The following is a 227,848-nucleotide window of genomic DNA, read 5'->3' on the forward strand; positions in this document are numbered from 1 at the left end:
GACTGGCTCGGCGTGCTCGACCAAGAGCTGCACCTTGGTCACGCCGTTGTACTCGTTCGCATCGAGCCGGAACGCCACGCGCGCCCGCTCGCCGAGCGCGTCGGTGTGGCCGAACCAAATCGCGTCGTAGCGCCGGCCGTTACGTTCGAGGAGCAGCTTGAGGTGCTTGTCCTTCAGCACGCGCTGGCTCATCACCCGGAATTCGTCGCAGAACACCGGCGGGGCGAAGCCCTGGCCCCAGACCTGGCCGTCGCACAGTTCGATGAAGCTGGTGCTGTAGAACTCGTCCTCGAGCGGGCCGTCGGTCTCGATCACGCGTTCCAGCTGCGCCTCGCTCAGCCAGGCGCGACCGACCGCCTCGAACGCCTCGCAGAAGGTGTCGAAGTGGTCGGCGCGGATGGTCAGGCCGGCCGCCATCGCGTGGCCGCCGAACTTGTCGATCAGGCCGGGCACGCGCTTCGAGACCAGGTCGAGCGCGTCGCGCATGTGGAAGCCCGGGATCGAGCGCCCCGAGCCCTTGATCAGCCCCAGTCCGCCCGGCGCGAAGGTGATCGTCGGGCGGTAGAATTTCTCCTTCAGGCGCGAAGCGACGATGCCGATCACGCCCTGGTGCCAGCCCTCGTCGAAGACGGCGATGGTGCTGCTGTCGGTCGGTTGGAAGTCGTCCAGGTGCAAGAGCGCCGTGTCCTGCATCTCGGCCTCGATCTCGCGCCGCTTCAGGTTGATCTCGTTGAGCTGCTGGGCGATGGCCCAGGCGCGGCCTTCGTCGTCGGTGACCAGGCATTCGATCCCGAGCGACATGTCTTCCAGGCGGCCGGCGGCGTTCAGGCGCGGGCCGACGGCAAAGCCGAGGTCGAAGGGCGAGGCGCAGCGCGCTTCGCGTCCGGCGACCCGGAACAGCGCCGCCACGCCGGGATGCATGCGCCCGGCGCGCATGCGCTTGATGCCTTGCGCGACCAGGATGCGGTTGTTGGCGTCGAGTTTCACCACGTCGGCCACGGTGCCGAGGGCGACCAGGTCGAGCAGGTTGTCCAGCTTCGGCTGGGTTTGCGCATCGAACACGCCGCGTCGGCGCAGTTCGGCGCGCAGCGCCAGCAGGACATAAAAGACCACGCCGACGCCGGCCAGGTGCTTGCTCGGGAAGCCGCACTCGGGCTGGTTCGGATTGACGATCACGCGCGCCGGCGGCAAGGCGTCGCCCGGCAGGTGGTGATCGGTGACCACGACCTCGATGCCGCGCCGGTTCGCCTCCAGCACGCCGTCGATGCTGGCGATGCCGTTGTCGACGGTGATGATGACGTCCGGCGCCTTTTCGCGCACCGCCAGTTCGACGATCTCGGGCGTCAGGCCATAGCCGTACTCGAAACGGTTCGGCACGATGTAGTCGATCCGGGCGCCCATCGCGCGCAGCCCGCGCAGGGCCACCGCACACGCGGTCGCCCCGTCGCAATCGTAGTCGGCGACGATGGTCATGTTCTTTTGCGCGGCGATCGCATCGGCCAGGAACACGGCCGCGGCGTCGATGTGCTTCAGACCGGCGGGCGGCGCCAGCGCGGCCAGTTCGCTGGCCAGTTCGCGCGGATCGAGCAGGCCGCGCGCCGCGTAGATGCGCGCCAGCACGGGGTGTACGCCCCCCTGGCGCAAGAGCTCGGAGGTGCGGAACGGGCAGGGACGGGTGGTGATGCGGGTTTTCAAAGCAGGCAATCCAGGGTCGGGCGGCGCCAGAACTTGCGTTGCGCCATGGCGTTGGTGGTGAATTCGGCAAGCGCGTCGCGGTGCGACAGAACCAGGCGCACTTCGCGCAGGCGGCCGGCCTTCAGGCTGTCCAAGATGGGTGCGAACAGCCCGGCTTCAAGTTGTCCCATGGCGGCGACCCAGCCGCCCCAGTCGGCGGCCAGCGCATAGGGCGCGACGCTGCCGCAGACCAGCAGGGTGTCGCCGTCGACCGTGCTGGCGAACTGCGCCAGGTCGGTGGGGCTGGCGTCGGCAAGCTGGGTCAGCCAGGCGGGCGCGTCGAACGCGGCCAGGCGCAGGCGCGCCGCCGGTGTGGCGGATGGCGTGGCGGACCCCGGCGTTCCGCCCCAGGGCCAGAACGCGTTCACGGCCGGCAGGCGGCACGATTCGCGCGCGGCGTTGACCGGATGCGTATGCCAGAGGATCTGGATCTCGTTCTGCAGGCGGCGGAAGGCGGCCGCGTTCCGGCCTTCCGGCATCCAGTCGGTCAAGTCCATGCCAAGCGCGGCCCCGGGCGTGGCGGTGTCGAGCTCGCGCCAGTCGTCGGCGCGCAGGAACCAGGTCTGGGCGTCGCCGTAGCGCAGGGCGTGGCCGGCTTCCTCTACATAGGGCCTGGCCGCGTCGAACAGCGCGCGGCTGTCCGCCTCAGGCAGGCCCAGGCCCTGCGGGTCGCCCATCATCAGGTGGGTGCGTGCAATCTCGATATGCACCGGGTTGACGATGAACCATGTGCCGTCCGCAGGGTCGAGCCCGTAGGCGCGCATCGCGGCAGCGGCAAAGGCCGGGCGGCCGCCCGCGTCCAGGCCGAGCGTGCGCGCCAGCCATTGCTCGTGCGGCAGGGCGCGCACCGCCTCGTCGGCCGCCAGGCGGCGCTGGCTCGCGGTGCGCGAGAGCAGGGCGGCCAGGCCGGGCGCCTGCAGGGCGCGCACCAGGTCGGGCGCGAATTCGGGGACGGGAAGGGCGAAGGGAAGGACGAGCGTAATCTGGGACATGGCGTGATTGTAGGTCAAATCGGGCCACATGGCCGGGCCGGGCCTCATGGCGCAGCGGGTATCCACCTCCTCGTGACGGCGTCGCCACAGCGTTTTCGTGTGCTGTTCGCGTGCTTTACGTGGGCGTGCGCCCTGTCATGGATGAGTTTTGTGTGGCAAACTGCGGGGTCAGTTGTCAAACACTACAAATTCATGAGTTTCAAGTACACACTGCCGTACGAATGGCTGGTCGGACTGCGCTACACGCGCGCCGGCAAGCGCAGCGGCCGTAACCGTTTTATTTCGTTCATTTCGCTGATCTCGGTGGCCGGCATTTCGCTCGGCGTGGCCGCCCTGATCGTGGTGCTGTCGGTGATGAACGGCTTCCAGAAGGAAGTGACCGACCGCATGCTGTCGGTGCTGGCCCATGTCGAGATCTTCGACGTGCGCGGCGCCATGCCGGATTGGCGCGCGGTCAGTGCCGAGGCCGCGCGCAACCCGGCGGTGGCCGCTTCCGCGCCTTTCGTCGAGGTGCAGGGCATGATGCTGCGCGACGGCGTGATGAAGCCGGTGCTGGTACGGGGCGTGATCCCGGGCGAGGAAGCGAAGGTCTCGGACGTCGCCCGGCAGATGAAGCAGGGGCGCTTCGACGCGCTGCGGCCGGGCACCATGAACATCGTGCTGGGCCGCGCCCTGGCCGACGCCCTGCACGTGGGCGTGGGCGAGCGCGTCACCATGCTGCTAGGGACCGTGGGAACGCTCGAGAACGGCGCCCCGGCCGCGCCGCGCACCCGGAACTTCGTCGTCTCCGGCATTTTCGAGGCCGGCCACTACGAATTCGATTCGATGCTCGCCTTCGTGCAGATCGACGACGCGATCCAGGCCGCCGGGCTGGTCGGGCCGCTCGGCCTGCGCCTGCGCCTGCACGACCTGCATGGGGCGCCGCAGGTGGCGGCCGAGCTGCGCCGCGGCCTGGCCGGCGACTACGTGGTGCGCGACTGGTCGCAGGTGAACACCATCTGGTTCGCCGCCGTGCAGTCGCAAAAGCGCATGATGTTCATCATCCTGACCCTGATCATCGCGGTGGCCGCCTTCAACCTGGTGTCGACCCTGGTCATGACGGTCAAGGACAAGCAGGCCGACATCGCCATCCTGCGCACCCTGGGCGCCTCGCCGCGCTCGGTGATGAAGATCTTCATGGTCCAGGGCAGCCTGGTCGGGGTGCTGGGCAGCCTGCTCGGCGTGCTGCTGGGCGTGACGGTGGCGCTGAACGTCGACGTCATCGTGCCGGCCATCGAGCAGGCCTTCGGCATCCAGTTCCTGTCGAAGGAGATCTACCTGATCAGCGAGATCCCGTCCGACGTGCGCTGGGTCGACGTCGGCGCGATCGGCGGCGTGGCGGTGCTGCTGGCCTTCCTGTCCACCCTCTACCCGAGCTGGGCGGCGGCGCGCGTGAAGCCGGCCGAAGCCCTGCGCTACGAATGAAGATGTGAGTCATCCATGAGCATTGTCCATAAACTGCCGTTCGAGTGGCTGGTCGGCCTGCGCTACACGCGCGCCGGCAAAGGCACCGGCCAGAGCGGCTTCCTGTCCTTTATCTCGCTGATCTCGGTCGCCGGCATCGCGCTGGGTGTGGCGGCCCTGATCATCGTGCTGTCGGTGATGAACGGCTTCCAGAAGCAGGTGACCGACCGCATGCTGTCGGTCCTGGCCCACATCGAGGTGTTCGACACCCGCGGCGACATGCCGCAGTGGCGCGAAGCCGCCCGGCAGGCGCTGAAGAATCCGGCCGTCAAGGCGGCCGCGCCCTTCGTCGAGTCGCAAGGCCTGCTGCAGCAGCGCGACGGCGCGATGCGCCCGGCCACCATCCGCGGCGTGCTGCCCGAGGCCGAGCGCAACATCTCCGAGGTGGCCAGCACCATGCGCCAGGGCAGCTTCGATTCGCTCGCGCCGGGCAGCTTCAACATCGTGCTCGGCTACGCGCTGGCGGCCGGCCTGAACCTGCAGGTGGGCGACAAGGTGACCATGCTGCTGGCCCAGGCCCAGACCACGCCGGCGGGCATGCTGCCGCGCATGCGCAGCTTCACCGTCTCCGGCATCTTCGAATCCGGCCACGCCGAGTTCGACGCCGGCATGGCGTTCGTGAGCCTGCAGGACGCCGAGAAGATGGAGCGCCTGTCGGCGCCGGCCGGCCTGCGCCTGCGCATCGCCGACATGCGCCAGGCGCCGCAGGTGGCCGCCGAGCTGGAGAAATCGATGCCGGGCGAGTACCAGATGCGCGACTGGTCGAAGCTGAACGCCGTGTGGTTCGGCGCCGTACAGACCGAAAAGAAGATGATGTTCATCATCCTGACCCTGATCATCACGGTGGCCGCCTTCAACCTGGTGTCGACCCTGGTGATGACGGTGACCGACAAGCAGGCCGACATCGCCATCCTGCGCACCCTCGGCGCCTCGCCGGCGTCGATCCGCAAGATCTTCATGATCCAGGGCGCGCTGGTCGGCGTCCTCGGCGCCGTGGTCGGCGTGGCGGGCGGCGTGCTGGTCGCGTTGAACATCGATGTCATCGTTCCATTCATTGAACATTTGTTGGGAGTGCAGTTCTTGTCGAAGGATATCTACCAAAACAGCACCGTGCCGTCGGACCTGCGCTGGCCGGACGTGTTTACAATCGGCGGCATCGCCGTGCTGCTGGCCTTCGTGGCCACGATCTACCCGAGCCGCTCGGCGTCGAAGGTCAAGCCGGCGGAGGCGCTGCGTTATGAGTAACATGACCGATACCCCCGTACTGGCCTGCCGCGCCCTCGGCAAGACCTTCAAGCAGGGCGACTACCAGGTGCGGGTGCTCGACAACATCGACTTCGCGATCCGCCGCGGCGAGCGCGTGGCCATCGTCGGCGCGTCCGGTTCGGGCAAGTCGACCCTGCTGCACCTGCTGGGCGGCCTCGACACCCCGACCACCGGCTCGGTGACCCTGCTGGGCGAAGACTTCGCGACCCTGTCCGAGACCCGCCGCGGCGAGCTGCGCAACCACTCGCTCGGCTTCGTCTACCAGTTCCACCACCTGCTGCCCGAGTTCTCGGCCCTCGACAACGTCGCCATGCCGCTGATGATCCGGCGCGAGAAGCGCGCGGTGGCGGTCGAAAAGGCCCAGGCCATCCTCGAGCGCGTGGGCCTCGGCAAACGCGTGGTGCACCGTCCCGGCGAGTTGTCCGGCGGCGAGCGCCAGCGCGTGGCCCTGGCGCGCGCGCTGGTCACGCAACCGGCCTGCGTGCTGGCCGACGAACCGACCGGTAACCTCGACCACACCACGGCAATGGCGATTTTCGACCTGATGCTGGAACTGTCGCGCACCCTCGGCACCTCCTTCGTCATCGTCACCCACGACATGGAACTGGCGCGCCGCTGCGACCGCGCGCTGCGCATGACCGAGCACGGCCTGCAACCGCTGGAAGCGTAAGCCATGTGGATCGACACCCACTGCCACCTCGACGCCCACGAATTCGGCGCGCAATCGCTCGAGGTCGCGCAGCGCGCCGGGCAGGAGGGGGTGTCGATGATCGTGATCCCGGCCGTGGCGCGCGCCAACTTCGGCGAGGTGGCCGCGCTGGCGGCGCAGTCGCATGCGCTGTCGAAGAACGCCAGCTATGCGCTCGGCATCCATCCGATCTACGTGCCGCAGGCGCAAGACGAAGACCTGGTCGCGCTGCGCCAGGCGGTGGAAGCGGCAATCGGCGACCCGCTTTTTGTGGCCATCGGCGAGATCGGCCTGGACTTCTTCATCCCCATGCTGTGCGAGCCGGCGATGCGCGAAAAGCAGGAGCGCTTTTTCCGCGAGCAGCTGCGCATCGCGCGCGACTTCGGTTTGCCGGTGCTGACCCACGTGCGCCGCTCGCAGGACCAGGTCCTGAAGCACCTGCGCCAGATCACCCCGGCGGGCGGCATCGCGCATGCCTTCAACGGCTCCTTCCAGCAGGCCGAGACCTTCATCAGGCTCGGCATGCACCTGGGCTTCGGCGGCGCCATGACCTTCACCCGCGCGCTGCAGATCCGGCGCCTGGCGAGCGAGCTGCCGCTCGACGCCATCGTGCTGGAGACCGATGCGCCGGACATTTCGCCGAGCTGGATCCACCCGGCGCGCAACAGCCCCGAACAGCTGCCGGCGATCGGCGCGGCGCTGGCCGGCCTGCGCGGGATGGACGCAGCCGAGGTAAGGCAGGCGGCCTGGCGTAATTCGCTGGCCGCGATTCCGCGCCTGGGGCCGCTGCTGGCGTAGAATCTGTTTCTCGACAATCGGAGGTGCGATGATGGTAAGGCTGCTGTCTATCCTGGTGCTCGCGGTTGCGTTTGCGCTTGCATTCGTGCCGGCGTTCGTGTTTGCGCAGGCGCCGCGCGATGTCGACATCGTGCTCGACACCCCGACCGGCCAGCTCGCCGGCAGCCTGCTGCTGCCCGCCGCGAAAGCACCCGTCCCGGTGGCACTGATCATCGCCGGCTCCGGCCCCACGGACCGCGACGGCAACTCGCGCATGCTCCCTGGCCGCAACGACAGCCTGCGCATGCTGGCCCAGGCGCTGGCGCAGGCCGGCATCGCCTCGGTCCGCTACGACAAGCGCGGCATCGGCGCCAGCGCGTCCGCCATGGGCAGCGAAGCGGCGCTGCGCTTCGAGACCTACATCGACGATGCCGCCGGCTGGATCGCGCGCTTGAAGAGCGACCCGCGCTTTTCGACCGTCGCCGTGATCGGCCACAGCGAAGGTGCCCTGATCGGCATGGTCGCGGCGCGGCAGGCCGGCGCCGCCGCCCTGGTCTCGATCGCCGGCGCCGGCGCGCCGCTGCCGGCCGTACTGCGTCGCCAGCTGGCGGACAAGCTGCCGCCCGAACTCCAGAAGGAGAACGAGCGCATCCTCGGCGCCCTCGAGCGGGGCGAGACGGTCGAGCAGGTGCCGCCCCTGCTCGCCGCCCTGTACCGTCCGAGCGTGCAGCCCTACCTGATCTCGCAGTTCCGCTACCTGCCGGCCGAGCGCATCGCGGCGCTCGCCGTTCCGGTCCTGGTCGTCCAGGGCACCACCGACATCCAGGTCGGCGTGGCGGACGCGCAGGCGCTCGGGAAGGCCAGCCCGCGGGCGCGTCTGGCGATCGTCGAGGGCATGAACCACGTGCTGAAGAAGGTGCCGGCGGACGGCGCGCAGCTGGCGTCCTACGGCGACCCGTCGCTGCCGCTGGCGCCGGGGCTGGCCGATACGATGACATCCTTCCTGCATACGGCGCTTTCGCGCTAGGTTTTCTGCGCGGCGCGGCGCCCCGCTGGGGCTGCTCCGGTGTGAATATTCACGCTTTCTTCATTGCGACAGCGCGACGTTTGAACAGTTCAACCGGAGCCTCGTGACCGAACGCAACTGTGAATTGTCGCCTTCGTGGGACCATAGCGTTTTCAACCAGGGAGACGCAATTGGACAGCGCGAGCGAGTTCCTCCGCGTGCTACAGCACGAGAAGTCACTGAGCACCGCGCACCGGGCGCTGCGCCTGCGGCTCGCCCATGCCGAGGAGCTGTCCGACGACATCCTCCTGCCGCAGCGGATCAGCGGGCTGGAGTCGATCTGCGGCGGCGTCGAGTACCGCATCTCCTGCGTCGCCAGCGATCCGGCGTTGCCCCTGAAGGAGCTGATCGCGCTGCCGGCCGAGATCCAGGTCGTCACCGACCGCGGCCAGCTGCGCCGGATCTGCGGCATCGTCACCGAGGCGCGCTCGGGCGACTCCGACGGCGCCCTGGCGACCTACCAGCTGGTGCTGCGCGACGCGCTGGCGGTGATGGAAAGGCGCGTCAACAGCCGCATCTTCCGCTACCAGAACGAGCTCGAGATCGTCCAGGTCCTGTTCGCCGAGTGGCGCCACGCGAACGCCGTGCTGGCCGGCGCCTTCGAATACGAACTCGACCCGCTGCTCGACATGCGTCTCTACCCGCCGCGCGAACAGACCATGCAATACAACGAATCGGACGCCGCCTTCGTACGCCGCCTGCTGCGCCGGCGCGGCATCTCCTGGACCGTGCGCCCGGGCCGCAGCCGCGGCACCTCGGTCGACCCGCTGCACGACCGCGTCCCGGCGCACACCCTGGTGCTGTTCGCCGACGCCAACGGCCTGCCGGAAAACGCGGCCGGCACGGTGCGCTACCACCGCGACGACGCCACCGGCGAGCGCGACACCATCACTTCCTGGGGCGCCGCGCGCACCCTGCAGCCGGGCAGCGCCACCCGCCACAGCTGGGACTACAAGAACCCGGGCGGGCTGCAGTTCATGTCGACCACGGCGCGCGGCAGCCTGGACCAGGGCGCGCACGGCAACGGCCTGGCCGCCAGCTTGGATGACTACCTGGTCGAGACGCCGCACGTCGGCAACGACTTCGAGGACCACTGGCGCCTCGGCCAGCTGCGCATGCAGCGCCACGAATTCGAGGCCAAGTGCTTCCACGGCGAAGGCAGCGTGCGCGACTTCTGCGCCGGCCAGTACTTCACGCTGACGGACCACCCCGAGATCGACACCCATCCGGCGGCCGAGCGCCAGTTCCTGATCACCGAGCTGCAGGTCAGCGCGCGCAACAACCTGCCGGGGGATTTGTCGGCGCGGGTGGAGCGGTTGTTGGCGCAGAATGGGTGGGACCGCTACGTAGCCGCGTCCTGGGCCGGCAACAACGAGCTGCATGTGCGCGTGAGTTTCACGGCTGTGCGGCGCGGCGTGCCGATCGTGCCAGCCTTCGATTCACGGACCGACCTGCCGCATCCCCAGCTGCAAAGCGCCATCGTTGTCGGTCCCGACAACGAGGAAGTCCACTGCGACCAGCTGGGCCGGGTGAAGATCCGCTTTCCCGGCATGCGCCCGGCAGATCACGAACATGCGCACGGCGCCGGCGCATCCGGCAACGCCGCCGATTCCGCTTGGGTGCGCGTCGCGTCGAACTGGGCCGGAAATGGTCCCGGCAGCCAGCAGCAATGCGGCGCCCTCGGACTGCCGCGCGTCGGCACGGAAGTCCTGGTGGCCTTCCTTGGAGGTGATCCTGACAAGCCGATCATTCTGTCGCAGCTGTTCAATGGCCGCGCCACGCCCCCGGCGCTGAGCCGTGCTGGCGAGTTACCGGGCAACCGCTACCTGTCCGGACTGCGCAGCCGCGAGATCGGCGGCCAGCGCGGCAGTCAGCTCCGTTTCGACGACACCCACGGCGAGATCAGCGCCCAGCTTGCAAGCGACCACGCCCGCTCTGAGCTGAACCTCGGCTGGCTGTCCCAGGCGCGCGCGGGGGGGCAGGGTGAAGCGCGTGGCGAAGGCGCCGAACTGCGCAGTGATAAGGCGGTAGCGGTGCGCGGTGGGCAGGGCGTGCTGATCAGCGCCGAGAAAGGCCAGGGCGAGCAGCTCGAACGGGATGGTCTCGTCGGATTGGCCGAAGTGATGCTGGGTGTTCTCGAAGAGTTGGAGCGCCAGGCCATTAGCCATAACGAGGACGAGGAAGCCAAACCACGGCTGGCCGAACTGGTGGACAAGCTCAAACGCTGGCACGAAGGTTCGAATGTGGCGGATGGGACGGGCGGTGCGCCCATCATCGCGGCATCGGGGCCGGCCGGCATACTTGTGGCGAGCGAGGACAACGTCGCCATCGGCGCGCAGAGCAAGATCGACCTCGTCTCCGCGTCCGAAACCGAAATCACCGCAGGGCGCAACATTTTCATGCGTGCCGCGCGTAGCCTCAGCATGTTTGCCTACTCGCTTGGAATAAAACTGGTCGCCGGGCGCGGCAACATCATGCTCCAGACTCATCAGGGCCACATCGAGATCAAGTCCTCGGGCCGTATCAGCCTGATCGCAGCTGAGGGAATCGATTTGCAGGCGCCGGAAGTGAAGGTGGTGGCGCAGGGCGCGCAAACGGTGTGGGGCGACAGCGCGATTTCGCAGCAGTCTGCGGGCAGCCATACCGTCAAAGCGGCAGAGTTGGTGCAAGTTGGGCCTGACGGGGCAACACCAGTTGGGCTCGACCTGGAGGGAGGCTCTCTCGAAACCGACGAGAGGGCGGTAGTGATCGATCGGCAATCCGGCTTGCCGGCAAAAGGCCGTAGGTATATCGCGCGCCATCAGGACGGCACTACGATCCAAGGTGTTACGGATGAGGAAGGCCGGACCGATATACTCCAGACTTACTCGCTGGGCGATATCGAACTGAGGCTGTTGCCAGAAGAAGAGGAAACCGCAGGGCCGGCAGGTGTCGCATGAGCGAACCGACCCGGCCAATACGCCAGCCGACTCCTGATACCGATGGCAGCCTGGTTGCCCATACCGTGGCGACGCCAAAGTCATTCAAGGTGCGCGCCAAGGTGACCGTCGGCTCGCGGAAGGTAATTCCAGTGATCTTTGTCCCCGGGATAATGGGGAGCAACCTGCGTGTGCGACTTGATACTGGAACTGGCAGCGCTCCAATGGCCACCAAAGCGATGTCCGAACCAGGGCAGAGCGCTGGCGCACATCGGGCGGCGCCAGCACGACAAACCGATGACCAGTCGAATGTCGTTCCTGGTGAGCCCGTTTGGCGTCCTCCAAACGGCTCGATCGATGGATTGAAGGAGGCATGGAAATGGGAGAGGCGTAACCCGGCACTGCGACAGCGCCTGCTGGATCCCGATCTTCTAGAGGTCGACGGCAATGGCGACGTGGGCGATGAAGTGGCCGGGCTCAGTTGTGAGGAAATGCGTGCGCGTGGCTGGGGGGAGATCCATTTGGATTCCTATGGCGACGTCCTCGAAAAGCTGCAAGCTCACCTTGATACCACGTTCCGACTCAACCGATTAGGTCAACGTGAAATACGCGTTCATTGGAAACGTGTAATGCAATGTGATCCCAAAAGCTGGGGTGTCCGCAACATCGAAAAGATTACGGAAGCAGAACTGGAAAAGTATGCAGGATTTCAATATCCGGTTTATGCCGTGGGCTATAACTGGCTGCAATCGTGCGCCGTCTCCGCCGAACGGCTGAGCCGTCGCATCGACGAGATAAAGGAATACTGGCGTTCACGTAAGCACGACTGCACCCGCGTCATTCTTGTTACTCATTCGATGGGCGGATTGGTCGCACGCGCCTGTGCCCGCATGCGTGCCAAAAATCCCGGTGACCCAGCCGATATTGCAGGCGTTATTCATGGGGTAATGCCTGCTCTGGGCGCGCCAGTTGCCTATCGGCGCATTGCTTGCGGTACCGAAGGCGGACGTTACACGAACGGTTTAGTCGACAATATCAAAGCAGATCGTTTCGTTGAGATTGCGGGAACAACTCCGGAGGAAACGACTGCTGTAATGGCGACGGCACCTGGTGTGCTTGAACTATTGCCGAACCACCTCTATCCGACACCGTGGTTACTCGTGAAAACCCTCACCAGAGTCAACAACGAGGAAAAAGAACAACAACATTTGGGGCTTCCTGCTGGCAACCCCTATGACCTATATCGCGATATGAAATCTTGGTATCGGCTAATCAATCCGAATTTTGTCGATCCGGCAGGAAAGTTCGCTCGAGTATCTGGAGGCGCACAGGCTGTTGTCATAGAGTCGATTGATAAAGCCGAGCACCTTCACCGTAATATACTTAGCATATCTGCCTCTGGAAAGGATAACCCAGGGGGCGTGCCCTACTTCCACCCAAATACCTATGCATTCTATGGAACTGATGAGGAGCGGCGGGCTTTTGGAACGATTCGGTGGGCGGCTCGTATACCGGTCGGACAAGGGATGGTTGTGACGTCCGCTAACATTCGTGATGGCATCTGCGTCAGTTATGAGGGCGATGGCGGGCGTGCGGTGAGCCTGGAGGGACGGGCGAAGTTGAGTTTCAAGGTGTGGGGGCAAAACGCCCCAGGGGATGATACCGTGCCACACCAATCGGCCTCCGGGGTGGCAGGTCACGTACGTGGCGTCTTCGCCGCGAGGGGATTTAGTCACCAAGAATGCTTCAAGGACGACGCAATGCTTCTGCTGACGCGTCACCTGATTGTCAAGATCATCCAAGGCATTAAATGATACGGTTTGGCCCCAAGTGCGCCAAATGGTTGGCCACGCTCAGCGGGCTGACGCTTGCGGCTTCGCTGTATGTCAGCGCGGTGCAGAGCCGCGAGGACATGAAAAAGGTAGACAACATGACTGACAGGATGAAGACCGTATGCGTCGGCCGCTTCCTTATTGACGTACCTGCCGAGGCCCAAGTGAATTTGCGATTGGGCTTGATGGACGGTTTCGAAATTGCGCGTCACGATGAGCCGCTCTCCACATTTTTAATGAAACTTAGTAAACGGGAAGCTGAATTGTCCGCGAAGCCCAACATGCTGGGGCAAAAAAACATCGAATCGAGCACGGACGTTCAGAATCAAGAATTCTCCGGAAAAGTACTTGTACACAGCCGTTATCGTGGTTACAGCATTGAAAAGGAGCGTCGGGTTTATTTCGAAACAATATCGGTCGAGGGATATGTACATAAAGCAGGCGCTACATATAGCTTCGTCGCCAAGACATACGATCCCGCGCAAACGAAACTTCTCCCGACGCTTCTCGCACAACTTGCAGCGCGCGCTGAAAGCGAGGTGCCTACAGAGCCCGGCTTTTGCATTAGCGGTGCCTTGATTCGCGATCCGTATGATCGGGATCGGTCTGAAAGCGTGGCAATGTCGGCTACTCTTCCGGGTCACCCAGACTTTGGCATTTTGTTTTGGACGAATAATGCGAAGGTCAAAGGTGGCAGCTTGCTGAAGCGCCATGCTGCCGCGATGACGCCGCTAACGCGGGCGCGTACGCGAACCTTGCGGGAAGGTGCTCGTACAATCAACGGATACGCCGGAGAGGAGGTGGCAATCAAAGTCACGGAGCTGAACTTTGCCACAGTATTCGGCTTTATTTGGGAGGCCCCTGGAAGCGACGATAACGTACTTTTTCCTCATCTGACGCTCGAAATGGACACAGGTATGAACCCTCGGGCAGGTGGTAAGCCGGTGCAGTCGAGCCTGAGCGAAGAGGCCATGCTTGTACTGTGGGCTAAAATTTCGTCCAGCGTAAGACTGCGGCCGGCTAATTCAGCTAAGGCCGCAGAGGCCATGCCAGTGCAACCACCACTTGGCACATACGCCGAAGCCGGCGATCGTTGTCCACAAAGTGGTTGGTGGCTTTGCGGTGATGGCGGCGGTGAAATTGGCGTGCTCGGTGGACAGCGCCAGTATTTAACAAAGGGGGAGAAGATGCCACAAGCCCTGTTGCTCCCTCCACAAACCCTTTGGCAGAAGGTTCGGGGTTTGCAGCCTAGCTACGAAAGCAAAACGCGGACCGCTTGGAAACTGGTCGATAAGCGGGAGCGTGATCGGACTCCGCCCCGAGTCCCTCTGGCTCAGGCAACGCTAGTCGCGCAAACAGACGGCGATAACGCAATCGATTCGGTACGTTCATCTGCCTCTTCTGAGGCCGCTATTGGTTGCGTGGCGAAAACCGGTATGCACTGTCCGGCTAGTGGCTGGTGGCGCTGCGAGGAATCGCACGCGCTCGACGGCACACGGTGGTTTGCCTCCGGTACGCTGCTGCCGCCAGCGACTTTTGAAGTGCCGCCCACCGCGTTCGGGCGTGGATTCGCGAAGACACAGGCAATTCAGCGCCGCAGCGTATGGCAACTCGTCCGACACTCTGCGGGTCCAGAAGCGACATCATCCTCAACGCAGGATATCACCGGGTCAGAAGTCACAAGCCCACCATCCGTCGCTTGATGCTAGTAGAGGATGGGTCCAGCTTTGATCGCAGATTCCGGGTCGTCGTGTTGAGCTGTTCTGTCGCAATGTCCAGTTTCCGGGCACGACTAGATTGCTGTAATCCCTTCAAGCACGGAGCGACGATGAGTTTAAGGCGCTATTACATCAGGGGCGGCGCAACGACGACTGCAGGCGGTACTGTCAGAGCGTCGAGCCAGTTTTATGTCGTTGATGGTTCGCCATTGGCACGCGAAGGTGATGCGATTGACTGCCCTGCGTGTAATACGCAAGGTTACATCGAATGCATTACGCTGCGGATAGCGGACAGTTTCGCGGGCAAACAATATGCCCTTAGCGACGACCTGTGCATCTGCCAGTGCAGCCCACCTCCCAAAGTTGTCCCAGACCAAGGCATCAAGTTCCAGGTACTGAGCAGACTTAGCCGCGCAGAATGAAGCGCCAGGGGAAACATATGATAGCAAAATCTTATGCATTCGGCTCGTTTTCCTATATCGCACTTTCCCTCACCAAGCGGCAGAACAGCAAGCATAATCTTCTTCTGACGAAATCGTCGAGCCCCACGATTCATCGGCCGCTAAGAGTTACTGTAGGCATGCCATGATGGCTCTTGTTCGCACGTACGGAAAGTGGATGTTCGTGTTTGCCACACTCGGTGCGGCTGGCGCTGTATATGTTGGAGCTAGCTATGAAGAGTGGGGGGAGGCGGACTGTAGCTGTTATGACGGACAAGACGAAAACAGTATGTGTCGGTCGCTTTTTGATTGCCTTGCCCGAGGACGCAAAATTTACGTTGAAGATGGCCAATCTCGATGGTTTCGACGTTACCCGCCAATCAGAAACAGCCGAACAATTTGCTCGATGGTTGTTCGAGAGGGAAACCAAACTTGGGGCAACGCTCAATATGTTGGGGCATGGAAATGTTGAGCTTGGCAAGGAAATCCGGGGACCTGATTTCTCGGGAAAAATCTTTGTCCACTCTCGTTATCGCAGCTATGACGTCCAAGATGATCGACGCGTGTATCACGAGTCGGTAACGATCGAAGGACATCTCAACAAAAATGGACAGACTTACAGTTTCCATAGCGGAGGGGATCAGCCAGGACGTATTGCAGTCGCTGCGTCTATGATGAGGCAGCTTGTAAGTCTTCGTCAGGACGAGTGGTCGACTGCTCCTGGGTTCTGCTTGGATGGAGCCTTAATTGCCGGGACAGGCGGCAAGGAACGTCACGAGAGCGTTACCATGTTCGCCTCCTTGCCGAGACATCCAGACCTTGCGCTTGCGTTCTGGATGAATACTGGACTTCACGAGGGAAAGGGATTGTTGGAACGTGACGCAGCTTCAACTGATGCGTTTACCCGTGCACGTTCGCAAACACTACGCGCAGGTACGCGAACGATCAGAAATTTAGAGGGTGAAGAGGTCGGTGTAAGAACAATTGAAATGAACTTCACTACCAATTTCAGCTTTGCATGGGAAACCAGAGGGAGCGAGAATAATATTTTGGTTCCAAGGTTACTTCTTGAACTCGACAGCGGTGTTAGTCCGCGTGCAGGCGGCCAGCCGGTTCAATCGAGCCTGAGCGAGGAAGTCGTTGTGCAATTGTGGGACAGAGTTTTGTCGAGCGTACGCTTAAGACCAACGGTGCCCGGCAAGGCGAACAAATCATCGACGCTGCCATTACTTGATCCTGCCCCTGCCGCTTCGACCGGTGTCGCTGCGTACCCGGCAGCCCGGTAATGACGACGCTGGCGCTGACGTAACACTCTCATGCGCTGCGCCATCCTCGGCTTCGTCTTGGGCGCAGCCTTCCTCCAGGCGCGCCCCGCGCTCCCCGACCCCTGGCACCTGCTGGCCTGCGCCCTGGCCGCGCTGGTCCTCCTGCTCGCCCTACGCGGCCCGGCACGCGCGGCGCTGGCCGGCAGCCTGCTCGGCTTCTGCTGGGCCGCGACGCTCGCCCATGCCGCGCTGTCGCAGGAACTCGCCAAGCGGGACGAGGGCCGCGACATCGCGCTCGTCGGCACCGTCGCCAAGCTGCCGCACGACTTCGGCGAGGGCGTGCGCTTCCAGTTCGCGGTCGAGCAGGTCCTGGACGCTGCCGCGCGGGTCCCGGACACGCTGGCCCTGTCCTGGTACGGCCGCGGCGAAGCGGTACAGGTGCGTCCCGGCGAACGCTGGCGCCTGACGGTGCGTCTGCAGCGCCCGCATGGTAACGCCAACCCCCACGGTTTCGACTACGAAGCCTGGCTGCTGGGGCAGGGCGTGCGCGCCACCGGCTATGTGCGGGCCAGTCCGGACAACCGGCGGTTTGATGCCTTCGTGTTCAGGCCCGGCCACCTCGTCGAGCGCTGCCGCGACCTGCTGCGCGCGCGCATCCTCGACGCGCTGGCCGGCAAGCCGTATGCCGGCGTGATCGTGGCGCTGGTGATCGGCGACCAGCGCGGCATCGAGCAGGCCGACTGGGACGTGTTCAACCGCACCGGCGTCAGCCACCTGGTAGCCATCTCCGGCCTGCACATCACGATGATCGCGGGGCTGGCCGCGCTCGCGGCGTCCAGCCTGTGGCGCCGCTCCTTCTTCACCGATGCCCAGCTGCCGCTGCTGCTGCCGGCGCAGAAGGTGGCGGCGCTGGCCGGCGCGGGGACCGCGCTGCTGTACGTGCTGCTCGCGGGCTTCGGCGTGCCGGCTCAGCGCACGCTCTACATGCTGGCGGTGGTCGCGCTTGCCTTGTGGTGCGGGCGCCTGGCCAGCGTGTCGCATGTGCTCTGCCTGGCGCTCGGGCTGGTGATCGTGCTCGACCCGTGGGCGCTGCTGTGGCCGGGCTTCTGGCTGTCGTTCGGCGCCGTCGGCGTGATCCTGTACGCGGGCGTCGGGCGGGTCGGGATGGAAGCGCCCGGCTGGCGTGGCGCGCTGCGCGCCGCCGCGCGGACCCAATATGCGGTCACGCTCGGGCTGGTGCCGTTGACCCTGCTGCTGTTCTCGCAGGTGTCGCTGATCGGTCCGCTGGCGAACGCGGTGGCGATTCCGGTGGTGAGCTTCGTCGTCACGCCGCTGGCGCTGCTGGGCAGCCTGCTGCCGGCGCCGTTCTCAAGCCCCGTACTTGTCCTGGCCCATCTGGCCGTCGACTGGCTGGCCGCGGCGCTGGGCTGGCTGGCGACGCTGCCGCTGGCCGTGTGGAGCGCACCGCAGCCGCCGCCCTGGCTGTTCCTGCTCGCACTGTTCGGCACCGCCTGGATGCTGGCGCCGCGCGGCTGGCCGCAGCGCTGGGTCGGCGCCGTGTCCTGGCTGCCGCTGTTCGCGTTGCTGCCAACGCATCCGCCGGCCGGCACGTTCACCGTCACTGCCTTCGATGTCGGCCAGGGCATGGCGCTGCTGGTCGAAACGCACCGGCATCGCCTGCTGTACGACACCGGCCCACAGTACGCGGCGACGCAGAACGGCGCCACCCGGGTGCTGCTGCCTTACCTGCGCGCGCGCGGGATCGGGCGGCTCGACGGCATGGTCGTCACGCACAGCGACACCGACCATGCCGGCGGCGCGCAGACCATGCTGGAGGCGGTGGACGTCGGCTGGATGGCCAGTTCGCTGGGCTCCGGCCACCCGGCGGTGCGCAAGGCGGCGGCGCGGCACCGGCGCTGCGAAGCGGGCCAGCGCTGGGACTGGGACGGCGTCGCCTTCGAGATGCTGCAGCCGAGCGCCGCCAGCTACGCCGACGCGGCGTTGAAGCCGAACGGGCGCAGCTGCACCCTGCGTATCTCGGCGCGGGGCCGCGCCATCCTGCTGGCGGCCGACATCGAGGCGGCCCAGGAAGCGGCCTTACTGCGATCCGCGCCGGACAGCCTGCGCGCCGACGTGCTGCTGGCGCCGCACCATGGCAGCGGCACTTCGTCGACGCCGGCTTTCCTGGCGGCCGTGAACCCATCGATCGGTGTGTTCCAGGTGGGGCATCGCAATCGCTACCGCCACCCGAAAAAAGAGGTATTCGAGCGGTATGGCCAGTTGGGTATCCGCCGCCTGCGCACCGACGAATCGGGCGCAATCCAGTTCGAGTTCGGCGAGACCATCGCGTTCAGCGAGTACCGGCGCGAACGGCGCCGCTACTGGCAGGACCGTTGACAGACCCTCAGGCTAGCGCGCCAGCGGCAGCGTGATCGCCACGTGCAGCCCGCCGCCGTCGCGGTTGCGCGCGACGATCGCGCCGCCGTGGGCGTGCACCACGCGCTCGGCGATCGCCAGGCCCAGGCCATGGCCGTCGACGTTGTTCTTCACCGGATTGGCGCGGTAGAAGGGGCGGAAAATGATCGGCAGGTCGGCATCGGGCACGCCCGGCCCGCGGTCCAGGACGTCGACGTGGACGGTCTGGGCATCGGCCCGCAGCTGTAGCTCGACCTTCCCGGCCGCACCATCGGCCGCACCATCGGCAGCGCCGTGCTTGACGGCGTTGCGCACCACGTTCTCGACCGCGCGCCACAGCAGGTCGGGCGCACCGCGCACGCAGACCTGGCGCTCGCTCTCGATCTCGCTCTCGATCTCGACCTTGACCTCGATGGCGGGGCCGTCCTGGCCGGTCTCGAAGCGGGCGTCGGCGGCGATGCCGTCGACCAGCTCCTGCATGTCGATCAGCTCGTGCTTTGGCAGGTCCGGATTGGCATCGAGGCGCGACAGCGTCAGCAGTTCGCCGACCAGCTTGTCCATGCGTACGCTCTCGCGTTCGATGCGCGCGAGCGAAGTGGCGATCTTGTCCGGCTGCTGGTGCGCCAGGCCGATCGCGGCCTGCAGGCGCGCCAGCGGCGAGCGCAGCTCGTGCGAGACGTCGTGCAGCAGGCGGCGCTGGCCATCCATCAGGGCGCGCAGGCGGGCGCTCATGCGGTCGAAGTCGCGTCCCAGGTCGTTCAGTTCGTCGCCGCCGAGTTTGCCGTCGGCGAAGCGCGGCGCGAGGTCGCCGGCGGCGGCGGCCTCGAAGGCGCCGCGCAGGGCGCGGATCGGGCGCGCGAAGTACCAGGCGAGCAGGGCGGCGAACAGCAGGCTGACGACGATGGTGGCGACCAGCGGGATCGGGCGGGTCAGCGGCCAGCCAGGGCCGAAGAGGCCGCGCGCGCCGTCGCCGCGCCCGAATCGGGGATGTTCGCTTGCACGTTCGCCCGGACTGGGTGGTCCCTCCGCGCGCCGGCCATCCGCGCCGCCCGCGGCACCGTGCGAACCCCGCGCGTCCGCCACCTGGGCGGCCGTGAGCGTGTCGCCGGCGGCGTTGCGGTAGATGCGCGGCACGAACAGCAGCAGCTGCTGGCCGTCGGGGGCCTTCAGCATGCGCACCGGCCGGTAAGGACGGTCCGAGCGCAGTTCGCGCTGCGCCTGTTCGCGCATGCTGGCGGTCACCTTGCGCCCGAGCAGTTCGCGGCCGTTGCGGTCGACGGCGTAGACAGAATGCCGGCCCTTGTGCGCGTTGATTTCGCGCAGGGCGGGGATGCCGCCGTATTTCAGCGCGACGGCGGCCGAGTCGAGCATGAAGCCGGCCGGCGGCCCGGTCTCGATGACGGTGACGGCGCTTGACACGCGCGCCTGCTCGCGCAGCCAGAACACGCTGCCGATGCCGACCGCGGCCGCGATCTGGGCCAGCAGGATCGACAGGAAGAACTTCCAGAACAGGCGGCGGCCCGGACGTGCCATGGGTGCTTTCAATCGCGGATCAACTGGTAGCCGAGGCGGTACACCGTCTGCAGCGGCGAGCGGCCGTCGTCCAGGGTGCCGAGCTTGTGGCGCAGGCTGCTCAGGTGCACATCGATGTTGCGGTCGAAGCGCGCCAGCGGGCGTCCCAGGCCCTGTTCCGACAGCTCGTTCTTGCTCACCGGGCGCCCGGCATGACGCGCCAGCACCTCGAGCAGGTTGAATTCTGTGCTGGTCAGTTCCAGCGGCTGCTTGTCCCAGGTGGCGCGGCGCTGCTCGGGGAGCATGGTGAGCTTGCCCACCGAGAGCACGGCGCCGTTGCCGGCGCCCGGCGCGGCTTGCTGGGTGCGGCGCAGGATGGCGCGCACGCGCGCGGTCAGTTCGCGTGGGGTGCAGGGCTTGGTGACGTAGTCGTCGGCGCCCAGTTCGAGGCCGAGGATGCGGTCGGCGTCGTCGCCGCGGCCGGTCAGCATCAGGACCGGAATCCGGCTTTGCGCGCGGATGCGGCGCAAAGTGTCGATGCCGTTCAGCGCCGGCATCATCACGTCGAGGATGGCGATGGCGTAGCGCCCGGACAGCGCTTCGCGCGCGCCGGATTCGCCATCGTGCGCGCAGGCCACGGTGAAACCTTCCTGCTCCAGGTATTCGGTAAACATGCCGACCAGTTCGGCGTCGTCGTCGATTAACAGTACGTGGTTCATCCGAAGGATGATAACAAAGCGGGCGCCGCGCTGGCTCCCGGCCGGCGTGGTTTTACCCAGCTTTACATCGGGCTCGCCGTTAGTAACCGCCCCGTCGTTTCGGTCACCAGCGTCGTTCCTGGGTTCCGGCCATACATGCCAGGAATCGATATTTATCCGATTGGATTTGTGTCCTGCCTGCGGGCTGGATTTCCCAAGCCAGGGTCATCACCTCATTGCCATTTCCAGACCAACCGCAAGGAATCGCTATATGGCTTCCAGAAAACAGATGCTGAGGTCGTAATTTACTGGTACTGAAAGCTGAGTCGTCAGCGTTGATTCCAGATTTTGTCCAAGCGGCTTTTGCAACCGTGCTTGAAAGCCTCTTGCGAGTGCCGACTAAGAGGAAAATAGCAGCCGCCTCGGGATGAGCGGTCTTGTATGCGCACAACTTCGCAAGATCGCGTTCAACAGCTTCCTCGGTGAGCTGGTCTTCGGCGAGCAGCGTTTTCAGTTCAAAAAATCCCCAAGGTTAGCCACCGATGCAGTCAATGATTACATCGGGGATACAGCCTCCCAGTATCGGATGGTCTAGGGCTTTCTTGTTGTTCCTGATTAAGTCAGGGGACGGTAAATGCGATGACAGAAGTCTCACAATCAACTTTTGAACCACGGCCTCTGCCTGATGCGCATCTTTCGAACCACCAACCAAACCGTTCGATGCAATGACCTGGTGCGGGAGCTGCGTGTTGATGATGTTGAGCAGGCGAGGGTCGTAAGAGAGCAGGCGTCTACGAAACATATTGCAGGCGTTCGTTCTCAACTTCAAGGAATTCGACTTCTACGGCGCATTCCGCTGCAGCGACCTCTTTGGATACATAATTCCATACAGGGTGGAGGCCGCTGTCGAAGGCGACGAGGGCGAATGATCCTGCGGGAGCGAGCCCGGCCCCTGGTGGATAGTGTTCTACCCACACCGTGCGTCGGACGATCTGTTCAATGAACTCGTCGCGACTGGTGCGAAATCGCCACCAGGGTCTTGCCGCGATCAGGTGATCCAACCCGAAATCTTTTTGTAACTGTTCAATGGTGGACACCAGGATTGCTTCAACAGCATTAGTAACCGACGTGCCGTAGTAGTCGAGAAGTTGGCTGCAGAGTACGACTATTCCATCCGGCCTTACGCGTACTCGCAAAAAGCACGTGCCTTGTGAGCCGAATCCCGCAAATTTGAAACGCGGATATTCCTGGTCAATCGTTTTCGCTTTGCTTTTCTTCATTTGGTCCGCTTTTCGTATATTTTCAGCGATTCATGCCGCCTAATTGAGCTGGATTTTCGCACATTTACCAAACGTAATTCTTTTTGGCGTGGCAGGCGTCCATCATGTACTGAGCAGCTTGTACGACAGGAAAGCGCCACAGTGGAATGCGGGCAGTGGCCACGGTCCTTGCACATGGCGCAAACGAAGCGGACGCAAAGCCCTGCGCATCATACTGGTATCCGCAGCCCGGGAGTATGGGCAAGTGCTGCGGGCTCGGCCTTGTAGGGTTTCCCTACCCTTATGTAGGGGTTTCCCTCTAAACGGAGAACGCACGGGAGCTTGTCACATTACAATCGGAACCTTATTCGTTTCGTGTGTACCGTGCTTTCATGTCCAAACCCCTGCTGCACTTCTGCCACGGCAACAGCTTCCCCTCGGGCACCTACCGCCAGCTGCTCGACGGCCTGGCCGTCCACTACGACGTCCACATGACCGACATGGTCGGGCACGACCCGCGCTATCCGGTGGGCGACGGCTGGGACGGGCTGGTGGACGAGCTGGTCGCGCAGCTCGAGCAATACGGCCGGCCGGCGATCCTGGTCGGCCACTCCCTCGGCGGCATGCTCAGCACCATGGCGGCAGAGCGCCGTCCGGAACTGGCGCGCTGCGTGGTCATGCTCGATTCGCCGGTGGTGGCGGGCTGGCGCGCCTTCCTCTGGCGCCTGGTGAAACTGCTGGGCAAGGGCTCCAAGTTCTCGCCGGCACGCTTCTCCGAGCGCCGGCGCAACGTCTGGCCCAGCCGCGAGGCGGCCTACCAGCACTTCATCGCGAAGGACATCTTCGCCGCCTGGGCGCCGGGCGTGCTGGACGACTACCTGGACGTGGGCCTGAAGCCCCACCCGGACGGCGTGCAGCTGCGTTTCGACCGCGCCGTCGAGACCCGGATCTACAACTCGCTGCCGCACCACATGGGCGAAGTGATCCGCCACGATTTCCCGGTGCCGGTCGGTTTCATCGGCGCCGACCGCTCGGAAGAGCTGCGCCAGGCGGGACTTGCATCCACGCGCAAGCTGGTCGGCGCGAACTTCGTCATGACCGAAGGCTCGCACCTGTACCCGATGGAACACCCGGCGCGCGCGGCGCAACTGACGCATGAAATGATCCAGCGCCTGCTGGCCCGGGCGGCTGATCAAAACGGCATCGAGAACCAGGACCGGCGCGGGCTTTTCGCGTAAAATCGCGGGATTTTCCGCATTCCCGAAAGAGCAGCATGGCAATCAAGAGCGACAAATGGATCCGCCGCATGGCGCAGGAAACCGGCATGATCGAACCCTTCGAGCCGGGCCAGGTCCGCGAGGCGGACGGCCGCCGCATCATCTCCTACGGCACCTCGTCGTATGGCTACGATATCCGCTGCGCCGACGAGTTCAAGGTCTTCACCAACATCAACAGCACCATCGTCGACCCGAAGAATTTCGACGAGAAGTCGTTTGTCGACGTGAAGAGCGACGTCTGCATCATCCCGCCGAATTCCTTCGCGCTGGCGCGCACCATGGAATACTTCCGCATTCCGCGCAACGTACTGACCGTCTGCCTGGGCAAGTCGACCTACGCGCGCTGCGGCATCATCGTCAACGTGACCCCGTTCGAACCCGAGTGGGAAGGTTACGTGACGCTGGAGTTTTCGAACACCACCCCGCTGCCGGCCAAGATCTACGCCGGCGAGGGCTGCGCCCAGGTGCTTTTCTTCGAGTCCGACGAGGTCTGCGAGACCTCCTACAAGGACCGCGGCGGCAAATACCAGGGCCAGCACGGCGTGACGCTGCCGAAGACCTGATACGGTTTTCGGCATCACCCTGTCAAATCCGTATCATGTCGGCGAGGCATAGCGATGGCTGACTGCTGTGGCGGCGGCTGCTCCAGCGGCAAGCCGCCGGTCGATCCGCGCTACCGGCGCGTGCTCTGGATCGCGTTGGTGGTCAACGCGTCGATGTTCGGCGTCGAACTGGCCGGCGGCTGGGCCGCCGGTTCGGTCTCGCTGCTGGCCGACGCGGTCGACTTCTTCGGCGATGCCGCCAACTACGGCATCTCCCTGTTCGTCCTCGGCCTGGCGCCGATCTGGCGCGCGCGCACCGCGCTGGTGAAGGGCGCGACCATGGGCGCCTACGGCGCCTTCGTGATCGGCTCGGCGCTGTGGCACCTGGCGTCCGGCGTCGTGCCCGAAGCGCAGACCATGGGCGTCATCGGCGTCGCGGCGCTGGCGGCGAACGCCCTCGTGGCCGCGCTCCTGTTCGCCTTCAGGAATGGCGACGCCAACATGCGCTCGGTGTGGCTATGCACGCGCAACGACATGATCGGGAATGTCGCCGTCTTGCTGGCGGCGCTCGGCGTCTGGCGGGCTGGCAGCGGCTTGCCGGACCTGTTCGTGGCCGCCGTGATGGGCTTCCTGGGCCTGAGCGCTGCGCACAGCGTGATCAGGCAGGCGCGTGCAGAGATGAGGACTTCGCCAGCTCCAGCGACGCCAGCCCCGATCGTCGAGTTGAAGCGGCGCTGAGTAGGATGGGCACTTGTGCCCTTGCGGTCTCGCAGCGCGCGTTTTCGTGGTGCGTCAGCCTCCCTTCGTTCGTACACTGTCGTTTTGTTCAGATGGTGCGATCTGCACCGGTACCATACCGCGTGGGCACGAGTGCCCACCCTACGAAAAGCGTCAGCCAAAAAAAGAGGAGCCAGCGGCTCCTCTTTGCACATCTCAGGCGACGATTCAGTCCTGCTTCACGCAGTCCACGAAGTAGCCCAGCTTGCCGTCGATCTCGCGCTTCACCAGCCCGTGGACGTCGGTCTCGAAGCCCGGGAAGCGCTCGTTGAAGTCGCGTGCGAAGCGCAGGTAGTCGACGATGGTCTTGTTGAAGCGCTCGCCCGGGATCAGGAGCGGAATGCCCGGCGGGTAAGGCGTCAGCAGGATCGCGGTGGTGCGGCCTTCGAGTTCCTCGATGGCGACGCGCTCGATGTCGCGGCGCGCCATCTTGGCAAAGGCGTCCGACGGCTTCATTGCCGGCACCATGTCCGACAGGTACATCTCGGTGGTCAGGCGCGCCACGTCGTACTGCTTGTAGAAGGTGTGGATCTGCGTGCACAGGTCGCGCAGGCCGCGCTCTTCGTAGCGCGGGTTGGCCGAGGCGAACTGCGGCATCACCTGCCACATCGGCTTGTTGCGGTCGTAGTCGTCCTTGAACTGCTGCAGCGCCGTCACCAGCGTGTTCCAGCGGCCCTTGGTGATGCCGATCGTGAACATGATGAAGAACGAGTACAGGCCGCACTTCTCGATGATGACGCCGTGCTCGGCCAGGTATTTGGTCACGATCGAGGCCGGGATGCCGGTCTCGCCGAACTGGCCGTCCAGCGACAGGCCGGGCGTCACGATGGTCGACTTGATCGGGTCGAGCATGTTGAAGCCCTCGGCCAGGTTGCCGAAGCCGTGCCAGTCGTCTTCGGCATGGATCATCCAGTCTTCCTGGGTGCCGATGCCTTCTTCACCCTTGACGTCCGGGCCCCAGACCTTGAACCACCAGTCGTCGCCATATTCGGCGTCGACCTTCTTCATGGCGCGGCGGAAGTCCAGCGCTTCCAGGATCGATTCCTCGACCAGGGCGGTGCCGCCCGGCGCTTCCATCATGGCCGCGGCGACGTCGCAGGAAGCGATGATCGAGTACTGCGGCGAGGTCGAGGTGTGCATCAGGAAGGCTTCGTTGAAGGCGTCCTGGTCGAGCTTGACCGATTCCGACTCGCGCACCAGTACCTGCGAAGCCTGCGACAGGCCGGCCAGCAGTTTATGGGTCGACTGGGTCGAGAAGATCATCGACTGCTTGGCGCGCGGGCGGTCGCGGCCGATCGCGTGCATGTTCTTGTAGAAGTCGTGGAAGGTCGCGTGCGGCAGCCAGGCTTCGTCGAAGTGCAGGGTGTCGATGCGGCCGTCGAGCATTTCGCGCAGGGTTTCCACGTTGTACACCACGCCGTCGTAGGTCGACTGGGTGATGGTCAGGATGCGCGGCTTCTTGTCCTTGGCTTCGCGCGCGAACGGGTTCGCCTCGATCTTGCGGGCGATCGATTCGGGCGTGAACTCTTCCAGCGGGATCGGTCCGATGATGCCGAGGTTGTTCCGGGTCGGCATCAGGAACACGGGGATCGCGCCGCACATGATGATCGAGTGCAGGATCGACTTGTGGCAGTTACGGTCGACCACGACGATGTCGCCCGGTGCGACGGTCGAGTGCCAGACCATCTTATTTGAGGTCGAGGTGCCGTTGGTGACGAAGTAGCAGTGGTCGGCGCTGTAGATGCGCGCGGCATTGCGCTCGGATTTCGCCACGGGGCCGGTGTGGTCGAGCAGCTGGCCGAGTTCCTCGACCGCGTTGCAGACGTCGGCGCGCAGCATGTTCTCGCCGAAGAACTGGTGGAACATCTGGCCGATCGGGCTTTTCAGGAAGGCGACGCCGCCCGAGTGGCCCGGGCAGTGCCAGGAGTAGGAGCCGTCGTAGGCGTAGTTGACCAGCGCGCGGAAGAAGGGCGGCGCCAGGCTGTCCAGGTAGGCTTTCGCTTCGCGGATGATGTGGCGCGCGACGAACTCCGGCGTGTCCTCGAACATGTGGATGAAGCCGTGCAGCTCCTTCAGGATGTCGTTCGGGATGTGGCGCGAGGTGCGGGTTTCGCCGTAGATGTAGATCGGGATGTTCGAATTCTTGTGGCGGATCTCCTGCACGAAGGCGCGCAGGCCCGTCAGGGCGAAATCGGTTTCCTCGAGCGAGCCGCCGCCGAATTCCTCGTCGTCGATCGACAGCACGAAGGCCGAGGCGCGCGACTGCTGCTGGGCGAACTGCGACAGGTCGCCGTAGCTGGTCAGGCCCAGCACCTCCATGCCTTCTTTTTCCATCGCCGCGGCGAGCGCGCGAATACCGAGACCGGAAGTGTTCTCGGAACGGAAATCCTCGTCAATGATGACGATAGGGAAACGAAATTTCATCGACAGCTCCAAAGCGAAGCGCCGTGTGGGCAGCCGCGTCCGGTTGACGCGGCCCGCTCACACGGCACCGTAAAATTAAGAAGCGGATTTTCGCAGAAATTCCGCTGTCCGGTGAACATTTTTTTGTTAGGGTAACCAGATGCGTCCAGCCATGGCGCACTCTAGCAGAACGGGATGCGTGGCCTCCACCATCCTGCCGAAGGGCCTAGGGTGGACGGCTCCACCCGCATGGCCGATCCGATGCGGTTTGTGCGCCGCCCACGCGTTCAACCAGCAGGAAATCCGTCGCGCGGTTTCACGTGGTAGTTGAACGCGTGGGCGGCGGAGAAGCTGCGTCAAGCCCGCCTACGCCGGTTCAGCCGCCCACCCTACGTTCGTAGGTCACGTAATCGAAATCGAAGCCCTGGGTCTCGGAACGATGACGCTCGCGCGCCGTCTCCTGCCACACTTGTGGGTCGATCGCCGGGAAGAAGGTGTCGCAATCGAAGGTGCGCGCGATCTCGGTGACGATCAGGCGGCCGGCCTTGTCCATTGCCGCGCTGAAGATCTGGGCGCCGCCGATGATGCTCGCTTCCTCGTCGCCGAGCAGGGCAATGGCGGCATCGAGCGAGGTCACGGCTTCCACGCCTTCGTGGCGCCAGTCCGCGTTGCGCGTCACGACGATGTTGCGCCGCCCGGGCAGGGGCCGGCCGATCGAATCGAAGGTCTTGCGGCCCATGACGATCGGACGGCCCAGCGTCACGCGCTTGAAGTGCGCCAGGTCTTCCGGCAGGTGCCAGGGCAGCTGGTTGTCGATGCCGATGCCGCGCGCGGCGTCGATGGCCACCACCATGGTCAGGCGGGTCATCGGGCCACCGCCGGCGTTCGCGGGGAGATTCGGTAAGAGGCGCGCATATCGGTATCCTTGTTGCTTGGCTAATCAGAGTCGGCAGATGGTGTCCCGGCGGGGCCGTCCTGTCAAGTTTGCGTCGCCCGTCAGGCGAACGCGAACAGGCCGCTGCCATCCCAGCGCCGCGCCGTGCTGGCCGAGCGAGCCGTGACGGCCTTGGCCGCATAATGCGGTCCGAGCCGGGCGAGCAGGCGCGGAAAGGCGCGGCAGTAGCTCGACTGGATGCCCGCGAGCTGCGCCAGTTGCCGGTACTCGACGACCGCGTCGTCCGGCGCCGCGTCGAGCACGCGGCGGACCCGTTCGCGCCAGTCGTCCGGCCAGGCCGGCATCCGCACGCCCAGGTCGCGCACCGTGTCGCCGCGATGAACGAAGCCGCCGCGCAGGACGCGCGCCAGCATGCCGCGCCGCGCGCCGATGCGGCGCGCCAGGCCCGGCCGCAGGGCGTCGAGCTGGCCGCAGGCTTCGCATTGGAACATCAGGCGTACCTGCACCTCGCTGCCGATGTGCAGCACCGTCCCGGAGGCGAGCGAGGCCGTGTCGAGGTCGAGCAGCAGGTTTTCGCGTAGCGCATGCGGCGGCAGCGAGAAATCCTGGTAAGCCGCCGCGCCGACCAGCAGCAGCTGGCGCGGCGACTGCTCGCCGGCGTGGACGTCGCCGGCAAGGCCGAAGCCCGCGATGGCGCGGGCGCTGTCCACGGCCTCGCGGCGCGGGGAGCCGGCGGCGCGCAGCGCCAGGCCCTTGAGCGCGCCGCTCACGGGATGGCTGCCTACACCGCCACCGGCGCCTTGATCGCCGGGTGCGACTGGTAATCGACGATCTCGAAGTCCTCGAAACGGTAGTCGAACAGCGAGTCCGGCTTGCGCTTGATGACCAGTTTCGGCAGCGGCAGCGGCTCGCGCGAGAGCTGCAGTGCGGCCTGCTCCAGGTGGTTCGAGTACAGGTGGCAGTCGCCGCCGGTCCAGACGAAGTCGCCGACTTCCAGGCCGGCCTGCTGGGCCATCATGTGGGTCAGCAGCGCGTAGGAGGCGATGTTGAAGGGCACGCCGAGGAAGATGTCGGCGCTGCGCTGGTAGAGCTGGCAGGAGAGCTTGCCGTCGGCGACGTAGAACTGGAACAGGGCGTGGCAGGGCGGCAGCTTCATCTGCGGCACGTCGGCCACGTTCCAGGCCGAGACGATCATGCGGCGCGAGTCCGGGGTGTTCCTGATCTGCGCCATGACCTGGCTGATCTGGTCGATGTGCTCGCCGCTCGGAGTCGGCCAGTTGCGCCACTGGTAGCCGTAGATGGGGCCGAGGTCGCCGTTGGTGTCGGCCCATTCGTCCCAGATCGAGACGCCGTTTTCCTTCAGGTAGCCGATGTTGGTCGAGCCCTGGAGGAACCAGATCAGTTCATGGATGATCGACTTCAGGTGCACCTTCTTGGTGGTCACCAGCGGAAAACCTTCCTGCAGGTCGAAGCGCATCTGGTGGCCGAACACGGAGAGCGTGCCCGTCCCGGTGCGGTCGGTCTTGAGCGCGCCGTGCTCTTTCACATGGCGCATGAAGTCGAGGTATTGGCGCATTGTGGTCCTTCTGGTGAAAACCCGCCATTGTAACTTATGCAGGCGCGCGCAGTGCCGCTGCGAATCGTTCCAGGGCCGCGCGCACCTGCTCGTCGGAGGCGGCGAGCAGGTTGTCGCCGACGTACAGTTCGAACCAGCTCGTCTCAGGCAGCACGCCGTGGCTGACGCGGTTGAACAGCCAGATGCCGTGCTCCTCCGCCAGCGCGTCGCGGATCGCCAGCGCGCGTTCGCGGCTCACCGGCAAGTGCAGGTGCAGCATGTTGGCCGCCGGCCGCGCCGGATTGACGCGGATCTGCGGGTGCGCGCGCAGCGCCTCGTAGAGGAACTGCGTGCGGCTGAAGTACTCGGGCATGGCTTTGAGGCGCGCATCGAACTGCATGGCCGCGGCGACCACGTAGGGCGAGCGGTGGATCACGTTGCCGCCCTGGCGCCTGAACCATTCCGAGGCGCGCGCGACGAAGTCATGGCTGCCGGCCAGCATCGCGCCGCCGAGGCCGCCCACGCCCTTGTACAGCGAGACGTAGACGGAATCGAAGCCGGATGCGATCTCGGCCACCGGCTTGCCGTAGCCGGCGGCCGCTTCCCACAGGCGTGCGCCGTCCATGTGCAGGTGGACGCCGCGCGCCTTGCAGTGCGCCTTGATCGCCTCGAGTTCGTTCCACGACGGCACCTGGCCGCCGATCTCGCGCATCGGGAGCTCCAGGCCGACGGCGCCCAGGCGGTCGGGAATGGCGTCGAGATCCGCCACCGTGAATGGCCGTTGCGGGTCGCCCACGCGCAGCGCGGCGAAGTGGCCGAGCAGTTCGTGGTTCGAGCGCTCGTGCACGAAGATGTGGGAAGTCGGGTGCAACGCGACCGGGGCGCCGGCGCGGTCCTGGCTGGCCAGGCGCAGCGCGGTGACCTGGGTCATGGTGCCGCTGATGCAGAACACCGCGGCCTCGAAGCCGAGCAGGGCGGCGATCTTCCTTTCGAAGGATTGGATCAGCTCGCCGTTGCCGTAGACGTCGTGCTCGATGTCGTTGGCTTCGCACCAGGCAGCCATGGCGGCGTAGATCTCGGCAGGACGGCGGGCGCGGTGGCCGGGAAAGACGGTGTGGCAGCGGCGGATCAGGGTAGGATCGGTCAAGAGAGGCTCCGGTAATAGCGTGCCGAGTTTACACCGGAGCGGGGAGCCTTGGTAGGGTGGGTACTCGTACCCACGGGGTATGGACCCCTGTCTCACCCGGCCGTTTCGTCAGTCCGGTATGGTTGACGTTCCGTGGTCGCACGTGGTGAGACCGCGTGGGCACAAGTGCCCACCCTACGTGAATCACTCGTTGGTCAGTGCCGGACGGCCTGCAGGCGCAGCCAGGGCGCCGCCGGCCACCTCGTCCAGCCTGAACAAGCGCACGGCGCGCGCCAGTTGCGCGGCCTGGTCCTGCATGGCCTGGGCGGCGGCGCTGGCTTCCTCGACCAGGGCGGCGTTCTGCTGGGTCGACTCGTCCATCTCGCCCATCGCGCGGTTGATCTGCTCGATGCCGCTGCTTTGCTCCATGCTGGCGGCGCTGATGTCGGCCATGATGTCGGTGACACGGGCCACGCTGGCGAGCACCTCGTCCATGGTGGCGCCGGCTTCGCTCACCAGCTTGCTGCCGGCTTGCACCTCGCTGCTGGAGGCCGCGATCAGGCCCTTGATCTCCTTGGCGGCGGCAGCGCTGCGCTGGGCCAGGTTGCGCACTTCGGATGCGACGACCGCGAAACCGCGGCCCTGTTCGCCGGCGCGCGCCGCTTCGACCGCCGCGTTCAGCGCCAGGATGTTGGTCTGGAAGGCGATGCCGTCGATCACGCCGGTGATGTCACCGATCTTGCGCGAGGCCTGGTTGATCGCGTCCATGGTGTCGACCACCTGGGCCACCATGCTGCCGCCCTTGTGCGCGACGCTCGACGCGCTGCGCGCGAGTTCGTTGGCCTGGCGCGCATGCTCGGCGTTCTGGCGCACGGTCTCGGTCAGTTCGCCCATCGAGGAAGCGGTGGTGGCCAGGTTCGAGGCCTGGTGCTCGGTGCGCGCGCACAGGTCGAGGTTGCCGGTCGAGATTTCCTGTGAGGCGTTGGCGATCTGCTCGGCGCCGTCGCGCACGTTGCCGACCACCGAGGAGAGCTTGCTGCTGATGCCGTTCATGGCATCGAGCAGGCGGCCGATCTCGTCCTGGCCGCGGCTGGGCACGCGCACTGTCAGGTCGCCCTCGGCGATGCGCATGGCGGCGTCGCGCGCCTCGGCCAGCGGACGGGTCACGGCGCGTTGCACGAAGGCGTACAGGGCCGCGGCGAAGGCGACCAGGGCCACCAGGCCGAACAGGATGTAGCGGTTACGCAAGGTGGTGGCCTCGGCGACGATTTCGTCGCGGTAGGTGCCGCCGGCGATGACCCAGTTCCAGTCCTTGAACCAGGTGTAGACGGCGAACTTTTCGCGGGCCTCCTGTTCGCCCTCGTTCTGCCAGGCGTAGGCGATGCTGCCGTTCTTCGTTTCGAGCATCTCGCGGATGAAGGGGCGGCCGTCGGCCGAGCGGCTGTCGGCCAGGTTCTTGCCTTCCTGGGCCGGATGGACGATGAAGTCGCCGAAATTCTTGCCCGGAGCGGCGTTCAGGATGTAGAAGTAGCCGGTCTCGCCGACCTTGATGGCGCGGATGCGCTCCTTCAGGAAGGCGATGTCGCGGCTGATGTCGACGCCGACGTAGAGCGCGCCGACGATCTTGCCGGCGGCGTCGCGCACTGGCTCGTACTGGGTGATGTACTGCTTGCCGAACAGGGTGGTCAGGCCGATGTAGGTGCGTCCTTCGCGCAGGACCGGATAGGCCGGGCTGGCGCGGTCGAGCTGGGTGCCGACGGCGCGCTCGCCGTTTTCCTTCTTCACCGAAGTACTGACGCGCACGAAGTCGTCGCCGCTGGCCGCGAAGATGGTGGCGTTGCCGCCGGTGGCCTTGGTGAAGCGGTCGGGGATGGCGAAGTCCAGGTTCAGGACCCGGCCGCCGTTCTTCAAGGTGGGCACGGCTTTGCCGCCGATGTCGATCGTGGCCGCGGTGTCGAGCTCGAAGCCGCCCGTGAATTCCGAGGCGAAAATGCGGCCGAAACTGACGGCTTCGTTCGACACCGTCTTGTTGAACAGGTCGATGGTATTGACGACGCCCTGCAGCTCGCCGTCCAGGCTGCGCCGGGCCCGGTCTTCCAGGATCGAGGAGGTGGTGAGGGAAATCGTCATGACCAGCGCCGCGAGGACGGCGCCAACCAGGGCGAAGGAAAACACGCTGATCTTGGAGCCGACGCTCCAGCGGGCGGTATGCAGTTTATTGTTGAACATGTTCGGTAAAAGGGAATGCCGCTTCGACCGTCCATCATAACGCGCGGTTATGCCTCGTAACAACAAATGTTGCCGATGGGTACCTCAAACTGTTGCATCCGCCGCCAATGATTAGTCAATGTTCAACGTGTACGTGATGGAACTGCAAGGCCGCCAGCTTGGCGTAGATGCCGCCGTGGGCCACCAGCGAGGCGTGGGTGCCGGTCTCGACCACGCGGCCGTCCTCCATGACGACGATGCGGTCGGCACGCTGCACGGTGGCCAGCCGGTGGGCGATGATGACGGTGGTGCGCCCGACCATCGCCGCTTCCAGCGCGCCCTGGACCAGGCGCTCGGATTCGGCGTCGAGCGCACTGGTGGCTTCGTCCAGCAGCAGCAGCGGCGGATTCTTCAGCAGGGCGCGCGCGATCGCGATGCGCTGGCGCTGGCCGCCCGACAGGCGCACGCCGCGCTCGCCGAGGAAGGAGCGGTAGCCCTGGGGCAGGCGCTCGATGAACTCGTGGGCGGCGGCCATCTTTGCCGCCTTGATCACTTCCTCGTCGCTGGCCTCGGGGCGGCCGTAGCGGATGTTTTCCATCGCGTCGGCGGAGAAGATCACGGTGTCCTGGGGGACGATGCCGATTGCGCCGCGCAGCACGTGCAGGTCGAGGTCGCGGATGTCGACGCCGTCGAGCAGGATGGCGCCGGCCTGCGGGTCGTAGTAGCGCAGCAGCAGCTGGAACAGGGTGGTCTTGCCGGCGCCCGAGGGGCCGACCACGGCGACCGTTTCGCCGGGCTTGATGTCGAGCGAGACGTGGGACAGGGCGGCGCTGTCCTGGCGCGACGGGTAGGCGAAGGTCAGGTCGCGCAGGGCGAGCGCGGCGCCGCCGCCGCTACGCACCGGCAGCGCACGGGGATGGGCCGGGTTGCGGATGCTGGACCTGGCCGCCAGCAGTTCGAGCAGGCGTTCGGTGGCGCCGGCGGCGCGCTGGGCTTCGCCCATCACTTCCGACAGCGCGCCGATCGAGCCGGCCACGATCGAAGCGTACAGGATGAACTGGCCGAGGTCGCCGCCTGTCATGGTGCCCTGCAGGACCGCGTGCGCGCCCAGCCAGAGCACGAAGACGATGGTGCCGAACACCAGCACGATGGCGAGCATGGTGAGGAAGGCGCGCGCGCGGATGCGCTGCATGGCGGCCGCGAACGCCCCTTCGACCGAGGTCCCGAAGCGCGTCGCTTCTATCTTCTCGTGGGTATACGCCTGAACGGTCGGCATGGCGTTCAGGATCTCGCCGGCCAGGGCCGAGGCGTCGGCGATGCGGTCCTGCGAATCGCGCGAGAGTTTGCGCACGCGGCGCCCGAACAGCACGATCGGCACGATCACCGCGACCAGCAGGCCAAGGATGATGGCGGTCAGCTTGGCGCTGGTCACGAACAGCATCACCAGGCCGCCCAGGAACAGCAGGGTGTTGCGCAGCGCGAGCGAGATGCTGGTGCCGACCACGGTCTGGATCAGGGTGGTGTCGGTGGTCAGGCGCGACAGCACTTCGCCGGTCTGGGTGGTCTCGAAGAACTCGGGGCTCTGGTGCACGACGTGGCTGTAGACGGCGCTGCGGATGTCGGCGGTGACGCGCTCGCCCAGCCAGGACACCATGTAGAAGCGCGCCGCGGTCGCGATCCCGAGCACGGCGGCGACCGCGAACAGGGCCAGGAAGGTGGCGTCGACGTTGCGGATGCTGTGCGCGCCGGCGGCCGCGCCGAAGCCGAGGTCGATCATCTGCTTGAAGGCAGCGGGAATGGCGAGCGTGGCGCCGGCCGCGAACAGCAGGGCGATGCCGGCCAGGGCGAACTGGCGGCGATAGGGACGCAGGAAGGGCAACAGGCCCTTGAAGGCGGCCAGGCTGCCCTTGGCCGGGGCGGCGGCCTGGTTCGTGGATGCGGTGCTGCTGGGGGAAGGCTTGCTCATCGTGGTGCTTGTTGTTGTTCTGTCTCTGTGTTCATAGTTTCATGTCGCGCACGTAGCCGGTCATCTCGAGGTAGCCGCGGCCGGCCGGCACGCCGTCGCGCGCGACGCTGACCGCGCCCTCCCAGTAGACGGCCCCGGTCGAACGGCGCGAATCGAGTTCCTGGTCCTGCTGCAGGGGATCGAGCTGCCAGCGCGTGGCCCCGGTCGTGATGCTGGTCGCGACCGGATATTCGGCATGCGTGCGCGGCGACTTCCAGCGCGCCGTCGGGGAAAAATTCACCTGCTCCGGCGCATAGCGGGTAACGCGGCCCTGGGGGTCGCGCACCGTCGCGTGCGCCCATAGTTTACCACCTCCCTTGGCTCTTATCTGGAAAGCCATCAGCGCCGAGCCGTCGTCCAGGTTGGCGCCGACCCAGTCCCAGCCGCTGGCGTCGGGCTGCAGCGCCTCGCTCGACCATTCGTGGTCGAGCCAGGCGCTGCCCGTGACCGCCCCGACGGCGCCGGCGCCGCCTGCCTTTCCGGTCACGCGCAGCTGCGGATGGCTGTAGTAATAGCTCGCGTGCCGCGCCGCCGGTCCCTTGCGCGAGTAGCCGCCTGCGCCCTGCACCAGCACCGGCTGGGTAGGCGTCAGGGTGAGTTCGAGGGTCATTTCGCCGGACTTGACCGACACGGCGTAGCGGCCATCCGCCATGCGCGTCATGCGCCAGTCGTCCAGCTTCAGGTCGGTGTCGCCGGTCCTGGCCCAGGCCAGGCCGAAGCCTTCGCGCGCGCTGCGCTCGTCGTGCACCAGGCGCCCGACGGCCGGGTCGGACAGGGCGGCGTGGCCGATCACCAGCTGGTGCGGGGCAAAGGCGCTCGGGTTGGCGGTGTCGTGCTCGGTGCGGCTGCGAAAGAAGGTGACCTGGAAGCCGAGCGGCTTGCCGCCCTCGGTCTGCAGCCAGCCGGTCACGTACCACCACTCGGTGCGAAATTGCGGGTGGGCGCCGTAGTCGAGGGGGAACTGCATGGCTCGTCCCGGCGTCACCGGCGCGAACTCCGGTTTGGCGGCGAAGGCACACTGGCAGGCCAGCAGCAAGAGTAGAAGCATGCGCATTACCAGTCCTCCCCGCATTACCAGTCCTCCCTGACTGCGCGCACCGGACCGCCGGACAAGGCATAGCGGCCCGACACCAGCGCGGTGGCGACCGAGGCCGCGACGAGGACCGAGGCGACGATGCCGAGCAGGCCCCAGGGCAGGTGCAGCTGCATGGTCCAGTGGAAGGATTGCGGATTGACGACAAAGACGAGAATCAGGCTGATGACGAGGCCCAGCGCGAAGCCGCAGGCCACGCCCAGGGTGGTCAAGAGGCCGCCTTCGCAGGCCAGGATGCCGAGCACCTGGCGGCGCGTGACGCCGACGTGGCGCAGCATGCCGAATTCGCGCGCGCGCGCCAGGGTCTGGGCCGAGAAGGTGGCGGCCACGCCCGACAGGCCGATGACGATGGCGATCGCCTCCAGCAGGTAAGTGACGGCGAAGCTGCGGTCGAAGATCTGCAGGCTGGCGGCGCGGATGTCGCCGGGGCGGGCCAGCTGCAGCGCCGGACCAAACGGCAGCTGGCGCAGGGCGCGCTCGATGCGGTCCGTCTGCTCTTCGCCGCCGCTATAGATGGCCGCGTCGGTGACCGCGGTTTCGCCGGTGAGCGCGCGGTAGTCGGGCAGGCGGATCACGACCGAGCCGGACTGGTTGGCGTAGTCGCGCCAGACCCCGGCGACGAAGAAGGGAACGGGTTTGCCGCCCAGCGGCAGCGTGATGTTGGCGCCGACGCGCGCGCCGTACAGGTCGAGCATCGCCTCCGACACCCAGGCCGGGCGGGCGTTTGGCGGCACGGGACGCGATTCGCCGACCAGGAACAGCAAACGGCCCGGATCGGCGGCATCGATGTCGCGCGCGATCAGGACCACGTCGGGGCGGTCGGCGGCCAGCGAGACCGGCCGGGTGCGCAGGAACTGCACCTGGCCCACGCCCGGGGTCGCGGCGATCGCCCGCTGCTCCTGCGGCCCGAGCGAGCCGGTGGTGCCGCCCGAGGCCGTGCGCACGTACAGGTCGGCCGGCAGGATGTGGCGCATCCAGTCGTCGACCGAGACCCGGAAGCTGGCCACCATGATCCCCATCGCCACCATCAGGCTGAAGCTGGCCAGCACGCCGCCCAGCGCGATCGAGGCCTGGCCGGGGGCATTCGCCAGGCGCGAGAGCGTCAGGGCCAGCACCGGCGGCGGATGCGGCCGGCGCAGCAGCGGACCGCTCAGGAGGCGGAAGGTGGTCGCGGCCAGGCGCGGCATCAGGCCGATGCCGCCGATCAGCAGCAGGGCGATCGCGAAATAGCCGAACAGCGGCAGCTCGAACACGGGCGGCGCAAAGGCGAAGGCGGCCGCAAGAAGCAGGCAGACCAGCGAGGGCCAGACCCGCGCCAGCGTCGACAAGGCCGCCTCGTCGTTGCCGGACTTGAGCGCGACCGCCGGCCTGGCGCGTGCCGCCTCGATGGCCGGCGCCAGGCAGCCGAGCAGGGCCACGCCCAGGCCCAGGGCGAAGAAGACAAAGGCGGCGACCGGGGTGAACACGACCTGCGGCTTGATGCCCGGGAAGTAGCCGGCGCCGAGGTCGCCGCCGAAGAAGCGCAGCGCCAGCGCCGCCAGCAGGTAGCCGGCGGCGACGCCCAGCAGGGCCCCGATCACGCCCAGGCTCGCGCCCTCGACCAGCACCTGGCGCAGCAGCTGGCGGCGCTCGACGCCGAGCACGCGCAGCAGCGCGAACTGGCTGCGCCGGCGCATCACCGACAGCGCCTGGGTCGAGAACACCAGGAAGGCGCCGGTGAACAGGGCGACCAGGGCCAGCACGGTCAGGTTGACGCGGTAGGCGCGGCTCAGGTTGTTGTTGCGGCTTTCCTGTTCGCTGTCGTTCGGCTGCCCGATGCGAAAGCGCCCCGGAAAGTCGCGTTCCAGGTCCCGCGCCAGGCGTTGCTCGAATTCGGCGCGGTTGACGCCGTCGCGCAACTTCAGGTCGACCCGCGACAGCTTGCCGAGCTGGCCGAAGCGCCACTGGGCGGCGCCGATGTCCATCACGCCGATGCGCTGGCCCGGACGGGCGCGCTGCACGGGACCGGCGACGCGCAGGGTGAAGTCGCGGGTGCCGGCGCGCAGCGTGAGCGTGCTGCCCGCGCGCAGGCCCAGCCAGCTCTCGGCGGCGGGCGAAAGAAAAATGGTGTCGTCGGCTAGTATGTCGGCGCCGCGGCCCTCGGCCGGCACGCCGAGCAGGTCGGGGGCGATGTAGCCGGCGCGCAGCGGATCGATGCCGACGATGCGCAGCGCGCCCCTGGCCGCTGGCACGGCGGCCTGGAGCTCGAGCACCGGCGAGGCCAGGGCCACGCCTTCGTACTGGGCCAGGCGCGGGTAGATGGCTTCGTCGAACAGCGCCTCGCGGCCGGCGACCTGAATGTCGGCCTGGCCGGACAGGCTCTTGATGGCGGCCGAGAATTCGTTGAAGGCGGCGGCGTTGATCAGGTGGATCGCGAAACCCATCGCGACCCCGACCGCGATCGCCGCGATGGCCAGCAGGGCGCGCACCGGGTGCGCGCGCCATTCGCCGACCAGCAGCCAGCGCGACAGGACGGGAGAGAGGGAATTCAGGCCGGACATTCCACCGCCAGCGCCTCCGCCTGCCGCCCTGCCTTCAGGCGCGCGTTTGCCAGGGCGTCGCCGCGCAGCTTGCGCAGGTCTTCTTCAGACCATTTTTGTTTCAGCCGCAGGCGCTCGCATTTCTGGCGCAGGGCGCCGGCCGCTTTCGCCGCGCGCTGGCGTTCGCGCTCATCGCGCACGTCCGCCGCGGCGCGGTCCTTTTCCAGCGATGCGAGGCGCAGCTTGTCCGCCGCCAATTTCTCTGTGGCCAGCTTGTCGGGCGGCGGCGCCGCCTGTATGGCCAATTCCACGCCCGTGCCCGCGGCGCAGGGCTGGTCGCCGTAGCTGACCTTGCCGTTGATCGTGCACTTGTGGATCGTTCCAGCGGGCACGCTTTGCGCCATCACGCAGGCGGCGATTGCTGCCATCCATTTCACCATCGATGCTCTCCTGGTCTCAAAGAATTTTGCCAGGGTTCATAATGCCGAGCGGGTCGAGGGCGCCTTTGATGGCACGCATCATGTCCAGTTCAACGTCGTCCTTGTAGCGCTTCAGTTCCTCGCGCTTGAGTGCGCCGATGCCGTGTTCGGCCGAGATCGAGCCTTCGAAGGCGGCCACGTTGTCGTGCACGATGCGGTTGATCGCATCCTGGTTGGCCAGGAAGGCGTCGTGCGAGCCGCCCGGCGGCGGGGCGACGTTGTAGTGCAGGTTGCCGTCGCCCAGGTGGCCGAAACAGACCACCTGGCAGCCAGGGAAGCTCTGCGCCAGCTTGGCGTCGGTGGCGCCGATGAAGTCGGCGATGCGCGAAATCGGCAGCGAGACGTCGTGCTTGATGTTCTTGCCGGCGGCGGCCTGGGCCAGCGGGATGTGCTCGCGCAGCTGCCACAGCCCGCCCGACTGGGCGTGCGAGGTGGCGACCACGGCGTCGATGGCCAGGCCCCCTTCGAGGGCGGCCTCGATCGCCGACTCCAGCAGGGCCAGGCCATGGGCCTCGGACTCGCTGCTCGACACTTCCAGCAGCGCATACTGGGCGTGGGCCTGGGCAAAGGGGCGCGGCAGGTGCGGGAAATGCTCGGCGACCAGGCGCAGGCAGAATTGCGACATCAGCTCGAAGGCCGTCAGGCTCGAGCCGCACACGTCCTGCATCAGCGACAGCAGGCCGAGCGCCGTTTCCGGCGACTCGACGGCGACCAGGGCCGTGACCGCCGCCTTCGGCTGCGGATGGAGTTTCAGCACGGCGGCGGTGATGATGCCGAGCGTGCCTTCGGCGCCGACGAACAGCTCGCGCAGGGCGTAACCGGTGTTGTCCTTGCGCAGGCCGCGCAGGCCGTCCCAGACCCGCCCTTGTGGTGTGACCACTTCCAGGCCCAGGCAAAGTTCGCGGGTATTTCCGTAACGCAGAACCGCGGTGCCGCCGGCATTCGTCGACAGGTTGCCGCCGATGGTGCAGCTGCCCTCGGCGGCCAGCGACAGCGGGAACAGCAGGCCGGCCTCGAAGGCCGCTTCCTGGATCTGCTGCAGGATGCAGCCGGCCTGGACGGTGATGGTGCGGTTCACGGTGTCGACTTCGAGGATGCGGTTCATGCGCCGCAGCGAGAGGACGACCGCGGCGCCGCTGGCGTCGGGCACGCTGCCCAGCACCAGGCCGGTGCGCCCGCCCTGGGGCACGATCGGGACGCGGGCGTCGGCGCAGGCCTGCACCAGCCGTGCGACCTCGGCGGTGTCGCCTGGGAGCAGCACGGCGCGCGCGCGGCCGGTGAAGCGGCCGCGCCAGTCGGTCAGGTAGGGCGCCATGTCGGCGTCGTCGATCAGCACGCGCGGGGCGCCGACGATGGCGCGGCAGCGCGCGAGGAAATCCTCAGCCATGCGGCACTTTCACCTTGTCGAGCAACTCCTTGGCCAGCTTCTGGGCGGCTTTCTTGTAGGGGCGCAGGTAGAGCAGGGCGCAGGCGAAGTAGACGCAGACCAGCACGATCTCGCCGATCGCCATGATGCGCGAGGCTTCCAGTTCGTCGCTCCAGGCCCGGACCGCGCCCTCGGCGAAATAGACCAGGATCACCATCGACGACCATTGCAGCGTGTAGAGGTCGCGCTTGATGACGCCGCGCAGCGGCACCAGCAGCGGCAGGGCCTTGAGCGCCAGCAGCGAGCCGCCGGGATGCAGCGGGGCGACCCAGATTTCCCATGCCACCAGCCAGCCGATCAGGAGGATCAGGCTGGCGATGGCGCCGATGTGAAAGATCTTCGGGGTTTGCATCAGCGTGGTCCGTGCGGTTGTGTTTGCAACGGAAGTTGCAACCTGGCGGCGGCTTCGGCCAGGCGGCGCCCGAGCGCGATGGCCAGGCGTTTCTCGTCTTCCGTGACCGGCTTGTCGCCGTCGATCCCGGCCCAGTGGGTGGCGCCGTAGGGGCTGCCGCCGCTGGCCGTGTTCATCAGTTCCGGATGGGTGTAGGGCAGGCCCATCACCAGCATGCCGTGGTGCAGCAGCGGGATCATCATCGACAGCAGGGTCGCTTCCTGGCCGCCGTGCAGGCTGCCGGTGGAGGCGAACACGACCGCCGGCTTGCCGGACAGGGTGCCGGCCAGCCAGTCGGTTGCGGTGCCGTCGAGGAAATACTTCATGGCCGCCGCCATGTTGCCGAAGCGGGTGGGCGAACCCAGGGCCAGGCCGGCGCAGTCGGCCAGGTCCTGCAGCTCGACATAGGGGGCGCCGGCGCGCGGGATATCCGGCTCGACCGCCTCCGACACCGTCGATACCGCGGGCACGGTGCGCAGGCGCGCTTCAACCCCGGGGACGCTTTCGACCCCCTGGGCGATGAGCTCGGCAAGTTTGCGGGTGGCACCATGGCGCGAATAGTACAAAACGAGAATAGTCAGAGTGGTCGGGTTCATCGTTGGTATTATAGGGTGCTTTGCTCAAATGACATGTCCCCAGTCGATGGTTGGTTGGTCGCTGCCGGTTCATCGTCGATTCAACAACGAGAATATGCTTTCCAAAACGGTACACTCGATTTCGCGTTCCACCAGCGACATGTTCAGCGTCGGTGCCGAGCGCATCCGCGGCCTGACGCTGTACGAGGCCCGCGATCTGGTGCGTTTCGCGCGCCGCCGCTTGCGCGAGGAAAGCCTGCCGCAGGTGGCAGGCAGCCTCACCTTCACGACCACGCTGGCACTGGTGCCGCTGCTGACGATCATACTGGCGATTTTTACCACGTTTCCGATTTTCGGTCAGCTCCGCACGGCCCTGGAAACGTATTTCGCCCAGTCCCTGATGCCCAAGGCGATCTCGAACACGATCATCTCGAACCTGACCCAGTTCGCCAGCAAGGCCACGGGCCTGTCGGCGCTCGGCGCGATCGCGCTGCTGCTCACCTCCACGGCGATGATGGGCATGATCGAGCGGGTGTTCAACCAGATCTGGCGCGTGCGCCGCCCGCGTCCGCTGGTGCAGCGCATGCTGATCTACTGGGCCCTGATCACCCTCGGGCCGCTGCTGTTCGGCCTGTCGCTGACCGTCACCTCGCAGCTGTTCACGGCGACCGGCGGGATCGCCAGGGCGGTGCCGTTTGTCGGGACGCTGTTCGCGGCCCTGTTTTCCACCCTGGCCTCGCTGGCGCTCACGACCGGGGCCTACACGCTACTCTACGTGGCGGTGCCGAACCGCCACGTGAACTGGCGCGACGCCCTGTGGGGCGCACTGGCGGCGGCAATCGCCTTCGAACTGGCGAAACGCCTGTTCGCGCTCTTCATCCGCCAGTTCCCGGCCTACGCCATCATCTACGGCGCGTTGGCGGCGCTGCCGCTGTTCCTGGTCTGGATCTACCTGTCCTGGCTGATCACCCTGGTCGGCGCGGTGGTCGCCGCGGCGCTGCCGGTGGTGAAGTACGAGCGTTGGTGGCACGTGCCGGGGCCGGGCGGCGCCTTCGTCGACGCAATGGCGGTGCTCAAGGTGCTGCACGCGAACGCCCACGCGACCGGGTCAAGCCTGGTGTCGAGCGCGGCGCTCCGGGCCCATACCCGCATCGGCTACGACGAACTGAGCTTGCTGCTCGAGCAGATGGTGGCGGCCGGCTGGGTCGGGCGGGTCCAGGCCGAGGTGCCGAGCCACACCCAATGGGGCTCGTCCGTGCGCGCCGGGAGCGACGACTGGGTGCTGCTGGCCGACCCGGACAAGCTGAAGGTCGCCGACGTGTATCGCCTGTTCGTGTTCGGCGGCACGGGCGCGGGCGCCGGTCTGAGCGCGGCGGCGGCGCCGGAGATCGGCTCGCCGCTCGCGCTCGACACGGCGGGGCTGGCGCGGCATGTGGACGTGGCCGTGGCGCAGGGGCTGGACCAGTCGCTGGCGGAATATTTCGAGAGTCGTTGATGGTATTGCGGACGGGGCGGTGAACGTAGGGTGGGCACCCCGTGCCCACGCGTGACGGACGCCTGATCTGGCTACGGGAGGCGAGGCATCGCTCGCGACGCGGCCGCGAGCCACCGTCCATCGGTCGTGGCAGGGCGATGTTTTGCGAGCGACGTGTCGCGGCATTCGGTGAATGGACACGTTCGTTACGCGTGGGCACAGGGTGCCAACCCTACAAGACCCGCCGCCGGTCCCTTCCTACCAGCTCAGCTTCCCGGTCAGCATCTGCCAGTACATCACCCAGTCCGCCTTGAACGACAGCCAGGGCTGGTCGAAGGTCGCCGGGCGGTTCTTCTCGTAGCGGAAATGCCCGATCCAGGCGCCGCCGTAGCCCAGCACCAGCGCGCCCAGGCCCCACCAGGCGTTGCCGCTCAGGAGCGCCGCCAGCACGGCCAGCAGGGCCAGCGAGGTGCCGACGAAATGCGCGCGGCGGCAGCGGCGGTCGGCGTGCTGGCTCAGGTAGTACGGATAGAACTCGGCGAAACCCGTGTAGCGCGCCTTCATGCCGGCGTCTCCTCGGCCTTGAGCGTGGCGGCAAAGGCGATCAGCGCGTCGAGCACGGCGTCGGGCTGCTCGCTCATCAAGGAGTGGCCGGCGTCGACGGTCACCACCTTGCCCCGTGCAACCGCGCCGGTCAGGAGCTTGGTCGAGCGCGGCGGGGTCATCGCGTCCTTGCCGCCGAAGACGAACAGCGCCGGGCAGGCGAGGGCGCGCGCCGCCGCTTCGCCGTTGGCGTAGGCATTGCAGGCCGCGAAATCGGTGTGGAACAATTGCTCGGGATTGAGCGCCGACATGCGCTGCATCAGGCGGCGCGCGCCGCCCATGACGGAAAAGCCCGGCCCCGGGCTCGACGGCTTTGCCGCGATGGTCGAGTGCGACCAGATGTTGACCATGTCGATCGCCGCCTGCTCGTCGTCGCGCGAGGTGGCGAGCAGGGCGTCCGAGACTTTCATCGGATACGTGGTGCCGAGCATGGCGAGGCCGCGCACGCGCCCGGGCGCGCGCTGGCTGGCTTCGAGCGCGACCAGCGAGCCCATGCTGTGGCCGGCCAGCAGCGCGCGCTGCACGCCGGCCGTATCGAGCAGGGCCAGCAGCCAGTCGGCCATTTGCTCGACGCTGGCCAGCGCGGGACCGGCGCTGCGGCCGTGGCCGGGCAGGTCGACCGCCAGCACCCCGTAGCCGTGGTGGGCGAACCAGCGCGATTGCAGGCCCCACACCGAATGGTCGTTCTGGGCGCCGTGGATGAAGACGACGGTCGGCAGCGCCGCATCGAAAGCCTTGCCGCCGGTGTAGGCGTAGGCGGCGCGTTCGTTGACGTTGAAGATCATGCTCAAGCTCCCTTCTGCGCCAGCTTCAGGCCGCGCGCCAGGTCTTCGATCAGGTCGTCCGGGTCTTCCAGGCCGACCGACAGGCGCATCGTGCCTTCGCCTATGCCGCTTGCCGCCAGCTGCTCGGGCGGCACCCGGAAGTGGGTGGTCGAGGCCGGGTGGATCACCAGCGACTTGGCGTCGCCGACGTTGGCCAGGTGCGAGAACACTTTCAGGCCGTCGACGAAGCGACGGCCGGCCGCCCGGTCGCCCTTGAGCGTGAAGGTGAACACCGCGCCGCAGCCTTTCGGCAGCAGGCTCCTGGCCAGCGCCTGGTCCGGGTGGCTGTCGAGCTCGGGGTAGGACACCGACTCGACCGCCGGATGCGTCAGCAGGAAGTCGATCACGCGGCGGGTGTTGGCCACGTGGCGCTCCATGCGCAGGCCGAGCGTCTCGATGCCTTGCAGGATGGCGAAGGCGTTATGCGGGCTCATGACGGCGCCGAAGTCGCGCAGCCCTTCGCGCCGGGCGCGCAGGGCAAAGGCGCCGACGGTCGACTCCTCGGCGAACACCATGCCGTGGAAGCCCTCGTAGGGTTCGCACAGCTCGGCAAAGCGGCCGCTGCGCGCGTGGGCGGCCTGCCAGTCGAAGGTGCCGCCGTCGACCAGCAGGCCGCCGATCGCGGTGCCGTGCCCGCACAGGAACTTGGTGGCCGAGTGGAAGACCAGGTCGGCGCCGTGGTCGAAGGGGCGCAGCAGCCAGGGCGTGGTGAAGGTCGCGTCGACCATCAGCGGCAGGTCGTGCTCGTGCGCGAGCGCGCCGATGCGCGGGATGTCGAGCACATCCAGGCCCGGGTTGCCGAGGGTTTCGCCGAACAGGACCTTGGTAGTCGGGCGGATCGCGGCGCGCCAGGCGTCGATGTCGCGCGGGTCGACGAAGGTGGTCTCGATGCCGAAGCGCTTCAGGGTGTAGGCCAGCAGGTTGTGCGAGCCGCCGTACAGGGCGCGCGAGGCGACGATGTGGGAACCGGCGCCGGCGATGGTCGACAGGCCCAGGTGCATCGCGGCCTGGCCGCTGGCGGTGGCGATGCCGGCCACGCCGCCCTCGAGCGCGGCGATGCGCTCCTCGAGCACGGCATTGGTCGGGTTCGAGATGCGCGAGTAGACGTGGCCGCTGCGCTCCATGTTGAACAGCGAGGCGGCGTGATCGGAATCGCGGAAGGCGAACGAGGAGGTGAAGTGGATCGGCGTGGCGCGCGCGCCGGTGGCCGGATCGGGCGCCGCGCCGGCGTGCAGCGACAGCGTATCGAAGCCGGGGTATCGTGGACCGCTCATGGTTGTCTCGGTTGTCTCGTGAATGAAATAATTATGCGCGGAATCGTAGCACTTATTTATCGAAGCGCAACGCTTTCCGGGGACGCCTCCCTCGTGAAACTGGATTTTCTGCTAGGCTTAGGCTACATTCGTTTTCAGCTTGATAAAAAAAGTATTTACAGTGAATAAACTATCTGACGCCGGGGTGGCCAATATGAAAGTCTCGGAAATTCTGCAGGTCAAGGGCAACATCCTGTACACGGTGACGCCGGAAACGCCGCTGGCAGAGGCGGTCAACACGATGTCCGAAAGGGACATCGGCTCGCTGGTGGTGATGGAATACGGCGACCTGGTCGGCATGCTGACCTTCCGCGAAGTCATCAAGGTGCTGCACGCGAACGGCGGCTCGGTCGGCAACGGCACGGTGCGCCGCTACATGGACGACAGCCCGATCACCGTCACGCCGGACACCGAGGTCAACGAAGTGCGCCGCATGATGCTCGAGAAGCACGCGCGCTACCTGCCGGTCATGAACGCCAAGACCCTGCTGGGCGTGATCTCGTTCTACGACGTGGCGCGCGCGGTGCTGGAGGCCCAGAGCTTCGAGAACCGCATGCTCAAGGCCTATATTCGCGACTGGCCGGCCGAGCAGGCGACCGAGGATTGAGGCAAAGCCGCCGGCGTTACCCGTAGGGTGGGCGCCCCGTGCCCACCGAAACCGGCGAACAATGACGCGACCTTTCGCGTGGGCACGGGGTGCCCACCCTACGGTCGCCGTTTCCTCGGCGGATTCACGCCTTCCGATCGCCCAGCCACGCGCGCAAATCCTCCGGCGACAGCGGCCGCGCGAACAGGTAGCCCTGCGCCAGCGGACAGCCGAGCGCGTGCAGGATCTGCGCCTGGCGTTCGTCCTCGACCCCTTCCGCGATCACCGACAGCCCCAGGTTGCGTCCGAGCTGGATCACCATCTCGGCGATGCTGCTGCCGCGCGCCGAGCCGGTGATCTCGGAAACGAAGGCGCGGTCGATCTTCAGGCGGTCGACCTGCAGGCGCTGCAGATGCGACAGCGACGAGAAGCCGGTGCCGAAGTCGTCGATCGCGATCGATACACCGGTCTGCTTGACCTCGGCCAGGATCTCGGCCAGGTGGCGCGGGTCCTCCATCGCCATCGATTCGGTGATTTCCAGTTCCACATAAGCGGGCGGGGCGCCGGTCTCGACCAGGACGTGGCGCAGCACCTCGACGAACTGCGGGTGGCGGAACTGGGCCTGCGAGACGTTGATCGACATCGTGAAGTCGCGAAAGTCCGCCGCGCGCAGGCGCATCAGTTCGGCGCAGGCTTCGCGCAGCACCCAGGCGCCGATCTCGACGATCAGGCCCGAATACTCGGCGATCGGGATGAAGCGATCGGGCGGCACCAGCTGGCCGTCCGCGCCGCGCCAGCGCAGCAGCGCCTCGGCGCCGTAGGGCCGGTTGCTGGCCAGGTCGATTTGCGGCTGGTAGGCCAGGAACAGTTCGCCGCGCCGGAAGCCCGCGCGCAGCGCGTGCATCAGGCGCACGCGCTCGCGGATCTCGACGCCCATCGAGCGCGAAAAATAGAAGTGGCCGCCGCGCCGGCGGGTCTTGGCGCGCTTCAGCGCGATGTCGGCATCCTTCAGGGCGTCGGTGGCGCAACCGTCGTGTTCGTCCAGACGCACCAGGCCCAGGGTGCTCGACACCTGCACGTCCTGGCCGTCGATCGAGAAGGGTGTCTTGAACAGGGCATGCAGGGCTGCCGGCGTGCAGGCGGCGTCGTCGCCGAGCACCGCGAAGATGTCGCCGCCTATGCGCGCCAGCGCCAGGTGCCCCAGCTGGTGCTCGAGGCGCTGCGCCACCGCGACCAGCAGCAGGTCGCCGAACTGGTGGCCCAGCGCGTCGTTACTCTCGGCGAAGTGGTCGAGGTCCACCAGGGCCAGGGTGGTGCCCGCCCGGCGCGGTGCCGCCAGCAGGTGGTCGAGCTGCTCGACCAGGCAGGTACGGTTCGGCAGGCCGGTCAGCGGGTCGAAGAACGCGGCCCGGTTCAGGCGCCCGACCAGTTCCAGGTTGTCGACCCCGACCGCGACCACGCTGACCAGCACTTCGAGCAGGCGGCGCCGGCCCTCGGTCAGCGGTTCGCGCAGCCTGACCCCGGCGGCGAAGTCGCGCCCGGACTTGCCGGCGAAGTAAAGCGCCACGCGCTCGGCCGTGTATTGGCTGGCACGCTCGCGCAGGGCGCACGCGACCAGTTGCTGGAGCGTGGGGTCGGGGTGATGCCGCAGCGGCCGGCCTTCGAGGTCGATGCAGGCGCCGGCCGCGCCCAGCACGTGCGGTCCTCCGCTTTCGTTCACGCACAGCACGCCATCGGGTTCCTGCAGCAGCACGCCGGCGGCATGGGCCAGCACGGCGCGGGCGATCGCGCGCGGTTCCTGCAAGGCCACCAGTTCGACGCCGATACGGGCGATGCGCGTCAGGGCGTCGTGGCCGCGCTGGAGCGTATGCAGCTGCTGGTAAGCGCGCAGCGCAGCGGCCACGCTGGTGTACAGCTTGGTGCGGGTCAGCTCGGACTTGGTCCGGTAGTCGTTGATGTCGAGGTCGCGGATGGCCTCCATCTCGGGCGCGTAGCCCGGCTGGCCGGTGCGCAGGATGATGCGCAGCTCGCGCAGGCCGAGCGTCTCGCGGATGTGGCGCACCAGGTGCAGGCCGGCGTCGGGCTGCTCCATGATCACGTCGAGCAGGGCCACCGCGATGCCGGGCACGCGCGCCAGCACGTCCCTGGCCTCGGCCGCGGAATACGCGTGCAGGAATTCGAGCGGACGGCCGAGCAACTCCAGGCCGCCGAGGGCGAAGGTGGTGGTGGTGTGGACGTCGGCGTCGTCGTCGACGATCAGGATGCGCCAGGTGTCGCGCCGTGCGTGCGGCTGCGGCGCGCCCGTTGCAAGGGGCGCTTCGTCAAGGAATACCAGATCGTCGTGCGCCTCGGCGCCGTCTCCCGGCGTAATCGATGCGGGCATTGTTATTGCGTCTCCAGGATTAGACACGGCATTTCATACAGAACAAGTATAGCGGCAAAAACTTGAGCATGATCCCAAATATTTCCGTACGGCAAAAATAAATGGGATGATGCAACGGGATCCCGCTCGGAGGCTACGGCTTTCAGTCCGGCGCGGGGCTGGTAGAATGGTCTTTTCGCTACTTCACCTGTCTACCATGTCTGGCAATACTTTCGGCAAGCTGTTCTCCGTTACCACCTTCGGCGAGTCGCACGGTCCCGCGATCGGCTGCGTCATCGACGGCTGTCCGCCGGGCATGGCGCTGTCGGAAGCCGACATCCAGCCCGAGCTCGACCGCCGCAAGCCCGGCACCTCGCGCCACGTCACCCAGCGCCAGGAGTCCGACCGGGTCGAGATCCTGTCCGGCGTCTACCAGGGCGTCACCACCGGCACCCCGATCGCGCTGCTGATCCGCAACGAAGACCAGCGCAGCAAGGACTACGGCAACATCGCCGAGACCTTCCGTCCCGGCCACGCCGACTATACCTACTGGCACAAGTATGGCGTGCGCGATCCGCGCGGCGGGGGGCGTTCGTCGGCGCGCCTGACGGCGCCGGTGGTCGGGGCCGGGGCGGTGGCGAAGAAGTGGCTGCGCGAGCGCCACGGCGTCGAGTTCATGGGCTGCATGCGCCAGCTGGGCGAGATCGAGGTCCCGTTCGGCGGCTGGGAGCACGTGGCGCACAATCCCTTCTTCGCGGCCACGGACGATGCCGGCCTGCTGGCGCGCATGGAAGCCTACATGGACGAGCTGCGCCGCGCGGGCGACTCGATCGGCGCGCGCATCGACGTGGTGGCGCGCGGCGTGCCGGTCGGCTGGGGCCAGCCGATCTACGACAAGCTCGACGCCGACATCGCCTACGCGATGATGGGCATTAACGCGGTCAAGGGGGTCGAGATCGGCGCCGGCTTCGCGTCCGTCGCGCAGAAGGGCTCGGAGCACGGCGACGAGCTCACGCCCGAGGGCTTCGTGGGCAACCACGCCGGCGGCGTGCTGGGCGGGATCTCCAGCGGGCAGGATATCACGGTCTCGCTGGCGATCAAGCCGACGTCGTCGATCCGGGTGCCGCGCCGCTCGATCGACAAGGCGGGCACCCCGAGCACGGTCGAGACCTTCGGCCGCCACGACCCTTGCGTGGGCATTCGCGCCACCCCGATCGCGGAAGCGATGCTGGCCCTGGTGCTGATCGACCACGCGCTGATGCAGCGCGCCCAGTGCGGCGACGTGCGCGTGGACACGCCAAGGATTTGATGTAGGGTGGGCGGCTCCACCGGGGTCCAAGAACCTACGCGGCTGGTTCGCCGCCCACGCGTTCAAGCGGCGGACGAATTGCCGTGGACGTGCATGCGTGCGTTGAACGCGTGGGCGGCGTACGATTTTGCGCTATGCCGGCTCCAGGGCCGAGCCGCCCACCCACGTCCCTCAGCGCGAGGCCAGCTCGGGATGGGCGCGCCGTTCGACGGTGCGCACCACCAGCGCGCGCAGGTCGTTGAGCAGCGAGAACTCGGCCTGGCTCAGGTGCACCGTGGGGAAGGTGTCGTCCCAGTCGCCGTAGACGAAGCCGACCGGCTGGCCGTGCAGGCACAGCGGGATCACGACGAAGCAGCGCGCCTCGGACAGCGTGCCGCGCCACCAGCCCGGCAGCTTGGCCGCGAACTTCGGGTCGCGCGCGTTCTCGATGAAGATCACGCGGTCGCTGGCGAGCGCCGCGTGGAATACATTGGCGTCGTAGCCGTCGTCGAAGACCAGGTTCGGCAGCAGCGCCTTGGCGCCGTCGCCCAGGCCCATCCTGGCCTGGTACTTGCTGTCGCGCCGGTTGCGCAGGAAAGCGAAGGCGCGCGTGCAGGACAGGCCCTTGAACATGGTTTCCAGCGCCATCGCCGTCATCTGGCCGGGGCTGGCGCCCTGGCCGGCGTCGCGCATGTCGGCCACGCCGCTCATCAGGATGCGGTTGCCGGCTTCGCGCTTGCGCTCGACCGCGTCGACCTTCGCGCGTTTTTCCGGCGGATTGGCCAGCGGCGCGATGGTGAGGTCGGTCGCGGCCTCGAGCCTGGCCTTGTCGACCGCGCCCAGGATGCGCTCGGGCTCGACGCCCAGCATCGGCGCGAATGCGTCGGCCAGCTCGCGCACCGCCTGCTCGCCGGCGGCATCGTCGTTCCAGAGCGAATTGGCGCAGCGCGTCGACATCGTGCCCAGCGCCGCCAGCCAGTCCTCGTGGCCGAAGCCTTCGCCCCGTTCGCCCGGCTCGACGCTGCGCATGCCCGCGACCAGGTTGCGCGGCAGGCCCCAGTGCTCGGCCGTGGCGCGGCCGATCTGTTCGAGGGAGAGGCCCAGCAATTCCGCCGCGGCAGCGCCCTCGTTGCCGGCGCCGGCCCGCTCCTGCAGCTCGGCCCAGCGCTCGGGCATGTAGAAGGTCACCATCATGCGGCCGAGCGAATGCAGGATCGAGCAGACTACGGCTTCCTCTGGATCGCGCGTGGCGGCGCTGGCGGCGACCTGCTGCGCGACCATCCCGGCCAGCACCGCCTTTTCCATCTCGACGTGGGCGATCGCGGAATCCGGCGTGCTCTTCGACAGTTCTTCGATCAGTTTCAGGCCCAGGGCCAGGTGGCCGATGGCTTCGGTGCCGAGCACCAGCACCGCCTTCGAGACCGTGTTGACGCGCTGGCCGAAGGCCGAGTACATGCCGCTGTTGGCCAGGCGCAGCACCTTCTGGGTCAGGACCGGGTCCGACAGGACCGTCTGCGTCATCGAGAATTCGCGCTCGTCCTCGCCGCGCATCGAGGCCAGGATGGCGTTGATGGCGCGCGTGAAGCCGGGCATGTCGCCCTGGCGGCGGATGCGTTCCCACAGCAGCTCCAGGGTGGCCTGGCCCTGGGCCGTATGCTGTTGGTGTTCCGGGGTCGTCGTGTACGTCATCGTGTGCCTGCGCGCGGTTCGGACGGCAGCAGCGCCGTGTAATGGTTGTCCTGCAGGGCGGCGATCGCGACGTGGGCCGGCATCGGTTTGCCGGTCAGGTAGCCCTGCACGTAGCGGCAGCCGCGCTGGTCGAGCCAGGCCAGCTGGTCCTCGGTCTCGACGCCCTCGGCCACGACCGAGAGGTCGAGGTGGCGCGCCATGTCGAGCACGGCGCTGCAGATCGCCGCTTCCTTCTGGGCGTGCGGCAGGTCCTTGACGAAGGCGCGGTCGACCTTCAGCACCGAGATCGGAAAGCGCTTCAGGTAGGCCAGCGACGAGTAGCCGGTGCCGAAGTCGTCGATCGCGATGCGCGCGCGGCGCTCGGCCATGCGGGTCAGGATGGTCTCGGCATGCGCCGGGTCGACCATCAGCGTGCCTTCGGTGATCTCGAGCACCAGCTTTTCGCCCGGGGTGCCGGAGAACGCCAGCGCCTCGTCGAGCACGTCGAGGAACTTGTCGTTCCTGAACTGGCGCGGGCTGATGTTGACCGAGATGTAGAGCTCGCGCCCGGCCGCTTCCTCGAAGTGGCGGATCTGGGCGCAGGCCGCCTTCAGCGCCCAGGCGCCGAGCATGGTGATCAGGCCGTTGGTTTCGGCGATCGGAATGAAGCGCGCCGGCGGCACCATGCCGAGGGTCGGATGCTTCCAGCGCATCAGGGTCTCGAAACCTTCGATCACGCGGGTGCGGGCGCCGACGATCGGCTGGTAGTAGAGCAGGAATTCGCCCTCGCGCACCGCGTTGAACATCGCCGCCTCGAGCGAGATGTCGTGCTGGGGCGGTCCCTGCTCGCGGGCGCTGTAGACGATCGCCCGGCCCTTGCCGGTTTCCTTGGCGCGCGAGAGCGCGGCGTCGGCCAGGGCCAGCAGGCCGATGTCGTCCTCGGCGTGCTGCGGATAGACCGCCACGCCGACCGAGGCCCCGAGGTAGACGGTATGGCCGTCGACTTCGAACGGCGACTGCAGGATCGCCAGCAGGCGGCCGGTGACGAGCTTGATCTGGGCCTCGGAGCAGGTGCCGGGCAGGACGGCGACGAACTCGTCGCCGCCGACGCGCGCCAGGGTGTCGCTGTCGCGCAGGGTCTTGCGCAGGCGCACGCCGGCCTGGCGGAGCACCGCGTCGCCGACCGGGTGGCCGAGGCCGTCGTTGACCTTGCGGAAGCCGTCCAGGCCGACGATCGCCACCGAAAACCCCAGTCCCGTGCGGCGCGCATTCGCCACCACCATGCGGATGCGGTCGGACAGCAGCAGGCGATTCGGCAGTTCGGTCAGCGCATCGTGGGTCGCCATGTGGCGCAGCCGTTCCTCGGTGGCGTGCTGGGAGCTCATGTCGCGCCCGACCACCAGCAGCGTATCGTCGTCCTCGCAGCCGGCGATGCGCAGCTCGAACCAGACTTCGCGCTGGCCGCATTTCAGGCGCGTGCGCACCAGCACCGGCTCGGCGGCGGCGTGCGCGTCGACGAAGGCGGTGCGCAGGGCGGCCTGGTCGAATTCGGAGGCGATGCTGTTGAGCAGCAGGCCCTCGAGCGGCCCCAGTCCGATCAGGCGCTCGGTGCGCCGGCTGCATGCACGGATCTGGCCGGAAGGAGCGACGCGGAACACGGCGTCGCCGGCAGCCTCCATCAGGCTGTCGATGCCACCGCGCGCCGGGGGCTGGCGCGGCTGGTCGATCGGCACGGCGGAGGAACTGGAGCGCATTGTTGAATTCTGATTGATTGCCGGCACCTGCAAGAGGTGTGAGCGTGGGAGTTTACCAAACCACAGAGGACTTTATCACTGAAAGATTCCAAGCGGCATTAAATAGTCTGAAACAAGGCACGCTGTTTGCGCGGGTTTTGCGTTGCCGCAGGGCTGACTTGTGCGGAGCAGCCGTTTGCGCTAGCCTGTTGCCGGATCGTTAATGATGCTCCGCCTGGCGGACATTGTCACCGATCAACGAGATTCCGGGGAAGCGCGGCGCTCGAAAATGATGCTTCGTTGCAACATTCAACCAGGACGGCCCGTCGGGCAGGAGCCAGCATGGAACAGCGCAGAGGTCAGTCGATGAGTCAGTCGCCGAGTCAGTCGATGAGCCAGTTCGATACGCACGAGGTCTTCAACCAGGCGCCGCCCTTCGGCGACGTCAACCTGTTCGGCTGCGATGCCGCCCTGCGCGAGGGGCTGGCGCGCGAAGGGGCGGACTGGGCCGCCGGCGCGCTCGACGCGCTCGGCGAACGCCTGGGGCGCTTCGAGATCCTCGACCTGGCGCGCGTAGCGAATGCCAACGGCCCGCGCCTGGTGAGTTTCGACCGCAGCGGCCGGCGCATCGACGAGGTCGAATTCCACCCGGCCTGGCACCAGTTGATGGCGCTGATGATCGGCGCCGGCGTCCATGCCAGCCCCTGGGTCGAGGCGCGTCCCGGAGCCCAGGTCGCGCGCGCCGCCGCCTACCTGCTGTTCGGCCAGGTCGAGAACGGCGCCCAGTGCCCGGTGACCATGACCTATGCCTCGGTGCCGGCGCTGCGCCGCAACGAGCGCATCGCCGCGAAGTGGCTGCCGAAGATCCTGTCGCGCGAGTACGACCCGCGTTCGCTGCCGGTCGAGCAGAAGCGCGGCGCCCTGGTCGGCATGGGCATGACCGAGAAGCAGGGCGGCACCGACGTGCGCGCCAACACCACGCGCGCGTTCGAGATCGCACCGGGCGCGGCGCGCGCGCGCTTCGGCGAGGAGGGCGAGGGGGCCTGGGAGATCGTCGGCCACAAGTGGTTCTTCTCGGCGCCCCAGTGCGACGCCCACCTGGTGCTGACCCAGACCGACGACGCCGGAAGCGCAGGCCTGTCCTGCTTCTTCGTGCCGCGCTACCTGCCCGACGGCAGCCGCAACGCGATCCGCGTCCAGCGCCTGAAGGACAAGCTGGGCAACCGCTCGAATGCCTCGTCCGAGGTCGAGTTCTGCGGCGCGGTCGGCTGGCTGGTCGGCGCGGTCGGCCGCGGCATCCCGACCATCCTCGAGATGGGCAGCCACACCCGGCTCGATTGCGTGGTCGGCACCGCCGGCATCATGCGCGCCGCGCTGTGCCACGCGCTGCACCATGCGCGCGGGCGCTCGGCCTTCGGTCGGCCGCTGGCGCAACAGCCGCTGATGCAGAACGTGTTGGCCGACCTCGCCCTGGAATCGGAGGCGGCGACCGCCTTCGCCCTGCGCCTGGCGCGCTGCTTCGACCACCCCGACGATCCGCTCGAGAACGCGCTCGGGCGCCTGCTGACGCCGGCCGGCAAGTACTGGCTGTGCAAGCGCGGCCCGGCCTTTGGCGCCGAGGCGATGGAAGTCATGGGCGGCAACGGCTACGTCGAGGATGGCCCGCTGGCGCGCCTCTACCGCGAGTTCCCGGTGAACTCGATCTGGGAAGGCTCGGGCAACGTGATGTGCCTGGACGTACTGCGCGCGCTGGCCAAGTCGCCGCAGGAGGCGCGCGCCGCGCTCGAGGCCGAACTGATGCCGGCGTCGCAACTGGACCCGCGCTTCGCCGCCTTCGCCGCCCGCCTCGGCGAGGAGCTGCCGCGCGCCGACGAACACGGTGCCCGGCGCCTGGCCGAGCACCTGGTGATCGCGGTGCAGGGCGCGCTGCTGCTGCGCCACGCGCCGCCTTTCGTGGTCGAGGCCTTCATCGCCTCGCGCATCGAACAGGACGTCGGCGGCGCCTTCGGGCGGTTGCCGGCGGGCGTGGATGTCGAGGCGATCCTGGACCGCGCATTGGTAGTCTGAATATAAATTTCTGCACCAGCGCGGGACAAACCGGCCCGTGACTGGGATAATGGCGGGCTACGAGCTTGACGCTAGCCTCCACTACAGAACACCACCATGTCGATAATGAAACAAGATCCGCGCTTCCCCAGTCTCTACATCCTGAACCACCCGCTGATCCAGCACAAGCTTTCGCACATGCGCGAGCACGACACCTCGACCCGCACTTTCCGCGAGCTGCTCAAGGAGATCACGCTGCTGATGGGTTACGAGATCACGCGCGACCTGCCGCTGACCACGCGTCCGGTGCAGACGCCGCTGGTGACGATCGACGCGCCCGTGATCGCCGGCAAGAAGCTGGCGATCGTGCCGATCCTGCGCGCCGGCATCGGCATGAGCGATGGCCTGCTGGAACTGGTGCCCTCGGCCCGCGTCGGCCACATCGGCGTGTTCCGCGATCCCGAGACGCACGAGCCGGTCGAATACCTGGTGCGCCTGCCCGACGTGACCGACCGCACCTTCATCCTGTGCGACCCGATGGTTGCGACCGGTAATTCGGCGGTGCACGCGATCGACGTGCTGAAGAAGCGCGGCGTGGCCGACGAACAGATCCTGTTCCTGGCGCTGGTGGCCGCGCCCGAGGGCGTCAAGGTGGTGCAGGACGCGCACCCGAACGTCAAGGTCTACGTGGCGTCGCTCGACTCGCACCTGGACGACCACGCCTACATCGTGCCGGGCCTGGGCGACGCGGGCGACCGCATCTTCGGCACCAAGTAAACCATGGCCGGGCCGGTCGACGCCGCGTTCTTCGAACGACTGACGCAAGCCAACGAGCGCTTCCGCGCCGGCTTGCCGGCCACGCTGGCGCAACTGGCGGCGGTGCGCGACGAGATCGAACCCGGCGCGCCGGCGTCCGAACTGGTGGCCGAGCTGCAGTCGCTGCTGCATACGCTGGCCGGAGCCGCCGTCACCTTCGGTTTCCGCGAGCTGGGGCAGGGCGCACGCCAGCTCGAGCAGCGCCTGCGGGTGCTGACGGCGTTCGAGAGCGTCGGCGCGGACGACTGGGGCGCCTGGCTGGCCGCCCTGGCGCGCTTCGTGGAAGCGGGGTTGGCGACGCCGGCGCCGGGTTATCACAGCTCGGCCTTTTCTATATTGCTCTAATCCAAAAGTATAGCGTCGAGTCGTTTGATCCAACGCAAACTTGCCTAGCTTCGATGACCTATATTCTCCTTAGTGCCGAACCGAACACGCCGGGGTAAAAGTTGGTTCCCGGCATTGTTACGCGATTTTGTTTTTTATTTTTCGAAAAATGCGTGACAGGTGTTTTATTCGGTATAATACGGGATCGTTGGGTTCGAGGTAGTAGTGCAGTCTGTCTGTCATTTCTTTCTTGCTTCTTCAAACGATCATAAACGGGCGCAAGCCCAACTTAACTGAAATAGGAAATTGTAATGGCAACTGGCATCGTTAAATGGTTCAATGACTCGAAGGGCTTCGGCTTCATCACCCCTGACGAAGGCGGCGAAGATCTGTTCGCTCACTTCTCGGCTATCCAGAGCCAAGGCTTCAAGTCCCTGCAAGAGAACCAGCGCGTCTCGTTCGACGTGACCTCGGGTCCTAAGGGCAAACAAGCATCGAACATCCAGCCGCTGTAATTCCAGCCGCTGTATTACGATGAAAAAATCCTCGGCATGCCGGGGATTTTTTTCGTCTGCAGGTTTTGTTTGGCGCTGTCACCGTTACGTGTTGAAAATGCCCAGCGCTGCTCGCAGGAAGCGCTCAGACGAGTCGATACGCCGGCCATCGAGCGCCCAGCACCAGCCGAGGTAGTGCGGCAGGTAGCGCGAGGCGACACCGTGGAAGCGCGCCAGCCATTGCCGGAAACGCCGGTGGTAGCCGTTCACGTTCTGCACGTGCACCGCGCCGCGCACCCGTTCGCCGCCACGCAGGTTGACGAAAGCGTGCGATAGCCCGGCCTCGCGGGCGAAGGCGCGGTATGCTGCATGACCGTCGCTGACCAGCAGCACGTCGCGCTCGAGTACCGGCAGCAAGTGTTGGCGCAATTGCGCAGCGGTGACGGCGCCGCGCCCAGTCACGAAGTCGACGGTGGCACCGGAGCGGTCGCGTGCAACCAGGATGCAGTCGTGCTCGCGATTGATGCCGCGCGTTGCCGACACGCCGCCACGCTTTCTTGGCGGTCGATCCAGCCTGCGCGATCCTTTCTGCGATTCGAGCAGGAACAGCTCGTCGGCCTCGGCGATGCCGGACAGCAGTGTGGGCCGGTCGTGCCTGGCCCAGGCCAGGAAGCGGTGGCGCCAGCGGAAACTGGTGTTGCGGTGTACGCCGAGCGTCGCGGCGGAGGTGCGCACCGATTGTGCTCCGAGCATGCGCTCGAGGTAGTCGAGCCAAAGCCCGCGGTGGCGCAGGCGGGCTAGCGGCGTTCCCGTCAGGGCGCTGAAGGTTTTGCCGCAGGCGCGGCAGCGGTAGCGCTGCAGGCCGCGGTCGCGTCCATGCTTGTGATGCCGCTCGCCACTGCAACCGGGACAAACAAGGCGGGACGGTGTCACTGTCTCGATGGCTGCACGAAGCCGGTCAAGGCCGAGTGCGGGACGCAAGCGCTCCAGCAATTGTCGCCGCTGGCCCTGGCTCAGCAGGCTCACGCCGTCGATCCACCGCTTGAACTTTACCGCCTGCATCGTCGCCCTCGTCGTCGCTCCGGATACAAGCTCAGACCACGTCGCGGTGCGACAGTTCAGTTAACCCAACAGGTAACGGTGACAGCGCCTTTTGTTTGGTTCTTCGCGGGGAATGGGGGAAGACGGGATTGACGAACTGAGCAGGAGGTGGTGGCGGAGGTCTGATGTTGGTAGATTGATAGTCGCCAAACAAATCAGTCTGTCAAACCACCGCCATGCTCAATGCTATGCCGTCTGTCCCGTTTTGGGAAGGCCATATTGTCGATGCCGTCCACGAACAAGAGGACGGGTCGCTGTTAATCGTTCTCGATACCAGCCCTTCAAGCGAAGCTTTGTGCGGGGCATGCCGCCAGCCTTGCGCTCTGGTTCATGAGCGCCGAAGGCGTAAGGTGCGTGACCGCGACATTCTGGATAGGCGTGTCTGGCTCGATGTGCCGGTGCGGCGACTGGACTGCCATCACTGCGACGCACGGGTAGCCGAGCACATTGTTTGGCTCGACCGCCGGGCGCGCATCACGCACCGCGTGCGCCTCTGGGTGGAGGCGCTGGCACAGCTGCTTCCGATAGCCCATGTGGCCCGGTTGACCGGCCTGCACTGGCATACCATCAAGGACATCGATCATCGGCGCTTGCAGCACCTGCATGGTGGCTTCTCGGCAGAAGGCGTACGGCGCTTGGTCATGGACGAATTCGCCCTGCACAAGGGGCACCGGTACGCCACTGTCGCCCTGGATGCCGAACGAATGCGGGTGCTATGGGTGGGAGAAGGCAATAGCCGGGAAGCGATTCGGCCGTTCTTCGAGTTGCTGGGAGAGGAAGGCTGCCAGCGGATCGAAGCCGTTGCCATGGATATGAACACGGCCATGGACCTCGAAGTTCGCCAGCAATGTCCAAACGCAGAAGTCGTCTACGACCTGTTTCATGTGGTGGCGCGCTTCGGTCGCGAAGTGGTCGACCGGGTTCGTGTCGACCAGGCCAATGCCTTGCGTGCCGAACCAAAAGCCCGCCAGGTCATCAAGCGCAGTCGCTGGCTGTTACTGCGCAATCGTGACAACCTCAAGGCCGAGCAGGCCGTCAAGCTCGAAGAGCTGTTGGCTGCCAACCAGCCCTTGGCAACGGTTTACCTGCTCAAGACCGAGCTGAAGGAAATCTGGTATGCGCCATCAGTCCGGGACGGTGCCCGGCGGTGGAAAGCCTGGCTCAAGCTCGCCTTGCAAAGCCAGATCGCACCGCTGATCCAGTTTGCCAAACGCCTGGCCAAATATCGCCGCGGCATCCTGGCATCAGCCATCTATCCGATGAGCTCATCGATCCTTGAAGGCGTCAACAACCGCATCAAGGTCATCAAGCGCATGGCCTACGGTTTTCGGGACGCATCCTACTTCTTCCTGAAAATCAAGGATGCGTTCCCCGGCAAAGTGCGATGAACCTTTTGTTTTGTAGTCGACTGTTCGTTGCGGTCGTTTTGCTCTTCCAGGCGTTCTCAGGAACGCCAGTAATCCGGCTGGGCATAGGCTGCCCGCAGGAAGTCGACAAAGGCGCGGATGCGTAGCGGCAGGTGGCGACGCTGCGCGAACACCGCATAGATGTCGTTGCCCGGGGCGGCGAAATCGTCCAGCACGCTCACCAGTTCCCCCGTCCCGATCTGGGCGCCGACCTCCCACATCGAGCGCCAGGCCAGGCCCTTGCCGGCCAGCGCCCACTCGTGCAGCACGGTGCCGTCGTTGCACACCATGTTGCCGGCCACCTTCAGCGTCACCGCCTTGCCGCCTTCGCGGAAGGTCCAGCCGCGCTGGCTGCCTTCGCTGCTGATCGCCAGGCAGTTGTGGCGCGCCAGGTCGGCCGGCGTCTGCGGCGTGCCATGCCGTTTCAGGTAGGAAGGAGCGGCCACCACCACCCGGTGGTTGTCGGCCAGCTTGACCCCGACCAGGCTCGAGTCGCCCAGGCTGGCGATGCGGATCGCCACGTCGACACCTTCGCCGATGACGTCGACCAGGCGGTCGTTCAGGTTCAGGTTGACGGTCAGGTCGCGGTGCTCGGCCAGGAAAGAGGGCAGCAGGGGCGCCACGTGCTGGCGTCCGAAGCCGGCCGGCGCCGAGACCAGCAGGTGTCCCCTGGCATGGGCGCTGCGCGCGGAGACGGCGCTTTCCGCCTCCTCGAGTTCGGCCAGGATGCGCTGGCAATCCTCGAGGAAGGCGGCGCCCTCGTCGGTCAACGCCAGGCGGCGCGTCGTGCGCTGCAGCAGCTTGACGCCGAGGCGTGCCTCGAGCGCGTCGAGCCGGCGCCCGATCATCGCCGGTGCAATGCCCTCGGCGCGTGCGGCCGCCGACAGGCTGCCGCGCGCCACTACCTCGACGAAGGTCGAAATCTCCTTGAACTTGGCCATGTCGCTGTGTCGGCACCTTTCGTATCTGTGACAAAAACGCACAGATGATATGAAGAAATGTATCGTTTAAGTACTTCAATGTGAATATACTTGATGATATGACAAACGCCAAGCCGGGCCTGCCCGCGCTCGTCCGGCTGGCCGTGCCGCATTCATCACATCGAGGAGCAAGCAATGAGCATCGCCATCCCATCCGGCATGGAAATCCGCGCCGACATCAAGCCCGGCTACGAACAGATCCTCACGCCCGAGGCCCTGGCGCTGGTTGCGCAACTGTCGCGCCAGTTCGAGCCGCGCCGCCAGGAACTGCTGGCTGCCCGCGTGGAACGCGCCAAGCGGCTGGACGCCGGCGAGCGCCCGGACTTCCTGCCCGAGACGGCCCACATCCGCGACGGCGACTGGAAGATCGCTCCGATTCCGGCCGCGCTGGAGTGCCGCCGCGTCGAGATCACCGGTCCGGTCGAGCGCAAGATGGTCATCAACGCCCTGAACTCGGGCGCCGACAGCTACATGACCGACTTCGAGGACTCGAATTCGCCGAACTGGGACAACCAGGTCACCGGCCAGATCAACATGCGCGACGCCGTGCGCGGCACGATTTCGCTCGAGCAGAACGGCAAGTCGTACAAGCTGAACGAGAAAGTGGCGACCCTGGTCGTGCGTCCGCGCGGCTGGCACCTCGACGAAAAGCACGTGCTGGTCGACGGCAAGCGTGTCTCGGGCGGCATCTTCGACTTTGCCCTGTTCATGTTCCATAACGCCAAGGAGCAGCTGGCGCGCGGCGCCGGCCCTTACTTCTACCTGCCGAAGATGGAATCGCACCTCGAAGCGCGCCTGTGGAACGACATCTTCGTCGCCACCCAGGAGGCGCTGGGCCTGCCGCGCGGCACCATCAAGGCCACCGTGCTGATCGAGACCATCCTGGCCGCCTTCGAGATGGACGAGATCCTGTACGAGCTGCGCGAGCACAGCGCGGGCCTGAACGCGGGCCGCTGGGACTACATCTTCTCGTGCATCAAGAAATTCAAGCTGGACAAGGACTTCTGCCTGGCCGACCGCCCGAAGGTGACGATGACTTCGCCCTTCATGCGCGCCTATGCGCTGCTGCTGCTGAAGACCTGCCACAAGCGCGGCGCGCCGGCGATCGGCGGCATGTCGGCCCTGATTCCGATCAAGAACGACCCGGCGAAGAACGAGACCGCGATGGCCGGCGTGCGCAACGACAAGGCGCGCGACGCGACCGACGGCTACGACGGCGGCTGGGTCGCCCACCCGGGCCTGGTCGAGCTGGCCATGACCGAATTCAAGAAGGTGCTGGGCGACAAGCCGAACCAGATCGAGAAGCAGCGTCCGGACGTGGAAGTAACCGCGGCCCAGCTGCTCGACTTCAAGCCGGAAACCCCGATCACGGAAGAGGGCCTGCGCTACAACATCAACGTCGGCATCCACTACCTGGGCGCCTGGCTGGCCGGCAATGGCTGCGTCCCGATCCACAACCTGATGGAAGACGCCGCCACCGCCGAGATCAGCCGTTCCCAGGTCTGGCAGTGGATCCGCTCGCCGAAGGGCGTGCTGGAAGACGGCCGCAAGGTCACTGCCGAGATGGTGCGCGCGATGATCCCGGAAGAACTGGCCAAGGTGAAGGGCGTGGCGGCGGATGGCAGCAGCGCGAGCTATGCGCGCGCCGCCGAGATCTTCGAAGAAATGTCGACCTCGGAGCAGTTCGCTGAATTCCTGACGCTGCCGCTGTACGAGGAAATCTGACAGCGTAAGGGGTAGCCGCCGCCGCGCGGCTACCGTATCCGCAACCGCGTAGGGTGGGCGCCCCGTGCCCACGCGTGCGGTCTGCGTCGTGTTAGCGTGGATGAAGCGCCGCGTCTGTTTACCGTTCACGCGTGGGCACGGGCCGCCCACCCTACAGCCGCACCGATGAAGTGCGACCGCGTCTTCAAAACACGTTCTTCCACTCCCGCAGCGCCGCAAAGGCCTGCACCGGCGTCGCCCCCTCCGCCAGCCTGCCGGCCTTGACCAGTTCGCGCACGATCGCCGCTTCCCGGTAGCGCAGGAAAGGATTGGTGCGCCGTTCCAGTCCGATGCTGCTCGGCACCGTCGGCACCTCCACCGCGCGCTTGGCGCTCTCGTCGCGCATCCGCAGCGCCAGCGCCTGGTTATCGGGTTCGACCGCCTCGGCAAAGCGCAGGTTCGACAGCGTATATTCGTGCGCGCAATACACTTGCGTATCTTCCGGCAGGCTTGCCAGCTTTTCCAGCGAAGCCGCCATCTGTTCCGGCGCGCCCTCGAACAGGCGTCCGCAGCCGCCCGCGAACAGGGTGTCGCCGCAGAACAGCCAGTGGCGGCCGGGCGTGCGCCGCACGTAGGCGATGTGGCCGAGCGTATGGCCGGGCACGTCCAGCACGTCCAGTTCCAGGCCGGGCTGCGCCAGCGTGACGCGGTCGCCCTCGGCCAGCGGATGGGTGACGGCGGCGATGCGGTCGTTGCGCGGGCCGTAGACCGGCACCGGGAAACGCGCCAGCAGCTCGGGCACACCGCCCGTGTGGTCAGCATGGTGGTGGGTGAGTAAAATGGCGGTAAGCGTCAATCCATGCGTGGCGAGTGCGTCCAGGATTGGGCCGCTGTCGCCGGGATCGACCACGGCGGCGTGCGTGCCGTCGTGGATCAGCCAGAGATAATTATCCTTGAACGCGGGTACGGTCAGGACACTCAAATCATTGTGTGACGCGCCGCTTTCGGCGCCTGGTGGCGGATTGGTCATGGTTTCAATAGAGGGTAGGCATGGATAGCGCTGCTTCCGAAAAATCCATTATAGCGCTCGACGAATGGCTGCTTTCGCCGGCGGGCGCCTACGTGCGCGCCTTCGAGCAAGCCTGCCTCGACGAGCTGACGGCCGACATCTTCGGCTTCAACGCGGTGCAGATCGGCGTGCCGCAGATCGATGCGCTGGCCGCCAACCGCATGCCCAACAAGTGGCAGGCGGCCACGCGCACCTCGACCGCGGACGAACTCGCCTTCGCCGACAGCGGCAAGCAGATCGCCGTCGCGGTCGACTTCGCCGAGCTGCCGTTCGCCTCGCAAAGCCTGGACCTGGTGGTCCTGCCGCACGTGCTCGAGTTCGCGGCCGAGCCGCACCAGGTGCTGCGCGAGGTCGAGCGCGTGCTGATTCCCGAGGGCCAGGTGATCATCTGCGGCTTCAATCCGGCCAGCCTGTGGGGCATGCGCCAGGGCTTCGGGCGTTTCACCAGCGGCGGCTACCTGCCGGCGGCCGGCGAGTTCATCTCTTTGCCCCGGCTGAAAGACTGGTTAAAATTGCTGAATCTTGGGGTCAGCAACAGCCATTTCGGCTGTTACGCGCCACCTTTCCGCACCGCCCAGTGGCTGCAGCGCTTCGCCATGATGGAAGGCGCCGGCCAGCGCTGGTGGCCTTATCTCGGCGCCGTCTACATCGTGCATGCGATCAAGCGCGTCAAGGGCATGCACCTGATCGGGCCGGCGTGGAACAAGAAATCAAGCCGGGCCCGGCAAGCGGTCCCGGCAACCAACAGAGAATGAACCAGACAACGAAAGACCAGGCGGCATGACGAAAGTGGAAATTTTTACCGATGGCGCCTGCAAGGGCAATCCCGGCGCCGGCGGTTGGGGCGCGCTGCTGATGGCCGACGGCCACGAGAAGGAAATCTATGGCGGCGAGCCGAACACCACCAATAACCGCATGGAACTGAAGGCGGTGATCGAGGCGCTCAGCGCCCTGAACCGGCCATGCGAGGTCGTCCTTCACACCGACAGCCAGTATGTGCAAAAGGGCATCTCGGAGTGGATCCACGGCTGGAAGGCGCGCGGCTGGAAGACCGCCGCCAAGGAGCCGGTCAAGAACGACGACCTGTGGAAGGCGCTCGACCTGGCCCAGCAGCAGCACACCGTCGAATGGCGCTGGGTGCGCGGCCACAACGGGCATCCGGGCAACGAGCGCGCCGACGTGCTGGCCAATAAAGGTGTGTCACTGGGACGTCGTTAGGAAGAGCTCGCTTGAGATATACTGCCGCCTTCCTTGCCTTCATTCATCAGTATTCTCCATGCGCCAGATCGTTCTCGATACCGAAACCACAGGTCTTAATCCCCGCACTGGCGACCGCGTCATCGAAATCGGTTGCGTCGAGCTGGTCAACCGCACCCTGACCGGCAATAACTTCCACCGCTACATCAATCCCGAGCGCGACTCCGACGAGGCCGCGCTCGCGGTCCACGGCCTGACCACCGAGTTCCTCAGCGATAAACCGAAGTTCCACGAGATCGTCGAGGAACTGCGCGCCTACGTGCAGGGCGCCGACGTCATCATCCACAACGCGCCGTTCGACCTGGGCTTCCTGAACCACGAATTCCAGCGCCTCGGCCTGCCGCCTTTCGTCGAGCACTGCGGGTCGATCATCGACACCTTGGTGTTCGCAAAGGAAATGCACCCAGGTAAGCGCAACTCGCTGGACGCGCTCTGCGACCGCTACGGCGTCTCGAACGCCCACCGCAAGCTGCACGGCGCGCTGCTGGACTCGGAGCTGCTGGCCGACGTCTACCTGGCCATGACGCGCGGCCAGAACTCGCTGTCGATGGACGTCGAGCCCGAAGAGACCGGCGGCGGCATGCTGCTCGACGCGGTGCCGCTCGGCGAGATCATCGTGGTCCAGGCGTCGAGCGAGGAACTGGCCGCGCACGAGGAAGTGCTGGCCGGTCTCGACAAGGGCGTCAAAGGTGAATGTGTTTGGAGAAAATATTCGCCGATAGTTTGACGTTGGAGAAAGTTTTTGGCATAATACTCCTCGTTGTCAGGGAGGTTAGCTCAGGGGTAGAGCACTGCATTCACACTGCAGGGGTCGCAAGTTCGAAACTTGCACTTCCCACCAGAATTCAGCTGTTAAAGCAGCGACTTGAAGAGGCCGGAGCGAATCGCTACCGGCCTTTTTTATTGCCTGTGTAATTTTCCGGTGTAATTCGCTGCAAATGTCCCTCGGAGGGACAATGAACGAATTGCCGAATTACCCTGTTGGTCTTCCGATTGGCTCGACACCAGTAGCTGCGCCCAGTTGCGCCATGCAGCCGGCGCTACCCTGGCGGGATGAACGCCGCCGGCCGATCCAGACCCAAGCGCCGGCGGCGCAGCACGAATTGTGCCCTTGGCTGTTGGCGCAGCAGCCGGGGCGCGCGCCACGATGCCGCCGCAAAGGCCCGCGAACAGGCAGCCGGTCGCGGTGAGGCGGGCCAGGGTCGGCCCGCCCTGGCCATCAGGCAGCCGACGTCATCGTCCCCGCCTCGCCAGAGTCGGCGCCGACTGCCGCTTCGAGCATGTTCCCCGCAGCGTCATCACCGACCGTCGCGGGTTCCCGTCCCCACTCACGGTACTCGACCAGCGATGGGATGCGCTCCAGTGCGCCGAGCGGCTCGATCCCCATGCTGGTCAGTTGCGCGAGCAGTTCGGCCAGCACCGTGTCGCGCTGCAGCGACCACGTGGAGGCGAAACAGCGCCAGAAAATCCATCCAGCGCGTTCCAGTACGCGCTGGCGGCCCATATCCGCCGCCCACCTGTCCGGCCCGTGGAACTCGTCACCATCGAGCTCGATCGCCAGGCGCCGGTCGTCCGCGCCCTCTACCACCATGTCGATGCGGTAGCCCGCAGCCGGTACCTGTGGAATGACACGGTAGCCACGGTCGAACAGTTCGGTGTACACATCACGCTCGAAACCGGATTCGCACAGGGCGATGAGGCTGCGCGCTTCGTCGTTGCTCTCCACGGGCTTGGCGAAGTGCTCGACGAGTGTGCGCCGCAGGTCGAGCGTGGACAGTTCTTCCAGGCGCACCGAGCGCACCAGGACCATGCGGTCGCGCGCGCGGGATGCGGCCACGTTGAAGCGCTGGTCATACTGCAGGCCCGACAGCGCATGATGGCTCTTGCTGTCTGCGACCATGCTCAGGAAAACGATATCGCGTTCGCTGCCCTGGAAGATGCGCGCGTCGCCACATGCAAAGTTACGGCGCGCAAGCTCCGCCGCATCGCAGCGGGAGCGCACCAGCTTGTCGATCCATTGGGCCTGTTCGGGGCCGAGCAGGGAGACGACGCCGAGGGTGCGATGGCGCATGGCCGGGTCGCGGATGATCGCCTCGATTTCGGCTGCAATGAACTCGGCTTCCGGCGGATTCTGGGACTTCGATGTCCGGTAGCCGTTGGCGACAAAGACATCGATGAGCGGCGGGTCGAGCCGCTCGGAGGCCTTCGGGATGCGCAGCGGTTGGATGAAATCCTTGTAGAACACCCGATTGCTGTAGGCGATGATCGGCTGGACGCAGCGGAAATGCTCGCGCAGCATGACCCTGGAAGCCGCAAACACCGAGGACGCGATGTCGTACAGCGACATGTCGGCAGTCAGCACGGCTTCGAACGGCTGGCCGGCGAGGAAGCGCCGGCGCAGGTCGACGATCTTGGCGGCCGAGACGAATCCGGCCTCGGGCGAAACCTGCTTGTCGTCGCCCACGACAAGGATCTGTTTGCCGCGCAGGACCGCGGGCAGGGCCCACAGGTCGGACTGGCTTGCTTCGTCCACGATGACCAGGTCGAAGGCGCCGAGCGTCGCCGGCAGCGACTCCGACACGCGGGCGTGGCTCATGATCCAGCAGGGGACGGCCGCCTGCGCGTCCACCATGGCCTGCTGGGCGTCGCGACGGTAGCGTGCGGCATTGACACCGGTGCCCTTGCCGATCTTGCGCATGGCGATGCGGTAGGTTTCGAGTGCCGTCAGGACGTTCTGGCCAGCCTGGCGCCGGGTTGCGAGCCAGGCCGATTTCGAGACCAGGGTCTCGTACAGGCGCGCCAAGCCCTTCTCGAGGTCGCGCCGGCGTGCCGCCAGCGCGCGCATCTCGTCGCGGTCGTCGATGGCGTCGAGGTGCGTCTTCAGGCGCGCCCAGGTCCAGGCATCGCGCCAGCGCACAGGGAAGACCGTATCGTCGCCGACGGCGTCTGCCGGCACCGAGAGCACGCGCGCGGCCAGCTGTGCCGCGCCGTGGCGCTCGATGTCGCCGGCCAGCTGGCGCGCGGTGGCGAGCACGGGCGCCAGCGCCTCGATGCGGCGGATATCCGCAAGGATGTCGGCATAGTCGGCCACGATTCTCTCGGCCGGCAGGTCCGCAGTGCCCAGTGCATGTTCGACGAAAGCGCGTAGCTGATCCGAGACGGGACCGGTGGCGCCTGCCAGCTTGTCCCGCAGCGTGGCCAGGCTCGTCATTGCCTCTGCCAGTTCGGCGCGCGTGAGGTGGCGGCGCAGGTGTTCGCGGACACGGGCCAGGTCGGCGTGCCGCCCGAGCAGGTCGCTCCGCGGTACTTGCGCGAACACCTGTTCGGCCAGGCCGGGAAGCATCACATCGTGTGTCGTGGCCAGGGTGTGGGCCCGGCGTGCGGCCAGCGCGACCTGCTCGGTCATGCGCAGTTGTGCAACGTCCGGCTGGAGCAGGGGCAGGGAGAGTAGTTCGGCAAACGTGTTCCAGCGTACGACGAAGGAGAGCAGGCGCGTGTGCAATGCCGCGAATCGCTGTACGTGCGCCCAGTCCCCGGTCGAGCCTGGTGCGAGACCGGCAACGCGGATAGCGCCGATGTGCGGCTTGATGTCGCCGACGCCGAAGGCCAGGAAGCCGAACGGCTTGCCGGACTCTGCTCCGCGCGCGATCGCCTCGAGCGCCTTCGGGTGTTCCAGTGCCTCGCGCGGCGCCGTTACCGGTCTTTGCATGAACTCGGACCTGGCCTGGAGGAGCGCGTCCATCTCCGAGAACAGTGCCTCGAGGGAGGCACGTTCAGTGGCGAAGTCGGCGCGTCGGCATTTCTCGCGCAGTGCGAAGACCCACTCATGCCCGGATTCCTCGAGCTCCCGCACCAGCGCGGCTGCCAGGTCCAGCGCGGCAAGCAGCTGACGGGCATCGTCGAGCACTTCCGGCGTGGTGGCGCGCAGCGGAAGCAGCATACCGGCTGCCTCGTCGCGCTCGATCTCACGGACCGTCTGGAGCACCTCGTGCAGGCGTCCGACCTCGGCAGGCTGGAGGAGGTCGCACGAAGCCGGAATAGTGGCATGGCAGTAGACAAGGTCGCTGCCGAGCCGGCGCCGCGCGTCGCGCAACTGCATGCCGGCCTCGTCGCCGAATGGCGGCGCGTTTTCCGCCGCCAGCGACAACTGGTCGTCGAACCAGCCGAACTGTTCCCGGCCGTCGATCACCAGCTCGGCCATTTTCTGTGCCCGCAGCGGCACGCCGTCGACGTCGATCTCGCCGAGATGCGCGCGGGCGATGTCGTCGATGCGCGTGTCGATCCGCGCCATCTCCTCATGCGCGCGGTCGAGCGCGGCGCGGCAGGCAGCGATCGCTTCCTCTTCCATCCGCGGGTTCAGATGGGTGAGGGTGTGGATGATCGCCTCGATCGATGCCTGGAACTGGCGCATGCCTTCCTTGTCGCCGGAGAGCAGTGCCACGGTCAAGGGACGGATCGATACCGGAATCTTCTCCTGCAGTACCTTCAGGGCCGGTTCGCCCTTGGACGTGACCAGGATGCGTTTTCCCGATGCCAGGTAGTGGCTGATGATGTTGGCGATCGTATGGGTCTTGCCGGTGCCGGGTGGGCCCTGGACTGCTACGCCCGGGGAGCGCGCGAGCTGCTGGACGATCGTCTCCTGCTCCCGGTTGTAGGGCAGCGGAAAATAGAGTTCGCGTGCTTCGCCGCGGCTGGCCGCGCGGCCGGACAGGCCACGGAAGGCGATCGGATCATGCTCGATCACGGCCTCGCCGGGGGGAGTGACGATGCTGAGTGGGCCGTCGGGAATGGCGTTGCCGGCACTGACGCGTTCCTTCAGGCGCGAAATGTCGTCGATCAGGAAGTGGCTGGCCCGCGGACGGGTGAACACGACCCACTGGTTCGTCACCACCAACTCCTCGCTGGCGGCCGGCGCGCTGGCGGCTTCACGGTCATAACGTGCCGACGCCGCGACGTTGGCGGCGACCAGGCTCAGGATCGGTTCGACTGTTGTCGGGTCGAAGGGCGAGACAGTCATGTCCGGGCGTTCACGCAACAGGGTGCGGGCGGCGCGCTCGACATCACCGATACCGGGTACGGCACAGGCGGCAAAGGCGTCGAACTCCAGGCGTGGCTCGACCTGGCGCGGCCGCACGGCGATCGCGTGGCTGGCGCTGTCGATCTCGAGTTCCACGGCCTGGGTGATCAAAGGGTAATGGAAGTCGGCGGAAACTGGCGAACCGGTCTGGTTCGTGGCTGTGATACGCCATGACGACACGCCCATACCCCAGACGAGCTCGGTCGGCCGCACCGCCTCTTCCGACTCCAGGCGCGTCTTCAGCGCAAACAGGTCGGCGTAAAGGGTCATTACCTGACGACGGGGTCTTTCACGCAGGGCCCAGTCGTTCCAGTGCTGCGTATAGACCTGCAGCAGGCGACCGACCCGGGCACGGCGCTGCTCGTCGCGCTGCTCGGCCACCTCTTCGCCGACAATGCCCGCGTCCTTGTTCCGCGCGCTCGCCAGTGCCGTTTCCTTCAGGGCCGGCGGGCGGGCCGCAGGGTCGTCGCCGATCACCAGGAATGGCGCAAGTTCGGGCTCCGGGAGGGCAGGAGCGCGCGCTGCCTCCAGACGATGCACGCGCAGCCAAATGGGCTCGCCATCGGTGTCCACATTGAAATCGATCCAAGGCAATGCCTCCAGATCGGCATAGATCTTCTTGAACTCGGTAGCCTTCGACAATGTAAAAGCTGCTGGATCAATGTCTTTGGCTTGCTCGACCAGGTAGTCGAGCAGCCCGCTCATGAGCTGGGCAGGGGATTGCATGTTTGTTTCGCGGATGGGCGGTAGGTAGATGGTGGTTCAGCGTTGCGGGAACGTGTATCGTCGCGGACTATATATTCTCAGCAACTGGTGCTCAGCGGAATTGATTTCCATTGAGTAGCGATATATTAACCCCTTCTCAACGCTTCGGTGGTTCCGCTATTGTGCTTAAGCTATTTCGCACACCACCATACGGACTGCCGCGCCGGACAGAGCGTGGTCGGCACAGCTTCTGGTAATCGTCGAGCTCGCTTCCTCAGCGTGAGTATTGGTGATCTTTCTTGCAAATCCGTTGCGTTATCATAATTGGCTATACAACGACCAAGCGCATCTGCGCATACGTATCGACATGAATCCTGTACTTGACATTCCGATCATCACAGGGCCAGGCCTGTTCAACATCGGCGTTGCCGGGTGTGACAGGTACCTCCAGAGCTTCAAGAATGTGTGCGATCCAGTCCATACGGACGCGGTCGACATGGTCGTTCAGGCGCATCTGACACTGGAAGACACGAATCCGATTGACGACTCGGCAGTTGCCATTTCCGTGAGCGGTCATGTGGTCGGCTACCTTCCTCGTCCTACTGCCCTGGATTTTAGAAAGGCAATCGAGGTGGGCGACCTGACGGAGTACAAAGTGTTCGAGTGCAGAGCGCGCATTCGCAGTGACGGACAGAGCGCTCGTGAGCGCCAGGGCTTGTACGCGGTCTGGCTCGACCTGCCGCAGGACGACGATGTCCAGCCGCCTGCCGCGACAACGCCGACCCCCGTCGATGAATCGCTCATCCGGGTTTATCGCCGTACCGCTACCGCGGACCGACAGATCGATGAACTGATTGGTATCGTCAAGGGCGTAATGGCGGACGGCATGGTAACGCAAGGTGAAGTGGAGTTTTTACTCAGGTGGATAGAGACGAAGCGCCAGGCGGCGAACTTATGGCCTGCCAAGGCCTTGTATCCGCGTCTGGCTCAGGTAGCGGCCAAAGGTTTCATGACGCTTCATGAAGAAGGCGAAATGTTGGACTTACTGATGAAGACAGTTGGTGGCAACACCGCACCGCAGGCTGGATTTGCTAGCAACAGCTCGAAGCTGCCCTTGACTGAGCCGGCTGCATCGCTGTCCTTCGAAGGGCGCGCCTTCTGCTTTACCGGGGCATTCCACTCGGGCACCCGGGACTGGTGCCACGAGCAGGTGACGAATCGCGGCGGCCGCAGTATCGGAAACATAACCAGGAAGCTTGATTACCTGGTGGTCGGGGATATCGGGAACGAGGCGTGGGCTCACTCGACACATGGTAGGAAGATTGAAAAAGCCATTGAGTACAACTCGGCTGGTTGTCGGATCGCCATCGTCAGTGAAGAGCACTGGTATTCGCATCTGTGACAGATCCTGGCGACCAAGGGCACGCTGCGGCGGCGCCAGCGCGGTTGCCCCGGCTCGCCATCCAAGTCATTCGCGCACGGCGCCCACGAGCCCGGCAAGACGGGAGCTGCGCAGCGCCAGCTTTTCCAGCTCGGCGATGACGAAGACGGCCAGGCCCGCGGCGGCGACCTTGCCCCACTCGAGGGGCGTCAGGCCGGTGGAGCCGAACACCGCCTGCATCGGCGGCGTATAGGTGAAGGCCAGCTGCAGCACGATGCAGGCGGCGATCGCGAGCGGCACGCAAGGGTTGCCGGAAAGTCCCGCACGGCCCAGGGCGGGGGCGAAGATATGGCGGCTGTTGACGAGGTAGAACATTTCCGCGACAACCACGGCATTCACGGCCATCGTGCGCGCCGTGTCGATCCCGGTGCCGGTCCCTAGCTCCCACAGGAACAGTCCGAGCGCACTCGTCATCATCAGCACCGAGACCAGCAGCACCCGCCACACGAAAAAGCCGGACAGCAGGGCCTGCCCCGGCGGGCGCGGACGGCGCGCCATGATGCCGGGCTCGGCCGGCTCGAGTGCGAGCGCCACGCCCAGCGTGCTCGAGGTCACCATGTTGATCCACAGGACCTGGCCGGCGTGAGCGGCAGCGCCAGCTCGAACAGGATGGCGGCGATCACGATCAGCCCTTCGCCGCCGTTGGTGGGCAGCATGAAGAGGATGAACTTCTTCAGGTTGTCGTAGACCGCGCGCCCTTCGCGCACCGCTGCCGCGATGGTCGCGAAATTGTCGTCCGCCAGCACCATGTCGCCCGCTTCCTTGGCCGCCTCGGTTCCCTTCAGGCCCATCGCCACGCCGACGTCGGCGCGCTTGAGCGCCGGCGCGTCGTTCACGCCGTCGCCGGTCATGGCCACCACCTGCCCGCCGTCCTGCAGGGCCTGCACCAGGCGCAGCTTGTGCTCGGGGCTGGCCCTGGCGAAGACGTCCACCTCCATGGCCACGCGGCGCAGGGCGGCGTCGTCCAGCAGCGCCACCTCGGCGCCGGTCAGGGCCGGCTTGCCGGCGCCGATACCGAGCTGGGCGCCGATCGCGCGTGCGGTCTCGACGTGGTCGCCGGTGATCATCTTGACGCGGATGCCGGCGCGGTGGCACTCCGCCACGGCTTGCACCGCCTCCTCGCGCGGCGGATCGATGATGCCGACCATGGCCAGCAGCACGAAACCGGATTCGGTGTCGCCGAAGCCCAGGCTGCCCGACTGCGGCGACGCCGACTTGCAGGCCAGCGCCAGCAGGCGCAGGCCCCTGGCCGCGGTGTCGGTCGCCATGCGCCGCCAGTAGTCGATGTCGAGCGCCTCCTCGCCGTCGGGCCCGAGCTGGGCGCCGCACATGTCGAAGATGCGTTCGGGAGCGCCCTTGACGAAGATCCAGGGCGCGCCTTCGCGGTCGCGGTGCCAGGTCGCCATGAAACGGTGCTGCGCCTCGAAGGGAAGCGTGTCCAGCCGCGGCCAGGCGTCTTGCGCGATGTGCCCGGTGAAGCCGGTCTTGCCGCCCAGTACCAGCAGGGCGCCCTCGGTCGGATCGCCCTCGACCTGCCACGCGCCGCCATCCTCGCGCATGCGCGCGTCGTTGCACAGGACGCCGGCGCGAATCGCCAGGGCCAGCGCCGGGTAGCGGTCGGGGTCGATGGCGCGCCCGCCGATGCGCAGTTCCCCCACCGGTGCATAGCCCACGCCGGCGACGTCGACATCGTGCCCGGCGCAGACGATGCGTTGGACCGTCATTTCGTTGCGGGTCAGGGTGCCGGTCTTGTCCGAGCAGATCACCGTCACCGACCCCAGCGCTTCCACCGCCGGCAGGCGGCGGACGATGGCGTTGCGGCGCGCCATGCGCTGCACGCCCAGGGCCAGGGTGACGGTCATGATGGCCGGCAGCCCTTCCGGGATGGCGGAGGCGGCCAGCGCCACCACCATCATGAACATCTCGGACGGCGGATGGCCGCGCAGCAAGGTGCCGAGCACGAAGGTCGCCGCCGAGACGGCAAGGATCGCCACGGCCAGCACGCGGCCGAAGCGGTCGACCTGGCGCATCAGCGGCGTCGCCAGGCTCTCGATGCCGGACAGCATCCGGTTGATCTTGCCCAGTTCGGTGGCGCGGCCGGTCGTGACCACGATGCCGCTGGCCTGGCCGACCACCACCAGGGTGCCGGAATAGGCCATGCAGCCGCGCTCGCCCAGCGGCGCATCGTACGGCACGGGGTCGGTGTGCTTCTCGACCGGCAGCGATTCCCCGGTCAATGCGGCTTCCTCGATACGCAGTTCGCGCTCCGTCGCCAGGCGCAGGTCGGCCGGGACCCGGTCGCCCGAGGCCAGCAGCACCACGTCGCCCGGCACCAGCCCGGACGCCTCGAGTTCGCGCCGCTGCCCGCCGCGCAGCACGGTGGCGTGCGGCGCGAGCAGGGCGCGGATCGCGTCGAGCGCGTTTTCCGCCTTGCCCTCCTGGATGAAGCCGATCACGGCATTGACCACCACGGCCATCAGCAGCACGCCGGTATCGATCCAGTGCCCGAGCATGGCGGTGACAACGGCGGCCGCCAGCATCACGTACAGCAGGACATTGTGAAACTGCATCAGCAGGCGCCGGACGGGGCCGCGCCGGGCGGGTGGGGCGAGGCGGTTCGGGCCGTAGCGGCGCAGGCGGGCCGCGGCCTCCTCCTCGCTCAGGCCGGCCGGGCCGGTTTGCAGGCGCTCCTCGACCGCGGCCGCGGACAGGGTGTGCCAGGCCGCGGGCGGCGCGGATTCGGGCAGGTCGGCGGGCGGGCGCTTGCTCATGCGTCGGCCTCGTCGCGCGCATGCCGGGCGACCGTCGCCACGGAACCGGGAGGCGTCGCCGCACATCCCACCCAGGACGCCCGTTTTCGCGGATGGTGGCGGGAAGCGGGGCAGGGCGAAAGGATGGCGGAGCGCGCACGCGCGGAGGACACATGAACGCATTCGAACGCATCATCGCGGCGACCGACCTCTCGGCGCCGGCGCGCCACGCCGCCGAGCGCGCGGCGCTGGTGTGCAAGGAAACGGCGGCACGGCTCGGATTGGTGCACGTTGCCGACTTCGGCCCGCTCGACCGGCTGCGCGGCCTGCTGGGAACGGCGGCGCCCGATATGGGGCGGCAGGTCATCGATGGCGCGCAGCTGGTATTGCTGCGTGCCTACGATGTCCCGTTCGAAGGCTACATGCGCTATGCCAGCGTGGACGAGGAGAGCATCCGGCGTTACCGGCTGGCCGCCGAGCGCGAGGCGCGCACGCGCATGGACGCCCTGTGCGCCGGCGCTGGACTGGCGCCGGCGGATGCGCTGCCGGTCGTGCTGCACGGCGATCCGATCCTGCGCATCGTCGAGCAGGAGCAGGAGTGCGACTGCGATCTGGTCGTCATGGGCAAACATGGCGCGCACCTGGCGGAAAGATTATTGTTGGGCAGCGCCACCAGCCACATCCTGGACGAATCGGCCGGGGACGTGCTGGTGTCCTTGTGACGGCAGGGGCCGGCGGCCTGGGCGCCGGTCCGCTGCATGCTTTCTTCGACCGCAGGGACGGGCAAATTACTCGACCAGCGTGACCGGCAGGCCAGCCGCGCACGCACGCTGCCTGCGCCGCCCGCCGCACGGAGGGACCGTGCTACAGCTAGGACGGACCGGTCTTGCCCGCGCTGCCATCATGACTTCCAGTACTGCCGCGAACATCCAGCGCCGGCTCGACGAGTTGCTCGATCACTTGCCGGCGGGCGTCGTGGTGCATGGCGCCGACGGCCGTATCGTGTCCGCCAACCGGCTTGCCTGCGGGCTGATCAGGACACGCGCGCAGCGGCCCCGGCTCAGCGTTTCAGCTGGCCCAGGTCGCGCACCGCGCCGCGGTCGGCCGAGGTGGTCAGTGCGGCATACGCCTGCAGGGCCTGCGACACGTAGCGCTCGCGTTCCAGCGGTTGCCATGCCTGCGCGCCGCGCGCTTCCATCACCGCGCGGCGCTCGGCCAGCGTGGCGGCCGGCACGCGCAGGTCGATGGTGCGCGCCGGGATGTCGATGTCGATCAGGTCGCCTTCTTCGACCAGGCCGATGGCGCCGCCTTCGGCCGCTTCCGGCGAGGCGTGGCCGATCACCAGGCCCGACGAGCCGCCGGAGAAGCGGCCATCGGTGAACAGCGCGCAGCTCTTGCCCAGCCCCTTGGACTTGATGTAGGAGGTCGGGTACAGCATTTCCTGCATGCCGGGGCCGCCCTTCGGGCCTTCGTAGCGGATGATGACGACATCGCCGGCGTGCACGCGGTCGCCCAGGATCGCTTCCACCGCCGCGTCCTGGCTTTCGAACACGCGCGCCTTGCCCGAGAACTTCAGGATGCTCTCGTCGACGCCGGCGGTCTTCACGATGCAGCCCTTCTCGGCGATATTCCCGTACAGGACCGCCAGCCCGCCGTCTTCCGAGTAGGCGTGGGCGCGGTCGCGGATGCAGCCGAGGCTGCGGTCGAGGTCGTTGTCGGCGAAGCGCTCGGACTGCGAGAACGCCACCTGGGTCGGCACGCCGCCGGGCGCGGCGCGGAACAGCTGGTGCACCGAGGGGTTATCGCTGCGGCGGATGTCGTACTGTTCGATGGCGTCCCCGAGAGTCGGGCTGTGCACGGTCGGCACCGAGGTGTCGAGCAGGCCGGCGCGCGCCAGTTCGCCCAGGATCGCGACGATGCCGCCGGCGCGGTGCACGTCCTCGATGTGGTACTTGTCGGTCATCGGCGCCACCTTGCACAGGCAGGGCACCTGGCGCGAGATGCGGTCGATGTCGGCCATCGTGAACTCGACCTGGGCTTCGTGGGCGGCGGCCAGCAGGTGCAGCACGGTGTTGGTCGAGCCGCCCATCGAGACGTCGAGCGCCATCGCGTTCTCGAACGCCGCCCGGGTCGCGATCGAGCGCGGCAGCACCGAATAGTCGTCGCCCTCGTAGTGGCGCTTGGCCAGCTCGACGATCAGGTGGCCGGCCTTCAGGAACAGTTCCTTGCGGTCGGCGTGGGTGGCGACGATGGTGCCGTTGCCGGGCAGCGACAGGCCGAGCGCCTCGGTCAGGCAGTTCATCGAATTGGCGGTGAACATGCCCGAGCAGGACCCGCAGGTCGGGCAGGCCGAGCGCTCGATCTCGGCGACATCGGCATCGGACACGCTGGAATCGCCGGCCTTGATCATGGCGTCCACCAGGTCGAGCTTGATGATCTTCCTGTCGTTGTTGACGACCTTGACCACCTTGCCGGCCTCCATCGGGCCGCCGGACACGAAGACGACCGGAATGTTCAAGCGCATGGCCGCCATCAGCATGCCGGGCGTGATCTTGTCGCAGTTCGAGATGCAGACCATGGCGTCGGCGCAGTGGGCGTTGACCATGTATTCCACCGAGTCGGCGATCAGGTCGCGTGAGGGCAGCGAATACAGCATGCCGCCGTGGCCCATGGCGATGCCGTCGTCGACTGCGATCGTGTTGAACTCCTTGGCGACGCCGCCCGCCGCTTCGATCTCGCGCGCCACCAGCTGGCCCAGGTCCTTCAGGTGCACGTGGCCAGGCACGAACTGGGTAAAGGAATTGACGACGGCGATGATCGGCTTGTCGAAGTCGCCGTCCTTCATGCCGGTCGCGCGCCACAGTGCGCGCGCGCCCGCCATGTTACGGCCCTGGGTGGTGGTGTGGGAACGGTAGGTCGGCATCGGATCTCCTGGCGCGGCTGGTGGATGGCAAAGCCATAGAGTGCAGTATGACAATTGATTTGTCCAATATATGATGGAGGCGCCTGTGATACGTTTCGCATATCAGAGGATCTTGCCGTTGCGGCCGCATGACCTATACTGCGCAACCATGAACAACACCAACAAGGCGACCCTGATCGGGCTGCTGGCCGTCCTGCTGTGGAGCGCCATCGTCGGCCTGATCCGCGGCGTCAGCGAACACCTGGGCCCGACCGGCGGCGCCGCCATGATGTACAGCGTGGCCTCGGTGTTCCTGCTGCTGTCGGTCGGGTACACCAGGCTGAAAGAATTCCCGCGCCGCTACCTGGCCTGGGGCAGCCTGCTGTTCGTGGCCTACGAGCTGTGCCTGGCCCTGTCGATCGGCTATGCCGACAATGCGCGCCAGGCGATCGAGGTCGGCATGGTCAACTACCTGTGGCCGGCCTTGACCATCGTCGCGGCGATCCTGTTCAACCGGCAGCGGGCCAACTTCCTGATCGTCCCCGGCTTTTTGCTGTCGATTGCCGGCATCTGCCGGGTGCTGGGCGGCGAGCAGGGCTTCGACCTGGGCGGCATGCTGGCCAACGTGCGCGACAATCCGCTCAGCTACGGCCTGGCCTTCGGCGGCGCGCTACTCTGGGCGGCGTACTGCACCGTCACCGCGCGTATCGCCGGCGGCAAGAACGGCGTCACCCTGTTCTTCATCCTGGTCTCCGTCACCCTGTGGATCAAGTACCTGCTCGAAGGCGGCGGCCGGATGCACTTCACCCTCGAAGCCATCGCCTGGCTGGTGCTGGCCGCCGGCGCCATGGGCTTCGGCTACGGCGCCTGGAACGTCGGCATCCTGCACGGCAATGTCACGATCCTGGCCGGGGCCTCGTATTTCATCCCGGTGCTGTCGGCGGCGCTGTCGTCGCTGATGCTGCGCACGCCGCTGTCCTGGGCCTTCTGGCAGGGTGCGGCCATGGTCTGCGGCGGCGCCGTTCTCTGCTGGCTGGCCACGCGCGCCAGGCCTGCGCAGCCCGGTGAGGAGCCCGCTTCGCCCGGGGCGCCCGTCCAATAGAACGGGGAAATTTGGTTCGGACCTGTATCATGCTGCCGAAAGGATCAGCATGTCGAATCACATTTTCAAACGCGCCTGCCTGGGCGCGGCACTGGTAACAGGCACCCTGGCGTGCTCCCTGGCCTGGGCCGAGGAGCCGGCATCCCCGCTGAAGATCGGCGGCGCGGTGCGCTTCAACTACATCTACAAAAGCTGGCAGGACGACTACAAGAGCGGCTTCTTCGGGCTCGACACCGTGCGCCTGGACGTGGACTACGACGACGGTGCGCGCATCGCGTCGGCCCAGTACCGCTACAACAACTACCCGCGGGGGCAGGGCGGCTACCGCGAACACTTCCTGCACCACGCCTGGGTCGGCCTGCGCTTCGACGACAAGAGCGAGGTCCACCTCGGCGTCGACAAGGTGCCCTTCGGGCTGCTGCCCTTTGCGTCGAACAACTTCTACCAGTCGATCGCCTTCTATACCGGCTTCGAGGACAAGTACGACGCCGGCATCACCTATGCCAGCCGTCCCGGCGCGCTGGAGTGGCAGCTGGCGTACTTCCCGCGCGACGGCGGCTACTACGGCGGCAGCGACAACACCGCGCCGGCGGCGAACCGCTACTCGTACAACATCGTCAAGGACGACGACGAGCACGGCTACGGCACCGGCCAGGACGACAGCGAACGCAACACCCTGGTCGCGCGCCTGGCCTGGCATCCGCAGGCGCGCAGCGGCTGGCCGTTCGATGAGCAGGAACTCGGCGTGTCGCTGCTGAGCGGCGACATCCGCAACCATGCCGGGAAGGACACGGCACGCCGCGCCGCCGCCGTCCATTACCTGGCCAAGTCCGGCCCCGTCACCCTGATGCTGCAGGCGCTGCGCTACAACTACCGCACCAGCCACGAGCCGACCCAGACCTATGGCGGCCTCGACCCGAACAGCTTCGTGATCGTGGGCGGCTTCGGCTACCCTTACCCGGTCGCCACCAAGGGCGATATCTACATCGCCAACCTCAGCTACGACATTCCGGGCAAGATCGGGCCCTTCGGCGGCTTCAAGGTGTACAACGACTACAGCGTGCTGCACAAACGCGTTGCCGGCTACAAGCGCTCGGTGCAGAACGTCACCGGCCTGACCTTCTCGGCGGGGAAATGGGTGTTCTACGCCGACTTCATGGTGGGCAAGCACCATCCTTACGTGTCGCCGGACTATGGCGGGCTGGCATCGACTGACAGCCAATACGACGGCTACGCGCGCCGTGTGAACCTGCAGGCGGGGTATTACTTCTAGCGGCGACCCGTGCTTTCCGAACGGTTCATGTAAGGATGAGGAACTCGACCGCGCCGACCCGCTGGCGCAGTTCTTCGCGCGCATAGTGGGCATCCTCGGGGGCGCGCCACGTCACGCCGAACGGCGGCGCGTGGCGTGCGGCGGAAAAGCGGTCGCGCATGTTGACGACGATGCTGCCCTCGCCCGGCCATCCGGCACTCCCGATACCGGCAAGCTGGTTCCCGGCGCGTAACTCGGCAAGCAGGGCGGCGCGCAGCGGGCCGGGAAGGCGCCGGGCCAACTGCAGCCAGCGCGGCGCAGGCGCAAGGTCTTGCAGTTCCACGCTGTCGATCAGGTCGGCAATCGCTGCCTGCTCCGCGCCAACGCGTTCTGTCGTCCAGTGGCTGGGCGCGAAGAAGTCGTACTGGAGCAGGTCGCCGTTGCTATTGTCGATCCAGGCTGCGTCGTGTTCCATGCGCGCTCAATGCGAGGTCAATGCGGGGTCAATGCGAGGTTGCCGACCACCGGGAAATCGGCAGGATGTCGGCCGGCCGCAGCTTCGATTTGTCGGCCGGGGACACATAATACTGGATACCGCCGCCGCTGCCGAACTGCGGATTGGCCCTGGCGCTGCCGCGTGCGGCGCAGAGCCGCTCGACCACATGGTAGGCCCGGACCTTGTCGCGCAGGCTGCGCGGCTGGCCGTGCTCGTCCTTGCCGGGATCCGTCGTGACTTGCAACAGCGCATAGTAGCTGGCCCGGTCGCCCCGCGTTTCGCGCATTGTTTCTTCTGTTACCGCAAAGCCTGGGGGCGCGCCGGGTGTCAGCGAATACAGGACCGTGCCTGCATCGACGACGATGTTGGCGTAGCTGTCCTGGCCGACGTAGGGATTCGACGGGTTGGCAGGCGAAATGCCCTGGGTCGACCTGGCCTCGGCGCCGGGATCCTTGCCGCAACAGGGACCGCAGGCCTCGTCCGCGCCGCCCGCCACCCCAGGCCCCGGGCGCTGGATGGGCTGGGAGCCGCAGGCGGCAAGCAGCAGCGCCAGGAATGCCTGTCCAGCATACTTTCCTATCGATGTTCTCATCGTCAGCGCCATCCGTGAACGCGCGCGCTACGCGTAGCGTTGAGATTAATGGAAAACGTGCAAGGGAGAAACGAGTTTTTGCGGCCAGCTGTCGCCATCAGTTGCTGGGCTTCCAACAAGATTTCTTTTAGTACTCGACCGGAAATAAATGTGAATTTTGGCAAACAGAACCGGAGGCGGTGCAAGGCGGCGAGTGCGCCGCAGTGCGAGCACTGCAAGCGCGAGCCAACGCAGCAACGCGCCGGTTATGGCAGCCAAAAACACATTTATTTCTGGGCGAGTACTTAGTCCAGCCAGGGGTGCGCCGCCAGCCAGCGCCCCAGCTCGTTGTCGTTGGCGCACTGCAGCTTGCTGAAGATGTTGGCGCGGTGGGTCTCGACCGAGCGGGGGCTGCAGGGCGGCACCAGCATGCGCGCGATTTCCTTGTTCGGCTGGCCAAGGCCGACCAGGCGCGCCACTTCGCGCTCGCGCGGGGTCAATTCGGCCCACATGCGCAGCGCCTGGGCGCGGGCGCGCGCCAATGCGGTGGCGGCGGGCAGCTTGGCCAGCAGTTGCTGGGTATCCGGTTTCTCGACCCAGTCCCAGGCGCCGCGCCGCACCGCTTCCAGCGCGGTCGCGATGTCGCCGTGCGCCGACAGGAACAGCGTCACCAGCGGGCTGTGCTCGGCCAGCAGGCGTTCGAAGACGGCCAGGCCGCTCATCCCGCCCATGCGCAGGTCGAGGATCACGCAGCCCGGCTGGCGCATGTCGATCGCGTCCAGGAAGGCCTCGCCGGAATCGAAGGCCTGGACCGCCAGTCCCTGGGAAAACAGCAACAGCAGCAGCGAGCGGCGCAGGGCTTCGTCGTCGTCGACGACGTACAGCATCAGGGGAGGGTCTTTGAATGCTTCTTTCATGACGCTTTCATGATTCGGTGGGCAGCGTGAAGGTGAAGATGGCGCCGCCGCCGGCGCGGTTCTCGACGTCGATGCAGCCGCCGTGGGCTTCGACGATGGTGCGGCAGATGTTCAAACCCAGGCCCAGGCCGTCGCGCTTGGTGGTGAAGAAAGGCGCGAATACCTGTTCCAGCTGGTCGGGGGCGATGCCCGGCCCGCGGTCGGCGACGCCGACGCGCAGGACCTGGCCGGCGCGGCGGCAGGACAGTTCGATGGCGCGGCGCGCAGGTGGGCCGGCCGGCTGGTTCGGCTGCTCCTGCATCGCCTGCAGCGCGTTCTGGACCAGGTTGACCAATACCTGCTCGAGCAGGACGCGGTCGCCGCGCACGGTGGCGCCGCCGTCTTCCAGCACCAGGCGCAGGCTGGCGCCGTGGCGCTGCAGTTCGGGCTTGAGCAGGGTTTCGGCGTGGGCGGCCAGGCTCGCCATGGCCAGGCTCTGGTACTGGGCCCGCTGCGGATTGATGAAGGCGCGCACCCGCTTGACGATCTCGCTGGCGCGCTGCGACTGGCCGACGATCTCGTCGAGGGCGCCGGCCAGGATCTCGGGCGGCCCCGCGGCGGCGAGGGCGCGCGCGGCGACGGCGAAATTCGACAGGGCCATCAGCGGCTGGTTCAGTTCGTGCGCCAGCGTGGACGCCATTTCGCCGACGCTCGCCAGGCGTGCGCTGCGCTGCAGGCGCAGCTCCTGGTCGCGCTGGCGCGCTTCGGCCTGCTTCTGCGCGGTGATGTCGACGACCGAACTCATCCAGCCGCGGTGCACGCCCGCGGCGTCGACCAGCGGCGCGGCATAGACCATGGTGATGACGTCGTGCCCGTCCTTGTGGCGGATGCGCGATTCGAAGCCATGCGGCGCGGCGCGCCCCTGCAGCGCGTCGTCGCTTTCGCGCGCCTGCTTTTCCAGGTCGTCCGGATGCCAGTAGGGGTAGGGCGGGCGGCAGCCGAGCAGCTCCTCGGCGCTGTAGCCGACCATGGCGCACAGCGCCGGGTTGACGTAGATGATCGTGCCCTCGGGGTCGCGCGCGCGCATGCCCACCAGCAGCGAGTCTTCCATCGCCTTGCGGAAGGCGTGGGCCTCCTCCAGGTCGCGCGTGCGTTCCTCGACCCGGCGTTCCAGTTCCAGGCGCGCCGTGCGCTGCTCGACGAAGCGCTTCTCGCGCAGGCGCAAGTAGAGCACCCCGAGCAGCAGCAGCGCCATCGCCAGCGCGGCGAGCATCAGCGCCGACTGGCGCGCCTGGGCCACTTCCTTCATGCTCGATGTGACGGTCAGGGTCCAGCCGAGTTCCGGCAAGGGCGTGTCGAGCGCCAGCAGCCTGCGCTTGCGGCCCTCGACCTCGGTGCGCAGGATGGTTCCGGAGGCATCGGGCAGCGCCTCCCTGGTCCAGGGCAGCAGGTCGAAGCGCGCGCGGCTGCCGTACTGGCCGTGCTCGGCGACCCAGCTCGCGTCGGCGGCGGAGACCGGGTCCAGGCTGTGGAACAGCCATGCGGGCACCGCGCTCAGGAACACGATGCCGCGGCTGTCGCGCAGGACCACCGGATCGGCGCCGCTCATCCAGGTCGCCTGCAAGGGCTCCAGGCTGATCTTGACGACCATGACGCCGAGGATGGCGCCGCCCGCGCCCCCGCGCACCGGCTCGGCGATGAACAGGCCGGACTGGCCGGTGGTCAGGCCCAGGCCATAGAAAAAGCCGCGCCGGCCCTGGATCGCGTCCTCGAAGTAGGCGCGCTGGCGGTAGTTCTGGCCGACGAAGCTCGAGGGCAGGTTCCAATTGCTGGCGGCGAGCGTCAGCCCGTCGCGGTCGACCAGGTAGAGGGCGGCGGCGCCGGTGGTCGCCTGCAGGTCGGCAAAATAATCGTTGGCGCGCGCGCGCAGGGCGGGGTCGTCGGGAGCACGCAGCAGCGCCAGCACGCCGGGGTGGCGCGCCGCGGCGTGCGGCAGGAAGTCGTGCTTCTCGACCAGGCCGCGCAGGCCCAGCGCATGGGCGCCGGCCGCCTGGTGCAGGGCCTCGGTCTTCGATTGCAGCTCGCGCCGTTCGGCCCATTCGCCGGATGCCGCGATCAGGACCAGCGCGCCCGCGGCGGCGGCGAGCGCGCGCCAGTGACGCGCGATGAACCAGCTGGCCATTCGAATCGTTCCAGGTTGATGATCGCGAGACGATAGCAGGTACGCCGGCGCTTTGGAACACTTCTGCGTAGTTCTACGTAGGCGGGGGCGCCGAAGTTGCGGATGCGCGCGGCGCCGGGCGGCGCGATAGTGGCGGACCGGGAACGGGAGGACACGTCGATCTCCCGCCGATCACAGGAGACAAGCATGACGACAATCACAAAGACGGCGGCCGAGGATGGCCGCACTGCCGGCCGCAGTGCGGGTGGCGGCAGCGGCCAGGCCCAGGCCCACGCCGGCGAGCGCATTTCCGCCAAGCGCCTGCGCGCCATCTTCGTCGGCTCGGCCGGCAACCTGGTCGAATGGTTCGACTTCTACTGCTATTCGGCGTTCGCGCTCTACTTCGCCAGCGCCTTCTTCCCGGCCCAGGACCCGACCGCGCAGATGATGTCGACGGCCGGCATCTTCGCGCTCGGCTTCTTCGTGCGCCCGATCGGCGGCATCCTGTTCGGCCGCCTGGCCGACCGCCGCGGCCGCAAGACGGCCCTGATGACCTCGGTCCTCCTGATGTGCTTCGGCTCGCTCATCATCGCCTGCGCGCCGACCTACGCCACCGCCGGCATCCTCTCGCCCTGCCTGCTGCTGCTGGCGCGTCTGCTGCAAGGCCTCAGCCTGGGCGGCGAGTACGGCGCCAGCGCCACCTACCTGTCGGAGATGGCGGACTCGAAGCACCGCGGCTTCTACGCCAGCTTCCAGTACGTGACCCTGATCGGCGGCCAGCTGCTCGCACTGCTGCTGTTGCTGGTCCTGCAGCGCTTCCTGCTGTCCGACGAGCAGCTGCGCGCCTGGGGCTGGCGCATCCCGTTCTTCGTCGGTGCGACGCTTGCCGTGCTGGCCCTGACCATGCGCCACAATATGCCGGAGACCCAGTCGTTCGAGGCGGCGCGCAAGAAGGCGAAGAAGATGGGCGGCCTGCAGCAGCTGATGCAGCACCCGAAGGAAGTGCTGCTGGTGATCGGCCTGACGATGGGCGGCACGCTGGCGTTCTACGTCTACACCACCTACATGCAGAAATTCCTGCGCCTGTCGGTCGGCCTGACCGATGCCCAGACCACCGCGGTGTCGGCCGCCTCGCTGCTGTTCGCGATGTGCCTGCAGCCACTGTACGGCGCACTTTCGGACCGCATCGGCCGCCGTCCGCTGCTGGTGGGCTTCGCGCTGCTCGGCACCATCTTCACCGTGCCGCTGTTGACCGCGATCCGCAACGCCAGCGGTCCCTGGGAAGCCTTTGCGCTGATCGCCTGCGCCTGGATCATCGTCTCGGGCTACACCTCGATCAATGCCCTGGTCAAGGCCGAGCTGTTCCCGGCCTCGATCCGCGCCACCGGCGTCGGCGTGCCCTATGCCTTCGCGGTCTCGGTGTTCGGCGGCACGGCCGAATACCTGGCCCTGTGGTTCAAGTCGATCGGCCTGGAGAGCGGCTTTTACTGGTATGCCACCGGCGTGGTTGCCTGCACCCTGGTGGTTTGCTGGTTCATGCGCGATACCGCGGCCAATTCCCGCATCGACGCGGAAGCGCGCAATCCGTGATCGTTCCGGATGTGCTAGCGGTATGAGAAAGCCGGCAGCAATGCCGGCTTTTTGTTTTCAAAGCGCTCGCGCAGATTGATAGGCGCTGTCATCGCTACGTGTTGAAAATGCCCAAGGCCGCTCGCAGGAAGCGTTCTGGCGAATCGATACGCCGGCCATCGAGCGCCCAGCGCCAGCCGAGGTAGTGCGGCAGGTAGCGCGAGGCGACGCCGTGAAAGCGGGCCAGCCATTGACGAAAGCGCCGGTGGTAGCCGTTCACGTTCTGCACGTGCACCGCGCCGCGCACCCGCTCGCCGCCACGGAGGTTGACGAAAGCGTGCGACAGTCCGGCCTCGCGCGCGAACCTGCGGTACGCTGGATGACCGTCGCTGACCAGCAGCACGTCGCGTTCGAGCACCGGCAACAGGTGCCGACGTAATTGCACAGCGGTGACGGCGCCGCGTCCGGTCACGAAATCGACGGTGGCACCGGACCGGTCGCGCGCGACCAGGATGCAGTCGTGCTCGCGATTGATGCCGCGCTTTGCCGCCACGCCGCCACGCTTTCTTGGCGGTCGATCCAGCCTGCGCGATCCTTTCTGCGATTCGAGCAGGAACAGCTCGTCGGCCTCGGCGATGCCGGACAGCAGTGTCGGCCGGTCGTGCCTGGCCCAGGCCAGGAAGCGGTGGCGCCAGCGGAAACTGGTGTTGCGGTGTATGCCGAGCGTCGCGGCGGAGGTGCGCACCGACTGCGCCTCGAGCATGCGCTCCAGGTAATCGAGCCAGAGTCCGCGGTGGCGCAGGCGGGCCAGCGGTGTTCCCGTCAGGGCGCTGAAGGTTTTGCCGCAGTCGCGGCAGCGGTAGCGCTGCAGGCCGCGGTCGCGTCCATGCCTGTGATGCCGCTCGCCGCCGCAGCCGGGACAAACAAGGCGGGACGGTGTCGCTGTCTCGATCGCGGCGCGCAGCCGGTCGAGGCCGAGCGCGGGGCGCAGGCGCTCCAGTAATTGCCGCCGCTGGCCCTCGCTCAGCAGGCTCACGCCGTCGATCCACCGCTTGAACCTTGCCGTCTGCATCGTCGTCCTCGTCGCTGGTCCGGATATACGCTCAGACCACGCCGCGGCTCCACAGTTCAGTTAACCCAACAGGTAACGGTGACAGCGACGATTGATACGCTGGACGCATTAATGTGCATATAATCGGCCTATTGTTCCTCCAGGTGAGAAAATGGACCGCTTCCTCGAAATGAAGGTCTTCGCCGCCGTCGTCGACGCCGGCAGCTTCACGGCCGGCGCCGAAGTGCTCGGCATGTCGAAGGCCGCCGTCTCGCGCCACGTGGCCGAACTCGAGGAACGCCTCGGCGTGCGCCTGCTGCACCGGACCACGCGCCGGCTCTCGCCCACCAGCGAAGGCGAGATCTTCCACGCGCGCTGCCGCGAGCTGCTGGCCAACCTCGAGGAGGCCGAGGCCGAGATTTCCTCGGGCGTCGGGGAAGCGAGCGGCCTGCTCAAGCTGAACGTGCCGGTGAGCTTCGGCCTGATGCACCTGGCGCCGCTGTGGCCGATCTTCATGGCGCGCCACCCCAGGCTGGCGCTCGACATCACCTTGTCCGACCGCGTGGCCGACCTGGTGGAAGAGGGCTACGACGCCGCAGTGCGCATCGGCCAGCTGGCGCCGTCCTCCCTGATCAGCCGCAGGCTGGCGAGCACGCGGATGGTCGTCTGCGCTTCGCCGGACTACCTGGCGCGGCGCGGCGAACCGGCCCATCCGGCCGATCTGCTGGGGCATGACGTGATTTCCTACAGCCTGTCCGCCAGCGGCGAGAACTGGAGCTTCGCCCGGCCGGGCGGCGGCGAGGTGACGGTGCGGGTCGCGCCGCGGGTGCGCACCAACAGCGGCGACACCTGCCGCGCCGCGGCCCTCCAGCACCAGGGAATCATCTTCCAGCCGACCTTCATCGTCGGCCAGGACCTGGCGCAGGGCACGCTGCGCGAAATCCTGCCCGGCTACCGCGCGGCCGAACTCGGGATCCACGTGGTCTACCCCTCGCGCAAGTTCGTCTCGCCCAAGCTGCGCCTGCTGGTCGATTTCCTGGTCGAGGCTTTTACGGAACCCGACTGGGACTGATTCGATTGTTCCAGTTAATGGAACAGTGTTACCCATTTGGGCCACTTTATCGATGGCCCGCGCAAGAATATGATGGGTGCTGTTGGCGCGGTTGCGCTGCCTTCCACAGGACCCGACATGCATTTCTTGCCCTCGCTATTCCTCTCCCACGGTTCGCCGATGCTGGCCATCCAGGACACGCCCGCGCGGCGCTTCCTGCAGGGGCTGGGCGCGGCGCTGCGGCGGCCCGCGGCGATCGTCGTGGTCTCGGCGCACTGGGAGACCATGGGTGCGCCGGCCGTCAGCCTGGCGCCCCGGCCGGAGACCATCCACGATTTCGGCGGCTTCCCGCGCGCCCTGTTCGAGATCCGCTATCCGGCGCCCGGTGCGCCGGCGGCGGCCGAACGCGCCGCCGCCCTGCTCGAGGAAGCGGGCATCGCGGTCGGCCGCAGCACGGTGCGCGGGCTCGACCACGGCGCCTGGGTACCGCTGTCGCTGATGTATCCCGACGCCGACATCCCGGTCGCCCAGCTCTCGATCGTGCGCGGCGCCAGCCCGGCCGAACATGAGCGCCTCGGCCTGGCGCTGGCGGCCTTGCGCCGCGAGGGCGTGCTGGTGGTCGGCTCCGGTTCGCTGACCCACAACCTGTACGAATTCAGGGGCCAGGCCATCGACGCGCCGGCGCCGAACTGGGTCAGCGGCTTCGAGCAGTGGATGAAGGCGCGCCTCGACGCCAGCGACCGCGCGGCCCTGCTCGACTACCGCCGCGCGGCGCCCCACGCCGAACGCAACCATCCGACCGAGGAACACCTGTTGCCGCTGTTCGTCGCCATGGGCGCGGCCGGCCCAGGCGCGCAAGCAACCCGGTTGCACACCAGCTTCGAGCACGGCGTGCTGGCGATGGACGCCTACGCCTTCGAATGAATCCGATTCACTGTTAATCTTACAAAAGGACCCACCATGAAACTGATCAAGCTGATTTCCGCCACCACGCTCGCCCTGGCCGTCGCCGCGCCCGCATTCGCCGCCCCCGAGACCTATGCGCTCGACCCGGCCCACACCTTCCCGCGCTTCTCGTACAACCACATGGGTTTCTCGACCCAGCTCTCGCGCTTCGACAAGACGAGCGGCAAGGTGGTGTTCGACAAGGCGGCGAAAACGGGCAGCGTCGACATCGTGATCGACATGAAGTCGGTGAACACGGGTTCCTCCCTGTTTAACGAACACATCCAGGGCGCGGACTTCTTCGATACCGCCAAATATCCGACGGCCAGCTTCAAGTCGACCAAGGTCAACTTCACGGGCGACAAGCCCTCGACCATCGAAGGCCAGCTGACGATCAAGGGCGTCACCCGCCCGGTGACCCTCACCGTCACCTCGTTCCAGGCGATCCCGCACCCGATGCTGAAAAAAGACGCGATCGGCGCGAACGCCAGCACCACCATCAAGCGCAGCGAATTCAACGCCGGCAAGTACGCGCCCGGCGTGAGCGACGAGGTGCGCATCGATATCGCCCTGGAAGCGATCAAGGAGTAATCCCGCTCCGCGGCCACCGGGGCCGCACGGAATCCAACGGGTAAAGACAACGGCGGCATCCATGCCGCCGTTGCCGTTCCTGCGACGTGGCGCCGGCGCCTAGTCCTCGTCCAGCACCAGCACCGCCCGGAAATCGTTGACGTTGGTGAGGGTGGGGCCGGTCACCACCGCATCGCCCAGGGCGCCGAAGAAGCCATGGCCATCGTTGTCCTGGAGGGCGTCGGCCGGCCGGATGCCGCGCGCCCAGGCCCGCGCCAGCGTGTCCGGCGCCAGCAGCGCGCCCGCGACTTCTTCCTGGCCGTCGACGCCGTCGGTGTCGCCCGCCAGCGCATGGATGCCGGGCCGGCCGTCGAGCGCCAGGCCGAGCGCCAGCAAGAACTCGACGTTGCGCCCGCCGCGGCCGCTGCCGCGCACCGTGACCGTGGTCTCGCCGCCCGACAGCAGCACGCAGGGCGGCGCGAAGGGTTGTCCGTGCCGGGCGACCTGGCGCGCGATTCCGGCCATCACCTTGCCGACGTCGCGCGCTTCGCCTTCGATCGCGTCGCCGAGGATATGGGGCGCGATGCCCGCTTCACGCGCCACCGCGGCGGCCGCCTCCAGCGCCATTTGCGGGGTGGCGATCATGCGCGTTTCGCAGCCGGCCAGGCGCGGGTCGTCCGGCTTGACCGATTCGCCGGCCCCGCTTTCGAGCACGGCGCGCACATGCGCGGGCAGCGCGATGCCGTAGCGCTTGACGATCGCCAGCGCGTCGGCGCAGGTGCTGGGGTCGCCCACGGTCGGGCCGGAAGCGATGTCGCAGGGGTCGTCGCCGGGGACGTCCGAGATCAGCAGCGTGACCACCCGCGCCGGGTGGCAGGCGGCGGCCAGGCGTCCACCCTTGATGCCGGACAGCTGGCGCCGCACGCAGTTCATTTCGCCGATGGTGGCGCCCGACGCGAGCAGGGCGCGGTTCACCAGCTGTTTGTCTTCCAGCGTGATGCCATCGAGCGGCAACGGCAGCAGCGACGAGCCGCCGCCCGAGACCAGGCAGATCACGGTGTCCTCGGGACCCAGCCCGCGCACCAGCGCCATCATGCGTTCCGCGGCGGCCAGGCCGGCGGCGTCCGGCACAGGATGCGCGGCCTCGACGATCTCGATGCGCTCGCAGGGGACGGCGTAGCCGTAGCGGGTCACGACCAGCCCGGACAGCGGACCGGGCCAGTGGCGTTCGAGCGCCCGGGCCATCGCGGCCGAGGCCTTGCCGGCGCCGATCACGAGCACCCGGCCCGGGTTCGGCGTCGCCTGCAACAAATGCAGCGGCAGATGAGGCGGAACGCAGTGTTCAGGTTGCGCCGCCTCGACGGCGGCCTCGAACATCTTCAGCAGCAATTCGCGCGGCGTCGATCGCATCGTGGGTTCTCCCTCCGGGCCGGCGGTTGCCGGCCGATGCCGACATTCTAGCGCGTATCGCTGTGCCGCCGATGAGCAAGCGCCGATGGGCTGGCGGCGCTGCGCGTCCGGCGGGCCAGCCGTGGCGCGGCGGCGGTTCGTGGGTGCCGGGCTGGGTCGAATAGGTCGGGGCGGGGCCGTCCCCAGCCCCGGCCCCAGCTCCGGCCGCGGTGTGCGCGGGCGGCCAGCCGCCGCGGGCGGGGGCTGCGCCGGAGGCCAGCACGGGGAGGGACAGAAGGCCGGACAATAACATGCGTCGCGATGTCATGATGATCTCCGAACGGCGGGCCGTGGGTCGGCGCGGCGCCCGAGTGCACCCCCGGCCCTGCGTACCTCGAACACGACAGTACGAGGGCGGGCGCGGCAGTGCAAGCGGATTCGGAACAGGATATGAGCGAACGCATCGTGAATTCCGCGCGGCACGGAAAAGGCTTGCAGCACCGCAAGATCATCACTGCAACTTTGTGATACGGCATCGATGCCGCGCTGCGCGCGAGGCCGTGTGCCGTCTGCCGTGTCCCTGCGCCAGGCGGGTGCGTGGGGCCGCCTCGGCGCCATGCCCGCGGGAGGGTCGGCGTTGCAGGCGGGCCGCGCGTTCCAGGCCGGCGCGGCCGGACGGGCGTGCTAGTGCGGCGCCGGTGCTCCCTGTCGCGGGGCGCCGGAAGCCGGAAGCGGCGCATGCGGCGGCGGCCGCAGGATCGCCTCGAGGGCGGCGGCGACCTCGCGTCCGCGCTCGAGATCGCCGTCCTCGACGCGGGTGGCGGTACGGTGCAGGGCGCACAGGATGGAGGCGTGATGGGCGCGGCACGGGTGCAGGCCGGCGTCGCCGAGCAGTTCGAGCAGCGCCTCTTCGTGGCGGAAGGCGGCCTCGACCGCATCGACCACCGAGGGGAATTGCTGCGCGAATTCGGTGTCCGGGCAATTGCCGAGGCCGGCGATGCGATCCAGCAGGACCCGGCGCCGGTGCTGCAGCGCGGTAGAGGCCGCTTCTGGCGGCATATCGATATGACGGAAACGCATGATGTCCCTGGTTTTGAATGTCAAAAAATGGCAGTGTCCCGGCTGGACGCGGGTTGTGGTTTGATGCATATCAAGTCCCGAGGGCGCTCGGCGACCACGCCGCAATCGTGCCCGGGGCCGGCATGGGCGCCGGGGTGGGCGGCGCCAGCTTGCGCCAGGCCATGCGCGACGCCGGCGCCGCCGTCCCGCCCCGCCGACCTCGCTAGGACGCGAGCACGTAGCGCCCCGGCGCCGGTTCCAGGCCCGGGGGCAAGTGCGGCGCGTCGACCAGCGGTCCGGCGTGCCCGGCCAGCCAGGCTTCCCAGGCCGGCCACCAGCTGCCTTCGGTCACCGGCGCTTCCCGCTGCCAGCGTTCCGGATCGATGTAGGGTGCATTGTCGGCCTGGGTGGCGAGCTGGTAGGCGCGGCCGGCGCCGCCCGGTGGCGCGACCACGCCCGCGTTGTGCCCGCCCGAGGTCAGCAGGAAGCTCACCTCGGTGTCGGTGAGCAGGCCGATCTTGTAGACCGAGCGCCAGGGCGCGACGTGGTCGGTGCGGGTGCCGACCGCGAAGATCGGCGCGGCGATGTCGGTCAGGGCGACCGGCTTGCCGTCGACCAGGTAGCGGGCGCTGGCCAGGTCGTTGTTCAGGAACAGGCGCCGCAGGTAGTCCGAGTGCATGCGGTAGGGCATGCGGGTGGCGTCCGCGTTCCACGACATCAGGTCGGTTTCGCGTTCCGGCAGGTCGAGCAGGTAATGGCGCAGCCGCCGCGACCAGATCAGGTCGTTCGTACGCAGGAGCTGGAAGGCGCCCGCCATCTGGCGCGTGTCGAGGTAGCCCTGGCTCCACATCGTCGCCTCCAGGAAGCTGACCTCGCTCTCGTCGATGAACAGCGACAGCTCGCCCGGCTCGGTGAAGTCGACCTGGGCCGCCAACAGGGTCAGGCTGGCCAGGCGCCGGTCGTGCTCGCGCGCCATCGCCGCCGCCGCGATCGCGAGCAGGGTGCCGCCGAGGCAGTAGCCGCAGGCGTTGACCCGCGCCGCGCCGGTCTCGCGCACGATGGCGTCGAGCGCCTCCATGATGCCCAGGCGCCGGTAGTCTTCCAGGCCGAGGTCGCGCTCCTCGGCCCCCGGGTTTTTCCAGGAGATGACGTAGACGCTGTGGCCGTGCCCGACCAGGTAGCGCACCAGCGAGTTGTGCGGCGACAGGTCGAGGATGTAGTACTTCATGATCCAGGCCGGCACGATCAGGAGCGGCACCGCATGCACCTGCGGCGTGACCGGGTCGTAGCGCAACAGCTCGATCAGTTCGTTGCGCAGCACCACCTGGCCCGGCGTCACGGCGACGTCGCGCCCGGGCAGCAGGCCCGGTGCGGCCGGCCCGGCCCAGGCGCGCCAGCCGTCGCGCGCGGCGCGCAGCGCGCCGCCCACCAGGTTCATGCCGCCCCGTTCGCAGGTGGTTGCCAGCACGACCGGATTGGTGGCGACGAAGTTCGACGGCGCCACGCAGTCGAGCAGCTGGCGGGCGACGAAGGTGACGACGTCGGCGTGGTGCTGCGACATGCCGCGCACGCTGCTGGTGGCGCGGTGCCACCATTGCTGCTGCAGCAGGAAACCCTGGCTGAGTGCATTCCACGGCCAACGGTGCCAGGCCGGATCGTCGAAGCGCTTGTCCTGGGCCAGCGGCGTGATCGGCTCGGCCAGCGGCGCCACCGGCTCGGCCAGCCTGGCGACGGCGGCGCCGGCGCTGTAATGCAGCCAGCGCCCGAGCGCCGAGGCGGCGTGGGCCGCCAGCTCGGCCTGCTTGTCCGGCGACAGCAGCAGGTGGCTGCTCCAGTCGAGCCAGGCCATCGCCAGCGCGGCCGGCGACACGTGGCCGGTGAAGCGCCCGAGCCAGGCATGCAGCGCCAGGTCGGCCGCCGCATGCTCGACCGCGGTTTCCGGATAGCGGTGGCGCGTGCCTTGCCAGGCGCTGGCGTCGCGCTCGAGCACGCCGCCGGAAGGGAGTCCGGGCTGGTTCATGCGCCGGCCTTTAGTGCGCGAACAGCACCGGCAGCGGCGCGCGTTCGAGCAGGACGCGGGTGGCGCCGCCCAGCACGATCTCGCGGTAGCGGCTGTGGCCGTAGGCGCCGCTCACCAGCAGGCCGGCGCCGGCATCCTGCGCGATGCCGAGCAGCGCCTGCCCGGCCGGACGCTTGCCGCGCTCGACGACGACCTCGACCTTCACGCCGTGGCGCGCCAGGTAGAGCGCCATGTCGGCGCCCGGTTCGTCGCCGTGCAGGCCGCTTTCGCGCTCCGGATCGATCAGGGCCAGGCGCACCACGGCCGCGCCCGCCAGCAGCGGCAGGGCGCCGTCGATCGCGCGCAGGGCCGGCACGCTGCCGTCCCAGCCGACCACGATGCTGTCGGCCAGCGGCTGGCCGACATACGCGGGCGGCACCACCAGCACCGGGCGCGGACCGTGCAGCGCCAGGTACTGCGGCAGGCCGCGCGGGGAGCCCGGGGCGGGCAGGTCCTGGCCGATGACGACCAGGTCGGCGTAGCGCGACTGCAGCAGCAGGGCGTCGCGGTTCTCGTCCTCGACCAGGCGCCCCTCCAGCGATTGCACGCCGAGCTGGCGTGCGCGCCCGGCGAAGCGCTCCAGGCTCTGGCGGCCCGCCGTGCGCAGCGCGTCGTATTCGTCGCCCGGCGCCACCGCCATCGAGCCGGTCAGCAACGCATAGGCGGGCCAGGACATGCCGGTGGCGGCGGCGCCGACCAGGTGCGCCTCGTGCGCATTGGCGAGCCAGGCGGCGGCGCGCAGCCGCGCGTCCAGTGCGGGGCTGTCGTCGACATGAACGATGATCGTCTTGTACATGGCGGTTCCTTTCCTTCGATGGCGGGTCGGGTTGCGGATGGGCGCCGGCAGGCTAGCGCGCCATCAGCACCGGCAGGGCGGCGTTGCGCAGGACGGTGCTGCTGGCGCTGCCGAGCAGCAGTTGCTGGAAGCGCGAGTGGCCGTAGCAACCCATGACGAGCAGGTCGCAAGCGCGCTCGGCCGCCAGCGCGAGCATTGCGCCGCCGATGTGCTGCGCCGCGTGCCGCGGGTCGCGCCGGGCGATCTCGGTGCGCACGCCATGGCGCCCCAGGAACGCCTGGGCGTCGGCCAGTTCCTGGTCGCTGGCGCAGTCGTTGCCGTCGGCGGCGCCGAACACGGCCAGGATGGTGCGGTCGGCGCGCTGCAGCAGCGGCAGGGCGGCAGTCATCGCGCTCGACGCCTGCCGGCTGCCGTTCCAGCACAGCAGGACCCGGCGCGGGCAGGCCGGCGCCTGGGCCGCGCGCGGGACCACCAGCACCGGGCGCCCGGCGTTGAGCACGACGTACTCCGGCATGCGCGCGGCCGAGGGCGTGTTGCCCAGGCTTTCGTCGGGATCGTCCTGGCTGACCACGACCAGGTCGGCGAAGCGCGCGAGCAGCGCCAGGCCATCCGGGACCTGGTCGCAGATCATGCGCGATTCGTGCGAGACGCCGTGGCGCCGGGCGATCGCTTCGAAATCGTCGAGCGCGCGCCGGGCCGAACGGGCCAGCGGTTCGACGTAGCTGGCGAGCAGGGTGCCGGGCGGAACGTCGTAGCCGTGCGGGAAGACGGCGCTGCCGATGCCGGTCATGGCCGCGCCGACCAGGTGGGACCCGTGTTCCGCCCCGATGGCGGCGGCCAGTTCGATGCGCTGGCGCGCGTGGCGCGAGAGGTCGACATGCACCAGGATGGTCTCGTAGCCCATGGCGAGCTCAGTGCGCGCAGCCGGCGCGCGGGACGCAGCCGCGGCGCCTTCGCTGGGAATCGGTATCCGCTCGAACATGCGCACCTCGTCAGACGGGTTGGTTGAACGTCCGGATCGGGCCCAGGGGCCGGCACGGTCCAGGGCCAGTCTGCTGCCCGGGGCGCCTCTGCGCCATGATCTGCATCAAATCTGGCCGGATGACGCGAACGGTACTTGATAAGCAGGCTGGACAGTATCGATGGTTTGTATTGCGCGGCCGACGCCGCATGCCGCGGCGGGAGGTGCCGCGCGCCGCGCCCGGCCGCCGTCCCTAGCGCGCGCCTCCGGCCGCCGGCGCCGGCGCCTCAGGTTGTGCAGGGCGCGCACGGTAGACCATCACCGGCACCGTCGCGTAGGCGAGCACGCGCTGGGTGACGCTGCCGGCGATCAGGCGGCTCAGGCCGCGCCGCCCATGCGAGGCCATGAAGACCAGGTCGCAGCCGTGGCGCTGCACCGCCCCGACGATCGCGTCGGCGGGCGAATATCCGTAGGCGGCCTCGGCCTTGCATGCCACGCCGGCCTCCGTCGCCGCCGCGGCGACGCGGTCGGCATCGCGCCTGGCCTGTTCCAGCAGGACGTCGAGCCGGGCCGGGGCGTCGGTGGCGAGCGCGCCCTCGGCACTCAAGAGCACCGGTTCCGGCTGGGCGATCGCGAGCGCGACCAGCTCGCAGCCGCAGGCCTTGGCGAATGCAATGGCCGCATCGGCGGCTTCGTTCGACAGCGCGGAACCGTCGGTGGGGACCAGGATGCGTCGGTACATGGAGTGCTCTCCTTGTGGGAATGGTGGCGTGCTTCGTCGGCACCGCGTCGGCACCCGTGAGCGCACGACAGGCGCGCCGACAGGATGGGTTGAGCGGACGCTCGGGTCCTTGATGCATATCAAAAACACCACCGTGTCCGGTGCGCCCAATCCCGCATGGCCGCGCCCGCGTACACCCGGACCTGCCTTGCTAGCGGCCCGCTCCGCCGGCGGGCGGGCGCCGCAGGACCAGCTGGACCGCAGCCGCGCGGTCATGGCGCGCGAAGCGGGCCGACGAACCTGCCGCCGCGCCGGTGCTCCTGCGCCCGCGCGCGCTGCCGCCCACCAGCGCCAGGTCGGCGGTGAAGCGGTGCAGCGACAGGATGGCGGCGAGCCCGCACAGCGCTTCCCGGCCGAGGTCGGTGTCGCCGGCCTCGACCTGGGGCGTGACCCGGTGCAGCGCGCACAAGGCCAGCGCGTTGTCGGCCAGGTGGGCCTGCAGGCCGCCATGGCCGGCCGCCTCCATCAACGTTTCCTCGTGGCGAAATAGCGCCTCGACTTCGGCCACCAGCAGCGGCCAGCCCGCCACGAATTCCGCATGCGGCGCGCCAACCAGCTTTGCGATGCGGCTGCACAGGACCTTGCGCGCGTGCCGCATCGCGCTGCCGATGACCTGTACCCGTCCGTTGGCGGCGTTGCTGCGCATCATGTTCGCCCTCCATGGTTTGCCGTTCAAGCAAATAGTTTCGACAGGCGACGGGACTAGTTTTTGATACAAATCAAAGTGATAGGGCTAGGTGAGCGTGCGAATCTGTGCAGGTACGTGGCCGAAATTTGACAGTTTGGAACAGTTCCGCATGGACAGTGCATTTGTGCAAATGCGTTGTAGCTGTTACCATACTTTCTCTCGACGCGGCCCCGCCGCGTTTCGCCGCTTCGGGCTCCGCCCGTTCTCACTCTCCTGGCAATCGCCGGCGCTGCGCGCGCTCGGCCCGATTGTGTTCGCCTTGTGCGGTCGATTCCGCACGCCCACCAGGTCGGCGCAGCAGCGCCGAGCGCATCGCTCTGAAAGGACGAAGACGATGACTGTATTACCACGACGATGGGCCACGCGCCTGCAACCCGATCATTTTGTACTGGCTACCGATCTCGACGGCACCCTGCTTGCCGGCAGCCTTGACGCCCGGCGCCGCGTGCGCGAGCTGTTCTCGGCGCAGCAGGACGGCGCCCGCCTGGTGTTCGTCACCGGCCGCGGCATCGAGTCGATCCTGCCGCTCCTGAGCGACCCGACGATTCCGGTCCCCGATTACATCATCGCCGACGTCGGCGCCACGGTCGTTCACGGCGACCTGCGCCCGGTCGACGACATCCAGCAGGAAATCGCCGCGCACTGGCCCGGTTCGCAGGCGGTCCTGAAAGCCCTGGCCGGCTTTCCCGGGCTGCGCCGCCAGAGCGTGCCGCAGGAGCGGCGCTGTTCCTTCCTGGTCACCGAAGGCGATGTGACGCCGGCGCTGCGGGCCGCGGTCGACGCCCTCGGCTGCGACCTGCTGCTGTCGGCCGGCTGCTACCTCGACGTGCTGCCGCGCGGCGTCGGCAAGGGACCGGCGCTGCTGCGCCTGGCCCAGGCCGCCGGCTTCGATCCCTCGACCATCGTGGTCGCGGGCGATACCCTGAACGATTTGTCGATGTTCGAGACCGGCCTGCACGGCATCGTGGTCGGGCAGGCCGAGCCGGCACTGGTCGAGGCGGTGCGCAAGCGGCCGCTGGTGCATATCGCCGACGGCGCAGGCTGCGACGGCATCCTCGAGGGTCTGGCCCACCACGGCGCGCTGCGCGCGCAGCAGGGCGCCGCTGCGCCCGATGTGCCCGATGTGACCGATGCGGCGGCCGGCAAGGCCGGCCTGGTCATGGTCTACCACCGCCAGCCGTTCGACGAGGTGGTCGAGAACGGCGTGCCGTGCCGGCGCCGTCCGCGCAGCCCGAACGGCATCATCCCGACCCTGCTGCGCTTCTTCGCCGGCAGCGGGCGCGGTTCCTGGGTCGCGTGGTCGCAGCAGGAAAGCCGCACGCCGGCCGGTTTCGAGACCCACGTCGTGGTCGACGCCGAACGCTACCCGAGCCTGGTGGCCGCGCGCGTGGCGCTCACCGCCGAAGACATCGACATCTTCTACAAGAAGTTCTCGAAAGAGGCGTTCTGGCCGATCATTTTCTCCTTCCCGGACAAGGCCGAGTTCAACCAGGCCCACTGGGAGCGCTTCCTGGAGGTGAACCGCCTGTTCGCCGAGCAGGCCGCGCGCGAAGCCGGGGAGGGCGCGGTGGTCTGGGTCCACGACTACAACCTGTGGATGGTGCCGGCCTTCCTGCGCCCGCTGCGCCCGGACCTGCGGATCGCCTTCTTCCACCACACGGCCTTCCCGTCCAGCGACGTGTTCAACATCCTGCCGTGGCGGCGCGACATCATCGGCAGCCTGCTGCAATGCGACTACGTCGGCTTCCATATCCCGCGCTACGTCGAGAACTTCGTCGACGCGGTACGCTCGTTCGCCCCGGTGGACGTGTGCGGCACCGCGCCCTGCGCGCCGCGCTTCCTGACCTACGGCTGCGCGCTCGGCGTCGACACCATGACGAGTGCGATCGAGGTCGGCGGCAGGCGGGTGGCGCTGGGCGCGCATCCGGTCGGCACCGACGCCGCCATGATCGAGGCCCTGGTCGCCACGCCGGCGGTGCGCGCGCAGGCCGGCGCCCTGCGCGACTACCTGGGCGACGTCACCGGCATCGTCTCGATCGAGCGCCTCGACTACGTGAAGGGCACGCTGGAGAAGCTGCAGGCCTTCGAGCGCCTGCTGGAACAGCATCCCGAACACATCGGCAAGGTCACGCTCCTGAACATCATCACCCCGGCGGCGCCAGGGATGGACATCTACGAGAACCTGCGCGTCGAGGTCGACCGCACCGTGGGTCGCATCAACGGCCGCTTCTCGACCCTGGGCTGGGTGCCGGTGCGCTACTTCTACCGTTCGCTGCCCTTCGACGAGGTGATCGCCCACTATGCGGCCTGCGACGTGGCCTGGATCACGCCGCTGCGCGACGGGCTGAACCTGGTCGCCAAGGAATTCGTCGCCGCCAAGCGCGCCGCGGGCAACCCGGGCGTACTGATCCTGTCCGAGTTCGCCGGCGCCGCGGTCGAGCTGCACGGCGCCCTGCTGACCAACCCCTACGACGCCAACGCGATGACGGCGACCCTGCACCAGGCGCTCTCGATGGGCGAGGACGAGCGCGCCTACCGCACCGCGCGCATGGGCATGATCGTCGCCGAGCACGACGTCGCGCGCTGGGGCGAGGACTTCCTCGCCGCGGTAAACTCCGCCTGCGCGCAGCCGCCGCTCGAAGCGGATGCCGCCTGACATTGGAAACACACGAAAGAAAGAAACATGCGTAATCTCATCACCAACAACGACATCCAGGCCTGGCTGGTCGCCTTCGGCATCGCCGTGGCCGTGATCGTGCTGCTGTATGCGGCCAAGGGCCTGCTGCTGCGGCGCCTGGCGCACATCGCCCCGAATACCGTGACCTATCTCGACGACCTGGCCGTCAAGATCCTCGCCGCCACCCACCCGGTATTCATCCTGCTGATGGGCGTGTATGCCGGGGCCCAGGGCCTGATCATGGCCGAGCGCAGCGCGCTGTTCCTGCAGCACCTGACCGTGACCGTGCTGCTGCTGCAGGCGGCGCGCTGGGGCGACGTCGGCATCAAGGGCTGGTTCCACCACTACCGGCTGCGCCGCAGCGCCGAGGATGCGGCCAGCACCACCTCGACCGCGGCGCTGGGCTTCGTCGCCCGCACCGCGCTGTGGGTGGTGATCGCCCTGATGATCCTCGATAACTTCGGGGTCAACATCACGACCCTGGTCGCCAGCCTCGGGATCGGCGGTATCGCGGTGGCGCTGGCGATGCAGAACATCCTGGGCGACTTGTTCTCTTCCCTCTCGATCGTGCTGGATAAACCGTTCGTGGTGGGCGACTTCATCATCGTCGACGACGTGCTCGGCACGGTCGAATACGTGGGCCTGAAGACCACCCGCCTGCGCAGCCTGGGCGGCGAACAGATCGTGTTCTCGAACAGCGACCTGCTCAAGAGCCGGATCCGCAATTACAAGCACATGCAGACCCGGCGCGTGCTGTTCACGATCCGCGTTCCCTACAAGGTCAGCAAGGCCCAGGTGCTGGCGATCCCGCAGATCCTGCGCGAAGCGGTCGAGGCCCAGGAGCAGGCGACCTTCGACCGCGCCCACTTCAAGGGCTACGGCACCTCCTCGCTCGAGTTCGAGACCGTGTACTACGTGAAGAGCGGCGACTACGGCGTCTACATGGACGTGCAGCAGGCCATCAACGTGATCCTGTTCGAGCGCTTCGAGAACGAGGACATTCCCTTCGCCTACCCGACCCAGCTGCTCAAGCTGGACCAGCCGGAAGCCTGGCTCGACGTGCAGGCGGCCGTGCCCGAGGAGCGCCGCGCCGCCAACGGCTAGACCCTCGCCGCCGCGGCGGTATAATGCCGCCCGGCTGCCGCTGCGGCAGCCTGGGCGACGGACGCGGGGGACTTGGGCGAGATGGCGGATGCAGGCAAGGCGGCGGGGCAGGGCTTCCTGCTCACCCGTCATTGGAACGATACCGACGCGGGCGTCGAGGTCGACTTCTGGCTCGCCACCGATGACGGGCCGCGCCGCGTGCGCGTGCCGCCCCAGCCGGCGATCGCCTTTGTCCCGCGCGAGCAGCGCGAGGCGGTCGAATTCGTGCTGCGCGGGGAACGTGGCGCCGGCGGCTGGGAGCTGCGCGAACTGGCGCTGGCGGACTTCCGCCAGCGTCCGGTGCTGGGCCTGTACTGCCGCGGCTACCGCCAGTTGCTGCGCCTGGAAAAGCGCCTGCGCCAGCAGGGCGTGGACGTGTTCGAGGCCGACATCCGCCCGCCCGAGCGCTACCTGATGGAGCGCTTCGTCACGGCACCGGTCAGCTTCACCGGCGACGTCGACCCCGCCGATGCCCGCCTCCTCGCCCAGGGGCAGCTGAAACCCGCGCCCGGCTACCGTCCGACATTGCGCCTGGTCTCGCTCGACATCGAAACGACCGCGCAAGGCGAGCTGTATTCGATCGCCCTGGAAGGTTGCGGCCAGCGCCAGGTCTACATGCTCGGCCCGCCGAACGGCGACGCGACCGGCATCGACTTCGCCCTCGACTGGTGCGCCACGCGCGCCGAGCTGCTCGAACGCCTGGAAGCCTGGTTCCGCGCCCACGACCCGGATGCGGTCATCGGATGGAACCTGGTGCAGTTCGACATGCGCGTGCTGCAGGAGCACGCCGTCAGGCTCGGGCGTCCCTTGCGCCTGGGCCGCGACGGCAGCCCCATCGAATGGCGCGAGCACGGCGGCAAGCAGGAGCACTACTTCATCTGCATCGCCGGGCGCCTGGTCATCGACGGCATCGAGGCGCTGCGCTCGGCCACCTGGAGCTTTCCCTCGTTCAGCCTGGAGTCGGTGGCCCGGCAACTGCTGGGCGAGGGCAAGGCGATCGACAATCCCTTCGACCGCATGGCCGAGATCGACCGCATGTTCGCCGAGGACAAGCCGGCGCTGGCGCGCTACAACCTGAAGGACTGCGAGCTGGTCACGCGGATCTTCGACCGTACGAACCTGCTGGAATTCCTGATGGCGCGCGCCAGCGCGACCGGCCTGGCGGCCGACCGCAGCGGCGGCTCGGTGGCCGCCTTCGAGCACCAGTACATCCCGCTGATGCACCGCCAGGGCTACGTGGCGCCGAACATCGGCGACGTACCCGGCGGCGACAGCCCGGGCGGCTTCGTCATGGATTCGCGCTCCGGCCTCTACGATTCGGTGCTGGTGCTCGACTACAAAAGCTTGTACCCGTCGATCATCCGCACCTTCCTGATCGACCCGGTCGGCCTGGTCGAGGGCCTGCGCGAAGCGGAGTCCGCGACCGTGCCCGGCTTTCGCGGCGCGCGCTTCTCGCGCACCCGGCACTGCCTGCCGGGCATCGTGCGCCAGGTCTGGGAAGGACGCGACGCCGCCAAGCGCGAGCGCAACGCGCCGCTGTCGCAGGCCCTGAAGATCATCATGAACGCCTATTACGGCGTGCTGGGATCGTCGGGCTGCCGCTTCTTCGATCCGCGCCTGGCGTCCTCGATCACCATGCGCGGCCACCAGATCATGCACCGCACGCGCGAACTGATCGAGGAGCAGGGCTACCAGGTCATCTACGGCGACACCGACTCGACCTTCGTCTGGCTCGGCCGCGCCCACGAGGATCGCGACGCCGAATGCATCGGCCGCGCCCTGGTCGAGCACGTCAACGCCTGGTGGAACCGCACGTTGCGGGACGAGCTCGGCCTGGACAGCGTGCTCGAGCTCGAATACGAAATCCATTACCGGCGCTTCCTGATGCCGACCGTGCGCGGATCGGACGAAGGCAGCAAGAAGCGCTACGCCGGCCTGGCGACGCTGCCTGGGGGCGGCGAGGAGATGGTCTACAAGGGCCTGGAAACGGTGCGTACCGACTGGACGCCGCTGGCCCAGCAGTTCCAGCAGGAGCTCTACCTGCGCGTGTTCAAGGGCGAACCCTACGAGGATTACGTGCGCGACTACGTGGCGCGCACCCTGCGCGGCGATCTCGACGATCTGCTCATATACCGCAAGCGCCTGCGCCGCCCGCTCGAGGAATACGAACGCAATGTCCCGCCGCACGTGCGCGCCGCGCGCATGGCCGACGACTTCCACCTGCGTCACGGGCGGCCGGCGATCTACCGCAACGGCGGCTGGATCCGCTACGTGATGACCCTGGCCGGCCCCGAGCCGCTGGAGGCGCGCCGCTCGGGCATCGACTACGAGCACTACCTCACGCGCCAGCTGGAACCGATCGCCGACGCCATCCTGCCCTTCCTGGGCGACAGTTTCGGCCGGCTCACCAGCCGCCAGGGCGCCCTGTTCTAAGTAAGGGCGCAAGCGCGCCTGGCAAAACGGCTAGGTGCGCCGGCGCCGACAGGCCGGTACACTCGGCCGTTCCGACCGTCCGCTATCGGCCAGGAGGCCGCTGGCGCGCATCGTAAGTGGCAGACGGCAGCCGGCAGCGGACGGCTTGTGTCGCACCACACCATGGAATCCAGCACATGCATAGCGAGTTCATTACGTCCGTTCCCTACCTTTACACCGAGCGACTCATCCTTCGCGAATATCGACGGCAGGACTTCGAGGCATTCGCGGCGCATCTGGCCGACCCCGAAAGCGCCGCCCACCTGGGCCCGACGGACCGCCATGCCGCATGGCGCATCTTCTGTTCGCAGGCAGGGCTATGGCTGCTCGATGGCGCCGGATGGTGGGCTGTCGAGGAAAAGGAGAGCGGTCGACTTGTCGGGAGCGTCGGCGCCTTCTTTCGCGAGGACGCCAGCGTGATGGAGCTTGGCTGGAATACCTACCGTGCCTGCTGGGGCCAGGGATTCGCCACCGAGGCGGCGGCGGCCGCCGTGCGCCATGCGCTCGAGATCCGGCGCGAACCGAAAGTCCGGGCGCTCATCGCGTCCGCCAATGCATCCTCGCTGCGCGTTGCCAGGCACCTTGGCCTGACCTATGAAGGGGACACCGAGATCGTCGGCAAGACGGTGGGAGTGTATGCGCGCGAGCGGGATGGCGCGGCGGTCTAGTCCCGCTCGCGCATCGGTTGGCGGCATGCCGAGCGGCGCCCGCCGGCGCTTCAGGCCGCGTGCGGCGCGCCGGCGGGATGCTCGCCCAGGATGCGTTCGAGCTGTTCGAAATTGGCCGGTTTCACCAGGTGATGGTCGAAGCCGGCGCCTTTCGACAGCGTGAAGTCGTGTGCCTGGCCGTAGCCGGTGAGGGCGACCAGCAGCGCGCCGCGGCCGGCCGGGTGCTGGCGCAGGCGGCGCGCCAGTTCGTAGCCGTCGATGCGCGGCAGGCCGATGTCCAGGATATATACATCGCAGCCATCCTTGGCTGGCGCCTCGAGTACCGCCAGCGCCGCCAGCAGCGCCTCGGCGTCGTCGAACAGGGCCACCGCATGGCCCTGGGCTTCGAGCGCGGCGGCCAGCGAAGCGCCGGCGTCGCGGTTGTCATCGACCACGGTGATGCGCAGCGGCCGCGCGGCGGCGCCCGGGACCCGGGAAGCGAAGGCATCGGCGGCATCGGCGGCAACGGTGGGCCCGGCGATGGTCGGCAGGGAGATCGTGAAGGTGCTGCCCTGGCCCTGGCCGCCGCTGTCGGCGGTCACCGCGCCACCGTGCAGCTGGGCGATGCTTTTCACTAGGGTCAGCCCCAGGCCCAGTCCGCCCTGGGCGCGGTCTGGCGTGCGCTCGCCCTGGGTGAACAGGTCGAACACCTGGGGCAGCAGGGCCGGCGCGATGCCGCTGCCGTTGTCCTGGACCGTGATGGTGGCCTGGTCCCCGTGCACGGCGAGATCCAGGCGCAGGCTGCCGTGCTGCTGGGTGTACTTGGCGGCGTTGTTCAGGAGGTTCGAGACCGCCTGCACCAGGCGCGTGCGGTCGCCGTTCACGTGGACCGGTCCGGCGGGCAGGCTCAGCTCCAGGGCGTGGTGGCGCGCCTCGATCAGGGGCCGCACCTGCTCGACGGCGGCGTCGAGCACCGCGCGCAGCTCGAGCGGCGCGCGCTCCATCTGCACCAGCCCGCGCGTCACGCGCGAGACGTCGAGCAGGTCGTCGACCAGTTCGGTCATGTGGCGCACCTGGCGCTCGATGATCTCGCCGGCGCGCTGGGCATAGGCCGGGTCGCCCTGGCGCAGGCGCAGGACCTGGGCCGCGGTGCTGATCGGCGCCAGCGGGTTGCGCAGTTCGTGCGCCAGCATGGCCAGGAAGTCGTCCTTGCGCTGGTTCGCCATGCGCAGCGCGTTCTCCGCCAGCTTCTGGTCGTGGATGTCGGTGCAGGTACCCATCCAGCGCACGATCGTTCCATCCACGTCGCGCACCGGCATGGCGCGCCCGAGCACCCAGCGCCAGGCGCCCGAGCGCTCGCGCAGGCGGTACTGGATTTCGTAGGTCTCGCCGCTGGCCAGGCTGTGGCGCCAGGCGGCCCAGGCGGGCGCGCGGTCATCCGGATGGAACATGTCGGCCCAGTGGACGCCGTCGGTGCTGCCGGGATTCATCCCGGTGAACTCGTACCAGCGCTCGTTGAAGTAGTCGTGGAAGCCGTCGGGCAGGGTCGACCAGACCATCTGCGGCATCGCGTTGGCGATGGTGCGGAACATCGCTTCGCTGGCGGCCAGCGCGATGTCGCTGCGCAGGCGCGAGCTGGCGGTATGGGCGCGCTCGGCCACTTCGCGCATCAGGGCCAGGTCTTCGGGCGACCAGTCGCGCGGCCGGGCGGCGTTGACGAACACCATGGCGACCAGCTGCTCGTCTTCCAGCACCGGCACGTTGACAAAGGAGGCCGCGCCGAGCGCGGCCAGCGCGTCGGCCGAGGCGGCGGTGCGGGCATCGAGGTGGACGTCGCGCACCAGCACCGGCTGGCCGCGCCGCAGCGCGTCGATGAAGCCGCCGAACTGGCGCAGGTCGAGGGCGCCGGCCATGCTCTCGGCGCCCTCGGCGCACCAGTCGCGCTCGATGTGCAGGGTGTCGCCGGCGGCGCCGACCAGGCCGAAGCCGGCCCGGCTCGCGCCCAGGGTCTCGCCGAGGATGCGCCCGGCGCAGTGGCCGATGTCCTCGGGCGAGCGCAGCTCGCGCAGGGCTTCGGTCAGGCGCGCCAGCGCGTCGCGCCGGATCTCGCTCTGCACGCGGTCGGTAACGTCGGAGCCGAGCACCAGCACGCCGCCGACCCGGCCGTCCTTGGCGCGCACCGGCTGCAGGACATAGTCGACGTAGCGGTCGAGCATCGGTGCGCCCGGCGCCGCCTGCATCGCATACCTGGCGCCGGTGGCGGTGATCGGCGTTCCGCTGCGGTAGACCTGGTCGAGCATCTCGACATAGCCCTGGGCGGCGACGTCGTCGAGCACCTCGGCGATGGGATGGCCGAGCACCGCGCGCTGCCCGATCAGGTGCAGGTAGCCGGGATTGACGAATTCGAAGCGGTGCTCGGGGCCGCGCAGCAGGGCCATGAACATCGGGGCCTCCTGGAACAGCTCGGCGAACTGGCGCCTGCTCTGGTAATCCTGGTCGTCGGTGTCGGCCATGGTGGTCGGATCGTCGTTGCGCTATCGGTGGGTGGTCGGGCTGCCTGCCCATGGCCAGCCATGGGAAACCCGGCATCATACCGCGTCGGCGCCGGTCGCGTGCGACTTCGCCGCCGGCAGGCCATTACAATGGGGCATTCATACACGCGTGGAGTGGGCATACCATGGAATGGCTATCCGATCCGAACATCTGGGTGGGTTTCCTGACCCTGGTCGTGCTCGAAATCGTCCTCGGGATCGACAACCTGATCTTCATTGCCATCCTGGCCGAGAAACTCCCGCCGCAGCAGCGCGACAAGGCGCGCCTGCTGGGCCTGACGCTGGCGATGGTGATGCGCCTCGGCCTGCTCACCATGATTTCGTGGATCGTGTCGCTGACCGCGCCCTTGTTCTCGGTCGGTAGCCTCGATTTCTCCGGGCGCGACCTGATCCTGCTGCTGGGCGGCCTGTTCCTGCTGGCCAAGGCGACCATGGAGCTGCACGAGCGCGTCGAGGGCAAGACCCACGCGCATGCCGGTCCGGTCGAGTACGCGTCCTTCGGCGTCGTCGTGGCCCAGATCATCGCGCTCGACGCCGTGTTCTCGCTCGACTCGGTGATCACCGCGGTCGGCATGGTCGATTCGCTGGGCGTCATGATGGCGGCCGTGGTGGTCTCGATGGGCGTGATGCTGTTCGCCTCCAAGCCGCTGACGCGCTTCGTGAACGCCCACCCGACGGTCGTCGTGCTGTGCCTGAGTTTCCTGCTGATGATCGGCCTGTCCCTGATCGCCGAGGGCTTCGGCTTCCACATTCCGAAGAGCTACCTGTACGCGGCGATCGGTTTCTCGGTGATGATCGAGGCCCTGAACCAGCTGGCGCGGCGCAATTTCGCGAAACAGGAAGCCCATATTCCGCTGCGCGAGCGCACCGCCGACGCCGTGCTGCGCCTGCTCGGCGCCAAGGGAGGAGAAGGAGCCCCCGGTGCGGCATCCGATACGGCGCCCGCGCCGGACACCGCCTTCGTGCCCGAAGAGCGCAACATGGTCAGCGGCGTGCTGAGCCTGTCGCAGCGCTCGATCCGCTCGATCATGACCGTTCGCGCCGATATTTCCTGGATCGACCTGGAAGCCGACGCCGCCACCATCCGCACCCAGCTGCTCGACACGCCGCACGGCTTCTTCCCGGTCTGCCGGGGCGAACTCGACGAAATCGTCGGCGTGGCACGCGCCAAGGACCTGATGGCCGACCTGACCCATGCGGGCAGCATCGATCCCGCCCACGTGCGCCCGCCGATCATCGTGCCCGACGCCAGCGGCGTGCTGAAGGTGATGGAAACCCTGAAGCGTTCGCACGGCCAGGTGGTCCTGATCGCCGACGAATACGGCACCATCCAGGGCCTGGTGACGCCGATCGACATCCTGGAAGCGATCGCCGGCGAATTCCCGGACGAAGACGAGCTGCCCGTGGTGCGCGAGGAAGGACCGGGCCGCTGGCGCGTGGACGGCAGCGCCGACCTGCATTACCTGCAGCAGGTGCTGGGCACCGATGCCCTGGTGAGCGAGAACGACGAGTACACCTCGCTGGCCGGCTTCATGCTGGAACAGTTCGGCACCCTGCCCGAGGTCGGGCAGGCGGTGGAACTGGACAACCTGCGCTACGAGGTGGCAGAGGTGCTGGACCGGCGCATCGCGACCGTGCTGGTGAGCCGGATTGCGCCGGCAGAGCGGCCGGCGCGGGCGTCCTGATAGACGCCCGGCCAGCCCTGATGCCGTCCAGGCAAGGCGGTGATGTAGGGTGGGCACCCCGTGCCCACGCGTTACGCACGTGACCGGCAGTCACAGGCGGCGACATTTCGTCCGCGAAGTGTGCAATGCGAGCGGGCTGGGATTGACATTAGCGGGCGAGAAGTTCCAGCCGGCACACAAAGGAAGCGCCTGCAACGCGTGGGCACGGAGTGCCCACCCTACAACGACGGCCAAGCTAAATGGCGTTCGCTCACCGGGCCACGTGTTTCCTTACTCCTCATCCCCCGCGTTCGGATCGGGCTCGCCCGATCCGCCGTCCGGCGCACCGGTATCCAGGCGCGGCAGCGGCGCCAGCGCCGGGCCTTCCAGCACCTTGCCCGCGCAATCGAAGCGGCTGCCGTGGCATTCGCAGTCCCAGCTGGTCTCGGCGCCGTTCCACTTCAGGGCGCAGCCCATGTGGGTGCACTTGCCCGATACCACGTGCAGCGCGCCCTCGGGCGAGCGGTAGACCGCCACCGGCTGGCCCTGCAGTTCGAGCTGGCGGCTCTCGCCGGGCTTGACCGCGTCGAGCTGGCCGCGGGCGGCGGCGTCCAGGCGCAGCGGGTCCGGCGTCGGCGCCTGCGTCGATTCCTGTTCGAAGCCCTCCGGGCGCTGGCCCGGGTCGATGCGACCGACCCGGTACAGGTCCTGCCAGGGATTGGCGCGCCCGAGGATGCCGTCGGCCAGCAGCATGCCGGCCAGGGTGCCGTAGGTCAGGCCGTCGCCCGAGAAGCCGGTGGCGATCCAGGTGTTGCGCGCATCGATGTTCCGGCCGATGCAGGGCAGCTTGTCGGGCATGCGGTAGCGCTGGGCCGACCAGCGGTACGCGACCGGACCGAGTGCGAAGTGCGCACGCGCGAACTTTTCCAGCAGGTCGAAGCGCTCGTCGCCGACGACTTTCTTGCCGAGCTGATGGGCGGCGCCGACCACGACCAGGTAGTCGCGCCCGTGGGCCCGGTAGCTGCGGATCGAATGACGCTCGGCGCCGATGCTCCAGTACACGCCGGGCGCGGGCGGCTCCCCATGCAGCGGCAGGGCGACCCCGTATTCGCGCACCACGCCCATCGAGGACTGCACCAGGTGGATGCCGGCCGGGGTGTGGGTGGCCAGGATCACCTGCCGGCAATGGACTTTGGCGTGCGCGGTGTGCACCAGCGGCGGATCGTCGTCGATTGCCAGCACCTCGGTGTTCTCGAAGACCAGGCAATCCTCGCTGCCGATGGCCTGGGCCAGCTGGCGCACGTAGGCCAGCGGCTGGAACTGGGCGGCGCCCTCGACGCGCAGGGTGCACACGCCGGGCACGGGCAGCGGCGCGCCATCCTGCAGGCTGGCCTCCAGGCCGGCGGCCGTGGCGGCGGCATGCTCGTCGCGCACCAGCTGCTCGTGGGCGGCGTCGGCGGCGATCAGGTGCCAGCCCACGCGCTCGAAGGCGCAATCGAGCCCGTGCCGTTCGGCGGTGCGCGCGACCAGCTCGATCGCGGCGCCGCGCGAGGCCGCCACCGCGGCTGCCGCATCCGGCCCATGTTCGGCGGCGATCGCCTGCAGGTTGACGTCCACGGTCGGATACAGGTTGCCGGTCGAGTTGCCGGTCGAGCAGGCGCCGACCTTGCGCGCTTCCAGCACGGCGACCCGCTTGCCGGCTTCGACCAGCAGCATGGCGGCCGTCAGGCCGGCGATGCCGCCGCCGACGATGGCAACGTCGACCTGCAGGTCGGTCTGCAGGGTCGGCAGGCAGGCGCTCTTGGCGGCCGTGCCCTGCCAGAGTGAAGAGGTGTCCATGGCGCCCTCAGGCCTAGACCGGTATGGTCGAGCTGCCGCCGGCGGCCGAGCCGTAGTCCTGCAGGCTCTTGAAGGGCAGGCGGCGCTCGTTGAGGGCGGCCAGGATCGCGCCGAGCTGCTCCTCGTTCGGCGCGATGTAGACGACCAGCTGCTCGACCTCGTCTTCCCAGTAGGGGGCGTAGGGCACGTCGGTCTCGGTCATGACCTTGGCCTTGAAGCTGCCGTCCTGCAGTTCGGCGAACAGGGTGACGCGGACGTCCGGATTGGTGCTGTTGTTAACGGTGAGATCCATGGCGCTCCAGTGGTGATGGTGGTTGACAGGCGCCGCCGCGGCCGGCGGCGACGGCCTGCCGATCTTCGCGCTAAACGCGCCCGGGCGGCGCAGCTTTGCCTCCCGTCAATTCGCCGGCGCCGCTCGACCGGCTTGGCGTTTGCGCAGGGTAACGTGCGCAGCCGCTGCTGTCGAAGTGCTAAGTTCGACAGGGAGCAAAGGACGAACCGAACACACGAAAGGAGCAGCATGAAAGCCGTCGTTTTCCATGACGTGGGCGACATCCGCCTCGAGGACGTGCCCGAACCGAAGATCGAGCAGCCGGGCGACGCCATCGTGCGCATCACCGTGAGCGCCATCTGCGGCACCGACCTGCACTTCGTGCGCGGCACCTTCGCCGGCATGCAGGCCGGCACCATCCTCGGCCACGAAGCGGTCGGCATCGTCGAGGCGGTGGGCAGCGAGGTGCGCAACCTGTCGGTCGGCGACCGCGTCGTGATCCCCTCGACCATCGCCTGCGGCTATTGCTCCTACTGCCGCGCCGGCTACTACAGCCAGTGCGACAACGCCAACCCGAACGGCCCTGCGGCCGGCACCTCCTTCTATGGCGGACCGCAGCCCACCGGTCCCTTCAACGGCCTGCAGGCGGAAAAGGCGCGCGTGCCCTCCGCCAGCATCAACCTGGTCAAGCTGCCCGAGCAGGTCACGGACGACCAGGCCATCCTGCTGTCCGACATTTTCCCGACCGGCTACTTCGGCGCCGACCTGGCCGGCATCAAGCACGGGCATACCGTGGCCGTGTTCGGCTGCGGCCCGGTCGGCCAGTTCGCGATCGCCTCGGCCAAGCTGATGGGCGCCGGACGCGTGCTGGCAGTCGACAACCTTCCGGACCGCCTCGCGATGGCCAAGCGCCAGGGCGCCGAGGTCATCAATTTCGACGAGGAAGACCCGGTCAAGGTGATCATGTCGCTCACCGGCGGGATCGGCGCCGATTGCGCGATCGACGCGGTCGGCGTGGACGCCGAGTGTCCGCACCACGGCCCGGCGGCGAAGCAGGCGGCAGAGCAGGCGGACGAGTTCGAGAAGGAGCGCGAAGCCGTCGCCCCGGTGCAGCACCCGGATGGCCCGAACTGGCATCCGGGCCAGGCCCCGTCCCAGGCCCAGCAGTGGGCGGTGCAGGCGCTGGCCAAGGCCGGCACGCTGTCGATCATCGGCGTCTATCCGCCGGCCGACACCTCGTTCCCGATCGGGAGCGCGATGAACAAGAACCTGACCATCCGGATGGGCAACTGCAACCACCGCAAGTACATTCCGGATTTGATCGAACTGGTGCGCACCGGCGCCATCGATCCGACCGCCATCATCACCCAGCGCGAAGGCATGGAATCCGTGATCGATGCGTATAAAGCCTTCGACCAGCGCCGTCCGGGCTGGCTGAAGGTGGCCCTGGTCGAACCAGGCGCGGGCGCCCAGGGCGCCAATCCCCCAACCCTTTGACCCGACGGGAGGCTGACATGCCACAAGGAGATAAATCGTCCTACACCGACAAGCAGAAGCGCCAGGCCAAGCATATCGAGGAAAGCTACGAGAAGCGCGGCACGCCGCCGGCCGAGGCCAAGCGCCGCGCCTGGGCCACGGAAAACAAGGTGTCCGGGGGCGGCAAGAAACATTGAGTATTGCGATTGAGTACTGCGATTGAGTACTGCGATTGAGTACTGCGATCGACCCCTGCGCATCCGGCGCGCGGCGGCGCCGCACGATCAGTGCCTTACATTCAGTGCCTTACATCCAGTGCCTTACAGCGTCAGTGCATTGTCGCGCAGGTACGCGTCGAGCACGTGCACCGAGGGTGAGCCGGCCGCCAGCCCGACGTAGGTGTCGGGCCGCAGCAGGTAGACGGCGTCGTGCGCCAGGCCGGCGTGCGCGCAGCGTTCGTTCCACGGATAGCTGCGCAGGAGCACCCGGTGGGCGTCGCACCAGGCCTGGATGTCCGGCTTGGCGTGGCCATACACATGCATCTGCCAGGCGGGTAGGGGCAGGGGCGCGAAATTGTCGCCGCCCTCGTACGCGATCCAGGGCAGGCGGTCGCCGCCGCGGATCCTGCCCGCCGTACCGCTGTTCAGCGGCGCGTGGCGGTAGTGCAGCACGGTCTGCGAGATCGTGCGGAACAGGTATTCGCGCGTCACAGGCAGCTTTGCCAGCAGCGGCATGAGGCGCGGCGCCAGGCCGGTGCGCACGATCTCGGCGACCGGGCCGTTCGCGCTGAGGAAACCGAACACGCGGTCGGTGGTCTCGACCAGGCGCCGCGCGAACGGCAGGCGCTCGGCCTCGTAGCTGTCCAGGAGCAGGTCGGGGGCGCGGCCCTGCAGCACGGCGGCCAGCTTCCAGGCCAGGTTGATGGCGTCGCCGATGCCGGTGTTCATCCCCTGGCCGCCGGCCGGGCTGTGGATATGGCCGGCGTCGCCGACGAGGAAGGCGTGCCCGCGCCGGAAGTGCTCGGCGACCCGGTGGTGCACGTGGTAGGTCGAGAACCAGTTGAGCTTGTGCACGCTGATCAGGAGGTTGTCGATGGCGCGCTGGCTGACGTCGGAAAATTGCAGGGTGTCCGCATGCCCGGCCCGTTCGTCGCGCACGGTGCCGACCAGCCGCCCGTGTCCGCCCGGTCCCATGGCGAACACCGCCAGCAGGTCGGCTTCGTCGAGGTCGAGGTTGAGTTCGCCGTTCAGGGCCGGGCTTTCGCCCTCGATGTCGGCGACGTAGAACACCTGGCGGTAGGTGCCGCCGGGGAAATCGACGCCGATCAGCTTGCGCACCGTCGAGCGCGCGCCGTCGCAGCCGGCAATGTAGCGCGCCTCGACGCGTTCGGTGTTGCCCCGCACGTCGCGCAGCTGGGCCACGATGCCGTCGCCGTCTTCCTCGAAGTGCTCGAGGGCGCATTCGCGCTCGACCCGCACGCCGGCCGCTTCCAGGCGCGCGACCAGCAGGCGCTCGTGCCTGTCCTGCGGAAAGATCTGCAGGAAGGGGTAGGGCGTCAGGCCGGCGCCGATCGCCCCGAGCTCGATACGCGCCCGGTGCTCGCCCTCGGTCCAGATGTTGAAGGCCCCGATCGGATAGCCCTGTTCGATCACGGGCGTGGCCAGGTCGAGCTGGCGGTAGAGTTCCAGCGTGCGTGCCTGGACCACCAGGGCGCGCGAGGTGGTGCCGGGGCCTTGCGTGGTGTCGACGATGCGCACGTCGACGCCGATGCGGTTCAACCACAGTGCGAGCACCAGGCCGCTGGGGCCGGCGCCGACGATCAGGACCTGGGTTTGCGACATCGCACACCTCCATCGCGGCAAGCGGAAACTGGAGCGGAAACAGGAGCGGAAGCTGGCGGCGGCCGCCACCGGGCACCCGGTTTAGACATGCTACGCCTGCCGGTGAGTTCCCGCACCTGGCCCGTGGTGCCGCAACAGCCATGTCGTGCCGGCGCGCGGACGGTCGTGCGCTGGCGGGCCGTGCTATCGTGGCGCCAGGCGCAATCGGAACATGGAGGAAGAACAGGTGACTGCACATCCAGCGACAACGCCCGCAACCGCAGCCGCGTGCCGCATCGCCCGCATCGGCATTCTGACCGGCGGCGGCGATGCACCCGGCCTGAACGCCGTGATCCGTTCGGTGGTGCTGGCTGCTGGCCGGCTCGGCTGGGAATGCCATGGCATCCGCGACGGCTTCAACGGCCTGCTGGCGCCGGAAACCTGCGCCGGCGAACCGGTGCGGCGACTCAGCGAGGAAGACGTGCATGCGATCGGCCACCTCGGCGGCACCATCCTCGGCAGCACCAACCGCGGCAGTCCCTTGCGCTATCCGACGTCCCAGCCCGATGGCAGCCTGCGCGAGACCGACCGCACGCAGGAAGTCGTGCAGCGCTGCCGCGAGCGCGGCCTGGACGCCCTGGTCGTGGTCGGCGGCGACGGCTCGATGGGCATCGCCGAGGCGCTGCACCGGAAGGGCCTGAAGGTGGTCGGGGTGCCGAAGACCATCGACAACGACCTGGCCCACACCTTTTCCACCTTCGGCTTCGATAGCGCCGTCGGTTTCGCCACCGAATGCATCGACCGCCTGCACACCACCGCCTACAGCCAACACCGGGTGATGGTGGTCGAGGTCATGGGGCGCTACGCCGGCTGGATCGCGCTGCACGCGGGCATCGCCGGCGGCGCCCATGCGATCCTGGTGCCGGAGATCCCGTACCGGGTCGAGGCCGTGGCCGACGCCGTGCGCCGGCGCGCCGCCGCCGGCCACCATCACGCGGTCGTCGTGGTCGCCGAAGGCGCGGCGCCCGCGGCCGGCGCGCGCCGGGTCAAGAGCGCGGCGGAAGTGGGCCGCGCCGAGCGCCTGGGCGGCATTGGCGCCGAGATCGAGGCCGCGCTGGCGGAAGCGACCGGCAAGGAGTGCCGGACCGTCGTGCTCGGCCACCTGCTGCGCGGCGGCAGCCCATCGGCCTTCGACCGGGTCTGCGCCTCGCGCTTCGGCGCGGCGGCGGTGCGCGCGCTGGCCGGCGGCCATGCCGGCGTCATGGTCGCGCTGGGCTGGAACACGATCGAGCTGGTGCCCTTGTCGGACGTTGCCGGGCGCACCAAGCAGGTGCCGGTCGATGGCGATACGGTCGCCACTGCACGCGAACTGGGCATCTGCCTTGGGGATTGAGCGCAATCGCGCGCATCGGCTGCACAAATTTCGTGCATTTCATTAACATTTCGATACTTTTGTAATCCCTGTCTTACACCCTTGGAGCACTCGTGCCGATTCTCGGCGCCAAGTTCAGTCTGGATAATTATGGTAATTATTCAACAAGATTGGACCTGTTTTCCATGACGACCTCCATCGTTACCGATGTTCCTGAAATTGCCCAGGCTGCGCACGCTCCCGCCCGGACAGCCACGCCTGCCAAGGACCTGTATTTCGCGCTGCTGGCCGACCCGCTCGGCAACAGTCGCGCCGCCGAGGATTTCCTGCGCGCCCAGATCGCCAGCGTGCAGGCGATTCCGGCCGACCTGCCGCCGACCCTGGCCCAGCTGCCTGGCTGGGTCCAGGCCCGCACCGACGCGGTCGGCGCCGAGTACCGCGAATACCTCGACGCGCGCAAGGCCGGCGCCGCGCGCCGCTATTTCAGCAACCGGTCGCATGCGCTGAACTTCCTGAAAACGGTCGCGCCGACCAAGCTGGTCGACGGCGCCTGGCTCTACGGCCTGCTGCGCCACTGGGACAACCCGGACTTCCACCCGCTCATCAAGACCTATCTCGAGGAGCTCGGCGAAGGTGTGCCGGACAAGAACCACGTCACCATCTACCGCAAGCTGCTCGCGACCCACGGCTGCGAAGGCTGGGAACACCTGGGCGAGCGCCATTTCGTGCAGGGCGCGATCCAGCTCGCGCTCGGCCACAACGCCGACCGCTTCCTGCCCGAAGTCATCGGCTACAACCTGGGCTACGAGCAGCTGCCGCTGCACTTGCTGATCACTTCGTACGAGCTGAACGAGTTCGGCATCGACCCCTACTACTTCACGTTGCACGTGACGGTCGACAATGCCGCCAGCGGCCACGCCCAGAAGGCGGTACAGGCCTTGAACGACCTGATGCCGCGCGTGGGCGACCGCGCCGCCTTCTACCGCCGCGTGATCGACGGCTACCGCCTGAACGAGCTCGGCGCCGGCACCAACGCGGTGATCGCCGAGTTCGACCTGCAGGACGAACTGGTCGAGATCCTGGCCCAGAAGAGCGTGGTCGGCAAGAACATGCACTCGGATTACTGCCGCGTCGCCGGCCGCTCGGTCAACGACTGGCTGGGCCAGCCCGAACAGATTCCGGGCTTCCTGTCGGCGCTGGAGAGCGCGGGCTGGATCAAGCGCGGCGAGGACGTCGAGAATAGCCGCTTCTGGCGCCTGATCCACGGCGAGCGCGCCGAAATGTTCGGCGTGTTCAGCGCCTACGAGCAGCAGGTGCTGCGCGACTGGATCGTGACCAGCCCGAGCGGCAACGGCACGGCGAAGGAAGGCCGCATGCTGACCCACCGCGCGCGCCAGCGCACGCTGGACAACCTCGGCCAGCACCTCGACCGCAGCAGCAGCTATCCCGAGCGCGGCCTGATCCGCCGCCGCGCCGCCCGCGCCACCGAGCAAGACAGCGAAGGCGACAACGAGCTCGGCCTGCTCGAGCAGCGCGTCGCGGGCGCCGCCGGCAAGCAGGAAGCGATGCAGCTGCTGGGAGAGCTGATGTCGCCGGCCCACCACCACGGCGCGGCAGGCCTGATGGCGACCCGCATGTACACCAAGCTGCTCGAGATCTGAGGGGCACCGCAACCGCTTTTTCGCCAGCCGCTGTGCCCGATGGAGCGCAGCGGCTGGTTTCGCATGACCGCAACACAACAGTATAAGAACAGCAGTATAAGAAACAACAGTATAAGAAACGATAGGGACATACTCGTGCATATCCTCGAACAACGCTTCCTGCGTGGACCCAACCTCCACGCCGACACCCCCTGCCTGCTTTCCGTCATCGACCTGGAGGACCTGTACGGCGTCTCCTCGAAGGACATCCCGGGCTTCAACGACGCGCTCCTGAACCTGCTGCCCTCGCTGCACGGCCAGTTGCTGCCGACCGGCCAGCCCGGCGGCTTTGCCCAGCGCCTGCGCGCCGGCACCTACCTGGCGCGCGTGGTCGAGCACGTGACGCTGACCCTGCAGTCGCTGGCCGGGCCGACGGTCGGCTACGGCCGCACCCGGCCGGCCAACGGGCGTCCGGGCCAGTTCCGCATCGTGGTCCAGTACCAGATCGAGAAGCTGGCCGAGCCGGCCTTCCAGCTCGCGGTCGACCTGGTCACCGCACTGGCCCATGGCGAGGAGTTCGACATCGCGCCGCGCCTGGAGGAGCTGCGCGCGCTCGGCACCCGCTATGCGATCGGCACCAGCACCGCCGCCGTGCTTGCCGCGGCCCACGAACGCGGCATTCCGACCCAGCGCATCACCGAGGACGCCAACCTGTTCCAGCTCGGCTGGGGCGCGCGCCAGAAACGCCTGCAGGCGACCACCACCGGCGACACCAGCTACGTCGCGGTGAAGATCGCCAGCGACAAGCAGTTGACCAAGGCCCTGCTGCAGGAGGCGGGCGTGCCGGTGCCGGAAGGCGCGACCGTGACCTCGGTCGAGGAAGCCCAGCGCGTCGCGCGCCGCCTGCGCGTACCGGTCACGGTCAAGCCGCTGGACGGCAACCAGGGCAAGGGCGTGACCACCAACTGCGCCACGCCCGAGGAAGTGGCGCGCGCCTACGAGTTCGCGCGCAACTACGGCCGCCGCATCATCGTCGAGCGTTTCGTCGAAGGACGCGACTACCGCGTGCTGGTGGCGGGCGGGCGCATCGCGGCGGCCTCGTTCCGCCGCCCGGCGTACGTGGTCGGCGATGGCGTCAGTACCATCACCGAGCTGGTCGAGATCGAGAACCGCAATCCCGCGCGCGGCAACGGCCACAGCAACGTGCTGACCCGGATCGCGCTCGATGCCCATGCCGAGGACATGCTGCGCCGCCAGGGCTATGCGCCGGACGCGGTGCCGGGCCCGGGCGTCTGCGTCGAACTGCGCAGCAACGCCAACCTGTCGACCGGCGGCACCGCCGAGGACGTGACCGACCTGCTGCCTGAATCGACCCGCCAGCTGTGCGTGCGCGCGGCCAGCAAGATCGGCCTGGACGTGGCCGGCATCGACATCGTCTGCCGCGACATCGCGCTGCCGCTGGACGAGCAGGGCGGCGCCGTCATCGAAGTCAACGCCGCGCCCGGCATCCGCATGCACCAGCACCCGAGCAAGGGCGAGGCGCGCGATGCCGGCGTCGCCATCATCGACGGCCTGATGGGCGAATCGAACGGCCGCATCCCGCTGGTGGCGGTCACCGGCACCAACGGCAAGACCACCACCACCCTGATGATCGCGCATGCGGCGCGGGTGGCCGGCCTGGGCACCGGCGTGACCACCACCGAGGGCGTGTTCGTCAACGGCAAGCGCCTGGTGAAGGGCGACTGCACCGGCTACTGGTCGGCGCGCACCGTGCTGTCGGCGCCGGACGTCGACTTCGCCGTGCTGGAGACGGCGCGCGGCGGCATCCTTAAGCGCGGCCTGGCCTTCGACCAGTGCGACGTCGGCGTGGTGCTGAACGTCTCGCCGGACCACCTGGGCCTGGACGGCATCGACACCATCGAGGACCTGGCCCAGGTCAAGGCGGTGGTGGCGTCGTCCGCCGCACGCGCGGTGGTGCTCAACGCCGAGGATGCGCTGTGCGTGTCCATGGTGCGGCGCGCCCGGCCGGGCGCGGAAGTGCTGTTCTTCTCAATGGAAGCGGAGAACCCGGTGCTGCTCAAGCACCTGGAGGACGGCGGACGCGGCGCCTACTTCCAGGACAATGCCATCGTCCTGGCCGACGGCATGCGCCAGCAGGAACTGATGCGCGTGGAATCCATGCCCTCCACCTACGGTGGCCGGGCGCGCTACAACATCGCCAACGCGCTGGCCGCCGCGGCGGCGCTGATGGCTTCCGGCTTCTCGCACATGCAGATCGCCGCCGGCCTCTCGACCTTTGTTTCGGACAGCAAGACCAACCCGCTGCGCACCAACGTGTTCGACGTGCGCGGGGTGACGGTGATCGTCGACTACGCCCACAACGCGGCCGCCTACGCCGCGCTGGCCGAGATGGCGCGCGCCCTGCTGCCGGGGCAACTGGTCGGGATCGTCACCGCGCCGGGCGACCGCCGCGACAGCGACCTGGTCCAGATCGGCGAAATCTGCGGCGAGCGCTTCGACGAGCTGGTGGTCTACGAGTCGCAGAGCCGCGGCCGGCCGGTGGGCGGTGCGGTCGACCTGATCCTGGAAGGCGCCGAAAACGTGGTCGGGCCCTCGGACACCCTGCACCGCGAGATCGAGGTCGACAAGGCGATCCGTCTCGGCCTGTCGCTGTGCAGCCCGGGGGACGTGCTGGTGTTCGCCTGCGGGTCGTCGCTGCAGGTGTTCATCGATGCGCTGCGGGTGGACGATCCGGAGAGTGCGGACCGGATCGAGGCGCAGGCGGCGTGATGGTTTCGGTAGGTTGATGAAGAATGGCCCGGTGATCGGGGCCTTTTTCTTTGGGCGGCGTGGCCGGACACGCTGGGGTGTTCACGAGTACGACCGCGTGGGTACAAGTACCCACCCTACAAAGGCGTCGCACCGTAGGGTGGACACCCGTGTCCACGCTGCTTCACGGCCGGCAACGCGGCGCCCCGGCCGCGAGCCTGCGCTTGCGTAGGGTGGGTACTTGTACCCACGCGGTCTGACGGCATGAAACCTGGCGCCTCGACCGCGAGCCCGAAACAAAAAAGCGGCCCCGCAGGGCCGCTCCCACTCACAACACATCAAATCAAACCGCTTCCGCCGCGATCCGCTGCGCAAGCTCCGGCCGGGTCGGCCGCAGTGCCTCGGTCAGCTCGGAAATCGACGAGCCGCAGCCGAACACCAGTACGTCGCCCTGCTGGCACTGGGCCAGTCCGGCGCGGATGGCCTGGTGCACGTCGAGTTCGCACTGCAGGCGGTCGGCGGCGATGCGCCCCAGGCGCGCGCCCTGGACCAGCAGGGCGGCGACCTCGCCCGCCTTGCGGCCGCGGTTCTCGGTCTCGTACACCACCAGCTCGTCGAAGCCGGCGGCGCAGGTGCGGCCGGTGTCGACCAGGTCGGCGTCGCGCCGGTCTCCCGGCGCGGCGACCACGCCTACCACGCGGCCCGGCGTCATCGCACGCGCGGTCTCGGCCAGGGCCGCGTAGGCCGCGCAGTTATGGGCGTAGTCGACGATCACGGTCACGCCGTCGACGTCGAACACGTTCGAGCGCAGCGGATTGTGCTTGCTGTCGGAGACGAAGCCGCGCAGGCCGGCCGCGATCTCGGCATTGCCGAAGCCGGTGGCGGCCAGGGCCGCCGTCGCGGCCAGGGCGTTGGCGATGTTGTAGCGCGCGCAGCCGCCGAGCGACACCGGCATCTCGCGCACGTCGAGCAGGGCTTCGTGGCGCGCGCCGGTGGCCAGCACCACGGTATTGTCCTCCAGGTAGACGCCGCGTCCGCCCGATTCGAGGTGGCGCAGCAGGACCGGGTTGTCCGCGTCGAGCGCAAAGTACAGCACCTCGACGTGGGCCTGCAGGTCCTTGGCCATCGCCACGCAGTAGTCGTCCTCGGCGTTGAGCACCACCGCGCGCGAGGCGCGCTGGGCGACCACGGCCTTGACCCTGGCCAGGTCCTCGATGGTGTCGACGCCGTCCAGGCCCAGGTGGTCGCTCGAGACGTTCAGCACCACCGAGACGTCGCAGCGGTCATACGCCAGGCCGCGCTTGAGGATGCCGCCGCGCGCCGTTTCCAGCACCGCGAAGTCGACTTGCGGCGAAGTCAGGACCGCGCGCGCCGAGCGGTAGCCGGTGCAGTCGCCTGCCATGATGCGCTGGCCGTCGATGTAGACGCCTTCGGTGGTGGTCACGCCGGTGCGCTGGCCGGTCAGGCGGGCGGCGTGCGCGATCAAGAGCGAGGTCGTGGTCTTGCCGTTGGTGCCGGTCACCGCGACGACAGGGATGCGGCCGTCGTCCTGGCCGAACAGGGCCTCGACGATCGCCGCGCCGGCGTCGCGCGGGGTGCCGCGGCTCGGGTACTGGTGCATGCGGATGCCGGGGGCGGCGTTCACCTCGATGATGCCGCCGTTCTGCTCGCGCAGCGGCTGCGCGATGTCCTGGCAGATGATGTCGATGCCGGCCACGTCCAGGCCGATGGTGCGCGCGGCGCGGATGCAGATGTCGCGGGTTTCCTCCGGCAGCAGATCGGTCACGTCCTCGGCGGTGCCGCCGGTGGACAGGTTGGCGTTGCCGCGCAGGTCGACGCTGACGCCGCTCGGCAGCACCGAATCGAAGTCGTAGCCCTGTTTCGCCAGGATGGCGGCGGCCAGGTCGTCCATCGGGATCTTGGTCAGGATGTTGGTGTGGCCTTCGCCGCGCGCCGGGTTGCGGTTCTCGATCTCGACCAGCTCGCGCACGGTGGAGTGGCCATCGCCCGTCACGCCGGGCGGGCGGCGCCAGGAAGCGGCGGCGATACGATCGCCGGTGACCAGCACGCGGTAGTCGCGTCCTGCCAGGTATTCCTCGACGATCACGTGGCGGCTGTACTTGCGCGCATGCGCGAAGGCGCGCTCGACCTCCTCGGGCGTGGCGCAGACGGTGGTAACGCCCTTGCCCTGGTTGGCGTCGAGCGGCTTGATCGTGGCCGGGCCGGACAGGCGGCGCGCCACGCGCTGGGCTTCGTCCAGTCGGGTGACGGTGGCGCCGGCCGGGACCGGGCAGCCGGCCTGCTCGAGCAGGGTCTTGGTCAGCTGCTTGTCGCTGGCGATGCCGACCGCGATCGAATTGGTGGCGCCGGTGATGGTCGCCTGCAGGCGCTTCTGGCGGCTGCCCCAGCCCAGCTGGAACAGGTTGGCCTCGTCGGTGATGCGCAGCGAGGGAATGCCGCGGCGCTCGGCGGCCGACACCACGGCGCCGGTGCTGGTGCCGATCGCATAGTCTTCGGCGGTCTCGTGCAGTTCCCTGACGGCGGCGGCGACGTCGAAGTCCTCGCCGCGCTGCAGGGCGGCGATCATGTCCAGCGCCACGTCAAGGGCCTGGCCCGCAACCTGTTCGGTGCGGTAGCCGCAGACGGCGCGGCGTGCGCCGGGCTTGCGCGGCACTTCCAGGGTCTGGCTGAAGGCGGCCGGGGCGCCGGCCAGGCGCTGCAGTTCCATGACGACCGCTTCGACCGCATCCGCCGGGGAGTTCAGGGCGGCCAGGCGCGCCGAGGCCTCGGGCGACAGGTCGGGCAGCAGGGCGACCAGGCGCGCGACCAGGCCGGGCGCGGCTTCGGCGCCGGCGCTGTCGACGACGGCCATCAGGCACGGGGCTGCGCTGTACAGGTTGGGGCCGCGCAGGAAGCGTTTTTCGATGATTCTCATGAGATCGGGTTCCGTTTCGTCACATTTTCCAAAAAATCTTGCAGCGAGCGCGGCATCGGCTTCGCGTCCGTGTCGCCATCCTCGGGCAGGTAGTAGCGGCTGCCGGCGGGCAGCAGGTGCAGGCGCACGTCGATCAGTTCCGGCGTTGCGTGTTCGCGGATGTCGGCCATGTTGGTGTTCATGGTGCGGCCGTCGACCACCGTGACCGAGCCTTCGCCCAGCACCTCGATGCCGCGCCCGCGCTCGACCACCAGGGCGGTGTCCTCGTCGATGCCGATGCCCATCAGGTAGGGGTTCTGCGCCACCACCGACAGCAGGCGCGCCAGGCGCTGGCGTTCCGAGAAGTGCTGGTCGATCACGACCTTGTGCACGAAGCCTAGGCCGGCGCCAAGGCTGACCGCGCCTTTTTCCGGCAGCAGGTCGGTCTTGCCCTGGGCCAGCATGTGGCCAGACATGGCCGAGGCGCCGGCGCTGGTGCCGCCGATGCAGGCGCCGCGCACCTTGAGCGCGGTGTGCATCTCGGCGTCGAGCGTGGTGCCGCCGATGATGGCGAGCAGGCGCTTCTGGTCGCCGCCGGTCATGAAGATGCCGTCGGCCTCGGCCACCATGCGGACTTTCTCTTCGTCGTTCGCGTCCTGGCGCGATGCCAGCGACAGGTGGGCGCACTGCCGCACGCCGAGTTCGCCGAAGGCGCGGTCGTAGACGTCCCACATCTCGTCGGCGATCTTGCTGGCGGCGGTGATGACGACGATGCGGGCGTTTTCTCCGCCCGACAGTTCGACGAAACGGGTCAGGATTTCCTTGTCGTGCTTGCGGTCCTCGTGGCCGCCGATGATGACGAGGTGGCCGTGCGATGCGGTCTGGTGCGGTTCCGTTTTCATGTTATTGGACAATTTTCCCGGTTGGCATATGGGTGTTGCTGCAGGAAGCAGCTTCGGTTTTGGTAACAGCGATCAGGCCGGTGTCGGCGCCCCTGTCGATCAGGCCGATGCCGCGCTGCAGCGCCTGCTGCAGCGGCATCCCTTCTTCGATGTAGCCGTAGACGGTGCGCGCCAGCATATGGCGCACGATGTGTTCGCCGACGCCGGTCGCGGCGACCGCGCCCAGCGGGCCGGCATAGAAGCCGCTGCCGACGATCGCGGTGTCGCCCACGCGGCCCAGCAGGGAAGGGGCCGAGCCGCCGGTCGAGCCGGCGACGGCGAAGTGGCCGTCCGGGCTGCGCACCACGGCGCCGACGGTGTCGTGGGCGGCGCTCTTCGGCAGTTGCAGCGGGGTCTTGTAATTCCAGAAGCGATCGAACATGCGGTTGTCGATGCCTGGCATGAGCGGCACCGAGCCGGCCAGTTCCTTGAGCAGCTTCGCGTGTTTCTCGCGCTGCTTGTCGCTGACCGGCCTGGCGGCTTCGAGGCCGAGGGCGCGCGCCAGGCGGTCGGCGCCTTCGCCCACCAGCAGCACGTGCGGCGTGTCGGCCACGGCGCGCGCCAGCAGGATCGGGTTGCGCACGTCGCGCACGCCGGCGATGGCGCCCAGGCGGCCGCGCGTGTCCATGATCGAGGCATCCATTTCGATGGTGGCGCCGTCCAGGCAGAGGACCGAGCCGGTGCCGGCATTGAAGCGCTCGTCTTCTTCGAATACCAGGACGGCGGCGACCGCCGCGTCGAGCGGGTCGCCGGTCTCGAGAAACCTGGCGCGACCGCTGCGGGCCGCGTTAGCGCAGCCGTCGGCGAATTCCAGCGGTTCGCCGGCGCCACCGTGCGTGACGATGGCAAATCCTTGCGGCTTGTGATTCTTCTGCATCTTCCCCCTCTGTTTATTCTCGCCTCTGCGCTCGTGACGCATGGCATATCTAATTGAGGATTATGCAAAACGGGATAGAAAATCCCTATCGGTTGCACAGCCGTGCCGATGTAAGAAGAAACTTACATGGAAGACAACTTTCCGCCATGGTGCCGGCCGGAGCCGGCGCGCATGGCCAGCTTCAGCTCCCGGGCCACCTGCAGACGGGTCGCTTCCGACACATAGGCGCCGATCGTCACTTGCGCGCCGTGCGATTCGAGATGGATCAGCTTGCGCGTGCGCGGTTCGGGCGGCAGCACGCGCAGCCAGGTGGGGTCGAGCCGGATCACCTCGCGCCGGCCGGCATCGATGCGTTCGATCAGGAGGCAATGGTCGGTCAGGGCGATGGTTTCCACGTCGAGCGCATGGCGCGCGTAATGCAGCAGGGCCAGGCCGACGGCCGTCATTTCGAGCAGGGCGAAGGCGAACACCATCCAGAAGCCCTGCAGCAGGAAGACGAAGGCGATGACGAAGGAGGCGCCGCAGAGCAGGGCGTAGACGGCCAGCGACTGGCGCGGTGTCAGCGAGCAGTTGCGCTTGAGCGTCCAGTGGCGGGCCATGGCCGTCATGTCCTGGCGCAGGCGCGGACCGGCCTGCCGCGGCGGACGGCCGGACAGGGAAAGCGGCAGACGGATGCGGCGCTCATCGTATGGGTCCTCCGGTTGCCTCGATTATAGGCAGGACGGCGCCGGTGACGGCGCAGGGCTTGCGCGTGTCTGCGGTGCAACGCTTGCGCTCCCGGGTCGCCGGTCCTGCCCGCTTCCGGCACAGGTCTGATAGAATACCGCCCCTTCCAAAGAAAGACAGACATGACGAACGCATGCGGCGTCGACTTCGGCACCTCGAATTCCACGGTGGGCTGGGTCGGCACGGAACCCCAGCACACAGCCGCGCAGCGCACGCTGCTCGCCCTCGAGGACGGCAAGCCGACCTTGCCCTCGGTGGTCTTCTTCAACGCCGACGACGAGGAAGTGCGCTACGGCCGCGCGGCCCTGGCGGATTATCTTTCGGGCTATGAAGGCCGCCTGATGCGCTCGCTCAAGAGCCTGCTCGGCACCAGCCTGATGGACGGCCAGACCGAGGTGGCGGGGCGCGCCTTGCCGTTCCGCCTGCTGCTGGCCCAGTTCATCGGCGAGGTCAAGCGCCGCGCCGAGCAGCAGGCCGGACGCGCCTTCGACAGCGCCGTGTTCGGCCGCCCGGTGTTCTTCATCGACGACAACCGCGCCGCCGACCAGCTGGCCGAGGACACCCTGGCCGAGGTGGCGAAAAGCGTGGGTTTCAAGGAGATCGCCTTCCAGTACGAGCCGATCGCCGCCGCCTTCGACTACGAGTCGCAGATCGACCGCGAGGAACTGGTCCTGATCGCCGACATCGGCGGCGGCACCTCGGACTTCTCGCTGGTGCGCCTGGGACCGGACCGCGCCGGCCGCGTCGAGCGTCGCGACGACATCCTGGCGACCGGCGGCGTGCACATCGGCGGCACCGACTTCGACAAGTACCTGAGCCTCGCGACCGTGATGCCGCTGCTCGGCTACGGCAGCGTGCTGCGCTCGGGCGCCGACATCCCGTCGAGCTATTACTTCAACCTGGCGACCTGGCACACGATCAACCAGGCGTATTCCAGGAAGAGCATCGCCCAGCTGGCCGACCTGGTGCGCGACGCGCGCGAGCCGGCGAAGCTCCAGCGCCTGCAGCACCTGATCGACGAGCGCGCCGGCCACTGGCTGGCGATGCAGGTCGAGGGCGCCAAGATCGGCCTGTCCGACGCCGAGACAGTGATGCTCGGGCTGGACCGCCTGGCCCCGCCCGAGAACCTGCGCGTGGAGCGCGCGCAGTTCGAGGCCGCGATCGGTGGCCTGCTCGATAATATCGACGCCACCGTGCTGCGTTTGCTGGACGACGCGGGCGTGGCGCCGGAGGCGGTCGACACCGTGTTCTTCACCGGCGGTTCGAGCGGCGTCGGCCTGCTGCGTTCGCGCATCGGCGCGCTGGTGCCGGGCGCGCGCAAGGTCGAGGGCGACCTGTTCGGCAGCATCGGCGCGGGACTGGCGCTCGACGCGCTGCGCAAATTCGGTTAAAAGAACGAGAACGGACAAGGACGGACCATGCACATCTTCGAACGCCCCATCGTGATGCTCGACTTCGAGACCACCGGCCTGTCGCCGGCCATGGGCGACCGCATCACCGAGGTCGCGGCCCTGCGCATCGAGGGCGGGCGCATCACCGAGCGCTACGTCTCGCTGGTCAACTGCGGCGTGCGCATCCCGTCCTTCATCACCGGGCTGACCGGGATTACCCAGGAAATGGTCGACACGGCGCCGCCGGCGTCCCGGGTAGTGCCCGAGCTGCTCGACTTCATCGGCGCCGACACGCTGTCGGCCCACAATGCCAGCTTCGACGAGAAGTTCCTGCTGGCCGAAAGCGCGCGCCTGGAGCGCGCCTGCGGCCATGCCGCGCTGGTGTGTTCGCTCAAGCTCTCGCGCCGCGTCTTTCCCGGCATGGCCAGCTACAAACTGGGCCAGCTCTCGCGCCAGCTCGGCATCGCTTTCCGCAGCGCCGCCCACCGCGCCGAGGCCGACGCCGAGGTCGCCGCCGAAGTCCTGATCCATATCGGGCGTCACCTGGGTTCGTCCTACGGCTTGCCCCAGGTGGCGCCGGACCTGCTGGTCAGCCTGAACCGCCTGGCCGCGGCCAAGGTGCCGGGCTGGCTCGACAAGTACGCGGCCGAGAAAAAAGCCACTCAAGTTAACTGATCGCATTACAATGCCGGCACCATGATGCGCCGCTGTATTGTCCATGTGCTGCTCTCGCTCCTCCTGCTGGCCTCCCAGCAGATGGCGTTCGCACATGCGATGTCGCACTGGACCGGTCGCCTGGTCTATGCTCCGGTCGCCGCCGGCGAAGACCGCGAGCTGGCCAAGGCGCTGGCCCAGGACCAGACCTGCAACCAGTGCCTGGCCCTGGCCCAGCTGGCGACGCCTGTCGGCAGCAGCCTGCGCCAGTTCGTGGCGTCCGACCTGCGGACCGAGCTGGCCGCATCGAACGCCATGCGCGAGGCCGCGCCGCGCACGGTCTGCGCCTTCGATTCGCGCGCGCCGCCTTCCTTCGTCTAGAGATTTCCGTACCCACCGGATCGTCCGCCTCGGCGGACGCCGTCCGTCCATCTCCATTCGAACCGGAAGAACACGATGTTAAAGAATACCGTCCTGTCGGCGGCGATTGCTGCCGCCTTTGCTTTGCCCCTGTCCGCCCATGCCGCACCCGTCGACGCCAAGGAGCTCGACGCGATCCGCGAACAGATCCGCCAGATGAAGGAATCCTATGAGGCGCGCCTGCAGGCGCTCGAGCAGCGCCTGCAGGATGCCCAGGCCGCGGTGGCCGAGGCCCAGAATGCGGCTGCCGCGGCGCAGCAGCAGGCGGCAAGCGCGGCGCCTGCGCCAGCCGCCGCGGCCCCACAACTCGCCGCAACCACGCCCGCCGCGCCCGCCGCGCCAACAACGGCCTCGGGCGCCGGCGGCGTCGCCCAACGCAACGACAGTTTTAACCCCAGCAGTTTCAACCCCAGCATCGGCCTGGTCCTGGGCGGCACCTGGAACAACCTGCAACGCGATCCCGAAAGCTGGCGCCTGGGCGGCTTCATGCCGCCCGAAGGCGAGGTCGGCCCGGGCAGCCGCAGCTTCAACCTCGGCGAATCCGAGCTGACCATGTCGGCCAACATCGACCCGACCTTCGCCGGCCAGGTCACGTTCGCGCTCAGCGGCGAGAACGAGGTCGAGGTCGAGGAAGCCCATGTCCGCACGCGCGAACTGGGCGGCGGCATCAACGGCAAGGCGGGCCGCTTCCTGTCCGGCGTCGGCTACCTGAACGGCCTGCACAGCCATACCTGGGACTTCGCCGACGCGCCGCTGGCCTACCAGGCCTTCTTCGGCGGCCAGTACAAAACCGACGGCGTCCAGACGCGCTGGCTGGCGCCGCTGAACACCTTCCTCGAACTGGGCCTGGAACTGGGCAACGGCCACGCCTTCCCAGGCAACGATCGCAACAAGAACGGGGTCGGCGCGACGAACGTGTTCGCCCACGTCGGCGACGACATCGGCGACTCCTCGAGCTGGCGCGCCGGGCTCTCGTACATGCGCACGCGCGCCGCCAACCGCGCATTCGAGGACGAGGGCGTGGTGAACGCCTTCTCCGGCCGCTCGACCATGTGGGTGGCGGACGCCGTCTACAAGTGGGCGCCGAACGGCAACCCGACCCAGCGCAACTTCAAGCTGCAGGGCGAATACATGCGGCGCAAGGAGAGCGGCACCCTGGCCTCGGGCGAACTGGCCGACGCGTATGCCAGCACCCAGTCCGGCTGGTACCTGCAGGGCGTCTACCAATTCATGCCGAACTGGCGCGCCGGCCTGCGCCATGACCGCCTGTCCTCGGGCACGCCGTACATCGGCTTGGTGGAGAGCGGCGCCCTCGGTCCGGACGCCTTCCCCGCGCTGGCCAGCTACGCGCCGAAACGCACCAGCGTAATGGTCGACTACAGCCCGTCCGAGTTCTCGCGCCTGCGCCTGCAGTTCGCGCGCGACGAGGCGCGTCCAGGCGTCGGCGACAACCAGCTCTACCTGCAGTACATCATGAGCCTGGGCGCCCACGCGGCGCACGCGTTCTAAGGAGAACCGCATGAAACTCCATCGTTCCATCTTCGTTGGCTGTGCCTTGGCCTTCGCCGCCATCGTCCCGGCCCAGGCAGCCATCAACGTCCTCACCTGCGAGCCCGAGTGGCAGGCCCTGACCCAGGAACTGGGCGGCGACAAGGTGAATGTCTCGAGCGCGACCAATGCGCTGCAGGACCCGCACCGGGTCGAGGCGCGCCCCGGCCTGATCGCCCGCACCCGCAACGCCGACCTCCTGGTCTGCACCGGCCTGGACCTGGAAGCGGGCTGGCTGCCGCTCTTGGTCCAGCAATCCGGCAACGCGAAGATCGCGCGCGGCCAGCCGGGCTTCTTCGAAGCCGGCACTTTTGTACCGCGCCTGGACATCCCGAGCCGCCTCGACCGCGCCGAGGGCGACGTGCACGCCTACGGCAATCCGCACGTGCACCTGAACCCGCATAACATCGCCCTGATCAGCGCCCAGCTGGCCAAGCGCCTGGCAACGATCGACCCAAGCAACGCGGCCTTCTACGCCGCGCGCCAGAACGACTTCAGCGCGCGCTGGGCCACGGCGATGCGCAAGTGGGAAGCGCAGGCGGCGCCGCTGCGCGGCGTGAGCGTGGTCGAGCACCACCGCAACATGGAGTACCTGCTCTCCTGGCTCGGCATGCGCCAGGTCGGCACCCTGGAACCGAAACCGGGCGTGGAGCCGAGCGCGGCCCAGCTGGGCCAGCTGCTGGCGCAGCTGAAGACGCAACCGGCGAAGATGGTGCTGCGCGCGGCCTACCAGGACGAGCGCGCCTCGCAGTGGCTGTCGCAGCGCGCCGGCATCCCGGCGGTGGTGATTCCCTACACGGTGGGCGCGGACGCCCAGAGCCGCGACCTGTTCGCGCTGTTCGACACCACCGTGCAACGCCTGACGGGGGCGGTGAAGTAAGTGGAGAACCTCGACTTCCTGATCGTCCTGCCGGCCTTCCTGGCGGGCCTCCTGGTACTGACCACCCACATCCCGCTCGGCGCCCAGGTGCTCAAACGCGGGATCGTCTTCATCGACCTCGCGATCGCCCAGATCGCCGCGCTCGGCGTGATCATCGCCAGCGCGCTCGACATGGACCCGCATGGCTGGAGCATGCAGGCCGCCGCCGGCGGCGCCGCCGTGCTGGGCGCCTTGCTGCTGACCTGGACCGAAAAGCGCTGGCCAGACGTGCAGGAAGCGCAGATCGGCGTGCTGTTCGTGCTGGCCGCCACCGCCGGCCTGCTGCTGGTCGCCCACAACCCGCACGGCGGCGAGCACCTGCAGGACCTGCTGGCCGGGCAGATCCTGTGGGTCAGCTACGAGCAGCTGCGCATGCCCGCGATCGGCGCGGTGCTGATCCTGGCGCTGCTGGCGCTGCTGCGCAACCGCCTCGGGCGGCTCGGCTTCTACCTGGTGTTCGCGCTGGCGGTGACGGCCTCGGTGCAGCTGGTCGGCGTCTACCTGGTGTTCGCCAGCCTGATCGTGCCGAGCCTGGCCGTGCGCCACTATCGCGAGGCGCACAAGCTGCCCTGCGCCTACCTGATCGGCGTCGGCGGCTACGCCGCGGGACTGGTGCTGTCGGTGCTGCTCGACCTGCCGTCGGGCGCGCTGATCGTCTGGTGCCTGGCGCTGCTGGCGATGCTGGTGTACGCGCTCGGGCCGCGTCCGCCGGCTCCGGCATGAGCGTCCAAGCCCTTCCCGAACAGCCCGCCGCGCGCCCGCCCGGCGGGCTTTTTTGTGGGCGCGCGGGTGGTCACGATTGTTCGGAGTCAAACTCCCGCCGCTCCCTGGCATTAAAATTTTGTTAATACTTATGAGGCTGCCTGGCGTGCACCGGCACGCCCTGCGCACACACGTCGACCACGAGGCCAGCATGAACCGCCAACAGCTCCAACGCGCGAGCCATCAGACCTACACGTGGTTCCGCGAAGCCGCCGAGCGCGGCAATCCCTACGCCCAGTTCAACCTGGCGCTGCTCTACAAGAAGGGCGAGGGCGTCGAACGCGACGACGCCGCCGCGTTCCGCTGGCTGCGCCGCGCCGCGCTGCAGGGCCTGGCCTTCGCCCAGAACCATCTCGGCGCCATGTACTATCACGGGCGCGGCGTCGAGGCCTGCGATCCCGAGGCGGCGCGCTGGTTCCGCCTGGCCGCCGACCAGGGCGACGCCTCGGCCCAGCAGAACCTCGGCCACATGTACCGCAAGGGGCGCGGCGTGACCCAGGACCACGAGCGCGCGCTGTCCTGGTACTACCGCGCGGCCGAGCAGGGCATGGCCAGCGCCCAGAACCTGCTCGGCGAATGCTACCTGCACGGACTCGGCGCGGCAATCAACCATCCGCTGGCAATGGCCTGGTTCCGCAAGGCCGCGCTGCAGGGCGATTGCGCGGCCCAGCTCAACCTCGGCCTGATGTACAAGCGCGGCCAGGGCGTGGACGCCAGCGGCAAGCAGGCGCTGTACTGGTTCCGCCAGGCCGCGGCGGCGGGCGAGCGCGGCGCCCAGCGCCAGCTCGGCCTGGCCTACGCCGAAGGGCTGGGCGTGCAGCCCGATCCACGCCGGGCCCTGGCCTGGCTGCAGCGCGCGGCCGGCCACGGCGACCGCGAGGCCCAGTTCATCCTCGGCGGCCTGTACGCCAACGGCCGCGCGGGTTTCCAGGTCGACCGCGACGACGCCTGCGCGTTCGCGTGGTACACCCGTGCGGCCAACGCGGGCCACGTGGCGGCGCAGTACCACCTGGCGAACATGTATGCCCACGGGCGCGGCACGGCCTGCGCCCCCGAGCGCGCGATCGAATGGTACCGGCGCGCCGCCGAGCAGGGGGCGGCGAACGCCCAGTTCAGCCTCGGCGTCATCTACGCCAACGGCCAGGGCGTGGAGCGCGACGAGGCGCGTGCGGTCCACTGGTACCAGCTCGCCGCCAACCAGGGCGACGCCAGCGCCCAGAACAACCTCGGCGTGATGTACGCCCTCGGCCAGGGCGTCGACCAGGACGACCGGCGCGCCGTCTACTGGTACGGGCAGGCCGCCGAGCAGGGCCACGCCCTGGCCCAGTTCAACCTGGGCGGCATGTACAACAGCGGCCGCGGCGTCGAGCGCGACCCGGTGCGCGGCTACATGTGGATGCTGCTCGCGGCCGAGGGCGGCGACGCCACCGCCAACGTCAGGAAGACCATCGCCGCGCGGCGCCTGAGCCCGTCCGAGATCGGGCACGCGATCGACCTGTCGCACAAGTGGCAGCTCAGCCACCGCGAGGCGGGCCTGCGCCGGCCGGAGCGCCCGCTGACGGACTGACGCCGGGCGCCGCCACAAGGTCGCATCCTGCCGGGTTTCGCGTTATGATGCCCTCCGGCACATCCGCCTTCATGACACCACGTTTCGAGAAGAATATGCACATGAGACACGCAACGCTCGCCGCAGCCCTGATGATGGCCTTCGGCGTCCACGCCGCCGATACCGCATCCTGCCCGGGCGGTCCGATGAAGTACCCGGTCACCCAGAAGGTCGACCAGGTCGACAACTACCACGGCACCACCATCGCCGATCCTTACCGCTGGCTGGAAGACGCCAACAGCGCCGAGACCAAGCAATGGGTCGATGCCCAGAACGCGGTGACCCAGGCTTACCTGGGCCAGATCCCGCAGCGCGAGGCGATCCGCCAGCGCCTGACCAAGCTGTGGAACTACGAGCGCTACTCGGTGCCCTCGAAAGAAGGCGGACGCTATTTCTACAGCCGCAACGACGGCCTGCAGAACCAGTCCGTGCTGTACACGATGAAGAAGCTGGACGACCAGCCGCGCATGCTGCTCGATCCGAACACCCTGGCCGCCGACGGTACGGTGGCCCTGGCCGGCGCGGAAGTGAGCCCGGACGGCAAGCTGCTCGCCTACGGCACCGCCGCCTCGGGTTCGGACTGGAACGAGTGGAAGGTGCGCGACATCGAGACCGGCAAGGACCTGGATGACCACCTGAAGTGGGTGAAGTTCTCGCAGACCGCCTGGACCAAGGATGGCAAGGGCTTCTTCTACAGCCGCTACGACGAGCCGACGGAAGCGACCAAGCTGGCCGCCGTCAACTACCACCAGAAGCTCTACTATCACAAGATCGGCACGCCGCAGAGCGCCGACACCCTGGTCTACGACCGCCCGGACGAGAAGGAATGGGGCTTCCGCGCCCAGACCACCGACGACGGCAAGTACCTCCTGATCACGGCGACCAAGGGCACCGCCCACAAGTACCGCATCTTCTACAAGGACCTGTCCAGGCCGGATTCGAAGGTCGTGCCGCTGATCGACAATTTCGACGCCGCCTACGACTTCATCGACAACGTCGGCGACGTGTTCTACTTCAGTACCGACCGCAAGGCCCCGCGCCAGCGCATCGTCGCCATCGACGTGCGCAAGCCGGCCGAAAGCCAGTGGAAGGAAATCATTCCGGAAACGGCCGAGACGCTCAATGGCGCCCACATCATCGGCGACCGGATCATCACCGAATACCTGAAGGATGCACGCAGCGTCGTGCGCGTCAGCGACCTCAAGGGCAAGCTGGTGCGCGAGATCGCACTGCCGGGCATCGGTTCGGTCTCGGGCTTCACCGGCAAGCGCGGCGACACGGAGACCTTCTTCTCGTTCACCGGCTTCACCACCCCGACGACCATCTACCGTCTCGACATGAAGAGCGGCACAACCAGCGTGTTCCGCCAGCCGAAGGTCGACTTCGACCCGAACGCCTATGAAACCCGCCAGCAGTTCTTCACCAGCCGCGACGGCACCAAGGTGCCGATGTTCATCGTGTCGAAGAAGGGCCTGAAACTCGACGGCAACAACCCGACCTACCTCTACGGCTACGGCGGCTTCAACATCTCGATGCTGCCTGCCTTCTCGCCGGCGAACCTGGCGTGGATGGAAATGGGCGGCGTCTACGTCGTGGCCAATCTGCGCGGCGGCGGCGAGTACGGCGAATCCTGGCACCAGGGCGGCACCAAGCTGCAGAAGCAGAACGTGTTCGACGACTTCATCGGCGCCGCCGAGTGGCTGGTCGCGAACAAGGTAACCCAGCCGTCGAAGCTGGCGATCGGCGGCGGCAGCAACGGCGGCCTGCTGGTCGGCGCGGCGATGACCCAGCGCCCGGACTTGTTCGGCGCCGCGATCCCGATGGTCGGCGTGCTCGACATGCTGCGCTTCCACAAGTTCACCATCGGCTGGGCCTGGACCTCGGACTACGGCTCGTCGGAGAACCCGGACGAGTTCAAGGCCCTGGTCAAGTACTCGCCGCTGCATAACCTGAAGCCGGGGACAAGCTATCCGGCGACCATGGTCACCACCGCCGACCACGACGACCGCGTGGTACCGGCCCACAGCTTCAAGTTCGCCGCCGCCGCCCAGGCGGCCCAGGCCGGCTGCAACCCGATGATCATCCGCATCGACACCAAGGCCGGGCACGGCGCGGGCAAGCCGACCGCCAAGCAGATCGAGGAAGTGGCGGATCGCTGGGGCTTCCTGAGCAAGGCGCTGAAGATGTAATCGGCGATGAATCGGGCGGCGCGACGGCCGCCTGATCCGCAAAAGAGGTCGGGCCAGCGAATCGGGAGATTCGGCTGGCCCGATTTTTTGTTTTTTACAGCAGCGGAGGCGGCGCCGTGAGCGTGGGGCAGATCACGAGCACGACAGCGTGGACACAGGTGTCCACCCTACCGACTGCGTTTCTTCGTTAGTCGTCGCAAGGGCGTAGGGTGGGTACTTGTACCCACGCGGTACGGCCGACGAAGTTCTCGGTTCCGGTTCCATTGTTGGCGTTCGGCGTGGCGTAGGGTGGACACCTGTGTCCACGCGGTACGGCGGTCGTGCCGTGGTGGTTCCTATAAACATTTGTTATCAGGTGAAAACAAATGTCGGATCAAAAAAGAGCAGCCTCGACCGACGGCTACCGATGCACCACCACCAGCAGCGCCTTCGCCTCGGTCTTCCCCAGATTCCGGATCACATGATCCTGGTCCGCCGGATAGCGGGCCGTCCCACCCGCCTTGACCTTGCGTTTCGACGTCCCGACCTCGATCTCGAGCGAGCCGTTGAGCACCGTCATGTGCTCCTTGGTCCCCGGATCGTGGGCCTGCGAGGCCAACGCGCCGCCCGGCGCCAGGGTCAGCTCGTACCATTCGTACTGGCCGGCCAGCTCCATCGGCCCCAGGATGCGCAGGGTGTAGCCGGCGTGGGCGCCGGGCAGGGTCGGGGTCTCGTGGGCGTCGAGCACGCGGATCGCCTCGACTTCGCGCGTTTCCGACGCCAGCAGCTCGCCGATCTGCACGCCCAGGGCGTTCGCCAGACGCCAGGTGATGGCGATGGTAGGATTGGCCTTTTCGCGCTCGATCTGGGACAGCATCGACTTCGATACCCCCGCGATGCGCGACAGGTCTTCCAGCGTCAGGCCGCGCGCCAGGCGCAGGCGCTGCAGGGTGGCGCCGACTTCCGGCGGGGCGTTATTGGTCGTGACCACGGTTTTCATCTCGACAGGCAGCTCTATTAATTGACGGACCGCCCGACCTTGCCAAGTCAGCTTGCTAAGTTCAACAGGTCGGCGTAATATTCATTATATTGAATTTCAGTTCGAAATACCGAAAACGTGGCAAGGCAGCGAATCGGTACGACGAGCGGTCAACGGTACAGCATAGTCCAACAGCCGGTCAAGCCGGCATCACCGACAGGGAAATGACATGAGCGAACAAGGGAAGAACGCGTTTTACACCGGCCTGCAGCAGAACCTCGCCACGCTGCGCGACCAGGGCCTGTTCAAACCCGAGCGCGTGCTGGCGTCGCGCCAGGGCGCCGAAGTCGTGGCCGACGACGGCCGCACCCTGATCAACATGTGCGCGAATAACTACCTGGGCCTGTCGGGCGACCTCGATACGCAAAAGGCGGCCGAAGCCGCGCTGGCGCAATACGGCTACGGCCTGTCGTCGGTTCGCTTCATCTGCGGCACCCAGACCGTGCACAAGGAATTGGAGCAGGCCCTGTCGAAGTTCCTGGGTACCGAGGACACCATCCTGTACGCGGCCGCGTTCGACGCCAACGGCGGCGTGTTCGAGCCGCTGTTCGACGAGAACGACGCCATCATCTCGGACGCGCTGAACCACGCCTCGCTCATCGACGGCATCCGCCTGTGCAAGGCCGCGCGCTACCGCTACGCCAACAACGACATGGCCGACCTCGAGAAGCAGCTGATCGCCGCCACTGAGGCCGGCAAGCGTCATAAAGTGATCGTCACCGACGGCGTGTTCTCGATGGACGGCACCATCGCCCAGCTCGACAAGATCGTGGAGCTGGCCGAAAAATACGGCGCCCTGACCCTGGTCGACGAATCGCATGCCTCCGGCTTCATGGGCGCGACCGGGCGCGGCACCCACGAGCACTGCGGCGTGCTGGGCAAGATCGACATCATCACCGGCACCCTGGGCAAGGCCCTGGGCGGCGCGATGGGCGGCTTCACTTCCGGTCGCAAGGAGGTCATCGAGACCCTGCGCCAGAAGTCGCGGCCTTACCTGTTCTCGAACACCCTGGCGCCGATGATCGCCGGTGCCTCGCTGTCGGTGCTGGAGCGCATCAGCAAGTCGACCGAGCTGCGCGACCGCCTGATGGAAAACACCGCCTACTTCCGCAGCGAGATCGAGCGCATCGGCTTCACCATCAAGCCGGGCACCCACCCGGTGGTGCCGGTGATGCTGTTCGACGCGCCGGTGGCGCAAAAATTTGCGGCGCGCATGTTCGAACTGGGCGTGCTGCTGTCGGGCTTCTTCTACCCGGTGGTGCCGATGGGCCAGGCGCGCGTGCGCGTCCAGCTCTCCGCCGCGCACACCCGCGAACAGCTCGACAAGGTGCTGGCCGCCTTCGAACAGGCCGGCCGCGAACTGGGCATCCTCAAGAATAACTAATCACCGGCTTCAAGGAACAAGAGTACATGGAACGCATTCTCATCATCGGCGCCAACGGCCAGATCGGCAGCGAACTGGTCACCGCACTGGCGGAAAAACACGGCGCCGATAACGTCCTCGCCACCGACATCGGCAGCAACAACGTCTACGGCGCCGCGCGCTACGCCCAGCTCGACGTGCTGGACAAGGAACGCCTGGCGGCCGTCGTCGCCGACGAAGGCGTGACCCAGGTCTACCAGCTGGCGGCGCTGCTGTCGGCCACCGGCGAAAAGGCGCCTTTGAGGGCCTGGACCCTGAACATGGACGGCCTGCTGAACATCCTGGAAGTCGCCCGCGAGCGCGGGGAAGCCGGCAAACCGCTGAAGGTGTTCTGGCCGTCGTCGATCGCCGCCTTCGGCCCGAACACCCCGGCCGAGAACACCGCCCAGTACACGATCATGGACCCGACCACGATCTACGGCATCAGTAAACTCGCCGGCGAGCGCCTGTGCGAGTACTACCACGCCAAGTACGGCGTGGACGTGCGCTCGATCCGCTACCCGGGCATCATCAGCTACAAGTCGCCACCGGGCGGCGGCACCACCGACTACGCGATCGCGATCTTCCACTCGGCCCTCAAGGGCGAAACCTACGAGTGCTTCCTCGGACCGGAAACCACGCTGCCGATGATCTACATGCCGGATGCGATCCGCGCTACCATCGAGCTGATGGAGGCCCCGGCCGAGAAAGTGGCGATCCGCTCCTCGTACAACGTCGCCGGCGTCTCGTTCAACCCGCGCGAACTGGCCGCCGCGATCAAGCAGGCCGTGCCGGCATTCGAGATCGCCTACAAGCCGGACAGCCGCCAGGCGATCGCCGACACCTGGCCGAAGAGCCTGGACGACAGTTGTGCCACGAGCGATTGGGGTTGGAAGGCCGAGATCGGGATCGAGGAAATGGTCGCCAGCATGCTCGAGAACATCGACGTCGGCGCCACCGCCTGAATCCACGATACACACAATAATAAAAAAGAACATAGCGAGACAAACAGATGGACATGAGCGTTTTCGATCTTTTCAAGATCGGTATCGGCCCGTCGAGCTCCCACACGGTGGGCCCGATGGTGGCGGCGCGCCGCTTCCTGATCGAATGCGGCAGCCTCGATGAGGCGGTCGGCGTCGAAGCCCACCTCTACGGCTCGCTGGCGCTGACCGGCGTCGGCCACGCCACCGACAAGGCGGTGATCCTGGGCCTGATGGGCGAGACCCCGCAGGACATCGATCCCGACAGCGTCGAGGACAAGCTGGCCGAAGCGGAACTGGACGGCGTGCTGCGCCTCCTGGGGACGAAAGAGGTGCCGTTCTCTGCGCGCACTGGTCTGGTCTGGCACAAGTCCTCGACCCTGCCCGAACACCCGAACGGCATGCGCTTCGTGCTGCAGCTGGTTGATGGCAGCGTGATCGAACGCATCTATTACTCGGTCGGCGGCGGCTTCATCACCGCGGCCGGCGAGGCGCAGGCGCGGATGGTGGAGGCGGCGGAGACGGCAAACGCGCCGGCGCTCGCGGTGCCTTATCCCTTCGACACCATGAACGAGCTGCTGGAGCAGGGCAGGAAGCACGGCCTGTCGATCCCTCACATGCTGCGCGCGAACGAACTGGCGCGCATGAGCGAGGCCGAGCTCGACGCCGGCCTGGACCGCATCTGGACCACGATGCGCGACTGCATCGCCCACGGCCTGGTCACCGAAGGGCAGCTGCCGGGCGGCCTGAACGTCAAGCGCCGCGCCGCGCGCCTGTGGAAGCAGGCCCACTGCACGGAGGGCAAGCGCGTCAACGAACTACCGCACGACGCCACCCACCACGTGACCCTGTACGCGATGGCGGTCAACGAAGAGAATGCTGCGGGCGGGCGCGTGGTCACGGCGCCGACCAACGGCGCGGCCGGCATCATCCCGGCCGTGCTGCGCTACTACGCCGAGGACTGCCGCCCGAGCGATCCGGTGGGCGGCATCCGCGACTTCCTGCTCACATCCGCCGCGATCGGCATGCTGTGCAAGAAGAACGCCTCGATCTCGGGCGCCGAGATCGGTTGCCAGGGCGAGGTCGGCGTGGCCTGCGCCATGGCGGCGGCGGGGCTGGTGGCGGCGCTCGGCGGTTCGAACGAGCGCATCGAGAACGCCGCCGAGATCGGTATCGAGCACCACCTCGGCATGACCTGCGACCCGATCGGCGGCCTGGTGCAGATCCCCTGCATCGAGCGCAACGGCATGGGCGCGATCAAGGCCATCACCGCGGCCTCGCTGGCGCTGAAGGGCGACGGCACGCATTTCGTGAGCCTCGACAACGTGATCGAGACCATGCGCCAGACCGGCGCCGACATGCAGGCGAAGTACAAGGAGACCTCGCTGGGCGGGTTGGCGGTGCACGTGGTGACGGTGAATCACGCGGCTTGCTGAGAGGCCGGCGGCACCCGTAGGGTGGGCACCCCGTGCCCACGCGAACGGCGGCACAGTAGTCGCACACGAAAAACCCGAAACCGACGCGTTACCTGTATGCTTCCAAGGCGCTGCCGCGACGCGTCTTTTTCGATTCGAAGCCCTCCGGCACAACGCCGGCATCCGCGTGGGCACGGCGTGCCCACCCTACGGTCTTCAACAGCGCCGACGCCGTTCCGTTTCAATCCCCACCACACCAATCTCGGCCGCACAGACGTGATCGGCCGGGCCGCACTATAATAAATGGATCAACGCCAGCCAACCGGATCCATTAACGTATGCAATATGTGTCTACCCGCGCTACGAGCGCGTCCGCTTCCCGTAATCAGGAAACCTTTTCCTCGATCCTGCTCGGCGGCCTGGCCCCCGATGGCGGCCTGTTCATGCCGGCCGAGTACCCGCGCGTCAGCGGCGCGGAGCTCGACGCCTGGCGCAAGCTGTCGTACGCCGAACTGGCCTACGAGATCCTGCGCAAATTCGCGACCGATTTTCCGGACGCGGACCTGAGGGCGCTGACCAGCAAGACCTATACGCCTGAGGTCTACCGCAACGCGCGCGCCGACGAGTCCGCGAAGGACATCACGCCGCTGCGCGTGCTGGAAGACGAAGGCGGACGCAAGCTGGTGCTGCAGGCGCTGTCGAACGGCCCGACCCTGGCCTTCAAGGACATGGCCATGCAGCTGCTGGGCAACCTGTTCGAATACGCGCTGGCGAACGACAACGACGAGCTGAACATTTTTGGGGCCACCTCGGGCGACACCGGCAGCGCCGCCGAGTATGCGATGCGTGGCAAGCGCGGCGTGCGCGTGTTCATGCTGTCCCCGGCGAACAAGATGAGCGCCTTCCAGACCGCCCAGATGTTCAGCCTGCAGGATCCGAACATCTTCAACATCGCGGTCGAAGGCGTGTTCGACGACTGCCAGGACATGGTGAAGGCCGTCTCCAGCGACCTGGCCTTCAAGGCGTGCCACAAGATCGGCACCGTCAACTCGATCAACTGGGCGCGCGTGGTGGCCCAGGTCGTGTACTACTTCCGCGGCTACCTGGCGGCGACGGGCAGCAACGACCAGAAGGTCTCGTTCACCGTCCCGTCGGGGAACTTCGGCAACATCTGCGCCGGCCATATCGCCCGCATGATGGGCCTGCCGATCGACAAACTGGTGGTCGCCACCAACGAGAACGACGTGCTCGACGAATTCTTCCGCACCGGGGTCTACCGCGTGCGGAAAAGCGCCGAGACCTTCCACACCAGCAGCCCGTCGATGGACATCTCGAAGGCATCCAACTTCGAGCGCTTCGTCTACGACCTGGTCGGGCGCGACAGCGAGCGCACCCACGCGTTGTTCCGCAAGGTCGAGACCCACGGCGGGTTCGACCTGTCCGGCGCCCCGGGCAGCGACGGCGACGAGTTCGCGCGCGTCGGCGAATACGGCTTCGTCTCGGGCAAGTCGACGCATGCCGACCGCCTCGAGACCATCCGCATGGCCTACGACGACTACGGCATCGTGATCGACACCCACACCGCCGACGGCATCAAGGTCGCGCGCGAGCACATCGAGCCCGGCGTGCCGATGATCGTGCTGGAAACGGCGCTGGCCGCGAAGTTCAACGAAACCATCCTGGAAGCCCTGGGCACGGACGCGCCGCGCCCGGCCGGCTTCGAGGAGCTCGAGGCGCTGCCCCAGAAATTCGTGCTGATGCGGCCGAACGTCGACGAAATGAAGACCTTCATCGCCGCGCACACCGGACTGTAAGAACCATGACCGCAACAAAAGACCAACTCGCGGCCGACAAGCCGGCGGCCGAGAAGCCGGCGAACGACAAGCCCGCCCCACGTCCCATGCTCAGCGTGCGCGAGGCGCTCGATACCCTGCTGGCCTGCGCCGTGCCGGTGGCCGATGTCGAACAGGTGCCCACGCTCGAAGCCAACGGCCGCGTGCTGGCCCTCGACCAGGCCTCGACCATCGATGTCCCTTCCGCCGACAATACCCAGATGGACGGCTACGCGGTGCGCGCAGCCGACTGCATCAACGGCGGCGCCAGCCTGCGCGTCGCCCAGCGCATCCCGGCCGGCACGGTCGGCGCGCCGCTGGAGCCCGGCAGCGCCGCCCGCATCTTCACCGGCGCCCTGATCCCGCCCGGCGCGGACGCGGTGGTGATGCAGGAGCAGTGCGAAGTCCAGGGCGACAACGTCGTCATCCGCCACACGCCAAAGGCGGGCGAATGGATCCGCCGCACCGGCGAGGACATTGTCGCCGGCGCGACCATCCTGGCGGCCGGCACGCGCCTGCGCAGCCAGGAACTGGGCCTGGCGGCGTCGGTCGGCCTGGCCACCTTGCCGGTACGCCGGCGCCTGCGCGTGGCCGTGTTCTTCACCGGCGACGAGCTGACCATGCCGGGCGAAGCCCCGGGCGGCCAGCTGGCGCCCGGCGCCATCTACAACTCGAACCGCTTTACCCTGCGCGGCCTGCTGGAGAACTTCGGCTGCCAGATCACCGACTACGGCATCGTGCCCGATTCGCTGGACGCGACCCGCGCCACCCTGCGCGCGGCGGCGCGCGAGCACGACCTGATCATCACTTCGGGCGGCGTCTCGGTCGGCGAAGAGGACCACGTCAAGCCGGCGGTGGAAGCGGAAGGGCAGCTGAACATGTGGCAGATCGCGGTCAAGCCGGGCAAGCCGCTCGCCTTTGGCCAGGTGCGCAGGGAAGAGGGGGGCGGTTCATCGTTCTTCATCGGCCTGCCGGGCAATCCGGTGTCGAGCTTCATCACCTTCCTGCTGTTCGTGCGGCCTTTCCTGCTGCGCCTGCAGGGCGTGAGCGGGCCGGTCGAGCCGCGCGCCTACCAGATGCGCGCCGACTTCAGCCTGCCCAAGGCCGACCGCCGCAACGAATTCCTGCGCGTGCGCGTCAACGCCGGCGGCGGCCTGGAGCTGTTCTCGAACCAGGGCTCGGGCGTGCTGACCTCCACCGTGTGGGGCGACGGCCTGGTCGACAATCCGCCGGGACGCGTCATCAACGAGGGCGACATCGTGCGCTTCATTCCCTTCGCCGAACTCCAGTACTGAACACCATGCTTATCGAACTGCGATTTTTCGCGTCCGTGCGCGAGGCCCTGGGCCTCGCCCAGGAATGCATCGAACTGCCCGACACCGTGCGCACCGTCGGCCAGGTGCGCGAGCACCTGGTCGCCCGCGGCGGCGCCTGGGCCGAGGCCCTGGGGCAGCAGCGCGCGCTGCGCATGGCCTTCAATCACGTCATGTGCGCGCCGGAGACGCCGATCCAGGCGGGTGGCGAGGTGGCATTCTTCCCGCCGGTGACGGGGGGGTGACACGTGCGCCGACCACGACGCGGTTTTCGCGCGTCGTGGGGCTGTTGCCTGTGCCGCCAATGGTGGTTTGAATCCGCGTGGGCAGTGGGGCTGGCTAGATGCCAGCACCACGAATGCCCACCCTACGGGATACGCCAACTACTCGGGCGGCAGCCTGGCGCCGTTCGTAGGGTGGACTCCCGAGTCCACGCGGTATGGTACGGCCCCGCTAGCCGCAACGCTATCCGGCCTACAGCGCCGCGATCTGCTTCTCCGCCAGCGCCAGCAGCTTCGCGCAGTTGTCGCTGCGCCCACCGAAGTCGCGCCAGGCGGTGGTGCGCGCCACTTCCTGCCACTGGCGCAGCGACTCCGCGTCCATGTCGGCCACGCGCGCGCCGGCGCGTGCGTAATAGCCCGCGACCTGCTGGTCGTCGGCGATCGCCATGCGCAGCGCGAATTTCTCAAGGTCGGCGCCGACTTCCATCACGGCCGCCTGCTGCTGCTTCGTCAGGCGCGCGAACACCGTCTTCGACATCAGCAGCGGCTCGAACATGAACCAGTAGCCGCCGCCGCGCGCGGTGGTCAGCGAGCGCGCCACGTCGTGCAGGCGGAACGTGATCAGCGAGGTCGACGAGGTGAAGGCGGCGTCGAGCGCGCCGCTCTTCATGGCGTTGTGGATCTCGTTCGACGGCACGTTGACGATGGTGGCGCCGGCGTCCTGCAGGATCATGTCCATTTCGCGCGAGCCGCCGCGCGCCTTCAGGCCCTGCACCTGTTCCGGACGCAGGATCGGCTCCGCGCCGCGCGAGGCGACGCCGCCGGCCTGCCAGATCCAGCTGACCACGACCAGGCCATGCTCGTCGAGGATGCGGGTGAGCTCCTTGCCGACCTCGGCGTTCTTCCAGCCGTAGCCCTGCTGGTAGGACGTGACCAGGCCCGGCATCAGGCCGATGTTGGCTTCCGGCGCCTCGGCGCCGGCGTAGGACAGCGGCACCAGCGCCAGGTCGAGTCCGCCCTTGCGCAGTGCGCCGAACTGGGCGTTCGGGGCCATCAGCGCCGAGTTGGGATAGATCGAGAACTTCAGGCTGCCGCGCGTGCGTTTTTCGACCTGGGTCGCGAACATGCGGCACAGGCGGTCGCGGAAGTCGCCTTCCGTGATGCTGCCGCCGGGGAACTGGTGCGAGATGCGCATCGCCTGGGAAGCGGCCCAGGCGCCGTGCATCCAAAGGGGACTGGACGCGATTGCGCCCAGCACTGTCCTACGGGCCATGGACGGCCGTGACATTTCCGACATACTCATCCTCCAAGATGATTAAACCGAAGTACCGGGCGAATCGTGACTCCATCGAGGGAAATCATCGTTCACTTTCGAGCCTATAAGAATATTCCCATGAACATGCTTGTCAAGAAGAATATTATTGTCTTGACAAATGCATGGTGAATAACACGCCCGGACTACTGTCTGGAGGGGCAGTATCGGCGCCACCGAACCGGGCGGCGCTGATACACATCAAGGAGGAAAAGCGCTTACTTTTTCTTGTCGAGTCGCTCGCAGACCGCGCAGTCCATCCCCTTGCGCATGATGTAGTAGCGCCGGCCGACGAACAGCGCCGAGGCGACCGCCGACCAGGCCAGGGCCGAGGGCCAGGCGCGGGCAAAGGCTTCGCCGCGCATCAGCACGTCGACCGCCAGCAGCAGCGCGAACATCGAGGCGACGGCGAACAGGTACTGGCCGATCCAGTGGGTGGTGCTGGGCATGGTCTGCTCCTTACAGGTTCTTGAGGAAGGCGCGCAGGGCGTCGCTGACGGCGCGCGGCTGGTCGAACATGGCGAAGTGGCGCGCGTTGTCGACCGCGATCACCTCTACACGCGGCGTGCCCTTCATCAGCGCACGATAATACGCGAGCTTCTGGTCCGCGGCCACCCCGGTCTGCATGGCGTCGAGGGCGAAGTAGGGCGCCAGCACCAGCACCGGGGCCGCGATCGCCGCCAGGTTCGGGCGCAGGTCGAGCGCGACGATGCCCGAGACATAGGCCGCCATCGCCTGCGGGTCGCTGCGCGCGCCGAGCCTGGCCAGTTCGTCGGCCTTGTTCATGTCGACCACGCCGATGCTGCGCATGTAGCGTTTCTGCTGTTCGGCGAACGCCGGGCCGCTGACGGCGGCCATGCGCGCGCCCATGCCTTCGGCCACCCGCAGGCGCTGGTCCGCCGGGACGTCCTCGGTGCCGGGAAAGACCGGCAGGCCGTCGATCGACACCACGCCGCCGATGCGCGCCGGCTGCATCTCGGCCAGCGCCAGGGCCAGCGTGCCGCCGATGCTGTGGCCGACCAGCACCGGCTTGTCGAGCTTGCGCGTCGCGATCAACTCGAGCAGGGCGCGCCGCGCGCCCTCGATCGGGTCGCCGGCGGGGGCCGGCCGGCCGTCGAAACCGGGGAGGGTGACCACGTAGACGGCCCGGCCGCCGGCGAAGTCGCGCACCGTTTCTTGCCAGACCCAGCTGCCGCCGCCCAGGCCCGGGATCAGGATCAACGGGCGCCCGCCCTGGCCGTGGCGCTCGACCAGCATGCCCTGCACCTCGAAGCGCTCGGCGGGGGCGATGGTGGCGGCGAAGCGGTTGGCCGGCTCGGCCTGCTGAGCGGGCTGCTGCTGGGCCCAGGCGGGCGCGGCGATGGGAATGGCGACCGCGACGGTCAATGCGAACAACGAGGCTTTCATGCTGGCTCCTGGTCGGGGGTGAAGATCGATTCGATGGGTTGCTGGAACAGCCTGGAGATGGCGAAGGCGAGCGGCAGGCTGGGATCGTAGCGCCCGTTTTCGATCGCGATCACGGTCTGGCGCGAGACGTCGAGCAGCTCGGCCAGGTGGGCCTGGCTCCAGCCGCGTTCGGCGCGCAGGTCGCGGATCAGGTTTTTCATTTGTCGATCAATTTGCGCACGAGCGCGACGACGCCGGTCGCGCCGCACAGCACGCACCAGACCGTGAACATCGACAGGCGCGGAAAGCCCGCGTTTTCGAGGAAGCCGTAGGTGAAGCTCAGGCCGGCGGTGATGGCCGCGGCGAGCGCGATGTTCTCCAGCATCTGCCGGCGCAAATATTCGTCGATGCGCGCCAGGTGGCGGGCGATGGCCCAGATGCCGGCGCCGAAGCCGATCATCGGGCTGACTAGCACGACATTGCGCAACACGCCGTCCGGCATCGGCCGGCCGTAATGGATGGCGGCAAACAGCAAGGCCGTGTAGAGCGCCAGCGCGCCGAACAGCTCGCGGTGGTAGGCCCTGGTGACGCGTTTCTCGTGCATGTGCCGCTCCCGGACTGCGATGTAAAGTATGCTTTACATGCTATTCCGGGCCGATACCGGTGTCAAGTACCCTTTACATTGTCCGGCCGGGCCCAATCCCGGCTACAATGCCGCTCTTCGATTCCACCAGCCAGCCAGCATGTCCGCATCCAACCCGTCCCAGCCCCGCGTCGCCATCATCGGAGGCGGCCCCGCCGGCCTGATGGCGGCCGAAGTCCTGGCCGCGGGCGGGGTGACGGTCGACGTCTACGACGCGATGGCCTCGGTCGGGCGCAAGTTCCTGCTGGCCGGGAAGGGCGGCATGAACATCACGCATTCCGAGCCTTACAATGACTTCGTCGCCCGCTACGGCGCGCGCAGCGGCGAAGTAGCGCGCTGGCTCGGCGACTTCACGCCGCAGCAGGTGCGCGACTGGATCCACGGCCTGGGTATCGACACGTTCGTCGGCACCTCCGGGCGCGTGTTCCCGACCGATATGAAGGCCGCGCCGCTGCTGCGCGCCTGGCTGCACCGCCTGCGCGAATCCGGCGTGCGCTTCCACATGCGCCACCGCTGGCAGGGCTGGCGCGATGGCAGCCTGGTGTTCGCCACGCCCGAGGGCGAAGCGACGGCCGCGCCCGACGCCACCGTCCTGGCCCTGGGCGGCGCCAGCTGGGCCAGGCTTGGTTCGGACGGCGCCTGGGTCCCCCTGCTGGCCGCGCGCGGCGCCGAGGTCGCGCCGCTGGTCCCTTCGAACTGCGGTTTCGATACCGATTGGAGCGCCCACTTCAGCGACAGGCACGCCGGCGCGCCGCTTACCACCGTGGCGATAGTCTACGAAGACCGCGACGGCCGGCGCGCGCGGCGCCAGGGCCAGTTCGTGGTCACCGCCACCGGCATCGAGGGCAGCCTGGTGTATGCCCTGTCGGCGCCGCTGCGCGACCAGGTCGCCGCGCGCGGCGCGACCACCATCTGGCTCGACCTGGCGCCCGACCACGATGCCGAGCGGGTGCGCGCCGAGGTGCTGCGCCCGCGCGGTTCGCGCTCGATGTCCAGCCACCTGCAAAGCCGGCTCGGCATCAAGGGCGTGAAGGCGGGCCTGCTGCGCGAATGCCTGGACGCGGCAAGCTACAATGACCCCGAGCGGCTGGCCACGGCGATCAAGGCGCTGCCGCTGGTCCTGAAGCGCACCCGTCCCATCGACGAGGCCATCAGCAGCGCCGGCGGCCTGCGCTTCGAGGCGCTCGACGCCGACGGCATGGTCGAGGCCCTGCCTGGCGTGTTCGCCGCCGGCGAAATGATCGACTGGGAAGCGCCCACCGGCGGCTACCTGCTGACCGCCTGCTTCGGCAGCGGCCGCGCGGCCGGGGCGGGCGTGCTGCGCTGGCTCGCCCGCGCCTGATTGTTCACATCGAGATCGGCCCTGCGCCGCAACTGGAATTACCAAGGGAATACCATGTCCAAGCAACAACCGAGCATCCTTCTACTGGTCGGGATCCTCGTCGTCCTCGCATTGTTCGGCGCCGTCGGCGCGAAGTTCATGCTCAACCGGCATTCGGCGTCCACCATGAGCCAGCTGGCCGTCGTCTGGCCGTCCATCGAGACCATGCCGCAGGACGACCGCAACCTGCTCGTCGAGCTGGCCCTGACCTGCAACGTGGTCGACCGCGAGCCGGTCCGCGCCGAGGTGACCGACTGCCTGCGCTCCTCGGCGGCGACCATCCGTCCCTCGCCGAGCGAGCGGCTGGAGCGGCTGATCGAGCAGGCGCCGCGGAAGCAGGCCGACCCGGCCCAGGGCTAATCCGGCGCCCGCCCGGCGCGCCGGCTAGTCCAGCAGCTGCGCAATGTCTTCGCCGAGCAGTTGCCGCGCCAGCGGTGCGATCTGCCCGGCGTCCTTGCTCGCGAGGACTGCACTCACCCATGCACGCACGGCAGCCCGCCCGTGCCGTTGTTCCAGACCGTCGAAGAGCGCGAGTGCGGCGCCGTAGCGCCCCAGCTCGTCCGCATTGTCCTGCATAAGGTCGTCGGAACCGAACTTGAAAGGGCCTGGCGGATTGTAGGACGGGTCCTTGGCACGGCGTTCGCGGTCTTCGGGCGACAACTGGCGCTCGATGGCCTCCGGCTTGACGCTCAGGCCGCCCCAGGCGCCGAGCCGCGGCGCGTCCAGTCTACGCAAATCCTGCATGCGCAGTTCGCGTTGTTCGCGGGCGCTGTCCGGGTTGACCTGTTCAGTCACCTGCAGGTTGGCCCACTCCGCGTGCCCCTCCTCGAACCAGCGTGGCCAGCTGGCACCGCTGGCGCGCTGGATCAGGTGGACTTCCTCGTGCGGCATCACGTTCATCAGGAAATCGAGCGCCGCCGGCGACCAGCCGGTGCCGGAGAAGACGTTCGGCCAGCGCAATTCGCCGTCTTGTTTTAGCGGAATGTAGTCGGCGTTGCGGGTGATGACCATCGGCGACCACACCATGCCGCGGCGCGCTTCCGGTACGACGCCCGACAACAGATCGAGCATCCCCATCAGGCAAGCCGACTTTGCCGCCGCCGCAGGGGCCAGGTCGGGATCATGGTAGATCCGGACGCGTGCGCCGGTCAGGGCGGAGCGCGCTTCGTAATAGGGAAGATCGCCCGGCAGGGCTGGCCAGGCACGCACGTGCACATGGTCGAGCGAGGCATCCGGCAGCGCATCGAGACTGCAGGCCGCTTGCAAGCGCTGCGGTGGCGGTGCCGGCGGCCCCGGTATGCTCGGCGCGGCCTGCGCATGTGGCGCGGCGCAGGCGCCGGCCAATACGAGTCCCAGGCAAAGGTGTTTGGTCGTCCAAGGCATCTGGAGCATGGGGCGGCGGGTTCCTGCGGCGAAGCGCAGGCCGGTACGGGTTCGTGAGAATCGGACAGTGTAGCAAGCGGATGCGCCCGAAAATGCGCGCATTGTCACCGCCAGTCCTGCCTACTCGACGAAGTGCACCGTCCCGCTGCCGGTGCGGCTGACGCTGCGCTGCGACGGCTCGCCGTGCACGTCGATGTCGCCGCTGCCGCTGACCGAGGCCGTCACTTTCTCGCGCACGGTGATGGTGGCGTTGCCCGAGCCGGTCTGGCGCAGTTGCGCCTCGTCGGCCCGCAGGCGCTGGGCCTCGAGCATGCCGGAGCCGCTGGCATCGAGCTTGAAGCGGCGCGTGGCGCCGGCCAGGCTCATGGCGCCCGAGCCCATCAGTTCGGCCTCGATGCTGTCGCTGTTGCCGGCGTCGAGGCTCAGTTCGCCGCTGCCGTGCAGCGCCGCCCGCGCCTCGCGGTAGCGGCCCACGAACTGCAGGCTGCCCGAGCCGTTCAGGGAGAGGGCGATACGCTCGCCCGAGAAGCCGCTGACCCGCGTGTCCCCGCTGCCGTCCACGCTCAGCGAATCGAGCATCGGCAGGGTGACTTCGACCTCCAGCGGCTGGCGGTGGCGCAGCATGAGGCCGCGGGTGGCGATGCGCAGGGTGTCGCCGCTGGCGACGGTCTCGATGTTCTGCAGCAGGCGCTGCTCGCCGCGCACCACCAGCGCGGGTTGCGGGCCGTAGCGCACGCTCAGGTCGACCGGGGCATTCAGTTCGATCGCGTGCACGCCGCGCGCGAGAGGGCGGGTATCGGTGGTGAGCGACCGGCCTGCGGGCCGCGCGGCCGTGCCCTGGGCGCGCAGCACGGTGTAGGACAGGCCGATCAGCACGAAAGCGAGGACCAGCAGGCTCAGGCCGATCCGGATCAGGGCGCGCATCGACATCGTTCAGGCTCCCCGCAGCAGCGACAGGTTCATCTGCAGGTAGCGTTTCACGCCGAGGGCGGCGTAGCGCGTGACCACGATCGAGACCAGGAACAGCACGATCCCGCCCAGCACCATGCCCAGTCCGAGCACGGTCTGGGTCATGCGCGAATCCTCGTCCAGCTCGGTCGAGATGCGCAGGCTGCTGCCGGCCATGCGTTCGGCGCCGCGCACGACGCGCGAGGTCTCGTCGCGGTCGAGCTCCGCATCCGCACCGGAATCGGGATCGGTGCCGGCTGCCGCGCCGCTGGGCGGCGCAGGCCCGTCCAGCGCATCGTCGCCGTCGTCGATCGTGATGCCGGTCTCGCTGATCGAGATGCGCGCGCGCACGCGTTCGGGCGCGCCGTCGTCGATGCTGACGTGGCGCAGCGGCCCGTCCAGCACCAGTTCGTTGGCGCCCGACAGGCCGCTGGCGGTGATCGCGATGCCGCTCACGTAGAAGCCCAGCGCGCCGATGTAGAGCGCGGCGAGCAGCGAACCGAAGACGGCGGCCGGGATTGCCATGAACAGGTTGAACACCAGCAGCCCGAGGGCGGAGGCGCACACGCGCAGCAGGTTGGCCGGGTTCTTCTGTTCGGCGAAGGCGGCCATGTGGCTGTTGGCGCGCAGGGTCAGCGCGACCTTCTTCGGGTCGTCGAGTTCGCTTGCGATCTCGGCTTCCTGGCGGCCGGCGGCGGTGCCGTCGACGAAACGCTGCTCGTACCAGGCCAGGGTCTTCGCCTGCAGCTCGGGCGGCAGGCCGAGCATGGCCCGCTTGAGCGCGTCGAGGTATTCCAGTTTGCCCATCCGGCCCGCCTCAGGGATGCCCGAACGACAACATCGAGCCGAGGGCCGGCACCGTGGCGCCGGGGTGGCCGCCGATCAGTTCGGGGGCGACCAGCACCGCGGTGCTGGCGGCAACCAGGGCCAGCAGGCCCAGCAGGCGTAATCCAAGTTGGTAAGTCATGTCCGAGTCCACGATCCGGTTTCCGATGTAAAGCGCGATATTGCTACTGTACGGATCCGGCCGGCGTGGCGCCACCGCCGTGCGACAGGCTGCCGTTTTCGCGGGCCAGCCGGCCGTAGGCGAGGATGGCCGTCGCCGCGCCCTGGCCGCTGCGCACCGCCGACTCGAGGGTCGCGGGGTAGTCGCTGGCGGTGTAGTCGCCGGCCAGGACCAGGCCCGGCAGGCCGCTGGCGTTGCCCGGACGGGACAGGCCGGGCAGGCAGGCGAAGGTGGCGCGCTTGTCGGTGATCACCCGGCTCCAGCGCGGCGTGGCCAGGGACGGCTGGCCGAAGGCCTGCGCCAGCTGGCTTGCCACCAGGCTGGCCAGGGCGTCCTGGTCGAGCGCCGCGGCGGCGCCGGCGGCGCTGATCACGACCGCCAGCAGGCCGCCCTGGCCGGGATCGAGCTGCCCGCGGTCGAACACGAACTGGCCGAAGCGCCGTGCGGCCGGGTCTTCCAGCAGCGCGCAGAAGGGCAACGGCAGGCGCAGCGCTTCGTCGTATTGCAGGTAGCAGGTCGAGATCGGCTCGTAGTCGAAGGCAGCGAGCTGGGCCGCGAGGGCGGCGGCCTCGGGTAGCGGCGTAAGTAGTGCGCCGGCGGCCGCCGGCGGCGTCGCCAGCACCAGCGCGTCGAAGCGCCGCCAGTCGCCGCCGGACGCCTGGCCGTTCGCCTGCCCGTTCGCCTTCACCTCCCAGCCGGCCGCGGTGCGGGCGATGGCGCCGACCTTGGCGCCGGCATGCACGGCGCCGCTGCGGCGCTCGATATGGCGCGCGGCGGCCTGCGGGAACAGGGCGCCCAGTTCCAGGCGCGGGATCAGCATGTCGGAGGCGGCGCGGTGCGCGCCCAGGCTATCGCGCAGCACGGCCAGGAAGACGTTGCTCGAGGCCCGCTCGAGCGGGGTGTTCAGCGCCGCCAGGCATAGCGGCTGCCACATCAGGCGGATCAGGCGCGGGGTCTGGTCGAAACGCGCCAGCAGCACGCTCACCGGCACGTCGTCGTTCAGGCGCCAGCCCATCCAGCGCGCGCTGGTGGTGAAGCGCGCCAGCGCCATCTTGTCCTCGCGCTCGAGGCCCTTCGCACGCCACAGGGCGACGACCATGTGCCAGGGCGCCGGCAGGCGCGGCGCGACAAAGTCCATGCCGCCGGCGCCGGCCGGATAGCGCATCTGCAGCGGCAGGCGCAGCAGGGCCGCGGCCGGATCGACGCCGACGCGCTTGACGAGCTTCAGGGTCTGGTCGTAGGCGCCAAGCAGGATGTGCTGGCCGTTGTCGAGCATCTTGCCCTGCAGTTCGACGCCGCGGGCGCGCCCGCCCAGGGTGCGCGCCGCTTCGAACACGGTGACGCGGGCGCCCTTGTCGGCCAGTTCGACGGCGGCGGCGCAGCCGGCCCAGCCGCCGCCGACGACGGCGACATCGAGATCGGCGCCTTTGCCCGATTTAGCTGCGCACATAGGTCTTCCACGCCAGCCAGAGCTTGCGCAGCGGCGTGAGCGAGATGCGCTGGCTCAGGACGTGGTAGCCGTCGCGCGCGATCTCATCGAGCAGGGTACGGTAGATCGCCGCCATCATCAGGCCGGGACGCTGGGCGCGCCGGTCTTCCTTCGGCAGGAGCGCGAGCGCTTCGTCGTACATCTTCTGCGCGCGCTCGGTCTGGAAACGCATCAGCGCCTCGAACTTCTCGCTGTGGCGGGAATTGAGCAGGTCGGCGGCGGTCACCCCGAACTGCTGCAGCTCGTTGACCGGCAGGTAGATGCGGCCCTTGCGCGCGTCTTCGCCGACGTCGCGGATGATGTTGGTCAGCTGGAAGGCCAGGCCCAGTTTCTCGGCGTAGGCCAGGGTCTGGGGCTGGGTGTAACCGAAGATGCTGGCCGAGAGGATGCCGACCACCCCGGCCACGTGCCAGCAGTAGCGCGTCAAGCCGGCGTAGTCGAGGTAGCGGCTCTGGTCCAGGTCCATCTCCATGCCGTCGATGATCGCCTGCAGGTGCTGCTCTTCCAGGCGATAGGTCGCGACGTGGGGTTGCAGGGCCTGGGTGACCGGATGGGTCGGCGTGCCCTTGTACATGGTCGACACTTCGGTGCGCCACCAGGCCAGCTTGATGCGCGCGACCGAGCCGTCGGTGGCCTCGTCGACGGTGTCGTCGACCTCGCGGCAGAACGCGTACAGCGCGGTGATCGCGCGCCGGCGCGCCGGTTCGAGGAACAGGAAGCTGTAGTAGAAGCTGGAACCGCTCTGGACAGTCTTTTGCTGGCAGTATTCGTCAGGAGACATGTAAAAGTTGCAATATTGGCGATGCGAATCCGCTATCTTAGCCGAAGCGCGCACGGCGGGGGCCGCCAATCGGTGTTTTATCGTCTACATACCGCGTCTATAGCGTGAATTTACATCCGCACTGCACGGGCAAGCATCACCAGGTAATCGAGCTTGCCCAGCTTCGGCCGGCGCCGGAACACGTCGTAGCCGGCGTGCTCGATGCGCTCCAGGATGCGCAGGCCGCCCTGGACGATCAGGCGCAGTTCCCAGCCGATCCGTCCCGGCAGGCGCCTGGCCAGCGGCGCGCCCTGCAGCATCAGTGCGCGCGCACGCTCGACCTCGAACGCCATCAGCGCGCGCCAGGCGGGCGTGTCCGCGCCGCTGCGCAAGTCGTGCTCGCCGACGCCGAAGCGCGCCAGGTCTTCCAGCGGCAGGTAGATGCGGCCCGCGTCGCCCTTCGCGAGGTCGATCGCCACGTCCTGCCAGAAGTTGATCAGCTGCAGGGCGCTGCAGATCGCATGCGAATCGGCCAGGTTGCGTTCGTCGACCGCGCCGTACAGGGCCAGCATCAGGTGCCCGACCGGATCGGCCGAGCGCCGGCAGTAGTCGAGCAGCGCGGCATAGTCCGGGTAGCGGGTGGTGACCACGTCCTGGCGGAAGGCCGAGAGCAGGTCGCGCAGCGGTTGCAGCGGCAGGTCGAACTCCCGTGCCACGGTGGCCAGGCGCGCGAACACCGGGCGCGCCGGCGTGTCGCCGCGTTCGATGGCGTCGAGCGCGGCCGCATACTCGGCCAGGCCGGCCAGGCGTTCCGCGGGCGTGGCATCGCCTTCGTCGGCGACGTCGTCGGCGCCGCGGGCAAAGGCATAGATGGCTTCGACCGCCGGCACCAGGCGGCGCGGCATCAGGATGGAGGCGACAGGGAAGTTTTCGTAGTGATCGACTGGCATGCAAATCAATGACTTATAGGTCATTTACGCTAAGTATTTGCATGATTATAATTGCCGGGCCTCGGGACAGCCCTTTGCGTGGAATAATGCAGCGGCTTTCCGAAGAGATATGGCGCACTGCCCGGAGCTCCCTCGCGGGCTGTCCGTATCCGACAACGAATTGAAGAGGAAAAACACCCGTGTCCGCCCCGATCCGACTGCGCCGGCCGCTTGCCGTCCTTGCCCTGCCGCTCTGCGCGCTGCTCCTGTCGTCCTGCTCGAAGGACGAAAAGAAACCCGAAGACGTACGCCCGGTGCGCGCCATCGTCCTGGCCCAGGACGAACTGGGCGTGAACGCCGAGTTCTCGGGCGAGGTGCGCCCGCGCATCGAGTCGCGCCTTGGTTTTCGCGTGGCCGGCAAGATCGTCGAGCGCAAGGTCGACGTCGGCGCGGTGGTGAAAAAGGGCGACGTGCTGATGCAGCTCGATCCCCAGGACCTGAAGCTGGCGGCCAGCCAGGCCCAGGCCAGCCTGCGCGCGGCCGAGACCAACCGCGACCTGGCCAACTCCGACTACAAGCGCTACCAGGAACTGCGCGCCAAGAACTTCGTCAGCCAGTCGGTGCTCGATTCCAAGCGCGCCGCCCTGCGCGCGGCCCAGGCCGAAGCCGACGCCGCGCGCGCCGCCTTCCGGGGGCAGTCGAACCAGGCCGGGTATACGAACCTGGTGTCGGACATCGACGGCGTGGTCACCGGCATCGATGCCGAGGTCGGCCAGGTGGTGAACGCCGGCACGCCGGTGGCGCGGGTCGCGCGCACCGACGAGATGGAGGTCGTGATCGGCATTCCCGAAGACCGGGTCGACGAGATCCGCCGCATCGCAACGGTCAACGTGCGCCTGTGGGCCAATCCCGGCGAGGCGATTCCCGGCCGCGTGCGCGAAGTCTCGCCGGTGGCCGATCCGGCGACCCGCACCTACACCGCCAAGGTGGCGATCCCGCCGCGCCCCGAGGTGCGCCTGGGGATGACCGCCGCCGTGCAGTTCGCCGGCCGCTCGGGCGCCGGCGGCCTGCGCGCGCCACTGACCGCGCTGCACCACGAGAAGGGGGTGACCAGCGTCTGGATCGTCGAGAACGGGGCCGTCAAGCTGGTGCCGGTGCAGATCGCCGGCCAGGCCGGCAACGACGTGCTGCTCGGCGCCGGCGTCCAGCCCGGCCAGACCGTGGTGACGGCCGGCGTCAACCTGCTCAGGAATGGCCAGAAGGTGCGCATCCTGACGAGCGACGTGGCGCGCCGCGGCGACACCGAGGCCGAGGCCGCGGGCGCTCCCGTGCCGGCTTCGGCGCCCGCCGCTGCTCCTGCTCCTGCTCCGGCTCCTTCCGCCGCCGGCGGAGCCGCCAAATGAAGGGCTTCAACCTGTCGCGCTGGGCGCTCGAGAACATCCCGCTGACGCGCTTCCTGATCGCCGCGCTGCTGCTCGGCGGGATCTTCAGCTACCAGAAGCTGGGCCAGGACGAGGACCCGCCGTTCACCTTCCGCGCCATGGTGGTGCGCGCCATCTGGCCCGGTGCGACCGCGGTGCAGATGGCCGAGCAGGTCACCGACAAGCTGGAAAGGAAGCTCCAGGAAACCCCCCACGTCGACAAGATCCGCAGCTTCTCGAAACCGGGCGAGACCACCATCATCCTCGAGCTGCGCGAGTCGACGCCGCCGAAGGACGTGCCGGATTCCTGGTACCAGGTGAGGAAGAAGATCGGCGACATCGCCGGCACCCTGCCGCAGGGCGTGATCGGTCCTTTCTTCAACGACGAATTCGGCGACACCTACGGCTCGATCTTCGCGCTCTCGGGCGACGGCTTCACCTATGCCGAGATGAAGGATTACGCCGACTTCGTGCGCCAGCAGCTGCTCGGCGTGCCGCTGGTGGCCAAGGTCGAGCAGTTCGGAGTGCAGAACGAGAAGGTCAACATCCTGTTCTCGAACAAGAAGTTCGCCCAGCTGGGCGTGCCCTTCGAGCAGATCGTCAACCAGATCGCGACCCAGAACCAGGTCGAGGCGGCCGGCGTCCTGGTCACCCCGACCGACAACCTGCAGGTGCGCGTCACCGGCGCCATCCGCACCACGCGCGAGCTGGAAGACCTGCAGCTGCGCGCCGGGAACACCACCTTCCGCCTGGGCGACTTCGCACAGGTCAAGCGCGAATACCAGGATCCGCCGACCGATAAAATGCGCTTCAACGGCAAGGAAGTGATCGGCCTGGGCGTGTCGATGGAGAAGGGCGGCAATATCATCGCGCTGGGCGAGTCGCTGGACGAGACGGTGGCGCGGATCCGCGCCCAGCTCCCGGTCGGCATCGAACTGGAACGCGTGTCGAACCAGCCGCAGGCGGTCACCGCCTCGGTCAACGAATTCATGCACGTGCTGGTCGAGGCCGTGGTCATCGTGCTGGCGGTGAGTTTCCTGGCGCTCGGCCTGCACACCAAGCCGAAGCTGCGCATCGACGTGCGGCCCGGCATGGTGGTGGCGCTGACCATCCCGCTGGTGCTGGCGATCACCTTCCTCTTCATGCGCATGCTCGACATCTCGCTGCACAAGGTCTCGCTCGGCGCCCTGATCATCGCCCTCGGCCTCCTGGTCGACGACGCCATCATCGCGGTCGAGATGATGGTGCGCAAGATGGAGGAGGGCCTGTCGCGCTTCGAGGCGGCAACCTTCGCCTACACCTCGACCGCGATCCCGATGCTGACCGGGACCCTGATCACGGCCGCCGGCTTCCTGCCGATCGGCCTGGCGAAATCGGCGGCGGGCGAGTACACCTTCTCGATGTTCTCGGTGAACGCGATCGCCCTCATCGTGTCGTGGGTGGTGGCGGTCACCTTTACGCCCTACATCGGTTTCCTGCTGCTGAAGGTGACGCCGCACGGCCACGCCCAGTCCTCGCACGATGTGTTCGACACCCCGGGCTTCCGCCGTTTCCGCCGCCTGGTGTCCTGGTGCGTCGAGTTCCGCTGGACCACGATCGTGCTCAGCCTGGCGGTGTTCTTCCTCGGCGTGTTCGGTTTCAAGTTCATCGAGAAGCAGTTCTTCCCGGATTCGAGCCGCCCCGAGCTGATGGTCGAGATGTGGCTGCCGGAAGGCACCAGCTTTGCCGCCAACGAGGCGCTGGTGAAGAAGTTCGAGACCTTCGTGCGCAAGCAGCCGGAGGTGGAAAGCATCACGAGTTATGTCGGCACCGGCAGCCCGCGCTTCTACCTGCCGCTGGACCAGATCTTCCCGCAGTCGAACGTCTCGCAGTTCGTGGTGCTGCCGAAGGACGTCGCCCAGCGCGAGGCGCTGCGCGTGAAGATCCAGGACGTCTTCCGGAACGAATTCCCCGAGGTGCGCGGCCGCGTCAAGCTGCTGCCGAACGGGCCGCCGGTGCCGTATCCGGTGCAGTTCCAGGTGGCCGGTCCGGACATCGGCGTGGTGCGCGGCCTGGCCGACCAGGTCAAGGACGTGCTGCGCGCGAACCCGAACGCGGTCGGCGTCAACGACAATTGGAACGAATCGGTGAAGGTGCTGCGCCTCGACCTCGACCAGGATAAATTGCGCGCCCTGGGCGTGACCTCGCAATCGGTGCGGCGCGCCGTGAACACCGTGCTGTCGGGGACCACCGTCGGCCAGTTCCGCGAGACCAACGAACTGATCGACATCGTGGTGCGCCAGCCGGTCGAGGAGCGCTCGACCATCACGGTGCTGCGCGATACGAATATCCCGACCGCATCGGGCCGTTCGGTGACCATCGGCCAGGTGGCGCGCGTCGAATTCGTATGGGAGCCGGGCGTGGTCTGGCGCGAGGGCCGCGAGTGGGCGATCATGGTCCAGTCCGACGTGGTCGACAGCATCCAGGGCCCGACCGTCTCGACCCAGGTCGGCGAGCAGCTGGCCGCCCTGCGCGCCCAGCTGCCGGCCGGCTACCGCATCACGCTCGAAGGCGCGGCCGCCGACAGTTCGGAAGCCGAGGCCTCGATCTCGGCCAACGTGCCGCTGGTGCTGTTCATCGTGTTCACGCTGCTGATGCTGCAGCTGCACAGCTTCTCGCGCTCGCTGCTGGTGTTCCTGACCGGTCCGCTGGGCGTGGCCGGCGCCGCGATGGCGCTCTTGATCCTCGATCGCCCGTTCGGCTTCGTCGCGAACCTGGGTGTGATCGCGCTGTTCGGCATGATCATCCGCAACTCGGTGATCCTGGTCGACCAGATCGAGCAGGACATCAAGGGCGGCGCCGAGGCCTGGGACGCGATCGTCGAGGCCGCGGTGCGCCGCTGCCGGCCGATCCTGCTGACGGCCGCCGCCGCGGCGCTGGCCATGATCCCACTGTCGCGCTCGGTGTTCTGGGGGCCGATGGCGGTGGCGATCATGGGCGGGCTGCTGGTGGCGACCGCGCTGACCCTGCTGTTCCTGCCGGCGCTGTATGCGGCGTGGTTCAGGGTCAAGAAGCCGGTGGCTTGAGCGGAAGAGGGCGCGCTTCGATGGTTGGGGCGCGCCTTTTGGTGGGTTCGAGAACCCACCCTACGGGTAAACGATATCGGGGGCGTTCGGGCGTGCGTGAGCGCTATACAGCGTGGACTCGGGAGTCCACCCTACGAAACTCCGCAGTTGTAGGGTGGACACCTGTGTCCACGCTGTCTCATCGCCAGATCAGAGCCAACACCGTAGGGTGGGTTCTCGAACCCACGCGGTTTCAACGGCAAAGCAGGCGCGGCTCCATTCCGAATTTTGTGCGCCGCAATCTGCAAAAACCGGCCCACGCCCCGGGCTTGCCACAAAATTCACTCCTCTCGTGTCAGAAAATCCAGTAAAATACCGGGTTGAAGTTGTAGCCCCTAGACAAAGGAGTGCAGGGCGGCCGGTTTCACTGTCGGGCGCCCTTTGTTTTTGTGGCAATATGCAATCCTGAGCGAGGATGGCGAAATTGGTAGACGCACCAGGTTTAGGTCCTGACGCCAGCAATGGTGTGGGGGTTCGAGTCCCCCTCCTCGCACCACGAATAATTATTTTTTTGGACGATTTTTACGATGGCAACTGCAGTCGAAACCCTGGGTAAACTCGAGCGTCGCTTGACGATCACTTTTCCGCTGAGCGACGTCCGTACGGAAGTTGAAAAACGCCTGAAAAAGCAGGCCAAGACCGCCAAGGCCCCTGGCTTCCGTCCGGGCAAAGTGCCGCTGAAAATGGTCGCAGCCCAGTACGGCTACCAGATCGAGACCGACGTGCTGAACGACCGCGTCGGCCGCGCCTTCAACGACGCCGCCAACGAGAACCAGCTGCGCGTTGCCGGTTTCCCGAAAATCGAGCCGAAGCAGGACGCACCGGAAGGCATGCTGGCTTTCGACGCCACCTTCGAAGTGTTCCCGGAAGTCGTGATCGGCGACCTGGCCGGCGTTGACATCGAAACCGTCTCGACCGAAGTCACCGACGCCGAGATCGACAAGACCATCGACATCCTGCGCAAGCAGCGCGTGCACTACCACACCAAGGGCGAAGCCGGCGAGCACGGCGACGGCGGCGAAGCCGTTGCCGCCAACGGCGACCGCGTGACCGTCGACTTCGTCGGCAAGATCGACGACGTCGAGTTCGCCGGCGGCAAGGCCGAGGACTACGCGTTCGTGCTGGGCGAAGGCCGCATGCTGCCGGAATTCGAAGCCGCCACCATCGGCCTGAAAGTCGGCGAAAGCAAGACCTTCCCGCTGGCCTTCCCCGAGGATTACCACGGCAAGGACGTGGCCGGCAAGACCGCCGAGTTCACCATCACCCTGAAGAACCTGGAATGGGCGCACCTGCCGGAAGTCGATGCCGAGTTCGCCAAGTCGCTGGGCATCGAAGACGGTTCGATCGAAAAGATGCGCGCCGACATCAAGACCAACCTGGAGCGTGAAGTCAACGCCCGCATCAAGGCCCGCAACAAGGAAGCCGTGATGGACGCCCTGGTCAAGGTCACCGAGATGGACGTGCCGAAGGTCATGATCGAGCAGGACTCCGAGCGCCTGGCCGAGCAGACCCGCCAGGACATGGCCCAGCGCGGCATGGACGTGAAGAGCCTGCCGTTCCCGCCGGAACTGTTCGCCGAAAAGGCCGAGCGCCGCGTGCGCCTGGGCCTGATCCTGTCGAAGCTGGTCGCCGACAACAAGCTGGAAGCCACCCAGGACCAGGTCAAGGCCCAGATCGAAGACTTCGCGCAGAGCTACGAAGATCCGAAGGAAGTGCTGAAGTACTACTACAGCGACCGTCGCCGCCTGGGCGAAGTGGAAGCCCTTGTATTGGAAGAAAACGTCGTCAACTATGTACTTGGCAAGGCGAAGGTCGGCACCAAGGCCATCGCTTTCGATGAATTGATGGGTAGCAACCCACAGGCTTAAGGAACTGGGTAGGCTGGATCTTTCGAGCCTACCCGTGCAAGCCCTTATCTAAGCCTTTTTTACAAGGAAACGAGACAGGTATGAACCGTAATCCGGCATTGGACACCCAAGCACTCGGCCTCGTGCCGATGGTAGTTGAGCAAAGCGGCCGCGGCGAGCGCGCGTATGACATCTACTCGCGCCTGCTCAAGGAGCGCGTGATTTTCCTCGTCGGTCCTGTCAACGACCAGATGGCCAACCTGATCGTTGCCCAGCTGCTGTTCCTGGAAAGCGAGAATCCGGACAAGGACATCTCGCTGTACATCAACTCGCCGGGCGGCTCGGTCTCGGCAGGCCTGGCGATCTTCGACACGATGAACTTCATCAAGCCGGACGTCTCCACCCTGTGCACCGGCCTGGCGGCGTCGATGGGCGCCTTCCTGCTGGCGGCCGGCGCGAAGGGCAAGCGTTTCTCGCTGCCGAACTCGCGCGTGATGATTCACCAGCCGTCCGGCGGTTCGCAGGGCATGGCCTCGGACATCGAGATCCAGGCCAAGGAAATCCTGTACCTGCGCGAGCGCCTGGCGCGCATCATGGCCGAGAACACCGGCCAGAGCATCGAGCAGATCCACAAGGATACCGACCGCGACCGCTTCATGTCGGCCGAGGAGGCGCTGGAATACGGCATGATCGACAAGGTCTTGACCAACCGCGCTTGAGGCATCCCACAAGGTGTTGCTGAAAAACGCCCGGGCGCAAACACGTTCGGGCGTTTGTTTTTTATTTCGGGTAGCATGGCGGTGTGCGCGGTCGTGTTGCGTGCCCCGTAATCGTTATTCTCATAGCAAATTACTAAATACCTGCCCCCATGTCTGACAAAAAATCCTCCAGCGGCGAAAAGCTTCTGTACTGCTCGTTTTGCGGCAAGAGTCAGCACGAGGTGAAGAAACTCATCGCAGGACCTTCGGTCTTCATCTGCGACGAGTGCATCGACCTGTGCAATGACATCATCCGCGACGAGACCTCGAACGTCGAATCGGTGGCGGGCGCCAAGTCCGACCTGCCGACACCGCACGAGATCGCCGAACTGCTCGATCAGTACGTGATCGGCCAGCAAACAGCGAAGCGCATCCTGTCTGTCGCTGTTTACAACCATTACAAACGTCTGAAGCACCTCGGCAAGAAGGACGACGTCGAACTGGCCAAGAGCAACATCCTGCTCGTCGGCCCGACCGGTTCCGGCAAGACGCTGCTGGCGCAGACGCTGGCGCGCATGCTGAACGTGCCGTTCGTGATCGCCGATGCCACCACGCTGACCGAAGCCGGCTACGTGGGTGAAGACGTCGAGAACATCATCCAGAAGCTGCTGCAAAGCTGCAACTACGAAGTCGAGAAGGCCCAGCGCGGCATCGTCTACATCGACGAAATCGACAAGATCTCGCGCAAGTCCGACAATCCGTCGATCACCCGCGACGTCTCGGGCGAAGGCGTGCAGCAGGCCCTGCTGAAGCTGATCGAGGGCACCATGGCCTCGGTGCCGCCGCAGGGCGGGCGCAAGCATCCGAACCAGGACTTCGTCCAGATCGACACGACCAACATCATGTTCATCTGCGGCGGCGCCTTCGACGGCCTGGCCAAGATCGTGCAGAACCGTTCGGAAAAGTCGGGCATCGGTTTCGCGGCCAGCGTCAAGAGCCAGTCGCAGCGCTCGAACAGCGAGATCATGATGGAAGCCGAGCCGGAAGACCTGATCAAGTTCGGCCTGATTCCGGAACTTGTCGGCCGTCTGCCTGTCGTAGCTACCCTGAACGAATTGACGGAAGAAGCGCTGATCCAGATCCTGATCGAGCCGAAGAACGCGCTCATCAAGCAGTACTCGAAACTGCTGGAAATGGAAGGCGCCGAACTGGAAATCCGCCCGGCGGCCCTGCACGCGATCGCCAAGAAGGCGCTGGCGCGCAAGACCGGCGCACGCGGCCTGCGTTCCATCCTGGAACACGCGCTGCTCGACGTCATGTACGAACTGCCAAGCCAGCAGAACGTCGTGAAGGTCGTGATCGATGAAAATACGATCACGAACGGTGCAAAACCACTGCTGATTTACAGCGAAAGCGCAAAGGCTTCGGGCGAAAACTAAAAAATTCCGCGCGGAAACCACAAAAGCGCTTGTGCGCCCGATGCTTGGCGGTACAATTTACCTCAATAAAAGCATCGGGCTTCAATCGAAAAGCCACTCGCGACCACGGTCGCGTGGTGGCTTTTTTATTTCAGACTGGGATTTTATTGGAACGGCCAGCTTGCATTTCGCGAAAGCCTTTTTAATTCGAAGAAATATGCGTTGACCGGTCTTGAGTTTTCACCGTGTGCGCCCAACATCGTCTACACGCTTTTTATAAGGTATGCCATGACAACTTCCAAATTAACCGAGCAAACGACGCTGCCCCTCCTGCCGTTGCGCGACGTGGTCGTGTTTCCCCATATGGTGATACCCCTGTTCGTTGGTCGCCCGAAATCGATCAAGGCCCTCGAGGCTGCGATGGAGCAGGGCAAGAGCATCATGCTCGCCGCCCAGAAGGCTGCCGCCAAAGACGAACCTTCCGCATCCGACATTTATGAGATCGGCTGCGTTGCCAACATCCTGCAAATGCTGAAGCTGCCCGACGGCACCGTGAAGGTGCTGGTGGAAGGCGCCCAGCGTGCCCGTATCGATCACATCACGGACGCGCCGACCCACTTCGTGGCCGACCTGACCCCGCTGCGTTCGGAAATCGGCGACGACTCCGAAGTCGAGGCGATGCGCCGCGCGATCGTCCAGCAGTTCGACCAGTACGTCAAACTGAACAAGAAGATCCCGCCGGAGATCCTGGCATCGCTGGCCGGCATCGACGACGCCGGCCGCCTGGCCGACACCGTCGCCGCCCACCTGCCGCTGAAACTCGAGCAGAAGCAGGTGATCCTCGAGATCTTCAACGTCGCCAAGCGCCTCGAGCACCTGCTCGGCCAGCTTGAAGGCGAACTCGACATCCTGCAGGTCGAGAAGCGCATCCGTGGCCGCGTCAAGCGCCAGATGGAAAAGTCGCAGCGCGAGTACTACCTGAACGAACAGGTCAAGGCCATCCAGAAGGAACTGGGCGAAGGCGAAGACGGCGCCGACATCGACGAGCTCGAGAAGAAGGTGATCGCCGCCAAGATGCCGAAGGAAGCCCTGGACAAGGCCACCGCCGAGATCAAGAAGCTCAAGCTGATGTCGCCGATGTCGGCCGAAGCCACCGTCGTGCGCAACTACATCGACACCCTGGTGTCGCTGCCGTGGAAGAAGAAGTCGAAGGTCGCGAACGACCTGGCCAATGCCGAGAAGGTGCTGGAAGCCGAGCACTACGGCCTCGACAAGATCAAGGAACGCATCCTGGAGTACCTCGCGGTGCAGCAGCGCGTCGACAAACTGAAGGCGCCGATCCTGTGCTTCGTCGGTCCGCCGGGCGTCGGTAAAACCTCGTTGGGCCAGTCCATCGCCCGCGCCACGAACCGCAAGTTCGTGCGCATGGCCCTGGGCGGCGTGCGCGACGAGGCCGAGATCCGCGGCCACCGCCGTACCTACATCGGCTCGATGCCGGGCAAAGTGCTGCAATCGCTGGCGAAAGTCGGCGTGCGCAACCCGCTGTTCCTGCTCGACGAGATCGACAAGATGGGCGCGGATTTCCGCGGCGACCCGTCGTCGGCCCTGCTCGAGGTGCTGGATCCGGAACAGAACCACACCTTCTCGGACCACTACCTGGAAGTCGACTTTGACCTGTCGGACGTGATGTTCGTGGCGACCTCGAACTCGTTCAACATCCCGCCGGCCCTGCTGGACCGGATGGAAGTGATCCGCCTGTCGGGTTACACCGAGGACGAGAAGACCAACATCGCCCAGCGCTACCTGTTGCCGAAGCAGGTCAAGGCGAACGGCCTGAAGGACGACGAGATCAAGGTGGAAGAAGCCGCGATCCGCGACATCATCCGCTACTACACCCGCGAAGCGGGCGTGCGTTCGCTCGAGCGTGAAATCTCGAAGATCTGCCGCAAGGTCGTCAAGATGCTGCTGCTGAAGAAGAGCGACAAGAAGGTTGTCGTCGGCAGCAAGAACCTGGACAAGTTCCTGGGTGTGCGCCGCTATGACTTCGGCGTGGCCGAAAAGGAAAACCAGATCGGCCAGGTGGTGGGTCTTGCCTGGACCGAAGTCGGCGGCGACCTGCTGACGATCGAAGCCGTCAACGTGCCGGGCAAGGGCGCCATCATCCGCACCGGTACCCTGGGCGACGTGATGAAGGAGTCGATCGAGGCGGCCCGCACCGTGGTGCGTTCGCGTGCCCAGCGCCTGGGCATCAAGAACGAGGTGTTCGAGAAGAGCGACATCCACATCCACGTGCCGGAAGGCGCGACCCCGAAGGACGGTCCGTCCGCCGGTATCGCGATGACCACGGCGCTGGTGTCGATCTTCACCGGCATCCCGGTCCGCGCCGACGTGGCGATGACGGGCGAGATCACGCTGCGCGGCGAAGTCCTGCCGATCGGCGGCCTGAAGGAGAAGCTGCTGGCGGCCCATCGCGGCGGCATCAAGACCGTGTTGATCCCCGAGCAGAACGTGAAGGACCTGGCCGAGATTCCGGACAACGTCAAGAACAAGCTCGAGATCGTGCCGGTGCGCTGGATCGAGAAGGTGCTGGAAGTCGCGCTGGAACGCCAGCCGGAAGCGCTGGTCGAAGTGCCGGCCGTGGCCGTCACGCCGGCAAGCTCGGCCGAAGGGCAGGGCGACGTGGTCAAGCACTGAGCTCTGACGTGATTGCGATATGAAGAGGCGCCTGCGGGCGCCTCGTTTTCGTAGGGTGGGCACCTGTGCCCACGCGGTATGGTGCGCATGCTTCGTCGCGCAACAATCGGAAGTCTTTCGTAGGGTGAGCACTTGTGCCCACGCGGTATCAGGCCCATGCGTCGTCATGCAGCGATCAGCAGAACGCGACGCCGGCGAGCCGAGTCTCCCTCTTTTTCGATCCGCCGGCGGTACCATACCGCGTGGGCACAAGTGCCCACCCTACAAACCCAAAACGGCAATATTCCGCGCACTGAAGCCGTCCTCGGTCAATGTTGCTTGACAGAAGCAAATCCCCCTTGTTTAATACGCGCTTGCAGTTTTTTGCAGGAAGGCGCAGCGCCGCCGCGTCAGAACGTACAAGAGGAATAGAGTGAACAAGACTGAACTGATCGAAGAAATCGCGAAATCCGCGGACATTACCAAGGCTTCGGCTACGCGTGCGCTCGACGCCATGATCGAAGCCGTGACCGCGACGCTGAAGAAGAACGACAGCGTGACCCTGGTCGGCTTCGGCACCTTCACCGTCGGCGAGCGCGCTGCGCGCACCGGCCGCGATCCGCGCACCAAGGAACCAATCAAGATCAAGGCCGCCAAGGTCCCGAAATTTAAGGCTGGTAAAGCGCTAAAAGATGCTGTAAACTAATGCCTTCTCTGCAGTGACATGCAGAGAGGACTGCCTGGCGGTATGTTCGAGATCGATGATCTCGTGAGGTGAGGAGCTCAAGCCTCTCAGCTTTCACCAGCCAGGCAAGCAGTACCTTGTATTTGATGTGGAGCGGTAGTTCAGTTGGTTAGAATACCGGCCTGTCACGCCGGGGGTCGCGGGTTCGAGCCCCGTCCGCTCCGCCACTCAAAATACTCCGAATTTGGAGCGGTAGTTCAGTTGGTTAGAATACCGGCCTGTCACGCCGGGGGTCGCGGGTTCGAGCCCCGTCCGCTCCGCCAGATTCAGCATTACCGGAGCGCCACGACGGCGCTTCGACAGAGAAGAGGCGAACGCGAGTTCGCCTTTTTTTTTAACTTGTGCTTTGAAGCCATTTCCAAAGTGATTGGTGACCATGTTTGATTTTGTACGCAACAACAAGCGCGTGATGTACGGTGTGTTGGCACTGCTGATCGTGCCTTCGTTCATTTTCGTCGGTGTCGACAGCTACCAGAACCGTGGCGACAGCGCCGCCGGCGTGGCTGAAGTCGATGGTCGCAGCATCACCCAGCAGGAATGGGACGATGCCCAGCGCCGCCAGATCGACCAGGCCCGCCAGCAGCTCGGCCCGCAGTTCGACCAGAAGATGTTCGACACCCCGGAAGCCAAGCGTGAAGTGCTGGAAAACCTGGTCGCCGAGCGCGCCGTGAATGCCGCCATCGCACGCAATCACCTGACCGTCAGCGACCAGGCCATCTTCAAGGCCATCAACGAGATCCAGGGCTTCCGCAAGCCCGACGGCAGCTTCGACATGGACCAGTACAAGGCCGCGCTGGCCGCCCAGGGCATGACCCCGGAAATGTTCGACGCCCGCATGCGCCGCGACATGGCGATCCAGCAGCTGGCCGGTTCGATCCAGGCGACCGCCTTCGCGCCGCGCTCGGTCGCGAGCCGCGTCTCGGACATCAACGACCAGGAACGCGAAGTCCAGGAGCTGCTGTTCCCGATCGCGGCCTACCTGCCGCAGGTGAAGGTCACCGACGAGATGGTGAAAGCGTACTATGACAAGAACGCCCAGCTGTTCCAGATTCCGGAGCAGGTGAAGGCCGAGTACGTCGTGCTGGACCAGGCCGCGGTCGAAAGCCAGGTCTCGGTCAGCGACGCCGAAGTCGAGCAGTTCTACAAGGCCAACGAGAAGCGCTTCGTGACGCCCGAGCAGCGTACCGCCAGCCACATCCTGATCACCAAGACGCAAGGCGCCAAGCCGGCCGAGGAAGCCGCCGCCAAGGCCAAGGCCGAAGCGGTGCTGGCCGAGGTGCGCAAGAACCCGGCCGACTTCGCGGCGATCGCCAAGGCGCAATCGCAGGATCCGGGCTCGGCGGGCCAGGGCGGCGACCTGGGCGTGGTCGAGAAGGGCCTGTTCGCCAAGCCGGTCGAAGATGCGATCTATTCGCTCAAGGAAGGCGAAGTCAGCGGCATCGTGGCATCGGAGTTCGGCTACCACATCATCAAGGTCACCGCGGTCACGCCGTCCCAGCAAAAGCCGCTGGAAGCCGCCAAAGCCGAGATCGCCGACGAGCTGAAGAAAACCAAGCTGTCGAAGAAATACTCGGAACTGGCCGAGAGCTTCAACGACATCGTCTACGAGCAGTCGGACAGCCTGAAGCCGGCCGCGGACAAGCTGGGCCTGCAGATCCAGACCGTCGACGGCCTGGGCCGCAAGCCGAACCCGGCCCTGGGCGCCGCCCCGTACAACAACGATAAGTTCCTCGCTGCCCTGTACTCGGCCGACTCGATCAAGAACAAGCGCAACACCGAAGCGGTCGAAGCCGCACCGGCCGTCCTGATCTCCGGCCGCGTGGTCGAGTTCAAGCCGGCCACCAAGCGTCCGCTGGCCGAAGTCGAAGCGGCGATCCGCCAGCGCGTGACCCAGGAAGAAGCGCTGCGCCTGGCGCGCGAAGCCGGCGAAGCCAAGCTGAAGGCCGCCAAGGCAGCGGGCGACGCCGCCGGCTTCGGCGAGGTCAAGGTCCTGTCGCGCACCAAGGAGCCGGTCATCAACACCGCCGCCGCCCTGGCCGTGTTCAAGGCCGACGTGACCAAGCTGCCGGCGTATGTCGGCGTGGAAGTGCCGAACGTGGGCTATGGCGTCTACCGCATCGGCAAGGTGTCGCAGCCGGCCCAGGTCGACCAGGCGCGCCGCTCGCAGGAAGCGCAGCAGATCAACGGCCTGGTGGGCCAGGCCGAGCTGTACAACTTCGTCGAGGCGGTCAAGGCCAAGGCCAAGGCGAAGATCCATGCGGCGGCCGCCAAGCCGGCGCAGCAGGCCGAATAAACTGTTCGGTGGATGAAGAAAAACCCGGGTGCGCGAGCAGCCGGGTTTTTTTACGTCTGGAGCTCCGGCGGTTGAACCGGAGTCGGGAGCGAGGACCGTAGGGTGGGCACTCCGTGCCCACGCGAAAGCATGATCAACGTTGACGTTCGAATTTGACGCTTCGGCCGAACATTGTCAGTGGTTCCAAGAGCGTTTCGTTTGCGCCGCGTCCATGACGAGCGCTGCGGGGCGATGCGTTGCGGCGACGGACTGCGGACGAACACGTAACGCGTGGGCACGGAGTGCCCACCCTACGTCGAGGCCGCGTGCGGGTCTTACGCCGCCATCAGCGCCTGCGCCGCCTTCGCGAAATCCTCTGGCGCGATGTCGGCCAGTTCCAGCACGCGGGCCTGGCCGTACTGGGCGAAGTTGCGGTCGATCGAGCGCAGGTAGGCGGGGTCGTAATGCTCGACCAGCAGCTGGTCGACCAGCGCCGGCATCTCGCCGGCCTTGGCCATCGCGTGCCAGGTGTCGATCCTGGCGCGGCCGTGCAGCTGGACCAGGTGCTCGAGCTGGCCGTTGAGGGCGTCGGCATTGCGCGCGAAGTGCTGGTAGTCCTCCATCAGCAGGCGCACGCGGTTCGGGCGCGACAGGGTCAGGGCGATGCAGGGCGAGGCGCGCATGCGTTCCATCACGGCGTCCGGCACGCGCAGGTTGCCGACCTTCTTGCTTTCCGACTCGACGAACACCGGCCTGGCCGGATCGAAGTGGCGCAGCTTGTTCCAGATCCGGCTCTCGAACATCTTCTGGGACGGCTGCGGCTCGTCGGGCAGGTGGCCGAGGACCGAGCCGCGGTGGGCCGCCAGGCGCTCCAGGTCGAGCACCTGGGCGCCGGCCGCGTCCAGGGTCTCGAGCAGGCGGCTCTTGCCGCTGCCGGTGGTGCCGCAGATGACGCGGAAGTCCACCGCCGGCGGATGTTCCAGCGCCGCGCTGACGTAGGCGCGGTAGGCCTTGTAGCCGCCGTCGAGCTGCACCACCGGCCAGCCGATCTTGGCCAGGATATGGGACATCGAGCCGCTGCGGTTGCCGCCGCGCCAGCAATAGACCAGGGGCTTCCAGTCGCGCGGCTTGTCGGCGAAGAGCGTGTCGATGTGGCGCGCGATGTTCTGCGCGACCAGCGGCGCGCCGAGCTTTTTCGCCTCGAAGGCGCCGACCTGCTTGTACAGGGTGCCGACGCGGATGCGCTCCTCGTCGTTCAGCACCGGGCAATTGATCGCCCCGGGAATATGGTCGAGCGCGAACTCGCCCTCGCTGCGCGCGTCGATGATGGTGTCGAAGCTTTCCAGCTCGGGGAAGATGTCGGCGAAGCTCAGTACGGCGGGGTATTTCATCGTGATTGGATCAAGGCCTTGAAGGTGGGCCAAATGTTATTGAGGATAATCGGATGCGCGTCGGCGTTCGGATGCAGGCGGTCGGCCTGGAACAGGGCAGGCTTGTCGGCCACGCCTTCCAGCATGAAGGGCACCAGCGGCGCCTTGACTTCCTTGGCGAGGTTCCCGTACATGTTGAAGAAGCGTTCCGTGTACGCGCGGCCATAGTTTGGCGGCATGCGCATGCCGATCAACATGACTTTCGCGTCCTGTTTCTGCGACATGGTCGCCATCTGGCGCAGGTTGGCTTCGGCGGCGGCGACCGGCAAGCCGCGCAGGCCGTCGTTGGCGCCCAGTTCGATGACGACGATCTGGGGCTTGTGCTGGTTCAGGAGCGCGGGCAGGCGCGCGCGGCCGCCGCTGGTGGTCTCGCCGCTGATGCTGGCGTTGACGATGCGGGCGTCGATCTTCTCGGCTTTCAGCTTTTGTTCCAGCAGGGCGACCCAGCCGGCGCCGCGCGTCAGGCCATACTCGGCGGACAGGCTGTCACCCAGCACGAGGACGGTTTTTGGTGCAGAATAGGCGCTCGCCGACGCGGCCAGCATGAGCGCACCGACAGACAATTTCTTGAGAATAGCAAGCATGCGTGATAATCCCGAGGCTTTCAAAAATGATCCTGCCACTGCAAAAGGGCGACCGGCCGCCATCGAAGTGGCCGGCCTGTCGAAGCGGGTGGCGGACGCCAGCGGCGAACTCACCATCCTGCACAACATCGATTTTACCGTGCAACCGGCCGAGACGCTCGCGCTCGTCGGCGCCTCGGGTTCCGGCAAGTCCACGCTGCTCGGCCTGCTGGCCGGGCTCGACACCCCGAGCAGAGGCAAGGTCCTGCTCGACGGCACCGACATCTTCGCGCTCGACGAGGACGGCCGCGCGGCCTTTCGCAAGGCCAAGCTCGGTTTCGTGTTCCAGTCCTTCCAGCTGCTGGCCCACCTGAGCGCGCTCGAGAACGTGATGCTGCCGCTCGAGCTGCGCGGCGACGCCGACGCGCGCGCCAAGGCCGAAGCCATGCTCGGGCGTGTCGGCCTGTCGAGCCGATTGAAGCACTACCCGAAATACCTGTCGGGCGGCGAGCAGCAGCGCGTGGCCCTGGCGCGCGCTTTCGTCACCGAACCGCCGCTGCTGTTCGCCGACGAGCCGACCGGCAGCCTGGACGCCACCACCGGCGAGGCCGTCATCCAGTTGATGTTCGAACTGAATCGCGAACGCGGCTCGACGCTCGTGCTGGTGACGCACGACCCGGCGATGGCGGCGCGTTGCGGGCGGACATTGACGATTGCCGCAGGGCGGTTGGCCTGACGCTTTTCGTAGGGTGGGCTCTTGAGCCCACGCGGTCGTGTCGTGGCGTGCCGCACCGTCACCGGTACGCCGTTTTGGCTCGGTACACGAGCGGCACGAATTGAACCGGAAGCGCAGGCAGGCACCCGGTGGGACCGCGTGGGCACGAGTGCCCACCCTACAAGACCCGACCGTATCGTCGTTTCTCGTAGGGTGGACACCTGTGTCCACGCGGTCATGCCGCGGCGTACCGCACCGTCACCGGTACGCCGCTGCGCCGGGATGGGCGTACGCGGTGAATTGAATCGAAAGCGCAGGTAGGCACCCGGTGAGACCGCGTGGGCACGAGTGCCCACCCTACAAAACCAGGTCGTATCGCCGTTTTTCGTAGGGTGGGCTCTTGAGCCCACGCGGTCGTACCGTGGCGTACCATACCGGCACCGGTACGGCGCTTCGCACGAAAATGCGGACGCCGTCGATTGAATCGAACGCTCAGGTAGGCACAGGCGAAACCGCGTGCCCACCCCACAGGCGCTTAGCGCGCCGACACCAGGCCGTTCAGCGCCTTGCGTATCGCCGCCGGCAATTCCCCGGCCGTCATGCCGATCGGGCCGACGCCATCTTCCACCAGCCGGTCCGCGGCCGCGCCGTGCAGCCACACCGCGCCGACGGCCGCTTCCCAGGCCGGCCAACCCTGGGCCAGCAAAGCGCCGCAGACGCCCGCCAGCACGTCGCCGGTGCCGCCGGTCGCGAGGCCCGGGTTGCCGGTCGGGTTGAGCGCCATGCAGCCTTCCTGGGCCGCGATGACGGTGCCCGAGCCCTTCAGCACGGCGACCGCGTTGAAGCGGCGCGCCAGCTGGCGCGCCGTGGCCAGGCGATCGGCCTGGACTTCGGCGGCGCTGATTCCGAGCAGGCGCGCCGCCTCCAACGGGTGCGGGGTGACGATCGTGTCGCCCTGGCGCCTTGCCAGGCGCGCCTGCAGGTCGGTGCTGGCGGCCAGCAGGTTCAGGCCGTCGGCGTCGATCACGAGCGGCCCCGTGCCGTCGATGCCGTGGCCGAGCGCCCGCATCGACTCGACCGAGTCGCCCATGCCCGGACCCAGCACCAGCGTTTGACCCTCGAACTTGAAGGCATTCGAGGCGCGAAACATCAGCTCGGGCTGCAGCTGGTCGAAGCCCGGGCCCGGGTCGACCGTGACCACGAACACCCGGCCGGCGCCGGCGTACAGGGCGCCGCGGCCGGCGAGCACCGCCGCGCCCTGCATGCCGCGCGCGCCGCCGACGATGGCGACGTCGCCGAACATGCCCTTGTGCGAGCCCTGGCGGCGCGGCGCCAGCGCGGCGGCGAACAGCGCGGGCGCCGCCAGCTGGGCCAGCGCCGGCGGGAACAGCTTGGCGTCGATGCCGAGATCGTCGACGTGGACCACGCCGGCGTGGTCGCGTCCATGCGCGGTATGCAGGCCCGGCTTGTCGCCAATGAAGGTGATGGTGTGGGTGGCGCGCACGGCGACGCTGCCTTCGCCGACCGGCATGCCGGTGTCGGCGTCGAGCCCGCTCGGCACGTCCAGCGCCAGCACCGGGCAGCGCATGGCGTCCAGCGCCGTCACCAGTTCCAGGTAGCGGCCGACCAGGTTGCGCGCCAGGCCGATGCCGAACAGGCCGTCGACCACCAGCGACCAGTCGCGCGTGTTCGGCGCGACGTCGGCGAAGTTGGCGCCGCTGGCGCGCGCGCGGGCCAGGGCCTGGGCGGTTTCCGGCGAAGGCTGGCCGCTGGTCGGGGCGAAGTACAGCACCACGACGTCGAGGCCGGCCTCGCCGAGGTTGGCGGCGACCTCGAGGGCATCGCCGCCGTTGTTGCCCGGGCCGGCCAGCACCAGCACCGGCTGGGCGCGCGCTTCGCCGACCAGGCTGAGGGCGAGGTCGGCGGCGGCGCGGCCGGCGCGGCGCATCAGGGTGCCCGTTTCGAGTTCCTGCATCGCGGACTCTTCGACCGCGCGGATCTGGGCCACACTGTAAAGCTTGTTCTTCATGTTCCTCGCCTTCTGCGCATTGATATCGAATGCCCGCATTGTGCCCGATATTGGCCGGGAGGCGTCTACAATATGCCGGAACCACAACCTGCAAGAGGACACGACATGGATTGGCAGTTCTGGATCGACCGCGGCGGCACCTTTACCGACATCGTGGCGCGGCGGCCGGATGGGCAGCTGGTGACGCACAAACTGCTGTCCGAGAATCCGGAACAGTACCGCGACGCCGCCGTGGCCGGGATCCGCTACCTGCTCGGCGTCGCACCGGGCGAAACCTTGCCGGCGGCCGCGGTGGAAGCGGTGAAGATGGGCACCACGGTCGCGACCAATGCGCTGCTCGAGCGCAAGGGTGAGCCGACCGTGTTGGCCATCACACGCGGCTTTCGCGACGCGCTGCGCATCGCCTACCAGAACCGGCCGCGCCTGTTCGACCGCCACCTCGTGCTGCCTGAACTGTTGTATACACAGGTGATCGACGTCGATGAGCGCGTCGGCGCCCACGGCGAGGTGGTCGCGCCATTGGACGAAGCCGCGACGCGCGCCGCGCTGCAGGACGCCTACGACCGGGGCCTGCGCGCGCTCGCCATCGTCTTCATGCACGGCTACCGCTACACGGCGCACGAGGCGGCGGTGGCGCGCATCGCGCGCGCGATCGGCTACACCCAGGTCTCGACCTCGCACGAAACGAGTCCGATGATGAAGCTGGTCGCGCGCGGCGACACTACGGTGGTCGACGCCTACCTGTCGCCGATCCTGCGCCGCTACGTCGACCAGGTGGCGTCCGAGCTCCCTGGCGTGAACCTGCAGTTCATGCAGTCCAGCGGCGGCCTGGCCGACGCCCGCGCCTTCCAGGGCAAGGACAGCATCCTCTCCGGCCCCGCCGGCGGCATCGTCGGCATGGTGCGCGCCAGCGTGCTCGCCGGTTTCGACAAGGTGATCGGCTTCGACATGGGCGGCACCTCGACCGACGTCTCGCACTACGCCGGCGAGTTTGAGCGCGTGTTCGAGACCCAGGTCGCCGGCGTGCGCATGCGCGCGCCGATGATGAGCATCCACACGGTGGCAGCCGGCGGCGGCTCGATCCTGCACTTCGACGGCAGCCGCTACCGCGTCGGTCCCGACAGCGCCGGCGCCAACCCGGGACCGGCCAGCTACCGCCGCGGCGGGCCGCTGGCGGTCACCGACTGCAACGTCATGCTCGGGAAGATCCAGCCGGCGCACTTCCCGAGCCTGTTCGGCCCGAATGCGAACGAAGCGCTCGACGTCGAGACGGTGCGCGCGCGCTTCGCCGAGCTGGCGCGCGAGATCGCGCTTGCGACCGGCGACGTACGCACGCCCGAGCAGGTGGCCGAAGGCTTCATCCAGATCGCGGTCGGGAACATGGCGAATGCCATCAAGCAGATCTCCGTGCAGCGCGGGCACGACGTCACCGAATACGCGCTGACCAGCTTCGGCGGCGCCGGCGGCCAGCACGCCTGCCTGGTGGCCGACGCGCTCGGCATGAAGACCGTCTTCATCCACAGCCTGGCCGGCGTGCTGTCGGCCTACGGCATGGGCCTGGCCGACCAGAGCGCGATGCGCGAACAGGCGGTCGAGGAGAAGCTGGGCGCGGCCACCGTCGCATCGCTGGCGGCGCGTCTCGATGCGCTGGCCGAGGCCGCGCGCGGCGAGCTGCTGGCCCAGGGCGTGGGCGAACAGCGCATCGATGTCATCCGCCGCGTGCACCTGCGCTACGAGGGCACCGATTCGGCGCTGGTGGTCGACGACGGCAGCGTCGAGGCGATGCAGGCCGAGTTCGAAGCCGCCTACAAGCGCCGCTTCTCCTTCCTGATGCCCTCGCGCGCGCTGGTGGTCGAGGCGATCTCGGTCGAGGCCCTGGGACGCTCCGAAGCGCCGCCCGAAGTCATGGTCGACGGCGCGGCACGCCACGCAGAGCCGGCGCCGTCCGAGCGGGTGCGCATGTTCGGCAACGGCGAGTGGCGCGAGACCGGCATCTACCGCCGCGCCGATATCCATCCGGGCGACATTATCCGCGGCCCGGCGATCGTCGCCGAGAACAACGCCACCACCGTGGTCGAAGCGGGCTGGCAGGCCGAGGTGACGCGCTACAACCATCTCGTGCTGACGCGCGTCGAAGCGCTGCCCGAACGGCGCGCGATCGGCACCACGGCCGACCCGGTCATGCTCGAGATCTTCAACAACCTGTTCATGTCGATCGCCGAGCAGATGGGCCTGCGCCTGCAGAACACGGCCTATTCGGTGAACATCAAGGAGCGCCTCGACTTCAGCTGCGCCATCTTCGACGCAAGCGGCAACCTGGTGGCCAACGCGCCGCACATGCCGGTGCACCTGGGCTCGATGGGCGAGAGCATCAAGACCGTGATGCGCGAGAATGCGGGGCAAATGCGCGCCGGCGACGTCTACGTGCTGAACGACCCTTACAACGGCGGCACCCATTTGCCGGACGTGACGGTGATCTCGCCGGTGTTCGACGAGGCAGGCCGGCAGATCCTGTTCTACGTCGGCTCGCGCGGCCACCATGCCGACATCGGCGGCACCACGCCGGGCTCGATGCCGCCGGACTCCTGCCACATCGACGAGGAGGGCGTCCTGATCAACAACTTCAAGCTGGTCGACGGCGTCGATGGCGTGCTGCGCGAAGCCGAGGCCCGGGCCTTGCTGGGCGGGGCGCGCTACCCGGCCCGCAATCCGGACCAGAACATGGCCGACCTGCGCGCCCAGGTGGCGGCGAACCAGAAGGGCGTCGAGGAACTGCAGCGCATGGTGGCCCATTTCGGGCTGGATGTGGTGCGCGCCTACATGGGCCACGTGCAGGACAACGCCGAGGAAGCGGTGCGGCGCGTGATCGGCGCGCTGAACGACGGCGCCTTCGCGGTGGACCTGGACAACGGCGCGCGCATTGCCGTCGCGATCCGCGTCGACCGCGCGAGCCGCAGCGCCGAGATCGATTTCAGCGACACCTCCGACCAACTGCCGAACAATTTCAATGCGCCGTCAAGCGTGTGCATGGCGGCCGTGCTCTATGTGTTCCGCACCCTGGTCGAGGACGAAATTCCGCTCAACGGCGGCTGCCTGAAACCGTTGAAGGTGATCATCCCGCCCGGCTCGATGCTCAACCCGCATTATCCGGCCTCGGTGGTGTCGGGCAACGTCGAGACCTCGACCTGCATCACGAATGCGCTCTACGGCGCTTTAGGCGTGATGGCGGCCTCGCAGGGCACGATGAACAACTTCACCTTCGGCAACGCCAAGTACCAGTACTACGAGACCATTTCCGGCGGCAGCGGCGCCGGCGAGGGCTACGACGGTACCGACGTGGTGCAGACCAACATGACCAATTCGCGGCTGACCGATCCCGAGATCCTCGAGTTCCGCTTCCCGGTGCGGCTGGAGAGCTATGCGATCCGCCACGGTTCCGGCGGGGCGGGGCGCTGGCATGGCGGGAATGGCGGCGTGCGGCAGGTGCGCTTCCTGGAACCGATGACGGCGGCGATCCTGTCGAACAACCGGATTCATGCGCCGTTCGGCATGGCCGGCGGAGAGGAGGGTGCGCGTGGCGTCAACACGATCGTGCGCGCCGACGGCAGCACCCTGCAGGTCGGGCACATCGGCAAGGTCGAGATGGCGGCGGGCGACATGTTCGTCATTGAGACACCTGGCGGCGGAGGCTATGGCAAACCGTAACGAAGGGCGTAGGGTGGGCTCTCGAGCCCACGCGGTACGACGCCTGCATATCGAAACTTGATCCGGTAGGCCAAGGGGCGTGGCGTTCCGGTGAAGCCGCAGGGTATTAACCGCTGATCCCGCGTGGGCACAAGTGCCCACCCTACCGAACGCCAATCAGGCCGAGATACCGTACTTCCTGCGCAGCCCCATGTACTCTTCCGTCAACGGCCCCAGCCTCGGGTGCTGCGCATCGACCGCCCGTATCTTCTCCAGCTGTTCGAAGCACAATTCGCCCAGCGGGTGATCCCAGCCCAGCTCGGCGATCTGGCGCAGGATGCCGCCCGCCGCCGCGATCATCACCTGCAGGTCGCCCGGGACCATGTGCAGCGCGTCGAGCAGGGTCTGGACGGCGCCGCGCACGTCGCCCATGTTGCGCTTCTCGTCGGCCATGCCGAGCAAGATCTGGGCCTGGGCCGTCAGCTGCTGGTGCATGCCGTCGGCCAGGTCGCGCCGGCCCGCGTCGGCGAAGACCTGCAAGGCGTCCCTGGTGGTGATGCCGCTGCCGGCGTCGTTCACCACCGTCATCATGACTTCCTGGGCTTGCTGGTCGAGGCGCTGGGCCAGGCAGGAGCGCACCAGGCCGACGCGCAGGCCGGTCGACAGGCCGCTGCTGGCGCGCACCGCCGTCACCGCGGCGTGCAGGTCGCCGAGCGCGGCCGCGCGGTTGCCGCCGGCCTCGTGCACGGCGGCGTTGGCGATCGCCACGCAGGCGTCGACCTCGGGGCTGGCGCGCAGCGAGCGTTCTAGGTCGCGCACCACGCCGGCGGCGGCCAGCGGGTCGCCGCGCCTGACCAGGGCCTTGGCCAGCTTGACGTGGTCCTCGGGGTCGCGAAATTCGGAGTAGCGCGCCTTGCTCACGACCTGCCTGAAGGAGCGCTCGGCGGCGGCGGCGTCGCCCGCGTCCAGGGCCACTTCGCCGAGCTTGCGCAGGCGCCGCACCATGTGCGGCGAAATGGCCACCGCTTCCTCGAGGATCTTCTGGGCCTGGGCGTGGGCGCCAAGCGCTTCGTGGCAGCGGGCGAGCAGATCGTAGGCCGCCATCAGGCGCGGATTGGCCGAGACCAGCATCTGCAGGGTGTCGCGCGCCGCGTCGATGTGGCCCTGCGCGAACAGCGCGCGCGCCAGGCCCAGGCCGGCCCAGCCGAGGGGCTTGTAGCCGAGCACCTTGCGGTAGATCTGCTCGGCCTCGCCGTGTTCCTTGAGCTGGGCGTGCAGCTCGGCGCGCAGGCGCGCGAAGTCGAGGGCGTGGCGCGGGTGGGCCAGCTCGCTGGCGGCGGCCGCGCGGATCGCTTCGCGCACATTGCCCTGGGCGACCAGCTGCCAGGTCGGCAGGAACACCGCGCGCCGTTCGATCGCGCGCGTGATGCGCGCGCCCAGCACCTCGGCGGTGAAGGGCTTGAGCACGTAATCGGTCGGCGCCAGCTCGGCCGCGCTGACGACCTTGCCGTAGACGGCCTCGGAGGTGAGCATGATGAAGATCGCCCACGGGCTGATCAGGCGGTGGTGGCGCAGGTCTTCCAGCAGCTGCTGGCCGTCCTGGCCGTCGCCGGCGCTGCTGTTGCCGAGATCGTATTCGCACAGGATGATGTCGTAGGCGCGGCGCGTGAGCTGGCGGATCGCGGTGCCGGAATTCACGGCGTACTCGATCTTGCTGATGCCGCCCAGGTTCAGCATGTTCTGCAGGCTGGCGCGCATGCCGGGATTCGGGTCGATCACCAGTACCGACAGCTTGCTGTTTTCGTGCATCTTTTCTCTCGTGTGCTCTGCCATTGCGCGTCTCCTCGCGCTACGATACCGGCAAGCACTGCGTCCGGCAACCGGAACGCCGGCGTAGCGTACTGGAGGTGTTGTCAACCCTGTATAATAGCGGGCTATCTTTCACCCGCAGCCACGCTGCATCAACCAACTTCCAGCCATGTTGATTCTGCCGGGTTCCAACGCCCTTTCGGTATTTCGTAGCCAACGCCTCCTGAACCAGCTGCAAGCAGTCGCTCCCACGATTGCATCGGTCCAGGCTCGCTTCTACCACTTCATCGACGCCAGCGCGCCGCTGTCCACCGCGGACACCGAACGCTTGAGCGCCATGCTCACCTACGGCGAGCCGGTCCCGGAGACGCTCTACGAGGGCGCCACCGAAGAGTTCTTCGTGATCCCGCGCCTGGGCACGATCTCGCCCTGGGCCTCTAAAGCGACCGACATCGCGCACAACTGCGGCATGCAGCACGTGCACCGCATCGAGCGCGGCGTGGCCTACAAGGTCGTGCTGAAGGGCGGCATCCTGGGCACCGGCATTGGCGCCCCGAAGAAGCTGTCGCCCGAGGAAGTCCAGGCGGTGGCTGCCCTGCTGCACGACCGCATGACCGACACCGTGCTGCGCAGCGCCGACGAGGCCGTGCGCCTGTTCGACGAGCTCGAAGGCAAGGCGCTCGAGGCGATCGACGTGCTGGGCCAGGGCCGCGACGCCCTGGTGCGCGCGAATACGGAACTCGGCCTGGCGATGTCGGAAGACGAGGTCGACTACCTGTTCGACGCCTTCACCAAGGCCGAGCGGAATCCGACCGACGTGGAACTGATGATGTTCGCCCAGGCGAACTCGGAACACTGCCGCCACAAGATCTTCAACGCCGACTGGGTGATCGACGGCGTGAAGCAGGACAAGTCGCTGTTCCAGATGATCAAGAACACGCACCAGCTGCAGCCGAAGGGCACGATCGTCGCCTACAGCGACAACTCGTCGATCATGGAAGGCGCGACGGTGACGCGCTTCTTCCCGCGCGCCGGCGGCGAGTACGCCCCGTCGAGCGAGCTGGTGCACACCCTGATGAAGGTCGAGACCCACAACCACCCGACCGCGATCTCGCCATTCCCGGGCGCCTCGACCGGCGCCGGCGGCGAGATCCGCGACGAAGGCGCGACCGGCCGCGGCGCCAAGCCGAAGGCCGGCCTGACCGGCTTCACGGTCTCGAACCTGCTGCTGCCGGATGCCCAGCGTCCGTGGGAAAACGCGGCGGACGTGACGGCCAAGGGCGAGAAGGGCGATTCGCCCGTCTACGGCAAGCCGGAGCGCATCGCTTCGCCGCTGCAGATCATGATCGACGGCCCGCTCGGCGGCGCCGCCTTCAGCAACGAATTCGGCCGCCCGGTCCTGGGCGGCTACTTCCGCACCTACGAACAGAACGCGCAGGCGGCCGGCGGCGTGTTCGGCTACCACAAGCCGATCATGATCGCGGGCGGCATCGGCAACATCGCCGACGAACACACCCACAAGAACGACATCCCGGTCGGCAGCCTGCTGATCCAGCTCGGCGGTCCGGGCATGCGCATCGGCATGGGCGGCTCGGCCGCGTCCTCGATGGCGACCGGCACGAATACCGCGGATCTCGATTTCGACTCGGTCCAGCGCGGCAACCCGGAAATGGAACGCCGTGCCCAGGAAGTCATCAACGGCTGCTGGCAGCTGGGTGCGGACAACCCGATCATCTCGATCCACGACGTCGGCGCCGGCGGCCTGTCGAACGCCTTCCCGGAAATCGTGAACGACGCCAAGCGCGGCGCGACCTTCGACCTGCGCAAGATCCAGCTCGAAGAGAGCGGGATGGCGCCGAAGGAAATTTGGTCGAACGAGTCGCAGGAGAGATATGTGTTGGCGATTTCGCCAACTGACCTGACGAAATTTGCATCGTTGTGCGAGCGCGAGCGTTGCCCGTTCGCCGTCGTCGGCGTCGCCACCGAAGAGCGCCAGCTGCGCGTGATCGATCCGGAGATGGGCAACAATCCTGTCGATATGCCGATGGAAGTCCTGCTCGGCAAGCCGCCGAAGATGCAGCGCACCGTCGAGCACGTTCAGCGCGCGCTGCCGCCGGTCGACCTGACCGGCATCGAACTCGGCGAAGCCGCGCGCCGCGTGCTGCTGCTGCCGACCGTCGCCGACAAGTCCTTCCTGATCACCATCGGCGACCGCAGCGTCGGCGGCATGACCGTGCGCGACCAGATGGTCGGCCCGTGGCAGGTGCCGGTGGCCGACTGCGCCGTCACCGCGATGAGCTACGAGGGCTACCAGGGCGAAGCGATGGCGATGGGCGAGCGCACGCCGCTGGCCGTGATCGACGCCGCCGCCTCCGGCCGCATGGCCGTGGGCGAGGCGATCACCAACATCGCCTGCGCCCCGATCGCCTCGATCGAAGACATCAAGCTGTCTGCCAACTGGATGGCCGCCTGCGGCCAGCCGGGCCAGGACGCCGCCCTGTTCGACACCGTGAAGGCGGTCGGCATGGAGCTGTGCCCGGCCCTCGGCATCAGCATCCCGGTCGGCAAGGATTCGCTGTCGATGCGCACGACGTGGCAGGACGACGGCGCAGCCAAGGAAGTGCTGTCGCCGGTCTCGCTGATCGTATCCGCCTTTGCGCCGGTGCCGGACGTGCGCCGTTCGCTGACGCCGCAACTGCGCACGGACCTGGGCGACACCGCCCTGATCCTGATCGACCTCGGCCGCGGCAAGAACCGCCTCGGTGCATCGAGCCTGGCGCAGGTCACCCAGCAACTGGGCGACGCCGTGCCGGACGTCGATTCGCCGGAAGACCTGAAGGCCTTCTTCGCAGCGATCCAGCGCCTGAACGCCGAAGGCAAGCTGCTGGCCTATCACGACCGTTCCGACGGTGGCCTGTTCGCCACGCTGTGCGAGATGGCCTTTGCCGGCCGTGCCGGCGTCTCGGTCAATCTCGACATCCTGACCATGGAAGGCGAGCACGCCTCGGACTGGGGCGACGCCAAGAACTGGGCGAGCCAGGTCGGCGAACGCCGCAACGAGATGACGCTGCGCGCGCTGTTCTCGGAAGAGCTGGGCGCCGTGGTCCAGGTGCGCCTTGATGACAAGAGCGCGGTCATGAACGTGCTGCGCGAACTGAACCTGGGCGCCTGCAGCCACATCATCGGCAAGGTCAACAACCGCGGCGTCATCGAGTTCACGCGCGACGCCAAGGTGATCTACAACGAACAGCGCAGCAGCCTGCATCGGCTGTGGAGCGAGACCAGCTGGCGCATCGCGCGCCTGCGCGACAATCCGGCCTGCGCCGACCAGGAATACGAGCGCCTGCTGGACGAGAGCGATCCGGGCCTGTCGCCGAAGCTGACTTTCGACCCGAGCGAGGACATCGCGGCGCCCTTCATCGCGACCGGCGTGCGTCCGCGCGTGGCGATCCTGCGCGAGCAGGGCGTCAACTCGCACATCGAGACCGCCTGGGCGATGCACCAGGCCGGCTTCAACGCGGTCGACATCCACATGAGCGACCTGATCGCGGGCCGCGCCAAACTGGACGATTTCCATGGCGTGATCGCGGTCGGCGGCTTCTCCTACGGCGACGTGCTGGGCGCGGGCGAGGGCTGGGCCAAGACCATCCTGTTCAACGCGCAGTTGGCGGAGCAGTTCGCGCGCTTCTTCGCGCGCCAGGATACCTTCGGCCTGGGTGTCTGCAACGGCTGCCAGATGCTGTCGAACCTGAAATCGATCATCCCGGGCGCCCACGCCTGGCCCAAGTTCACCCGCAACAAGTCGGAACAGTTCGAGGCCCGCTTCGGCATGGTCGAGGTGCTCGATTCGCCGTCGATCTTCTTCGCCGGCATGGCGGGCACGCACGCGCCGCTGGCCATCGCCCACGGCGAAGGCTTTGCCGACTTCTCGCAGACCGGCGACCTCTCGCAAGTCGTGCAGTCGCTGCGCTACGTCGACAACCGCGGCGCGGCGACCGAGGTCTATCCGTTCAACCCGAACGGCTCGCCTGGCGGGCTGACCGCGGTGACCACCCCGGACGGCCGCTTCACGGCGATGATGCCGCACGCCGAGCGCGTGTTCCGCACCGTCGTCCACTCCTGGGCGCCGGAAGGCTGGGGCGAGGACAGCCCGTGGATGCGCATGTTCCGCAATGCGCGTAAGTGGGTCGGTTGATCGCCGCCTAGCGTAATAGCCAAAACGCCTCCTTCGGAGGCGTTTTTTCTTGCCCTGGTAGGGTGGGGTCTCGACCCCACGCGGTTTTACCGGTTGATACACGGCGATGCGCGGCGGAGCCACGCCTGCGTACACAGCCTGCTGAGCTTTCCGTGCAAACGCCACGGTTCTCCGGATACCACGCGCTTGCTCCGATGCCTTACCGCGTGGGGTCGAGACCCCACCCTACGAAAAGCAGGCTGCAAAGAACTCATGCGGTTCGGTGGCCCAAAAACAAAAAGGCGCTTCCGTGGAAGCGCCTTTTCATTCGTTCGATCCGCTATTACTGGATCTTCGCCTTCTTCATCAGCGACTCGCGGAATTCCGCCAGTTTCTTCTGCTGCAGCGACTCGGCCACTTGCTGCTTGACCTGGTCCAGCGGCGGGACCTGCACCGGACGCACGTCTTCCAGCTTGATGACGTGGTAGCCGAACTGGGTCTTCACCGGGGTGTCGGTGATCGCGCCTTTTTGCAGCGAGGTCATGGCTTTCGAGAACTCAGGAACGAAGCCGCGCGGATCGGCCCAGCCCAGGTCGCCGCCGTTCTGGGCGGTGCCGTCCTTGCCCTGCTTGGCCAGCTCTTCGAACTTGGCGCCGCCTTTCAGCTTGGCGATGATCGCCTTGGCCTCGTCTTCCTTCTCGACCAGGATGTGGCGGGCGTGGTATTCCTTCTCCGGCGCCTGGGCCTTGGCCTTGTCGTACTCGGCCTTGATCTCGGCATCCTTCACCGGGTTCTTCTTGACGTAGTCGGCCAGCATGGCGTTGATGATGATGCTCTGGCGTGCATTGTCGATCGCTGCCTTGACGTCCGCGCGGGCGCCGACGCCTTGCTTGTCGGCTTCCTGGATCAGGACTTCGCGGCCGATCAGGTCTTTCTTGATCAGTTCGCGCAGCTGCGGCGTATCCGTCGCGCGGCCTTGGGCGACGACCTGCTTGACCACCTGGTCAACCTTTGCCGCCGGGATCGGCTTGCCGTTCACGGTCGCGACGTTCTGCGCGAAGACGACAGGCGCGGCAGCCATCGCAGTCATGGCGATCAGCAGGCGGGTGGGCTTCAAAATCATTGTTCGGATCCTATAAAAACGCGATAAGTCGCCCGCTGGCGACGAAACCCGGCGCAGGGCACTGGCAGCGCGCGCGCCGGAGGTACAACATCTTACTGTACCTTTGCCTTTTTGACCATTTCCTCTTGGTACGACGCCAGCTTCTGCTGGGTCAGGCTTTCCGAGATCTGGGACTTCACTTCGTCCAGCGACGGCACCTTCACGGCGCGGGTGTCGTCGACCTTGATCACGTGGTAGCCGGCGCCGGTCTTCACCGGGGTCTCGGTGATGCCGCCTTTTTGCAGCTTGCTGAAGCCGGCTGCGAATTCTTCCGGGAAGGCCGACGGGGTAGCCCAGTCGAGGTCGCCGCCGTTGTTGGCCGAACCGGTGTCCTTGCTCTGCTTGGCCAGGTCTTCGAACTTGGCGCCGCCCTTCAGCTTGGCGATGATGGCCTTGGCGTCTTCTTCCTTGTCTACCAGGATGTGACGCACGTGGTATTCCTTCTCGGCGCCCTGGGTCTTGGCGAAGCGGTCGTATTCGGCCTTGATCTCGGCGTCGGTCACCGGGTTCTTGGCGATGTAGTCGCGCGCCAGCTGGCTGACGACGATCGCCTGGCGGGCGCTGTCGAGGGCCTGCTTGACGTCCGGCTTCTTGTCGTAGCCCTGCTTGATCGCTTCCTGCATCAGCACTTCGCGTGCGATCAGGTCACGCTTGATCGCCTCGCGCAGTTGCGGGGAGTCCTGGCCCTGGCCTTGCGCGACCACCTGCTTCACGATCGCGTCCACGCGCGAGGTCGGGATGGCCTTGCCGTTGACGACGGCCAGGTTCTGGGCGAATGCGGGTGCTGCGATAACGGCGATCAGGGCTAACAGCAGACGTGCTGGCTTAAAAGTCATTATGGTGTTCCTGTGGGAGGGGAGTTGCTTGGACGGAATTTTGATTTAGTTCTTTTACTGAGCAATCGAATTTTGCGACAGATTTCTTAAGCGGCTCTGAACCAGCCTCAGTCCAATTCGGAAGGCGCCAGGGCCGTGATCGCCAGGGCGTGGATCTCGGCCTTCATCATATCGTGCACGGCATCATACACCAGTCGATGGCGCATGACGAGTCTTAGTCCCTCGAAGCGATCGGACACGATGCGCACGCTGTAATGGCCTCCGCCGGAGGCGGCGCCGGCGTGTCCCGCATGCAGGTGCGAGTCGTCGCCGACGGCCAGGTCGAGCGGCGCCAGGGCTTCGGTCAGGCGCGCCTCGATGCGCTCGACGCGGGTATCGACGCGGTTATCCAGGCTCATGCTTCCTCCTGCGGGACGTGTTTAACCAGCAGCATGGCCTGGCCAATGCTGAACAGGAAGAAGATCGCGGTCATGCCGAATACCTTGAAGTTGACCCAGGCGCCGGTGTTGTCCTTGAAGACCACGAAGGCCATGATCAGGTTCAGCGCGCCGAGGAAGAACAGGAAGGCCATCCACTGGAAGCCCACGCGCGGCCAGATCTCGTCGGGCAGGGGCAGCGCTTCCTGCATCACCTTTTTCATGAGGTTGTTCTTCAGGAAGACCTGGCTGACGAACAGGGCGCCGGCAAAGATCCAGTACAGCATCGTCGGCTTCCACTTGATGAAGGTCTCGTCGTGGAAATAGATGGTCGCGCCGCCGAACACCACGATCACGAAGAAGGAGACCCAGAGCATGGTGTCGACCTTGCGCCGGCGTACCAGCAGGTAGCCGACCTGGAGCACGGTGGCGATGATGCCGACCACGGTGGCGAGCATGATCGGTGCCTGGCTGGCGATGATCTTGCCGCCCGAGACCATGCCGCCGAGCCAGGTTTCGGCAAGGGCGACGGCGGCGGCCTCGTTGCCGGTGCCGTATTTATAGACCGCGAAGAACAGAATCAGCGGAAAGAAGTCGAACAGGAATTTCATGTGGTGTCGGTATGGGCAGAAGGAGTCAAACCGCTTCGAAGCGCAGCGCGGCTGAGTTGATGCAGTAGCGCAGGCCGGTCGGCGGCGGGCCGTCCGGGAACACGTGGCCCAGGTGGGCGTCGCAGACGGCGCAGATGATCTCGGTGCGCAGCATGCCGTGGCTGCGGTCTTCCTTCTCGATCACGTTCTCGGGGTCGAGCGCCTTGAAGTAGCTCGGCCAGCCGCAGCCGGACTCGAACTTGGTGTCGGACTCGAACAGCGGGGTGTCGCAGCAGACGCAGTGGTAGATGCCGTGCTCGTGATGGTCCCAGAACTTGCCGGTGAAGGCGCGTTCGGTGGCGGCGTGGCGCGTCACCTGGTACTGGATGGGGTCGAGCTTGGCGCGCCACTCGGCGTCGGTCTTGGTCACTTTATCGGTCATGGTGGTCCTTCTTGTTAATTCTGGTAAAACACGGGCTGGCAAAACACGGCTGGTAAAACACGGGCGGGCGAAGCATGGCACAGGAAACGCAATTCAGGAAGAGCAGCTGACTTCGAGGTGCGCGGCCCAGTCCGGCGGCAGCGCCGCATAGGCCTCGTGTTCGGGCTGTTCGTCGAAAGGCTGCTCGAGGATCGCGAGCAGCCGGGCCACCTCGCTGTAGTCGCCGTTCTGTGCCCGTTCGATGGCCTGCTGGGCCAGATAGTTTCGTAAGATGTACTTCGGGTTGACCCGGTTCATGGCCGCACGGCGGGTGGCGTCGTCGCCCGCTTCCAGGCGCAGGCGCTCGCGGTAGCGTCCGGCCCAGTCGTCGAAGGCGGCGCGGTCGATGAACAGGTCGCGCACGCCTTCCTCGCTGCCGGCTCCCTCGACCTTCAGGTCGGCCAGGCGCCGGAACAGCAGGGTGAAGTCGACGTGGCTGGCCTGCATGATGGTAAACAGGCTGTCGAACAGGGCGCGGTCGCCCTCGCGCTTTTCCAGCAGGCCGAGCTTGGCGTGCAGCAGCGCGTCGAGCTTCGCTTCGAACTCCGGCATGTAGACGTCGAGCGCCGCCTGGGCATCCTCGACCTCGCCGATCAGCGGCAGCAGGGCATTGCCCAGGGCGTAGCAGTTCCAGTGGCCGATCGCGACCTGGTTCGCATACGAATAGCGGCCGCCCTGGTCGGTGTGGTTGCAGATATGGTTGACGTCGAAGGCTTCCATGAAGCCGAAGGGGCCGTAGTCGAGCGTCAGGCCGAGGATCGACATATTGTCGGTATTCATCACGCCGTGCATGAAGCCGACCGACTGCCAACCGGCGATCATGCGCGCGGTGCGGCGCGTCACTTCGGCCAGCAGTGCCTGGTAGGGGTTCCCGGCCGCGCGCAGCTCGGGGTAGAAGCCGTCGATGACGTAGTCGGCCAAGCGGCGCAGCTCGTCCTGCTTGTCGCGGTAATACCAGTGTTCGAAGGAACCGAAGCGTACGAAGGAGGGCGCCATGCGGGTGACGACGGCGGCGGTCTCGAGCGATTCGCGCATCACGCGTTGCGGCGAGCCGGTGACGACCAGGGCGCGGGTGGTCGGAATGCCGAGCGCCGCCATGGCTTCCGAGCACAGGAATTCGCGGATCGAGGAGCGCAGCACGGCGCGGCCGTCGCCCATGCGCGAATAGGGGGTCTTGCCGGCGCCCTTCAGCTGCAGCTCCATCCGGCCTTCCGGCCCGGGCAGGTCGCCGAGCAGGATGGCGCGGCCGTCGCCCAGCTGGCCGGCCCAGACGCCGAACTGGTGGCCCGAATACACGGCCGCCAGCGGCTGGGCGCCCTCGGGCACCGCGTTGCCGGTGAAGGCGGCGACGAAGTCGTCCTGCGCCAACGAAGCCGGATCGATGCCGACCAGCGCGGCGGCGCGGCTGCTGGCCGCGACGAAGTGCGGCGCGGGCATCGGCGTCGGCATCAGCCGCGTGTAGAACGCGGGCGGCAGCTCGGCAAAGCCGTTGCCGAAGGGAAGATCGTTGGGCGTAATGGCAGCTCCAGTCCGGATAAGGGTAACGACGCGGGTCAAATCGATACCGCGATTCTACCGTACCGGGCCGATTCTATTCGCGCACGCACGATCGGCAAGCGCGCTTACATCCGGTAACGCATCGTGCACGACACGCGATGACGCCTTGGGACGGTGCTTGCTGCGACGCAGCATCGAAACATGTTGACGGCCTGCATGAGCTCGAATCACACTCGTTCGAGCTTGACATATGGATCACAGTCCACGATCCCAGTCCGACCACAGGAGACAGCGATGACGCCTTACCCGAAGAGCCCCCTGATGGGCCAGATGATGGACCAGCCTCTGCTTATTTCGAGCATCATCGAGTTCGCCGCCCGCCACTACGGCAGCAACGAGATCGTCTCGCGCCGCGTCGAGGGCGACCTGCACCGCTACACCTACCGCGAATGCGAACAGCGCGCGCGCCGCATGGCCAAGGCGCTCGAAGGCCTGGGCGTCCAGATCGGCGACCGCGTGGCCACGCTGGCCTGGAACGGCTACCGCCACATGGAGCTGTACTACGCGGTGTCCGGCTCGGGCGCGGTGCTGCACACGATCAATCCGCGCCTGCATCCCGAGCAGATCGCCTACATCGTCAACCACGCCGAGGACCAGTACCTGTTCTTCGACCTGACCTTCCTGCCGCTGATCGAGGCGGTGGCGCCGCACTGCAAGACCGTCAAGTCCTTCGTCCTGATGAGCGACCGCGCGCACATGCCGCAGGAGACGAAGATCGTCAGCCTGCTGTGCTACGAGGACCTGATCGCTTCCAGCAGCGACGACTACGCCTGGCCGCAGTTCGACGAGAACTCGGCCGCCTCGCTGTGCTACACCTCGGGCACGACCGGCAACCCGAAAGGCGCGCTGTACTCGCACCGCTCGACCATCCTGCACGCCTATGCCTCGAGCATGCCGGGTTCGCTGAACGTGTCGAGCATGGACACGATCGTGCCGGTGGTGCCGATGTTCCACGTGAATGCCTGGGGCCTGCCGTACTCGGTGCCGCTGTCGGGCGCGAAGATGGTGTTCCCCGGCGCAGCGCTGGACGGCAAGTCGCTGTACGAACTGTTCGAGTCCGAGAAGGTGACCTTCTCGGCCGGCGTGCCGACGGTCTGGCTGGGCCTGATCAACCATGCGCTCCAGAACGACCTGACATTCTCGACCTTCCGCCGCACCGTGATCGGCGGCTCGGCCTGCCCGCCGGCAATGATGGACACCCTGATCGACAAGCTCGACGTGCACGTGATCCACGGCTGGGGCATGACCGAGATGTCGCCGCTCGGCACCACCGGCGGCCTGCAGGCCAAGCACCTGGCGTTGCCGAAGGAAGCGCAGCGCAAGATCCTGCAGAAGCAGGGCCATGCGATCTATGGCGTCGACATGAAGATCGTCGACGACGACGGCAAGGAACTGCCCTGGGACGGCGAGACCTACGGCCACCTGTACGTGAAGGGGCCGTGGATCGTCTCGGGCTATTTCCGCGGCGAAGGCGGCGATGTGCTGAAAGACGGCTGGTTCCCGACCGGCGACGTCGCCACCATCGACGCCGACGGCTACATGCAGATCACCGACCGCAGCAAGGACGTGATCAAGTCCGGCGGCGAATGGATCGGCAGCATCGACCTGGAAAACATCGCGATGGCCCACCCGGCCGTGCTGCAGGCGGCCTGCATCGGCGTGACCCACCCGAAATGGGACGAGCGGCCGCTGCTGGTGGTGGTCAAGCGCCCGGGACAGGAGGTCTCGCGCGAGGAATTGCTGGGCTTCTTCGAAGGCAAGGTGGCCAAGTGGTGGCTGCCGGACGACGTGGTCTTCACCGAGGCGCTGCCGATGGGCGCCACCGGCAAGATCCAGAAGAACCGGCTGCGCGACCTGTACCGGGAGCACCAGCTGCCGACCGCCTAGCGGCAGTGCGCGGGCTGGCCCATTCGCTTTATACTCTAGCGTTAAGCCAGCCCGAACCATATCGAGAGCGTGAACAGACAAGCCGCAACGACATCCTGCCAGGAAGATCTATCCGAACCGAAGGGGGAGCATGCCCATGGCGCGCCTTTTCACGTGGACGAGGAACCGCACGACAAGATTTACTTGACCACGCGCTTTGGCCGCTGGGTCGATCGGGTCACTTACCTCGATATCGGCGTGGCCATTGCCGTGGCGCTAGGTTGTTCCACGTTCTATTTTTGGCTGGCGACCCCGTACGGGCATGGACTCGACAAGGGAGGTGCCCACGATGTCCGGGGTTTCGGCACCGCCTTATATTTCAGCATCGTTACCTTCACCTCCCTGGGCTACGGCGACTTTGCCCCCCTGCGCGCAGGAAGGCTGGTCGCATCGCTGCTGGTCTTCCTGGGGCTGGCGCTGGTCGCACTGTCGGTCGGGAAGGTAGCCTCCGAGAGGCAATATTCGCTCCTGCTCCTGCTGCACACGAGCGATGCCCAGCGGCGGCTGAGCGCGTTTGGCGAGAAGATCCTTCTTGCGTCCGGCCAGCTCGGGCGCGCGAGCGTGCGAGCCCATACCGCTCGATTGCGGCTTGCCATCGACGAACTGGGACAGCTCATCTCCACATTCAGCCGCTATGCCATTTTCAATTCGCACCAGGCGCGGCTGACCGCTTTCGGCAACAGGAGCACGCTGAACGGCTTGTTCGACGATCTTTATGCGGCCCAGTTAGCCTGCGACACGGCTTTCCAGTCGCCTGGCGCGGACCAGCATGTGTGCTCGCGCGCCCTGGGCCTGACGCGGGAAATCGAGCGCCTGTCGATGCGGCTGGTGAACATGCAGGAGAAAGCCAAGGAAGAGCAAACGAGCCTGACGCTGCTGGGACTCCGAAAACTGCTGCAACCCATGCGCGCCGACGGCGGCGTGCCGTTGTCGGGTGTGTGCGAGCCGGTCTATCCGCCGGTGTCGCCGGTGTCCAGATTCGCCGCGCAGCGCGCTCAGCTCGAAACCTGGGCCTTGCAGCACATGTCCGCATGGTTGCGGCGCGTCGTTCTGGACGCGGTGCCTGACGGGAAATCGGCCGCGTGGTGCCTTCAGCAGCACAAGGACCTGGCTTCGTCGCTGGGAATCTCCAATGCCCTGGCCTATCGTTGCATCAAGGACCTGATCAAGGACGGCCGCGTCCCCAAGAAGCCGCCAGTGCCGCCGGCGCTGCGCGAAGATGTTCGATTTTCGACCTGGCTGCAGAAGCGCGCTCTTGGCCTGCACGCGTCCTCCCAGCGGTTCGAGCAGGCGATCGCGGTGGATTCGCTGGGGTTGATGTGCAGGGCGCTGGCCGGGTGCGAGGCGCAACTGTCGTCGCTCGAAGAAGCGATCCGCGGCGACCTCGACGACAGATGGGCGACGGTGTCGTCGACCGGACCACACGGCTTCTTCCTTCTCCAGTTGCGGCAAACCAGCGAAAGTTGCGCGCTTGCCGCGGCGACGGTGGCGCCGGGCGGCTGCGTTGCCTTCTGGGCGGATGCGGTGGTGGTCCGGATCGAGGCCATTATCGGGGAGTTCGGCGAGCTCGGCGGCATGGCGCGCTGAGACGAGCAGGCCGTTGGCCGGCCCGGGCTTGCCGGCCGCGCCGTGCTAGGCGCGCGCCGGCGGCAACAGGTGGCGGAAGGTCGGCTCGATGTTCAGCGCGTGTAAGTGGCGCACGATGTCCTCGAGCGTGGCGTCCTTCAGCAGCAGGTTTTCTGGCAACGCGCTGGCGGCGGCGACCGTCGCCGGCGCGCCGGCAGTTGGCTGCACGGTCTCGTCGGCGGCCATCGCGGGCGCCAGCAGCCGGTCCATGGCGCGGTCGAACGCGACCGGGGTGATGCTTTCCAGGCCCTCGAGGAAGCCGGCCTGGGCCGCCTGCGGCGGTGCGATCTCGAGCCCCGGCTCGCCGACGAAGGAGGCGCCCATGCCGGGATTGATGAAGGCCGTCCAGCGTCCGGTTTCGCGGTTCAGGCAGGGCGGCAGCTCGGCCGGCGTGCCGATCACCGGCTCGATTTCCGGGAAATAGGCCTGGCGCAGCAGTTCGACGAACTGGCCCGCCTGCAGCGAAGGCAGGGGCACGGCCAGCGACAGCCACAGGCAGAAACCGTCGACGCTGGCGATGCTCACCGCCGGCGCCGGCAAGTCCAGCTCGCTTTGCAGGGCGTGCGCCACTTCGCACAGCAGGGTCCAGTGACGGCCTTCCTCGGCTTTCGGGATGCGGTGGAAGGGAATCGCGATCGCGCGCGTCAGGCCGCCGGACGTGGTGACGTCGACCGGCAGGGTCTGCTGGCCGAGGATGTGCGCCTGCAGCGCCTCCTCCGTGACCGCGCCTTCCGGCAAATACAGCCGCATCAGTTCCTGGATCAGTTTCAGCATGGGTTTCCTCTTGGGGCAGGGCGCGCGCTCGTGGGCGCCGCCGCGTGGTTATTCGGTGACTTTGCGGCGCAGCAGCTTGACCGCGCCGCTCTTCGTCTTTGCCTCCAGGCGCCGCCGCTGGGCGCCGCGCGTGGGCTTCGTCGCACGGCGCACGACCGGCGCCGGCGTCGCGGCGTCGACCATGTCCTGCAGGCGGCGCAGGGCGTCTTCCTTGTTCTGCTCCAGGCTGCGCGCAGCCTGGGCCTTCAGCACCACCACGCCGTCCTGGGTGATGCGGCTGTCGCGCGCCGCCAGCAGGCGCTCCTTGACGGCCTCGGGCAGGGAGGATGCGTGGACGTCGAAGCGCGCGTGCACCGCGCACGAGACCTTGTTGACGTTCTGGCCGCCGGGTCCCTGGGCGCGGATCGCGCTGAACTCGACTTCCGCCGGATCGAGCATTATCTTCATGGATCGGTGGGTGTGGCCTGGGCCGTTTGCTTGGCTTGCATGGGCCAAATGATAACCGGAAACCCGCGCGGCCACCCGAGGCGGGTCGCCAATGCGGGCAGGATGGCCCGGCATGGCGAAGAAATAAGACGATCGTACTTTTTTGCGATATAGTTGTGAAGCACGATACAAAAAGCGCAGCTCACAGCGGTTCAACTACAAACAAGGAAGAGACAATGAGTGCAGACTACGTCGTTCACGGCAACGTTGCCGTCATCACCCTGAACAATCCGCCGGTCAACGGCCTCGGCCTGGAGACCCGCAGCGCGGCCGTGGCGGCCTTGCGCCGCGCGGAAAGCGACGATGCGGTGCGGGCGGTCGTCATCACCGGCGCCGGCAAGGTGTTCTCGGGCGGCGCCGACATCCGCGAATTCAATTCGCCCAGGGCCCTGACCGAACCGACCCTGCACACCCTGATCGCCACCGCCGAGAACCTGGGCAAGCCGGTCGTGGCCGCGATCCACGGCGTCTGCATGGGCGGCGGCCTCGAGCTCTCGCTCGGCTGCCACTACCGCGTGGCGCTGCCTGGCGCCCAGATCGGGCTGCCGGAAGTGAAGATCGGCCTGGTGCCGGGCGCCGGCGGCACCCAGCGCCTGCCGCGCGTGGTCGGCCTGGAGCAGGGCCTGAACATGATCGTCTCGGGCAACCCGGTGATGTCGGAGAAGCTGGCCGAGACCAAACTCTTCGACCGCGTGTTCGATGCCGGGCTTGAGCTGGTGGCTGCCGCCGTCGAGTTCGCGAACGGCATCGCCGACGTCCGTCCGCTGCCGAAGGTGCGCGACCTGAAGATCGATTACCCGAACTACGAAGCCTTCCTGCAGTTCTCGCGCAATACCGTAAAAGCGATGGCCGGCCCGTTCCCGGCGCCGCTCGAATGCGTCGAGTGCGTGGCGGCCAGCGTCACCAGGAAATTCGAGGACGGCCTGGCCTTCGAGCGCGAGCGCTTCCTGGCGCTGGCCCAGACCAACGAGTCGAAGGCGCTGCGCCATGCCTTCTTCGCGGAGCGCGCCGCCAGCAAGGTGCCGGACGTCCCGGCCGACACCCCAACCCGCACCATCGCGCGCGCCGCCGTCATCGGCGCCGGCACCATGGGCGGCGGCATCGCGATGAACTTCGCGAACGCCGGCATTCCGGTGACCATCCTGGAGATGAAACAGGAAGCGCTGGACAAGGGCCTGGCCACCATCCGCAAGAACTACGAGAACACGGTCAAGAAGGGCAAGCTGGCCCAGGACAAGGCCGAGCAGCGGGTCGGCCTGATCACCGGCACGCTGGCCTTCGAGGACATCGCGCAGGCCGACATCGTGGTCGAAGCCGTGTTCGAGGACATGGAGGTGAAAACCCAGGTATTCCGCAAGCTCGACGAAGTGATGAAGCCGGGTGCGATCCTGGCCTCGAACACCTCGACCCTGGACCTGGACCGGATCGCCGACGTGACCTCGCGCCCGCAGGACGTGATCGGCCTGCACTTCTTCAGCCCGGCCAACGTGATGAAGCTGCTGGAAATCGTGCGCGGCGCGAAGACCGGCAAGGACGTGCTGGCCACCGCGCTGGCGCTGTCGAAAAAAATCCGCAAGACCGGCGTGGTCTCGGGCGTGTGCGACGGCTTCATCGGCAACCGCATGGTCGAACAATACCTGCGCCAGGCTTTCTTCCTGCTGGAAGAGGGCGCGCTGCCGGAGCAGGTCGACAAGGCGATCGAGAAGTTCGGCTTCGCCATGGGCCCGTTCCGCATGAGCGACCTGGCTGGCAACGACATCGGCTGGTACATCCGCAAGCGCCGCTATGCCGAGTCGCCGGACATCGTGTATTCGCCGATTCCGGACCGCCTGTGCGAACAGGGCCGCTTCGGGCAGAAGACCGGCGCCGGCTGGTACGACTACCAGGCGGGCGACCGCAAGCCGCACGCTTCGGCCTCGGTGAACGAGATGATCGCCGGCTATTCGAAGGAAATCGGGGTCGAGCGCCGCACGATTTCGGACGAGGAGATCGTGCAGCGCCTGGTGTTCGCGCTGGTCAACGAGGGCGCGCGCATCCTGGAAGAGGGCATTGCCCTGCGCGCTTCCGACATCGACATGGTCTACCTGACCGGCTACGGCTTCCCGCTGCACCGCGGCGGCCCGATGCTGTACGCGGACACCGTCGGCCTGTCCAACGTGCTCGCCAAGATCCAGCAGTTCGCGCGCGGCCGCCACGGCGAAGCCTGGGCCCCGGCGCCGCTGCTGGAGCGCCTGGCCGGCGAGGGCAAGGGATTCAACGGCTAAGGTCGTTGTTCTGCGATGAGAACGGCGGGCATGCGTGCCCGCCGTTTTTTTATCGCCGGCCGCTGGCTATGCGTAGGGTGGACGGCTAGACCCGGGGCTGTGCCCGCCTGCGGCTTCTGCGCCGTCCACGCGTTCAACTCCCCTGTGCATTGACGCGCCGCGCTCCGTTCTCGCGTCGGCCGGTATCGGGCGCCGCTGCGCATCCGTGGTCGTACGCGTGGCCGCTGCATATGCCGGGAACACGCGAATCGAATGGCGAAATCACCCGCCGATCAATAAATAAACAAATCCGTTTACTTATCGCGAACTCAGGCATAGCATGTCGATATTGCCATTCATCCAAGCGGCCCCATGAAGACCGTCCTCCTGATCGCCAGCGCCTGCCTGCTCGGTTTGCTCTCCACCACCGGCGCTTCGCTGCCTTACCCGATCCTGCCGCCGCTGTTCGCGGCCGGCGCCGTCAATGAGCTGACCGGCTTCCTTGGGCTGCCGCCCAAGCTCCTGTTCGGCATCGCCCTGATGATCAACCCGGTCGGGCTGCTGCTCGGCAGTGCGATGCTGGGCCCGGTATCGGACCGCTTCGGACGGCGCCGCGTCCTGTTGATGACGGCGATCGGCGCCGCCGTCGGGCATGCGCTGACGGCCGCCGCCCTGGTGGCGCAATCGTATCCGCTGTTCCTGCTGGCGCGTTTCGTCACCGGGCTGCTGGAGGGGAACGGCTCCATCATGCGGGCCATGCTGGCCGAGCGCCTGACGGGCGGGCTGCGCAACCACGCGCTGTCCTGGCTGAACGGCGCCTTCCACCTGGGCTGGCTGGTGGGGCCGCTGCTGGCGGGCTTCACGGTGGACGCCGGGATCACGCTGCCGTTCACCATCGCCGCCGGCGCGCTGCTGGTCGGCGCCGGCCTGGCCGCGCTGGCGCTGGACCGGGAACAGGTGCAGCCACAGGCGGGCAGCTGGTGGAAGGTAGCGCGCGAGCGCCATGCGTTGACGCTGCTGCGCCACCCGCCGCTGCGTACCCTGTTCGTGATCTACTTCGCCTACGCCTGCGGCGTCGCCTCGTTCTATGAATTCTTCCCGCTATGGCTGGTGGACATCGGCAACTACGACACGCGCCAGATCGCGCTGGTGAACATGGGCATGTGCGCGTTGATGACCTTCGCCTCCCTGTTCGCGGGCCGCGCCAGCGCCCTGGAACCGCGGCGCCGGGCCAGCGGCCATGCGGGGCTCGCTGCCGCGGCAGTCCTGGCGGTGGGCCTCGGCAACCTGTGGATCGGCCTGGTGGCGATCGTCCTGTTCGGCCTGCCGCACGCTTACTACAACGCCACGATGCAGGGCTGGGCCGCCGACCAGTTCGCCGCGCACGGCCAGGGCGCGGTCATGGGCCTGCTCTCGACCATCTTCTGCCTGGCGAACATCGTGATGGCGCTGGCGGGCGGCGTGCTGACCCTGGTCGATACCCGGCTCGTGCTGATCGTCGGCGGCCTGCTGGCGGCGTGGGCGGCGCTGGCCCTGCGCAACTGGAGTGGACGCGCCGTCGACGGCGCAATCGCGCTGAACGTGGAGACCAAATGAATACGTTCGACCAGGTACTGATGATGCTGAAGACGCGCGGCGCCCAGACCGCGCAGGCGCTCGCCGGACTGCTCGGCATGACGGCGATGGGCGTGCGGCGCCAGCTCGAGCTGGGCGTGGAAAAGGGGCTGGTGAGCTTTCTCGACACGCCGGGCAAGGTCGGCCGGCCGGTGCGGCGCTGGCAGCTCACCGAGTCCGGCCATGCGCGCTTCCCCGACCGGCATGCCGAGTTGACGCTCGACCTGATCGAGGGCGTGCGCGCGCTGTTCGGCGAAGCCGGGCTGGAAAAGTTGATCGTGGCACGCGAGGAGAGCAGCGAGCGCGCCTACCGCAGCCGTGTCGATCCCACGACGACGCTGGACGAGCAGGTGGTGGCCCTGGCCGAGGCGCGCTCGCTGGAAGGCTACATGGCCGAGGTCGAGCCGCGCGCGGACGGCAGCATGCTGCTGCTCGAAAACCATTGCCCGATCTGCGCCGCGGCACAGTCCTGCCAGCAGTTCTGCCGCTCGGAGCTGGACGTGTTCCGGCGCGTGCTCGGGCCGGGGGTGAATGTGGTGAGGATCGAGCACCAGCTGGCGGGGGCGCGGCGCTGTGCTTACCTGGTGAGCCAGGCGGACTGAGCAAGACGCTGGGTCGGGAATTGTCTCTGCCGCGCGGCCAAGCCCAGTTTCATTGATCCGACTTGCGCTTCTCAGGCGGAAACCAGACGTCGCCGCAGGTCTTCCAGCAGCCATTGTCCGGCGGGGCCTGGCACGCGATCGCGCCTGTGGGCGCCATATATCGTCAATCCTTCCCGCGGCGTCGGATCGTCTTCGATCTGAAGCGCGACCAACTGTCCAGATGCAATCAAACCAGTGACGAGGTAGTCGGGCATGCGGCACCACCCGAATCCGGAAAGCAGGAAATCAAGGCGTCGGCCAAGATCGACGAAGCGCCATACCCTGGCGCTGCACACGCCATAGTTTGCGCCCTCGGCGCCGACGGGATCCGACAGGACAAGCTGCACGTAAGGCGCGAGGTCGGCCTGGGTTGCAGGACGACCGAGCGCCGCAAGCGGATGCTGGGGCGCCACGACCGCTTGCAGGCCGATGCGCAACAGAGGATAAGCGGTCACATCATGGGGGGAGACGGAAGAAGCAGGCAAATGCCGATCGCCGCAGCGCCGGATCGCAGGCGGCGCAGCGATCCGCCCAAGCCTTCCGTGGAGAAGCTGACTGGCAGCGTAGGAAATGTGGTGCTCAATGCCGCCAAGCTATCGGTCAGCGGGCCGGTCGGGACGAGTGGATCGATCGCTATCACGAGTTCCGGCTCCAGCCCTTTTCTTGCGCCGGAGGCAATTGCTTCAAACCTGTCCGCACTTGCGAGTACCAGGCGTGCGTGCTCCACGAGTACGCGCCCGACCTCGGTCAACGCTGGCCGATGCGAACGCCGATCGAATAGCACAACCCCTTGCACGTCCTCCAGTGTGCACGCGGCCAAGCTGCCGCCCGGCCGCGGAAAAGCTGCCAGTGTCCACGATAGTGACCAGGATTCGAAGCTGGTCGAGAGTAAGGCTGCCAATCACATCGCACCCGAGGATAATCCATCTATAACATCGATGTTTTCCATCGGATTTTAATCGCTTCCGCACATGGAGGTCGAGCGATATATTGGCGCCCTCGGGTCTGGCGCCCATTTTATGAAGGAAAACGCAATGAGCACACTTCTGGTCATCGAATCGAGCCCGCGCGGCGAACAATCCATCTCTCGCAACATGACACGCCGCTTTGTGGCCGAGTGGCGCAAGACGCGCGACGGTGCACGGATCATCGAGCGTGACCTGATGCGGACCGGACTCGAATTCGTCAACGCGCCGTGGCTCGACGCCTATTTCACGCCTGCGGAGCACCATTCGGCCGAAATGAAAACTACCTTGCAGCTCTCGGACGAGCTGGTCGAGGAAGTGCTGGCCGCCGATCACATCGTCATCGCGACACCCGTCTATAACTACAACGTACCGGCCGTACTCAAGGCGTGGATCGATCACATCGTACGCAAAGGGATCACCCTCGGATTCGATGGCCGCGGTCTCGTCACGGGCAAGAAGGCGACCGTCCTGATCGCATCGGGCGGCGTCTACGACGAGCGGTCGCCCATTCGCGACCGCGACCTGGCGACGCACTATCTGCGGCTGGTCCTTGGGGTGATCGGCATCACGGATGTCACCTTCGTCGCAGGCGGCGGCGCCAAGGCGGTCGACCTCCGCGAAATCAGCATGGAAGGCTTCGTCGATCGCCTGGCGCCCCAGCTGGTTCGGGCCGCACAGGTGTCGGAGCAGGGCTGACGCAGGCGCCCCGCATCCTCCCCCGGTTCGTCACAGTCGCGCTTTTCACGGCCACGGGGGCGCGAGCCGGGCGCGCGGAAAGCCTGGCGTCCATATCCAAGCAGTTGACCGATGTGACAAAAAAAATGCCGCTGTTTCCAGCGGCATTTTCATTTCCGACAGTCGCCTGCGCGTCAGTCGGTGGCGTAGATGTTGTTGTCCTTGGTTTCGCGAACGAAGAAGGCGCCGATCACGACGGTGATCAGGGCGATGATGATCGGATACCAGAGGCCGTAGTAGATGTTGCCGTTGGCCGCCACCAGGGCGAACGAGATGGTCGGCAGCAGGCCGCCGAACCAGCCGTTACCGATGTGGTAGGGCAGGGACATCGAGCTGTAGCGGATACGGGTCGGGAACATCTCTACCAGCATGGCCGCGATCGGGCCGTAGACCATGGTCACGTAGATCACCAGGATGAACAGCAGCAGCACGAGCATCGGCTTGTTGAGCTGGCTCGGATCGGCTTTTTCAGGGTAGCCGGCCGACTTCAGGGTGGCGACGACTTCCTTGTTGAGCGCGGTCTGGCGGGCCTTGTCGTCGGCCACGAAGTCCAGGCCATCCGGCGTCATGGTGGCGTTGAAGGCATTGATCACCTTGTCGCCCACCTTGATCTGCGCCACGGTGCCGGCCGGCGCCTCGACGGTCGTGTAGTTGACCGAGGCGTTGGTCAGCATGCGGGTGGCGATGTCGCAGGACGACGGGAATTTGCGGGTGCCGCTCGGGTCGACCTGGAAGTGGCAGGAGTTCGGGTCGGCGACGACGACGACCGGCGAGTTGGCGATGGCTTGCTCCAGGGCCGGGTTGCCGTAGTGAGTGATGGCCTTGAATATCGGGAAATAGGTGGCCGCGGCGATGACGCAGCCGCCGAGGATGATCCACTTGCGGCCGATCTTGTCGGACAGCCAGCCGAAGATGAGGAAGAACGGGGTGGCCAGCAGAAGGGCGATGGCGATCAGGATGTTCGCGGTCGGGCCGTCGATCTTCAGCGTCTGGGTCAGGAAGAACAGGGCGTAGAACTGGCCGGTGTACCACACCACGGCCTGGCCCATCGTCAGGCCGACCAGGGCCAGCAGGACGATCTTGCCGTTTTTCCAGTTCAGGAAGGCTTCCGACAGCGGCGCCTTCGAGGTCTTGCCTTCGGCTTTCATCTTGGCGAAGGCCGGCGATTCGTTCATCGACATCCGGATCCAGACCGAAATGCCCAGCAGCAGGACGGAGACCAGGAAGGGGATGCGCCAGCCCCAGGCCAGGAATTCTTCTTCGCCGACGGCGGTGCGGGTGCCCAGGATGACCAGCAGCGACAGGAACAGGCCCATGGTCGCGGTGGTCTGGATGAAGGCGGTGAAGAAGCCGCGCTTGCCTTCCGGCGCGTGCTCGGCGACGTAGGTCGCCGCGCCACCGTATTCGCCGCCCAGTGCCAGGCCCTGCAGGACGCGCAGCGTGACCAGGATGATCGGCGCCGCGATGCCGATCGAGGCGTAGCCCGGCAGCAGGCCGACGAGGAAGGTCGAGCCGCCCATGATCAGGATGGTGACCAGGAAGGTGTACTTGCGGCCGATCATGTCGCCGAGGCGGCCGAACACGAGCGCGCCGAACGGACGCACGATGAAGCCGGCGGCGAAGGTGAGCAGGGCGAAGATGAAGGAAGTGGTCGGGTCGCCGAGGAAGAACTGCTTGCCGATGATGGCGGCGAGCGAACCGTAGAGGTAGAAGTCGTACCATTCGAACACGGTGCCAAGCGAGGACGCAAAGATCACCTTGCGTTCTTCCTTGGTCATCCCCTGGGAGGAAGGTACTGCCTTCCCGCCCGCGGTCATGCCGGGTGTGATAGCCATTTTGTGTGTCTCCGTATAGTAATGTAGGTCTCGGATAGCCGTACGTGGAACCTGTCTGTGCAGGAATCTGGTCAGCCTGGAACGGAGTGTGGACCGTTAAACTTACGTCATGCTTGCTCCAAACTTACTGCAAACTTACTAATGGTTGACGAGGCCGCTTGCGTAGCGGTGGCGGAGCGCATGCGGCGAGCCGGGAAGGCGGCGGCAGGGCGGCGTCGGCCCCCAAGTTACTGAACATTCGACCGCCTCAGTGCGCCGGAAAATCCCGGATGCATATGATGAGGCGCAAGCCTCAAGATTTGCGAACGACCGTACTAATCATGTGCTATTCTCGTCCGCGGACCACTTCATAACGCTGCATACACCAATACCAGGGAGACCAGAATGCAAGACGCCGTCATCGTATCGACCGCCCGCACCGGCTTGGCCAAGTCGTGGAAGGGAGCCTTCAACATGACCCATGGCGCCACCCTCGGCGGCCACGTGCTCGCCGCCGCCATCGAGCGCGCCGGCATCGACGCGGGCGAGGTCGAGGACGTGATCATGGGCTGCGCCAATCCGGAAGGTGCGACCGGCGGCAACATCGCGCGCCAGATCGCGCTGCGCGCCGGCTGCCCGGTCACGGTGCCGGGCATGACGGTGAACCGCTTCTGCTCCTCCGGCCTGCAGACCATTGCCCTGGCCGCCCAGCGCGTGCTGGCCGGCGAAGGCGAGATCTTTGCCGCCGGCGGCGTCGAGTCGATCTCCTGCGTGCAGCAGGAAATGAACACCCACATGATGCGCGACCCGGCCCTGCGTGCGAGCAAGCCGGAAATCTACTGGTCGATGCTGCAGACGGCCGAGATGGTCGCCAAGCGCTACGGGGTGGCCAAGGAGCGCCAGGACGCCTATGGCGTGCAGAGCCAGCAGCGTGCCGCCGCCGCCCAGGCCGCCGGCCGTTTCGATGCCGAGATCGTGCCGATGACGACCGTCATGGGCGTGGCCGACAAGGCCTCGGGCCGCCTGCTGACGCGCGAGGTGACGATTGCCGCAGACGAGGGCATCCGCGCCGACACCACCATCGAAGCGGTATCGAAGATCCGCACCGCGCTGCCGGGCGGCGTGATCACCGCCGGCAACGCCAGCCAGTTCTCGGACGGCGCCTCGGTCTCGATCGTGATGAGCCGGCGCATGGCCGAAGCCAGGGGCCTGGCGCCGCTGGGCGTGTTCCGCGGTTTCGCCGTGGCCGGCTGCGAGCCCGACGAGATGGGCATCGGTCCGGTGTTCGCGGTGCCGAAGCTGCTGCAAAAGGCCGGCCTCACGGTCGACGACATCGGCCTGTGGGAACTGAACGAGGCCTTTGCCGTGCAGGTGCTGTATTGCGCCGACAAGCTGGGCATCCCGATGGAGCGCCTGAACGTGAACGGCGGCGCGATCGCGGTTGGCCATCCATATGGCGTGTCGGGCGCGCGCCTGGTCGGCCATGCGCTGATCGAAGGCAAGCGCCGCGGCGTGAAGTACGTCGTGGTGACGATGTGCATCGGCGGCGGCCAGGGCGCGGCGGGGCTGTTCGAGGTGCTGTAAATGCGGTCCTTTGATCGCCGTTCTGTGATACCTGAAACCTTTTGAACCAGTAAGAAAGATTCGAGAAAGATATGATCAAGCACATCGTGATGTGGAAGCTGAAGGAGCAGGCCGAGGGCGCGGACCGCCAGGCCAACGCCCAGGAAATGAAACGCCGCCTCGATGCCTGCGCCGACATCGTGCCGGGCATCCTGCAGTTCGAGGTCGCGCTGGCCCAGCCGGGCCTGGAGGCGACCTACGACGTGGTGCTGGTGTCCGCCTTCGAGAACAAGGAGGCGCTGGCGGCCTACGCGAATCACCCCACCCACCAGGCCCTGATGCCCTTCTTCAAGGCCGTGCGCGACGAGCGCCAGTGCATGGATTACGAGATCTGATCCACCATCAATAACAGAAACAACAACGGAGACGGCATGCGCACTACCCAGGAATTATTTTCACTTCAAGGCAAGACCGCACTGGTGACCGGCGGCTCGCGCGGCCTCGGCCTGCAGATGGCGGAGGCGCTCGGCGAGCAGGGCGCGCGCCTGGTGCTTTCCTCGCGCAAGCAGGACGAGCTCGATACCGCCGTGGCCCACCTGGCGGCCAAGGGCATCGAGGCCTCGGCCATCGCCTGCGATTTGTCGGACGAGGCGAACGTCCAGCCTTTCGTCGAGGAAGCGCTGCGCCGCCTCGGCCAGATCGACATCCTGATCAACAACGCCGGCGCCAGCTGGGGCGCCCCGGCCGAGGAGCACCCTTTGGCCGCCTGGGACAAGGTGATGAACCTGAACGTGCGCAGCATCTTCCTGGTGTCGCAGGCGGTCGCGAAACTGTCGATGATCCCGCGCCGCTACGGCCGCATCGTCAACATCTCCTCGATCGCCGGCCTGGCCGGCAATCCGCCGGGCACCATGAGCACCATCGCCTACAACACCTCGAAGGGCGCGATCGTGAATTTCACGCGTGCGCTGGCCGGCGAATGGGGACGCCACGGCATCACCGTCAACTCGATCGCGCCGGGCTTTTTCCCGTCCAAAATGACCAAGGGCGTGTTGTCGACCATCGGCGCCGACGTGCTGGCCAAGGATGCCCCGCTCGGCCGCCTGGGCGACGACGAGGACCTGAAGGGCGCGGTGGTGCTGTTCGCCTCCGACGCCGGCAAGCACATCACGGGCCAGATCCTGGCCGTCGACGGCGGCGTATCCGCTGTCTGAAGGAGAGCATCATGCAGAATTTCAACGGGAAAGTGGCCGTCATCACCGGGGCCGGCAGCGGACTGGGACGCGAATTCGCCGAGACCGCGGCGGGACTGGGCATGAAGCTGGTGCTGGCCGACGTCCAGGCCGACGCGCTCGAGAAGGTCACCGACGCCCTGCTGGCGCGCGGGACCGAGGTGCTGGCCATGGTCTGCGACGTCAGCAAGGCGGCGCACGTGCAGGAATTGGCGGACTCGGCGGTGGCGCGCTTCCACGGCATCCACCTGGTGTTCAACAACGCCGGCGTCGGCTCGGGTGGCCTGCTCTGGGAAAACAGCGAGCAGGACTGGGAATGGGTGCTGGGCGTGAACCTGTGGGGCGTGATCCACGGCGTGCGCATCTTCACCCGCACCATGCTCGAGTGCGCGAAGAAGGACCCGTCCTTCGAAGGGCACATCGTGAACACGGCCTCGATGGCGGGCCTCCTGAACGCGCCGGCGATGGGCGTCTACAACGTCTCCAAGCACGCCGTGGTTTCGCTGTCGGAAACGCTGTACCACGACCTGGAACTGGTCGGGGCGCCGATCGGCACCTCGGTGCTCTGCCCGTACTTCGTGCCGACCGGTATCAGCCACTCGCATCGCAACCGGCCGGAAGACCTGCGCGGCGAGGGCGGGCCGACCAACAGCCAGATCGCGGCGCAGGCGCTGACGGTCAAGGCGGTGCAATCGGGCAAAGTGTCGGCCGCGGACGTATCGCGCATGACCTTCGAGGCCATCGCCGAGAAGCGCTTCTGGATCTTCTCGCATCCGCAGGCGCTGGGCGGCGTCGAGGAGGGCATGAAGGCCCTGCTCGAGGGGCGCAATCCGCCGGATCCCTACGCGGCCACGCCGCACATCCGCGACATCCTCAAGGCCAAGCTGTAAGGCCCTCGTAGGGTGGGCTCCCCGAGCCCACGCGAGGATCCGCGGCCGGGATTCATTTCCGGTCGCGGTCGCCTGTGCGGCAAACCGACCGTTTGTCGAACGCGTGGGCGGCATACGCGCCGCGTGGGTCGCGCGCCGTAGGGTGGAGCCGCCCACCCTACGCGGCAGTCCGGCTCAGGGCCGCAGGATGCGTTCGTGCAGCTCGGCCGGCGCATTCTCGTACAACTTGACCACCGTCGAGGTGCGGGTGCCGTAGCCCGGCGTTTCGATGCACACCGCCGACAGCACCCGCTCCAGGTCGATCGGCACGCCGGTCTCGGGCAGGCGCATGTCGGGCGCGCGCGTGGTGTCGGCCAGCATCTCGAAATAGGCGTCTTCCGGCGCGCCCTGGCACAGCAGGCTGGCGAACTGGGCCTTGGTGCGGGTGACCTTCGGCCACGGCGCGTCGAGCAGGCCGTTCGAGATGCCGTAGATGCGGCCGGGCTCGAGCGGCTGGCCGTTGCGGGCGTCGTCGCCGGCGCGGTTCGAGTACCAGTACAGGGCGCTCGCATCGCCCAGCACCAGGTTGTAGCCGTTGTAGACGTCGCCGCGCGCGGCGACCAGCTCGAGGTACTCGGCGGCCGACAGCGATCCATGCAGGAAGTCGGCCACCAGTGCGCCGCGCGAGGGGGCGTCGGGCCGCACCTCGCTCGGCGCGCGGATATTCGTCAGCGCGGCGAACTTCGGCCCGTGCGGGCCTTCGCGCGTGATCCCCATCCAGCTGCCGCCGTGTTCCAGGTCGCGGCCGGCGATCACGTTCGGGTTCTCGGGCCAGGGCGCGGCGGGGGCCGTCGGACGGTCGTAGAACTCGTCGCGGTTGGCTGCGGCGATGACGGGCACGCCGGGGATGACGCGCCAGGCGAAGACGATCAGGCACATGCGGTGAACTCCACGAAAACTTCGGTACGGCGCGGGCCCTCGGTCAGCGGCGCCAGGCCGGCATCGGCGGCCGCCTCCGCGAGCCGGTCCACGAAGGCGGCGGCGACGCCGGGATAGACTTCCATCCAGGTTTGCAGGCCGTCGCGCGCTTCCGGACGGCGCTTGAGCTGGACCGCCACGCCCGCTTCCCGGGCCAGGTGCGCCTGCATGGCGCGCACCAGCGGCTCGAGCTGCGCGGCATGCTCGTCGCGCACCTTGTAATACACGTACAGGTCGATCATCCTAGAGATCGAGCGCATCGAGCGGGTAAGGCATCGGCACGAAACGCAGCGCCGCGCCGGTGGCCGCGCCGAGCCGCACGTCTTCCTCCATGGCGGCGAGCTTCATCTCGACCAGCATGTCGGCGCCGCCGGCGCCGTTCGGCGCGGCGTTGACGACCATGCCGCAGGGCTGCTCGGGGTCGACGGTGGAATACACCTCGTCGCCGGCGCGCGCCGCCGCGTTCTCGACCGTGGCCAAGGTCGTGCGCCGCTTGAGCTTGCCGAGGTACTGGCTGCGGGCGACGATTTCCTGGCCCGGATAGCAGCCTTTCTTGAAGTTCACGCCGCCGAGCAGCTCGAGGTTGACCATCTGTGGCACGAACTGCTCCTGCGTCGGCTGGGTCACCTGCGGCACGCCGGCATGGATCGCGGCCAGTTGCCAGGCCTGGTTGCCGCCCAGTGCCAGTTCTCCGCGCAGCGTGGCGAAGGCCGCCTCGGCCTGGGCGGGCGAGGTGATCCACAGGTAGCGCGGCGCCCCGAAGGCGTCGGCCACGCGGATCACGGTGCCCTTGTCGCTCGTCACCTTGGCATAGGGTGCGGCGGGCAGTTCGCCGGCCTGGGCACGCAGCGCCGCTTCGGCTTTCGCGCCGCCGAGGCCGAGCACGGCCGCGAAGGCGTCCTCGCCGGTGGCGTCGCGCAGCTTGGCCTTGGCGCGCAGCACGAACATGGTCAGGCGCTTCTGCAGCGGCGGCTGGATGGCGCGCGGCAATTGCAGGTAGATCGCCTCGGAATCGCGCCACATCAGGAAGGTCGCCTGTAGGCGACCCTTCGGGGTGCAGTAGCCGGCCAGCCGGGCTTCGCCGTTGCCGAGATGCTCGACGTCGTTGGTCAGCTGGTTGTGCAGGAAGGCGGCGGCGTCGTCGCCGGCGACCGCGATCAGGCCGAGGTCGGTCACCGGGGCGAGGAAGCCGGCGGCCAGCTCGTCGACGTTCAGTGGGCGGCCGAAATCCTCGACCTGGGTGGCTTCGTCAATATGGAAGCGGGCGCCGTGCGACGCCAGATATTCTGTCCAGTTGCTCATAAATCCAATATTCTTCGCAATTAGGCTTTATCATTACGGCCTCATTATAGAGTTGTCGAGCATTTCGCGCCGGAGACGGCCAAAAACACATAAAGCAAGAATGGCATTGATAAAAAAAATCATCATTACCGTCGCGATCGTGTCAGTCGCGGCGGCCGGCGGTTTCGCCTGGTGGTCCAAGCATCCCTTGACCACGGCGGAACCGCCGATCGAATTCACCATCACGCCCGGCAGCGGCGTGAACGCGGCCGCCCAGCAGATGGCCAGGGCCGGCGTGCCGATCAACCCCTTCCTGTTCCAGGTGCTGGCGCGCGTGACCGGCGACGCCGGTCGCATCAAGGCCGGCAGCTACGAGCTGAAACCGGACACCTCGCCGCGGCGCCTGCTCACGCAGCTGGTGCGCGGCGAATTCGCCCAGGAGGCGGTGACCATCATCGAGGGCTGGACCTTCCGCCAGATGCGCGAAGCGATCGCCGCCACCAGGACCCTGCGCCACGAAACGGCGAAGCTGTCCGATGCCGAGCTGATGGCGAAGATCTCGCCCGAGTTTAAGCAACCCGAGGGCCTGTTCTTCCCGGACACCTACCTGTTCGCCAAGGGTTCCAGCGACATGCAGATCTACCGCCAGGCGCACCAGATGATGCTGAACCGCCTGAACGCGGCCTGGGAAAAGCGCGACCCGAACCTGCCCTACAAGAATCCCTACGAGGCCTTGATCATGGCCTCGATCGTCGAGAAGGAAACCGGCCAGAAGAGCGAGCGCGCGATGATCGCGGGCGTCTTCGTGAACCGCCTGCGGGTCGGCATGATGTTGCAGACCGACCCCAGCGTGATCTACGGCATGGGCCTGCGCTACGAAGGCAAGATCGCGAAGAAGGACTTGCAGACCGACACCCCATACAACACCTACACCCGCTACGGCCTGCCGCCGACGCCGATCTCGCTGCCCGGCGTGCAGTCGATCGCCGCGGCGATGGCGCCGGCCAAGACCGAGGCCCTGTACTTCGTGTCGCGCAACGACGGCACCAGCCAGTTCTCGGACAACCTGAACGACCACAATCGCGCGGTCAACCAGTACCAGCGCGGGATCGCACGACCATGATAGAGCGCGGCAAGTTCATTACTGTCGAAGGCATCGACGGCGCCGGCAAGTCGACCCATATCGGCTTCATCGGCGACTTCCTGGCCGCGCGCGGCAGGCAGGTGGTCGCCTCGCGCGAGCCGGGCGGCACGCCGCTGGGCGAAAAGCTGCGAGAGTTGCTGTTGCACGAAAAGATGCACCTGGAAACCGAGGCGCTGCTGATGTTCGCCAGCCGCCGCGAGCACATGGCCCAGGTGATCGAGCCGCACCTGGCGGCCGGGACCTGGGTCCTGTCCGACCGGTTCACCGACGCCAGCTTCGCCTACCAGAGTGGCGGACGCGGTCTGGACCGCACCAGGCTGGAGGCGCTCGAGGCCTGGGTCCATCCGCACCTGCAGCCGGACCTGACCCTGCTGTTCGACGTCCCCCTGGAAGTGGCGCGCGAGCGCCTGGATGCCACCCGCACCCTCGACAAGTTCGAGCGCGAGCAGGGCGAATTCTTCGCACGCTGCCGCGCCGAGTACCTGCGCCGCGCGGCGCAATTCCCCGAGCGCTTCGTGGTCGTCGATTCGACCCGCAGCATCGAGGCAACCCGCCAGACCATCAGCGAGGCGCTGGAGACATTGTTGTGATTTACCCCTGGCAGCACCAGGCCTGGGAGCAGCTGCAGCAGATGCGCGCCAGGCTGCCCCACGCGATCCTGTTCCACGGCCCGGCCGGCATCGGCAAGGCCGACTTCATCGAGCACTTTGCCCAAGCCCTGTTGTGCGAAAACGTGCAGCCCGACGGCCAGGCCTGCGGCGCCTGCGCGTCCTGCGGCTGGTTCGTCCAGCACAACCATCCGGACTACCGCCGCGTGCGGCCGGAAGCGCTGGAAGACGAGCCGGGCGGAGAAGGCGAGGAGGGCGGCGACGGCGACAAGAAGTCGAAGTCGACCAAGGCCCCGTCGAAAGAGATCAAGATCGAGCAGATTCGCTCGCTGGCCGATTTCATGAACATCTCGACCCACCGCCAGGGCCTGCGCGTGGTAGTGCTGTACCCGGCCGAGGCGCTCAACATGCCGGCCTCGAACGCCCTGCTGAAAACCCTGGAAGAGCCGCCGCCGGGCACCGTGTTCCTGCTTGCCTCGAACGGGCTGGACCGCCTTTTGCCGACCATCCTGTCGCGCTGCCGCAAGTTCGCCCTGCCGATGCCCGGCCATGCCGAGGCGCTGGCCTGGCTCAAGGAGCAGGGCGTGCCGGACGCCGACAGCTGGCTGCGCGAGGAGGGCGGGGCGCCGCTGGCGGCGCGTGCCCAGGCCGAGACCGGCAGCCGCGACGAACTCGACGCCCTGCTGCATTTCCTGGCGCGCCCGAGCAGCGACGCCGCCCTGCGCAATGCCGAAAAGCTGAGCAAGACGCCACTGGCCGCGCTGGTGGCCTGGCAGCAGCGCTGGCTGTACGACCTGCTCTCGGTGAAATTGTCCGGCGTGGTGCGCTACTACCCGCGCTACCAGAAGGAACTTGCGGCCCTGGCCGCCAGCGTGCACACTGGGAATCTGTTGCGTGCAGTAAAGTCGGCGAACGAGCGGCGGGCGGTGGCGGACCACCCCCTGTCGGCTAAACTGTTTGTCGAAGACATGCTGCTCGATTACACGCGCTGCTGCAGCCCCGTTTGAAAGGAAATCGATGTCCGGCAATACAACCGACCCGAACGCTTCGCTGCTACCGCGGCCGGCGGTGCTGTCGCTTGCTATCAAGGAAAAGGCGGCCTTGTACGCCGCCTACATGCCTTTCCTGAAAAATGGCGGGATGTTTGTGCCGACCAACAAGCCCTACAAGATCGGCGACGAGATCTACCTGATCCTGTCGCTGATGGACGATGCGAACAAGTACCCGATCGCCGGCAAAGTGGCCTGGATCACCCCGAGCGGCGCCAACAACAGCAAGGCGCAAGGCATCGGCGTCCATTTCCCGGCCGACGAGACCGGCCAGCGCGCCAAGACCCGCATCGAAGAAATCCTCGGCGCCGCGCTGCGTTCCTCGCGCGCCACCCATACCCTGTAAATTCCTGTTTCCTTCATGCCGTCCTATATCCACCGCCTCGCCCGCCGCGACGACCTGCCGACCATCGTCGACATCTATAACTCCACCATCGCCTCGCGCGACGTCACCGCCGACACCGAGCCGGTCAGCGTCGCCTCGCGCGAGGCCTGGTTCGCCGAGCACACGCCCGAGCGCCGTCCGCTGTGGGTGATCCATGCCGCCGACGACCGGTCCGACGCTCCCGAAGTCATCGGCTGGATGTCGTATTCGAATTTCTATGGACGCCCGGCGTACTCGGGCACGGCCGAGCTGTCGATCTATATTGCGGAACGCTGGCGCGGCAAAGGGATCGGGCGTTATTGCCTGGAGCAGGCGATCGCCTTTGCGCCGGAAATCAAGGTGCATACCTTGCTCGGCTTTATCTTCGGACACAACGCGCCCAGCCTGGCGCTGTTCCGCGCCTTCGGATTCGATACCTGGGCCCATTTCCCGCGCGTTGCGAACCTCGACGGTGTCGAGCGCGACCTGATCATCCTGGGCAAGCGGGTGGTGGAATAAGGGTCGCTATGTGCGGCATTTAACAATTCAATCCACACATTGTTAATTCCTGGTGGACACAACAAACTGTCGACAATCTTTACAGCTATACTTTGCGCATTATGATATCATCGTAAGTCATTGATTTTCATAAGAAAGTTTTCCTGGCATGGGACTTGCATACATCGTGGGTCCCACTTACAAAGACCACCAGGTTAAGAGGAATTATGAAATTTGTTAAAAAAATGATTTGCGCAGCAGCTGTCGCAGCTTGCACCATGGGTACCGCCTCCGCAGCACCGGTCCTGAACGACTGGGTCTTCAATCCGACTGGCGGCGGTTTCGATAACGGCCAGGTCATCAACGAATACCTGGACGTGAACGGCAACGCCTTCATCGAGCTGACCTCGAGCGGCGCCAATTCCTTCACATTCAAAGAATCCGCAGTCTTCAACATCCAGCAGGCCGACAGCAACGGCCAGCTGTTCCCGTTGAACTATGCAGGCGGCAACATCACGGCCACCTTCGAAGCCATGGGCACCGGCACCTTCAACGGCGCCTTCAGCTTCACCGGCGGCACCATCAAGATGTACCAGAACCCGACCAATGGCCAGTACGGCAGCACCGAAGGCTACTTCGGCGCCAACCTGGGCAACCTGATCGCCGAGTTCAACGTGCTGGCCGGCGGCGGCGGCCTGGTCGATGCCAGCGGCAGCCCGATCAACAACGGCCAGGTAACGGTGCTGGCATCGGCGGCCCCGGGCATGCTCGACGCCGGCTACTTCTTCACCGGCGAGGGCAAGGACCTGTCGGGTTCGTCGGTGCTGTCGTTCGCCTTTACCAACGCTAATACCCTGGGCCGTCCGACCGACCGCCTGGTGGACGAAGTGGCTTGCCAGTTCGGCGGCTTCCAGGGTCCGGGTTGCTCGGGCGGCAGCTACGCCAACGCGCCGGGCCAGTACTTCTTCCTCGGCACCAACGGCCAGTTCAAGCTGGCCGAAGGCGCGGAAGTGCCGGAACCGGGCTCGCTGGCCCTGTTCGGCATCGCCCTGCTGGGCGCCGGTGCAGCAGTGCGCCGTCGCAAGAACGCGGCGTAATCTTGCCTGCGTAAGGAAAGAGCGGAAAGAGCGGCTGCGGCCGCTCTTTTTGTTTGTGGGCCGAAGAATCGACCAATATTGGCGCTGTCGTAGGGTGGGCACCTGTGTCCACGCGGTCGTACGGATGCGGACCGCACCGGATCTTTCCCGGTCACCCGGGAATTGTGGCGCCGGTAGTTTTCGTAGGGTGGGTACTCGTACCCACCTTATGCGGACATGGCGTCGCTGCGCAGTTTCTCGTTTCGGGAACCGCGATCCCTCGCCTGATAGCGGCAGGAGGGCATAGCGCGAATGTGCGGCAGTACAGCCGCGTGGGTACAAGTACCCACCCTACGAAAAGCTGAAGCGCCACCCCGCGTGGCGCGCTCTGTCGGCTGCCCTTACAATGTCGGCATGTACATCGATTCCCACTGCCACATCAATTTCCCCGAACTCGCCGCGCGCATGCCCGAGATCCTGGCCAAGATGGCCGAGAACCAGGTCACGCACGCGCTGTGCGTCTCGGTCGACCTGCCCGATTTTCCGGGCGTGCTCGCGCTGGCCGAGCAGTATCCCCACATTTACGCCTCGGTCGGCGTGCACCCCGACTACGAGGACACGCCCGAACCCACCGTGCAGCAACTGGTGGAGCTGGCCGACCATCCGAAGATCGTCGCCATCGGCGAAACCGGCCTCGACTATTACCGCCTCGAGGGCGACCTCGAATGGCAGCGCGAGCGCTTCCGCACCCACATCCGCGCTTCGCGCGAGACGCGCAAACCCTTGATCATCCACACGCGCTCGGCCAGCGAGGACACCATCCGCATTTTGAAGGAAGAGGGCGCGGGCGTGGCGGCGGGCGGCGTGGCCGGCGTCATGCACTGCTTCACCGAGTCGCTTGCGGTGGCCGAGGCCGCCATCGAGATGGGTTTCTATATTTCGTTCTCCGGCATCGTCACCTTCAAGAGCGCGAAAGAGCTGCAGGAAGTGGCGCGCGCGGTGCCGATGGAGCGCATCCTGGTCGAGACCGATTCGCCCTACCTGGCGCCGGTGCCTTACCGCGGCAAGATGAACGAGCCGGGCTATGTGCCGCACGTGGCCGAGTTCATCGCCAACCTGAAGGGCCTGCCGCTGCGCGAAGTGGCCGACCGCACCAGCGAAAACTTCTTCAACCTGTTCCAGCACGCCCGAAAGGCCGGACATGACCCTTGCGCGCCGTGATGTCCTGCGCAGCCTCCTTGCGGCGACGGCCGCCGCTGCTTGTGCCCGCACCGGGCTGGCCCACGCGGCGCCGTCGGCGCCCGACGGGGCCGCGCTGGCCCGCTTCTTCCGCGCCGTCCAGCTCGACGACGCCAAGACCGTCCAGGCGATGATCGGCGCCACGGTCAACGCCAACCAGCGCAATCCGATCGGCGGCGAACCCGGCCTGGTGCTGGCGCTGCGCGAGGACGCGATGCGCGTGGTCCAGGTCTTCCTCGACCATCCGGGCACCAACCTCGAAACGACGGCGGTGAACGGCAATACTGCGCTGATGATGGCCGCCTTCAAGCGCAACCGCGCGGCCGTCGAGCAGCTGCTGGCGAAGGGCGCCCGGATCGACCAGCCGGGCTGGACCGCGCTGCACTACGCGGCCGCCAGCGGCGACGACGAGATCGTGCGCCTCCTGCTCGCGCGCGGGGCGAAGATCGACGCCGTCTCGCCGCTGCGCAGCGGCGCCTACACGCCGCTGATGATGGCCGCGCGCGAAGGCAAGGACGGCACCGCGCTGCTCCTGATCGGGCAGGGCGCGAACGCCCGGCTGACCAACAGCGAGGGCTTGAGCGCCGAGCAGCTGGCCGAGCGCGCCGGCAAGACCCGCGTGGCGCAGGCGATCCGCCAGGCCGTACGCTGATCGGCCGCGGCCGGTCGTCCAGTTCCGCTGTGCCGGCCCGCTGCAGGCGGCCAGGGCAGGGGAGCGCCGCGTTTCGCCGCCCACCGCTGCGCCGTCCGTCGCCGGAATCGGCAGCCTGGCCCGGCCAAGGCACCATTCGTCGCAGCCGCGTTGCGCGCAGCCCGGCGGCCTGCCTACACTGCGGCCATCGATAAGCTGAAGGGGGATACGATGTTGGGCTTCCTGTTGTGGCTGCTGTTGCTGTTCGTCTGCTGGCCGCTGGCCTTGCTGGCCCTGGTGGCCTATCCGCTGGTCTGGCTGCTGCTGCTCCCGTTTCGCCTGCTGGGCATCGGCGTCGAGGCCGTGTTCGAGCTGCTGCGCGCCGTGGTGATGCTGCCGGCGCGGGTGCTGGGCCTGTCATCGGGGCGGTAAGCGCCTATCCCGACCCGCTCCCGGCAGAGTGTGGGGCAATTAACAGACGCGCAGGGCGCGATCGCCTACTGTGGAGTCGACCGCTTTCATCCGAAAGCGAGCTTTTGACTGTAAGGAAACGATTATGCGCCTGGATATTTACCGCAGAGCCGAAAGCGACGGCAAGTTCTCCTACCTGGCCGTCCCGGAGACCCGCAACATCCCCGAAGAAGCCACCAACACCGACTGGGAAGTGGAGGCCCGTGCCTTCGAAGTCGATGACAATGCCGAGCAATTGCCCGACTATGACATCGACAACCTCAGCCGCCAGCTGGACGAAAAAGGCTATGCGATGACCGCGCTGCACTGACAGCGCAGTCCCCCGGCCGGCGCCCGCCAGCGGACGTTCGGCCGGTCGTCCTGCCGCGGCCTGCGAGCTTCGGCACGGACGCGACAATCTCCTGTCGAATTCGCCGGCGGCCGGACGAGCCCCTGGCGGATATGCTATTCTTGCGCCCTGTTTTCGTTGATGTTGACCGTGTGGTCAGTTCCTGGGGGTGTGCAATGAAGTGGGCGGTAATCGGTTTTTATTTTCTTTCGATCCTGCACATTCATTTCCGCGGCAAGGTCCGCCTGCCGTTCGGGCGCCAGCTGTTCGACCACTCGTCGTTCATGGCGCCGATCAACATCTTCATGCATTACTTCTCGAAGGTCCCGAGCACGCCCTATATCCCGGTGAGCCAGTTCCCGGAGCTGGCGCCGCTGCAGCAGAACTGGCAGGTGATCCGCGCCGAGGCCGAGAACATGCTGGCGCTCAAGAAGATCAAGGCGGCCGAGCAGAACGACGACGCCGGCTTCAACTCCTTCTTCAAGACCGGCTGGAAGCGCTTCTACCTGAAATGGTATGACGCCAGCCACCCGTCGGCCGAGCGCCTCTGCCCCCAGACCTATGCGCTGCTGCAGGCGATCCCGTCGGTGAAGGCCGCGATGTTCGCCGAACTGCCGCCGGGCGCCAAGCTCAATCCGCACCGCGATCCTTTCGCCGGCTCGATGCGCTACCACCTGGGCCTGGCCACGCCGAACGACGACCGCTGCTTCATCGACGTCGACGGCCAGCGCCACAGCTGGCGCGACGGCGAAGGCGTGATCTTCGACGAAACCTATATCCACTGGGCGATCAACGGCAGCGACAGCGACCGCGTGATCCTGTTCTGCGACGTCGAGCGCCCGATGCGCTACCGCTGGATGCAGGCAATCAACCGCTGGCTCGGCCGCACCATGATGACGGCCGCCAGTTCGCCCAACGAAACCGGCGACCAGACCGGCTTCGTCAGCAAGGCATTCCGCGTCTCGCACGTGATGGGCCAGTACCGCCGCCGCTACAAGGCCTGGAACAAGACCGCGTATAAGATCACCAAGGTCGCCCTGATCGTCGGCGTCGCCGCCTTGATCTACTGGCTCTGAGATCCTCGATCGGAGTGCAAGGCGCCGCCGAGAGCGGCGCTTTTTTTGTCTGTCGCCCCAGGGTTTTGTAACCAACGGACTCTGGCCTGTTGCCCCTCGAATTTTGTAACTAACCGACAGTGCTGATTGGGCGGCTTAGTCGGCCGGATCGGGCGTCACACGGGTGAGCCTGTAGTCGGCGGCGGAGCGTTCGAGCGCCAGGCCCAGTTCGTCCTTGAGCTCGCCGGCTTGCGCGCCGCTCTCGAGGCGGCGTTTTGCGAAAGTGTTGCGCAGGGTGCGCCCACCCGAGTGCCACGGGTCCATGCCGGCACGCTCGAAGGTCGCCCGCATCTGCACGTAGACGGTCTTCCTGGTCATCCTGGCGCCGGTCAGGTTGGCCGGAAACACCAGCTGGCCGGGGATCGCCATCGTCTCGCGCTCCTGCAGCCAGGCGCGCAGCTCCTCGGCGCCCTGGCGGGGGAGGGCAACCTCGTGCTCGTAGCTGGTGTCGTGCTTCGCTTCGGGGGTGATGGTCAGCACGATCGACCCGTCGAGGGCAGCCTGGCGGCCGACCTCCGGCACGAGCAGGCCGATCGCTTCGGACACCCGCAGTCCCGCCAGCGCCATGACGACCTGCATGGCCCGGTCGCGGCGGCGCTTCCAGCCATCGAAAGGCGTGCTGCGGCGCTGGCGCGGCGCCGGTGCGGGCAGGGCGGCAAAGAAGCGTTCCAGCTGATCTTCGGACAGGCTGCGTCCGGCCTCATCCTTTGCGATATGGGCGCGGTCGATGCCGAGAATGGCCTGCTGCGCCGGATTCGGCGTTACCCCGAGATGTTCATAGCAGCGTTCCAGCAGGCGCAGGTAGCGGTAGGCGATCTTGCTGTTCAGGACGCGCTTGCCCTTGACCGTGCGGCCAATGAAGCGCAGCAGGTCGGCCTGGCCGACGGTGGAGAAGGTGAGGCCTTGCTCCATGATCCAGCTTGCCAGGTTGTTGAACATGAAGATATAGATCTTTGCCGATTCCGCCGACAGCCCCTTGAGCGTGCCGTCCGCACGCGGGCGCCGCCCGGTTTCGGCAAAAGCGGTGGTGGTCACGAAGTCCCTGAATGCGCGAACCGGGTCGGCATCCCACGAAGTCAGTTGATGCATGGCGAACGAGCCCAGATGGAGATGATGCACCATAACATAAAACGTAACTAACCAACGATCGATTCAACAAAAACCGATAAATCAAACGCTAACGACTACGAAAAAGCCAACATAACTCAAACAAAGCTAGCAGGAAAGAGGAGGAACGGCGAGCGAAGCTCCCCGCATCACCGATCAGGAGCGCAACGGTGTCGACGCCGGAACAGGCGACGACGAAGCGCGGGCGCCGCATGGCGCACCGCCGACGCTTGCATGCCATGTCGACGCCGGCGCGGGCGGGAAAGCGCTTCCGGCGCAAGCGCTTCGGCAGGCCAGGCCGGCGCTACCTCCCGCATCGCGGCAAAGGGCGGTAGCGCGCGGCTACCGTCAGCGGTAGACCAGCACCGGAATGGCGCTCTGCACCAGCACCTTCTGCGTTTCGCTGCCCAGCAGCACGCTGCCGATTCCGTGCCGGCCGTGCGAGGCCATGATGATCAGGTCGCAGCCGCGTTCGCGCGCGGTCTGCAGGATGGCCTCGGCCGGCCGGTCCGAGCGCGCCAGCACCGTATTGCAGGTGACGCCGGCGACACGCGCCGCGTCCACGATCGTCGCCAGGAACTTGTCGCCGCGCCGCTCGCTGGCGGCCAGGTACTCGTCCTCGGTGGTTTCGATCATGTCGGAGTCGAGGGTAAAGGTACGGAACTCGGGCAGGGCGGTCACGCCGGTCACCTGGGCCCCGACTTCCTTGGCGAAGCTGACGCCGGCGAGCACGGCGCGTTCCGACAGCTCCGACCCATCCGTGGGAATCAGAATGTGCTTGAACATGATGCCTCCTCGATGCAGCCGCGCGACCCCGCACCGCGCGTGATCGAACGCGTGCAGCCGGCCTCAGTCTCGCGCCGGACCACTTATCGGACTTGATCCGGGTCAAATGGGAGAGGGCGCAACCTGTCGCGGGCCATGTTGCGCCCTCCCGCTCAGGAATCGCGCATCGGCGCACCGGGGTAAGGCTTGGCCGACGGTTCCAGCAGCTGCCGCTTGACGAAACGGCGCAGCCGGTTGGTTTGGGCTTCGAAGGGCAGGTGGAACAGCCAGGCAAAGCCAACGACCGCGGCGAACAGCGCGCCATACACGAGCATCGAGGCGGGATCGGTCGGCGACAACTGGCTGATGCCGTATGGCTGGCCGAGGTGCTTGATCAGGTACAGCAGCGGGTAGTGGATGACGTACAGGGTGAAGGAGAACGGCGCCAGGAAGCCGAGCGCGATCGCGATCCGGTTGCCGGGACGGCTGCGCTCGGCGGGAAATTGCAGGCTGGCCAGCAGGCAGAGGAACAGCAGGCTGAACAGCAAATCCTCGGGGAAGGTCGCCACGATCAGGGTCCCGATGCTGCCGCTGAGCCTCAGATAGGCAGCCAGTGCGACCAGCAGCGCGATCAGCAGCAGGCGCGCCGGGCGCGACAGCACGATGCGCACGCGCGAAAAGCCTACCCCGAGCAGCCAGATCAGGAAATAGAGGCTGATGTCGGCCAACAGTTGCGTGGCGATGAACACCGCCAGCAGCGGGCCTGCGGCCTTCGTGAAGCGCGACTTGCCGATGAAGGGCAGCAGCAGCAGGGGGAACAGGGCGTAGTACCAGATCTCGTTCGCCAGGCTCCAGAGGGAATAGTTGCCGCCGAAACGGGGCACGGCCATGCCTTGCAGTCCGAACAGGTTACCCAGGAAGGCAGTGAGCGAGTATTCGTCGCCCGCGGCATAGCTGATCCGTATCGGATCGACACTGCCGGTCACGGTCCCCAGCGCCAGCGTCAGGATAAAGCCCGGTATCAGCACGATCCACAGGCGGGTGACGCGGTCGATCGCATACGAGGCCAGGAGCCGGGGCTGGTCCAGCTTGTTGAGCACGCTGCCGCCCACCAGCCAGCCACTGAGCAGGAAGAAAATGACCACGGCCAGGTGGCCGAACCCGGTCAGGAAGGCCAGCGCCTGGTACCAGAGCGTGGGTTCGGAGACCGTCCGCAGGCTGGGGTAGAACTCGCCGCGCAGGTGCGTGGCCAGCACCTGCAGCGCCGCGCAGGTGCGCAAGGCCGAGATGAGGATCGAATGCTGAAAGGATTCGTCCAGGTTGGTCTTGCCGAGCAGGCTTACGCGCGGCGCGCTTGCGGGATTCATGCTTCCTCCGTCCGGGTCTGGTCGCATCAAATCCTAGAGCCTTGGCGGCAGGCCCGGCTTGCGAGCGCGCAGGGCCGGCCGGATTGTCGGAGCCAGTGTTTCCGGCCGTAATGCTGGAAGTGCTCCGCGGAATACGTTTTGCTGTCCGGCCGGTTCGCGGGGGCAACTTGCTACACGGTTTTATTTCACCGTGCAATCCGTTACCACAGGGAAGCTTCGCGTCCAGGACATCCTTTGCGCGAGGTCTTGTGCCTGATCAGCCCGTAGCCACGTCATGGACTCTAGAGTATGGAGGACCGGGCAGAGGCGGGCGCCGGACGGCGATGCCGTTCCGGCGCCCGCACCGGCAGACCTTGCACTTCCGTGCACTCACGTAGATCTTGCACTCACTGAGATCTTGCACTCACTTCACACGAAGGGAATCCGTCATGAACCAGCATTCGTTCAGCACACCCGCTTTCCGCAGAAAAGCCCTGGCCGGCATCCTGCTGCCGCTCCTTGTCGTGGCCGGCGGCGCGGCCAAGGGTGGCGGCGCCGGGCCGAGTGCCCTTGCGTCGCCCGCTGGCGCAAGCGCGGCGCAAGCGGATACCGTCGAGTCGGCCCAGGCCGGCAGTACGCAGCCGGTGTACAGCGTGATCAATCTCGCGCCGCCCGGTACCAACGCGCATCTCAACGAGAAGGGACAGGTCGCCTTCAGCGGTCCGAGTTATGTCGGCGCGGGTTTCTACGACGGCGTGCACGTCCATGACATGGGCTCGCTCGCGGGCGGCATCGTGCGCGTCGCCGACTTGAACAACCGCGGCGTGATCGCGGGCACCTCGGCCTTTGCCACCGATCCGCTCGCCATCCAGATTCCGTTCACCTGGACCGTCGCCGGCGGCTACCGTGTGCTGCCTGGCCCGCGCGACGGCACCGCGCAGGCGATCAACGACCGCAACCAGGTGGCCGGAACGCTGCCGATCCCCGACGCGCCGTACCCCGGCATTCCCTATCGCGCGGTGCGCTGGGAACCCGACGGCACGATCGTTCCGCTCGGGCCGGTCCCGGCCTTGAGCTCCTGGCCCAACGATATCAACAACGCCGCGCTGGCCGGAGGCTATGCCTTGGAAGAGGATGTCCTGGCCACCTTGTGGGGCCGGGACGGGCGCGCCCTGAGCCTGGGCCCTGGCCAGGTCGAGTACGTGAATGAAAAAGGCGATGCCGCCGGCTACCGTCTCACCAGCCCGGATGGGAGTCCGGACGTGGTCTTCCACGGCTTTTTCCGCGGCGCCGGCAGCCGCCTGGTGTGGACCGGCGCCCAGGCCGGCATCGAGGAATTTCCCGAGCTCGTCACCAACCTGAACGATCGCGGCGAGATCGTCGGCAACACCAGCAGGCCGGGCGGCGCGGCCGCCTACCTGTGGTCGCGCGCGCGCGGGCTGGTGCTGCTCCCGCGCGGACCGGCAGTGGCAACCGGTGTCGCCGACGTGAACAACCATACCCAGATGGTGGGACGGATCGCGTTGAACACGCTCGGGGAGCGCGCCGCGCTGTGGCGGGGCCTGAGCAAGCCGATCGACCTGAACGAACTCGTGTACCGCCGCCCGCCCGGGCTGGTGTTGACCGCGGGCCTGGCGATCAACGATGCCGGCGCCATCGTGGCCGCGTCAAACGCGGGGCTGGTCCTGCTGCGTCCGGGTAAAACGGGGAGCGACGCGCCCGTGCTCGGTCCGGTGAACGGCTTGCCCGACATCGTCACGGTCGGCCAGGAAGTGCGGCCCACCCTCGGCTTCATCGGTACCCCTCGCAACGATGGCTATCGTGCGGTGGCCGAGTGGACCGACGGCTGCGTGTCGCCGCATCCGCTGGTACGCAGCGCCAACGGGGTGGGCGAGGTCCGCCTGCAGCATCGGTTCTGCGTCTCCGGACCTGCCAGCCTGACGCTGCGCGTCATCGATTCCGCCGGGCGCAGCACCCGGACCAGCCGGCGGGTGTTCGTGAGCGACCCCGCCGTTGCCGCGATCAGCGGCCAGGGAGCGCTGGCGCGCCCGGCCGGCGCGGGCGGCCAGGCGCTGCGCTTCGCGTTCTGGGCGCCGATCGGCGGCCAGGCCGGAACCGGTGCCGACCGCGCCACCGTGGAATTCCAGGGCCCGTTCACGTTCGCCAGCCAGAAGGTGGTCAGCGTGGTGCGCGAAGGCCGGCAGGTGCGGCTGGAAGGAAGCGGGCAGTTCAATGGTCGGGCGGGCTACCGCTTCCTGGTCGAGGCCGTCGATGGTGGCGCGCAGAATGCGGGCAGCGCGGGCAGCGGCGACCGCCTGCGCGTGCGCATCGTCCACACCGGCGCCGCGGGCAAGGAGGTCGTCGACTACGACAGCGCGCCGGCCGCGACGGGCGCGGCGGCGCCGGCAGCGGCCGCCGCCCAGGTCCCGGTAGCGGAAGGAGCGATCGCGCTGAACGGTTGAGCGCACGCTCCACGGAGCCTCCAGCGGGAGCGCGGCCGGCCGGCGCCGCGCTCCGGGTACGACTTTGGTCGCATTGTGCACCTGCACAAAGCTTGGGAACATGCGACCAACGTCAACCGATAGCGAGGTCTTCCATGGATGCAGGAACCCGGATTGCGCGCAGCGCGGACATCGGCGCGAAAGTCGGCCTGTTGCTCCGTAGACGGAGCGAAACTGCGGTCAAGCAATTCACTGACAAGGCGCGGAGTGCGCTGGACGGCGGGAACGGCGCAAGCATGGGCATCGTGCCCGGCCAGCTGCCGATGGTGCCGATGTTGCCGACGCTGCCGGCCTTGCCCACCCCCTGGAACGTGATGCGCTACGCCGTCGACGCGGCGCAGCGCTCGGTCCTGTTCTGGGACACGCTGCGCCAGCGCGGCAACGACTACGTCGCCCGTGCGGTGCATGGCCTGGAGCCGGTGCTGCACTTCGAGAGCGAGATCGTGCTCGACGGGCGCGGCTTCGAACGGCCGGTCAACTACGCACTGCTGCGGATCACGCCGCCCGAGGGCGTCGTGGTCGACCCGAAACGGCGGCCCTACCTGATCATCGATCCGCGCGCCGGCCACGGGCCCGGCATCGGCGGCTTCAAGGACGATTCCCAGGTCGGCGTGGCGCTGCGCGCCGGCCACCCGGTGTATTTCGTGGTCTTCTTCCGCGATCCCGAGCCCGGCCAGACCATGCTCGACGTCTGCGCTGCCGAGCAGCGCTTCGTGCGCAAGGTGCGCGAACTGCACCCGGACAGTCCCAAGCCCGCCATCGTCGGCAACTGCCAGGGCGGCTGGGCGGCGATGATGCTCAGTTCGTCTTCGCCCGAGGATACCGGCCCGGTCGTGATCAACGGCGCACCGATGTCCTACTGGGGCGGGGCCTGGAGCGAAGGCGAGGGCGACAATCCGATGCGCTACAGCGGCGGCATGCTGGGCGGCACCTGGCTCGCGTCGCTGATGGCCGACCTCGGCAACGGCAAGTTCGACGGCGCCTGGCTGGTCTCCAACTTCGAGAACCTGAACCCGGCCAATTCGCTTTGGGACAAGTACTACAACCTGTACGCCAACATCGACAGCGAGCCGCCGCGCTTCCTCGAGTTCGAACGCTGGTGGGGCGGCTATTACCTGATGAACCGCGAAGAGATCGAGTGGATCACGCAAAATCTCTTTGTCGGCAACAAGCTCTGGACCGGCGACGTCAAGTCGGCCTCCGGCACCGCCTTCGACCTGCGCGCGATCCGCTCGCCGATCGTCCTGTTCGCTTCGATGGGGGACAACATCACGCCGCCCCAGCAGGCCTTCAACTGGGTCGCCGACCTGTACGGCAGCACCGAGGAGATCAAGGCGCGCGGCCAGGTGATCGTCGGCCTGGTGCACCAGGACATCGGCCACCTCGGCATCTTCGTCTCCGGCAAGGTGGCGAAGAAGGAACACTCCCAGATCGTGTCGGTGCTGCAGACCATCGAGCGCCTGCCGCCGGGCCTGTACGCGATGGAGATCGGCCAGCGTCCCGGCGCCGACGGCAAGCTGGAATACGAGGTCGAGTTCCGCGAGCGCCAGCTCGAGCAGGTGGCCGAGCACCTGAACCGCTTCCAGCGCAGCGACGAGAAGCCGTTCGAGGCGGTCGAGGCGATCTCCGAGTTCAACCAGCGCGCCTACGAGCTGTTCGCCCAGCCCCTGGTGCAGGCGGTGTCGAACGAATTCACGGCCGACCTGATGCGCCGCTTCCATCCGCTGCGGGTGCAGCACTGGGCGCTGTCGGACCTGAATCCCTGGCTGGCCTGGCTCGGCCCGGTGGCCGAGTCGGTGCGCCAGCAGCGCCATGCGGTCGAGGACGACCACCCGCTGCGCAAGCTCGAGCGCACCGGGTCGGACCTGCTCAGCGCCTCGCTCGACCTGTACCGCGGGCTGCGCGACGCCGCCACCGAGGCTTCCTTCTTCAGTGTCTACGCCAATGTGTACACAACCTATCTTGCAGGACGCCAGCACGCGGCACTGCCGGCGCCGACCGAGCCGCGCGAGCTGCCGTTCGTGAAGGAGGCGCTGGCCTCGGTGTCCGAGGGCGGCTATCCGGAGGCGGTGGCGCGCATCGGCTACCTCCTGATGCGCAAGGACGAGCCGCTGCCGCTGGCCCGGCTGCAGACCAAGGACGAGCTGGCGCGCGATTACGCGGCCTACCTGCCGCAGGTCGCGCCGGAGCAGTTCCGGCGCATCCGCGGCGAGCAGGAGATTATCGCGCGCTACGAGCCGGAGCAGGCGATCGTCTCGCTGCCGCAGCTGCTGTCCGATCCGGACGACCGTACCCGCCTGCTGACCCTGCTCGACAAGCTGATGGCGGACGAACGGGTGCAGGCGGTGCAGCCGAGCGCCCAGCAGCTCGAGATGCTCGATCGAATCCGCGAAGTGCTCGGCCCGCCCGAAGCGGGCGGGAAGCGGCGCGAAGCGGCCGGGGCCAAATAGCACGCAGCGGGGAGGCACCATGGACAACAAGCACGAGAAGTACCAGCGCCTGATCGACTTCTGCAAGAGCCTGCCGCCGCTGCCGACCGCCGTCGTCCATCCCTGCGACGAGAGTTCGCTGGGCGGCGCGATCGAGGCGGCGCAGATGGGCCTGATCGCGCCGATCCTGTGCGGACCGGCCGCACGCATCGCCGCGGTGGCGCAGCAGCACGGGATCCCGATCGGGGACTACCCGATCGTCGACGCGCCGTACAGCCAGGCGGCTGCCGAGGCCGCGGTCAACCTGGTGCGCGAGGGCAAGGCCGAGGCGCTGATGAAGGGCAGCCTGCATACCGACGAACTGATGGGCGCGGTGGTGCGCAAGGAATCCGGCCTGCGCACCGGGCGCCGCGTCAGCCACTGCTTCGTCATGTCCGTGCCTGGCCACGATGATCCGTTGATCATCACCGACGCCGCCGTCAACATCGCGCCCACCCTCGAGGAAAAGCGCGACATCCTGCAGAACGCGATCGACCTTGCACACGCCATGCAGTTCAAGGAGGTGCGGGTGGCGGTGCTGTCGGCGATGGAAACCATCAATCCCAAGGTGCCCTCGACGATCGAGGCGGCGGCCCTGTGCAAGATGGTCGACCGCAAGCAGGTGACCGGCGCCCTGGTCGACGGGCCGCTGGCCCTGGACAATGCGATCGACCCGGAGGCGGCGCGGATCAAGGGCATCGCCTCGCCGGTGGCCGGACGCGCCAACGTGCTGATGGTGCCGGACCTGGAAGCCGGCAACATGCTGGCCAAGAGCCTGTCCTTCCTGGCGTCGGCCGACGCCGCCGGGATCGTGCTCGGCGCCCGCGTGCCGATCATCCTGACCAGCCGCGCCGATTCGGTCATGACCCGGCGCGCATCCTGCGCGGTGGCGGTGCTGGTGGCCAAGGCCCGGCGCGAACAGCAGCCGATCGGGTGACGCCATGGCCGACCTGATCCTGGTCCTGAACGCCGGTTCCTCGAGCCTGAAGTTCCGCGGTTACACGGTGGAGGCCGGCGCCGGCAGCGCGCTGCCGTTGCTGGTGCGCGGTCAGGTCGAGAGCCTGTACACCGAGCCCCGCTTCACCGTCTCCAACGCGGCCGGCGACCGCCATGAAGAACACAGTTGGCCGTCCGGCACCCAACTGGGCCACGACGGCGCGATCGCCTGGATCGCCGACTTCCTGCGCAGTCACGGCGAAGGCCAGCGCCTGGTCGCGGCCGGGCATCGCGTCGTGCACGGCGGGGTGCACTTTACCGGGCCGACCCTGATCACGCCGGCCGTGGTCGAGGAACTGGCGACCCTGGTGCCGCTGGCGCCGTTGCACCAGCCGCACAACCTGGCGCCGATCCGCGCACTGGCGCAGTTGCGCCCGGACCTGCCGCAGGTCGCCTGCTTCGACACCGCCTTCCACCGCAGCCAGCCGGACGAGGCGCAAGCCTTTGCGCTGCCGCTCGACATTACCGCGCGCGGCGTGCGCCGCTACGGCTTTCATGGCCTGTCCTACGAATACATCGCGAGCCGCCTGCCCGAGGTGGCGCCGGCGGCGGCGCAGGGCCGCACCGTCGCCGCCCACCTGGGCAACGGCGCCAGCCTGTGCGCGCTGAAGGCCGGGCGCAGCGTGGCCAGCACCATGGGTTTCACCGCCGTCGACGGCCTGGTGATGGGCACCCGCTGCGGCAGCATCGATGCCGGCGTGATCCTCTACCTGATCGACGAGCTGAAGATGGACACGCGCGCGGTCGAGGACCTGCTCTACAAGCGCTCCGGCCTGCTCGGCGTCTCGGGCATCTCGAGCGACATGCGCACCTTGCTGGCCAGCGACGATCCGCGCGCGCGCTTCGCCGTCGAGCTGTTCACCTACCGCATCGGGCGCGAACTTGGTTCGATGGCCGGGGCGCTCGAAGGACTCGACGCGCTGGTCTTCACCGGCGGCATCGGCGAGCACGCCACGCTGGTGCGCGACCGGGTGTGCCGTCACGCGGCCTGGCTGGGCATCGAGCTCGACACTGCCGCGAACGGCGCCGGCGGCCCGCGCATCAGCAAGAAGTCGAGCCGCACGGCCGCCTGGGTGATCCCGACCGACGAGGAGCTGATGATCGCCCGTCATACCTTCGACCTGCTGGCGGGAGGGCGACCATGAAGACCGTGGCCCTGGAACAGGCGGTCGAGCTGATCCCGGACGGCGCCAGCGTCATGGTCGGCGGCTTCATGGGCGTCGGCACGCCCGAGCGCGTGATGGACGAACTGGTGCGCCAGGGCCGGCGCGGCTTGACCGTGATCGGCAACGACACCGCGCGGCCCGGCCGCGGCATCGGCAAGCTGGTGACGAGCGGCGTGGCCAGCCGCGCCATCGTCAGCCACATCGGCCTGAACCCGGAGACCCAGCAGAAGATGATCGCCGGCGAGCTCGAGGTCGAACTGGTGCCGCAGGGGACGCTGATCGAGCGCATCCGCGCCGGCGGCTTCGGCCTGGGCGGCTTCCTGACCCCGACCGGGGTCGGCACCCTGGCCGAGGAGGGCAAGCGCAAGATCGAGGTCGACGGCGCGCCATTCCTGCTCGAACCGGCCCTGAAGGCCGATTTCGCCCTGGTCGAAGCCTTCCTGGCCGATTACTACGGCAACCTGACCTACGCGCTGACCGCCCGCAATTTCAACCCGGTGATCGCGATGAGCGCCCGTACCGTCATCGTCGACGCCGCCCATATCGTCCCGGTCGGCATGATCTCGCCCGACCACGTGGTGACGCCGGCGGTGCTGGTCGACTACCTGGTTGCGCATTAGCGAACACTGCGAATACAGCGAACACATCATGGACCCGCAAACCCTGATCGCCAGACGCATCGCCCAGGAACTCAAGCCGGGCATGCTGGTGAACCTCGGCGTCGGCATCCCGACCCTGGTCGCCAACTACGTGCCGGCCGGCATGCGCATCTATTTCCAGTCCGAGAACGGACTGATCGGCACCGGCCCGGTCCCCGAGGAAGGCATGACCGAGGCCTTCCTGACCGACGCCGCCGGCCAGCCGGTGAGCGCGCTGCCCGGCGCCTGCACCTTCGACAGCGCGATGTCCTTCGGCCTGATCCGCGGCGGCCACCTCGACGTCACCGTACTCGGCGGCCTGCAGGTGGACGAGCATGGGCGGCTCGCAAACTGGACGATCCCGGGCAAGATGGTGCCCGGCATGGGCGGCGCGATGGACCTGGTGACCGGCGCCAAGCGCGTGGTCGTCGCCATGCAGCACAGCGCCAAGGGCGCGCCGAAGATCGTCAAGGAGTGCAGCCTGCCGCTGACCTCGAGCAGGCCGGTCGACCTGGTGGTCACCGAGATGGCCGTGATCTCGTTCGCGGACGGGGTCGCGACCCTGCGCGAGACCGCGCCCGGCGTGTCGGTGCAGCAGGTGCTGGACGCCACCGGCGCCACGCTTGCCGTCCCCGACGAGGTGCCGCAGATGCCGGTCGTGCCCAATCCCTGACCAGAGACCCCGACTTATCTCCTGAAGGAGCGACATCATGACCATCGAGATTCCGCGCCCGATCCTGAAGGGCGCCAAGGCGCTGGTGACCGGCATCGCCAACGAGCATTCGATCGCCTACGGCTGCGCCAAGGCCTTTCGCGAGATGGGCGCCGACCTCGCCATCACCTACGCCAACGACAAGACCCGCGGCTATGTCGAGCCGCTCGCGACCGCCCTGGAGGCGCCGCTCTTCATGCAGCTGGACGTGACCAGGCAGGAACAGGCCGACGCCGTCTTCGCCCGCATCGGGCAGGAGTGGGGCGGGCTCGACATCATGGTGCATTCGATGGCCTTCGCGCCCAAGGAAGACCTGCAGGGCGGGCTGCTGGACTGCTCGGCCGCCGGCTTCGGCCAGGCGATGGACATTTCCTGCCATTCCTTCATTCGCCTGGCGCGCGCCAGCGCTCCCCTGATGAAGAATGGCGGCACCATGTTCACCATGTCCTATTACGGCGCCAACAAGGTCGTCCCCAACTATAACGTGATGGGACCGGTGAAGGCGGCGCTGGAAGCCTGCGCGCGCTATCTCGCCTTCGAGCTCGGCCCACGCCACATCCGCGTCCATGCGATTTCGACGGGCCCGCTGCTGACCCGGGCCGGTTCCGGCCTGAAGGACTTCGACCGCATGCTGGCCGAAGCCGCCCAGCGCGCGCCGCTCGGGGAACTGGTGGACATCATGGACGTCGGCTACACCTGCGCCTTCCTGGCCACGCCGCTGGCGCGCCGGATGTCGGGCGAGACGCTCTACGTCGACGGCGGCGTCAACATCATGGCGTGAAGGAGGCAGCAATGGCCAGCCTGTTAATCGGGAACATCGACAGCAGCGCATCGGACGACGAGATCCGCGAGCTGCTGACGCGCTACGGCTTTCCACCCTTCGATTCGATCGAGCACATGCCCGGCGACGGCAGCCGGCCGTCGGTCCTGTTGCGCTACGCAGACGCGCCGGCGGCGGCGCTGCGCAGCCTGCAGCCGCGCGTGCAGGATCTGTTCTGGAAGAACCGCAAGATCCAGGTGTCGGTAATCGACCAGCGCCACGATCCCGGCGCGGAGGGGCGATGATGCTGGAGCGGCTGCGGGCCTGGTGGCGCCCGTCCAGCGCCACCAAGGGCGGGAACGGCGAGCCGGACCCGGCGCGCGTCGCCCGGATGGTCGACGGCATCGTGGCGCTCAGCCCGCACCTGCGCATGGCGCGCCGTTACGAGGCCCGCCTCGCACCGGCAGTCGCGGCCGCGCTGTGCTACATGGGCGACATCGCCGCCGCCATCCCGCCCGCCCGCGAGGCGAGCGCCGCCGCCTGGTCGGTCGATCCCTACATCCACGCCTTCTTCACCGGACCGGATGCGGTCGCGCCGGCGCTGTCGCGCTCGCGCGACCTGCGTGCCTTCTTCGAGCAGAACCCGGGCCTGCAGGAAGCCTGGGCCGTGCTCGGGATGGCGATGCAGGAAAAGCACGTCCTCGGCGCGGCGCTGGAAGGCGAGACCATGCGCCGCGACGTGGTCAGGGAAACGATCAGCTTCAGCGACCACCAGGTGCGCATCTGCGGCCGCAGCGAGCCCGAGCTGCGCGAGGAGGTCGTGCGCCGCCTGGTCATGCAGCTGGGCCTGCAGGGCATGGCGCGCTACGCGGCCGAGCAGAACCGGCGCGGCCTGCTCGAGCGCGAACGGGCCTTGCTTCGGACCCGCCTGCAGCTGCTCGAGCGCGAGGGCGTCGGCATGCACGCGATGCTCGGCGCCGATGACGAGACCGGGGCCGACGAGCTGGCGCGCCTGCAGCAGTCGATCGCGGAGAACGAGGAGTCGCTTGCACAGCTGGGACTGCGCTCGGAAGCGCTGGACCGCGAGCTGGCCGAGGTGTGCGCGGTG

The 227,848-nt window shown here is 67.1% G+C and carries 182 protein-coding genes, 4 tRNA genes and 3 pseudogenes (2 of these 189 running past the window's edge); 105 read left to right on the forward strand and 84 right to left on the reverse strand.

From position 1 onward, the window contains the following. A protein-coding gene (gene recJ, locus ACFOPH_RS04895; RefSeq protein ID WP_312552917.1) for a single-stranded-DNA-specific exonuclease RecJ crosses the window boundary here: on the reverse strand, positions 1-1,695 show its 5' portion. The gene continues 3 nt to the left of window position 1, outside the view; 1,695 of the gene's 1,698 nt are visible here — the first part of the coding sequence; the start codon lies at positions 1,693-1,695; the stop codon falls past the left edge of the window. After that, complete coding sequence (locus ACFOPH_RS04900; RefSeq protein ID WP_379733899.1) at positions 1,692-2,726, reverse strand: hypothetical protein; 1,035 nt, start codon at positions 2,724-2,726, stop codon at positions 1,692-1,694. Before ACFOPH_RS04900 ends, recJ begins: the two co-directional genes overlap by 4 nt. Before the next feature lie 192 nt (positions 2,727-2,918). Between ACFOPH_RS04900 and ACFOPH_RS04905 the strand changes: the two genes are divergently transcribed. The 11 genes from ACFOPH_RS04905 to ACFOPH_RS04955 all read left to right on the forward strand — a co-directional run bounded on the left by ACFOPH_RS04905 (position 2,919) and on the right by ACFOPH_RS04955 (position 18,596). Then, positions 2,919-4,190 carry a lipoprotein-releasing ABC transporter permease subunit gene (locus tag ACFOPH_RS04905; RefSeq protein ID WP_312553509.1) on the forward strand — a complete coding sequence of 424 codons (1,272 nt, stop codon included), beginning with the start codon at positions 2,919-2,921 and terminating at the stop codon, positions 4,188-4,190. A 15-nt stretch (positions 4,191-4,205) separates the two neighbouring features. Further along, positions 4,206-5,474, forward strand: a complete 1,269-nt coding sequence (locus ACFOPH_RS04910) for a lipoprotein-releasing ABC transporter permease subunit (RefSeq protein WP_312553508.1) — start codon at positions 4,206-4,208, stop codon at positions 5,472-5,474. Between the two features lies 1 nt (position 5,475). Next, the gene (gene lolD / locus ACFOPH_RS04915) at positions 5,476-6,165 is read left to right on the forward strand and encodes a lipoprotein-releasing ABC transporter ATP-binding protein LolD (protein ID WP_379733902.1); all 690 of its coding nucleotides are present in this window, start codon (positions 5,476-5,478) and stop codon (positions 6,163-6,165) included. A gap of 3 nt (positions 6,166-6,168) precedes the next feature. Continuing rightward, positions 6,169-6,981 (forward strand): TatD family hydrolase, encoded by an 813-nt coding sequence (locus ACFOPH_RS04920; RefSeq protein ID WP_379733904.1) that lies wholly within the window; start codon positions 6,169-6,171, stop codon positions 6,979-6,981. Between the two features lie 28 nt (positions 6,982-7,009). Further along, complete coding sequence (locus tag ACFOPH_RS04925) at positions 7,010-7,987, forward strand: alpha/beta hydrolase (RefSeq protein WP_379733906.1); 978 nt, start codon at positions 7,010-7,012, stop codon at positions 7,985-7,987. A 170-nt stretch (positions 7,988-8,157) separates the two neighbouring features. Continuing rightward, positions 8,158-10,965, forward strand: coding sequence for a type VI secretion system Vgr family protein (locus tag ACFOPH_RS04930; RefSeq protein WP_379733908.1), 2,808 nt, complete (start codon positions 8,158-8,160; stop codon positions 10,963-10,965). After that, entirely contained in the window at positions 10,962-12,758 is a 1,797-nt protein-coding gene (locus ACFOPH_RS04935) for an esterase/lipase family protein (RefSeq protein ID WP_379733910.1), read from the forward strand. Before ACFOPH_RS04930 ends, ACFOPH_RS04935 begins: the two co-directional genes overlap by 4 nt. After that, a complete protein-coding gene (locus tag ACFOPH_RS04940; protein ID WP_379733912.1) occupies positions 12,755-14,479 on the forward strand; it encodes a T6SS immunity protein Tli4 family protein in 1,725 nt (574 codons plus the stop codon). Before ACFOPH_RS04935 ends, ACFOPH_RS04940 begins: the two co-directional genes overlap by 4 nt. Before the next feature lie 125 nt (positions 14,480-14,604). Next, positions 14,605-14,916, forward strand: a complete 312-nt coding sequence (locus ACFOPH_RS04945; RefSeq protein ID WP_379733914.1) for a PAAR domain-containing protein — start codon at positions 14,605-14,607, stop codon at positions 14,914-14,916. Positions 14,917-15,200: 284 nt separating this feature from the next. Beyond that, positions 15,201-16,220: a T6SS immunity protein Tli4 family protein gene (locus tag ACFOPH_RS04950; RefSeq protein WP_379733916.1), complete on the forward strand. Its 1,020-nt coding sequence runs from the start codon at positions 15,201-15,203 to the stop codon at positions 16,218-16,220. A 30-nt stretch (positions 16,221-16,250) separates the two neighbouring features. Then, positions 16,251-18,596, forward strand: a complete 2,346-nt coding sequence (locus ACFOPH_RS04955) for a DNA internalization-related competence protein ComEC/Rec2 (protein WP_379733918.1) — start codon at positions 16,251-16,253, stop codon at positions 18,594-18,596. A gap of 12 nt (positions 18,597-18,608) precedes the next feature. Here ACFOPH_RS04955 and ACFOPH_RS04960 read toward each other — a convergent pair whose 3' ends face one another. The 3 genes from ACFOPH_RS04960 to ACFOPH_RS04970 all read right to left on the reverse strand — a co-directional run bounded on the left by ACFOPH_RS04960 (position 18,609) and on the right by ACFOPH_RS04970 (position 22,104). Further along, positions 18,609-20,147 (reverse strand): ATP-binding protein, encoded by a 1,539-nt coding sequence (locus tag ACFOPH_RS04960; protein ID WP_379733920.1) that lies wholly within the window; start codon positions 20,145-20,147, stop codon positions 18,609-18,611. A gap of 8 nt (positions 20,148-20,155) precedes the next feature. Continuing rightward, positions 20,156-20,845, reverse strand: a complete 690-nt coding sequence (locus tag ACFOPH_RS04965) for a response regulator (RefSeq protein ID WP_379733922.1) — start codon at positions 20,843-20,845, stop codon at positions 20,156-20,158. A 770-nt stretch (positions 20,846-21,615) separates the two neighbouring features. Then, on the reverse strand, positions 21,616-22,104 hold the full coding sequence (locus ACFOPH_RS04970; RefSeq protein WP_312552489.1) for a hypothetical protein: 489 nt from the start codon (positions 22,102-22,104) through the stop codon (positions 21,616-21,618). Positions 22,105-22,475: 371 nt separating this feature from the next. Here ACFOPH_RS04970 and ACFOPH_RS04975 point away from each other — a divergent pair, with 371 nt between their 5' ends. The 3 genes from ACFOPH_RS04975 to ACFOPH_RS04985 are packed head-to-tail and all read left to right on the forward strand — an operon-like array spanning position 22,476 to position 24,640. Beyond that, the gene (locus ACFOPH_RS04975) at positions 22,476-23,321 is read left to right on the forward strand and encodes an alpha/beta hydrolase (protein WP_312552487.1); all 846 of its coding nucleotides are present in this window, start codon (positions 22,476-22,478) and stop codon (positions 23,319-23,321) included. A gap of 35 nt (positions 23,322-23,356) precedes the next feature. Further along, complete coding sequence (dcd, locus tag ACFOPH_RS04980; protein ID WP_312552485.1) at positions 23,357-23,923, forward strand: dCTP deaminase; 567 nt, start codon at positions 23,357-23,359, stop codon at positions 23,921-23,923. Positions 23,924-23,977: 54 nt separating this feature from the next. Beyond that, the gene (locus ACFOPH_RS04985; protein ID WP_312552483.1) at positions 23,978-24,640 is read left to right on the forward strand and encodes a cation transporter; all 663 of its coding nucleotides are present in this window, start codon (positions 23,978-23,980) and stop codon (positions 24,638-24,640) included. A gap of 207 nt (positions 24,641-24,847) precedes the next feature. Here ACFOPH_RS04985 and ACFOPH_RS04990 read toward each other — a convergent pair whose 3' ends face one another. The 13 genes from ACFOPH_RS04990 to wrbA form a co-directional block, all read right to left on the reverse strand. After that, complete coding sequence (locus ACFOPH_RS04990; protein ID WP_312552481.1) at positions 24,848-27,103, reverse strand: arginine/lysine/ornithine decarboxylase; 2,256 nt, start codon at positions 27,101-27,103, stop codon at positions 24,848-24,850. Between the two features lie 355 nt (positions 27,104-27,458). Continuing rightward, the gene (locus ACFOPH_RS04995) at positions 27,459-27,950 is read right to left on the reverse strand and encodes a dihydrofolate reductase (protein WP_312552480.1); all 492 of its coding nucleotides are present in this window, start codon (positions 27,948-27,950) and stop codon (positions 27,459-27,461) included. Positions 27,951-28,078: 128 nt separating this feature from the next. Then, on the reverse strand, positions 28,079-28,747 hold the full coding sequence (locus ACFOPH_RS05000) for an MOSC domain-containing protein (RefSeq protein WP_379733926.1): 669 nt from the start codon (positions 28,745-28,747) through the stop codon (positions 28,079-28,081). Positions 28,748-28,758: 11 nt separating this feature from the next. Next, a complete protein-coding gene (thyA, locus tag ACFOPH_RS05005) occupies positions 28,759-29,553 on the reverse strand; it encodes a thymidylate synthase (protein ID WP_312552289.1) in 795 nt (264 codons plus the stop codon). Positions 29,554-29,587: 34 nt separating this feature from the next. Then, positions 29,588-30,679 carry a threonine aldolase family protein gene (locus ACFOPH_RS05010; protein ID WP_379733928.1) on the reverse strand — a complete coding sequence of 364 codons (1,092 nt, stop codon included), beginning with the start codon at positions 30,677-30,679 and terminating at the stop codon, positions 29,588-29,590. A 183-nt stretch (positions 30,680-30,862) separates the two neighbouring features. Continuing rightward, the gene (locus ACFOPH_RS05015) at positions 30,863-32,887 is read right to left on the reverse strand and encodes a methyl-accepting chemotaxis protein (RefSeq protein ID WP_379733930.1); all 2,025 of its coding nucleotides are present in this window, start codon (positions 32,885-32,887) and stop codon (positions 30,863-30,865) included. Positions 32,888-33,002: 115 nt separating this feature from the next. Then, complete coding sequence (locus tag ACFOPH_RS05020; RefSeq protein WP_379733932.1) at positions 33,003-34,832, reverse strand: ABC transporter transmembrane domain-containing protein; 1,830 nt, start codon at positions 34,830-34,832, stop codon at positions 33,003-33,005. Between the two features lie 31 nt (positions 34,833-34,863). Beyond that, the gene (locus ACFOPH_RS05025) at positions 34,864-35,925 is read right to left on the reverse strand and encodes a lipocalin-like domain-containing protein (RefSeq protein ID WP_379733934.1); all 1,062 of its coding nucleotides are present in this window, start codon (positions 35,923-35,925) and stop codon (positions 34,864-34,866) included. 17 nt (positions 35,926-35,942) lie between these two features. After that, positions 35,943-38,504, reverse strand: a complete 2,562-nt coding sequence (locus ACFOPH_RS05030) for an FtsX-like permease family protein (protein ID WP_379733936.1) — start codon at positions 38,502-38,504, stop codon at positions 35,943-35,945. Further along, positions 38,492-38,911 carry a DUF4124 domain-containing protein gene (locus tag ACFOPH_RS05035; RefSeq protein ID WP_379733938.1) on the reverse strand — a complete coding sequence of 140 codons (420 nt, stop codon included), beginning with the start codon at positions 38,909-38,911 and terminating at the stop codon, positions 38,492-38,494. Before ACFOPH_RS05035 ends, ACFOPH_RS05030 begins: the two co-directional genes overlap by 13 nt. A 28-nt stretch (positions 38,912-38,939) precedes the next feature. Then, complete coding sequence (locus ACFOPH_RS05040; RefSeq protein ID WP_379733940.1) at positions 38,940-40,349, reverse strand: FAD-binding oxidoreductase; 1,410 nt, start codon at positions 40,347-40,349, stop codon at positions 38,940-38,942. After that, a complete protein-coding gene (locus ACFOPH_RS05045) occupies positions 40,342-40,740 on the reverse strand; it encodes a DUF2069 domain-containing protein (protein ID WP_312549856.1) in 399 nt (132 codons plus the stop codon). Before ACFOPH_RS05045 ends, ACFOPH_RS05040 begins: the two co-directional genes overlap by 8 nt. After that, on the reverse strand, positions 40,740-41,375 hold the full coding sequence (wrbA, locus tag ACFOPH_RS05050) for an NAD(P)H:quinone oxidoreductase (RefSeq protein ID WP_312549857.1): 636 nt from the start codon (positions 41,373-41,375) through the stop codon (positions 40,740-40,742). The genes ACFOPH_RS05045 and wrbA overlap by 1 nt, the downstream gene beginning before the upstream one ends. A gap of 139 nt (positions 41,376-41,514) precedes the next feature. Here wrbA and ACFOPH_RS05055 point away from each other — a divergent pair, with 139 nt between their 5' ends. Next, positions 41,515-42,849 (forward strand): YihY family inner membrane protein, encoded by a 1,335-nt coding sequence (locus ACFOPH_RS05055; RefSeq protein ID WP_379733942.1) that lies wholly within the window; start codon positions 41,515-41,517, stop codon positions 42,847-42,849. A 237-nt stretch (positions 42,850-43,086) separates the two neighbouring features. On the opposite strand, the gene ACFOPH_RS05060 is transcribed toward ACFOPH_RS05055, so the two are convergent. Genes ACFOPH_RS05060 through ACFOPH_RS05070 form a run of 3 tightly spaced genes read right to left on the reverse strand, consistent with a single transcriptional unit; the run spans position 43,087 to position 45,529 of the window. After that, positions 43,087-43,392, reverse strand: a complete 306-nt coding sequence (locus ACFOPH_RS05060; RefSeq protein WP_379733944.1) for an Mpo1-like protein — start codon at positions 43,390-43,392, stop codon at positions 43,087-43,089. Continuing rightward, positions 43,389-44,216: an alpha/beta fold hydrolase gene (locus ACFOPH_RS05065; protein WP_379733946.1), complete on the reverse strand. Its 828-nt coding sequence runs from the start codon at positions 44,214-44,216 to the stop codon at positions 43,389-43,391. The genes ACFOPH_RS05060 and ACFOPH_RS05065 overlap by 4 nt, the downstream gene beginning before the upstream one ends. Before the next feature lie 2 nt (positions 44,217-44,218). Then, a complete protein-coding gene (locus ACFOPH_RS05070; protein ID WP_379733948.1) occupies positions 44,219-45,529 on the reverse strand; it encodes an O-acetylhomoserine aminocarboxypropyltransferase in 1,311 nt (436 codons plus the stop codon). A gap of 193 nt (positions 45,530-45,722) precedes the next feature. Between ACFOPH_RS05070 and ACFOPH_RS05075 the strand changes: the two genes are divergently transcribed. Next, positions 45,723-46,175, forward strand: coding sequence for a CBS domain-containing protein (locus ACFOPH_RS05075; protein WP_312549862.1), 453 nt, complete (start codon positions 45,723-45,725; stop codon positions 46,173-46,175). A gap of 124 nt (positions 46,176-46,299) precedes the next feature. Here ACFOPH_RS05075 and ACFOPH_RS05080 read toward each other — a convergent pair whose 3' ends face one another. Further along, a complete protein-coding gene (locus tag ACFOPH_RS05080; protein WP_379733950.1) occupies positions 46,300-48,537 on the reverse strand; it encodes a putative bifunctional diguanylate cyclase/phosphodiesterase in 2,238 nt (745 codons plus the stop codon). Positions 48,538-48,733: 196 nt separating this feature from the next. Between ACFOPH_RS05080 and aroC the strand changes: the two genes are divergently transcribed. After that, positions 48,734-49,825 carry a chorismate synthase gene (aroC, locus tag ACFOPH_RS05085; RefSeq protein WP_312549864.1) on the forward strand — a complete coding sequence of 364 codons (1,092 nt, stop codon included), beginning with the start codon at positions 48,734-48,736 and terminating at the stop codon, positions 49,823-49,825. A gap of 171 nt (positions 49,826-49,996) precedes the next feature. Here aroC and ACFOPH_RS05090 read toward each other — a convergent pair whose 3' ends face one another. Then, positions 49,997-51,493 carry an HDOD domain-containing protein gene (locus ACFOPH_RS05090; protein ID WP_379733953.1) on the reverse strand — a complete coding sequence of 499 codons (1,497 nt, stop codon included), beginning with the start codon at positions 51,491-51,493 and terminating at the stop codon, positions 49,997-49,999. Continuing rightward, positions 51,490-53,226, reverse strand: a complete 1,737-nt coding sequence (locus ACFOPH_RS05095; protein ID WP_379733955.1) for a putative bifunctional diguanylate cyclase/phosphodiesterase — start codon at positions 53,224-53,226, stop codon at positions 51,490-51,492. Before ACFOPH_RS05095 ends, ACFOPH_RS05090 begins: the two co-directional genes overlap by 4 nt. Positions 53,227-53,595: 369 nt before the next feature. Between ACFOPH_RS05095 and ACFOPH_RS05100 the strand changes: the two genes are divergently transcribed. The 4 genes from ACFOPH_RS05100 (at position 53,596) to ACFOPH_RS05115 (ending at position 56,906) form a co-directional block, all read left to right on the forward strand. Next, entirely contained in the window at positions 53,596-55,272 is a 1,677-nt protein-coding gene (locus ACFOPH_RS05100; protein WP_379737857.1) for an isovaleryl-CoA dehydrogenase, read from the forward strand. A 105-nt stretch (positions 55,273-55,377) separates the two neighbouring features. Beyond that, positions 55,378-56,028 (forward strand): uracil phosphoribosyltransferase, encoded by a 651-nt coding sequence (gene upp / locus ACFOPH_RS05105; protein ID WP_313703366.1) that lies wholly within the window; start codon positions 55,378-55,380, stop codon positions 56,026-56,028. A 3-nt stretch (positions 56,029-56,031) separates the two neighbouring features. Further along, positions 56,032-56,412 carry an Hpt domain-containing protein gene (locus ACFOPH_RS05110; RefSeq protein WP_379733957.1) on the forward strand — a complete coding sequence of 127 codons (381 nt, stop codon included), beginning with the start codon at positions 56,032-56,034 and terminating at the stop codon, positions 56,410-56,412. 290 nt (positions 56,413-56,702) lie between these two features. Continuing rightward, positions 56,703-56,906, forward strand: a complete 204-nt coding sequence (locus ACFOPH_RS05115; RefSeq protein ID WP_036166698.1) for a cold-shock protein — start codon at positions 56,703-56,705, stop codon at positions 56,904-56,906. A gap of 84 nt (positions 56,907-56,990) precedes the next feature. Here the strand turns inward: ACFOPH_RS05115 and ACFOPH_RS05120 are convergent, their stop codons facing one another. After that, positions 56,991-57,947: an IS1595 family transposase gene (locus tag ACFOPH_RS05120; protein ID WP_379733960.1), complete on the reverse strand. Its 957-nt coding sequence runs from the start codon at positions 57,945-57,947 to the stop codon at positions 56,991-56,993. Between the two features lie 215 nt (positions 57,948-58,162). Here ACFOPH_RS05120 and ACFOPH_RS05125 point away from each other — a divergent pair, with 215 nt between their 5' ends. Beyond that, positions 58,163-59,374, forward strand: a complete 1,212-nt coding sequence (locus ACFOPH_RS05125; RefSeq protein ID WP_379732752.1) for an ISL3 family transposase — start codon at positions 58,163-58,165, stop codon at positions 59,372-59,374. Between the two features lie 56 nt (positions 59,375-59,430). Here the strand turns inward: ACFOPH_RS05125 and ACFOPH_RS05130 are convergent, their stop codons facing one another. Continuing rightward, positions 59,431-60,333, reverse strand: a complete 903-nt coding sequence (locus tag ACFOPH_RS05130) for a LysR family transcriptional regulator (protein WP_312549874.1) — start codon at positions 60,331-60,333, stop codon at positions 59,431-59,433. 174 nt (positions 60,334-60,507) lie between these two features. Here ACFOPH_RS05130 and aceB point away from each other — a divergent pair, with 174 nt between their 5' ends. Beyond that, positions 60,508-62,097 carry a malate synthase A gene (gene aceB, locus ACFOPH_RS05135; RefSeq protein ID WP_312549875.1) on the forward strand — a complete coding sequence of 530 codons (1,590 nt, stop codon included), beginning with the start codon at positions 60,508-60,510 and terminating at the stop codon, positions 62,095-62,097. Between the two features lie 184 nt (positions 62,098-62,281). Here the strand turns inward: aceB and gloB are convergent, their stop codons facing one another. Further along, a complete protein-coding gene (gloB, locus tag ACFOPH_RS05140; protein WP_379733963.1) occupies positions 62,282-63,106 on the reverse strand; it encodes a hydroxyacylglutathione hydrolase in 825 nt (274 codons plus the stop codon). A 20-nt stretch (positions 63,107-63,126) separates the two neighbouring features. Here gloB and ACFOPH_RS05145 point away from each other — a divergent pair, with 20 nt between their 5' ends. The 4 genes from ACFOPH_RS05145 to ACFOPH_RS05160 all read left to right on the forward strand — a co-directional run bounded on the left by ACFOPH_RS05145 (position 63,127) and on the right by ACFOPH_RS05160 (position 65,243). Next, the gene (locus tag ACFOPH_RS05145; RefSeq protein WP_312549877.1) at positions 63,127-63,900 is read left to right on the forward strand and encodes a class I SAM-dependent methyltransferase; all 774 of its coding nucleotides are present in this window, start codon (positions 63,127-63,129) and stop codon (positions 63,898-63,900) included. 25 nt (positions 63,901-63,925) lie between these two features. Next, positions 63,926-64,363, forward strand: coding sequence for a ribonuclease HI (rnhA, locus tag ACFOPH_RS05150; RefSeq protein ID WP_312549878.1), 438 nt, complete (start codon positions 63,926-63,928; stop codon positions 64,361-64,363). 58 nt (positions 64,364-64,421) lie between these two features. Next, positions 64,422-65,129, forward strand: coding sequence for a DNA polymerase III subunit epsilon (gene dnaQ, locus ACFOPH_RS05155; RefSeq protein WP_379733965.1), 708 nt, complete (start codon positions 64,422-64,424; stop codon positions 65,127-65,129). Positions 65,130-65,168: 39 nt separating this feature from the next. Next, positions 65,169-65,243: transfer RNA gene (locus tag ACFOPH_RS05160), tRNA-Val, on the forward strand. A 378-nt stretch (positions 65,244-65,621) separates the two neighbouring features. Here ACFOPH_RS05160 and ACFOPH_RS05165 read toward each other — a convergent pair. Beyond that, entirely contained in the window at positions 65,622-70,205 is a 4,584-nt protein-coding gene (locus tag ACFOPH_RS05165; protein ID WP_379733967.1) for an AAA domain-containing protein, read from the reverse strand. 268 nt (positions 70,206-70,473) lie between these two features. Here ACFOPH_RS05165 and ACFOPH_RS05170 point away from each other — a divergent pair, with 268 nt between their 5' ends. After that, positions 70,474-71,586: a hypothetical protein gene (locus ACFOPH_RS05170; protein ID WP_379733969.1), complete on the forward strand. Its 1,113-nt coding sequence runs from the start codon at positions 70,474-70,476 to the stop codon at positions 71,584-71,586. Between the two features lie 66 nt (positions 71,587-71,652). On the opposite strand, the pseudogene ACFOPH_RS05175 reads toward ACFOPH_RS05170, so the two are convergent. After that, positions 71,653-74,396: pseudogene (locus ACFOPH_RS05175) on the reverse strand (cation-transporting P-type ATPase). 152 nt (positions 74,397-74,548) lie between these two features. On the opposite strand from ACFOPH_RS05175, the gene ACFOPH_RS05180 reads away from it, so the two are divergent. Beyond that, on the forward strand, positions 74,549-75,097 hold the full coding sequence (locus ACFOPH_RS05180) for a universal stress protein (protein WP_312551309.1): 549 nt from the start codon (positions 74,549-74,551) through the stop codon (positions 75,095-75,097). Positions 75,098-75,435: 338 nt separating this feature from the next. Here the strand turns inward: ACFOPH_RS05180 and ilvD are convergent, their stop codons facing one another. Then, positions 75,436-77,298 carry a dihydroxy-acid dehydratase gene (ilvD, locus tag ACFOPH_RS05185; RefSeq protein ID WP_312551310.1) on the reverse strand — a complete coding sequence of 621 codons (1,863 nt, stop codon included), beginning with the start codon at positions 77,296-77,298 and terminating at the stop codon, positions 75,436-75,438. A 148-nt stretch (positions 77,299-77,446) separates the two neighbouring features. Here ilvD and yddG point away from each other — a divergent pair, with 148 nt between their 5' ends. After that, a complete protein-coding gene (gene yddG / locus ACFOPH_RS05190) occupies positions 77,447-78,379 on the forward strand; it encodes an aromatic amino acid DMT transporter YddG (protein WP_312551311.1) in 933 nt (310 codons plus the stop codon). A 49-nt stretch (positions 78,380-78,428) separates the two neighbouring features. Next, positions 78,429-79,652, forward strand: coding sequence for a hypothetical protein (locus ACFOPH_RS05195; protein ID WP_312551312.1), 1,224 nt, complete (start codon positions 78,429-78,431; stop codon positions 79,650-79,652). Between the two features lie 25 nt (positions 79,653-79,677). Here the strand turns inward: ACFOPH_RS05195 and ACFOPH_RS05200 are convergent, their stop codons facing one another. The 4 genes from ACFOPH_RS05200 to ACFOPH_RS05215 all read right to left on the reverse strand — a co-directional run bounded on the left by ACFOPH_RS05200 (position 79,678) and on the right by ACFOPH_RS05215 (position 83,776). After that, positions 79,678-80,106, reverse strand: a complete 429-nt coding sequence (locus tag ACFOPH_RS05200; RefSeq protein ID WP_312551314.1) for a hypothetical protein — start codon at positions 80,104-80,106, stop codon at positions 79,678-79,680. A 28-nt stretch (positions 80,107-80,134) separates the two neighbouring features. After that, positions 80,135-80,719 (reverse strand): hypothetical protein, encoded by a 585-nt coding sequence (locus ACFOPH_RS05205; RefSeq protein ID WP_379733972.1) that lies wholly within the window; start codon positions 80,717-80,719, stop codon positions 80,135-80,137. A gap of 284 nt (positions 80,720-81,003) precedes the next feature. After that, on the reverse strand, positions 81,004-81,615 hold the full coding sequence (locus ACFOPH_RS05210) for a response regulator transcription factor (RefSeq protein ID WP_312551318.1): 612 nt from the start codon (positions 81,613-81,615) through the stop codon (positions 81,004-81,006). A gap of 7 nt (positions 81,616-81,622) precedes the next feature. Further along, positions 81,623-83,776: a sensor histidine kinase gene (locus ACFOPH_RS05215; protein WP_312551319.1), complete on the reverse strand. Its 2,154-nt coding sequence runs from the start codon at positions 83,774-83,776 to the stop codon at positions 81,623-81,625. A gap of 186 nt (positions 83,777-83,962) precedes the next feature. Here ACFOPH_RS05215 and ACFOPH_RS05220 point away from each other — a divergent pair, with 186 nt between their 5' ends. Next, a complete protein-coding gene (locus ACFOPH_RS05220) occupies positions 83,963-85,345 on the forward strand; it encodes an MFS transporter (protein WP_312551320.1) in 1,383 nt (460 codons plus the stop codon). 94 nt (positions 85,346-85,439) lie between these two features. On the opposite strand, the gene ACFOPH_RS05225 is transcribed toward ACFOPH_RS05220, so the two are convergent. Continuing rightward, complete coding sequence (locus ACFOPH_RS05225) at positions 85,440-86,396, reverse strand: IS1595 family transposase (protein WP_312551322.1); 957 nt, start codon at positions 86,394-86,396, stop codon at positions 85,440-85,442. A gap of 151 nt (positions 86,397-86,547) precedes the next feature. On the opposite strand from ACFOPH_RS05225, the gene ACFOPH_RS05230 reads away from it, so the two are divergent. The 3 genes from ACFOPH_RS05230 to ACFOPH_RS05240 all read left to right on the forward strand — a co-directional run bounded on the left by ACFOPH_RS05230 (position 86,548) and on the right by ACFOPH_RS05240 (position 88,962). Next, positions 86,548-87,447, forward strand: a complete 900-nt coding sequence (locus tag ACFOPH_RS05230) for a LysR family transcriptional regulator (protein WP_379733975.1) — start codon at positions 86,548-86,550, stop codon at positions 87,445-87,447. Between the two features lie 117 nt (positions 87,448-87,564). Further along, positions 87,565-88,350 carry a DODA-type extradiol aromatic ring-opening family dioxygenase gene (locus ACFOPH_RS05235; RefSeq protein ID WP_312551326.1) on the forward strand — a complete coding sequence of 262 codons (786 nt, stop codon included), beginning with the start codon at positions 87,565-87,567 and terminating at the stop codon, positions 88,348-88,350. Positions 88,351-88,386: 36 nt separating this feature from the next. Further along, positions 88,387-88,962 carry a YceI family protein gene (locus ACFOPH_RS05240; RefSeq protein WP_312551327.1) on the forward strand — a complete coding sequence of 192 codons (576 nt, stop codon included), beginning with the start codon at positions 88,387-88,389 and terminating at the stop codon, positions 88,960-88,962. A gap of 99 nt (positions 88,963-89,061) precedes the next feature. On the opposite strand, the gene ACFOPH_RS05245 is transcribed toward ACFOPH_RS05240, so the two are convergent. The 7 genes from ACFOPH_RS05245 to ACFOPH_RS05275 all read right to left on the reverse strand — a co-directional run bounded on the left by ACFOPH_RS05245 (position 89,062) and on the right by ACFOPH_RS05275 (position 96,635). Next, positions 89,062-90,351, reverse strand: coding sequence for a glycerate kinase type-2 family protein (locus tag ACFOPH_RS05245; RefSeq protein ID WP_379733977.1), 1,290 nt, complete (start codon positions 90,349-90,351; stop codon positions 89,062-89,064). 663 nt (positions 90,352-91,014) lie between these two features. Then, positions 91,015-91,410: a hypothetical protein gene (locus ACFOPH_RS05250; protein ID WP_379733979.1), complete on the reverse strand. Its 396-nt coding sequence runs from the start codon at positions 91,408-91,410 to the stop codon at positions 91,015-91,017. A gap of 202 nt (positions 91,411-91,612) precedes the next feature. After that, entirely contained in the window at positions 91,613-93,409 is a 1,797-nt protein-coding gene (locus ACFOPH_RS05255; RefSeq protein ID WP_379733981.1) for a PHA/PHB synthase family protein, read from the reverse strand. Between the two features lie 10 nt (positions 93,410-93,419). Beyond that, positions 93,420-94,244 carry a universal stress protein gene (locus ACFOPH_RS05260; protein ID WP_379733983.1) on the reverse strand — a complete coding sequence of 275 codons (825 nt, stop codon included), beginning with the start codon at positions 94,242-94,244 and terminating at the stop codon, positions 93,420-93,422. Positions 94,245-94,296: 52 nt separating this feature from the next. Further along, the gene (locus ACFOPH_RS05265; RefSeq protein ID WP_379733985.1) at positions 94,297-95,226 is read right to left on the reverse strand and encodes a universal stress protein; all 930 of its coding nucleotides are present in this window, start codon (positions 95,224-95,226) and stop codon (positions 94,297-94,299) included. A gap of 232 nt (positions 95,227-95,458) precedes the next feature. After that, the gene (locus tag ACFOPH_RS05270) at positions 95,459-95,947 is read right to left on the reverse strand and encodes a universal stress protein (protein WP_379733987.1); all 489 of its coding nucleotides are present in this window, start codon (positions 95,945-95,947) and stop codon (positions 95,459-95,461) included. 190 nt (positions 95,948-96,137) lie between these two features. After that, entirely contained in the window at positions 96,138-96,635 is a 498-nt protein-coding gene (locus ACFOPH_RS05275) for a hypothetical protein (protein WP_379733989.1), read from the reverse strand. Positions 96,636-97,008: 373 nt separating this feature from the next. Here ACFOPH_RS05275 and ggpS point away from each other — a divergent pair, with 373 nt between their 5' ends. The 4 genes from ggpS (at position 97,009) to ACFOPH_RS05295 (ending at position 103,634) form a co-directional block, all read left to right on the forward strand. After that, a complete protein-coding gene (gene ggpS, locus ACFOPH_RS05280; RefSeq protein ID WP_379733991.1) occupies positions 97,009-99,330 on the forward strand; it encodes a glucosylglycerol-phosphate synthase in 2,322 nt (773 codons plus the stop codon). A 27-nt stretch (positions 99,331-99,357) separates the two neighbouring features. Further along, the gene (locus ACFOPH_RS05285) at positions 99,358-100,455 is read left to right on the forward strand and encodes a mechanosensitive ion channel family protein (protein ID WP_379733993.1); all 1,098 of its coding nucleotides are present in this window, start codon (positions 99,358-99,360) and stop codon (positions 100,453-100,455) included. 81 nt (positions 100,456-100,536) lie between these two features. Next, positions 100,537-102,927 carry a DNA polymerase II gene (locus ACFOPH_RS05290; protein ID WP_312551765.1) on the forward strand — a complete coding sequence of 797 codons (2,391 nt, stop codon included), beginning with the start codon at positions 100,537-100,539 and terminating at the stop codon, positions 102,925-102,927. A gap of 176 nt (positions 102,928-103,103) precedes the next feature. Beyond that, entirely contained in the window at positions 103,104-103,634 is a 531-nt protein-coding gene (locus tag ACFOPH_RS05295; RefSeq protein ID WP_312551763.1) for a GNAT family N-acetyltransferase, read from the forward strand. A 50-nt stretch (positions 103,635-103,684) separates the two neighbouring features. Here the strand turns inward: ACFOPH_RS05295 and ACFOPH_RS05300 are convergent, their stop codons facing one another. Then, complete coding sequence (locus ACFOPH_RS05300; protein WP_312551761.1) at positions 103,685-106,126, reverse strand: ATP-binding protein; 2,442 nt, start codon at positions 106,124-106,126, stop codon at positions 103,685-103,687. A 164-nt stretch (positions 106,127-106,290) separates the two neighbouring features. Here ACFOPH_RS05300 and ACFOPH_RS05305 point away from each other — a divergent pair, with 164 nt between their 5' ends. Beyond that, positions 106,291-107,850 carry a TerC family protein gene (locus tag ACFOPH_RS05305; protein ID WP_312551759.1) on the forward strand — a complete coding sequence of 520 codons (1,560 nt, stop codon included), beginning with the start codon at positions 106,291-106,293 and terminating at the stop codon, positions 107,848-107,850. A 270-nt stretch (positions 107,851-108,120) separates the two neighbouring features. Here the strand turns inward: ACFOPH_RS05305 and ACFOPH_RS05310 are convergent, their stop codons facing one another. Both ACFOPH_RS05310 and ACFOPH_RS05315 read right to left on the reverse strand, forming a co-directional pair. After that, entirely contained in the window at positions 108,121-109,668 is a 1,548-nt protein-coding gene (locus ACFOPH_RS05310) for an FAD-dependent oxidoreductase (protein WP_379733996.1), read from the reverse strand. Between the two features lie 13 nt (positions 109,669-109,681). Beyond that, the gene (locus tag ACFOPH_RS05315) at positions 109,682-109,960 is read right to left on the reverse strand and encodes a hypothetical protein (RefSeq protein ID WP_312553536.1); all 279 of its coding nucleotides are present in this window, start codon (positions 109,958-109,960) and stop codon (positions 109,682-109,684) included. A gap of 228 nt (positions 109,961-110,188) precedes the next feature. Here ACFOPH_RS05315 and ACFOPH_RS05320 point away from each other — a divergent pair, with 228 nt between their 5' ends. Continuing rightward, positions 110,189-111,436 (forward strand): zinc-dependent alcohol dehydrogenase, encoded by a 1,248-nt coding sequence (locus ACFOPH_RS05320; protein ID WP_312553533.1) that lies wholly within the window; start codon positions 110,189-110,191, stop codon positions 111,434-111,436. Between the two features lie 17 nt (positions 111,437-111,453). Then, the gene (locus ACFOPH_RS05325; RefSeq protein ID WP_312553532.1) at positions 111,454-111,612 is read left to right on the forward strand and encodes a hypothetical protein; all 159 of its coding nucleotides are present in this window, start codon (positions 111,454-111,456) and stop codon (positions 111,610-111,612) included. A gap of 123 nt (positions 111,613-111,735) precedes the next feature. Here the strand turns inward: ACFOPH_RS05325 and ACFOPH_RS05330 are convergent, their stop codons facing one another. Further along, complete coding sequence (locus ACFOPH_RS05330) at positions 111,736-113,256, reverse strand: FAD-dependent monooxygenase (protein ID WP_379733999.1); 1,521 nt, start codon at positions 113,254-113,256, stop codon at positions 111,736-111,738. A 226-nt stretch (positions 113,257-113,482) separates the two neighbouring features. Between ACFOPH_RS05330 and ACFOPH_RS05335 the strand changes: the two genes are divergently transcribed. From ACFOPH_RS05335 to cphA (ACFOPH_RS05345), 3 genes are all read left to right on the forward strand, one after another. Next, positions 113,483-114,628 carry a 6-phosphofructokinase gene (locus ACFOPH_RS05335; RefSeq protein WP_379734001.1) on the forward strand — a complete coding sequence of 382 codons (1,146 nt, stop codon included), beginning with the start codon at positions 113,483-113,485 and terminating at the stop codon, positions 114,626-114,628. A gap of 164 nt (positions 114,629-114,792) precedes the next feature. Continuing rightward, positions 114,793-116,268 carry an iron-containing redox enzyme family protein gene (locus tag ACFOPH_RS05340; protein ID WP_379734003.1) on the forward strand — a complete coding sequence of 492 codons (1,476 nt, stop codon included), beginning with the start codon at positions 114,793-114,795 and terminating at the stop codon, positions 116,266-116,268. A gap of 135 nt (positions 116,269-116,403) precedes the next feature. Continuing rightward, positions 116,404-119,037, forward strand: a complete 2,634-nt coding sequence (gene cphA / locus ACFOPH_RS05345; RefSeq protein ID WP_312553438.1) for a cyanophycin synthetase — start codon at positions 116,404-116,406, stop codon at positions 119,035-119,037. Positions 119,038-119,359: 322 nt separating this feature from the next. Here the strand turns inward: cphA (ACFOPH_RS05345) and cphA (ACFOPH_RS05350) are convergent, their stop codons facing one another. The 4 genes from cphA (ACFOPH_RS05350) to ACFOPH_RS05365 form a co-directional block, all read right to left on the reverse strand. Continuing rightward, a complete protein-coding gene (cphA, locus tag ACFOPH_RS05350; protein WP_379734005.1) occupies positions 119,360-121,951 on the reverse strand; it encodes a cyanophycin synthetase in 2,592 nt (863 codons plus the stop codon). Then, the gene (locus ACFOPH_RS05355) at positions 121,948-122,832 is read right to left on the reverse strand and encodes a cyanophycinase (protein WP_379734007.1); all 885 of its coding nucleotides are present in this window, start codon (positions 122,830-122,832) and stop codon (positions 121,948-121,950) included. Before ACFOPH_RS05355 ends, cphA (ACFOPH_RS05350) begins: the two co-directional genes overlap by 4 nt. 1 nt (position 122,833) lies before the next feature. Then, positions 122,834-123,748 (reverse strand): isoaspartyl peptidase/L-asparaginase, encoded by a 915-nt coding sequence (locus ACFOPH_RS05360; protein WP_379734009.1) that lies wholly within the window; start codon positions 123,746-123,748, stop codon positions 122,834-122,836. Between the two features lie 122 nt (positions 123,749-123,870). Then, complete coding sequence (locus ACFOPH_RS05365) at positions 123,871-124,347, reverse strand: DUF2244 domain-containing protein (RefSeq protein WP_312552676.1); 477 nt, start codon at positions 124,345-124,347, stop codon at positions 123,871-123,873. Between the two features lie 249 nt (positions 124,348-124,596). On the opposite strand from ACFOPH_RS05365, the gene ACFOPH_RS05370 reads away from it, so the two are divergent. From ACFOPH_RS05370 to ACFOPH_RS05405, 8 genes are all read left to right on the forward strand, one after another. Further along, positions 124,597-125,865: an Hsp70 family protein gene (locus ACFOPH_RS05370; RefSeq protein WP_312552674.1), complete on the forward strand. Its 1,269-nt coding sequence runs from the start codon at positions 124,597-124,599 to the stop codon at positions 125,863-125,865. Between the two features lie 27 nt (positions 125,866-125,892). Then, positions 125,893-126,540, forward strand: a complete 648-nt coding sequence (locus ACFOPH_RS05375) for a 3'-5' exonuclease (RefSeq protein ID WP_312552672.1) — start codon at positions 125,893-125,895, stop codon at positions 126,538-126,540. Between the two features lie 21 nt (positions 126,541-126,561). Next, on the forward strand, positions 126,562-126,900 hold the full coding sequence (locus ACFOPH_RS05380; RefSeq protein WP_312552670.1) for a hypothetical protein: 339 nt from the start codon (positions 126,562-126,564) through the stop codon (positions 126,898-126,900). Positions 126,901-126,975: 75 nt separating this feature from the next. Then, complete coding sequence (locus tag ACFOPH_RS05385) at positions 126,976-128,448, forward strand: hypothetical protein (RefSeq protein ID WP_379734012.1); 1,473 nt, start codon at positions 126,976-126,978, stop codon at positions 128,446-128,448. A 10-nt stretch (positions 128,449-128,458) separates the two neighbouring features. Then, positions 128,459-129,367 carry a metal ABC transporter substrate-binding protein gene (locus tag ACFOPH_RS05390; protein ID WP_379734014.1) on the forward strand — a complete coding sequence of 303 codons (909 nt, stop codon included), beginning with the start codon at positions 128,459-128,461 and terminating at the stop codon, positions 129,365-129,367. Continuing rightward, on the forward strand, positions 129,368-130,129 hold the full coding sequence (locus tag ACFOPH_RS05395; RefSeq protein WP_312550783.1) for a metal ABC transporter permease: 762 nt from the start codon (positions 129,368-129,370) through the stop codon (positions 130,127-130,129). A 190-nt stretch (positions 130,130-130,319) separates the two neighbouring features. Beyond that, positions 130,320-131,735, forward strand: a complete 1,416-nt coding sequence (locus ACFOPH_RS05400) for a tetratricopeptide repeat protein (protein ID WP_312550784.1) — start codon at positions 130,320-130,322, stop codon at positions 131,733-131,735. A 95-nt stretch (positions 131,736-131,830) separates the two neighbouring features. Then, positions 131,831-133,963, forward strand: coding sequence for a prolyl oligopeptidase family serine peptidase (locus ACFOPH_RS05405; RefSeq protein ID WP_379734016.1), 2,133 nt, complete (start codon positions 131,831-131,833; stop codon positions 133,961-133,963). 400 nt (positions 133,964-134,363) lie between these two features. Here the strand turns inward: ACFOPH_RS05405 and ACFOPH_RS05410 are convergent, their stop codons facing one another. After that, positions 134,364-134,942 carry a helix-turn-helix domain-containing protein gene (locus ACFOPH_RS05410; RefSeq protein ID WP_379734018.1) on the reverse strand — a complete coding sequence of 193 codons (579 nt, stop codon included), beginning with the start codon at positions 134,940-134,942 and terminating at the stop codon, positions 134,364-134,366. A gap of 208 nt (positions 134,943-135,150) precedes the next feature. On the opposite strand from ACFOPH_RS05410, the gene ACFOPH_RS05415 reads away from it, so the two are divergent. From ACFOPH_RS05415 to moaD, 6 genes are all read left to right on the forward strand, one after another. Further along, on the forward strand, positions 135,151-136,365 hold the full coding sequence (locus tag ACFOPH_RS05415) for a glycine C-acetyltransferase (protein WP_312550788.1): 1,215 nt from the start codon (positions 135,151-135,153) through the stop codon (positions 136,363-136,365). Between the two features lie 26 nt (positions 136,366-136,391). After that, entirely contained in the window at positions 136,392-137,348 is a 957-nt protein-coding gene (locus ACFOPH_RS05420; RefSeq protein ID WP_379734020.1) for an NAD-dependent epimerase/dehydratase family protein, read from the forward strand. 47 nt (positions 137,349-137,395) lie between these two features. Then, on the forward strand, positions 137,396-138,802 hold the full coding sequence (locus tag ACFOPH_RS05425) for an L-serine ammonia-lyase (protein WP_312550791.1): 1,407 nt from the start codon (positions 137,396-137,398) through the stop codon (positions 138,800-138,802). Between the two features lie 317 nt (positions 138,803-139,119). Beyond that, a complete protein-coding gene (gene thrC / locus ACFOPH_RS05430) occupies positions 139,120-140,595 on the forward strand; it encodes a threonine synthase (RefSeq protein WP_379734022.1) in 1,476 nt (491 codons plus the stop codon). Between the two features lie 86 nt (positions 140,596-140,681). Continuing rightward, positions 140,682-141,908 (forward strand): molybdopterin molybdotransferase MoeA, encoded by a 1,227-nt coding sequence (locus tag ACFOPH_RS05435; RefSeq protein WP_379737859.1) that lies wholly within the window; start codon positions 140,682-140,684, stop codon positions 141,906-141,908. A 5-nt stretch (positions 141,909-141,913) separates the two neighbouring features. Then, positions 141,914-142,171 (forward strand): molybdopterin converting factor subunit 1, encoded by a 258-nt coding sequence (gene moaD, locus ACFOPH_RS05440; protein ID WP_379734024.1) that lies wholly within the window; start codon positions 141,914-141,916, stop codon positions 142,169-142,171. Between the two features lie 229 nt (positions 142,172-142,400). On the opposite strand, the gene dctP is transcribed toward moaD, so the two are convergent. The 5 genes from dctP to ACFOPH_RS05465 form a co-directional block, all read right to left on the reverse strand. Beyond that, the gene (dctP, locus tag ACFOPH_RS05445) at positions 142,401-143,420 is read right to left on the reverse strand and encodes a TRAP transporter substrate-binding protein DctP (RefSeq protein ID WP_379734026.1); all 1,020 of its coding nucleotides are present in this window, start codon (positions 143,418-143,420) and stop codon (positions 142,401-142,403) included. A gap of 257 nt (positions 143,421-143,677) precedes the next feature. Further along, a complete protein-coding gene (locus tag ACFOPH_RS05450; protein ID WP_379734028.1) occupies positions 143,678-143,908 on the reverse strand; it encodes a hypothetical protein in 231 nt (76 codons plus the stop codon). A gap of 10 nt (positions 143,909-143,918) precedes the next feature. Next, positions 143,919-144,866 (reverse strand): alpha/beta fold hydrolase, encoded by a 948-nt coding sequence (locus ACFOPH_RS05455; protein ID WP_379734030.1) that lies wholly within the window; start codon positions 144,864-144,866, stop codon positions 143,919-143,921. After that, complete coding sequence (locus ACFOPH_RS05460) at positions 144,863-145,066, reverse strand: helix-turn-helix transcriptional regulator (protein ID WP_312550799.1); 204 nt, start codon at positions 145,064-145,066, stop codon at positions 144,863-144,865. Before ACFOPH_RS05460 ends, ACFOPH_RS05455 begins: the two co-directional genes overlap by 4 nt. Next, positions 145,063-145,449: a hypothetical protein gene (locus ACFOPH_RS05465; protein WP_379734032.1), complete on the reverse strand. Its 387-nt coding sequence runs from the start codon at positions 145,447-145,449 to the stop codon at positions 145,063-145,065. Before ACFOPH_RS05465 ends, ACFOPH_RS05460 begins: the two co-directional genes overlap by 4 nt. 139 nt (positions 145,450-145,588) lie before the next feature. Between ACFOPH_RS05465 and ACFOPH_RS05470 the strand changes: the two genes are divergently transcribed. Together ACFOPH_RS05470 and ACFOPH_RS05475 are read left to right on the forward strand one after the other, a co-directional pair. Continuing rightward, the gene (locus ACFOPH_RS05470) at positions 145,589-146,830 is read left to right on the forward strand and encodes a TIGR03862 family flavoprotein (RefSeq protein ID WP_379734034.1); all 1,242 of its coding nucleotides are present in this window, start codon (positions 145,589-145,591) and stop codon (positions 146,828-146,830) included. 54 nt (positions 146,831-146,884) lie between these two features. Next, on the forward strand, positions 146,885-147,229 hold the full coding sequence (locus ACFOPH_RS05475) for a hypothetical protein (protein WP_312550690.1): 345 nt from the start codon (positions 146,885-146,887) through the stop codon (positions 147,227-147,229). 24 nt (positions 147,230-147,253) lie between these two features. Here the strand turns inward: ACFOPH_RS05475 and ACFOPH_RS05480 are convergent, their stop codons facing one another. From ACFOPH_RS05480 to hpnC, 7 genes are all read right to left on the reverse strand, one after another. Continuing rightward, positions 147,254-148,261: a hypothetical protein gene (locus ACFOPH_RS05480; RefSeq protein WP_379734036.1), complete on the reverse strand. Its 1,008-nt coding sequence runs from the start codon at positions 148,259-148,261 to the stop codon at positions 147,254-147,256. 111 nt (positions 148,262-148,372) lie between these two features. After that, entirely contained in the window at positions 148,373-149,176 is an 804-nt protein-coding gene (locus ACFOPH_RS05485; RefSeq protein WP_379734038.1) for a head GIN domain-containing protein, read from the reverse strand. A 9-nt stretch (positions 149,177-149,185) separates the two neighbouring features. Next, a complete protein-coding gene (locus ACFOPH_RS05490) occupies positions 149,186-150,007 on the reverse strand; it encodes a DUF1700 domain-containing protein (protein WP_379734040.1) in 822 nt (273 codons plus the stop codon). Positions 150,008-150,017: 10 nt separating this feature from the next. Then, entirely contained in the window at positions 150,018-150,167 is a 150-nt protein-coding gene (locus tag ACFOPH_RS05495) for a hypothetical protein (RefSeq protein ID WP_312550696.1), read from the reverse strand. Positions 150,168-150,210: 43 nt separating this feature from the next. Continuing rightward, the gene (hpnE, locus tag ACFOPH_RS05500) at positions 150,211-151,656 is read right to left on the reverse strand and encodes a hydroxysqualene dehydroxylase HpnE (protein ID WP_379734042.1); all 1,446 of its coding nucleotides are present in this window, start codon (positions 151,654-151,656) and stop codon (positions 150,211-150,213) included. Then, positions 151,643-152,476, reverse strand: a complete 834-nt coding sequence (gene hpnD / locus ACFOPH_RS05505) for a presqualene diphosphate synthase HpnD (RefSeq protein ID WP_312550700.1) — start codon at positions 152,474-152,476, stop codon at positions 151,643-151,645. Before hpnD ends, hpnE begins: the two co-directional genes overlap by 14 nt. A 110-nt stretch (positions 152,477-152,586) precedes the next feature. Next, entirely contained in the window at positions 152,587-153,405 is an 819-nt protein-coding gene (gene hpnC / locus ACFOPH_RS05510) for a squalene synthase HpnC (protein ID WP_379734044.1), read from the reverse strand. Positions 153,406-153,584: 179 nt separating this feature from the next. Between hpnC and ACFOPH_RS05515 the strand changes: the two genes are divergently transcribed. The 6 genes from ACFOPH_RS05515 to clpX all read left to right on the forward strand — a co-directional run bounded on the left by ACFOPH_RS05515 (position 153,585) and on the right by clpX (position 161,893). Further along, complete coding sequence (locus ACFOPH_RS05515) at positions 153,585-154,787, forward strand: efflux RND transporter periplasmic adaptor subunit (RefSeq protein WP_312550703.1); 1,203 nt, start codon at positions 153,585-153,587, stop codon at positions 154,785-154,787. Further along, a complete protein-coding gene (locus ACFOPH_RS05520; protein WP_379734047.1) occupies positions 154,784-157,870 on the forward strand; it encodes an efflux RND transporter permease subunit in 3,087 nt (1,028 codons plus the stop codon). Before ACFOPH_RS05515 ends, ACFOPH_RS05520 begins: the two co-directional genes overlap by 4 nt. A gap of 448 nt (positions 157,871-158,318) precedes the next feature. Then, positions 158,319-158,405 (forward strand) — tRNA-Leu (locus ACFOPH_RS05525). 31 nt (positions 158,406-158,436) lie between these two features. Beyond that, the gene (gene tig / locus ACFOPH_RS05530; protein WP_312550706.1) at positions 158,437-159,777 is read left to right on the forward strand and encodes a trigger factor; all 1,341 of its coding nucleotides are present in this window, start codon (positions 158,437-158,439) and stop codon (positions 159,775-159,777) included. 80 nt (positions 159,778-159,857) lie between these two features. Next, entirely contained in the window at positions 159,858-160,475 is a 618-nt protein-coding gene (clpP, locus tag ACFOPH_RS05535) for an ATP-dependent Clp endopeptidase proteolytic subunit ClpP (RefSeq protein WP_312550707.1), read from the forward strand. A 149-nt stretch (positions 160,476-160,624) separates the two neighbouring features. Continuing rightward, entirely contained in the window at positions 160,625-161,893 is a 1,269-nt protein-coding gene (gene clpX / locus ACFOPH_RS05540; protein ID WP_312550708.1) for an ATP-dependent Clp protease ATP-binding subunit ClpX, read from the forward strand. A 181-nt stretch (positions 161,894-162,074) separates the two neighbouring features. On the opposite strand, the pseudogene ACFOPH_RS05545 reads toward clpX, so the two are convergent. Beyond that, a pseudogene (locus ACFOPH_RS05545) lies at positions 162,075-162,143 on the reverse strand (zinc finger domain-containing protein); the annotation flags it as partial. A gap of 17 nt (positions 162,144-162,160) precedes the next feature. Here ACFOPH_RS05545 and lon point away from each other — a divergent pair. The 5 genes and pseudogenes from lon to ACFOPH_RS05570 all read left to right on the forward strand — a co-directional run bounded on the left by lon (position 162,161) and on the right by ACFOPH_RS05570 (position 167,583). Continuing rightward, on the forward strand, positions 162,161-164,566 hold the full coding sequence (lon, locus tag ACFOPH_RS05550) for an endopeptidase La (protein ID WP_312550710.1): 2,406 nt from the start codon (positions 162,161-162,163) through the stop codon (positions 164,564-164,566). Positions 164,567-164,951: 385 nt separating this feature from the next. Continuing rightward, a pseudogene (locus ACFOPH_RS05555) lies at positions 164,952-165,251 on the forward strand (HU family DNA-binding protein); the annotation flags it as partial. 129 nt (positions 165,252-165,380) lie between these two features. After that, a tRNA-Asp gene (locus ACFOPH_RS05560) sits at positions 165,381-165,457 on the forward strand. A gap of 19 nt (positions 165,458-165,476) precedes the next feature. After that, positions 165,477-165,553: transfer RNA gene (locus tag ACFOPH_RS05565), tRNA-Asp, on the forward strand. A 113-nt stretch (positions 165,554-165,666) separates the two neighbouring features. Next, positions 165,667-167,583 (forward strand): SurA N-terminal domain-containing protein, encoded by a 1,917-nt coding sequence (locus ACFOPH_RS05570; RefSeq protein WP_379734050.1) that lies wholly within the window; start codon positions 165,667-165,669, stop codon positions 167,581-167,583. Positions 167,584-167,897: 314 nt separating this feature from the next. On the opposite strand, the gene mnmH is transcribed toward ACFOPH_RS05570, so the two are convergent. Together mnmH and ACFOPH_RS05580 are read right to left on the reverse strand one after the other, a co-directional pair. After that, positions 167,898-168,953 (reverse strand): tRNA 2-selenouridine(34) synthase MnmH, encoded by a 1,056-nt coding sequence (gene mnmH / locus ACFOPH_RS05575; protein ID WP_312553319.1) that lies wholly within the window; start codon positions 168,951-168,953, stop codon positions 167,898-167,900. Next, positions 168,950-169,576 carry an arylesterase gene (locus ACFOPH_RS05580; protein ID WP_312553321.1) on the reverse strand — a complete coding sequence of 209 codons (627 nt, stop codon included), beginning with the start codon at positions 169,574-169,576 and terminating at the stop codon, positions 168,950-168,952. The genes mnmH and ACFOPH_RS05580 overlap by 4 nt, the downstream gene beginning before the upstream one ends. Here ACFOPH_RS05580 and ACFOPH_RS05585 point away from each other — a divergent pair. After that, on the forward strand, positions 169,575-170,291 hold the full coding sequence (locus ACFOPH_RS05585) for an ABC transporter ATP-binding protein (RefSeq protein ID WP_379734053.1): 717 nt from the start codon (positions 169,575-169,577) through the stop codon (positions 170,289-170,291). The two genes, ACFOPH_RS05580 and ACFOPH_RS05585, sit on opposite strands and share 2 nt — an antisense overlap. A gap of 514 nt (positions 170,292-170,805) precedes the next feature. On the opposite strand, the gene ACFOPH_RS05590 is transcribed toward ACFOPH_RS05585, so the two are convergent. Further along, on the reverse strand, positions 170,806-172,338 hold the full coding sequence (locus ACFOPH_RS05590; protein ID WP_379734055.1) for an NAD(P)H-hydrate dehydratase: 1,533 nt from the start codon (positions 172,336-172,338) through the stop codon (positions 170,806-170,808). A 66-nt stretch (positions 172,339-172,404) separates the two neighbouring features. On the opposite strand from ACFOPH_RS05590, the gene ACFOPH_RS05595 reads away from it, so the two are divergent. Next, positions 172,405-176,004, forward strand: a complete 3,600-nt coding sequence (locus tag ACFOPH_RS05595; RefSeq protein WP_379734057.1) for a hydantoinase B/oxoprolinase family protein — start codon at positions 172,405-172,407, stop codon at positions 176,002-176,004. A gap of 156 nt (positions 176,005-176,160) precedes the next feature. Here ACFOPH_RS05595 and ACFOPH_RS05600 read toward each other — a convergent pair whose 3' ends face one another. Beyond that, complete coding sequence (locus ACFOPH_RS05600; RefSeq protein ID WP_379734059.1) at positions 176,161-177,792, reverse strand: tetratricopeptide repeat protein; 1,632 nt, start codon at positions 177,790-177,792, stop codon at positions 176,161-176,163. Between the two features lie 169 nt (positions 177,793-177,961). Here ACFOPH_RS05600 and purL point away from each other — a divergent pair, with 169 nt between their 5' ends. Then, complete coding sequence (gene purL, locus ACFOPH_RS05605) at positions 177,962-181,987, forward strand: phosphoribosylformylglycinamidine synthase (protein ID WP_379734061.1); 4,026 nt, start codon at positions 177,962-177,964, stop codon at positions 181,985-181,987. Between the two features lie 322 nt (positions 181,988-182,309). Here the strand turns inward: purL and ACFOPH_RS05610 are convergent, their stop codons facing one another. The 6 genes from ACFOPH_RS05610 to ACFOPH_RS05635 form a co-directional block, all read right to left on the reverse strand. Next, a complete protein-coding gene (locus ACFOPH_RS05610) occupies positions 182,310-183,089 on the reverse strand; it encodes a peptidylprolyl isomerase (RefSeq protein ID WP_312548825.1) in 780 nt (259 codons plus the stop codon). Between the two features lie 92 nt (positions 183,090-183,181). Next, positions 183,182-183,964: a peptidylprolyl isomerase gene (locus ACFOPH_RS05615; protein ID WP_312548824.1), complete on the reverse strand. Its 783-nt coding sequence runs from the start codon at positions 183,962-183,964 to the stop codon at positions 183,182-183,184. A 107-nt stretch (positions 183,965-184,071) separates the two neighbouring features. Then, positions 184,072-184,362, reverse strand: a complete 291-nt coding sequence (locus tag ACFOPH_RS05620; RefSeq protein WP_312548823.1) for a BolA family protein — start codon at positions 184,360-184,362, stop codon at positions 184,072-184,074. After that, a complete protein-coding gene (locus ACFOPH_RS05625) occupies positions 184,359-184,991 on the reverse strand; it encodes a septation protein A (RefSeq protein WP_312548822.1) in 633 nt (210 codons plus the stop codon). The genes ACFOPH_RS05620 and ACFOPH_RS05625 overlap by 4 nt, the downstream gene beginning before the upstream one ends. Before the next feature lie 25 nt (positions 184,992-185,016). Continuing rightward, positions 185,017-185,412 carry a peptide-methionine (R)-S-oxide reductase MsrB gene (msrB, locus tag ACFOPH_RS05630; protein WP_312548820.1) on the reverse strand — a complete coding sequence of 132 codons (396 nt, stop codon included), beginning with the start codon at positions 185,410-185,412 and terminating at the stop codon, positions 185,017-185,019. A 93-nt stretch (positions 185,413-185,505) separates the two neighbouring features. Continuing rightward, positions 185,506-187,008: a protein adenylyltransferase SelO gene (locus tag ACFOPH_RS05635; RefSeq protein WP_312548818.1), complete on the reverse strand. Its 1,503-nt coding sequence runs from the start codon at positions 187,006-187,008 to the stop codon at positions 185,506-185,508. Positions 187,009-187,242: 234 nt separating this feature from the next. Between ACFOPH_RS05635 and ACFOPH_RS05640 the strand changes: the two genes are divergently transcribed. Together ACFOPH_RS05640 and ACFOPH_RS05645 are read left to right on the forward strand one after the other, a co-directional pair. Next, positions 187,243-188,895, forward strand: a complete 1,653-nt coding sequence (locus ACFOPH_RS05640; protein WP_379734065.1) for a 3-(methylthio)propionyl-CoA ligase — start codon at positions 187,243-187,245, stop codon at positions 188,893-188,895. A gap of 69 nt (positions 188,896-188,964) precedes the next feature. Further along, complete coding sequence (locus tag ACFOPH_RS05645; RefSeq protein WP_379734067.1) at positions 188,965-190,521, forward strand: potassium channel family protein; 1,557 nt, start codon at positions 188,965-188,967, stop codon at positions 190,519-190,521. 45 nt (positions 190,522-190,566) lie between these two features. On the opposite strand, the gene ACFOPH_RS05650 is transcribed toward ACFOPH_RS05645, so the two are convergent. Continuing rightward, complete coding sequence (locus tag ACFOPH_RS05650; protein ID WP_379734069.1) at positions 190,567-191,334, reverse strand: hypothetical protein; 768 nt, start codon at positions 191,332-191,334, stop codon at positions 190,567-190,569. A gap of 48 nt (positions 191,335-191,382) precedes the next feature. Beyond that, positions 191,383-191,781 carry an alternative ribosome rescue aminoacyl-tRNA hydrolase ArfB gene (gene arfB, locus ACFOPH_RS05655; protein WP_379734071.1) on the reverse strand — a complete coding sequence of 133 codons (399 nt, stop codon included), beginning with the start codon at positions 191,779-191,781 and terminating at the stop codon, positions 191,383-191,385. Positions 191,782-191,996: 215 nt separating this feature from the next. Between arfB and ACFOPH_RS05660 the strand changes: the two genes are divergently transcribed. The 3 genes from ACFOPH_RS05660 (at position 191,997) to ACFOPH_RS05670 (ending at position 196,279) form a co-directional block, all read left to right on the forward strand. Then, a complete protein-coding gene (locus ACFOPH_RS05660) occupies positions 191,997-194,084 on the forward strand; it encodes a 3-hydroxyacyl-CoA dehydrogenase NAD-binding domain-containing protein (RefSeq protein ID WP_379734073.1) in 2,088 nt (695 codons plus the stop codon). Between the two features lie 351 nt (positions 194,085-194,435). Continuing rightward, on the forward strand, positions 194,436-195,659 hold the full coding sequence (locus ACFOPH_RS05665) for an MFS transporter (RefSeq protein WP_312548808.1): 1,224 nt from the start codon (positions 194,436-194,438) through the stop codon (positions 195,657-195,659). Then, positions 195,656-196,279, forward strand: a complete 624-nt coding sequence (locus ACFOPH_RS05670) for a helix-turn-helix transcriptional regulator (protein WP_379734075.1) — start codon at positions 195,656-195,658, stop codon at positions 196,277-196,279. The genes ACFOPH_RS05665 and ACFOPH_RS05670 overlap by 4 nt, the downstream gene beginning before the upstream one ends. 71 nt (positions 196,280-196,350) lie before the next feature. Here the strand turns inward: ACFOPH_RS05670 and ACFOPH_RS05675 are convergent, their stop codons facing one another. Then, positions 196,351-196,803 carry a substrate-binding domain-containing protein gene (locus tag ACFOPH_RS05675; RefSeq protein WP_379734077.1) on the reverse strand — a complete coding sequence of 151 codons (453 nt, stop codon included), beginning with the start codon at positions 196,801-196,803 and terminating at the stop codon, positions 196,351-196,353. Between the two features lie 549 nt (positions 196,804-197,352). On the opposite strand from ACFOPH_RS05675, the gene ACFOPH_RS05680 reads away from it, so the two are divergent. Next, on the forward strand, positions 197,353-197,982 hold the full coding sequence (locus tag ACFOPH_RS05680) for an FMN-dependent NADH-azoreductase (RefSeq protein ID WP_379734079.1): 630 nt from the start codon (positions 197,353-197,355) through the stop codon (positions 197,980-197,982). Between the two features lie 173 nt (positions 197,983-198,155). Here the strand turns inward: ACFOPH_RS05680 and ACFOPH_RS05685 are convergent, their stop codons facing one another. After that, entirely contained in the window at positions 198,156-199,856 is a 1,701-nt protein-coding gene (locus tag ACFOPH_RS05685) for an MFS transporter (protein ID WP_312548803.1), read from the reverse strand. Between the two features lie 384 nt (positions 199,857-200,240). Between ACFOPH_RS05685 and ACFOPH_RS05690 the strand changes: the two genes are divergently transcribed. From ACFOPH_RS05690 to ACFOPH_RS05705, 4 genes are all read left to right on the forward strand, one after another. Further along, the gene (locus tag ACFOPH_RS05690) at positions 200,241-201,419 is read left to right on the forward strand and encodes an acetyl-CoA C-acyltransferase (RefSeq protein ID WP_379734081.1); all 1,179 of its coding nucleotides are present in this window, start codon (positions 200,241-200,243) and stop codon (positions 201,417-201,419) included. A 71-nt stretch (positions 201,420-201,490) separates the two neighbouring features. After that, complete coding sequence (locus ACFOPH_RS05695; RefSeq protein WP_312548801.1) at positions 201,491-201,793, forward strand: Dabb family protein; 303 nt, start codon at positions 201,491-201,493, stop codon at positions 201,791-201,793. A gap of 36 nt (positions 201,794-201,829) precedes the next feature. Continuing rightward, positions 201,830-202,612 (forward strand): SDR family oxidoreductase, encoded by a 783-nt coding sequence (locus tag ACFOPH_RS05700; protein ID WP_312548799.1) that lies wholly within the window; start codon positions 201,830-201,832, stop codon positions 202,610-202,612. A gap of 11 nt (positions 202,613-202,623) precedes the next feature. Further along, the gene (locus ACFOPH_RS05705) at positions 202,624-203,520 is read left to right on the forward strand and encodes an SDR family oxidoreductase (RefSeq protein ID WP_312548798.1); all 897 of its coding nucleotides are present in this window, start codon (positions 202,624-202,626) and stop codon (positions 203,518-203,520) included. 174 nt (positions 203,521-203,694) lie between these two features. Here ACFOPH_RS05705 and ACFOPH_RS05710 read toward each other — a convergent pair whose 3' ends face one another. The 3 genes from ACFOPH_RS05710 to ygfZ are packed head-to-tail and all read right to left on the reverse strand — an operon-like array spanning position 203,695 to position 205,779. After that, positions 203,695-204,438: an NRDE family protein gene (locus ACFOPH_RS05710; protein WP_312548797.1), complete on the reverse strand. Its 744-nt coding sequence runs from the start codon at positions 204,436-204,438 to the stop codon at positions 203,695-203,697. Continuing rightward, positions 204,429-204,719: a DUF4936 family protein gene (locus ACFOPH_RS05715; protein ID WP_379734084.1), complete on the reverse strand. Its 291-nt coding sequence runs from the start codon at positions 204,717-204,719 to the stop codon at positions 204,429-204,431. The genes ACFOPH_RS05710 and ACFOPH_RS05715 overlap by 10 nt, the downstream gene beginning before the upstream one ends. Before the next feature lies 1 nt (position 204,720). Then, positions 204,721-205,779, reverse strand: coding sequence for a CAF17-like 4Fe-4S cluster assembly/insertion protein YgfZ (gene ygfZ / locus ACFOPH_RS05720; RefSeq protein ID WP_379734086.1), 1,059 nt, complete (start codon positions 205,777-205,779; stop codon positions 204,721-204,723). A 100-nt stretch (positions 205,780-205,879) separates the two neighbouring features. On the opposite strand from ygfZ, the gene mltG reads away from it, so the two are divergent. The 11 genes from mltG to lpxO all read left to right on the forward strand — a co-directional run bounded on the left by mltG (position 205,880) and on the right by lpxO (position 214,242). Then, a complete protein-coding gene (gene mltG, locus ACFOPH_RS05725) occupies positions 205,880-206,881 on the forward strand; it encodes an endolytic transglycosylase MltG (RefSeq protein ID WP_379734088.1) in 1,002 nt (333 codons plus the stop codon). Beyond that, positions 206,878-207,492, forward strand: a complete 615-nt coding sequence (tmk, locus tag ACFOPH_RS05730; RefSeq protein ID WP_312548792.1) for a dTMP kinase — start codon at positions 206,878-206,880, stop codon at positions 207,490-207,492. The genes mltG and tmk overlap by 4 nt, the downstream gene beginning before the upstream one ends. Beyond that, positions 207,483-208,517, forward strand: coding sequence for a DNA polymerase III subunit delta' (locus ACFOPH_RS05735; RefSeq protein ID WP_312548828.1), 1,035 nt, complete (start codon positions 207,483-207,485; stop codon positions 208,515-208,517). The genes tmk and ACFOPH_RS05735 overlap by 10 nt, the downstream gene beginning before the upstream one ends. 10 nt (positions 208,518-208,527) lie before the next feature. Further along, positions 208,528-208,905 (forward strand): PilZ domain-containing protein, encoded by a 378-nt coding sequence (locus tag ACFOPH_RS05740; protein ID WP_312548791.1) that lies wholly within the window; start codon positions 208,528-208,530, stop codon positions 208,903-208,905. Positions 208,906-208,920: 15 nt separating this feature from the next. Then, complete coding sequence (locus ACFOPH_RS05745) at positions 208,921-209,442, forward strand: GNAT family N-acetyltransferase (protein WP_312548790.1); 522 nt, start codon at positions 208,921-208,923, stop codon at positions 209,440-209,442. A 224-nt stretch (positions 209,443-209,666) separates the two neighbouring features. Further along, positions 209,667-210,518 (forward strand): flocculation-associated PEP-CTERM protein PepA, encoded by an 852-nt coding sequence (pepA, locus tag ACFOPH_RS05750; RefSeq protein ID WP_379737861.1) that lies wholly within the window; start codon positions 209,667-209,669, stop codon positions 210,516-210,518. Positions 210,519-210,911: 393 nt separating this feature from the next. Continuing rightward, positions 210,912-211,718 (forward strand): TatD family hydrolase, encoded by an 807-nt coding sequence (locus tag ACFOPH_RS05755; RefSeq protein WP_379734091.1) that lies wholly within the window; start codon positions 210,912-210,914, stop codon positions 211,716-211,718. Further along, positions 211,699-212,388, forward strand: a complete 690-nt coding sequence (locus tag ACFOPH_RS05760) for an ankyrin repeat domain-containing protein (protein WP_312548785.1) — start codon at positions 211,699-211,701, stop codon at positions 212,386-212,388. Before ACFOPH_RS05755 ends, ACFOPH_RS05760 begins: the two co-directional genes overlap by 20 nt. 210 nt (positions 212,389-212,598) lie before the next feature. Then, on the forward strand, positions 212,599-212,799 hold the full coding sequence (locus ACFOPH_RS05765) for a hypothetical protein (RefSeq protein WP_312548784.1): 201 nt from the start codon (positions 212,599-212,601) through the stop codon (positions 212,797-212,799). A gap of 124 nt (positions 212,800-212,923) precedes the next feature. Further along, complete coding sequence (locus tag ACFOPH_RS05770) at positions 212,924-213,148, forward strand: DUF6139 family protein (RefSeq protein WP_313704820.1); 225 nt, start codon at positions 212,924-212,926, stop codon at positions 213,146-213,148. A gap of 194 nt (positions 213,149-213,342) precedes the next feature. After that, a complete protein-coding gene (gene lpxO / locus ACFOPH_RS05775; RefSeq protein WP_312548782.1) occupies positions 213,343-214,242 on the forward strand; it encodes a lipid A hydroxylase LpxO in 900 nt (299 codons plus the stop codon). A gap of 135 nt (positions 214,243-214,377) precedes the next feature. On the opposite strand, the gene ACFOPH_RS05780 is transcribed toward lpxO, so the two are convergent. The 3 genes from ACFOPH_RS05780 to ACFOPH_RS05790 form a co-directional block, all read right to left on the reverse strand. Further along, positions 214,378-215,370: a site-specific integrase gene (locus ACFOPH_RS05780; RefSeq protein WP_379734094.1), complete on the reverse strand. Its 993-nt coding sequence runs from the start codon at positions 215,368-215,370 to the stop codon at positions 214,378-214,380. 366 nt (positions 215,371-215,736) lie between these two features. Further along, a complete protein-coding gene (locus tag ACFOPH_RS05785; protein ID WP_379734096.1) occupies positions 215,737-216,174 on the reverse strand; it encodes a universal stress protein in 438 nt (145 codons plus the stop codon). A gap of 152 nt (positions 216,175-216,326) precedes the next feature. Beyond that, the gene (locus ACFOPH_RS05790) at positions 216,327-217,520 is read right to left on the reverse strand and encodes an acyltransferase family protein (protein WP_379734098.1); all 1,194 of its coding nucleotides are present in this window, start codon (positions 217,518-217,520) and stop codon (positions 216,327-216,329) included. Positions 217,521-217,948: 428 nt separating this feature from the next. Between ACFOPH_RS05790 and ACFOPH_RS05795 the strand changes: the two genes are divergently transcribed. The 9 genes from ACFOPH_RS05795 to ACFOPH_RS05835 form a co-directional block, all read left to right on the forward strand. Further along, positions 217,949-219,961, forward strand: coding sequence for a hypothetical protein (locus tag ACFOPH_RS05795; RefSeq protein ID WP_379734100.1), 2,013 nt, complete (start codon positions 217,949-217,951; stop codon positions 219,959-219,961). 134 nt (positions 219,962-220,095) lie between these two features. Next, the gene (locus tag ACFOPH_RS05800; protein WP_379734102.1) at positions 220,096-222,450 is read left to right on the forward strand and encodes a DUF3141 domain-containing protein; all 2,355 of its coding nucleotides are present in this window, start codon (positions 220,096-220,098) and stop codon (positions 222,448-222,450) included. A 19-nt stretch (positions 222,451-222,469) separates the two neighbouring features. Next, entirely contained in the window at positions 222,470-223,405 is a 936-nt protein-coding gene (locus ACFOPH_RS05805) for a phosphate acetyltransferase (RefSeq protein ID WP_379734104.1), read from the forward strand. A 4-nt stretch (positions 223,406-223,409) separates the two neighbouring features. Next, entirely contained in the window at positions 223,410-224,609 is a 1,200-nt protein-coding gene (locus ACFOPH_RS05810; protein ID WP_379734106.1) for an acetate/propionate family kinase, read from the forward strand. Further along, complete coding sequence (locus ACFOPH_RS05815; RefSeq protein WP_379734108.1) at positions 224,606-225,250, forward strand: 3-oxoacid CoA-transferase subunit A; 645 nt, start codon at positions 224,606-224,608, stop codon at positions 225,248-225,250. The genes ACFOPH_RS05810 and ACFOPH_RS05815 overlap by 4 nt, the downstream gene beginning before the upstream one ends. A gap of 28 nt (positions 225,251-225,278) precedes the next feature. Next, on the forward strand, positions 225,279-225,941 hold the full coding sequence (locus tag ACFOPH_RS05820) for a 3-oxoacid CoA-transferase subunit B (protein ID WP_312552699.1): 663 nt from the start codon (positions 225,279-225,281) through the stop codon (positions 225,939-225,941). 37 nt (positions 225,942-225,978) lie between these two features. Then, positions 225,979-226,761 (forward strand): enoyl-ACP reductase FabI, encoded by a 783-nt coding sequence (gene fabI / locus ACFOPH_RS05825; RefSeq protein WP_379734110.1) that lies wholly within the window; start codon positions 225,979-225,981, stop codon positions 226,759-226,761. A gap of 11 nt (positions 226,762-226,772) precedes the next feature. Continuing rightward, positions 226,773-227,045: an RNA recognition motif domain-containing protein gene (locus ACFOPH_RS05830; RefSeq protein ID WP_312552701.1), complete on the forward strand. Its 273-nt coding sequence runs from the start codon at positions 226,773-226,775 to the stop codon at positions 227,043-227,045. After that, on the forward strand, positions 227,042-227,848 hold the 5' portion of the coding sequence (locus ACFOPH_RS05835; protein ID WP_379734113.1) for a hypothetical protein. 234 nt of this gene lie beyond the right edge of the window; only the first 807 of its 1,041 coding nucleotides appear in the window; its start codon is at positions 227,042-227,044; its stop codon lies beyond the right edge, outside the window. The genes ACFOPH_RS05830 and ACFOPH_RS05835 overlap by 4 nt, the downstream gene beginning before the upstream one ends.

It is taken from the genome of Massilia haematophila (assembly GCF_042647645.1).
Taxonomy (GTDB): domain Bacteria; phylum Pseudomonadota; class Gammaproteobacteria; order Burkholderiales; family Burkholderiaceae_D; genus Telluria; species Telluria haematophila.

What these genes read in the sequence shown, in the direction of transcription:
- ACFOPH_RS04900 (WP_379733899.1), bottom strand. Translation starts at nt 2,726, where the DNA reads ATGTCCCAGATTACGCTCGTCCTTCCCTTCGCCCTTCCCGTCCCCGAA.
- ACFOPH_RS04905 (WP_312553509.1), top strand. Translation starts at nt 2,919, where the DNA reads ATGAGTTTCAAGTACACACTGCCGTACGAATGGCTGGTCGGACTGCGC.
- ACFOPH_RS04910 (WP_312553508.1), top strand. Translation starts at nt 4,206, where the DNA reads ATGAGCATTGTCCATAAACTGCCGTTCGAGTGGCTGGTCGGCCTGCGC.
- lolD (WP_379733902.1), top strand. Translation starts at nt 5,476, where the DNA reads ATGACCGATACCCCCGTACTGGCCTGCCGCGCCCTCGGCAAGACCTTC.
- ACFOPH_RS04920 (WP_379733904.1), top strand. Translation starts at nt 6,169, where the DNA reads ATGTGGATCGACACCCACTGCCACCTCGACGCCCACGAATTCGGCGCG.
- ACFOPH_RS04925 (WP_379733906.1), top strand. Translation starts at nt 7,010, where the DNA reads ATGATGGTAAGGCTGCTGTCTATCCTGGTGCTCGCGGTTGCGTTTGCG.
- ACFOPH_RS04935 (WP_379733910.1), top strand. Translation starts at nt 10,962, where the DNA reads ATGAGCGAACCGACCCGGCCAATACGCCAGCCGACTCCTGATACCGAT.
- ACFOPH_RS04940 (WP_379733912.1), top strand. Translation starts at nt 12,755, where the DNA reads ATGATACGGTTTGGCCCCAAGTGCGCCAAATGGTTGGCCACGCTCAGC.
- ACFOPH_RS04945 (WP_379733914.1), top strand. Translation starts at nt 14,605, where the DNA reads ATGAGTTTAAGGCGCTATTACATCAGGGGCGGCGCAACGACGACTGCA.
- ACFOPH_RS04950 (WP_379733916.1), top strand. Translation starts at nt 15,201, where the DNA reads ATGACGGACAAGACGAAAACAGTATGTGTCGGTCGCTTTTTGATTGCC.
- ACFOPH_RS04955 (WP_379733918.1), top strand. Translation starts at nt 16,251, where the DNA reads ATGCGCTGCGCCATCCTCGGCTTCGTCTTGGGCGCAGCCTTCCTCCAG.
- ACFOPH_RS04960 (WP_379733920.1), bottom strand. Translation starts at nt 20,147, where the DNA reads ATGGCACGTCCGGGCCGCCGCCTGTTCTGGAAGTTCTTCCTGTCGATC.
- ACFOPH_RS04965 (WP_379733922.1), bottom strand. Translation starts at nt 20,845, where the DNA reads ATGAACCACGTACTGTTAATCGACGACGACGCCGAACTGGTCGGCATG.
- ACFOPH_RS04970 (WP_312552489.1), bottom strand. Translation starts at nt 22,104, where the DNA reads ATGAAGAAAAGCAAAGCGAAAACGATTGACCAGGAATATCCGCGTTTC.
- ACFOPH_RS04975 (WP_312552487.1), top strand. Translation starts at nt 22,476, where the DNA reads ATGTCCAAACCCCTGCTGCACTTCTGCCACGGCAACAGCTTCCCCTCG.
- dcd (WP_312552485.1), top strand. Translation starts at nt 23,357, where the DNA reads ATGGCAATCAAGAGCGACAAATGGATCCGCCGCATGGCGCAGGAAACC.
- ACFOPH_RS04985 (WP_312552483.1), top strand. Translation starts at nt 23,978, where the DNA reads ATGGCTGACTGCTGTGGCGGCGGCTGCTCCAGCGGCAAGCCGCCGGTC.
- ACFOPH_RS04990 (WP_312552481.1), bottom strand. Translation starts at nt 27,103, where the DNA reads ATGAAATTTCGTTTCCCTATCGTCATCATTGACGAGGATTTCCGTTCC.
- ACFOPH_RS04995 (WP_312552480.1), bottom strand. Translation starts at nt 27,950, where the DNA reads ATGACCCGCCTGACCATGGTGGTGGCCATCGACGCCGCGCGCGGCATC.
- thyA (WP_312552289.1), bottom strand. Translation starts at nt 29,553, where the DNA reads ATGCGCCAATACCTCGACTTCATGCGCCATGTGAAAGAGCACGGCGCG.
- ACFOPH_RS05015 (WP_379733930.1), bottom strand. Translation starts at nt 32,887, where the DNA reads ATGTTCAACAATAAACTGCATACCGCCCGCTGGAGCGTCGGCTCCAAG.
- ACFOPH_RS05020 (WP_379733932.1), bottom strand. Translation starts at nt 34,832, where the DNA reads ATGAGCAAGCCTTCCCCCAGCAGCACCGCATCCACGAACCAGGCCGCC.
- ACFOPH_RS05025 (WP_379733934.1), bottom strand. Translation starts at nt 35,925, where the DNA reads ATGCGCATGCTTCTACTCTTGCTGCTGGCCTGCCAGTGTGCCTTCGCC.
- ACFOPH_RS05030 (WP_379733936.1), bottom strand. Translation starts at nt 38,504, where the DNA reads ATGTCCGGCCTGAATTCCCTCTCTCCCGTCCTGTCGCGCTGGCTGCTG.
- ACFOPH_RS05035 (WP_379733938.1), bottom strand. Translation starts at nt 38,911, where the DNA reads ATGGCAGCAATCGCCGCCTGCGTGATGGCGCAAAGCGTGCCCGCTGGA.
- ACFOPH_RS05040 (WP_379733940.1), bottom strand. Translation starts at nt 40,349, where the DNA reads ATGGCTGAGGATTTCCTCGCGCGCTGCCGCGCCATCGTCGGCGCCCCG.
- ACFOPH_RS05045 (WP_312549856.1), bottom strand. Translation starts at nt 40,740, where the DNA reads ATGCAAACCCCGAAGATCTTTCACATCGGCGCCATCGCCAGCCTGATC.
- wrbA (WP_312549857.1), bottom strand. Translation starts at nt 41,375, where the DNA reads ATGAACCCGACCACTCTGACTATTCTCGTTTTGTACTATTCGCGCCAT.
- ACFOPH_RS05055 (WP_379733942.1), top strand. Translation starts at nt 41,515, where the DNA reads ATGTTCAGCGTCGGTGCCGAGCGCATCCGCGGCCTGACGCTGTACGAG.
- ACFOPH_RS05060 (WP_379733944.1), bottom strand. Translation starts at nt 43,392, where the DNA reads ATGAAGGCGCGCTACACGGGTTTCGCCGAGTTCTATCCGTACTACCTG.
- ACFOPH_RS05065 (WP_379733946.1), bottom strand. Translation starts at nt 44,216, where the DNA reads ATGATCTTCAACGTCAACGAACGCGCCGCCTACGCCTACACCGGCGGC.
- ACFOPH_RS05070 (WP_379733948.1), bottom strand. Translation starts at nt 45,529, where the DNA reads ATGAGCGGTCCACGATACCCCGGCTTCGATACGCTGTCGCTGCACGCC.
- ACFOPH_RS05075 (WP_312549862.1), top strand. Translation starts at nt 45,723, where the DNA reads ATGAAAGTCTCGGAAATTCTGCAGGTCAAGGGCAACATCCTGTACACG.
- ACFOPH_RS05080 (WP_379733950.1), bottom strand. Translation starts at nt 48,537, where the DNA reads ATGCCCGCATCGATTACGCCGGGAGACGGCGCCGAGGCGCACGACGAT.
- aroC (WP_312549864.1), top strand. Translation starts at nt 48,734, where the DNA reads ATGTCTGGCAATACTTTCGGCAAGCTGTTCTCCGTTACCACCTTCGGC.
- ACFOPH_RS05090 (WP_379733953.1), bottom strand. Translation starts at nt 51,493, where the DNA reads ATGACGTACACGACGACCCCGGAACACCAACAGCATACGGCCCAGGGC.
- ACFOPH_RS05095 (WP_379733955.1), bottom strand. Translation starts at nt 53,226, where the DNA reads ATGCGCTCCAGTTCCTCCGCCGTGCCGATCGACCAGCCGCGCCAGCCC.
- ACFOPH_RS05100 (WP_379737857.1), top strand. Translation starts at nt 53,596, where the DNA reads ATGAGCCAGTTCGATACGCACGAGGTCTTCAACCAGGCGCCGCCCTTC.
- upp (WP_313703366.1), top strand. Translation starts at nt 55,378, where the DNA reads ATGAAACAAGATCCGCGCTTCCCCAGTCTCTACATCCTGAACCACCCG.
- ACFOPH_RS05110 (WP_379733957.1), top strand. Translation starts at nt 56,032, where the DNA reads ATGGCCGGGCCGGTCGACGCCGCGTTCTTCGAACGACTGACGCAAGCC.
- ACFOPH_RS05115 (WP_036166698.1), top strand. Translation starts at nt 56,703, where the DNA reads ATGGCAACTGGCATCGTTAAATGGTTCAATGACTCGAAGGGCTTCGGC.
- ACFOPH_RS05120 (WP_379733960.1), bottom strand. Translation starts at nt 57,947, where the DNA reads ATGCAGGCGGTAAAGTTCAAGCGGTGGATCGACGGCGTGAGCCTGCTG.
- ACFOPH_RS05125 (WP_379732752.1), top strand. Translation starts at nt 58,163, where the DNA reads ATGCTCAATGCTATGCCGTCTGTCCCGTTTTGGGAAGGCCATATTGTC.
- ACFOPH_RS05130 (WP_312549874.1), bottom strand. Translation starts at nt 60,333, where the DNA reads ATGGCCAAGTTCAAGGAGATTTCGACCTTCGTCGAGGTAGTGGCGCGC.
- aceB (WP_312549875.1), top strand. Translation starts at nt 60,508, where the DNA reads ATGAGCATCGCCATCCCATCCGGCATGGAAATCCGCGCCGACATCAAG.
- gloB (WP_379733963.1), bottom strand. Translation starts at nt 63,106, where the DNA reads ATGACCAATCCGCCACCAGGCGCCGAAAGCGGCGCGTCACACAATGAT.
- ACFOPH_RS05145 (WP_312549877.1), top strand. Translation starts at nt 63,127, where the DNA reads ATGGATAGCGCTGCTTCCGAAAAATCCATTATAGCGCTCGACGAATGG.
- rnhA (WP_312549878.1), top strand. Translation starts at nt 63,926, where the DNA reads ATGACGAAAGTGGAAATTTTTACCGATGGCGCCTGCAAGGGCAATCCC.
- dnaQ (WP_379733965.1), top strand. Translation starts at nt 64,422, where the DNA reads ATGCGCCAGATCGTTCTCGATACCGAAACCACAGGTCTTAATCCCCGC.
- ACFOPH_RS05165 (WP_379733967.1), bottom strand. Translation starts at nt 70,205, where the DNA reads ATGCAATCCCCTGCCCAGCTCATGAGCGGGCTGCTCGACTACCTGGTC.
- ACFOPH_RS05180 (WP_312551309.1), top strand. Translation starts at nt 74,549, where the DNA reads ATGAACGCATTCGAACGCATCATCGCGGCGACCGACCTCTCGGCGCCG.
- ilvD (WP_312551310.1), bottom strand. Translation starts at nt 77,298, where the DNA reads ATGCCGACCTACCGTTCCCACACCACCACCCAGGGCCGTAACATGGCG.
- yddG (WP_312551311.1), top strand. Translation starts at nt 77,447, where the DNA reads ATGAACAACACCAACAAGGCGACCCTGATCGGGCTGCTGGCCGTCCTG.
- ACFOPH_RS05195 (WP_312551312.1), top strand. Translation starts at nt 78,429, where the DNA reads ATGTCGAATCACATTTTCAAACGCGCCTGCCTGGGCGCGGCACTGGTA.
- ACFOPH_RS05200 (WP_312551314.1), bottom strand. Translation starts at nt 80,106, where the DNA reads ATGGAACACGACGCAGCCTGGATCGACAATAGCAACGGCGACCTGCTC.
- ACFOPH_RS05205 (WP_379733972.1), bottom strand. Translation starts at nt 80,719, where the DNA reads ATGAGAACATCGATAGGAAAGTATGCTGGACAGGCATTCCTGGCGCTG.
- ACFOPH_RS05210 (WP_312551318.1), bottom strand. Translation starts at nt 81,615, where the DNA reads ATGAAAGAAGCATTCAAAGACCCTCCCCTGATGCTGTACGTCGTCGAC.
- ACFOPH_RS05215 (WP_312551319.1), bottom strand. Translation starts at nt 83,776, where the DNA reads ATGGCCAGCTGGTTCATCGCGCGTCACTGGCGCGCGCTCGCCGCCGCC.
- ACFOPH_RS05220 (WP_312551320.1), top strand. Translation starts at nt 83,963, where the DNA reads ATGACGACAATCACAAAGACGGCGGCCGAGGATGGCCGCACTGCCGGC.
- ACFOPH_RS05225 (WP_312551322.1), bottom strand. Translation starts at nt 86,396, where the DNA reads ATGCAGACGGCAAGGTTCAAGCGGTGGATCGACGGCGTGAGCCTGCTG.
- ACFOPH_RS05230 (WP_379733975.1), top strand. Translation starts at nt 86,548, where the DNA reads ATGGACCGCTTCCTCGAAATGAAGGTCTTCGCCGCCGTCGTCGACGCC.
- ACFOPH_RS05235 (WP_312551326.1), top strand. Translation starts at nt 87,565, where the DNA reads ATGCATTTCTTGCCCTCGCTATTCCTCTCCCACGGTTCGCCGATGCTG.
- ACFOPH_RS05240 (WP_312551327.1), top strand. Translation starts at nt 88,387, where the DNA reads ATGAAACTGATCAAGCTGATTTCCGCCACCACGCTCGCCCTGGCCGTC.
- ACFOPH_RS05245 (WP_379733977.1), bottom strand. Translation starts at nt 90,351, where the DNA reads ATGCGATCGACGCCGCGCGAATTGCTGCTGAAGATGTTCGAGGCCGCC.
- ACFOPH_RS05250 (WP_379733979.1), bottom strand. Translation starts at nt 91,410, where the DNA reads ATGCGTTTCCGTCATATCGATATGCCGCCAGAAGCGGCCTCTACCGCG.
- ACFOPH_RS05255 (WP_379733981.1), bottom strand. Translation starts at nt 93,409, where the DNA reads ATGAACCAGCCCGGACTCCCTTCCGGCGGCGTGCTCGAGCGCGACGCC.
- ACFOPH_RS05260 (WP_379733983.1), bottom strand. Translation starts at nt 94,244, where the DNA reads ATGTACAAGACGATCATCGTTCATGTCGACGACAGCCCCGCACTGGAC.
- ACFOPH_RS05265 (WP_379733985.1), bottom strand. Translation starts at nt 95,226, where the DNA reads ATGTTCGAGCGGATACCGATTCCCAGCGAAGGCGCCGCGGCTGCGTCC.
- ACFOPH_RS05270 (WP_379733987.1), bottom strand. Translation starts at nt 95,947, where the DNA reads ATGTACCGACGCATCCTGGTCCCCACCGACGGTTCCGCGCTGTCGAAC.
- ACFOPH_RS05275 (WP_379733989.1), bottom strand. Translation starts at nt 96,635, where the DNA reads ATGATGCGCAGCAACGCCGCCAACGGACGGGTACAGGTCATCGGCAGC.
- ggpS (WP_379733991.1), top strand. Translation starts at nt 97,009, where the DNA reads ATGACTGTATTACCACGACGATGGGCCACGCGCCTGCAACCCGATCAT.
- ACFOPH_RS05285 (WP_379733993.1), top strand. Translation starts at nt 99,358, where the DNA reads ATGCGTAATCTCATCACCAACAACGACATCCAGGCCTGGCTGGTCGCC.
- ACFOPH_RS05290 (WP_312551765.1), top strand. Translation starts at nt 100,537, where the DNA reads ATGGCGGATGCAGGCAAGGCGGCGGGGCAGGGCTTCCTGCTCACCCGT.
- ACFOPH_RS05295 (WP_312551763.1), top strand. Translation starts at nt 103,104, where the DNA reads ATGCATAGCGAGTTCATTACGTCCGTTCCCTACCTTTACACCGAGCGA.
- ACFOPH_RS05300 (WP_312551761.1), bottom strand. Translation starts at nt 106,126, where the DNA reads ATGGCCGACACCGACGACCAGGATTACCAGAGCAGGCGCCAGTTCGCC.
- ACFOPH_RS05305 (WP_312551759.1), top strand. Translation starts at nt 106,291, where the DNA reads ATGGAATGGCTATCCGATCCGAACATCTGGGTGGGTTTCCTGACCCTG.
- ACFOPH_RS05310 (WP_379733996.1), bottom strand. Translation starts at nt 109,668, where the DNA reads ATGGACACCTCTTCACTCTGGCAGGGCACGGCCGCCAAGAGCGCCTGC.
- ACFOPH_RS05315 (WP_312553536.1), bottom strand. Translation starts at nt 109,960, where the DNA reads ATGGATCTCACCGTTAACAACAGCACCAATCCGGACGTCCGCGTCACC.
- ACFOPH_RS05320 (WP_312553533.1), top strand. Translation starts at nt 110,189, where the DNA reads ATGAAAGCCGTCGTTTTCCATGACGTGGGCGACATCCGCCTCGAGGAC.
- ACFOPH_RS05325 (WP_312553532.1), top strand. Translation starts at nt 111,454, where the DNA reads ATGCCACAAGGAGATAAATCGTCCTACACCGACAAGCAGAAGCGCCAG.
- ACFOPH_RS05330 (WP_379733999.1), bottom strand. Translation starts at nt 113,256, where the DNA reads ATGTCGCAAACCCAGGTCCTGATCGTCGGCGCCGGCCCCAGCGGCCTG.
- ACFOPH_RS05340 (WP_379734003.1), top strand. Translation starts at nt 114,793, where the DNA reads ATGACGACCTCCATCGTTACCGATGTTCCTGAAATTGCCCAGGCTGCG.
- cphA (WP_379734005.1), bottom strand. Translation starts at nt 121,951, where the DNA reads ATGAGAATCATCGAAAAACGCTTCCTGCGCGGCCCCAACCTGTACAGC.
- ACFOPH_RS05355 (WP_379734007.1), bottom strand. Translation starts at nt 122,832, where the DNA reads ATGAAAACGGAACCGCACCAGACCGCATCGCACGGCCACCTCGTCATC.
- ACFOPH_RS05360 (WP_379734009.1), bottom strand. Translation starts at nt 123,748, where the DNA reads ATGCAGAAGAATCACAAGCCGCAAGGATTTGCCATCGTCACGCACGGT.
- ACFOPH_RS05365 (WP_312552676.1), bottom strand. Translation starts at nt 124,347, where the DNA reads ATGGCCCGCCACTGGACGCTCAAGCGCAACTGCTCGCTGACACCGCGC.
- ACFOPH_RS05370 (WP_312552674.1), top strand. Translation starts at nt 124,597, where the DNA reads ATGACGAACGCATGCGGCGTCGACTTCGGCACCTCGAATTCCACGGTG.
- ACFOPH_RS05375 (WP_312552672.1), top strand. Translation starts at nt 125,893, where the DNA reads ATGCACATCTTCGAACGCCCCATCGTGATGCTCGACTTCGAGACCACC.
- ACFOPH_RS05380 (WP_312552670.1), top strand. Translation starts at nt 126,562, where the DNA reads ATGATGCGCCGCTGTATTGTCCATGTGCTGCTCTCGCTCCTCCTGCTG.
- ACFOPH_RS05385 (WP_379734012.1), top strand. Translation starts at nt 126,976, where the DNA reads ATGTTAAAGAATACCGTCCTGTCGGCGGCGATTGCTGCCGCCTTTGCT.
- ACFOPH_RS05390 (WP_379734014.1), top strand. Translation starts at nt 128,459, where the DNA reads ATGAAACTCCATCGTTCCATCTTCGTTGGCTGTGCCTTGGCCTTCGCC.
- ACFOPH_RS05400 (WP_312550784.1), top strand. Translation starts at nt 130,320, where the DNA reads ATGAACCGCCAACAGCTCCAACGCGCGAGCCATCAGACCTACACGTGG.
- ACFOPH_RS05405 (WP_379734016.1), top strand. Translation starts at nt 131,831, where the DNA reads ATGCACATGAGACACGCAACGCTCGCCGCAGCCCTGATGATGGCCTTC.
- ACFOPH_RS05410 (WP_379734018.1), bottom strand. Translation starts at nt 134,942, where the DNA reads ATGAAAACCGTGGTCACGACCAATAACGCCCCGCCGGAAGTCGGCGCC.
- ACFOPH_RS05415 (WP_312550788.1), top strand. Translation starts at nt 135,151, where the DNA reads ATGAGCGAACAAGGGAAGAACGCGTTTTACACCGGCCTGCAGCAGAAC.
- ACFOPH_RS05420 (WP_379734020.1), top strand. Translation starts at nt 136,392, where the DNA reads ATGGAACGCATTCTCATCATCGGCGCCAACGGCCAGATCGGCAGCGAA.
- ACFOPH_RS05425 (WP_312550791.1), top strand. Translation starts at nt 137,396, where the DNA reads ATGGACATGAGCGTTTTCGATCTTTTCAAGATCGGTATCGGCCCGTCG.
- thrC (WP_379734022.1), top strand. Translation starts at nt 139,120, where the DNA reads ATGCAATATGTGTCTACCCGCGCTACGAGCGCGTCCGCTTCCCGTAAT.
- ACFOPH_RS05435 (WP_379737859.1), top strand. Translation starts at nt 140,682, where the DNA reads ATGCTCAGCGTGCGCGAGGCGCTCGATACCCTGCTGGCCTGCGCCGTG.
- moaD (WP_379734024.1), top strand. Translation starts at nt 141,914, where the DNA reads ATGCTTATCGAACTGCGATTTTTCGCGTCCGTGCGCGAGGCCCTGGGC.
- dctP (WP_379734026.1), bottom strand. Translation starts at nt 143,420, where the DNA reads ATGGCCCGTAGGACAGTGCTGGGCGCAATCGCGTCCAGTCCCCTTTGG.
- ACFOPH_RS05450 (WP_379734028.1), bottom strand. Translation starts at nt 143,908, where the DNA reads ATGCCCAGCACCACCCACTGGATCGGCCAGTACCTGTTCGCCGTCGCC.
- ACFOPH_RS05455 (WP_379734030.1), bottom strand. Translation starts at nt 144,866, where the DNA reads ATGAAAGCCTCGTTGTTCGCATTGACCGTCGCGGTCGCCATTCCCATC.
- ACFOPH_RS05460 (WP_312550799.1), bottom strand. Translation starts at nt 145,066, where the DNA reads ATGAAAAACCTGATCCGCGACCTGCGCGCCGAACGCGGCTGGAGCCAG.
- ACFOPH_RS05465 (WP_379734032.1), bottom strand. Translation starts at nt 145,449, where the DNA reads ATGCACGAGAAACGCGTCACCAGGGCCTACCACCGCGAGCTGTTCGGC.
- ACFOPH_RS05470 (WP_379734034.1), top strand. Translation starts at nt 145,589, where the DNA reads ATGTCCGCATCCAACCCGTCCCAGCCCCGCGTCGCCATCATCGGAGGC.
- ACFOPH_RS05475 (WP_312550690.1), top strand. Translation starts at nt 146,885, where the DNA reads ATGTCCAAGCAACAACCGAGCATCCTTCTACTGGTCGGGATCCTCGTC.
- ACFOPH_RS05480 (WP_379734036.1), bottom strand. Translation starts at nt 148,261, where the DNA reads ATGCTCCAGATGCCTTGGACGACCAAACACCTTTGCCTGGGACTCGTA.
- ACFOPH_RS05485 (WP_379734038.1), bottom strand. Translation starts at nt 149,176, where the DNA reads ATGCGCGCCCTGATCCGGATCGGCCTGAGCCTGCTGGTCCTCGCTTTC.
- ACFOPH_RS05490 (WP_379734040.1), bottom strand. Translation starts at nt 150,007, where the DNA reads ATGGGCAAACTGGAATACCTCGACGCGCTCAAGCGGGCCATGCTCGGC.
- ACFOPH_RS05495 (WP_312550696.1), bottom strand. Translation starts at nt 150,167, where the DNA reads ATGACTTACCAACTTGGATTACGCCTGCTGGGCCTGCTGGCCCTGGTT.
- hpnE (WP_379734042.1), bottom strand. Translation starts at nt 151,656, where the DNA reads ATGTGCGCAGCTAAATCGGGCAAAGGCGCCGATCTCGATGTCGCCGTC.
- hpnD (WP_312550700.1), bottom strand. Translation starts at nt 152,476, where the DNA reads ATGTCTCCTGACGAATACTGCCAGCAAAAGACTGTCCAGAGCGGTTCC.
- hpnC (WP_379734044.1), bottom strand. Translation starts at nt 153,405, where the DNA reads ATGCCAGTCGATCACTACGAAAACTTCCCTGTCGCCTCCATCCTGATG.
- ACFOPH_RS05520 (WP_379734047.1), top strand. Translation starts at nt 154,784, where the DNA reads ATGAAGGGCTTCAACCTGTCGCGCTGGGCGCTCGAGAACATCCCGCTG.
- tig (WP_312550706.1), top strand. Translation starts at nt 158,437, where the DNA reads ATGGCAACTGCAGTCGAAACCCTGGGTAAACTCGAGCGTCGCTTGACG.
- clpP (WP_312550707.1), top strand. Translation starts at nt 159,858, where the DNA reads ATGAACCGTAATCCGGCATTGGACACCCAAGCACTCGGCCTCGTGCCG.
- clpX (WP_312550708.1), top strand. Translation starts at nt 160,625, where the DNA reads ATGTCTGACAAAAAATCCTCCAGCGGCGAAAAGCTTCTGTACTGCTCG.
- lon (WP_312550710.1), top strand. Translation starts at nt 162,161, where the DNA reads ATGACAACTTCCAAATTAACCGAGCAAACGACGCTGCCCCTCCTGCCG.
- ACFOPH_RS05570 (WP_379734050.1), top strand. Translation starts at nt 165,667, where the DNA reads ATGTTTGATTTTGTACGCAACAACAAGCGCGTGATGTACGGTGTGTTG.
- mnmH (WP_312553319.1), bottom strand. Translation starts at nt 168,953, where the DNA reads ATGAAATACCCCGCCGTACTGAGCTTCGCCGACATCTTCCCCGAGCTG.
- ACFOPH_RS05585 (WP_379734053.1), top strand. Translation starts at nt 169,575, where the DNA reads ATGCGTGATAATCCCGAGGCTTTCAAAAATGATCCTGCCACTGCAAAA.
- ACFOPH_RS05580 (WP_312553321.1), bottom strand. Translation starts at nt 169,576, where the DNA reads ATGCTTGCTATTCTCAAGAAATTGTCTGTCGGTGCGCTCATGCTGGCC.
- ACFOPH_RS05590 (WP_379734055.1), bottom strand. Translation starts at nt 172,338, where the DNA reads ATGCGGGCATTCGATATCAATGCGCAGAAGGCGAGGAACATGAAGAAC.
- ACFOPH_RS05595 (WP_379734057.1), top strand. Translation starts at nt 172,405, where the DNA reads ATGGATTGGCAGTTCTGGATCGACCGCGGCGGCACCTTTACCGACATC.
- ACFOPH_RS05600 (WP_379734059.1), bottom strand. Translation starts at nt 177,792, where the DNA reads ATGCACGAAAACAGCAAGCTGTCGGTACTGGTGATCGACCCGAATCCC.
- purL (WP_379734061.1), top strand. Translation starts at nt 177,962, where the DNA reads ATGTTGATTCTGCCGGGTTCCAACGCCCTTTCGGTATTTCGTAGCCAA.
- ACFOPH_RS05610 (WP_312548825.1), bottom strand. Translation starts at nt 183,089, where the DNA reads ATGATTTTGAAGCCCACCCGCCTGCTGATCGCCATGACTGCGATGGCT.
- ACFOPH_RS05615 (WP_312548824.1), bottom strand. Translation starts at nt 183,964, where the DNA reads ATGACTTTTAAGCCAGCACGTCTGCTGTTAGCCCTGATCGCCGTTATC.
- ACFOPH_RS05620 (WP_312548823.1), bottom strand. Translation starts at nt 184,362, where the DNA reads ATGAGCCTGGATAACCGCGTCGATACCCGCGTCGAGCGCATCGAGGCG.
- ACFOPH_RS05625 (WP_312548822.1), bottom strand. Translation starts at nt 184,991, where the DNA reads ATGAAATTCCTGTTCGACTTCTTTCCGCTGATTCTGTTCTTCGCGGTC.
- msrB (WP_312548820.1), bottom strand. Translation starts at nt 185,412, where the DNA reads ATGACCGATAAAGTGACCAAGACCGACGCCGAGTGGCGCGCCAAGCTC.
- ACFOPH_RS05640 (WP_379734065.1), top strand. Translation starts at nt 187,243, where the DNA reads ATGACGCCTTACCCGAAGAGCCCCCTGATGGGCCAGATGATGGACCAG.
- ACFOPH_RS05650 (WP_379734069.1), bottom strand. Translation starts at nt 191,334, where the DNA reads ATGCTGAAACTGATCCAGGAACTGATGCGGCTGTATTTGCCGGAAGGC.
- arfB (WP_379734071.1), bottom strand. Translation starts at nt 191,781, where the DNA reads ATGAAGATAATGCTCGATCCGGCGGAAGTCGAGTTCAGCGCGATCCGC.
- ACFOPH_RS05660 (WP_379734073.1), top strand. Translation starts at nt 191,997, where the DNA reads ATGAGTGCAGACTACGTCGTTCACGGCAACGTTGCCGTCATCACCCTG.
- ACFOPH_RS05665 (WP_312548808.1), top strand. Translation starts at nt 194,436, where the DNA reads ATGAAGACCGTCCTCCTGATCGCCAGCGCCTGCCTGCTCGGTTTGCTC.
- ACFOPH_RS05670 (WP_379734075.1), top strand. Translation starts at nt 195,656, where the DNA reads ATGAATACGTTCGACCAGGTACTGATGATGCTGAAGACGCGCGGCGCC.
- ACFOPH_RS05680 (WP_379734079.1), top strand. Translation starts at nt 197,353, where the DNA reads ATGAGCACACTTCTGGTCATCGAATCGAGCCCGCGCGGCGAACAATCC.
- ACFOPH_RS05685 (WP_312548803.1), bottom strand. Translation starts at nt 199,856, where the DNA reads ATGGCTATCACACCCGGCATGACCGCGGGCGGGAAGGCAGTACCTTCC.
- ACFOPH_RS05690 (WP_379734081.1), top strand. Translation starts at nt 200,241, where the DNA reads ATGCAAGACGCCGTCATCGTATCGACCGCCCGCACCGGCTTGGCCAAG.
- ACFOPH_RS05695 (WP_312548801.1), top strand. Translation starts at nt 201,491, where the DNA reads ATGATCAAGCACATCGTGATGTGGAAGCTGAAGGAGCAGGCCGAGGGC.
- ACFOPH_RS05700 (WP_312548799.1), top strand. Translation starts at nt 201,830, where the DNA reads ATGCGCACTACCCAGGAATTATTTTCACTTCAAGGCAAGACCGCACTG.
- ACFOPH_RS05705 (WP_312548798.1), top strand. Translation starts at nt 202,624, where the DNA reads ATGCAGAATTTCAACGGGAAAGTGGCCGTCATCACCGGGGCCGGCAGC.
- ACFOPH_RS05710 (WP_312548797.1), bottom strand. Translation starts at nt 204,438, where the DNA reads ATGTGCCTGATCGTCTTCGCCTGGCGCGTCATCCCCGGCGTGCCCGTC.
- ACFOPH_RS05715 (WP_379734084.1), bottom strand. Translation starts at nt 204,719, where the DNA reads ATGATCGACCTGTACGTGTATTACAAGGTGCGCGACGAGCATGCCGCG.
- ygfZ (WP_379734086.1), bottom strand. Translation starts at nt 205,779, where the DNA reads ATGAGCAACTGGACAGAATATCTGGCGTCGCACGGCGCCCGCTTCCAT.
- mltG (WP_379734088.1), top strand. Translation starts at nt 205,880, where the DNA reads ATGGCATTGATAAAAAAAATCATCATTACCGTCGCGATCGTGTCAGTC.
- tmk (WP_312548792.1), top strand. Translation starts at nt 206,878, where the DNA reads ATGATAGAGCGCGGCAAGTTCATTACTGTCGAAGGCATCGACGGCGCC.
- ACFOPH_RS05740 (WP_312548791.1), top strand. Translation starts at nt 208,528, where the DNA reads ATGTCCGGCAATACAACCGACCCGAACGCTTCGCTGCTACCGCGGCCG.
- ACFOPH_RS05745 (WP_312548790.1), top strand. Translation starts at nt 208,921, where the DNA reads ATGCCGTCCTATATCCACCGCCTCGCCCGCCGCGACGACCTGCCGACC.
- pepA (WP_379737861.1), top strand. Translation starts at nt 209,667, where the DNA reads ATGATTTGCGCAGCAGCTGTCGCAGCTTGCACCATGGGTACCGCCTCC.
- ACFOPH_RS05755 (WP_379734091.1), top strand. Translation starts at nt 210,912, where the DNA reads ATGTACATCGATTCCCACTGCCACATCAATTTCCCCGAACTCGCCGCG.
- ACFOPH_RS05760 (WP_312548785.1), top strand. Translation starts at nt 211,699, where the DNA reads ATGACCCTTGCGCGCCGTGATGTCCTGCGCAGCCTCCTTGCGGCGACG.
- ACFOPH_RS05765 (WP_312548784.1), top strand. Translation starts at nt 212,599, where the DNA reads ATGTTGGGCTTCCTGTTGTGGCTGCTGTTGCTGTTCGTCTGCTGGCCG.
- ACFOPH_RS05770 (WP_313704820.1), top strand. Translation starts at nt 212,924, where the DNA reads ATGCGCCTGGATATTTACCGCAGAGCCGAAAGCGACGGCAAGTTCTCC.
- lpxO (WP_312548782.1), top strand. Translation starts at nt 213,343, where the DNA reads ATGAAGTGGGCGGTAATCGGTTTTTATTTTCTTTCGATCCTGCACATT.
- ACFOPH_RS05780 (WP_379734094.1), bottom strand. Translation starts at nt 215,370, where the DNA reads ATGCATCAACTGACTTCGTGGGATGCCGACCCGGTTCGCGCATTCAGG.
- ACFOPH_RS05785 (WP_379734096.1), bottom strand. Translation starts at nt 216,174, where the DNA reads ATGTTCAAGCACATTCTGATTCCCACGGATGGGTCGGAGCTGTCGGAA.
- ACFOPH_RS05790 (WP_379734098.1), bottom strand. Translation starts at nt 217,520, where the DNA reads ATGAATCCCGCAAGCGCGCCGCGCGTAAGCCTGCTCGGCAAGACCAAC.
- ACFOPH_RS05795 (WP_379734100.1), top strand. Translation starts at nt 217,949, where the DNA reads ATGAACCAGCATTCGTTCAGCACACCCGCTTTCCGCAGAAAAGCCCTG.
- ACFOPH_RS05800 (WP_379734102.1), top strand. Translation starts at nt 220,096, where the DNA reads ATGGATGCAGGAACCCGGATTGCGCGCAGCGCGGACATCGGCGCGAAA.
- ACFOPH_RS05805 (WP_379734104.1), top strand. Translation starts at nt 222,470, where the DNA reads ATGGACAACAAGCACGAGAAGTACCAGCGCCTGATCGACTTCTGCAAG.
- ACFOPH_RS05810 (WP_379734106.1), top strand. Translation starts at nt 223,410, where the DNA reads ATGGCCGACCTGATCCTGGTCCTGAACGCCGGTTCCTCGAGCCTGAAG.
- ACFOPH_RS05815 (WP_379734108.1), top strand. Translation starts at nt 224,606, where the DNA reads ATGAAGACCGTGGCCCTGGAACAGGCGGTCGAGCTGATCCCGGACGGC.
- ACFOPH_RS05820 (WP_312552699.1), top strand. Translation starts at nt 225,279, where the DNA reads ATGGACCCGCAAACCCTGATCGCCAGACGCATCGCCCAGGAACTCAAG.
- fabI (WP_379734110.1), top strand. Translation starts at nt 225,979, where the DNA reads ATGACCATCGAGATTCCGCGCCCGATCCTGAAGGGCGCCAAGGCGCTG.
- ACFOPH_RS05830 (WP_312552701.1), top strand. Translation starts at nt 226,773, where the DNA reads ATGGCCAGCCTGTTAATCGGGAACATCGACAGCAGCGCATCGGACGAC.